Annotated in this window: 224 protein-coding genes, 2 tRNA genes, 1 other RNA gene, 1 pseudogene and 1 riboswitch (2 of these 229 cut by a window edge); of the genes and pseudogenes, 95 read left to right on the forward strand and 133 right to left on the reverse strand. The window is 56.5% G+C overall.

What is annotated here, in order from left to right; genetic code table 11:
- Positions 1 to 427 carry the 5' portion of an amidase activator ActS gene (gene actS / locus N2K86_RS17865; protein ID WP_260659497.1) on the reverse strand. It extends 317 nt beyond the left edge of the window, so 427 of the gene's 744 nt are visible here — the first part of the coding sequence; its start codon is at positions 425 to 427; its stop codon lies off the left edge, out of view.
- 163 nt (positions 428 to 590) lie between these two features.
- On the opposite strand from actS, the gene idi reads away from it, so the two are divergent.
- On the forward strand, positions 591 to 1,133 hold the full coding sequence (idi, locus tag N2K86_RS17870) for an isopentenyl-diphosphate Delta-isomerase (RefSeq protein ID WP_260659498.1): 543 nt from the start codon (positions 591 to 593) through the stop codon (positions 1,131 to 1,133).
- A 38-nt stretch (positions 1,134 to 1,171) separates the two neighbouring features.
- On the opposite strand, the gene lysS is transcribed toward idi, so the two are convergent.
- The 5 genes from lysS to xerD form a co-directional block, all read right to left on the reverse strand.
- Positions 1,172 to 2,689, reverse strand: a complete 1,518-nt coding sequence (gene lysS, locus N2K86_RS17875; RefSeq protein ID WP_010435299.1) for a lysine--tRNA ligase — start codon at positions 2,687 to 2,689, stop codon at positions 1,172 to 1,174.
- Positions 2,690 to 2,698: 9 nt separating this feature from the next.
- Positions 2,699 to 3,797 (reverse strand): peptide chain release factor 2 gene (gene prfB, locus N2K86_RS17880; RefSeq protein WP_260659499.1). Its coding sequence is split into 2 segments (ribosomal slippage): positions 2,699 to 3,721 and positions 3,723 to 3,797, totalling 1,098 coding nucleotides; the frame shifts between segments, so codons are not numbered across the junction.
- Between the two features lie 89 nt (positions 3,798 to 3,886).
- Positions 3,887 to 5,620 (reverse strand): single-stranded-DNA-specific exonuclease RecJ, encoded by a 1,734-nt coding sequence (gene recJ, locus N2K86_RS17885; protein ID WP_260659500.1) that lies wholly within the window; start codon positions 5,618 to 5,620, stop codon positions 3,887 to 3,889.
- 5 nt (positions 5,621 to 5,625) lie between these two features.
- Positions 5,626 to 6,339 carry a bifunctional protein-disulfide isomerase/oxidoreductase DsbC gene (gene dsbC / locus N2K86_RS17890; RefSeq protein ID WP_260659501.1) on the reverse strand — a complete coding sequence of 238 codons (714 nt, stop codon included), beginning with the start codon at positions 6,337 to 6,339 and terminating at the stop codon, positions 5,626 to 5,628.
- A gap of 28 nt (positions 6,340 to 6,367) precedes the next feature.
- Positions 6,368 to 7,264, reverse strand: a complete 897-nt coding sequence (xerD, locus tag N2K86_RS17895) for a site-specific tyrosine recombinase XerD (protein ID WP_089600303.1) — start codon at positions 7,262 to 7,264, stop codon at positions 6,368 to 6,370.
- A 101-nt stretch (positions 7,265 to 7,365) separates the two neighbouring features.
- Between xerD and fldB the strand changes: the two genes are divergently transcribed.
- Positions 7,366 to 7,887: a flavodoxin FldB gene (gene fldB, locus N2K86_RS17900; protein ID WP_260659502.1), complete on the forward strand. Its 522-nt coding sequence runs from the start codon at positions 7,366 to 7,368 to the stop codon at positions 7,885 to 7,887.
- Between the two features lie 7 nt (positions 7,888 to 7,894).
- Here the strand turns inward: fldB and N2K86_RS17905 are convergent, their stop codons facing one another.
- Together N2K86_RS17905 and sdhE are read right to left on the reverse strand one after the other, a co-directional pair.
- A complete protein-coding gene (locus N2K86_RS17905; protein ID WP_010435320.1) occupies positions 7,895 to 8,305 on the reverse strand; it encodes a protein YgfX in 411 nt (136 codons plus the stop codon).
- Positions 8,286 to 8,552 carry an FAD assembly factor SdhE gene (sdhE, locus tag N2K86_RS17910; RefSeq protein WP_010435322.1) on the reverse strand — a complete coding sequence of 89 codons (267 nt, stop codon included), beginning with the start codon at positions 8,550 to 8,552 and terminating at the stop codon, positions 8,286 to 8,288. Before sdhE ends, N2K86_RS17905 begins: the two co-directional genes overlap by 20 nt.
- 294 nt (positions 8,553 to 8,846) lie before the next feature.
- On the opposite strand from sdhE, the gene ygfZ reads away from it, so the two are divergent.
- On the forward strand, positions 8,847 to 9,827 hold the full coding sequence (ygfZ, locus tag N2K86_RS17915) for a tRNA-modifying protein YgfZ (protein WP_260659503.1): 981 nt from the start codon (positions 8,847 to 8,849) through the stop codon (positions 9,825 to 9,827).
- Between the two features lie 78 nt (positions 9,828 to 9,905).
- Here the strand turns inward: ygfZ and N2K86_RS17920 are convergent, their stop codons facing one another.
- Positions 9,906 to 11,039 carry a DDE-type integrase/transposase/recombinase gene (locus N2K86_RS17920; RefSeq protein ID WP_260659428.1) on the reverse strand — a complete coding sequence of 378 codons (1,134 nt, stop codon included), beginning with the start codon at positions 11,037 to 11,039 and terminating at the stop codon, positions 9,906 to 9,908.
- 196 nt (positions 11,040 to 11,235) lie between these two features.
- Positions 11,236 to 11,895 carry a PAQR family membrane homeostasis protein TrhA gene (gene trhA / locus N2K86_RS17925; protein ID WP_003863433.1) on the reverse strand — a complete coding sequence of 220 codons (660 nt, stop codon included), beginning with the start codon at positions 11,893 to 11,895 and terminating at the stop codon, positions 11,236 to 11,238.
- A gap of 266 nt (positions 11,896 to 12,161) precedes the next feature.
- On the opposite strand from trhA, the gene N2K86_RS17930 reads away from it, so the two are divergent.
- From N2K86_RS17930 to N2K86_RS17955, 6 genes are all read left to right on the forward strand, one after another.
- Positions 12,162 to 12,893, forward strand: a complete 732-nt coding sequence (locus tag N2K86_RS17930) for a MurR/RpiR family transcriptional regulator (RefSeq protein ID WP_260661716.1) — start codon at positions 12,162 to 12,164, stop codon at positions 12,891 to 12,893.
- 116 nt (positions 12,894 to 13,009) lie between these two features.
- Positions 13,010 to 14,443, forward strand: a complete 1,434-nt coding sequence (bglA, locus tag N2K86_RS17935) for a 6-phospho-beta-glucosidase BglA (RefSeq protein ID WP_260659504.1) — start codon at positions 13,010 to 13,012, stop codon at positions 14,441 to 14,443.
- Positions 14,444 to 14,567: 124 nt separating this feature from the next.
- A complete protein-coding gene (locus tag N2K86_RS17940) occupies positions 14,568 to 14,927 on the forward strand; it encodes a copper resistance protein (RefSeq protein ID WP_260659505.1) in 360 nt (119 codons plus the stop codon).
- Positions 14,928 to 14,975: 48 nt separating this feature from the next.
- Positions 14,976 to 16,985 carry a protein-disulfide reductase DsbD family protein gene (locus tag N2K86_RS17945; RefSeq protein WP_260659506.1) on the forward strand — a complete coding sequence of 670 codons (2,010 nt, stop codon included), beginning with the start codon at positions 14,976 to 14,978 and terminating at the stop codon, positions 16,983 to 16,985.
- A 1-nt stretch (position 16,986) separates the two neighbouring features.
- Positions 16,987 to 17,589, forward strand: a complete 603-nt coding sequence (locus N2K86_RS17950) for a DsbA family protein (RefSeq protein WP_260659507.1) — start codon at positions 16,987 to 16,989, stop codon at positions 17,587 to 17,589.
- On the forward strand, positions 17,579 to 18,079 hold the full coding sequence (locus N2K86_RS17955; protein WP_260659508.1) for a protein disulfide oxidoreductase: 501 nt from the start codon (positions 17,579 to 17,581) through the stop codon (positions 18,077 to 18,079). Before N2K86_RS17950 ends, N2K86_RS17955 begins: the two co-directional genes overlap by 11 nt.
- A 3-nt stretch (positions 18,080 to 18,082) precedes the next feature.
- On the opposite strand, the gene N2K86_RS17960 is transcribed toward N2K86_RS17955, so the two are convergent.
- From N2K86_RS17960 to N2K86_RS17995, 8 genes are all read right to left on the reverse strand, one after another.
- Positions 18,083 to 18,826 (reverse strand): SDR family oxidoreductase, encoded by a 744-nt coding sequence (locus tag N2K86_RS17960; protein WP_260659509.1) that lies wholly within the window; start codon positions 18,824 to 18,826, stop codon positions 18,083 to 18,085.
- 70 nt (positions 18,827 to 18,896) lie between these two features.
- Positions 18,897 to 21,770, reverse strand: a complete 2,874-nt coding sequence (gene gcvP / locus N2K86_RS17965) for an aminomethyl-transferring glycine dehydrogenase (RefSeq protein WP_260659510.1) — start codon at positions 21,768 to 21,770, stop codon at positions 18,897 to 18,899.
- Between the two features lie 127 nt (positions 21,771 to 21,897).
- Positions 21,898 to 22,287, reverse strand: a complete 390-nt coding sequence (gene gcvH / locus N2K86_RS17970) for a glycine cleavage system protein GcvH (RefSeq protein WP_006178383.1) — start codon at positions 22,285 to 22,287, stop codon at positions 21,898 to 21,900.
- A 23-nt stretch (positions 22,288 to 22,310) separates the two neighbouring features.
- Positions 22,311 to 23,405 carry a glycine cleavage system aminomethyltransferase GcvT gene (gcvT, locus tag N2K86_RS17975; RefSeq protein WP_260659511.1) on the reverse strand — a complete coding sequence of 365 codons (1,095 nt, stop codon included), beginning with the start codon at positions 23,403 to 23,405 and terminating at the stop codon, positions 22,311 to 22,313.
- Between the two features lie 397 nt (positions 23,406 to 23,802).
- Complete coding sequence (ubiI, locus tag N2K86_RS17980) at positions 23,803 to 25,005, reverse strand: FAD-dependent 2-octaprenylphenol hydroxylase (RefSeq protein WP_260659512.1); 1,203 nt, start codon at positions 25,003 to 25,005, stop codon at positions 23,803 to 23,805.
- Between the two features lie 12 nt (positions 25,006 to 25,017).
- Positions 25,018 to 26,196: a 2-octaprenyl-6-methoxyphenyl hydroxylase gene (gene ubiH, locus N2K86_RS17985; RefSeq protein ID WP_260659513.1), complete on the reverse strand. Its 1,179-nt coding sequence runs from the start codon at positions 26,194 to 26,196 to the stop codon at positions 25,018 to 25,020.
- A complete protein-coding gene (pepP, locus tag N2K86_RS17990) occupies positions 26,193 to 27,506 on the reverse strand; it encodes a Xaa-Pro aminopeptidase (protein WP_260661717.1) in 1,314 nt (437 codons plus the stop codon). The genes ubiH and pepP overlap by 4 nt, the downstream gene beginning before the upstream one ends.
- Before the next feature lie 31 nt (positions 27,507 to 27,537).
- A complete protein-coding gene (locus N2K86_RS17995) occupies positions 27,538 to 28,116 on the reverse strand; it encodes a YecA/YgfB family protein (RefSeq protein WP_211446507.1) in 579 nt (192 codons plus the stop codon).
- A 167-nt stretch (positions 28,117 to 28,283) separates the two neighbouring features.
- Here N2K86_RS17995 and zapA point away from each other — a divergent pair, with 167 nt between their 5' ends.
- From zapA to N2K86_RS18010, 3 genes are all read left to right on the forward strand, one after another.
- Complete coding sequence (zapA, locus tag N2K86_RS18000; RefSeq protein ID WP_006811891.1) at positions 28,284 to 28,613, forward strand: cell division protein ZapA; 330 nt, start codon at positions 28,284 to 28,286, stop codon at positions 28,611 to 28,613.
- A 41-nt stretch (positions 28,614 to 28,654) separates the two neighbouring features.
- Positions 28,655 to 28,838: non-coding RNA, 6S RNA (gene ssrS, locus N2K86_RS18005), on the forward strand.
- A gap of 24 nt (positions 28,839 to 28,862) precedes the next feature.
- Complete coding sequence (locus tag N2K86_RS18010) at positions 28,863 to 29,459, forward strand: 5-formyltetrahydrofolate cyclo-ligase (protein ID WP_260659514.1); 597 nt, start codon at positions 28,863 to 28,865, stop codon at positions 29,457 to 29,459.
- A gap of 154 nt (positions 29,460 to 29,613) precedes the next feature.
- Here N2K86_RS18010 and serA read toward each other — a convergent pair whose 3' ends face one another.
- Together serA and rpiA are read right to left on the reverse strand one after the other, a co-directional pair.
- Positions 29,614 to 30,846, reverse strand: a complete 1,233-nt coding sequence (gene serA, locus N2K86_RS18015; protein ID WP_260659515.1) for a phosphoglycerate dehydrogenase — start codon at positions 30,844 to 30,846, stop codon at positions 29,614 to 29,616.
- A gap of 266 nt (positions 30,847 to 31,112) precedes the next feature.
- A complete protein-coding gene (rpiA, locus tag N2K86_RS18020; RefSeq protein ID WP_047355196.1) occupies positions 31,113 to 31,772 on the reverse strand; it encodes a ribose-5-phosphate isomerase RpiA in 660 nt (219 codons plus the stop codon).
- Positions 31,773 to 31,898: 126 nt separating this feature from the next.
- Between rpiA and argP the strand changes: the two genes are divergently transcribed.
- Together argP and N2K86_RS18030 are read left to right on the forward strand one after the other, a co-directional pair.
- Positions 31,899 to 32,792: a DNA-binding transcriptional regulator ArgP gene (gene argP, locus N2K86_RS18025; protein ID WP_006178395.1), complete on the forward strand. Its 894-nt coding sequence runs from the start codon at positions 31,899 to 31,901 to the stop codon at positions 32,790 to 32,792.
- A gap of 230 nt (positions 32,793 to 33,022) precedes the next feature.
- A complete protein-coding gene (locus N2K86_RS18030; protein ID WP_260658920.1) occupies positions 33,023 to 34,009 on the forward strand; it encodes an IS110 family transposase in 987 nt (328 codons plus the stop codon).
- Positions 34,010 to 34,022: 13 nt separating this feature from the next.
- On the opposite strand, the gene N2K86_RS18035 is transcribed toward N2K86_RS18030, so the two are convergent.
- From N2K86_RS18035 to tkt, 7 genes are all read right to left on the reverse strand, one after another.
- Positions 34,023 to 34,757, reverse strand: coding sequence for an oxidative stress defense protein (locus N2K86_RS18035; protein WP_260661718.1), 735 nt, complete (start codon positions 34,755 to 34,757; stop codon positions 34,023 to 34,025).
- A gap of 93 nt (positions 34,758 to 34,850) precedes the next feature.
- Positions 34,851 to 35,486 (reverse strand): arginine exporter ArgO, encoded by a 636-nt coding sequence (gene argO / locus N2K86_RS18040; RefSeq protein WP_003860085.1) that lies wholly within the window; start codon positions 35,484 to 35,486, stop codon positions 34,851 to 34,853.
- Between the two features lie 148 nt (positions 35,487 to 35,634).
- On the reverse strand, positions 35,635 to 36,489 hold the full coding sequence (gene mscS, locus N2K86_RS18045; protein ID WP_260659516.1) for a small-conductance mechanosensitive channel MscS: 855 nt from the start codon (positions 36,487 to 36,489) through the stop codon (positions 35,635 to 35,637).
- A 186-nt stretch (positions 36,490 to 36,675) separates the two neighbouring features.
- Complete coding sequence (gene fbaA, locus N2K86_RS18050; protein WP_042715531.1) at positions 36,676 to 37,755, reverse strand: class II fructose-bisphosphate aldolase; 1,080 nt, start codon at positions 37,753 to 37,755, stop codon at positions 36,676 to 36,678.
- A gap of 92 nt (positions 37,756 to 37,847) precedes the next feature.
- On the reverse strand, positions 37,848 to 39,011 hold the full coding sequence (gene pgk, locus N2K86_RS18055; protein ID WP_047646313.1) for a phosphoglycerate kinase: 1,164 nt from the start codon (positions 39,009 to 39,011) through the stop codon (positions 37,848 to 37,850).
- A 49-nt stretch (positions 39,012 to 39,060) separates the two neighbouring features.
- The gene (epd, locus tag N2K86_RS18060; RefSeq protein ID WP_260659517.1) at positions 39,061 to 40,080 is read right to left on the reverse strand and encodes an erythrose-4-phosphate dehydrogenase; all 1,020 of its coding nucleotides are present in this window, start codon (positions 40,078 to 40,080) and stop codon (positions 39,061 to 39,063) included.
- Between the two features lie 325 nt (positions 40,081 to 40,405).
- Positions 40,406 to 42,397, reverse strand: a complete 1,992-nt coding sequence (gene tkt / locus N2K86_RS18065; protein WP_048977227.1) for a transketolase — start codon at positions 42,395 to 42,397, stop codon at positions 40,406 to 40,408.
- A gap of 272 nt (positions 42,398 to 42,669) precedes the next feature.
- On the opposite strand from tkt, the gene N2K86_RS18070 reads away from it, so the two are divergent.
- Together N2K86_RS18070 and N2K86_RS18075 are read left to right on the forward strand one after the other, a co-directional pair.
- On the forward strand, positions 42,670 to 43,428 hold the full coding sequence (locus tag N2K86_RS18070) for a M48 family metallopeptidase (RefSeq protein ID WP_010435388.1): 759 nt from the start codon (positions 42,670 to 42,672) through the stop codon (positions 43,426 to 43,428).
- A gap of 210 nt (positions 43,429 to 43,638) precedes the next feature.
- Positions 43,639 to 44,907, forward strand: a complete 1,269-nt coding sequence (locus N2K86_RS18075) for an OprD family porin (protein ID WP_260659518.1) — start codon at positions 43,639 to 43,641, stop codon at positions 44,905 to 44,907.
- Between the two features lie 113 nt (positions 44,908 to 45,020).
- Here the strand turns inward: N2K86_RS18075 and N2K86_RS18080 are convergent, their stop codons facing one another.
- From N2K86_RS18080 to N2K86_RS18145, 14 genes are all read right to left on the reverse strand, one after another.
- Positions 45,021 to 46,661 (reverse strand): thiamine pyrophosphate-binding protein, encoded by a 1,641-nt coding sequence (locus tag N2K86_RS18080; protein WP_260659519.1) that lies wholly within the window; start codon positions 46,659 to 46,661, stop codon positions 45,021 to 45,023.
- Between the two features lie 13 nt (positions 46,662 to 46,674).
- Positions 46,675 to 48,144, reverse strand: a complete 1,470-nt coding sequence (locus N2K86_RS18085; RefSeq protein WP_260659520.1) for an aldehyde dehydrogenase — start codon at positions 48,142 to 48,144, stop codon at positions 46,675 to 46,677.
- 9 nt (positions 48,145 to 48,153) lie between these two features.
- Complete coding sequence (locus N2K86_RS18090; RefSeq protein WP_260659521.1) at positions 48,154 to 48,924, reverse strand: aspartate dehydrogenase; 771 nt, start codon at positions 48,922 to 48,924, stop codon at positions 48,154 to 48,156.
- 9 nt (positions 48,925 to 48,933) lie between these two features.
- Positions 48,934 to 49,728: an SDR family oxidoreductase gene (locus N2K86_RS18095; RefSeq protein WP_260659522.1), complete on the reverse strand. Its 795-nt coding sequence runs from the start codon at positions 49,726 to 49,728 to the stop codon at positions 48,934 to 48,936.
- Complete coding sequence (locus tag N2K86_RS18100) at positions 49,712 to 50,482, reverse strand: alpha/beta fold hydrolase (protein WP_260661719.1); 771 nt, start codon at positions 50,480 to 50,482, stop codon at positions 49,712 to 49,714. Before N2K86_RS18100 ends, N2K86_RS18095 begins: the two co-directional genes overlap by 17 nt.
- A gap of 9 nt (positions 50,483 to 50,491) precedes the next feature.
- Entirely contained in the window at positions 50,492 to 51,022 is a 531-nt protein-coding gene (locus N2K86_RS18105) for a cupin domain-containing protein (RefSeq protein WP_260659523.1), read from the reverse strand.
- Positions 51,023 to 51,032: 10 nt separating this feature from the next.
- Entirely contained in the window at positions 51,033 to 52,289 is a 1,257-nt protein-coding gene (locus tag N2K86_RS18110) for an MFS transporter (RefSeq protein ID WP_260659524.1), read from the reverse strand.
- 25 nt (positions 52,290 to 52,314) lie between these two features.
- Positions 52,315 to 53,502 (reverse strand): NAD(P)/FAD-dependent oxidoreductase, encoded by a 1,188-nt coding sequence (locus tag N2K86_RS18115; protein WP_260659525.1) that lies wholly within the window; start codon positions 53,500 to 53,502, stop codon positions 52,315 to 52,317.
- Positions 53,499 to 54,425, reverse strand: coding sequence for a VOC family protein (locus tag N2K86_RS18120; protein WP_260659526.1), 927 nt, complete (start codon positions 54,423 to 54,425; stop codon positions 53,499 to 53,501). The genes N2K86_RS18115 and N2K86_RS18120 overlap by 4 nt, the downstream gene beginning before the upstream one ends.
- Positions 54,426 to 54,503: 78 nt before the next feature.
- On the reverse strand, positions 54,504 to 55,292 hold the full coding sequence (locus N2K86_RS18125; protein ID WP_260661720.1) for an IclR family transcriptional regulator: 789 nt from the start codon (positions 55,290 to 55,292) through the stop codon (positions 54,504 to 54,506).
- Between the two features lie 12 nt (positions 55,293 to 55,304).
- Complete coding sequence (locus tag N2K86_RS18130; protein ID WP_260659527.1) at positions 55,305 to 56,054, reverse strand: SDR family oxidoreductase; 750 nt, start codon at positions 56,052 to 56,054, stop codon at positions 55,305 to 55,307.
- Positions 56,054 to 57,076 (reverse strand): aromatic ring-hydroxylating oxygenase subunit alpha, encoded by a 1,023-nt coding sequence (locus N2K86_RS18135; protein WP_260659528.1) that lies wholly within the window; start codon positions 57,074 to 57,076, stop codon positions 56,054 to 56,056. The genes N2K86_RS18130 and N2K86_RS18135 overlap by 1 nt, the downstream gene beginning before the upstream one ends.
- Before the next feature lie 10 nt (positions 57,077 to 57,086).
- On the reverse strand, positions 57,087 to 57,395 hold the full coding sequence (locus tag N2K86_RS18140) for a recombinase-like helix-turn-helix domain-containing protein (RefSeq protein WP_260659529.1): 309 nt from the start codon (positions 57,393 to 57,395) through the stop codon (positions 57,087 to 57,089).
- Positions 57,392 to 57,715: a Rieske (2Fe-2S) protein gene (locus tag N2K86_RS18145; protein WP_061097121.1), complete on the reverse strand. Its 324-nt coding sequence runs from the start codon at positions 57,713 to 57,715 to the stop codon at positions 57,392 to 57,394. The genes N2K86_RS18140 and N2K86_RS18145 overlap by 4 nt, the downstream gene beginning before the upstream one ends.
- A gap of 414 nt (positions 57,716 to 58,129) precedes the next feature.
- Here N2K86_RS18145 and N2K86_RS18150 point away from each other — a divergent pair, with 414 nt between their 5' ends.
- Positions 58,130 to 59,341, forward strand: a complete 1,212-nt coding sequence (locus tag N2K86_RS18150; protein WP_260661721.1) for an MFS transporter — start codon at positions 58,130 to 58,132, stop codon at positions 59,339 to 59,341.
- Between the two features lie 3 nt (positions 59,342 to 59,344).
- Here the strand turns inward: N2K86_RS18150 and speB are convergent, their stop codons facing one another.
- The 3 genes from speB to yqgB all read right to left on the reverse strand — a co-directional run bounded on the left by speB (position 59,345) and on the right by yqgB (position 62,645).
- The gene (gene speB / locus N2K86_RS18155; protein WP_006811917.1) at positions 59,345 to 60,265 is read right to left on the reverse strand and encodes an agmatinase; all 921 of its coding nucleotides are present in this window, start codon (positions 60,263 to 60,265) and stop codon (positions 59,345 to 59,347) included.
- Between the two features lie 263 nt (positions 60,266 to 60,528).
- The gene (gene speA / locus N2K86_RS18160) at positions 60,529 to 62,505 is read right to left on the reverse strand and encodes a biosynthetic arginine decarboxylase (RefSeq protein ID WP_120158664.1); all 1,977 of its coding nucleotides are present in this window, start codon (positions 62,503 to 62,505) and stop codon (positions 60,529 to 60,531) included.
- Between the two features lie 8 nt (positions 62,506 to 62,513).
- The gene (gene yqgB, locus N2K86_RS18165) at positions 62,514 to 62,645 is read right to left on the reverse strand and encodes an acid stress response protein YqgB (RefSeq protein ID WP_127312443.1); all 132 of its coding nucleotides are present in this window, start codon (positions 62,643 to 62,645) and stop codon (positions 62,514 to 62,516) included.
- A gap of 493 nt (positions 62,646 to 63,138) precedes the next feature.
- Here yqgB and metK point away from each other — a divergent pair, with 493 nt between their 5' ends.
- From metK to ruvX, 8 genes are all read left to right on the forward strand, one after another.
- The gene (gene metK / locus N2K86_RS18170) at positions 63,139 to 64,293 is read left to right on the forward strand and encodes a methionine adenosyltransferase (protein ID WP_260659530.1); all 1,155 of its coding nucleotides are present in this window, start codon (positions 63,139 to 63,141) and stop codon (positions 64,291 to 64,293) included.
- A 441-nt stretch (positions 64,294 to 64,734) separates the two neighbouring features.
- Entirely contained in the window at positions 64,735 to 66,132 is a 1,398-nt protein-coding gene (gene galP, locus N2K86_RS18175; protein WP_089599979.1) for a galactose/proton symporter, read from the forward strand.
- Between the two features lie 58 nt (positions 66,133 to 66,190).
- A complete protein-coding gene (locus tag N2K86_RS18180) occupies positions 66,191 to 66,688 on the forward strand; it encodes a SprT family zinc-dependent metalloprotease (RefSeq protein WP_061097110.1) in 498 nt (165 codons plus the stop codon).
- A gap of 94 nt (positions 66,689 to 66,782) precedes the next feature.
- Positions 66,783 to 67,490 (forward strand): deoxyribonuclease I, encoded by a 708-nt coding sequence (gene endA, locus N2K86_RS18185; RefSeq protein WP_260659531.1) that lies wholly within the window; start codon positions 66,783 to 66,785, stop codon positions 67,488 to 67,490.
- Positions 67,491 to 67,541: 51 nt separating this feature from the next.
- Complete coding sequence (gene rsmE, locus N2K86_RS18190; RefSeq protein WP_260661722.1) at positions 67,542 to 68,273, forward strand: 16S rRNA (uracil(1498)-N(3))-methyltransferase; 732 nt, start codon at positions 67,542 to 67,544, stop codon at positions 68,271 to 68,273.
- Between the two features lie 19 nt (positions 68,274 to 68,292).
- Positions 68,293 to 69,240 carry a glutathione synthase gene (gene gshB / locus N2K86_RS18195; protein WP_041908326.1) on the forward strand — a complete coding sequence of 316 codons (948 nt, stop codon included), beginning with the start codon at positions 68,293 to 68,295 and terminating at the stop codon, positions 69,238 to 69,240.
- A 74-nt stretch (positions 69,241 to 69,314) separates the two neighbouring features.
- Positions 69,315 to 69,875 (forward strand): YqgE/AlgH family protein, encoded by a 561-nt coding sequence (locus N2K86_RS18200; RefSeq protein ID WP_010435456.1) that lies wholly within the window; start codon positions 69,315 to 69,317, stop codon positions 69,873 to 69,875.
- On the forward strand, positions 69,875 to 70,291 hold the full coding sequence (gene ruvX, locus N2K86_RS18205) for a Holliday junction resolvase RuvX (RefSeq protein ID WP_006811925.1): 417 nt from the start codon (positions 69,875 to 69,877) through the stop codon (positions 70,289 to 70,291). Before N2K86_RS18200 ends, ruvX begins: the two co-directional genes overlap by 1 nt.
- Positions 70,292 to 70,301: 10 nt before the next feature.
- On the opposite strand, the gene N2K86_RS18210 is transcribed toward ruvX, so the two are convergent.
- Positions 70,302 to 71,282, reverse strand: a complete 981-nt coding sequence (locus N2K86_RS18210) for a type IV pilus twitching motility protein PilT (protein ID WP_260659532.1) — start codon at positions 71,280 to 71,282, stop codon at positions 70,302 to 70,304.
- Between the two features lie 17 nt (positions 71,283 to 71,299).
- Between N2K86_RS18210 and N2K86_RS18215 the strand changes: the two genes are divergently transcribed.
- The 6 genes from N2K86_RS18215 to N2K86_RS18240 all read left to right on the forward strand — a co-directional run bounded on the left by N2K86_RS18215 (position 71,300) and on the right by N2K86_RS18240 (position 75,040).
- Complete coding sequence (locus tag N2K86_RS18215; RefSeq protein ID WP_260659533.1) at positions 71,300 to 72,001, forward strand: YggS family pyridoxal phosphate-dependent enzyme; 702 nt, start codon at positions 71,300 to 71,302, stop codon at positions 71,999 to 72,001.
- A 21-nt stretch (positions 72,002 to 72,022) separates the two neighbouring features.
- A complete protein-coding gene (locus N2K86_RS18220; RefSeq protein WP_010435467.1) occupies positions 72,023 to 72,589 on the forward strand; it encodes a YggT family protein in 567 nt (188 codons plus the stop codon).
- A complete protein-coding gene (gene yggU, locus N2K86_RS18225) occupies positions 72,586 to 72,882 on the forward strand; it encodes a DUF167 family protein YggU (RefSeq protein WP_023333349.1) in 297 nt (98 codons plus the stop codon). The genes N2K86_RS18220 and yggU overlap by 4 nt, the downstream gene beginning before the upstream one ends.
- Positions 72,883 to 72,885: 3 nt before the next feature.
- On the forward strand, positions 72,886 to 73,479 hold the full coding sequence (locus tag N2K86_RS18230) for an XTP/dITP diphosphatase (RefSeq protein ID WP_260659534.1): 594 nt from the start codon (positions 72,886 to 72,888) through the stop codon (positions 73,477 to 73,479).
- Complete coding sequence (gene hemW, locus N2K86_RS18235) at positions 73,472 to 74,614, forward strand: radical SAM family heme chaperone HemW (RefSeq protein ID WP_260659535.1); 1,143 nt, start codon at positions 73,472 to 73,474, stop codon at positions 74,612 to 74,614. The genes N2K86_RS18230 and hemW overlap by 8 nt, the downstream gene beginning before the upstream one ends.
- A 63-nt stretch (positions 74,615 to 74,677) precedes the next feature.
- Positions 74,678 to 75,040, forward strand: a complete 363-nt coding sequence (locus N2K86_RS18240) for an endonuclease domain-containing protein (RefSeq protein ID WP_260659536.1) — start codon at positions 74,678 to 74,680, stop codon at positions 75,038 to 75,040.
- Between the two features lie 167 nt (positions 75,041 to 75,207).
- Here the strand turns inward: N2K86_RS18240 and N2K86_RS18245 are convergent, their stop codons facing one another.
- The 3 genes from N2K86_RS18245 to trmB are packed head-to-tail and all read right to left on the reverse strand — an operon-like array spanning position 75,208 to position 77,026.
- Positions 75,208 to 75,924 (reverse strand): DUF2884 domain-containing protein, encoded by a 717-nt coding sequence (locus tag N2K86_RS18245; protein ID WP_126815894.1) that lies wholly within the window; start codon positions 75,922 to 75,924, stop codon positions 75,208 to 75,210.
- A 56-nt stretch (positions 75,925 to 75,980) separates the two neighbouring features.
- Entirely contained in the window at positions 75,981 to 76,307 is a 327-nt protein-coding gene (locus N2K86_RS18250) for a YggL family protein (RefSeq protein WP_260659537.1), read from the reverse strand.
- A complete protein-coding gene (gene trmB / locus N2K86_RS18255) occupies positions 76,307 to 77,026 on the reverse strand; it encodes a tRNA (guanosine(46)-N7)-methyltransferase TrmB (protein ID WP_089599965.1) in 720 nt (239 codons plus the stop codon). Before trmB ends, N2K86_RS18250 begins: the two co-directional genes overlap by 1 nt.
- Before the next feature lie 144 nt (positions 77,027 to 77,170).
- On the opposite strand from trmB, the gene mutY reads away from it, so the two are divergent.
- From mutY to N2K86_RS18275, 4 genes are all read left to right on the forward strand, one after another.
- Positions 77,171 to 78,223 (forward strand): A/G-specific adenine glycosylase, encoded by a 1,053-nt coding sequence (gene mutY, locus N2K86_RS18260; protein ID WP_260659538.1) that lies wholly within the window; start codon positions 77,171 to 77,173, stop codon positions 78,221 to 78,223.
- Positions 78,224 to 78,249: 26 nt separating this feature from the next.
- Entirely contained in the window at positions 78,250 to 78,522 is a 273-nt protein-coding gene (locus N2K86_RS18265) for an oxidative damage protection protein (RefSeq protein ID WP_008499765.1), read from the forward strand.
- Between the two features lie 124 nt (positions 78,523 to 78,646).
- Positions 78,647 to 79,723 (forward strand): membrane-bound lytic murein transglycosylase MltC, encoded by a 1,077-nt coding sequence (mltC, locus tag N2K86_RS18270; RefSeq protein ID WP_260661723.1) that lies wholly within the window; start codon positions 78,647 to 78,649, stop codon positions 79,721 to 79,723.
- A 289-nt stretch (positions 79,724 to 80,012) separates the two neighbouring features.
- On the forward strand, positions 80,013 to 81,269 hold the full coding sequence (locus N2K86_RS18275; RefSeq protein ID WP_260659539.1) for a nucleoside permease: 1,257 nt from the start codon (positions 80,013 to 80,015) through the stop codon (positions 81,267 to 81,269).
- 90 nt (positions 81,270 to 81,359) lie between these two features.
- Here the strand turns inward: N2K86_RS18275 and citG are convergent, their stop codons facing one another.
- From citG to N2K86_RS18315, 8 genes are read right to left on the reverse strand one after another with little or no spacing between them, the layout of a single operon-like run.
- The gene (citG, locus tag N2K86_RS18280) at positions 81,360 to 82,163 is read right to left on the reverse strand and encodes a triphosphoribosyl-dephospho-CoA synthase CitG (RefSeq protein WP_260659540.1); all 804 of its coding nucleotides are present in this window, start codon (positions 82,161 to 82,163) and stop codon (positions 81,360 to 81,362) included.
- Positions 82,141 to 82,680, reverse strand: a complete 540-nt coding sequence (gene citX / locus N2K86_RS18285) for a citrate lyase holo-[acyl-carrier protein] synthase (RefSeq protein ID WP_260659541.1) — start codon at positions 82,678 to 82,680, stop codon at positions 82,141 to 82,143. Before citX ends, citG begins: the two co-directional genes overlap by 23 nt.
- 2 nt (positions 82,681 to 82,682) lie before the next feature.
- Positions 82,683 to 84,200 carry a citrate lyase subunit alpha gene (gene citF / locus N2K86_RS18290; RefSeq protein ID WP_260661724.1) on the reverse strand — a complete coding sequence of 506 codons (1,518 nt, stop codon included), beginning with the start codon at positions 84,198 to 84,200 and terminating at the stop codon, positions 82,683 to 82,685.
- Positions 84,201 to 84,210: 10 nt separating this feature from the next.
- Positions 84,211 to 85,086: a citrate (pro-3S)-lyase subunit beta gene (gene citE / locus N2K86_RS18295; RefSeq protein ID WP_032660024.1), complete on the reverse strand. Its 876-nt coding sequence runs from the start codon at positions 85,084 to 85,086 to the stop codon at positions 84,211 to 84,213.
- Positions 85,083 to 85,376 carry a citrate lyase acyl carrier protein gene (citD, locus tag N2K86_RS18300; protein ID WP_260659542.1) on the reverse strand — a complete coding sequence of 98 codons (294 nt, stop codon included), beginning with the start codon at positions 85,374 to 85,376 and terminating at the stop codon, positions 85,083 to 85,085. The genes citE and citD overlap by 4 nt, the downstream gene beginning before the upstream one ends.
- Before the next feature lie 16 nt (positions 85,377 to 85,392).
- On the reverse strand, positions 85,393 to 86,415 hold the full coding sequence (gene citC, locus N2K86_RS18305; protein ID WP_260659543.1) for a [citrate (pro-3S)-lyase] ligase: 1,023 nt from the start codon (positions 86,413 to 86,415) through the stop codon (positions 85,393 to 85,395).
- A 13-nt stretch (positions 86,416 to 86,428) separates the two neighbouring features.
- On the reverse strand, positions 86,429 to 87,292 hold the full coding sequence (locus N2K86_RS18310) for a fumarylacetoacetate hydrolase family protein (protein WP_047347888.1): 864 nt from the start codon (positions 87,290 to 87,292) through the stop codon (positions 86,429 to 86,431).
- A 17-nt stretch (positions 87,293 to 87,309) separates the two neighbouring features.
- A complete protein-coding gene (locus N2K86_RS18315; RefSeq protein WP_014885210.1) occupies positions 87,310 to 88,671 on the reverse strand; it encodes a 2-hydroxycarboxylate transporter family protein in 1,362 nt (453 codons plus the stop codon).
- Positions 88,672 to 89,016: 345 nt separating this feature from the next.
- On the opposite strand from N2K86_RS18315, the gene N2K86_RS18320 reads away from it, so the two are divergent.
- Together N2K86_RS18320 and N2K86_RS18325 are read left to right on the forward strand one after the other, a co-directional pair.
- The gene (locus N2K86_RS18320; protein WP_260659544.1) at positions 89,017 to 90,654 is read left to right on the forward strand and encodes an ATP-binding protein; all 1,638 of its coding nucleotides are present in this window, start codon (positions 89,017 to 89,019) and stop codon (positions 90,652 to 90,654) included.
- Positions 90,644 to 91,336, forward strand: a complete 693-nt coding sequence (locus tag N2K86_RS18325; protein ID WP_260659545.1) for a response regulator — start codon at positions 90,644 to 90,646, stop codon at positions 91,334 to 91,336. Before N2K86_RS18320 ends, N2K86_RS18325 begins: the two co-directional genes overlap by 11 nt.
- A 99-nt stretch (positions 91,337 to 91,435) precedes the next feature.
- Here N2K86_RS18325 and N2K86_RS18330 read toward each other — a convergent pair whose 3' ends face one another.
- On the reverse strand, positions 91,436 to 93,571 hold the full coding sequence (locus N2K86_RS18330) for an ornithine decarboxylase (RefSeq protein ID WP_260659546.1): 2,136 nt from the start codon (positions 93,569 to 93,571) through the stop codon (positions 91,436 to 91,438).
- Between the two features lie 181 nt (positions 93,572 to 93,752).
- On the opposite strand from N2K86_RS18330, the gene N2K86_RS18335 reads away from it, so the two are divergent.
- Both N2K86_RS18335 and N2K86_RS18340 read left to right on the forward strand, forming a co-directional pair.
- Positions 93,753 to 94,466: a DUF554 domain-containing protein gene (locus N2K86_RS18335; RefSeq protein ID WP_260661725.1), complete on the forward strand. Its 714-nt coding sequence runs from the start codon at positions 93,753 to 93,755 to the stop codon at positions 94,464 to 94,466.
- A 95-nt stretch (positions 94,467 to 94,561) separates the two neighbouring features.
- Positions 94,562 to 94,637, forward strand: a tRNA-Phe gene (locus N2K86_RS18340).
- A 79-nt stretch (positions 94,638 to 94,716) separates the two neighbouring features.
- On the opposite strand, the gene N2K86_RS18345 is transcribed toward N2K86_RS18340, so the two are convergent.
- Positions 94,717 to 96,504, reverse strand: a complete 1,788-nt coding sequence (locus tag N2K86_RS18345) for a hybrid sensor histidine kinase/response regulator (protein ID WP_260659547.1) — start codon at positions 96,502 to 96,504, stop codon at positions 94,717 to 94,719.
- Positions 96,501 to 97,133: a response regulator transcription factor gene (locus tag N2K86_RS18350; RefSeq protein ID WP_260659548.1), complete on the reverse strand. Its 633-nt coding sequence runs from the start codon at positions 97,131 to 97,133 to the stop codon at positions 96,501 to 96,503. Before N2K86_RS18350 ends, N2K86_RS18345 begins: the two co-directional genes overlap by 4 nt.
- A gap of 175 nt (positions 97,134 to 97,308) precedes the next feature.
- Between N2K86_RS18350 and N2K86_RS18355 the strand changes: the two genes are divergently transcribed.
- Both N2K86_RS18355 and N2K86_RS18360 read left to right on the forward strand, forming a co-directional pair.
- A complete protein-coding gene (locus N2K86_RS18355) occupies positions 97,309 to 97,623 on the forward strand; it encodes a lipoprotein (protein ID WP_010435531.1) in 315 nt (104 codons plus the stop codon).
- A gap of 114 nt (positions 97,624 to 97,737) precedes the next feature.
- A complete protein-coding gene (locus tag N2K86_RS18360) occupies positions 97,738 to 100,770 on the forward strand; it encodes an autotransporter outer membrane beta-barrel domain-containing protein (RefSeq protein ID WP_260659549.1) in 3,033 nt (1,010 codons plus the stop codon).
- 61 nt (positions 100,771 to 100,831) lie between these two features.
- On the opposite strand, the gene N2K86_RS18365 is transcribed toward N2K86_RS18360, so the two are convergent.
- Complete coding sequence (locus N2K86_RS18365; RefSeq protein ID WP_260661726.1) at positions 100,832 to 101,359, reverse strand: helix-turn-helix transcriptional regulator; 528 nt, start codon at positions 101,357 to 101,359, stop codon at positions 100,832 to 100,834.
- Between the two features lie 672 nt (positions 101,360 to 102,031).
- On the opposite strand from N2K86_RS18365, the gene pgaA reads away from it, so the two are divergent.
- The 4 genes and pseudogenes from pgaA (at position 102,032) to pgaD (ending at position 108,168) form a co-directional block, all read left to right on the forward strand.
- Complete coding sequence (pgaA, locus tag N2K86_RS18370) at positions 102,032 to 104,470, forward strand: poly-beta-1,6 N-acetyl-D-glucosamine export porin PgaA (RefSeq protein WP_260659550.1); 2,439 nt, start codon at positions 102,032 to 102,034, stop codon at positions 104,468 to 104,470.
- Between the two features lie 8 nt (positions 104,471 to 104,478).
- Entirely contained in the window at positions 104,479 to 106,416 is a 1,938-nt protein-coding gene (gene pgaB / locus N2K86_RS18375) for a poly-beta-1,6-N-acetyl-D-glucosamine N-deacetylase PgaB (RefSeq protein WP_260659551.1), read from the forward strand.
- Complete coding sequence (gene pgaC, locus N2K86_RS18380; RefSeq protein WP_260659552.1) at positions 106,409 to 107,737, forward strand: poly-beta-1,6-N-acetyl-D-glucosamine synthase; 1,329 nt, start codon at positions 106,409 to 106,411, stop codon at positions 107,735 to 107,737. Before pgaB ends, pgaC begins: the two co-directional genes overlap by 8 nt.
- Positions 107,737 to 108,168, forward strand: a pseudogene (pgaD, locus tag N2K86_RS18385) (poly-beta-1,6-N-acetyl-D-glucosamine biosynthesis protein PgaD). The gene pgaC and the pseudogene pgaD overlap by 1 nt, the downstream one beginning before the upstream one ends.
- A 49-nt stretch (positions 108,169 to 108,217) precedes the next feature.
- Here the strand turns inward: pgaD and gss are convergent.
- On the reverse strand, positions 108,218 to 110,080 hold the full coding sequence (gss, locus tag N2K86_RS18390) for a bifunctional glutathionylspermidine amidase/synthase (RefSeq protein ID WP_260659553.1): 1,863 nt from the start codon (positions 110,078 to 110,080) through the stop codon (positions 108,218 to 108,220).
- A gap of 152 nt (positions 110,081 to 110,232) precedes the next feature.
- Here gss and N2K86_RS18395 point away from each other — a divergent pair, with 152 nt between their 5' ends.
- Entirely contained in the window at positions 110,233 to 110,781 is a 549-nt protein-coding gene (locus N2K86_RS18395; RefSeq protein WP_260659554.1) for a DsbA family protein, read from the forward strand.
- Between the two features lie 99 nt (positions 110,782 to 110,880).
- On the opposite strand, the gene N2K86_RS18400 is transcribed toward N2K86_RS18395, so the two are convergent.
- From N2K86_RS18400 to N2K86_RS18420, 5 genes are read right to left on the reverse strand one after another with little or no spacing between them, the layout of a single operon-like run.
- Positions 110,881 to 111,858 carry an ABC transporter ATP-binding protein gene (locus N2K86_RS18400; protein WP_260659555.1) on the reverse strand — a complete coding sequence of 326 codons (978 nt, stop codon included), beginning with the start codon at positions 111,856 to 111,858 and terminating at the stop codon, positions 110,881 to 110,883.
- Entirely contained in the window at positions 111,855 to 112,832 is a 978-nt protein-coding gene (locus tag N2K86_RS18405) for an ABC transporter ATP-binding protein (RefSeq protein WP_260659556.1), read from the reverse strand. Before N2K86_RS18405 ends, N2K86_RS18400 begins: the two co-directional genes overlap by 4 nt.
- A complete protein-coding gene (locus tag N2K86_RS18410; protein ID WP_260659557.1) occupies positions 112,825 to 113,670 on the reverse strand; it encodes an ABC transporter permease in 846 nt (281 codons plus the stop codon). Before N2K86_RS18410 ends, N2K86_RS18405 begins: the two co-directional genes overlap by 8 nt.
- 5 nt (positions 113,671 to 113,675) lie before the next feature.
- Positions 113,676 to 114,629 carry an ABC transporter permease gene (locus tag N2K86_RS18415; protein WP_193805644.1) on the reverse strand — a complete coding sequence of 318 codons (954 nt, stop codon included), beginning with the start codon at positions 114,627 to 114,629 and terminating at the stop codon, positions 113,676 to 113,678.
- Between the two features lie 45 nt (positions 114,630 to 114,674).
- Positions 114,675 to 116,264, reverse strand: coding sequence for an ABC transporter substrate-binding protein (locus N2K86_RS18420; RefSeq protein WP_260659558.1), 1,590 nt, complete (start codon positions 116,262 to 116,264; stop codon positions 114,675 to 114,677).
- 245 nt (positions 116,265 to 116,509) lie between these two features.
- Here N2K86_RS18420 and yghU point away from each other — a divergent pair, with 245 nt between their 5' ends.
- A complete protein-coding gene (gene yghU, locus N2K86_RS18425) occupies positions 116,510 to 117,376 on the forward strand; it encodes a glutathione-dependent disulfide-bond oxidoreductase (protein ID WP_260659559.1) in 867 nt (288 codons plus the stop codon).
- 76 nt (positions 117,377 to 117,452) lie between these two features.
- Positions 117,453 to 118,184 carry an L-fucose operon activator gene (fucR, locus tag N2K86_RS18430; protein ID WP_260659560.1) on the forward strand — a complete coding sequence of 244 codons (732 nt, stop codon included), beginning with the start codon at positions 117,453 to 117,455 and terminating at the stop codon, positions 118,182 to 118,184.
- Positions 118,185 to 118,221: 37 nt separating this feature from the next.
- On the opposite strand, the gene N2K86_RS18435 is transcribed toward fucR, so the two are convergent.
- Positions 118,222 to 119,769 (reverse strand): methyl-accepting chemotaxis protein, encoded by a 1,548-nt coding sequence (locus N2K86_RS18435; RefSeq protein WP_260659561.1) that lies wholly within the window; start codon positions 119,767 to 119,769, stop codon positions 118,222 to 118,224.
- Positions 119,770 to 119,883: 114 nt separating this feature from the next.
- A complete protein-coding gene (gene yghX / locus N2K86_RS18440; protein WP_260659562.1) occupies positions 119,884 to 120,771 on the reverse strand; it encodes a YghX family hydrolase in 888 nt (295 codons plus the stop codon).
- Between the two features lie 82 nt (positions 120,772 to 120,853).
- On the opposite strand from yghX, the gene N2K86_RS18445 reads away from it, so the two are divergent.
- Complete coding sequence (locus N2K86_RS18445; protein WP_260659563.1) at positions 120,854 to 121,894, forward strand: aldo/keto reductase; 1,041 nt, start codon at positions 120,854 to 120,856, stop codon at positions 121,892 to 121,894.
- A gap of 110 nt (positions 121,895 to 122,004) precedes the next feature.
- Here the strand turns inward: N2K86_RS18445 and N2K86_RS18450 are convergent, their stop codons facing one another.
- Entirely contained in the window at positions 122,005 to 122,493 is a 489-nt protein-coding gene (locus N2K86_RS18450; protein ID WP_260659564.1) for a TIGR00645 family protein, read from the reverse strand.
- 81 nt (positions 122,494 to 122,574) lie between these two features.
- Positions 122,575 to 123,078: an ESA_00282 family adhesion-associated protein gene (locus tag N2K86_RS18455; protein WP_260659565.1), complete on the reverse strand. Its 504-nt coding sequence runs from the start codon at positions 123,076 to 123,078 to the stop codon at positions 122,575 to 122,577.
- Positions 123,079 to 123,182: 104 nt separating this feature from the next.
- Here N2K86_RS18455 and N2K86_RS18460 point away from each other — a divergent pair, with 104 nt between their 5' ends.
- On the forward strand, positions 123,183 to 123,587 hold the full coding sequence (locus tag N2K86_RS18460) for a hypothetical protein (protein ID WP_260659566.1): 405 nt from the start codon (positions 123,183 to 123,185) through the stop codon (positions 123,585 to 123,587).
- The gene (locus tag N2K86_RS18465; protein WP_260659567.1) at positions 123,568 to 124,035 is read left to right on the forward strand and encodes a cytoplasmic protein; all 468 of its coding nucleotides are present in this window, start codon (positions 123,568 to 123,570) and stop codon (positions 124,033 to 124,035) included. The genes N2K86_RS18460 and N2K86_RS18465 overlap by 20 nt, the downstream gene beginning before the upstream one ends.
- On the opposite strand, the gene N2K86_RS18470 is transcribed toward N2K86_RS18465, so the two are convergent.
- Positions 124,032 to 125,483, reverse strand: a complete 1,452-nt coding sequence (locus tag N2K86_RS18470) for a methyl-accepting chemotaxis protein (RefSeq protein ID WP_260659568.1) — start codon at positions 125,481 to 125,483, stop codon at positions 124,032 to 124,034. The genes N2K86_RS18465 and N2K86_RS18470 overlap by 4 nt on opposite strands.
- Positions 125,484 to 125,498: 15 nt before the next feature.
- Between N2K86_RS18470 and N2K86_RS18475 the strand changes: the two genes are divergently transcribed.
- Positions 125,499 to 125,720: a hypothetical protein gene (locus N2K86_RS18475; RefSeq protein WP_260659569.1), complete on the forward strand. Its 222-nt coding sequence runs from the start codon at positions 125,499 to 125,501 to the stop codon at positions 125,718 to 125,720.
- 37 nt (positions 125,721 to 125,757) lie between these two features.
- On the opposite strand, the gene exbD is transcribed toward N2K86_RS18475, so the two are convergent.
- Together exbD and exbB are read right to left on the reverse strand one after the other, a co-directional pair.
- Positions 125,758 to 126,183, reverse strand: a complete 426-nt coding sequence (exbD, locus tag N2K86_RS18480) for a TonB system transport protein ExbD (RefSeq protein ID WP_010435590.1) — start codon at positions 126,181 to 126,183, stop codon at positions 125,758 to 125,760.
- A gap of 4 nt (positions 126,184 to 126,187) precedes the next feature.
- Positions 126,188 to 126,919, reverse strand: a complete 732-nt coding sequence (gene exbB, locus N2K86_RS18485) for a tol-pal system-associated acyl-CoA thioesterase (protein ID WP_260659570.1) — start codon at positions 126,917 to 126,919, stop codon at positions 126,188 to 126,190.
- Between the two features lie 251 nt (positions 126,920 to 127,170).
- Between exbB and metC the strand changes: the two genes are divergently transcribed.
- Together metC and yghB are read left to right on the forward strand one after the other, a co-directional pair.
- Complete coding sequence (gene metC, locus N2K86_RS18490) at positions 127,171 to 128,358, forward strand: cystathionine beta-lyase (RefSeq protein WP_260659571.1); 1,188 nt, start codon at positions 127,171 to 127,173, stop codon at positions 128,356 to 128,358.
- A 142-nt stretch (positions 128,359 to 128,500) separates the two neighbouring features.
- Positions 128,501 to 129,160 (forward strand): DedA family general envelope maintenance protein YghB, encoded by a 660-nt coding sequence (gene yghB / locus N2K86_RS18495; protein WP_089599576.1) that lies wholly within the window; start codon positions 128,501 to 128,503, stop codon positions 129,158 to 129,160.
- Positions 129,161 to 129,209: 49 nt separating this feature from the next.
- Here yghB and N2K86_RS18500 read toward each other — a convergent pair whose 3' ends face one another.
- Positions 129,210 to 130,109, reverse strand: coding sequence for an AraC family transcriptional regulator (locus N2K86_RS18500; RefSeq protein ID WP_260659572.1), 900 nt, complete (start codon positions 130,107 to 130,109; stop codon positions 129,210 to 129,212).
- A 195-nt stretch (positions 130,110 to 130,304) separates the two neighbouring features.
- On the opposite strand from N2K86_RS18500, the gene yqhD reads away from it, so the two are divergent.
- Both yqhD and dkgA read left to right on the forward strand, forming a co-directional pair.
- On the forward strand, positions 130,305 to 131,468 hold the full coding sequence (gene yqhD / locus N2K86_RS18505; protein ID WP_260659573.1) for an alcohol dehydrogenase: 1,164 nt from the start codon (positions 130,305 to 130,307) through the stop codon (positions 131,466 to 131,468).
- 105 nt (positions 131,469 to 131,573) lie between these two features.
- Positions 131,574 to 132,401 (forward strand): 2,5-didehydrogluconate reductase DkgA, encoded by an 828-nt coding sequence (gene dkgA, locus N2K86_RS18510; RefSeq protein ID WP_260659574.1) that lies wholly within the window; start codon positions 131,574 to 131,576, stop codon positions 132,399 to 132,401.
- Between the two features lie 96 nt (positions 132,402 to 132,497).
- Here the strand turns inward: dkgA and N2K86_RS18515 are convergent, their stop codons facing one another.
- From N2K86_RS18515 to N2K86_RS18535, 5 genes are all read right to left on the reverse strand, one after another.
- On the reverse strand, positions 132,498 to 134,675 hold the full coding sequence (locus N2K86_RS18515) for a YgiQ family radical SAM protein (protein ID WP_260659575.1): 2,178 nt from the start codon (positions 134,673 to 134,675) through the stop codon (positions 132,498 to 132,500).
- Between the two features lie 172 nt (positions 134,676 to 134,847).
- A complete protein-coding gene (gene ftsP, locus N2K86_RS18520; RefSeq protein ID WP_108416235.1) occupies positions 134,848 to 136,260 on the reverse strand; it encodes a cell division protein FtsP in 1,413 nt (470 codons plus the stop codon).
- Between the two features lie 59 nt (positions 136,261 to 136,319).
- Complete coding sequence (plsC, locus tag N2K86_RS18525) at positions 136,320 to 137,057, reverse strand: 1-acylglycerol-3-phosphate O-acyltransferase (protein WP_260659576.1); 738 nt, start codon at positions 137,055 to 137,057, stop codon at positions 136,320 to 136,322.
- A 165-nt stretch (positions 137,058 to 137,222) separates the two neighbouring features.
- Complete coding sequence (parC, locus tag N2K86_RS18530; protein ID WP_260659577.1) at positions 137,223 to 139,481, reverse strand: DNA topoisomerase IV subunit A; 2,259 nt, start codon at positions 139,479 to 139,481, stop codon at positions 137,223 to 137,225.
- Positions 139,482 to 139,599: 118 nt separating this feature from the next.
- Positions 139,600 to 140,001, reverse strand: a complete 402-nt coding sequence (locus tag N2K86_RS18535; protein WP_029485199.1) for a YgiW/YdeI family stress tolerance OB fold protein — start codon at positions 139,999 to 140,001, stop codon at positions 139,600 to 139,602.
- A 139-nt stretch (positions 140,002 to 140,140) separates the two neighbouring features.
- Here N2K86_RS18535 and qseB point away from each other — a divergent pair, with 139 nt between their 5' ends.
- The 5 genes from qseB (at position 140,141) to lysM (ending at position 143,759) form a co-directional block, all read left to right on the forward strand.
- Positions 140,141 to 140,800 carry a quorum sensing response regulator transcription factor QseB gene (qseB, locus tag N2K86_RS18540; protein WP_260659578.1) on the forward strand — a complete coding sequence of 220 codons (660 nt, stop codon included), beginning with the start codon at positions 140,141 to 140,143 and terminating at the stop codon, positions 140,798 to 140,800.
- On the forward strand, positions 140,797 to 142,134 hold the full coding sequence (gene qseC / locus N2K86_RS18545) for a quorum sensing histidine kinase QseC (protein ID WP_260659579.1): 1,338 nt from the start codon (positions 140,797 to 140,799) through the stop codon (positions 142,132 to 142,134). Before qseB ends, qseC begins: the two co-directional genes overlap by 4 nt.
- A 104-nt stretch (positions 142,135 to 142,238) precedes the next feature.
- Positions 142,239 to 142,820, forward strand: a complete 582-nt coding sequence (locus N2K86_RS18550) for an NAD(P)H-dependent oxidoreductase (protein ID WP_260659580.1) — start codon at positions 142,239 to 142,241, stop codon at positions 142,818 to 142,820.
- Positions 142,821 to 142,850: 30 nt separating this feature from the next.
- Positions 142,851 to 143,165 (forward strand): putative quinol monooxygenase, encoded by a 315-nt coding sequence (locus tag N2K86_RS18555; protein ID WP_260659581.1) that lies wholly within the window; start codon positions 142,851 to 142,853, stop codon positions 143,163 to 143,165.
- A gap of 153 nt (positions 143,166 to 143,318) precedes the next feature.
- A complete protein-coding gene (lysM, locus tag N2K86_RS18560; protein ID WP_260659582.1) occupies positions 143,319 to 143,759 on the forward strand; it encodes a peptidoglycan-binding protein LysM in 441 nt (146 codons plus the stop codon).
- A 32-nt stretch (positions 143,760 to 143,791) separates the two neighbouring features.
- Here lysM and N2K86_RS18565 read toward each other — a convergent pair whose 3' ends face one another.
- The 3 genes from N2K86_RS18565 to N2K86_RS18575 are packed head-to-tail and all read right to left on the reverse strand — an operon-like array spanning position 143,792 to position 148,119.
- Positions 143,792 to 144,979 (reverse strand): glycoside hydrolase family 88 protein, encoded by a 1,188-nt coding sequence (locus tag N2K86_RS18565; protein ID WP_260659583.1) that lies wholly within the window; start codon positions 144,977 to 144,979, stop codon positions 143,792 to 143,794.
- A 27-nt stretch (positions 144,980 to 145,006) separates the two neighbouring features.
- Positions 145,007 to 146,272, reverse strand: coding sequence for an oligosaccharide MFS transporter (locus N2K86_RS18570; protein ID WP_260659584.1), 1,266 nt, complete (start codon positions 146,270 to 146,272; stop codon positions 145,007 to 145,009).
- A gap of 32 nt (positions 146,273 to 146,304) precedes the next feature.
- Complete coding sequence (locus tag N2K86_RS18575; RefSeq protein WP_260659585.1) at positions 146,305 to 148,119, reverse strand: DUF2264 domain-containing protein; 1,815 nt, start codon at positions 148,117 to 148,119, stop codon at positions 146,305 to 146,307.
- A gap of 166 nt (positions 148,120 to 148,285) precedes the next feature.
- On the opposite strand from N2K86_RS18575, the gene N2K86_RS18580 reads away from it, so the two are divergent.
- Positions 148,286 to 149,125, forward strand: a complete 840-nt coding sequence (locus N2K86_RS18580) for an AraC family transcriptional regulator (protein WP_260659586.1) — start codon at positions 148,286 to 148,288, stop codon at positions 149,123 to 149,125.
- A gap of 42 nt (positions 149,126 to 149,167) precedes the next feature.
- Here the strand turns inward: N2K86_RS18580 and N2K86_RS18585 are convergent, their stop codons facing one another.
- The 5 genes from N2K86_RS18585 to N2K86_RS18605 are packed head-to-tail and all read right to left on the reverse strand — an operon-like array spanning position 149,168 to position 153,830.
- On the reverse strand, positions 149,168 to 150,043 hold the full coding sequence (locus tag N2K86_RS18585) for a MurR/RpiR family transcriptional regulator (protein ID WP_260659587.1): 876 nt from the start codon (positions 150,041 to 150,043) through the stop codon (positions 149,168 to 149,170).
- Positions 150,040 to 150,990 (reverse strand): iron-siderophore ABC transporter substrate-binding protein, encoded by a 951-nt coding sequence (locus N2K86_RS18590; RefSeq protein ID WP_260659588.1) that lies wholly within the window; start codon positions 150,988 to 150,990, stop codon positions 150,040 to 150,042. The genes N2K86_RS18585 and N2K86_RS18590 overlap by 4 nt, the downstream gene beginning before the upstream one ends.
- Before the next feature lie 10 nt (positions 150,991 to 151,000).
- Positions 151,001 to 152,041 (reverse strand): FecCD family ABC transporter permease, encoded by a 1,041-nt coding sequence (locus N2K86_RS18595; protein WP_260659589.1) that lies wholly within the window; start codon positions 152,039 to 152,041, stop codon positions 151,001 to 151,003.
- Positions 152,038 to 153,021: a FecCD family ABC transporter permease gene (locus tag N2K86_RS18600; RefSeq protein WP_260659590.1), complete on the reverse strand. Its 984-nt coding sequence runs from the start codon at positions 153,019 to 153,021 to the stop codon at positions 152,038 to 152,040. Before N2K86_RS18600 ends, N2K86_RS18595 begins: the two co-directional genes overlap by 4 nt.
- The gene (locus tag N2K86_RS18605; protein WP_260659591.1) at positions 153,018 to 153,830 is read right to left on the reverse strand and encodes an ABC transporter ATP-binding protein; all 813 of its coding nucleotides are present in this window, start codon (positions 153,828 to 153,830) and stop codon (positions 153,018 to 153,020) included. The genes N2K86_RS18600 and N2K86_RS18605 overlap by 4 nt, the downstream gene beginning before the upstream one ends.
- A 383-nt stretch (positions 153,831 to 154,213) precedes the next feature.
- Here N2K86_RS18605 and N2K86_RS18610 point away from each other — a divergent pair, with 383 nt between their 5' ends.
- Positions 154,214 to 156,343, forward strand: coding sequence for a TonB-dependent siderophore receptor (locus N2K86_RS18610; protein ID WP_260659592.1), 2,130 nt, complete (start codon positions 154,214 to 154,216; stop codon positions 156,341 to 156,343).
- 126 nt (positions 156,344 to 156,469) lie between these two features.
- Here N2K86_RS18610 and parE read toward each other — a convergent pair whose 3' ends face one another.
- From parE to nudF, 5 genes are read right to left on the reverse strand one after another with little or no spacing between them, the layout of a single operon-like run.
- The gene (parE, locus tag N2K86_RS18615) at positions 156,470 to 158,362 is read right to left on the reverse strand and encodes a DNA topoisomerase IV subunit B (RefSeq protein ID WP_029740698.1); all 1,893 of its coding nucleotides are present in this window, start codon (positions 158,360 to 158,362) and stop codon (positions 156,470 to 156,472) included.
- Positions 158,363 to 158,390: 28 nt separating this feature from the next.
- A complete protein-coding gene (yqiA, locus tag N2K86_RS18620; protein WP_042714984.1) occupies positions 158,391 to 158,972 on the reverse strand; it encodes an esterase YqiA in 582 nt (193 codons plus the stop codon).
- The gene (gene cpdA, locus N2K86_RS18625) at positions 158,972 to 159,799 is read right to left on the reverse strand and encodes a 3',5'-cyclic-AMP phosphodiesterase (protein WP_042714985.1); all 828 of its coding nucleotides are present in this window, start codon (positions 159,797 to 159,799) and stop codon (positions 158,972 to 158,974) included. The genes yqiA and cpdA overlap by 1 nt, the downstream gene beginning before the upstream one ends.
- Positions 159,800 to 159,826: 27 nt before the next feature.
- Positions 159,827 to 160,249, reverse strand: coding sequence for a DUF1249 family protein (locus N2K86_RS18630; protein WP_003862516.1), 423 nt, complete (start codon positions 160,247 to 160,249; stop codon positions 159,827 to 159,829).
- On the reverse strand, positions 160,246 to 160,878 hold the full coding sequence (nudF, locus tag N2K86_RS18635; RefSeq protein WP_260659593.1) for an ADP-ribose diphosphatase: 633 nt from the start codon (positions 160,876 to 160,878) through the stop codon (positions 160,246 to 160,248). The genes N2K86_RS18630 and nudF overlap by 4 nt, the downstream gene beginning before the upstream one ends.
- 203 nt (positions 160,879 to 161,081) lie before the next feature.
- On the opposite strand from nudF, the gene tolC reads away from it, so the two are divergent.
- The 3 genes from tolC to N2K86_RS18650 all read left to right on the forward strand — a co-directional run bounded on the left by tolC (position 161,082) and on the right by N2K86_RS18650 (position 164,583).
- Positions 161,082 to 162,560: an outer membrane channel protein TolC gene (tolC, locus tag N2K86_RS18640; protein WP_260659594.1), complete on the forward strand. Its 1,479-nt coding sequence runs from the start codon at positions 161,082 to 161,084 to the stop codon at positions 162,558 to 162,560.
- 194 nt (positions 162,561 to 162,754) lie between these two features.
- Complete coding sequence (locus tag N2K86_RS18645; protein ID WP_260659595.1) at positions 162,755 to 163,420, forward strand: DUF1190 family protein; 666 nt, start codon at positions 162,755 to 162,757, stop codon at positions 163,418 to 163,420.
- 2 nt (positions 163,421 to 163,422) lie between these two features.
- Entirely contained in the window at positions 163,423 to 164,583 is a 1,161-nt protein-coding gene (locus N2K86_RS18650) for a glutathionylspermidine synthase family protein (RefSeq protein ID WP_260659596.1), read from the forward strand.
- Between the two features lie 80 nt (positions 164,584 to 164,663).
- Here the strand turns inward: N2K86_RS18650 and ygiD are convergent, their stop codons facing one another.
- Positions 164,664 to 165,452 carry a 4,5-DOPA dioxygenase extradiol gene (ygiD, locus tag N2K86_RS18655; RefSeq protein ID WP_260659597.1) on the reverse strand — a complete coding sequence of 263 codons (789 nt, stop codon included), beginning with the start codon at positions 165,450 to 165,452 and terminating at the stop codon, positions 164,664 to 164,666.
- Positions 165,453 to 165,582: 130 nt separating this feature from the next.
- On the opposite strand from ygiD, the gene zupT reads away from it, so the two are divergent.
- The 5 genes from zupT (at position 165,583) to N2K86_RS18680 (ending at position 171,582) form a co-directional block, all read left to right on the forward strand.
- Positions 165,583 to 166,356 carry a zinc transporter ZupT gene (gene zupT, locus N2K86_RS18660; protein ID WP_260659598.1) on the forward strand — a complete coding sequence of 258 codons (774 nt, stop codon included), beginning with the start codon at positions 165,583 to 165,585 and terminating at the stop codon, positions 166,354 to 166,356.
- Between the two features lie 332 nt (positions 166,357 to 166,688).
- Complete coding sequence (locus tag N2K86_RS18665) at positions 166,689 to 167,249, forward strand: fimbrial protein (protein ID WP_260659599.1); 561 nt, start codon at positions 166,689 to 166,691, stop codon at positions 167,247 to 167,249.
- A gap of 78 nt (positions 167,250 to 167,327) precedes the next feature.
- The gene (locus N2K86_RS18670; RefSeq protein WP_260659600.1) at positions 167,328 to 169,766 is read left to right on the forward strand and encodes a fimbria/pilus outer membrane usher protein; all 2,439 of its coding nucleotides are present in this window, start codon (positions 167,328 to 167,330) and stop codon (positions 169,764 to 169,766) included.
- Between the two features lie 9 nt (positions 169,767 to 169,775).
- Positions 169,776 to 170,537: a fimbrial biogenesis chaperone gene (locus N2K86_RS18675; protein WP_260661727.1), complete on the forward strand. Its 762-nt coding sequence runs from the start codon at positions 169,776 to 169,778 to the stop codon at positions 170,535 to 170,537.
- Positions 170,521 to 171,582 (forward strand): type 1 fimbrial protein, encoded by a 1,062-nt coding sequence (locus tag N2K86_RS18680; protein WP_260659601.1) that lies wholly within the window; start codon positions 170,521 to 170,523, stop codon positions 171,580 to 171,582. Before N2K86_RS18675 ends, N2K86_RS18680 begins: the two co-directional genes overlap by 17 nt.
- Before the next feature lie 44 nt (positions 171,583 to 171,626).
- Here N2K86_RS18680 and ribB read toward each other — a convergent pair whose 3' ends face one another.
- The gene (gene ribB / locus N2K86_RS18685) at positions 171,627 to 172,280 is read right to left on the reverse strand and encodes a 3,4-dihydroxy-2-butanone-4-phosphate synthase (RefSeq protein WP_010435670.1); all 654 of its coding nucleotides are present in this window, start codon (positions 172,278 to 172,280) and stop codon (positions 171,627 to 171,629) included.
- 106 nt (positions 172,281 to 172,386) lie between these two features.
- A riboswitch (FMN riboswitch) is annotated at positions 172,387 to 172,537 on the reverse strand.
- Between the two features lie 120 nt (positions 172,538 to 172,657).
- Between ribB and ubiK the strand changes: the two genes are divergently transcribed.
- Positions 172,658 to 172,954 (forward strand): ubiquinone biosynthesis accessory factor UbiK, encoded by a 297-nt coding sequence (ubiK, locus tag N2K86_RS18690; RefSeq protein ID WP_260659602.1) that lies wholly within the window; start codon positions 172,658 to 172,660, stop codon positions 172,952 to 172,954.
- A gap of 115 nt (positions 172,955 to 173,069) precedes the next feature.
- On the opposite strand, the gene hldE is transcribed toward ubiK, so the two are convergent.
- The 3 genes from hldE to N2K86_RS18705 are packed head-to-tail and all read right to left on the reverse strand — an operon-like array spanning position 173,070 to position 178,719.
- Positions 173,070 to 174,500 carry a bifunctional D-glycero-beta-D-manno-heptose-7-phosphate kinase/D-glycero-beta-D-manno-heptose 1-phosphate adenylyltransferase HldE gene (hldE, locus tag N2K86_RS18695; RefSeq protein ID WP_029740691.1) on the reverse strand — a complete coding sequence of 477 codons (1,431 nt, stop codon included), beginning with the start codon at positions 174,498 to 174,500 and terminating at the stop codon, positions 173,070 to 173,072.
- A gap of 40 nt (positions 174,501 to 174,540) precedes the next feature.
- Complete coding sequence (glnE, locus tag N2K86_RS18700; protein ID WP_260659603.1) at positions 174,541 to 177,396, reverse strand: bifunctional [glutamate--ammonia ligase]-adenylyl-L-tyrosine phosphorylase/[glutamate--ammonia-ligase] adenylyltransferase; 2,856 nt, start codon at positions 177,394 to 177,396, stop codon at positions 174,541 to 174,543.
- A gap of 21 nt (positions 177,397 to 177,417) precedes the next feature.
- A complete protein-coding gene (locus N2K86_RS18705; protein ID WP_260659604.1) occupies positions 177,418 to 178,719 on the reverse strand; it encodes a CYTH domain-containing protein in 1,302 nt (433 codons plus the stop codon).
- Between the two features lie 237 nt (positions 178,720 to 178,956).
- Between N2K86_RS18705 and N2K86_RS18710 the strand changes: the two genes are divergently transcribed.
- Both N2K86_RS18710 and N2K86_RS18715 read left to right on the forward strand, forming a co-directional pair.
- Positions 178,957 to 179,577 carry a TIGR04211 family SH3 domain-containing protein gene (locus N2K86_RS18710; RefSeq protein WP_260659605.1) on the forward strand — a complete coding sequence of 207 codons (621 nt, stop codon included), beginning with the start codon at positions 178,957 to 178,959 and terminating at the stop codon, positions 179,575 to 179,577.
- 61 nt (positions 179,578 to 179,638) lie between these two features.
- Positions 179,639 to 180,880, forward strand: a complete 1,242-nt coding sequence (locus N2K86_RS18715; RefSeq protein ID WP_260659606.1) for a multifunctional CCA addition/repair protein — start codon at positions 179,639 to 179,641, stop codon at positions 180,878 to 180,880.
- A 13-nt stretch (positions 180,881 to 180,893) separates the two neighbouring features.
- Here the strand turns inward: N2K86_RS18715 and bacA are convergent, their stop codons facing one another.
- Positions 180,894 to 181,715: an undecaprenyl-diphosphate phosphatase gene (bacA, locus tag N2K86_RS18720; RefSeq protein ID WP_010435693.1), complete on the reverse strand. Its 822-nt coding sequence runs from the start codon at positions 181,713 to 181,715 to the stop codon at positions 180,894 to 180,896.
- Positions 181,716 to 181,821: 106 nt separating this feature from the next.
- Positions 181,822 to 182,190 carry a bifunctional dihydroneopterin aldolase/7,8-dihydroneopterin epimerase gene (folB, locus tag N2K86_RS18725; protein ID WP_108416206.1) on the reverse strand — a complete coding sequence of 123 codons (369 nt, stop codon included), beginning with the start codon at positions 182,188 to 182,190 and terminating at the stop codon, positions 181,822 to 181,824.
- 107 nt (positions 182,191 to 182,297) lie between these two features.
- Between folB and plsY the strand changes: the two genes are divergently transcribed.
- From plsY to ureG, 10 genes are all read left to right on the forward strand, one after another.
- Positions 182,298 to 182,912 carry a glycerol-3-phosphate 1-O-acyltransferase PlsY gene (plsY, locus tag N2K86_RS18730; protein ID WP_010435699.1) on the forward strand — a complete coding sequence of 205 codons (615 nt, stop codon included), beginning with the start codon at positions 182,298 to 182,300 and terminating at the stop codon, positions 182,910 to 182,912.
- Positions 182,913 to 183,005: 93 nt separating this feature from the next.
- A complete protein-coding gene (locus N2K86_RS18735; RefSeq protein ID WP_260659607.1) occupies positions 183,006 to 184,472 on the forward strand; it encodes an MFS transporter in 1,467 nt (488 codons plus the stop codon).
- Positions 184,473 to 184,603: 131 nt separating this feature from the next.
- A complete protein-coding gene (locus N2K86_RS18740; RefSeq protein WP_260659608.1) occupies positions 184,604 to 185,431 on the forward strand; it encodes an urease accessory protein UreD in 828 nt (275 codons plus the stop codon).
- Between the two features lie 10 nt (positions 185,432 to 185,441).
- On the forward strand, positions 185,442 to 185,744 hold the full coding sequence (locus N2K86_RS18745; protein WP_006811999.1) for an urease subunit gamma: 303 nt from the start codon (positions 185,442 to 185,444) through the stop codon (positions 185,742 to 185,744).
- 10 nt (positions 185,745 to 185,754) lie between these two features.
- Positions 185,755 to 186,069, forward strand: a complete 315-nt coding sequence (locus tag N2K86_RS18750; protein WP_260659609.1) for an urease subunit beta — start codon at positions 185,755 to 185,757, stop codon at positions 186,067 to 186,069.
- Entirely contained in the window at positions 186,062 to 187,765 is a 1,704-nt protein-coding gene (gene ureC, locus N2K86_RS18755; protein WP_260659610.1) for an urease subunit alpha, read from the forward strand. The genes N2K86_RS18750 and ureC overlap by 8 nt, the downstream gene beginning before the upstream one ends.
- Before the next feature lie 9 nt (positions 187,766 to 187,774).
- Entirely contained in the window at positions 187,775 to 188,233 is a 459-nt protein-coding gene (ureE, locus tag N2K86_RS18760; protein WP_260661728.1) for an urease accessory protein UreE, read from the forward strand.
- A gap of 9 nt (positions 188,234 to 188,242) precedes the next feature.
- Positions 188,243 to 188,782: a HupE/UreJ family protein gene (locus tag N2K86_RS18765; protein ID WP_260659611.1), complete on the forward strand. Its 540-nt coding sequence runs from the start codon at positions 188,243 to 188,245 to the stop codon at positions 188,780 to 188,782.
- Positions 188,782 to 189,456, forward strand: a complete 675-nt coding sequence (locus N2K86_RS18770) for an urease accessory protein UreF (protein WP_260659612.1) — start codon at positions 188,782 to 188,784, stop codon at positions 189,454 to 189,456. The genes N2K86_RS18765 and N2K86_RS18770 overlap by 1 nt, the downstream gene beginning before the upstream one ends.
- Before the next feature lie 9 nt (positions 189,457 to 189,465).
- Positions 189,466 to 190,083, forward strand: a complete 618-nt coding sequence (gene ureG, locus N2K86_RS18775; protein ID WP_260659613.1) for an urease accessory protein UreG — start codon at positions 189,466 to 189,468, stop codon at positions 190,081 to 190,083.
- Between the two features lie 87 nt (positions 190,084 to 190,170).
- Here the strand turns inward: ureG and tsaD are convergent, their stop codons facing one another.
- A complete protein-coding gene (tsaD, locus tag N2K86_RS18780; RefSeq protein ID WP_010435734.1) occupies positions 190,171 to 191,184 on the reverse strand; it encodes a tRNA (adenosine(37)-N6)-threonylcarbamoyltransferase complex transferase subunit TsaD in 1,014 nt (337 codons plus the stop codon).
- Between the two features lie 236 nt (positions 191,185 to 191,420).
- Between tsaD and rpsU the strand changes: the two genes are divergently transcribed.
- The 5 genes from rpsU (at position 191,421) to N2K86_RS18805 (ending at position 198,724) form a co-directional block, all read left to right on the forward strand.
- Positions 191,421 to 191,636: a 30S ribosomal protein S21 gene (gene rpsU / locus N2K86_RS18785; protein WP_001144069.1), complete on the forward strand. Its 216-nt coding sequence runs from the start codon at positions 191,421 to 191,423 to the stop codon at positions 191,634 to 191,636.
- 115 nt (positions 191,637 to 191,751) lie between these two features.
- Positions 191,752 to 193,497, forward strand: coding sequence for a DNA primase (gene dnaG, locus N2K86_RS18790; protein WP_089599648.1), 1,746 nt, complete (start codon positions 191,752 to 191,754; stop codon positions 193,495 to 193,497).
- Between the two features lie 165 nt (positions 193,498 to 193,662).
- The gene (rpoD, locus tag N2K86_RS18795) at positions 193,663 to 195,504 is read left to right on the forward strand and encodes an RNA polymerase sigma factor RpoD (RefSeq protein WP_010435741.1); all 1,842 of its coding nucleotides are present in this window, start codon (positions 193,663 to 193,665) and stop codon (positions 195,502 to 195,504) included.
- 162 nt (positions 195,505 to 195,666) lie between these two features.
- Entirely contained in the window at positions 195,667 to 196,716 is a 1,050-nt protein-coding gene (yncE, locus tag N2K86_RS18800; RefSeq protein ID WP_260659614.1) for a 7-bladed beta-propeller protein YncE, read from the forward strand.
- Between the two features lie 10 nt (positions 196,717 to 196,726).
- Entirely contained in the window at positions 196,727 to 198,724 is a 1,998-nt protein-coding gene (locus tag N2K86_RS18805) for a TonB-dependent receptor domain-containing protein (protein WP_260659615.1), read from the forward strand.
- Between the two features lie 30 nt (positions 198,725 to 198,754).
- On the opposite strand, the gene mug is transcribed toward N2K86_RS18805, so the two are convergent.
- A complete protein-coding gene (mug, locus tag N2K86_RS18810; protein ID WP_260659616.1) occupies positions 198,755 to 199,261 on the reverse strand; it encodes a G/U mismatch-specific DNA glycosylase in 507 nt (168 codons plus the stop codon).
- A 124-nt stretch (positions 199,262 to 199,385) separates the two neighbouring features.
- On the opposite strand from mug, the gene N2K86_RS18815 reads away from it, so the two are divergent.
- Positions 199,386 to 199,461, forward strand: a tRNA-Ile gene (locus N2K86_RS18815).
- Positions 199,462 to 199,597: 136 nt separating this feature from the next.
- Here the strand turns inward: N2K86_RS18815 and N2K86_RS18820 are convergent.
- The 10 genes from N2K86_RS18820 to N2K86_RS18865 form a co-directional block, all read right to left on the reverse strand.
- A complete protein-coding gene (locus N2K86_RS18820) occupies positions 199,598 to 199,816 on the reverse strand; it encodes a DNA-binding transcriptional regulator (RefSeq protein WP_015386379.1) in 219 nt (72 codons plus the stop codon).
- A 69-nt stretch (positions 199,817 to 199,885) separates the two neighbouring features.
- Positions 199,886 to 200,986 carry a phage late control D family protein gene (locus N2K86_RS18825; RefSeq protein WP_023306984.1) on the reverse strand — a complete coding sequence of 367 codons (1,101 nt, stop codon included), beginning with the start codon at positions 200,984 to 200,986 and terminating at the stop codon, positions 199,886 to 199,888.
- Positions 200,983 to 201,468, reverse strand: a complete 486-nt coding sequence (locus N2K86_RS18830; RefSeq protein WP_015386377.1) for a phage tail protein — start codon at positions 201,466 to 201,468, stop codon at positions 200,983 to 200,985. The genes N2K86_RS18825 and N2K86_RS18830 overlap by 4 nt, the downstream gene beginning before the upstream one ends.
- Positions 201,468 to 204,911 (reverse strand): phage tail tape measure protein, encoded by a 3,444-nt coding sequence (locus tag N2K86_RS18835; RefSeq protein ID WP_260659617.1) that lies wholly within the window; start codon positions 204,909 to 204,911, stop codon positions 201,468 to 201,470. Before N2K86_RS18835 ends, N2K86_RS18830 begins: the two co-directional genes overlap by 1 nt.
- Entirely contained in the window at positions 204,904 to 205,023 is a 120-nt protein-coding gene (locus N2K86_RS18840; protein WP_007848878.1) for a GpE family phage tail protein, read from the reverse strand. The genes N2K86_RS18835 and N2K86_RS18840 overlap by 8 nt, the downstream gene beginning before the upstream one ends.
- Positions 205,024 to 205,037: 14 nt before the next feature.
- Positions 205,038 to 205,340 (reverse strand): phage tail assembly protein, encoded by a 303-nt coding sequence (locus tag N2K86_RS18845; protein WP_007848877.1) that lies wholly within the window; start codon positions 205,338 to 205,340, stop codon positions 205,038 to 205,040.
- A gap of 54 nt (positions 205,341 to 205,394) precedes the next feature.
- Complete coding sequence (locus N2K86_RS18850; protein ID WP_007848874.1) at positions 205,395 to 205,910, reverse strand: phage major tail tube protein; 516 nt, start codon at positions 205,908 to 205,910, stop codon at positions 205,395 to 205,397.
- A gap of 9 nt (positions 205,911 to 205,919) precedes the next feature.
- Positions 205,920 to 207,092 carry a phage tail sheath protein gene (locus N2K86_RS18855; RefSeq protein WP_007848866.1) on the reverse strand — a complete coding sequence of 391 codons (1,173 nt, stop codon included), beginning with the start codon at positions 207,090 to 207,092 and terminating at the stop codon, positions 205,920 to 205,922.
- A gap of 80 nt (positions 207,093 to 207,172) precedes the next feature.
- Complete coding sequence (locus N2K86_RS18860; protein WP_015386375.1) at positions 207,173 to 207,925, reverse strand: DNA-methyltransferase; 753 nt, start codon at positions 207,923 to 207,925, stop codon at positions 207,173 to 207,175.
- A gap of 58 nt (positions 207,926 to 207,983) precedes the next feature.
- Positions 207,984 to 208,571: a recombinase family protein gene (locus tag N2K86_RS18865; RefSeq protein ID WP_163311503.1), complete on the reverse strand. Its 588-nt coding sequence runs from the start codon at positions 208,569 to 208,571 to the stop codon at positions 207,984 to 207,986.
- Positions 208,572 to 208,695: 124 nt separating this feature from the next.
- Here N2K86_RS18865 and N2K86_RS18870 point away from each other — a divergent pair, with 124 nt between their 5' ends.
- The 3 genes from N2K86_RS18870 (at position 208,696) to N2K86_RS18880 (ending at position 209,957) form a co-directional block, all read left to right on the forward strand.
- On the forward strand, positions 208,696 to 209,040 hold the full coding sequence (locus tag N2K86_RS18870) for a gp53-like domain-containing protein (RefSeq protein ID WP_224085126.1): 345 nt from the start codon (positions 208,696 to 208,698) through the stop codon (positions 209,038 to 209,040).
- Between the two features lie 27 nt (positions 209,041 to 209,067).
- Positions 209,068 to 209,388: a gp53-like domain-containing protein gene (locus N2K86_RS18875; RefSeq protein WP_032679844.1), complete on the forward strand. Its 321-nt coding sequence runs from the start codon at positions 209,068 to 209,070 to the stop codon at positions 209,386 to 209,388.
- 95 nt (positions 209,389 to 209,483) lie between these two features.
- On the forward strand, positions 209,484 to 209,957 hold the full coding sequence (locus N2K86_RS18880) for a tail fiber assembly protein (protein WP_046889870.1): 474 nt from the start codon (positions 209,484 to 209,486) through the stop codon (positions 209,955 to 209,957).
- Between the two features lie 55 nt (positions 209,958 to 210,012).
- Here the strand turns inward: N2K86_RS18880 and N2K86_RS18885 are convergent, their stop codons facing one another.
- The 16 genes from N2K86_RS18885 to N2K86_RS18960 form a co-directional block, all read right to left on the reverse strand.
- Positions 210,013 to 211,431 carry a phage tail protein gene (locus N2K86_RS18885; RefSeq protein WP_260659618.1) on the reverse strand — a complete coding sequence of 473 codons (1,419 nt, stop codon included), beginning with the start codon at positions 211,429 to 211,431 and terminating at the stop codon, positions 210,013 to 210,015.
- Positions 211,428 to 212,033: a phage tail protein I gene (locus N2K86_RS18890; RefSeq protein WP_014884893.1), complete on the reverse strand. Its 606-nt coding sequence runs from the start codon at positions 212,031 to 212,033 to the stop codon at positions 211,428 to 211,430. Before N2K86_RS18890 ends, N2K86_RS18885 begins: the two co-directional genes overlap by 4 nt.
- On the reverse strand, positions 212,026 to 212,934 hold the full coding sequence (locus tag N2K86_RS18895; protein ID WP_175418804.1) for a baseplate assembly protein: 909 nt from the start codon (positions 212,932 to 212,934) through the stop codon (positions 212,026 to 212,028). The genes N2K86_RS18890 and N2K86_RS18895 overlap by 8 nt, the downstream gene beginning before the upstream one ends.
- Complete coding sequence (locus N2K86_RS18900) at positions 212,921 to 213,280, reverse strand: GPW/gp25 family protein (RefSeq protein WP_032642150.1); 360 nt, start codon at positions 213,278 to 213,280, stop codon at positions 212,921 to 212,923. The genes N2K86_RS18895 and N2K86_RS18900 overlap by 14 nt, the downstream gene beginning before the upstream one ends.
- Positions 213,277 to 213,855, reverse strand: a complete 579-nt coding sequence (locus tag N2K86_RS18905; RefSeq protein WP_014884896.1) for a phage baseplate assembly protein V — start codon at positions 213,853 to 213,855, stop codon at positions 213,277 to 213,279. The genes N2K86_RS18900 and N2K86_RS18905 overlap by 4 nt, the downstream gene beginning before the upstream one ends.
- A 68-nt stretch (positions 213,856 to 213,923) precedes the next feature.
- Complete coding sequence (locus tag N2K86_RS18910; RefSeq protein WP_047726014.1) at positions 213,924 to 214,370, reverse strand: phage virion morphogenesis protein; 447 nt, start codon at positions 214,368 to 214,370, stop codon at positions 213,924 to 213,926.
- Positions 214,363 to 214,794, reverse strand: a complete 432-nt coding sequence (locus tag N2K86_RS18915) for a phage tail protein (RefSeq protein ID WP_175418805.1) — start codon at positions 214,792 to 214,794, stop codon at positions 214,363 to 214,365. The genes N2K86_RS18910 and N2K86_RS18915 overlap by 8 nt, the downstream gene beginning before the upstream one ends.
- Positions 214,757 to 215,005 carry an Rz1-like lysis system protein LysC gene (gene lysC / locus N2K86_RS18920; RefSeq protein WP_226866662.1) on the reverse strand — a complete coding sequence of 83 codons (249 nt, stop codon included), beginning with the start codon at positions 215,003 to 215,005 and terminating at the stop codon, positions 214,757 to 214,759. The genes N2K86_RS18915 and lysC overlap by 38 nt, the downstream gene beginning before the upstream one ends.
- Complete coding sequence (gene lysB, locus N2K86_RS18925) at positions 214,890 to 215,318, reverse strand: Rz-like lysis system protein LysB (RefSeq protein ID WP_260659619.1); 429 nt, start codon at positions 215,316 to 215,318, stop codon at positions 214,890 to 214,892. The genes lysC and lysB overlap by 116 nt, the downstream gene beginning before the upstream one ends.
- Positions 215,315 to 215,830 (reverse strand): lysozyme, encoded by a 516-nt coding sequence (locus tag N2K86_RS18930; RefSeq protein ID WP_004206870.1) that lies wholly within the window; start codon positions 215,828 to 215,830, stop codon positions 215,315 to 215,317. Before N2K86_RS18930 ends, lysB begins: the two co-directional genes overlap by 4 nt.
- A complete protein-coding gene (locus N2K86_RS18935) occupies positions 215,811 to 216,026 on the reverse strand; it encodes a hypothetical protein (RefSeq protein WP_014884902.1) in 216 nt (71 codons plus the stop codon). Before N2K86_RS18935 ends, N2K86_RS18930 begins: the two co-directional genes overlap by 20 nt.
- Positions 216,027 to 216,029: 3 nt before the next feature.
- Positions 216,030 to 216,233, reverse strand: coding sequence for a tail protein X (locus N2K86_RS18940; RefSeq protein ID WP_000868184.1), 204 nt, complete (start codon positions 216,231 to 216,233; stop codon positions 216,030 to 216,032).
- Complete coding sequence (locus tag N2K86_RS18945; RefSeq protein WP_014884903.1) at positions 216,233 to 216,700, reverse strand: head completion/stabilization protein; 468 nt, start codon at positions 216,698 to 216,700, stop codon at positions 216,233 to 216,235. Before N2K86_RS18945 ends, N2K86_RS18940 begins: the two co-directional genes overlap by 1 nt.
- 98 nt (positions 216,701 to 216,798) lie before the next feature.
- Positions 216,799 to 217,452, reverse strand: a complete 654-nt coding sequence (gpM, locus tag N2K86_RS18950; protein ID WP_006777754.1) for a phage terminase small subunit — start codon at positions 217,450 to 217,452, stop codon at positions 216,799 to 216,801.
- A 3-nt stretch (positions 217,453 to 217,455) separates the two neighbouring features.
- The gene (locus tag N2K86_RS18955; protein WP_118938596.1) at positions 217,456 to 218,604 is read right to left on the reverse strand and encodes a phage major capsid protein, P2 family; all 1,149 of its coding nucleotides are present in this window, start codon (positions 218,602 to 218,604) and stop codon (positions 217,456 to 217,458) included.
- Between the two features lie 15 nt (positions 218,605 to 218,619).
- Positions 218,620 to 219,447 (reverse strand): GPO family capsid scaffolding protein, encoded by an 828-nt coding sequence (locus N2K86_RS18960; RefSeq protein ID WP_053444897.1) that lies wholly within the window; start codon positions 219,445 to 219,447, stop codon positions 218,620 to 218,622.
- A 149-nt stretch (positions 219,448 to 219,596) separates the two neighbouring features.
- Here N2K86_RS18960 and N2K86_RS18965 point away from each other — a divergent pair, with 149 nt between their 5' ends.
- Both N2K86_RS18965 and N2K86_RS18970 read left to right on the forward strand, forming a co-directional pair.
- Positions 219,597 to 221,360 (forward strand): terminase ATPase subunit family protein, encoded by a 1,764-nt coding sequence (locus tag N2K86_RS18965; RefSeq protein WP_255800613.1) that lies wholly within the window; start codon positions 219,597 to 219,599, stop codon positions 221,358 to 221,360.
- Positions 221,360 to 222,412 carry a phage portal protein gene (locus tag N2K86_RS18970; protein WP_169440770.1) on the forward strand — a complete coding sequence of 351 codons (1,053 nt, stop codon included), beginning with the start codon at positions 221,360 to 221,362 and terminating at the stop codon, positions 222,410 to 222,412. The genes N2K86_RS18965 and N2K86_RS18970 overlap by 1 nt, the downstream gene beginning before the upstream one ends.
- 42 nt (positions 222,413 to 222,454) lie before the next feature.
- On the opposite strand, the gene N2K86_RS18975 is transcribed toward N2K86_RS18970, so the two are convergent.
- From N2K86_RS18975 to N2K86_RS19000, 6 genes are all read right to left on the reverse strand, one after another.
- Positions 222,455 to 222,793 (reverse strand): STAS-like domain-containing protein, encoded by a 339-nt coding sequence (locus N2K86_RS18975; protein ID WP_169440772.1) that lies wholly within the window; start codon positions 222,791 to 222,793, stop codon positions 222,455 to 222,457.
- Positions 222,793 to 223,860 (reverse strand): hypothetical protein, encoded by a 1,068-nt coding sequence (locus tag N2K86_RS18980; protein WP_244644873.1) that lies wholly within the window; start codon positions 223,858 to 223,860, stop codon positions 222,793 to 222,795. The genes N2K86_RS18975 and N2K86_RS18980 overlap by 1 nt, the downstream gene beginning before the upstream one ends.
- A gap of 407 nt (positions 223,861 to 224,267) precedes the next feature.
- Complete coding sequence (locus N2K86_RS18985; protein WP_139154173.1) at positions 224,268 to 224,858, reverse strand: hypothetical protein; 591 nt, start codon at positions 224,856 to 224,858, stop codon at positions 224,268 to 224,270.
- A gap of 299 nt (positions 224,859 to 225,157) precedes the next feature.
- Positions 225,158 to 225,391, reverse strand: a complete 234-nt coding sequence (locus N2K86_RS18990; protein WP_017382383.1) for a DinI family protein — start codon at positions 225,389 to 225,391, stop codon at positions 225,158 to 225,160.
- Positions 225,392 to 225,400: 9 nt separating this feature from the next.
- A complete protein-coding gene (locus tag N2K86_RS18995) occupies positions 225,401 to 225,589 on the reverse strand; it encodes a hypothetical protein (protein WP_063849403.1) in 189 nt (62 codons plus the stop codon).
- 156 nt (positions 225,590 to 225,745) lie between these two features.
- Positions 225,746 to 226,525: the end of a replication endonuclease gene (locus N2K86_RS19000; protein ID WP_260659620.1), read on the reverse strand. 1,614 nt of this gene lie beyond the right edge of the window; only the last 780 of its 2,394 coding nucleotides appear in the window; its start codon lies off the right edge, out of view; it ends in the stop codon at positions 225,746 to 225,748.

Raw genomic sequence — 226,525 nt, forward strand, 5'->3', positions numbered from 1 at the left:
CTTTGTTACCGCCTTCTGAAAGTGAATAAGGCGCCACAACTTTACCGCTGGCTGGCCAAATCCAGCAGCGCTGCCCGACCGGTGGCCAGGAAGACTTCGGCACCTGATAAGACGGCGTCACTTTGGCCGTTTTGCCTTTTGAGGCGGTTTTTTTGGCTGAAGAAGAGCCGCCATTGACCTTCAGTTTCTGCCCCACCTCAATGGTATAGGGGGGAGAGATGTTATTCAGACGCGCGAGATCCTTTACGCTGGTTCCCGTTGCACGTGAAATGCGATACAGGGTATCCCCGCGCTTAACGGTATAGACCGCACCGGAATAGCTGCCCATATCCGACGATTTGCTTCCCGAGCATCCCGCCAGAAGTAGCGTCAGCGTCAGGCAAACAACAGCAGTGATGGGGTTTCTCGTCAGGCTTCCTGCAAACAAAACAGATCCTCGGTCAGCGTAAATGGCGCACTATGATAGCAGCCAAAACGAATAGGGGTCATGCCATTTTCCGCTCCGGGTGCCAAACCGTTCGTATAAGAATGCCGTATAATGATCCGGCTGATGGTGCTGAACCACTCGGCATTCTGGCACTGGAGCATCAATGAGTATTCAAGAACACGTTATTTTGGTAAATGACCAGGGAAAGGTGATTGGCACTCAGGAAAAATATGCCGCGCACACCTCGCATACCCCGCTGCATCTGGCCTTCTCCACCTGGCTTTTCAATGCCCGCGGCGAATGTCTGATTACCCGACGCGCCTTAAGCAAAAAAGCCTGGCCCGGCGTCTGGACCAACTCGGTCTGCGGCCACCCTCAGTCAGGCGAAGAGATGGAACAGGCAATAATCCGCCGCTGCCGCTTTGAAGTGGGCGCAGAACTGGCTGATATCACTGCCGTGGCCCCTGAGTTTCGCTATCGGGAAGCCGACCCATCCGGGATCGTGGAAAATGAAATTTGCCCTGTTTATGCCGCTCACATCACCAATAACGTGACGATAAACGAAGATGAAGTGATGGAATATCAGTGGGTTGAACTGGACACATTATTCCGTGCGCTGGACGCGACGCCCTGGGCCTTTAGCCCGTGGATGGTTATGGAAGCGACAACCGCCCGCGATAAACTCAAAGCCTTCGCGGCGCAATAAAAAAGCCCCTTTCGGGGCTTTTTTTACATCTCAGCGCCTTATTTCACCGGGCGCATCGCCGGGAAGAGGATCACGTCACGGATGGTATGGCTGTTGGTGAACAGCATCACCATACGGTCGATACCAATCCCCAGACCCGCCGTTGGTGGCAGGCCGTGCTCCAGCGCGGTCACGTAGTCTTCGTCGAAGAACATCGCTTCGTCGTCGCCTGCCGCTTTCGCATCTACCTGGTCCTGGAAACGCTGCGCCTGATCTTCTGCATCGTTCAGCTCGCTGAAGCCGTTGCCGATTTCGCGGCCACCGATGAAGAATTCGAAACGATCGGTGATTTCCGGGTTCACGTCATTACGACGCGCCAGCGGAGAGACTTCAGCCGGGTATTCGGTGATGAAGGTCGGCTGAATCAGGTGCGCTTCGGCCACTTCTTCGAAGATCTCGGTCACGATACGGCCCAGACCCCAGCTCTTCTCAACTTTGATACCGATGCTTTCCGCGATTGCTTTCGCTGAGTCGAAGTTATCCAGATCGGCCATCTCGGTTTCCGGACGGTATTTCTTGATCGCTTCGCGCATGGTCAGCTTGACGAACGGCTTGCCGAAGTCGAAGACCTCTTCACCGTAAGGCACTTCGGTGGTGCCCAGAATGTCCTGCGCCAGGGTACGGAACAGAGATTCGGTCAGCTCGATCAGATCTTTGTAATCCGCATACGCCATATAGAGTTCCATCATGGTGAACTCTGGGTTATGACGCACGGAGATACCTTCGTTACGGAAGTTACGGTTGATTTCGAACACGCGGTCGAAACCACCGACCACCAGACGCTTCAGGTACAGTTCCGGCGCGATACGCAGGTACATGTCCAGGTCCAGGGCGTTGTGATGGGTGATGAACGGACGCGCAGACGCGCCGCCAGGGATCACCTGCATCATTGGGGTTTCCACTTCCATAAAGTCACGGTTGACCATGAACTGGCGGATACCGGCCATGATCTGGGAGCGAATTTTGAAAGTCTTGCGGGATTCATCGTTAGAGATGAGATCCAGATAACGCTGACGGTAGCGCGCTTCCTGATCCTGCAGGCCGTGGAATTTGTCCGGCAGCGGGCGCAGGGCTTTGGTCAGCAGACGCAGCTCGGTGCAGTGGATAGAGAGTTCACCGGTCTTGGTTTTGAACAGTTTACCTTTCGCGCCCAGGATATCGCCCAGGTCCCACTTCTTGAACTGCTCGTTGTAGATGCCTTCCGGCAGGTCGTCACGGGAAACGTACAGCTGAATACGGCCGCCAACGTCCTGCAGCGTCACGAAGGACGCTTTACCCATGATACGACGGGTCATCATACGGCCAGCCACAGACACTTCGATGTTCAGCGCTTCCAGCTCTTCGTTCTCTTTACCGTCGAAGTCTGCGTGCAGTTGGTCTGAGGTGTGGTCACGACGAAAATCGTTCGGGAACGGCACACCCTGCTCGCGCAGCGCTGCCAGCTTCTCGCGGCGGGTTTTCAGTTCGTTATTAAGATCGACTACCGCGTCAGCGCCCTGTGCTTGTTGTTCAGACATGTTGGTTCCTCATAACCCTGCTTTCAAACTTGCTTCGATAAATTGGTCCAGGCTGCCGTCCAGCACCGCCTGCGTATTGCGGGTTTCAACCCCGGTACGCAGGTCTTTGATGCGGGAGTCATCAAGGACGTAAGAACGGATCTGGCTGCCCCAGCCGATGTCGGACTTGTTGTCTTCCATCGCCTGTTTCTCAGCATTTTTCTTCTGCATTTCCAGCTCATAAAGCTTCGCTTTCATCTGCTTCATGGCCTGGTCTTTGTTCTTATGCTGGGAACGGTCGTTCTGGCATTGTGTTACCAGCCCGGTAGGAATGTGGGTAATACGTACCGCAGATTCCGTACGGTTAACGTGCTGACCACCCGCGCCGGATGCGCGGTAAACGTCAATACGCAGGTCGGCCGGGTTGATATCGATGTCGATATCATCATTCACTTCCGGGTAGACGAACGCGGAGCTGAAGGAGGTGTGGCGACGGCCGCCGGAGTCAAACGGGCTCTTACGCACCAGGCGGTGAACGCCGGTTTCAGTACGCAGCCAGCCATAGGCGTAATCACCAATAATTTTGATGGTCACGGATTTCAGACCCGCGACTTCACCTTCAGACTCTTCGATAATTTCAGTTTTGAAACCGCGCGCTTCAGCCCAACGCAGGTACATACGCGTCAGCATGCTGGCCCAGTCCTGTGCTTCCGTACCGCCAGAACCCGCCTGAATATCGAGGTAGCAATCAGCGCTGTCGTATTCGCCGGAGAACATACGACGGAATTCGAGCTGTGCCAGCTTCTCTTCCAGAACGTCGAGTTCTGCCACGGCTTCGTTAAAGGTTTCTTCGTCGTCGGCTTCTACAGCCAGTTCCAACAGACCAGAGACATCTTCCAGCCCCTGAGACATTTGGTCCAGGGTATCGACAATCGCTTCGAGAGAGGAACGCTCTTTACCCAGCGCCTGCGCGCGTTCAGGTTCGTTCCAGACGTCCGGCTGTTCCAGCTCGGCGTTTACTTCTTCAAGACGCTCTTTCTTGGCATCGTAGTCAAAGATACCCCCTAAGAACGTCAGAGCGCTCCGTGAGGTCCTGAATGCGGTTTTTTACCGGATTAATTTCAAACATGGTCTGTTTTCTTTTATGGGCTTGTCAAAATGCGGTGATAAGAGCGGGATTGTACCGAATCCACGCCCTTTTTTGTAGCTTTACTGACGCTAAATTGGCCAGATATTGTCGATGATGATCTGAAGGGAGCGGTTGCCGCGAAACTCGTTGATATCAAGCTTATAGGCCAGCTCAACCTCGCGCACGCCGTTGTCCGGCCACATGGAGGTGTCAACGTTGAAGGCGATGCCGTCCAGCAGCGGTCCACCGCCGGTGGGCTCGACCATCACTTTCAGGTGACGTTCGCCAACAATTCGCTGTTGCAGCAGGCGGAAACGGCCATCGAACAGCGGTTCCGGGAACATCTGCCCCCACGGCCCCGCGTCACGCAGCATCTGGGCCACCTCCATGGTCATTTCAGCCGGTGAAAGTTCGCCGTCAGAGACCACTTCGCCCTGTAACAGCGCAGGGTCGATCCAGTCTGTCACCAGCTCGCCAAACAGTCGCTGAAACTCGTCGAACTTCGCCTCTTCCAGCGACAGGCCTGCCGCCATCGCGTGACCGCCAAACTTGATCATCAGACCCGGGTGAAGCGTATCCAGGCGCTCCAGCGCATCGCGCATGTGCAGCCCCTGAATTGAACGACCGGAGCCTTTCAGCGTGCCGTCGCCCGCGGGGGCAAACGCAATCACCGGACGGTGGAAGCGCTCTTTGATGCGCGACGCCAGGATGCCGACCACGCCCTGATGCCACTCGGGATGGTACATCGCCAGGCCGCCCGGCAGCATATCGCCGCTGTGCTCCAGCTTTTCGCACAGGGTCAACGCTTCGGCCTGCATCCCCTGCTCGATCTCTTTACGGGTCTGGTTCAGGGCGTCCAGCTCGTTCGCCAGCACGCGCGCTTCGCCGATGTTGTCGCACAGCAGCAGCGCGACGCCGACGGACATATCGTCCAGCCGTCCGGCGGCGTTAAGACGCGGCCCGAGGGCAAAACCTAAATCGCTGGCAGCGAGCTTAAGCGGATCGCGGTTTGAAATCTCCAGCAGCGCCTTAATCCCCGGACGGCACTTGCCCGCCCGGATGCGGCTTAAGCCCTGCCAGGTCAAAATGCGGTTGTTGGTGTCGAGCGGCACCACGTCTGCCACGGTACCCAGCGCCACCAGGTCGAGATATTCGGCCAGGTTCGGCACGGCAATCCCGCGCGACTCAAACCAGCCCTTATCGCGCAGCAGCGTACGCAGCGCCAGCATCAGATAAAACGCCACGCCGACACCGGCCAGGGACTTCGACGGGAAATCGCAGTCGCGCAGGTTGGGGTTAATGATAGCTTCGGCGGCAGGCAGGGTTTCCCCCGGCAGGTGGTGATCGGTAACCAGCACCGGGATCCCCAGCGCATGGGCATGATCGACACCCGTATGGGAAGAGATCCCGTTATCCACGGTCAGGATCATCTGCGCACCGCGCGCGTGAGCCTGATCGACCACTTCCGGGCTAAGACCGTAACCGTCTTCAAAGCGGTTTGGCACCAGATAGGTGACGTTATCGCAGCCCAGCGCGCGCAGGCTGAGCACGCTCAGTGCAGTACTGGTTGCACCGTCGGCATCGAAATCGCCCACCACCACAATCCGCGTCCCTTCCCGGAACGCGTTGTAGAGCATTTCAGTGGCCTTTTCGACGCCGCTCAGCTGCTGCCAGGGCAGCATACCTTTAACGCTACGCTCAAGATCGTCCGCCGTTCGCACACCGCGGCTGGCATAGAGCCGCTTCAGTAGCGGCGAAAGATCGTCAGGTAAATCAGCCGTGTCAGCCGCTTCGCGGCGGCGCAGTTTTATCGGAGCTTTCACGCGGATTATTTACCCGCAGTCTGTTTCTGGTGCGCGTCGAGGAACTCTTTCATCTCTTTTGGTCCCTGATACCCCGGCACCACGTAGCCGTTGCTCAGCACGATGGCTGGCGTACCGGTCACGCCAAACTGCACGCCCAGCGCATAGTGATTCGCGATATCAATGTCGCAGGAAGCGGGCTTAACGCCTTTGCCGTTCATGGCATCATCAAAGGCCTTGTTGCGGTCTTTAGCACACCAGATAGCCTTCATGTCCTGCTCTGGCTGACTCTGCACGCCCGCGCGTGGGAAGGCCAGATAGCGCACGGTGATGCCCAGCGCGTTGTAGTCTTTCATCTCTTCATGCAGCTTGTGGCAGTAGCCGCAGGTAATGTCGGTGAAGACGGTAATAACGTGTTTTTCCTGCGCCGCTTTATAAACGATCATCTCTTTTTCGAGCGCGTTCAGGTTTTTCATCAGCAGCTGGTTGGTCACGTTGACCGGCTGCGCGCCGCTCACGTCATACATCGGCCCCTGAATGATGTGCTTTCCGTCCTCGGTCACGTACAGCACACCGCTGTTGGTTAAGACGGTTTTCATTCCCGCAACGGGCGCAGGCTGAATGTCGCTGCTGGTGACGCCCAGTTTCGTCAGAGACTGTTTGATGGCGGCGTCGTCAGCATGAACAAAACCGGTAAAAGAGGCTGCCAGCAGGGTGAAGAGCGCAAAAGACTTTTTCATATTTAATCCTGTAACAATTCGTCGGCACTCACGCGCGTGGGTGGTGCTGTTGGTGTAGCTGTCGCAGGCGTTCCGTCGCGACATGGGTATAAATTTGCGTCGTTGAGAGATCGCTGTGCCCCAACAGCATCTGCACCACGCGCAAATCAGCGCCGTGGTTTAGCAGATGCGTCGCGAAGGCATGACGCAAAACGTGCGGCGACAGCTTTTCACTGTCAATGCCTGCCAGTGTGGCGTAATGCTTGATGCGATGCCAGAAGGTTTGTCGCGTCATTTGCTGCGCGCGCTGGCTTGGGAACAGCACATCGATAGAAACGCCATTCAGAAGCCACGGCCTGCCGTGCTCCAGATACGTCTCCAGCCAATACACCGCCTCTTCACCCAGCGGGACGAGCCGCTCTTTGTTCCCTTTACCTATCACGCGAACCACGCCCTGACGCAGGCTGATATCGCTCATCGTGAGGCCAACCAGTTCCGAAACGCGCAAGCCGGTAGCATACAATAGTTCAAGCATCGCTTTATCGCGTAACTCCAGCGGCAGGTCAACAGCGGGTGATTGTAATAATCTCTCAACTTGCGCTTCGCTGAGATCTTTCGGCAGCCGCTGCGGAAGTTTAGGCGATGCCAGCAGCGCACTGGGATCGTCCGCACGGATCTTCTCACGGTAGAGGTGTTGGAACAGACGACGCATTGCGCTAAGCAGGCGTGCGGAGCTGGTGGCCTTGTAGCCACCGTCCATCCGCTCGCCTAGCAGCGCCTGCAGGTCATCGCGTTGGACACTCTCAAGCGTCAGTTCCCGGTGTGCCAGCCATTCCACCAGCATGGTGAGATCGCGCCGATAGGCACTGAGCGTGTTTTCGGCCAGGTTTTTCTCCAGCCACAGCGCGTCGAGAAACTGTTCGATGAGTGCGAGATCCTTTTCCACATCAACCTCTTTGATTCTGCAATCCGGGCATTATGCCTGATTGCCATCGGTTTCTGGTACACTACGCGCAAAGTCATAGTAAGAATTGAGAACGTTACGCGATGAATATTGGTCTTTTCTATGGTTCCAGCACCTGCTATACCGAAATGGCAGCGGAAAAAATTCGCGACATCATCGGCCCGGAACTGGTGACGTTGCATAACCTGAAAGATGACGCCGTCTCGCTGATGGAACAGTACGACGTACTGATCCTTGGCATCCCGACCTGGGACTTTGGCGAGATACAGGAAGACTGGGAAGCCATCTGGGATCAGCTTGATTCGCTCAACCTCGACGGTAAAATCATTGCGATGTACGGCATGGGCGACCAGCTAGGCTACGGCGAGTGGTTCCTGGATGCGCTCGGCATGCTGCATGATAAACTGGCACCGAAAGGCGCGACGTTTATCGGCTACTGGCCAACAGAAGGCTATGAGTTCACCAGCAAAAAACCGATTATCGCAGAGGGTCAGCTGTTTGTCGGGCTCGCCCTGGATGAAACCAACCAGTACGACCTCAGCGACGAACGCCTGCAAAACTGGTGCGAACAGATTCTGGGTGAAATGGCCGAGAAGTTCAGCTAACGCGAACTTAGTCCTGCGTCGGTTGTTGCAACATCATCCGGCGCAGATCTCGCCACTCCGCAGCATCCATACTGTCGGCAGCCAGCCACAGGTGCTGGCGACGACCACCTTCAGGCTGACGCAGTCTCAGCATCATGCCAACGCTAAGCATCCAGGGTGTACCGACAATCTCCCACTCTTTCCCCTGCCAGCGCAAACGGGAATCCATCAGCAGTTTGATTTCACCCTGACGGGCGTTGATCCGGCGCTGGCTGCGCACGCTATCAAAAACTACAAACGACAGCAGCAATAACCACAGAGGCGTATAGCTTAGCGGCCACGGCATCAGTAAAACAAAGGCCGCAACCAGGCCGTGGAGCAACAATGACATCCACTGCGAGCGCCATGAGACGCGAAGATCAGATTGCCACAGGACCACGTTCCCGATTCCGTGTTTGAATTAATTGCACCATCCGTTGCAACTCGGTGTCGGCGGGTTTGCCGTGATTCATCAGCCAGTTGAATAAATCCGGATCGTCAGACTCCAGAAGGCGAACAAACAGACGCTTATCGTCATCGCTTAAGCTGTCATATTCATATTCAAAGAACGGCATGATGGAGATATCAAGTTCGCGCATGCCGCGACGGCACGCCCAGTGAATACGGGCCTTGTTGTTAATATCCATGTTCTGTTTCCTGCATTACGTTTGGCACAGTCGGTATCCCGTTAGGTGTTCATTATTTCTTTCCGGGAACAGTTGCTAGTGTAACGTGTTTTTGGCCGTTTCTTTACTGGAATATTGCAATCGCCGAGCCGGATTCCAGAATAACCACTCTAAAGACAGTGGATTACATTATTTTGCGTGACGCTACGCATAACCGCACGATGGCACGAATGGCGTGCTGAAAGCGCTTGCAATGGCTGTAGTCTCTTTTACCATTAGGCATTATCAAAGCGTTAAGCAATTCAGGATATCACTATGGCATTTACTCCATTTACTCCTCGCCAGCCCGCCGCCTCTGCGCGTCTGCCGCTGACGCTGATGACACTTGATGACTGGGCGCTGGCGACGCTTACCGGTGCCGACGCCGAAAAATACCTGCAGGGGCAGGTGACGGCAGACGTTGCGCAACTAACTGAACACCAGCACCTGCTGGCGGCACACTGCGATCCAAAAGGTAAAATGTGGAGTAATCTGCGCCTGTTTCGCCGTCAGGATGGGTTTGCCTTAATTGAACGCCGCAGCCTGCGTGATGCTCAGCTTACCGAACTGAAAAAATATGCTGTGTTTTCCAAAGTCACCATCGCACCGGACGACGAGCATATTTTGCTGGGTGTGGCGGGTTTCCAGGCGCGTGCAGCGCTCAAAAATCTCTTCAGCGAACTGCCGGATGCGGAAAAACAGGTGGTCAGCGAAGGTGCTACGTCCATTCTGTGGTTTGAACATCCGGCAGAACGTTTCCTGCTGGTGACGGATGCTGCCACCGCTGAACGCGTGACCGAAGCCCTGCGCGGTGAAGCGCAGTTGAATAACAGCCAACAGTGGCTGGCGCTGAACATTGAAGCGGGTTTGCCCATCATTGACGCGGTGAACAGCGCGCAGTTTATTCCGCAGGCGACAAACATCCAGGCGTTGGGTGGCATCAGCTTTAAGAAAGGCTGTTACACCGGTCAGGAGATGGTGGCACGTGCAAAATTCCGCGGTGCCAACAAACGCGCCCTGTGGACACTGTCGGGCCGTGCCAGTCGCGTTCCGGAAGCAGGTGAAGATCTCGAGTTGAAAATGGGTGAAAACTGGCGCCGTACCGGCACGGTACTCGCCGCCGTTCAGTTGGATGATGGTCGTCTGCTGGTGCAGGTCGTCATGAATAACGATATGGAGCCCGACAGCGTGTTCCGCGTGCGGGACGATGCAAACACGCTCAGCATTGAGCCGCTGCCGTATTCACTGGAAGATTGATGCTGTATCGCCCGGTGGCGCTGCTGTATGACCGGATACATAGGTGACAGATCAGACCGGGAACATAGGTAACACTTTTCAGTCTATCCGGTGCACACTCTCGGTTTTTCGGTCGTAGTACGCAAGCGTTATTCCATTAAAGATGATGGCCTCCAGGCCATCATCCTTTTCTTCCAGCATGATGTATTCGCCAGTCAGTGCTTCACTCAGGAACACCGTCCCCTTTTTCCCCATATAGAGTGTCCCCCTCGATTTCACCCTGTAGACCGCACCTCCTTCCGGGTAAACATATTCAGGAACACGGCCATCCCAGCGTCGGTTCGAGGGTTGCCATACCGTTCCGGGCGTTGCACCCGCCAGGGCTTCATGTGGCCTTTCGTAATTAAATTCTTTCCGGTAGTCACTGAACCACCGCTGTTGTTCTTCCATCGTCATGAAGGTGTTGCCCTGTTTCACCGCACTTTTCAGGGTGCGGTGCATTCGCTCATGGCGGCCATTTTCTTCCGGATGACCCTTTCTGATACGCTCCGGCCTGATGCCCAGCTTGATTAGCCAGACGGCAAGACGACTTAGTCCGGCTATCCCTGTTCCCGCGAAGGGCTGACCGTTATCGGTTCTGAGTACTTCCGGCAGACCGTATTCCAGAAACGCATCTGTCAGGCACTTTCTGACGAAGGGCTCGCTCTCCCGGTCCGTTCCCCGGCAGCTCAGAAGATACCGGCTGTGATTGTCGGTCAGGGTGAAGGGATGGCAGTACTCTCTGCTCAGCAGCCTGAACTTGCCTTTAAAATCAGCGCTCCAGACCTGGTTATTCTCGCTGATGGTCGTCAGGGGCTGGCGATTGCCCGGGGTTCTGCGTTTTCGCTTTTTATCCGGAACCAGGCCTTCACGCTTGAGGATATCGCCGATAGTGCTGGCAGCAGGTACGGTAAAATCGACATGATGGTTGAGCATCCACATCCGCAGTTTTTTGGGGCCCCAGTCAGGGTGTTTTTGCCTCAGGGCCGTAAGTTGTGCGGCGATATCATCAGGAACTGTCCGGGAGTGGGAGTGCGGAGCGCGCGACCGGTCAGAAAGAGATGACAGGTCAGAGGGGTCAAAACGCTGAAGCCATTTGTAGCCGGTTTTTCGACTGATGCCGAAGAGACGGCAAAGAGCGGAGAAGGAGTCCGTACCTGCATGGCAGGCACGGATAAAATCAAGGCGTTGCATAGGTCGGGTCTCAGTCCAGGGCATAGCGAGTCTCCTCTTCTATGCCAGTTATAACTGTTACCCATGTATCCGGTCTAAAGTGTTACCCATGTTTCCGGTTCATACCCTGCGCTTACCGGGCCTACGGTTTTGGTGTCCTCCCTCTCCCTGTGGGAGAGGGCCGGGGTGAGGGCAACCGCCCGCACAGTGGAAAAAACTACACCTGCCCCACATACAAATAAATCGCCAGGAAGTGGCACACGCTGCCGCCCAGCACAAAGCCGTGCCAGATGGCATGGTTATACGGAATGCGCTTGCAGACGTAGAAAATCACGCCCAGCGAGTAGACCACACCGCCCACCGCCAGAAGCGTTACGCCCCCAACCGCCAGCTTAATCGCCAGTTGATATACCACAATCAGCGACAGCCAGCCCATCGTCAGATAGGTCACCAACGACAGCACCTTAAAACGATGTGCGATAGTCAGCTTAAACAGGATCCCCAGCAGCGCCAGGCTCCAGATAACAATCATCAGGCCACGCGACAGCGGCGAGTTTAATCCCACCAGCAAAAACGGCGTGTAGGTGCCTGCAATAAGAAGATAGATAGCGCAGTGGTCAAATTTTTTGAGCCAGATCTTAGCCCGTTGATGGGGAATAGCGTGATACAGCGTCGAGGCCAGGAAAAGCAGGATCATACTCCCGCCATACAGGCTGTAGCTGGTAATGGCCATCGCGCTGGCGTTGGTATCCACTGCCTGTACCAGCAATAACACTAAGCCGACAATCCCAAAAACCAGGCCAATGCCGTGGCTTATGCTGTTGGCTACTTCCTCAGCCAGCGAATATCCCTGTGCGATTAATGGTCTGCTTACCATACTTAACTCCGGGAAAACAAAAGATGATTATTCATCGCCTGACTATGCTAACTGAGAATGATTCCAGTGAACACCTGTTAGCTAAAATAAATCCACAATCAAGATTTATCCTTATAAATCAGTGTAATGTAAAAGCAATCCACCGCACAGGTGTAAATAATTTCACTAACACCTGAGTAATCAAGGAGATAAATCCGTCTCCCGCTCTTCGTCATCATGGTATGCTTTAGGCATAGTGTCCGACAGCGAGTTTAGCCATTGTGAGTATGTTCACCCATTCCGCCGTTGCCAGCCTCAACAATCTTGAGATGATGGTCTACAACTACGTCATTAAGAACCGCGACAAAGTGATGTACATGACCATCCGCGAACTGGCGGACGCGGCTGGCGTCTCCACCACCACTATCCTGCGCTTTTGCCGCAAGCTGAACTGCGACGGCTACTCTGAATTCCGCGTGCGCTTTAAACTTTATTTAGAGCAGAATGAACCACAGCAGGCCAATTTTGGTGCCAGTGAAATTATCAGCTTCTTTAAAAGCGTCAATAATGAAGAGTTTGATGCTTTATTAGATGACGCAGTAGATATTATTATATCTTCGGAGCGAATTATATTTGTCGGAGCAGGCACATCCGGCTCACTGGCAAAATATGGCGCGCGATTTCTTTCAAACATCGGAAAATTCAGCAACCATATCGACGATCCTTATTTCCCGGTCACCAATGATATGGCAAAAAATGCGCTGGCTATCGTGCTCTCTGTCTCGGGTGAAACCGAGGAGATCCTGCGCTTTGCCAGCCAGTTCAGCCTGCACCATTGCAAGGTGCTCTCTATCACCAGTCACGAACACTCACGCCTGGCAAAGCTGGCAGACTTTAACCTCTCCTGGCATGTGCCTCAAACGCGTATTGCCGGCGTGTACGATATTACCACCCAAATTCCCGTTATCTATATTCTGGAATCGCTTGGGCGTAAGCTGGCGAAGAAATTAGCAGAATAAAACACCCTGTTTTTTTGATGTAACAAATCACATTACGCACAAATTGTTATATCGTGACATTTAATTTCGCTTTGCTAGACTCGATTTCAATTAGTCCTGAATTGAGAATAGCAAAGATGAAAAAACTGACCTTACCGAAAGATTTTTTATGGGGCGGCGCGGTTGCGGCTCACCAGGTTGAAGGCGGCTGGAATAAAGGCGGCAAAGGGCCAAGCATTTGCGACGTCCTGACCGGCGGCGCCCACGGCGTCCCGCGTGAAATCACTCAGGAAGTGATTGAAGGCAAATACTACCCAAATCACGAAGCCGTTGATTTTCACGGCCACTACAAAGAAGACATTAAGCTGTTTGCCGAAATGGGCTTTAAGTGCTTCCGCACCTCCATCGCATGGACGCGCATTTTCCCGAAGGGTGATGAAACGCAGCCAAACGAAGAGGGACTGAAGTTCTACGACGACATGTTCGACGAGCTGCTGAAGTACAACATCGAGCCGGTCATCACCCTCTCCCACTTCGAAATGCCGCTGCACCTGGTGCAGGAGTACGGCGGCTGGACCAACCGCAAAGTTGTCGATTTCTTTGTGCGATTCTCTGAAGTCGTGTTTGAGCGCTACAAAAATAAGGTCAAATACTGGATGACCTTCAACGAAATTAACAACCAGCGTAACTGGCGTGCACCGCTGTTCGGTTACTGCTGCTCCGGCGTGGTCTATACCGAACACGACAATCCGGAAGAGACCATGTACCAGGTGCTGCACCATCAGTTCGTGGCCAGCGCGCTGGCGGTGAAAGCCGCACGCCGCATCAACCCGGAGATGAAAGTCGGCTGCATGCTGGCGATGGTGGCCCTCTATCCGTTCTCCTGCAAACCAGAAGACGTGATGTTCGCTCAGGAATCCATGCGCGAGCGCTACGTCTTTACCGACGTCCAGTTGCGCGGTTACTACCCGTCCTACGTGCTGAACGAGTGGGAGCGCCGCGGTTTCGCCATCAAAATGGAAGCGGGGGACGAACAGATCCTGCGTGATGGGACGTGCGACTATCTGGGCTTCAGTTATTACATGACCAACGCGGTCAAAGCGGAAGGCGGCACCGGCGATGCGATTTCCGGCTTCGAAGGCAGCGTGCCGAACCCGCACGTCAAAGCCTCCGACTGGGGCTGGCAGATTGATCCGGTGGGCCTGCGTTATTCCCTGTGTGAACTGTACGAGCGTTACCAGAAGCCGCTGTTTATCGTGGAGAACGGTTTCGGCGCCTACGACAAAGTGGAAGAAGACGGCAGCATCAACGACGACTACCGCATCGACTACCTGCGCGCCCACGTGGAAGAGATGATGAAGGCCGTGACGTACGACGGCGTGGATCTGATGGGCTACACCCCGTGGGGCTGCATCGACTGCGTCTCCTTCACCACAGGTCAGTACAGCAAGCGCTATGGCTTTATCTACGTGAACAAGCACGACGACGGCACCGGCGACATGTCTCGCTCCCGTAAGAAGAGCTTCGAATGGTATAAAACCGTGATTGCCAGCAACGGCGAAACCCTCTAATGCACCGCCCTCTCCTGCTCAGGAGAGGGCAAATGCCTTTCCTTCCAGACACTTCTTTACAGCTTAAGCGTTGCCAAAAAGTCTGTGCCCTATAAGATAAGCCTCGTGAATATTTGAGGCGAAAATGATTAAACGACAACGCAACGCTACCCTGCTTGTTGCCCTGGCCTGTCTGGTGGTGCTGATATGCACCGCCCAGCGGATGGCCGGGATGCACGCGCTTGTCATGAACGTCACCGCCGCAAGCCAGCCTGTCCAGCAGGGGCAGGAGAGTACCGACGCACCGGTGACGCCCTGTGAACTCAGCGCTAAATCGCTGATGGCCGTTCCGCCAATACTGTTTGAAGGTGCTCTCTTTGCCGTCACCCTGCTTCTTGCGCTGCTGGCCGCAAATCCGCCACGCCGCGAGCGGCTGTGGCCTCCCCGCGAGATCTCCCCGCCCCGATTACGGGTACATCTAAGACTCTGCGTCTTCCGTGAATGAGCATTCGCCTGACACATCAGGTTAATTCATCATTTACGGAGAAAATTTATGTTTACTGTATTCAGGCGACTGCTGGTCTGCCTGCTTTGGCTATGGCTGCCCCTCAGCCAGGCCGCCGACAGCGGCTGGCTGCGTGCCGCCGATAATCAGCACGCCAGCGTCAGGCTGCGCGCGCAGCCTGACAATAATGGCGATACCCGCCTGCTGCTGGATGTCGCCCTTGAAAAAGGCTGGAAAACCTACTGGCGCTCGCCAGGAGAAGGAGGCGTTGCCCCCGCCATTCGCTGGCATCAACCGGTTGATGCCACCTGGCGCTGGCCTACGCCCGAGCGTTTCGACGTTGCAGGCATCACCACGCAGGGTTATCACGGCGACGTGAGTTTTCCCATTACGCTGCGTGGCGAGTCGCCAAAAACCCTGAGCGGCGTGCTGACGCTGTCTACCTGTAGCAACGTCTGTATCCTCACCGACTACCCGTTCTCACTGGATCTGACGACCAGCGCGGGCGGCGACTTTGACTACGATTACAGTCGGGCGATGGGCACGCTACCGCTCAGCAGCGGATTGACGTCAGCGCTTAGCGCCAGCTACACCTCTGGCAAGCTGACCGTGACCGCACAACGTGACGCAGGCTGGCAACAACCCTCGCTGTTTATCGACAGCATGGACGATGTTGATTTCGGCAAGCCAACCTTTTCCGTGCGCGGAGGGTCGCTTGTCGCCACCCTACCGGTGACGGACAGCTGGGGCGACGCTGCACCTGATATCAGCGGCAAGACGCTGTCGGTCGTTCTCGCGGATAGCGGTCAGGCGCAGGCGTCCAGTCTGAATATCGGGAAAGGCACCCTTACGCCAGCGTTCTCGTTAGGCTGGGTACTGCTGATGGCGCTGGCTGGCGGCCTGATCCTTAACGTCATGCCTTGCGTACTGCCCGTGCTGGCCATGAAGCTCGGCACGCTGATGCAAACCGAACGTCAGGCGCGCGGCCAGATACGCAGGCAGTTTATTGCCTCGGTAGGCGGGATCGTCATTTCGTTCCTCGCGCTGGCACTCATGATGACGGTGCTGCGCTTAGGTAACCAGGCGCTCGGCTGGGGGATCCAGTTCCAGAACCCGTGGTTTATCGCTGCGATGGCGCTGGTGATGGTGCTGTTCAGCGCCAGCCTGCTGGGGTTATTTGAGATCCGCCTCCCCTCCTCTACCAGCACCTTCCTCGCCACGCGCGGCGGCAACGGGCTCGCGGGCCATTTCTGGCAAGGCGCGTTTGCCACCCTGCTGGCAACGCCCTGCACCGCACCGTTCCTGGGTACTGCCGTGTCGGTTGCGCTGGCGGCACCGCTCCCGCTACTGTGGGGCATCTTCTTTGCGATGGGTGTCGGCATGAGCCTTCCCTGGCTGCTGGTGGCGGCCTGGCCGGGGCTGGCACAGAGGCTGCCGCGTCCGGGGCGCTGGATGAACGTGGTGCGAGTGGTATTGGGATTGATGATGCTCGGCTCGTCCCTGTGGCTGCTGAGCCTGCTGGTGGTGCATATTGGCACGCGGCCCGTCATCACGCTGGGTGTGACGCTGATCCTCATCCTGCTGCTGGTTACCGCCTGGCGCTACCGCTGGCAAACCGCGCTGCGTGCCGGTGCCTTTGCCCTGGTCGTTGCCGCCGCAGCGGCGTTTATTATCGCTCCCGGTGGGGAGAATGGCCGTCGCGATCGGGTGAACTGGCAGCCGCTGAGTGAAGAGGCGATTGCCCGCGCGCTGGCTGACAACAAGCGGGTGTTTGTTGACGTGACCGCCGACTGGTGTGTGACCTGTAAAGCCAATAAATACAACGTCCTGCTGCGCGACGACGTGCAGGATGCGCTTTCCGCACCGGATATTGTCGCCCTGCGCGGAGACTGGAGCCGTCCTTCCGCCAGCATTAGTCAGTTCTTAACCACGCGCGGCAGCGCCGCCGTGCCGTTTAACCAGATTTACGGACCGGGGTTACCGCAGGGCCACGTGCTGCCTGCGTTATTAAGCCGCGAGGCGGTGCTTACCTCCCTGTCCGATGCGAAAGGAAAATAACATGAGAGCCTTTATTGCCTTGCTTCTGCTGTCTTTATCCACCTTCAGCGTCGCCGCGCCGTCAGATGACGCGTCCAGTGACCAGCTGGCTAAACTGCTGTTCAACGACCCCAATAGCCCGCGTACCGGCGCGAAAGCGCCAAAGCTGATTATTGTCTCTTTCACTGACTACAACTGCCCTTACTGCAAGCAGTTCGACCCCATGCTGGAGAAAATCGTGCGTGATAACCCGGACGTGCAGCTCATCGTTAAGCTGTTACCGTTCAAGGGCCAAAGCTCGGTGAATGCGGCAAAAGCGGCGCTTTCAGTATGGCAGCAACAGCCTGATAAATTCTGGGCGCTGCACCAGCGGTTGATGATGAAAAAAGGGTATCACGACGATGCCAGCATCGCGGCGGCTCAGGCAAAAACCGGGACAGACAGCATTAAGACGGAGGATAAAACCATGGACTCTCTGAAAATGAACCTGATCCTGTCGCAGGTGCTGAACATTCAGGGCACCCCGGCAACCATCATTGGCGATCAGATGGTCGCCGGGGCTATTCCTTATGACGATCTGGAGGCGCTGGTGAAAGAACAGCTGACGCAAGCCCGTGGCCAGTAAGCTCCCGCGCCTGGTGCGCGAGCTGGCAATGTGGCTGCTGATCGGCGTTGCCGTGAGCCTGGCGGTAGATTATTTCCGCCAGCCCACCCTGCCGCAGAATTTCGCCTCAGCCGCGCTGCAAACGCTCGACGGTCAGCCCGTCGACCTTATCGCCATGAGTGAGGAACGTCCGCTGCTGGTGTACGTCTGGGCAACCTGGTGTGGCGTATGCCGCTACACCACGCCATCCGTAGCGGCACTTGCCGCAGAAGGTGGTAACGTGATGTCAGTTGCACTGCGCTCCGGTGATAACGCCACGCTGGAGAGATGGCTGGCGAAGAAGAAGCTGGCGTTACCCACGATCAGCGACGCCAGCGGAAGCCTGTCTCGCCAGTGGGACGTGCAGGTCACGCCCACGCTGGTGGTGATCTCTCACGGGGAGGTGAAGTCGATCACCACCGGCTGGACCAGCAGTTGGGGCATGCGCCTGCGGCTGTGGCTGGCGTCGTAGCCGTTACTTTCCGCCCGCCAGCCCCAGGAAGCTGCCGGTCACGTAGGAGGCTTTGTCGCTCAGCAGCCAGGTAATGGCCTGAGCGACTTCCTCTGGCTGGCCGCCGCGCTGCATGGGCAGCATGGATTTCACCCGATCCACACGTCCCGGCTCGCCGCCGGAGGCGTGGATATCGGTATAGATCAGCCCTGGGCGTACGCAGTTGACGCGAATACCCTGCGCTGCCACCTCCAGCGATAATCCCGTCGTCAGCGAGTCCACCGCCCCTTTGGAGGCAGCGTAATCCACATATTCCCCCGGCGCGCCCAGGCGGGAGGCTGCGGAAGAGACGTTCACTATCGCGCCTCCTTTACCACCATGTTTGTGCGACATACGCTTTACCGCCTCGCGACAGCAGAGAAAATAGCCCGTGACGTTGGTGGCCAGCACGCGGTTGATGCGCTCGGCTGAAAGACTTTCAATGGTCGACTGCTCGAACAGAATACCCGCGTTGTTCACCAGCGCCGTTAGCGGCTCGCCTTCACGATCGATACTGTCAAACATCGCCATAACCTGCGCTTCATCGCTGATATCCGCGCGCACGGCAAACGCTTTACCACCAGCCTCAACAATCTGATTGATCACGTCCGTCGCGGCCTTGATGTTATGGTGAAAATTCACCGCCACGGTGTAGCCTTCGCGTGCCAGCTGCAGTGCAGTGGCTTTACCAATGCCCCGGCTCGCGCCGGTGACGAGTGCAATTGCCATTCGCTTCTCCCAATAAAAAAGCCGGGTGGCGGCTTCGCCTTACCCGGCCTACGTTACTCCATCAGCAATATTACTGGTATTCGCTCATCGGCACGCAGGAGCAGAACAGGTTACGGTCGCCGTAGACGTCATCGAGACGCTTCACGGTCGGCCAGTATTTGTTTGCCACGCCTGCCGGGAAGACCGCCAGCTCGCGGGAATAACCGTGGTTCCACTCTGCGACCATCTCGTGCTGGGTGTGCGGGGCGTTAACCAGCGGGTTATCTTCCAGCGTCCATTCGCCGTCCTGCACGCGGTCGATCTCCATGCGGATGGCCAGCATCGCATCGATAAAGCGGTCCAGCTCGGCTTTACTTTCAGATTCCGTTGGCTCCACCATCAGCGTACCCGCAACCGGGAACGACATGGTTGGCGCGTGGAAGCCGTAGTCGATCAGACGCTTGGCGATATCCAGTTCGCTAATACCGCTCTGCTCTTTCAGCGGACGGATATCGAGGATGCACTCGTGCGCCACGCGACCGTCGCGGCCGGTATAGAGCACCGGGAAGGCAGACTTCAGGCGAGTCGCAATATAGTTGGCGTTGAGGATCGCCACCTGGCTCGCCTGTTTCAGCCCTTCCGCGCCCATCATGCGGATGTACATCCAGCTGATTGGCAGGATAGAGGCGCTACCGAACGGTGCCGCCGAGACCGCTCCCTGACGGGTCAGCATGCCTTCAATCTGCACCACGCTGTGGCCTGGAACAAACGGTGCCAGGTGCGCTTTCACGCCGATTGGGCCCATACCTGGGCCGCCACCGCCGTGCGGGATGCAGAAGGTTTTGTGCAGGTTCAGGTGCGACACGTCCGCGCCGATAAAGCCCGGAGAGGTAATGCCCACCTGAGCGTTCATGTTCGCGCCGTCGAGGTATACCTGACCGCCAAACTGGTGCACCACTTCGCACACTTCACGGATGGTCTCTTCGTACACGCCGTGGGTGGACGGGTAGGTCACCATAATGCAGGAGAGCTTGTCGCCCGCCTGCTCGGCTTTCGCGCGCAGGTCGGCCAGATCGATGTTGCCGTTCTTATCACACGCCACCACCACCACTTCCATGCCCGCCATCTGGGCAGAGGCCGGGTTGGTACCGTGGGCGGAGCTTGGGATCAGGCAGATATCGCGGTGGCCTTCGTTACGGCTTTCGTGATAGTGACGGATCGCCAGCAGGCCCGCGTATTCACCCTGCGCGCCGGAGTTCGGCTGCATGCAGAGCGCGTCGTAACCGGTCAGCTTCACCAGCCAGTCGGAAAGCTGGTTGATCATCATGTGATAACCTTCCGCCTGTTCTGGCGGGCAGAACGGGTGCAGCTCGGAGAACTCAGGCCAGGTAATCGGGATCATCTCTGCCGCGGCGTTCAGCTTCATGGTGCAGGAGCCCAGCGGGATCATCGCCTGGTTCAGCGCCAAATCCTTGCGCTCCAGAGAGTGCATATAGCGCATCATCTCGGTTTCGCTGTGGTAGCGATTAAAGACCGGGTGCGTCAGGATCGCATCGTTACGCAGCATGCTTTCCTGAATGGAGCGGCTGTCGAGCGCGACCTCTTTGTCGAGCGTATCAACGTCCAGACCGTGCGCGTCGCCCAGCAACACGCTGAACAGGTTCAGGATATCGTCACGGGTGGTGCTTTCATCCAGCGTAATGCCGACGGCGTTATGAATGTCGCTGCGCAGGTTGATTTCTGCTGCATCCGCACGCGCCAGCACGGCCGCTTTGTCCGCCACGTCCACGCACAGGGTGTCGAAGTAGTGCGCGTGGCGCAGCTTGAGGCCTTTCTGCTGCAGACCGCAGGCCAGAATATCGGCCAGTCGGTGAATGCGGCTGGCAATACGCTTCAGGCCAGCTGGTCCGTGGAACACGGCGTACAGGCTGGCGATGTTTGCCAGCAGAACCTGCGAGGTACAGATGTTGGAGTTCGCTTTCTCGCGGCGGATGTGCTGCTCGCGAGTCTGCATCGCCATGCGCAGCGCGGTGTTACCGGCAGCATCTTTTGAGACGCCGATAATACGGCCTGGCATGGAACGTTTGAATTCATCTTTCGCGCCGAAGAACGCTGCGTGCGGGCCGCCGTAGCCCATCGGCACGCCGAAGCGTTGCGCAGAGCCGAACACGATATCCGCGCCCTGTTTGCCCGGCGCCGTCAGCAGCACCAGCGCCATAAAATCGGCGGCAACGCTAACGATCACCTTGCGGGACTTCAGCTCGGCAATCAGCGCGCCGTAGTCGTGTACTTCGCCGGTGGTGCCTACCTGCTGCAGCAGCACGCCAAAGACGTCCTGATGATCCAGCACTTTGTCTGCGTCATCGACGATCACGTCAAAGCCGAAGGTTTCCGCACGGGTGCGCACCACATCCAGCGTCTGCGGATGCACGTCCGCCGCCACGAAGAAGCGGTTGGCATTTTTCAGCTTGCTCACGCGCTTCGCCATCGCCATCGCTTCGGCGGCGGCGGTCGCTTCATCCAGCAGCGAAGCGGAGGCGATGTCCATCCCGGTCAGATCCAGCGTCACCTGCTGGAAGTTCAGCAGCGCTTCCAGACGGCCCTGAGACACTTCTGGCTGATACGGAGTGTAAGCGGTGTACCAGCCCGGGTTTTCCAGCATATTGCGCAGGATAACCGGCGGCAACTGCACGTTGGTGTAGCCCATGCCAATGTAAGACTTATAGCGCTTGTTGAGGCCTGCGATAGCCTTCAGCTCCGCCAGCGCGGCGAATTCCGTGGTGGCTTCCCCCACCTGAGGCGGCGTGGCAAGCTGGATGTCTTTTGGCACAATCTGGCCGATCAGTGCGTTTAATGAATCCGCGCCAACTGTCTTCAGCATCTCCTGCTGTTGCTGAGCATCCGGCCCAATGTGACGTTCAATGAAGGCGCCACGGTTTTCAAGCTGGCTTAAAGTCTGTGTCATGAGCGATGGTTCCTGAAACGTGCAGTGAATCGTAGTTATCTGTAACGCTGTTGCCCGGTGGCGCTAACGCTTACCGGGCCTACGTTGACCTGTAGGCCGGATAAGCGCAGCGCCATCCGGCACAACGTTATTCGTCTTCCAGTAGTGCTTCGTATGCGGTCGCATCCAGCAGCGCGGCAACCTGCGCTTCATCGCTGGCTTTGATCTTGAAGATCCAGCCGCCTTCATACGGCTCGCTGTTCACCAGCTCTGGCGAATCGCTCAGCGCGTCGTTGACGGCAACGATTTCGCCGCTCACAGGGGCGTAAATATCAGAAGCCGCTTTTACGGACTCCGCCACGGCACAGTCGTCGCCCGCGCTAACGGTCGTGCCCACGTCAGGCAGGTCAACAAACACCATGTCGCCCAGCAGCTCTTGCGCGTGCTCGGTGATCCCTACGGTGTAAGTGCCGTCCGCCTCTTTGCGCAGCCACTCGTGTTCTTTGCTGTATTTCAGTTCTGCTGGCACATTGCTCATTGAAGTTCTCCTGATAAAAATGATTAGGCGACCGGCTTACCGGCGCGAACAAAAATCGGTTTGGTCACGTTGACCGGCATTTCGCGGTTGCGGATTTGCACCACCGCCGTTTCGCCAATGCCCGCCGGCACGCGTGCCAGTGCAATACTGTAGCCCAGCGTCGGGGAGAAGGACCCGCTGGTGATCACGCCTTCGCGATGATTGCCGTCGGCATCGGTGAAGCGTACCGGCAGTTCGCCGCGCAGCACGCCTTTTTCCGTCATCACCAGGCCAACCAGCTGCTCAGTGCCCTTCTCGCGCTGCATTTCCAGCGCCTCACGGCCAATAAAGTCGCGATCAGCCGGTTCCCATGCGATGGTCCAGCCCATGTTGGCGGCCAACGGAGAGACGCTTTCGTCCATCTCCTGACCGTAGAGGTTCATCCCCGCTTCAAGACGCAGCGTATCGCGCGCACCCAGACCCGCAGGCTTCACGCCCGCTTCCACCAGCGCACGCCAGAAATCAGCGGCCTTCTCGTTTGGCATCGCAATTTCGTAGCCTGCTTCACCGGTGTAGCCGGTGGTGGCGATAAACAGATCGCCCGCCTGCACGCCGAAGAACGGTTTCATGCCTTCGGTTGCTTTGCGCTGCTCGTCGGTAAACAGAGACGCGGCTTTCGCCTGCGCGTTCGGCCCCTGCACGGCGATCAGCGACAGATCGTCACGGACGGTGATGTCGATGGCATAAGGTTCGGCGTGTTGGGTGATCCAGGAGAGGTCTTTTTCGCGGGTGGCGGAGTTTACAACGAGGCGGAAGAAATCTTCAGTGAAGTAATAGACGATAAGGTCATCAATCACGCCGCCCGAGGCATTCAGCATGCCGGTATAGAGCGCTTTGCCCGGCGTCTTCAGTTTAGCGACGTCGTTTGCCAGCAGATAACGCAAGAACTCCCGGGTGCGGCTACCGCGCAGATCGACAATCGTCATGTGGGACACGTCGAACATACCGGCATCGGTGCGCACCGCGTGGTGCTCATCAATCTGCGAGCCGTAGTGCAGCGGCATCATCCAGCCATGGAAGTCCACCATGCGGGCGCCGCATAACACGTGTTGTTCGTACAAAGGAGTCTGTTGAGCCATCTTGTCCTCGTTGAAAAATTCACCGTGAAACCCGGTATCGGCCTCGTTCCCGAATGCCGACGCAAACGTTCTCTTTTACCTGAACTTACCACCGAAACCGGCGGTTAACCATAAGGTAAAACGGGTCATCACATTAGCTTATGACCAAAAAACGCTGGAAAGCCTACAGAGTTATTCACTGGAAAAATGCGATTAACCCCGCACAAAATTAACAATGATCTAACAGGATTTAGCACATGGTGATATTTCGTGCGGAAAAACGGGCCGATTTTCCGCATCGGGAAAAACACGACATTAGTTAATCTAATGCGAAAAATGACGTGGAATTAGATTATTTCAAACGAGGGAATTTCCCCGGCGCAGAAGCCGGGAAAATAAAGTGTGACGGGGATCTAAGTTAGCGCAGCCAGTCAGGGAGGTCGTTAAGACCCATCGCCTGGCGGAGAAGTTGAGGTTTGACGCCAGGAAGCGTATCGGCCAGTTTAAGACCGATATCGCGCAGCAGTTTTTTCGCCGGATTTGCCCCGGCAAACAGCTCGCGGAAGCCCTGCATCCCCGCCAGCATCATCGCCGCACTGTGCTTGCGGCTGCGCTCATAGCGACGCAGGTAGAGATGCTGACCGATATCTTTCCCTTCGCGATGCAGACGACGCAACTCCTCAACCAGCTCCGCCGCGTCCATAAAGCCAAGGTTGACGCCCTGCCCGGCCAGCGGATGAATGGTATGGGCCGCATCGCCCACCAGCGCCAGACGGTGCGCCGCAAACTGACGCGCGTAACGGCCGGTTAACGGGAACACCTGACGCTCGCTTTCAAGGGTGCACAAGCCAAGGCGGTTATCAAACGCCATGCACAGCGCCTGGTTAAAGGCATCCGGCGTCGCCTCCTGCATCAGCTGCGCTTTTTCCGGTACCAGAGACCAGACAATCGAGCACAGGTGCGGATCGGCAAGCGGCAGGAACGCCAGAATGCCGTCGTTGTGGAAAATCTGCCGCGCCACGCCGCCGTGCGGCTCTTCGGTACGGATCGTTGCCACCATCGCATGATGGCGGTAATCCCAGAAGGTCAGCGGGATATCGGCTTTATTCCGCAGCCAGGAGTTGGCACCATCGGCACCGACCACCAGACGCGCGGTCAGCATATCGCCGCTTTGCAGGGTGATAAACGCCTCGTTTTCCCCCCATGCCACCTGCTGGATCTGCGCAGGTGCAACCAGCGTCACGTCGCTGCACTGCTGTGCTTTCTGCCACAGCGCGTGGTGGATCACCGCATTTTCGATGATGTGACCAAGATGGCTATAGCCCATGCTTTCATCATCAAAGGCTATATGACCAAAGCTGTCTTTATCCCACACTTCCATGCCGTGATAGCAACTGGCGCGCTGCGCCACAATATCTGCCCAGACGCCAAGGTGCGTCAGCAATTTCTCGCTGGCGGCATTGATCGCCGAGACGCGGAGTTCCGGCGGAGCATCCTGCGCGACGGGCTGCGGCGCGTTTTGCTCCAGCACGGCCACGCGAAGGCCGCTGCCCTGTAAACCGCAGGCCAGCGCCAGCCCGACCATACCGCCGCCAACAATGGCGACATCAACATTTTGCACGATGATAACTCCTTAACGCGCGACCCAACCCAGGGTCCGCTGCGCCAGCACGTCGCGTGCCGGAATGAACAGTTCCATCGCCATCAGCCCGAGGTTGCGACCCGCAACCAGCGGCGCCCAGCGATTGGCGAACAGGTGTACTAAACCATCGGTAACGCCGATTGTCGCCTCTTTATCGGCCTGGCGTCGCTTCTGGTAATGGCTTAGCACCGAATAAGCGCCACAATCTTTTTGCTCACCCCATGCCAGCGCCAGCGACTCGGCCAGGCTCATCACATCCCGCAGCCCAAGGTTAAACCCTTGTCCGGCAATCGGATGTAATGTCTGCGCGGCGTTGCCGACCAGCGCCACGCGGTGAGAAACGGACTGCGATGCGGTGGTTAACGACAGCGGATAGACCGCACGTTTCCCCGCATGGGTAATACGCCCGAGTCGCCAGCCAAAGGCTTTCTGCAGCTCGGTACAAAAACGTTCGTCTGACCAGGCCTTCACCTCTTCGGCTTTATCCTGCGGGTGGCACCAGACCAGCGAACAGCGCCCGTCCGACATCGGCAGCATTGCCAGCGGGCCGTGCTGCGTGAAGCGCTCAAACGCCCGGCCGTTGTGTTCTGCTGCGGTCGCGACGTTCGCAATGACCGCGACCTGCCCGTAAGGCTGCTGCCGCCACTCCACGCCGCACTGCGTGCCGAGCGCCGAACGCGAGCCGTCCGCCGCCACCAGAAGCTGACCGTCGAGAACGGTGCCATTATCGAGCGCTACGCTCACCGCGTCTTCGCTGCGGCTAAAAGTGGCGACGCGCGCCGGACAGTGTAGCGTGACGCCCGGCGCATCCTGCAACAGACGGAACAGGCGCAGGCCGACGTCGTGGAGCTCAACGACCTGACCCAGCGCGTCGATACGGTAGTCATGGGCATCCAGCGTCACAAACCCGGCATGGCCGCGATCGCTCACGTGCACGGTGTTAATTGCCGTGGCGCAATCGGCGATCGCCTGCCAGATGCCAATGCGGGATAGCTGCTGGCAGGTACCCTGCGCCAGGGCAATGGCGCGGGAATCAAAACCGGGGTGGTTCGTCGCCTGCGGCGCAACGGCTTCCACGAGATGGACCGGGAGCTGGCCTTTCGTCAGATGCGAAATGGCTAACGCCAGCGTGGCGCCGGTCATCCCGCCGCCCACGATGATCACGCTCATGCGCGTGCCGCTGCCATCAGCGCCTCAATATCATCGGCGCTCTTCACGACGGTTGCGGTCAGGTTTTCATTGCCGTTCTCGGTGATCACGATGTCGTCTTCGATACGAATGCCGATCCCGCGGTATTGTTCCGGCACGTCGGCGTCCGGCGCGATGTACAGCCCCGGCTCAACGGTTAACACCATGCCCGGCTCCAGCACGCGCGAACGGTCCGTGCCGTACGCGCCAACATCGTGTACATCCAGCCCCAGCCAGTGGCTCAGCCCATGCATGAAATACGGTCGATGCGCATTTTCAGCAATCAGGGTGTCGACATCCCCTTTCAGGATCCCGAGCCTGACCAGACCGGTAATCATGATGCGCACCACTTCACCGGTCACTTCCTGCATGGAGGTTCCGGGGCGATACAGCCTGAGCGCTGTTTCAAGCGACTCCAGGACGATGTCATAAATGGCGCGCTGGGCCGGTGAGAATTTACCGTTCACCGGGAAGGTACGGGTGATGTCCCCCGCGTAGCCCTGATATTCGCAACCCGCGTCAATCAGCACCAGATCGCCGTCGCGCAGCGCGCTTTCATTTTCGGTGTAGTGCAGAATGCAGCCGTTTTCCCCTCCGCCAACAATGGTGTTGTAGGAAGGATAACGCGCGCCGTGGCGGTTAAATTCGTGATGAATTTCGCCCTCAAGCTGGTATTCGAACATGCCGGGACGGCACTTTTCCATGGCGCGAGTGTGGGCCAGGGCGCTGATTTCGCCCGCGCGACGCAGTACGTTGAGCTCTTCCTCAGACTTAAACAGGCGCATCTCATGCACGACCGGGCGCCAGTCCGTAAGCGTGGCGGGGGCAGACAGGTTCTGGCGCGAACCTTTACGCAGCTTATCCAGCGCGGTGAAGACAATCTCATCCGCATACGCATATTCGCCCTGCGCGTGGTAGAGCACGTCGAGGCCATTCAGCAGTTGATAGAGCTGCTGGTTGATTTCGCTAAACGCGAGCGCGCGGTCAACGCCCAGCGTCGCCGGGGCGGCCTCTTGCCCTAAGCGGCGACCAAACCAGATTTCGGCGGTCAGATCGCGCACGCGATTGAAAATCACGCTGTGGTTGTGGGTGTCATTGCTCTTGATCAGCACCAGTACCGCTTCCGGTTCGTTAAACCCGGTGAAGTACCAGAAATCGCTGTTCTGGCGATAGGGGTATTCGCTGTCGGCACTGCGCGTCACTTCGGGCGCGGCAAAAATCAGGGCAGCGCTTCCCGGCTGCATGCTGGCTAACAGCGCCTGACGACGGCGCAAATACTCTTGATTCGAGATAACCATGACACCCTCCTGTGCGTTATTTTTCTTAATGTAAGGTTGGCTTGCGGACTTCCGGCGCGGTCGGCTGTGAACGCGTAAAGGTGTCGTGGCACAGCAGCGCCGCCACGCGCACGTACTCGATGATCTCTTCGAGAGACATTTCCAGCTCTTCCTGGTCTTCGTCCTCATCGTAGCCGAGCTGTGCAATATTACGCAGATCGTCGATCGCTTCACCCGCTTCGCCGGTCACTTTATCGAGCTTCGGCTGAGACACGCCCAGGCCCAGCAGATAATGGTTTACCCAACCCGCGAGCGCATCAGCGCGATCGAAGACGCTGACGTCGTCCCCTTCAGGCAGATAAAGCTGAAAAAGGAAGCCATCGTCTTCCAGCGAATCGCTGGTCGTCGCGTGCATTTTACGCAGCGCTTCTGCCAGTTCGTGACCAAACGCCAGCCCTTCGTTCGTGAGGTCGTGGATCAGCGGCTGCCAGGAGCTGTCGCTGTTTCCGCCGCACAGCATGCCACTGATCAGACCGTGCATTTCGGCAGGGGTTAAACCCACTCCCTGCTGGTTCAGTAACTGGTTTAAATCCTTGTAACCAGGCATTTCGTTCTGTATAGACATGCGCATTCGTCATCATTGGGGGGATATTCATGATATGCTACCACTTTGGACCCTGGTGATACCAGAAAAGGGCTTGTATCTTCACATCAGGGTAGCTATAGTGTCGCCCCTTCGCAGCCCCCGGGGCAGTAAGCGAAGGTAGCGCAGTCAATCAGCAGGAAGGTGGCATGTCTGCACAACCCGTCGATCTCCAGATTTTTGGCCGTTCACTGCGAGTGAATTGTCCACCTGAACAAAGGGATGCTTTGAATCAGGCTGCGGACGATTTGAATCAGCGGTTGCAAGATCTAAAAGAACGCACTAGAGTCACAAATACTGAGCAGCTGGTTTTTATCGCCGCGTTGAACATCAGCTATGAACTGACTCAGGAAAAAGCGAAGACCCGCGACTACGCGGCAAGCATGGAGCAACGCATTAAAATGCTCCAGCAGACCATAGAACAGGCATTGCTTGATCAAGGTCGCAATCCCGAAAGACCGGGACCCAAGTTTGAATAACACTTCTCAGTTGACTATGGTAGAGTAACTGTGAAGACAAAATTTCTCTGAGATGTTCGCAAGCGGGCCAGTCCCCTGAGCCGATATTTCATACCACAAGAATGTGGCGCTCCATGGTTGGTGAGCATGCTCGGTCCGTCCGAGAAGCCTTAAAACTATGACGACACATTCACCTTGAACCAAGGGTTCAAGGGTTACAGCCTGCGGCGGCATCTCGGAGATTCCCTCTCTTTTCTTCTACCGACTACCATGACTCAATTCCCTGAAGTTTCTGCTTCACGCCAGGATATCCGTCAGTTAATTCGTCAGCGCCGCCGTGCGTTAACCTCCGATCAGCAAGCGCATTTTGCCCAGCAGGCCGCCGCCCGTATGATGGCGTATCCCCCTGTCGTGATGGCGCACACCGTTGCGCTGTTTCTGTCGTTTGATGGTGAGCTGGATACCCAACCGCTGATAGAACAGCTCTGGCGCGCCGGGAAGAAGGTGTATCTGCCGGTTCTGCATCCGTTTAGCGACGGTAATCTGCTATTTCTGCACTACCACCCACACAGCGAGCTGGTGGTGAATCGCCTGAAAATCACCGAGCCGAAACTCGACGTCCGCGACGTGCTGCCGCTCTCTGAGCTGGACGTGCTGATCACGCCGCTGGTGGCGTTTGATGAACAGGGCCAGCGTTTAGGGATGGGCGGCGGTTTTTATGACAGGACGCTGCAAAACTGGCAGCAGTACGGGTTGCAGCCGGTGGGGTATGCGCATGATTGCCAGGCTGTAGAAGCTTTACCTGTAGAAAAATGGGATATTCCGCTGCCGGCGGTGGTTACGCCCAGTAAAACGTGGCTCTGGTAGAACAAAGCCGGGTGGCGGCTACGCCTTACCCGGCCTACATAAACCCTGGAACTTTGTAGGTCGGGTAAGCGTAAGCGCCACCCGACACACAGACCGCACGACCGTTGTAGGTCGGGTAAGGCGTAGCCGCCACCAGACACCACAGACCGCACCATCAGTACAACAGGCGCGCGCGAATCGTCCCCTGAATAGCCTTCATGCTCTGCAGCGCTTTCTCGGCTACATCGTCATCCGCTTCGATATCGATAACCACATAGCCCATCTGCGAGTTCGTCTGCAGATACTGTGCGGCAATGTTGACACCCTGCTCGGCAAAAATCTGGTTAATGGCGGTCAGCACGCCTGGACGGTTTTCGTGGATGTGCAGCAGACGACGACCACCGTGCAGCGGCAGAGACACTTCCGGGAAGTTCACGGCAGAGAGCGTAGAACCGTTGTCGGAGTATTTGCTCAGTTTACCCGCCACTTCCAGACCGATGTTCTCCTGCGCTTCCTGAGTAGAGCCGCCGATGTGTGGCGTCAGGATCACGTTGTCGAACTCGCACAGCGGAGAGGTAAACGGATCGCTGTTGGTGGCTGGCTCCGTCGGGAACACGTCAATGGCCGCGCCCGCCAGATGCTTACGCTTCAGCGCATCCGCCAGTGCCGGAATATCCACTACGGTGCCGCGCGCGGCGTTGATCAGCAGTGAGCCTGGCTTCATCAGCGCCAGCTCTTCCGCCCCCATCATGTTTTTGGTTGACGCATTTTCCGGCACGTGCAGGCTCACCACGTCGCTCATGTTCAGCAGGTCAGACAGGTGTTGAACCTGGGTAGCATTACCCAGCGGCAGCTTGCTTTCGATATCGTAGAAAAACACATGCATACCCAGGGATTCCGCCAGAATACCGAGCTGCGTACCAATGTGACCGTAGCCGATAATCCCCAGCTTTTTACCACGCGCTTCATAGGAGCCAGACGCCAGTTTGTTCCACACGCCGCGGTGCGCCTTGGCGTTCGCTTCAGGAATGCCGCGCAGCAGCAGCAGCAGTTCGCCAATCACCAGCTCCGCCACGGAACGGGTGTTGGAGAACGGGGCGTTAAACACGGGAATACCGCGTTTGGCAGCAGCATTCAGGTCAACCTGGTTGGTACCGATGCAGAAGCAGCCGATAGCCACCAGCTTTTCCGCCGCAGAAATAACGTCTTCAGTCAGGTGAGTTCGGGATCGCAGGCCAATGAAGTGGGCATCACGGATGGACGCTTTCAGCTCTTCGGTGTCGAGCGCGCCTTTGTGAAATTCGATGTTGGTGTAACCTGCCGCACGAAGGCTATCGATTGCTTTTTGATGCACGCCCTCGACCAGCAGGAATTTAATCTTGTCTTTCTCCAGTGATACCTTTGCCATTTACCCGACCCTGTTTTTGTCTGAACTGATGTTGTGCTGGATATGAATCCGCTGTAGCCAACATATCAAAAAAAACTATTGCAGCAATATGAACGTTTGCGTCGGCACTCTGAAGAAAAGTCATCAAGGGCAAAATGTCAGAGGAAAATGCTATGGAAATTTACAAACGTGGCAGGATCGGCAAAAGAGGTTAAAAAACGTGATACAAGTCACCGAATTTAGCTTTTCAAAAATTTTTTAGCGGGGGGAGGACTCCCCCCATCAGATCATTTTACGATGGTTTTCACGCCGTCAGCCGTGCCGATCAGCGCCACATCCGCGCCACGGTTGGCGAATAACCCTACAGTCACTACGCCTGGAATACCGTTAATGGCATTTTCCAGCGCAACGGCGTCGAGAATTTCCAGACCGTGAACGTCGAGGATCACGTTACCGTTATCGGTGACTACGCCCTGACGGTATTCCGGACGACCGCCCAGCTTCACCAGCTGACGGGCAACCGCGCTACGGGCCATGGGGATCACTTCGACCGGCAGCGGGAAATTCCCCAGAATATCGACCTGCTTGGAGGCGTCCGCGATACAGATGAACTTGTCCGCTACAGAAGCGATGATCTTTTCACGCGTCAGCGCCGCGCCGCCGCCCTTGATCATCTGCATATGGCCGTTGATCTCATCCGCGCCATCAACGTAAATCCCCAGACGATCCACTTCGTTGAGATCGAAAACGGTAATGCCGAGGCTTTTCAGCTTTTCCGTGGACGCATCGGAGCTGGAAACCGCGCCCTCGATCTGCCCCTTCATCGTGCCCAGTGCATCGATAAAGTGCGCCGCCGTCGACCCCGTGCCAACACCAACAATGGTCCCTGGCTGTACGTACTGGAGAGCGGCCCATCCTACTGCTTTTTTCAGTTCATCCTGCGTCATGATCGTTTGCCTGTGGTGTGAAAACTCAGGGCGCATTATAGAACACGTCGAATGGATTTCGTCTGCCAGGAAAGGAAAATTGTGTCATAGTGCAGATTAAGCAAAATTAAGGAGTAAGCCAGAGCAATGAAACGTCCGGACTACAGAACACTACAGGCACTTGATGCGGTTATTCGTGAACGCGGTTTTGAGCGCGCGGCGCAGAAGTTGTGCATCACCCAGTCCGCCGTATCACAGCGTATCAAACAGCTTGAAAACATGTTCGGGCAACCCCTGCTGGTGCGTACCGTTCCGCCGCGTCCAACGGAGCAAGGGCAAAAGCTCCTCGCGCTGCTGCGTCAGGTTGAACTGCTGGAAGATGAGTGGCTGGGTGATGAACAAACGGGTTCCACGCCACTGCTGCTGTCGCTGGCGGTGAACGCCGACAGTCTGGCAACCTGGCTGCTGCCTGCCCTTGCGCCAGTCCTGGCCGACTCCCCTATTCGACTGAATTTACAGGTAGAAGATGAAACCCGTACACAGGAGCGCCTGCGTCGTGGTGAGGTGGTTGGAGCGGTCAGTATCCAGCCTCAGGCGCTGCCAAGCTGTCTTGTCGATCAGCTAGGTGCGCTGGACTACCTGTTTGTCGGTTCAAAAGCCTTCGCGGAGCGCTACTTCCCGAATGGCGTCACCCGCGCCGCGCTGCTGAAAGCCCCTGCCGTGGCGTTCGACCATCTGGACGATATGCACCAGGCGTTCCTGCAGCAAAACTTCGATCTCCCGCCGGGCAGCGTGCCGTGCCATATTGTGAACTCGTCCGAAGCCTTTGTGCAGCTTGCACGTCAGGGAACCACCTGCTGCATGATCCCGCATCTGCAGATTGAGAGAGAGTTGAAAAGCGGTGAGCTGATTGACCTGACGCCGGGGCTGTATCAGCGCCGGATGCTTTACTGGCACCGCTTTGCGCCGGAAAGCCGTATGATGCGCAACGTCACCGACGCGCTGCTGGCGTTTGGGCATAAGGTGCTGAGGCAGGACTAAAAATTAAGCCGGGTGGCGACTCCGCCTTACCCGGCCTTGTATTATCCTCCCGTACAGAAAGAACCGGCCAGTTCTTTCTGTCAGGCAGTCCACATGCCGTACCCGGCCTTAGGCCTCGAGCCTGTGTTGTAGATCCCTGCAGTGGACTGCCCCTTCTCCACAAGTGACAAACCGGACAGTATCATGGACCGGTTTTCCCGGTAATCCGCATTCACAAGGTTGGTTTCACTATGGAACAGGAACTTCACTTTATTGGTATCGATGTCTCCAAAGCTAAGCTGGATGTCGATGTGTTGCGACCTGATGGCCGTCACCGCAGCAAAAAGTTTACTAACACCCCTAAAGGTCACGAGGAGCTGCTCAGGTGGCTCCGCAGCCATAATGTGGCTCCGGCCCACATCTGCATGGAGGCGACCAGCACCTATATGGAAGACGTCGCGGCTTCCCTCAGCGATGCCGGTTTCACCGTATCCATCATCAACCCGGCTCTGGGTAAAGCCTTTGCGCAGAGCGAAGGCCTGCGCAGTAAAACCGATGCCGTGGATGCCCGTATGCTGGCAGAGTTCTGCCGGCAGAAGCGTCCGGCAGCCTGGGAGGCACCGCATCCGGTGGAGCGCGCGTTGCGGGCGCTGGTACTGCGGCATCAGTCCCTGACGGACATGCACACGCAGGAGCTGAACCGCCGTGAGACGGCGCGGGAGGTGCAGATGCCGAGCATTGATGCGCACCTTCTGTGGCTGGAAGCGGAGCTGAAGCGGCTGGAGAAACAGATAAAGGACCTGACGGATGACGACCCGGACCTGAAGCACCGGCGAAAACTGCTGGACAGCATACCGGGTATCGGTGAAAAGACGTCCGCCGTGCTGCTGGCGTATGTGGGACTGAAGGACAGGTTCGGGCAGGCGCGGCAGTTCGCGGCGTTCGCAGGGCTGACACCGCGGCAACATGAATCCGGAAGCAGCGTAAACAGGGCAAGCAGGATGAGTAAGGCTGGCCATGTCTCGCTTCGCCGGGCGCTGTATATGCCCGCGATGGTGGCGCTGTACAAAACGGAGTGGGGAAAAGGATTCAGGGCGCGTCTGGAAAAGAACGGTAAGGGAGCGAAGCTGATAATCGGAGCGATGATGCGTAAGCTGGCGCAGGTGGCGTATGGCGTCCTGAAGTCAGGACGCCCGTTCGATGTCACGTTGCATCAGGAAAATGCTTGCGTGGCATAACAGTATCTACAGGTTACTGAGCAGGTTTCGGCTGTGCTGCCGCTGCAGGCTCCAGCTGGAACACCACATCCACCTGATCGTCGAACTGAATGGTTGGCTGTTCATAGGTTTCCTGAGCAGAAACCGGGGCTGCATCAGCCTTCATCATGCGTACCATCGGGCTTGGCTGGTAGTTAGAGACGTGGTAACGCACGCTGTAAACCGGGCCGAGCTTGCTCTTAAAGCCAGAAGCCAGCTGCTCCGCCTGATGGATTGCATCATCAATCGCGGCTTTACGGGCTTCGTCTTTGTATTTCTCCGGTTGCGCAACGCCCAGTGAGACGGAACGAATTTCATTCAGTCCCGCTTTTAACGCGCCATCAAGCAGCGAGTTCAGCTTATCAAGCTGACGCACGGTCACTTCCACGGTGCGCACGGCACGGTAGCCTTTAAGAATGCTTTTCCCGTTCTGGTAGTCGTAATCCGGTTGGGTACGCAGGTTAGCGGAACTGATATCCTTTTTACCTACGCCATTTTGCTCGAGGAAAGAGAGATATTGCGCAACACGATCGTCAGCCTGCTTTTTAGCGGAGGCGGCATCTTTCGCTGCCACGTTCACTTCAATTGCCAGGGTTGCAACATCCGGTACCGCGTCCACGCTTGCGGTGCCTGAAGTGACGATGTGCGGGCCATTTGGCAACTCATTTGCCTGCACCGACACCGCACCTAAACTCACTAATGCCGCCAGGGCCATCACTTTAAACTTCACTGTCATTCCTCCATGTTGCGAAGAGTGCCCCAACATCAGGGCGCATGCCAGCAAGCTTAGCGGGTCTTGTTCAGATGTCCATAAGACAAACGCTTAGTTGAACAATCCCTGTACATGATGAATGCCCTCTTTTGCCAACTGGAAGGCAATAAACCACATCACCAGACCGACCAGCGTATTGATGATGCGCTGAGCTTTAGCGGTACGCAAACGCGGGGCAAGCCACGCCGCCAGAATGGCGAGACCGAAGAACCAGAGGAAGGAGGCGCTGACCGTACCGAGCGCAAACCAACGCTTCGGCTCAACGTCCAGCTGTCCACCCAGGCTACCCAACACCACGAAAGTATCCAGATAAACATGCGGGTTAAGCCAGGTCACCGCCAGCATGGTGACGATAATTTTCCAGCGGCCTTGCTTCATCACTTCGGCGCTCGCCAGCTCAAGATTGCTGCTCATCGCCGTTTTCAGTGCGCCGAATCCGTACCACAGCAGGAACGCCACGCCGCCCCAGGTCACCAGCGCCAGCAGCCATGGGGACTGCATCAGTAGCGCGCTGCCGCCAAAAATCCCGGCGCAGATAAGCAGCAAGTCACTGACAGCACACAGCAACGCGATCATCAGATGATACTGGCGGCGGATGCCCTGGTTCATCACAAACGCATTTTGCGGGCCGAGGGGAAGGATCATGGCCGCACCTAATGCAAGGCCTTGAAAATAATAAGATAGCATGACGATTTTCTCGCAGTATTGTTCTGGAAGCTGACTATACTGCGCGAATCACATTAGAGGAAATGGATAATATTAATTGGGTATTAGCGGAGCTTATGAAGGTAAAGCCCGGTGGCGCTCGCGCTTACCGGGCCTGTAACGTCGGGGATTACTCGGCGGCTTGCTCGCGTTTAAGATTCACGTCCATCTGTGGGTACGGGAAGCTGATGCCGTTGGCGTCAAACTCGCGCTTAATGCGCTCCAGCACGTCCCAGTAGACGTTTTGCAGATCGCTGCTTTTGCTCCAGATACGCACCACGAAGTTAATGGATGACGCACCCAGCTCGTTGAGGCGAACCGTCTGCTCTTTATCTTTCAGAATGCGATCGTCAGAAGCAATGATATTGCTAATCAGCGATTTCACCTGATCGATGTCGGAGTCATAGGCCACGCTGATAATCAGCTCATTACGACGCACCGGCTCGCGGGAGAAGTTAATGATGTTGCCCGCAATGATTTTTCCGTTCGGTACCACCACGATACGGCCATCGACGGTACGCAGGGTGGTAGAGAAAATCTGCACCTGCAGCACGGTTCCGGCAATGCCGCCAAGGTCAACGTATTCACCCGAGCGGAACGGACGGAAGGTGACCAGCAGAACGCCTGCCGCCAGGTTTGAAAGCGAGCCCTGCAGCGCCAGACCAATAGCCAGACCAGCCGCACCGAGCACGGCGATGACGGATGCCGTCTGCACACCCACGCGACCCAGTGCCGCAATCAGCGTAAAGGCAATAATGCCGTAGCGTACCAGTGCGGAGAGGAAATCAGCCACCGTGGCGTCAATGTGACGGGCCAGCATCACGCGGTTGACTGCATTCGATACAATACGCGCCACGATCATCCCGACGATGATGATGGCAATCGCCGCGACGATGTTCACGGCATAGCTCAGCAGCAGTGCCTGGTTACGCACCAGCCAGTTACCGGCGTGATTGATGCTGTCTACAACATCGAGTTGTTCCATTTATTCTTCCTTTTGTTAAACCAAAACACAAAATCCATCCCCCATGGAGACAGGCAGGTCAGTAAAGGGTAAACAAAAAGCGCAAATATTGCCAAACAGATCACAAAAGCAGATGTTGCAGCATGTTGAAAATGCGAAAAAAAAGGCCCGCATTTGCGGGCCTTCTGATGCTGTTAGCAGCTCAAATTACAGAACGTCGATCGCGTTCAGTTCTTTGAATGCCTGCTCCAGACGGGTCACCATGGACGTCTGCGCAGCGCGCAGCCATACGCGTGGATCGTAGTATTTCTTGTTCGGCTGGTCTTCGCCTTTCGGGTTGCCCAGCTGACCCTGCAGGTAAGCTTCGTTGGTTTTGTAGTATTGCAGGATACCGTCCCATGTTGCCCACTGGGTGTCGGTATCGATGTTCATTTTCACTACGCCGTAGCTTACGGAGTCTTTGATTTCCTGAGCAGAAGAACCGGAACCGCCGTGGAAGACGAAGTTCAGGCTGTTGTGCGGCAGGTTGTGTTTCTTGGACACGTATTCCTGAGAATCACGCAGGATGGTTGGGGTCAGAACCACGTTACCTGGTTTGTAAACGCCGTGCACGTTACCGAAGGATGCTGCAATAGTGAAGCGTGGGCTGATTTTGCTCAGCTCGGTGTAAGCGTAATCAACGTCTTCTGGCTGGGTGTACAGTGCAGAAGCGTCCATGTGGCTGTTGTCCACGCCGTCTTCTTCACCACCGGTGCAACCCAGTTCGATTTCCAGGGTCATGTCCATTTTGGCCATGCGCGCCAGGTATTTGGAGCAGATTTCGATGTTTTCGTGCAGTGACTCTTCAGACAGGTCGATCATGTGAGAAGAGAACAGTGGCTTACCGGTAGCCGCGAAGTGTTTTTCACCCGCGTCCAGCAGACCGTCGATCCACGGCAGCAGTTTCTTCGCGCAGTGGTCAGTGTGCAGGATAACTGGAACACCGTAGTGTTCAGCCATCTGGTGTACGTGGTGCGCACCAGAGATAGCACCCAGGATGGCAGCACCCTGAGGAACGTCAGTTTTCACGCCTTTACCTGCGATGAACGCAGCGCCACCGTTAGAGAACTGAACGATAACTGGAGCTTTAACTTTGGCTGCAGTTTCCAGTACGGCGTTGATGGAGTCGGTACCCACGCAGTTAACTGCTGGCAGAGCGAAATTGTTTTCTTTAGCTACCTGGAACACTTTCTGTACGTCATCACCAGTGATAACGCCAGGTTTTACGAAATCAAAAATTTTAGACATGTTGCTTAGTCCTGTATCTTCGGCCGTTAGAAAAGGTGCGTGCTCTTATAAGCGCGCTGAAAATTGGGCAGGTTTCCCTGCCCTTGAATGGCTTACTTCTTAGCGCGCTCTTCGAGCATTGCTACTGCTGGCAGTACTTTGCCTTCCACGAATTCGAGGAATGCGCCGCCACCAGTGGAGATGTAGGAGATCTTGTCAGCGATACCGAACAGGTCGATTGCTGCCAGGGTGTCACCACCGCCTGCGATAGAGAACGCTTCGCTGTCTGCGATTGCGTTAGCAACGATCTCAGTACCTTTGCGGAAGTTCGGGAATTCGAACACGCCAACAGGACCGTTCCACAGGATAGTTTTTGCGTTTTTCAGGATTTCAGCCAGTTTCTGTGCAGAAACGTCGCCCAGGTCCAGAATCTGCTCTTCATCTTTGATGTCGTTTACAGATTTCAGGGTGGCGGTTGCGGTTTCGGAGAACTCGGTCGCGACGCGAACGTCAGTTGGAACCGGGATATCACAGGTGGACAGCAGACGTTTGGCTTCGTCAACCAGGTCTGCTTCGTACAGGGATTTACCGACGTTGTGGCCTTGAGCGGCAACGAAGGTGTTCGCGATACCACCGCCTACGATCAGCTGGTCAGCGATTTTAGACAGGGAATCCAGAACGGTCAGTTTGGTAGAAACTTTAGAACCACCCACGATAGCGACCATTGGACGAGCAGGTTCTTTCAGTGCTTTACCCAGCGCTTCCAGTTCGTCAGCCAGCAGTGGACCTGCACACGCTACGTCTGCGAATTTACCGATACCGTGGGTAGAAGCCTGAGCGCGGTGCGCCGTACCGAATGCATCCATCACGAATACGTCGCACAGAGCAGCGTATTTCTTAGACAGCGTTTCGTCGTCTTTCTTCTCGCCTTTATTGAAGCGAACGTTTTCCAGAACAACCAGTTCACCGGCAGCCACTTCAACGCCGTCCAGGTAATCTTTCACCAGGCGAACCGGGCTGGACAGTTTGTCTTTCAGGTAATTAACAACCGGCAGCAGAGAGAACTCTTCGTTGTACTCGCCTTCAGTTGGACGACCCAGGTGGGAGGTGACCATCACTTTAGCGCCCTGCTTCAGAGCCAGTTCGATGGTTGGCAGAGATGCACGGATACGCGCGTCGCTGGTCACTTTGCCATCTTTAACCGGTACGTTCAGATCGGCACGGATGAAAACGCGTTTACCAGCCAGATCCAGATCGGTCATCTTAATTACAGACATGGTGAATCCTCTCGTTGATTCTTAAAGTTTTGCAGACGCACGATGCGTCTTACCTGAAACCTTGAGCGGCCATTGCTAACGTGGTGTCGAGCATACGGTTAGCAAAGCCCCATTCGTTATCACACCAAACCAGCGTCTTGATAAGGTGTGCCCCACTGACGCGCGTTTGTGTGCCATCGACAATGGCGCTGTGCGGGTCGTGGTTAAAATCTACTGAGACCAACGGTAATTCCGTATAGTCAACTATACCATGAAATGCACCCTGTGCCGCTTTTTGCAGCAACAGGTTGACTTCACAGGCTTTTACCGGTTTTTTCACCGTCACGCTGAGATCGATTGCGGTGACGTTAATCGTCGGCACGCGCACGGCAATCGCTTCGAAACGGTCGTTAAACTGCGGGAAGATACGGGTGATCCCGGCAGCCAGTTTCGTATCCACCGGGATGATTGACTGGCTCGCTGCGCGCGTGCGTCGTAAATCCGGATGGTAAGCGTCAATAACCTGCTGATCGTGCATGGCGGAGTGAATCGTGGTCACAGTGCCGGATTCAATGCCATACGCATCGTCTAACAGTTTGATGACCGGAATAATGCAGTTGGTGGTGCAGGAGGCGTTGGAAACAATGCGGTGTTCGGCTAGCAGCTCATGCTGATTGACGCCAAACACGACGGTGGCGTCGAGGTCGTTACTGCCGGGGTGAGAAAACAGCACTTTTTTTGCGCCGGCAGCCAGATGGGCTTCGCCATGTTCGCGGCTGCCGTACACGCCGGTACAGTCCAGCACCACATCCACACCCAGTTCACGCCAGGGGAGTGCTTCAATACTGTTCTCATGCAGCACGCGGATGGCATCGTCGCCGACAAACAGCTGTTCCCTTTCCTGGCGAACGTCCCAGGCAAAGCGGCCGTGGCTGGTGTCATATTTCAACAAATGCGCCATGCCCGCAGCATCCGCCAGTTCATTGATTGCCACCACGGTGATTTCCGCACGACGCCCGGATTCATATATAGCACGAACCACGTTGCGCCCGATGCGACCGAAGCCATTAATCGCTACGCGTACGGTCATAGATCTCCTGCAAAGCTATCCCTGAGTTTGAGGTGGCTGAAAGAGTAATCCAGCGACGCCCGAAGGGGAATCCTTGCTGTCACAAACTGCGATTGATTGGTCAATTGTCGAACATTTAATCGACTGAAACGCTTCAGCAAGAATAAGCGAATTGGGGAATAAAAGGAATGTCTGTCCAGATGAATAAGCGAGCTATATGACTTGCATCACATTTTTGATGGAATAATGCTTACAAAAAAGCCGGGTGGCGCGCTAGCGCTTACCCGGCCTACTTTCGAGCCATTTGTAGGCCCGGTAAGCGTAGCGCCACCGGGCAAAATGGCAATTACAGCAGTTCTTTCGCCTTAGCGACAACGTTCTCAACGGTGAAGCCGAACTCTTCGAACAGCAGCTCTGCCGGAGCAGATTCACCGAAGGTGGTCATGCCGACGATAGCGCCGTTCAGGCCCACGTATTTGAACCAGTAATCAGCGATACCCGCTTCCACTGCCACGCGAGCGGAAACCGCTTTAGGCAGGACGGATTCGCGGTAAGCGGCATCCTGCTTGTCGAACGCGTCGGTAGACGGCATGGAAACCACGCGCGCTTTCACGCCTTCGGCAGTCAGTTTTTCCCACGCTGCAACAGCCAGTTCAACTTCAGAACCGGTGGCGATGAAGATCAGCTCTGGCTGGCCCGCGCAATCTTTCAGCACGTAACCACCGCGAGCGATGTTCGCCAGCTGCTCTGGCGTACGTTCCTGTTGTGCCAGGTTCTGACGGGAGAGGATCAGCGCGGTTGGACCGTCCTGACGCTCAACGCCGTATTTCCACGCTACAGCGGATTCAACCTGGTCACATGGACGCCATGTGCTCATGTTCGGGGTCACGCGCAGGGAAGCAACCTGCTCTACCGGCTGGTGAGTTGGGCCATCTTCGCCCAGACCGATGGAGTCGTGGGTGTAGACCATCACCTGACGCTGTTTCATCAGCGCAGCCATACGCACGGCGTTACGTGCATATTCAACGAACATCAGGAAGGTAGAGGTGTACGGCAGGAAACCGCCGTGCAGGGAGATACCGTTGGCAATCGCGGTCATACCGAATTCACGTACACCGTAATGGATGTAGTTACCGGCAGTATCTTCGTTGATTGGCTTAGAACCCGACCACAGAGTCAGGTTAGAAGGCGCCAGGTCAGCGGAGCCGCCCAGGAATTCTGGAAGCCATGGACCGAACGCTTCAATCGCATTTTGAGACGCTTTACGGCTCGCGATTTTAGACGGGTTCGCCTGCAGCTTAGCGATGAACTCGTTCGCTTTCGCGTCGAAGTCAGACGGCATGTCACCTTTCATACGGCGGGTGAATTCAGCCGCTTCCTGCGGGAACGCTTTCGCATAGGCAGCGAACTTCTCGTTCCAGGCCGCTTCTTTCGCCTGGCCCACTTCTTTTGCATCCCACTGAGCGTAGATCTCAGATGGGATTTCGAATGCAGGGTGTTTCCAGCCCAGTGCTTCACGGGTCAGTGCGATTTCCGCATCGCCCAGCGGCGCGCCGTGGGAGTCGTGAGTACCCGCTTTGTTCGGCGAACCGAAGCCAATGATGGTTTTGCACATCAGCAGGGACGGTTTGTCCGTCACAGCGCGCGCTTCTTCTACTGCACGTTTAATCGAGTCAGCATCGTGGCCATCAACGCCACGCACAACGTGCCAGCCGTAGGCTTCGAAGCGTGCTGCGGTGTCGTCGGTGAACCAGCCTTCAACGTGACCGTCGATGGAGATACCGTTGTCGTCATAGAACGCAACCAGTTTGCCCAGCTTCAGGGTACCTGCCAGGGAGCACACTTCGTGAGAAATGCCTTCCATCATGCAGCCGTCGCCCATGAACGCGTAGGTGAAGTGGTCTACGATGTCGTGACCAGGACGGTTGAACTGCGCCGCCAGCGTCTTCTCAGCAATCGCCATACCCACTGCGTTAGCAATGCCCTGACCCAGCGGGCCGGTGGTGGTTTCTACACCAGCGGTGTAACCCACTTCCGGGTGACCAGGCGTTTTGGAGTGCAGTTGACGGAAGTTTTTCAGCTCTTCGATTGGCAGATCGTAGCCGGTGAGGTGCAGCAGGCTATAGATCAGCATAGAGCCGTGGCCGTTGGACAGCACGAAGCGGTCGCGGTCAGCCCATGACGGGTTCTGCGGGTTGTGGTTCAGGAAGTCACGCCACAGGACTTCGGCGATATCAGCCATACCCATAGGGGCCCCTGGGTGGCCGGATTTGGCTTTCTGTACTGCGTCCATGCTCAGCGCACGAATAGCATTAGCAAGCTCTTTACGTGAGGACATTTTAACTCCAGATCGGACTGTTAAAGGCCATGCCCTTGACGACAGCGCGTTTTGGGCTACGCCGGAAAAAAGTGCCAACAATGTAACCCAAGCCGCAAGTCATGTACATGGAGCATTCTTTTGCGTGTTAAGAAATCTCTGGATCATGCTCGCATGTTGCGCAATCTCCTCGCCCGCCCCTGTCGATATTCCTTATACTTAGCCCGACACCGGCTTCGCTGACGGTGAACTTTTCGGATTTTATTCAGATTAACGAGTACGGAAGCAATCTCATGAAAATGCGTGCAATAGTGCTGGCCCTGGGTACGACGCTCCTGCTGAGCGGCTGTCAGAATATGGATTCTAACGGTCTGATGACCTCAGGCGCAGAAGCCTTTCAGGCCTATTCCCTGAGCGACGCGCAGGTAAAAGCGTTGAGCGATCAGGCGTGTAAAGATATGGACGGAAAAGCCACGCTTGCTCCGGCTAACAGTACCTATACGCAGCGTCTGAATAAGATTGCTTCCGCGCTGGGCGATAACATTAACGGCCAACCGGTGAACTATAAGGTGTACATGGCGAAAGACGTGAACGCCTTCGCCATGGCGAACGGCTGTATCCGCGTCTATAGCGGGCTGATGGACATGATGACCGACAACGAAGTGGAAGCGGTTATCGGCCACGAAATGGGCCACGTTGCGCTCGGCCATGTGAAGAAAGGAATGCAGGTTGCGTTAGGCACTAACGCCGTTCGCGCGGCGGCGGCCTCTGCGGGCGGTATCGTTGGCAGCCTGTCGCAGTCACAGCTTGGCGACGTCGGGGAAAAGCTGGTTAACTCTCAGTTCTCCCAGCGTCAGGAGTCCGAAGCGGATGACTACTCCTACGATCTGTTGCGCAAACGCGGCATCAATCCATCAGGTTTAGCTACCAGTTTCGAAAAACTGGCCAAGCTGGAAGCGGGTCGCCAAAGCTCCATGTTTGACGATCACCCGGCTTCGGAAGAACGCGCACAACATATTCGCGACCGTATGGCCGCAGACGGAATTAAATAATTTTACCGGGAGGCCTATTTGCCTCCCTTTTATTTCGCATGAATTGCCAATTTAAAAGCACGTATCGATAACTCGCCCGCAAGTCCCGCCACATCTGCATTTAGCCCCTGAAATGTCTGGTCACATATTTATTGCAATCGTTAATATTTCCGGTAATTATCAACCACGCAATCATTCAAATTAATATATCCAGACAGAGACGTTCCCTCCGTGAAAAAAGAATTATCATTAATTGCGTTAAGTTTATTCGCCGCATTACCTGCCGCAGCAAGCCAGCAATCCAACAGCCAGGGTTTTATTGACGACAGCCATCTGGATCTGTTTTTACGTAATGCCTATATCAGCCGCGATTATCATCAGGGTCAGCAGGATAAAGCCGAATGGGGCCAGGGCATTATCGCTACCTTTGAATCCGGCTATACCGAAGGGCTGGTAGGCTTTGGCGTGGACGGCATCGCCCAGTATGGCGTGCGCCTGGACGGCGGCCGCGGCAAAAGCGGCGCGGGCGGCATCGACTTCTTTAAGCAGGAAGACGACGGCCGGGCCAAATCCGATCTGGCGAAGTTTGGCGCGACGGCCAAAATACGTATCTCGAATACCGTGCTGAGCTACGGGAACCAGCGTCCTGAGCTGCCTATCGTGAATGCCGACAGCTCCCGCCTGCTGTTTGAAAGCTACACCGGCGCTATGCTGACCTCAAAAGAGATCGACGGGCTGGAAATCAACGCCGGTTATTTCATCGACGAGCAGCGTAAAAGTGACGACCGCCACGACAGCGGGCTGAAGAGCCTGACTTTTGGCGGCGCGAGCTACCAGTTCAACGACCAGTTCAGCGGCGCGCTTTACGCCTCTCATAATGAAGAGGTGATGAACAAGCAGTATCTGGGCCTGAACTTCAAACAGCCGTTCAGCACCGGACAGCAGCTGGTGCTTGATTTCAACGGCTACAATTCGCGCCTGGATCAGGGCTACGCAGACAACCTGGACACCGGGCGCAGCAACACCATCTGGAGCCTGGCGGCGAGCTATATCTGGGATATTCACACCTTCAAGGTGGCGTACCAGCAGAGCAGCGGCAGCACGGGCTACAACTACGGCGGCTATCGCGACCAGGGCGGCGTGGGTGACGGCGGCAACACCATCTGGCTGGCGAACTCCTACTGGTCTGATTTTAACGGTGAAGATGAACGCTCATGGCAGGCCTCTTACGGTCTGGACTTCGGCGGCCTCGGCCTGCCGGGCCTGAGCTGGACCACCGCCTACGTGCGTGGCGACAACATCAAGACCTCTGAGACCAGCAACGGCAAAGAGCACGAGTGGTTTAACCAGATCCAGTACCAGGTGCAGGACGGTCCGGCGAAAGATCTGAAACTGAAACTGCGCTATTCCGTGCTGCGTGTCTCCAGCAACGCCAGCGATTACAACGTAGGTGGGGATGAGATCCGCGCTTACGTGGAATACCCGTTTAACGTGTTCTGATGAAAAAAGCCGGGTGGCGGCTTCGCCTGACCCGGCCTGGGGTTTTCTCGCTGTGGTTGAGGGAGAAACAGTAGGCCCGGTAAGCGCAGCGCCACCGGGCAATATCCACGGTATCAATACAGCGATTTCTGCGGCGGCCCGGCAAACTTCAGCGCGCCAATCTGCCCCATCCGAACTTCCACTACCGACGGCCCCGGCATCGCCAGCGCCTCCGTCATCACCGCATCAAAATCCTCTGCCCGCTCTACGCTCCACGCCTGAAGGCCAATCGCCTGCGCCAGCAGAGTAAAGTCCGGCGTATGCAGTTCGTTATAGTACTGACGCCCGCCGAAATACTTATCCTGAATACCGCGCATCACGCCGTAACCGCCGTCGTTCATGATCAGCAGCGTCACGTTGGCTTTTTCCTGCGCCAGCGTCGCCATCTCGCCTAAATTCAGGCTCAGGCCACCGTCGCCCACCAGCCCCACCACCTTGCGCTGCGGGTTAGCAATCGCGGTGCCGATCGCCATCGGCAGCCCCATGCCAATCGCCCCTGCAAGGGAGTGAATGTTCATCAGCGGGCCGTTGGCGCGGAACAGTCGGCTGCCCCACAGGCTGCCGGACACGGTGATATCACGCACAAGCAAGCCGTCTTTCGGCAGCGCTTTCTCAATGGCATCGTTAAGCGTCGCATAAGCGCCACACTGCTCGCGCAGCCCCTGCTCAGCTTGCTCAACCGCCTGCTGCACCTGCATATCCCACTGGGCGTTACCCCATTCCCGGCCCTGAGCTTTTTCAACCAACGCGCCAAGCAGCGCTGAACAATCGGCGACCAACGTGCTATCCATCAGGTAGTTACGGCTTGCCGCCGCCGGGTCGATATCGATCTGCACGCGCGGGTGCGGCAGCTCCAGCGTCCAGGAACGGGTTTCATTGCTACGCAGTCGTGAACCGGCGACCAGCGTAAAATCGCACTGCGCGATCAGCGCCTCCACTGACGGCGAGTTGTGGAACGCCCGCAGGCTGGCGCGATGGCTGTCCGGCAACACGCCGCGCGCGTGGGTGCTGGAGATCACCGTCACGCCCGCATCCGCCAGTTTTTTCACGGCGTCAGCACTTCCCAGCGTCCCGCCGCCCAGCCACAGCAGCGGCTGTTTTGCCAGCTTAAGTTGCGTCCACAATGCGTCAACCGTCGCGGGATCTACGGCTGGAACCGAAGCCGGTTTCACCGGTTTCGTCACCAGCGACAGCGGAATTTTCGCGCCCTGAATATCAATCGGGATTTCCACAGAGACCGGCCCGCACGGCGGCGTCTGCGCCTCTTGAATCGCTTTATGCAGAATCGCAATTGCCTGGCTGGCGTTGCTGATGCGGTACGCCCGCTTTGAACTGGCCTTCAGGAAGGTCAGTTGGTCGCGGGTTTCGTGGATAAACCCGGTGTCGGCATCCAGCCAGGCTTTCTCTACCTGCCCGGTTAAATGCAGCAGCGGCGTGCAGGCGTTCATGGCTTCCACCAGCGCACCTACCGCGTTACCCGCTCCCGCGCCGGTGCTGGTCAGCGCCACGCCGAGGCCGGAAAAGCGCCCGTGGGCGTCGGCCATGGTAACGGATCCCGCCTCGCCGCGCGCGGGTACAAAACGGATGTTGCCCCGCTGCCCCACCGCGTCAGCGATCGGCAGGTTGTGAATGGAGATGACGCCGTAGATGGCCTCAACCTGATACTGCTCCAGCGTTCTGGCGATGGCGTCGCCGACGGTTATCATTTCGCTCATTGCTCACCCTTTCTCAGTCGCACCAGTGGTTGACGCTGTTACCCGTCGCCAGATAAATGCTCTTTTGCTGCATCCAGGCTTTGAGCCCCTGAATACCCTTTTCGCGGCCCAGACCGCTCTCTTTATAGCCCCCGAACGGGGTCGAAATCGCAAAGACTTTGTAGGTGTTGATCCACACCGTACCCGCTTCCAGCTGTTCGCTGAGACGCAGCGCGCGTCCGGTATCGCGCGTCCAGATCCCCGCCGCCAGGCCATAAACCGAGTCGTTCGCCTCGCGGATAAGCGCCGCTTCATCGCAAAACGGCATCGCCACCAGCACCGGGCCGAAGATCTCCTCCTGACACGCGCGGGCGCTGTTGCTCAGCCCCTCGATAATCGTGGGCTGGAAGAAGCTGCCGTTTGCCAGAGCAGGATCCGCCGGGATCTCCCCGCCGCACAGCACGCGCCCCCCTTCGCGCTTCGCCAGCTCGACATATTCCTGCACGCTCTGGCGATGTTTCTCGTTGATCAGCGGCCCTACATGCACGCCTTCGGTAAACGGGTGTCCGACGCGCAGCCCGCGAGTTAACTCCAGCAGCCGCGCCATGAGCGGCGCGTAAATGCTCTCGTGGATAAACAGCCGCGATCCGGCAATGCACGCCTGCCCCGCCGAGCTGAAAATGCCGTAGCAGATCCCGCGCGCGGCCTGTTCGAGGTCGGCGTCTTCCAGCACGATGGTCGGGGATTTCCCGCCCAGCTCCAGCGAGGCCGGGATCAGCTTTTCCGCCGCCACGTGCGCCAGATGACGGCCCGTGGTGGTGCCACCGGTAAAGGAAATTTTCCGCACGCGAGGATGGCGCGCCAGCGCATCGCCAATCACCGAGCCTTTGCCCGGCAGCACGCTCAGCAGCCCGGCGGGCAGCCCGGCCTGTTCAAAAATCCGCGCCAGCTCCAGCGCCATCAGCGGCGTGGCTTCGGCGGGCTTGAGGATCACCGCGTTACCGGCGGCAATGGCCGGGGCGACCTTCTGCATTTCGCTGGCAATCGGCGAGTTCCACGGCGTGATAGCCGCCACCACGCCGAGCGGCTCATAGCGGCTCAGCGTTAGCAAATCGGGCTGGCGCGGCGTCGGGAGTTCCCCTTCCAGCAGCTCGCAGGCGGCGGCGAAATAGCGCGCCGTCCCCGCTGCGCTCATCACCAGCCCGCGCGCTTCCGCCAGCGGCTTGCCGTTATCGCGGCTCTGCATCTGCGCCAGCTCATCCACGCGGGACTCAATCAGATCGGCAACCTTGTACAGGATCTTCGCCCGCATGTGCGGCAGGCGGTTGCGCCAGTCCGGAGCGCGCCACGCACGTTCGCCTGCGTCGATGGCATCCTCCAGATCGTCCAGGCTTGCGGCGTTAAGCGTCGCGTTGATTGAGCCGTCCGCCGGGAACTGGCTCTGCATCAGGTTGCCGCCGCCGTGTCGCCACTGACCGCCGATAAAAATCTTCAGATCGTTCATCGTCACTCCTCAGCTCAAGGCCAGTTCACGGCAGGCGCGCACCGCGCTCAGTGCCGCCAGGGTGGAGGTTTTAGGATTAGAAGCCAGCGGCAGCCCGCTCAGCTCAAGATGGAACTCGCCGAACAATCCTTCCACGTGCAGCGTGTGGGTATTGCGCGTCGTCGCCGGGTCGACCATCAGCTGCACGCGGGTCTCATCCATCCCGACGCCGCCGAGCGCCACGGTCGCCGCCACGTTGGCGTTAGCCGGGAACAGCCGCGCCGCCTCGCGGGCGCTGCCTTCGAAGAAGACTTTTGATTCTGAAACAGAATTGAGATCGATAAGCTGCTCTGCATAGCTGCCGCGCCAGCTGGCCGGGCTTTTGCGCGACTGATAGGTCACACGTTCAAGCCCACCTTCTTTCGCCGCCGCCAGCCCGTCGATACCAGCAACCGCACCGGAGAGCAGAGTCAGTTTGCCTCCCGCCGCGAGCAGCCGCTGCTCCAGCGCGCTGTCCGCCAGCGCACCGGTGGAGATCGCTGCCAGATGCCAGCCGCGCCCTAAAATCGCTTCGCCATACTGCGCCACCGCCTGCTGGCTGGCGCACTCCAGTACGAGATCGGGCGTTTCCGCACAGTCCATCGGAGAGATCAACGCCACCACCCTATCGCCAAACTGTTCACGAATGGCCGCATGGTGAGATTCGCGTGCCACGATCCAGCCGATAGCAACGCCAGCGGGCAGACGCTCAATCACCGCCTGCGCCATGGCGCCAAACCCAATTAACATGATCTTTTTCATGATGCGTCCTTACAGGTGGCGACAGAAGCCGCCGGAAACGTCCAGCGCGGCACCGGTGGTAAACGAGGCCAGCGGCGAGGCAAGAAACAGCAGCGCCTGTGCGGGTTCCTGCGGTTTACCAAGGCGCGCCATCGGAATGCCGCGTTTGCGGGCGATATCCGCCGTCCACTCCGGCCAGCTCTGGCTTTTGTCGGTCCGATTTTCAAAGCGTCGCTGCCACTGGCCGGACTCCACCATGCCGAGCAAAATTGAATTCACGCGGATGCCTTTGCCCACCAGCTCTTTGGAGAGCGTGAGCGTCATGTTCAGCAGCGCGGCGCGAGCGGCGGAGGTGGCGATCATGTGCTCCTCCGGCTGCAGCGCCAGCAGAGAGTTCACGCAGGTGATGGAGGCGATGTCGGACTGCTCCAGCAGAGGCTGAAACGCCTGCACCGGGTTGATCACCCCGAACAGTTTCAGCTCGGCCTCGTGCAGCCACGCCTCGCGCGGGGTGTCGTGGAAGTGCGCCACGTAGCCCTGCCCGGCGTTGTTGATCAGCATATCCGCCGCGCCAAAGCGGGCCTGCACCGCCTCCGCGAAGGCCTGCATCTCGTCGGCTTTCAGCACGTCGCAGCGATAAGAGAAAATCTCCCCGTCGGGATAGTCGTTTTGCAGCGCCGCGTGGGCGCTGGCGAGCCGGTCCGGATCGCGGCCGCAGAAGGCCACCTTTGCCCCCTCGCCCAGCAGCAGGCGCAGCGTTTCAAAGCCAATGCCGGACGAACCGCCGGTAACGACCGCTACGCGTCCGTCAATGTGTGCATTCATCGCCTACCTCCTGGTGAATACGTAAAAGCTGTTGATTAAAAAACGCCGCGTTATCGAGATAGCTGGCGTGTCCGGCCTGCGGAATGGCGGTGAACGGCATGCCGTAGCGAACCGCCAGCCCCTGCACCAGCTCAGGTTGGGTAATGGCATCCTGCTCGCCGCACCAGACTTCAAAGGTGCCCGAATAGCGCGTCAGCCAGCCGTGAATATCGTCGTGCGCCAGCATCCACGCGGCGGCGAGATAGCCTTCCGGGCGCAGGGCTCGCATGCCCGTCGCAACGGTCTCGATGTCCTCCGCGCGCGCGCCGGGGTGCAGCAGCTTCGCCGCGCGGGTCTGGGCGAGGATCTCACCGCCGAGCGCCATCTGCTGTTCGCGATTGCGCCACACCTGCTCGCGCTGCGCCGGGGCGGCATTGCCGTAGCCCTGCGCGGCATCCGCCAGCACCAGATGGATGACGCGATCCGGGAACTTCGCCGCAAAGGCGCTGGCGACCAGCGCGCCGAGCGAATGACCCAACAGCACCGCCTGCCAGACGCCCGCGCGATCGAGCATCGCCGCCAGCGCGTCGGCGTAATCCCCCGCGTTTGCCCGCTCAACCGCCAGCATCGGGCTTTCGCCATAGCCGGGCATGTCCCACGCCAGCACGCGAAAGCCGTCCAGCGTCATCTGCTTGTGCCAGGAGGCCGCGCCGGAGCTGATACCGTGCAGCAGCATCAGCGGAATGCCGCTTCCCTGTTCACGAAAACCCGTCATCATGCCCCCTTAGTTCCGCTTCACTTTAGAGAGCGGATGATCGGCGGGGTAGGTCGGGATTTCCGGCTTATTGGTCCCCAGCATGACGCACATCAGCGCCTCTTCTTCACCGTGGTTGAACAGCCCGCGATAGATGCCCGGCGGGACGGAGATCAGATCACGCTCGCGCAGCACGGTTTCGGTGTAGTTGTCGCCGTCCTGGATCATCAGCGTGATCTGCCCTTTAAGCATGAAGAACACCTCTTCCACGTCGTCGTGCAGATGCAGCGGCCCTTCGCACTTCGACGGCAGCACCATGGTGGAGAAGGTAAAGTGATCCGCCTGCACGGTGTTGGTATCGTTCGCCACGCCCGTTGCGCCGGTGCCGATGTAACGCATCTGCGCCCGGCGGTATTTCGGATCAAAATCGGCCTGGAACTTCAGCGCGTTCCAGTCGTACTTGCGGCCTTCGAAGCGCGCGATGCGCGACTCGACCCACTCTTCCATCGTCAGATGGTCAGGTTTGATGCCCGTTTTGTTGGTTACGGTTGAATCAGTCATGACACTCTCCTCAGTAACGTCTCAGCAGCGGCAGTAACAGGACGCAGCCCACCGCCGCCATCACCGCCAGAAAAATCAGCCCGGAATCCATGCTGTGGGTGAAGGCGATAAGCGCGCCCATCACCGCCGGCGACAGCGCGCCCGCAAAGTTTCCCAGCCCGTTGAAGATGCCGCCCGCCGTGGCGCTCACCCGTGGATGGGTGGCCTTCGCCAGCAGGGCGAAAATGTTGGGTGCGCCGGTACCCCACATAAAGGTGCTGAAGCTCATCGCCGCGATGATGGTCAGCGGGGTATCGAGGTGCATCACCGCCGCCAGGCCGACGGCCGCCCCCGCCATCGAGATAAAACAGGCCGCCGCGCGCTTATCGACCCGGTCCGAAAGCCACGCGCCAATCACTTCCCCCGCCAGCATGGCGATGAACGGCATCGACGACAGCCAGCCCGCGTGCTCAAGGTGAATGCCTTTGCCCTTAATCAGGTAGCCCGGCAGCCAGCCGTTGATGCCCCACAGGTAGGTCAGGAAAGCGATGTTAAAAATGCAGATGATCCAGAAGTGCGGGCTGACAAACAGCTCGCGGCGCGCGGCACGTCGCTCGTCCTGAGACGCCTGCGAGGTGCTCGGTTTCGCCTCCAGACGGATCCCGCGCAGGCCAATGCGCACAAAGATCAGCACCGGTACGGTGAGCATCGCCATCACGAAAAAGGTGCTCTGCCAGCCGAAGGTGTTCAGCAGCCAGAGGGAGAGCGGAAAACCAATCGCCGCGCCCACCGGCGTGCCCAGCAGCCACAGCATGGTGGCGCGCGCCTGCAGATGCTGCGGGAAGTTGTGGCGTACGATGGCGAAGGCCAGCGGGAACAGCGGCCCTTCCGCCACGCCCAGCAGAATGCGCAGGACGATCATCAGCGTGTAGTTGTGGGTAAAGCCCATCGCCACCATCAGCACGCACCACACTGCCATCATCCCGGTGAGCAGACGCAGCGGCGCAATTTTGTCGCCTAAGCCGCTGAGAAAGACCGACGAAAAGCCGTAGCTCAGCAGGAACGCGCTCATCAGAATGCCGAGGCGCGTGGTGTCGAAATCAATGCCCATCGCCTGCTGGAAATGGCCGTCAGAAAACAGCGCCGCGATGCTGATTTTGTCGAAAAACGCCAGCAGCACGCAGGCCAGCAGCGACAGCGGGATGGCCCAGCGCACCGCTTTTTCAGGCGTACGGGTTCCCTCACCGCTTGCCTCAACGGGCGCGGTGTTGGTCTCTAATGTGGTCATGTCTCCCCCTACGGGTGCGGGTTAGCTATCGCAGTGACATCAGTGAAAAGGTTGGGTCGCCGAGCGGCACGTCGGACAGATCCCGCCCCGCCGCCATCCAGCGTTTCGCCAGCTTGACGGTACGCGCATCGTTAAACGCCACCAGCTGCGTCAGCCGTCCGTTTTCGTCCAGCGAGAAGAACAGCGCATCGTCACGCACTATCGTTGTGCTCCCCGGCTGCGGAATACCGAGGATCTGGATGTTGTGCTGGTATTGATCCGACCACAGCCAGGGCGCGTCGTCGTAACCTGGCGCATCGGGATTGAGCATCGCCTTCGCCGTCGCCACCGCCTGATTCTGGGCGAACGCCCATGACTGAATGCACAGGCCGTACTGGTGGTGCTGGGCCACATCGCCTGCGGCGAAGATGAGCGGATCCGAGGTACGGCCCTGGGCATCCACGACGATCCCGCGCCCGGTTTTCAGCCCCGCGTCGCGCGCCAGCTCCAGATTGAGATCGACCCCGATCCCAACCACCACCGCGTCAAAGGTTTCGCGCAGGCCGTCGCAGTGAATGACCGGCAGGCCGTTGTCGTCCTCCAGCTCCAGCGCGCCGCAGCCGGTGCGGATCTCCACGCCCTGCTCCCTATGGAGGGCTTCTAAGCGCTGCGACACCTCGCCGCTCACCGAACGCATGCAGAGCGCGGGCTGCTGCTCGAACAGGGTGACCGCCACGCCGCTTCTCCGCGCCGAGGCAGCAATCTCCAGTCCGATCCAGCCGCCGCCGATAATCGCCAGTTTTTTACTTTCCGTCAGCCGCGCCTTCAGACGCTGCGCGTCCTGCCAGTGGCGCAGGGTATAGACCTGCGGATGCGCCGCCCATGCCTCCCCCGGCAGGCGAGCCCGCCCCCCGGTGGCCATCAAAAGGATGTTGTAACTAAGGTGTTCGCCGCTGCTTAAACGAACCGTTTTCGCCTCGCGGTCGATCTGCTCCGCACGCAGCGGACGGTACCAGGTCAGGTTCAGCGCCTGCTGCGCCTCGTCGCTAAACAGTCGCGGGAGTGATGCCTCTGGCTCCAGCAACGTCGCCTTCGATAATGGCGGACGTTCGTAGAAATCCCACTCTTCTTCCGCCACCACGCAAATCTCACCGTCGAAGCCCTCGTCACGCAGGGTTTTCGCTGCCCAGCCGCCCGCCTGGCCGCCGCCGATAATGACAATGCGCGACGTCATACCGCCTCCGGCTTTTTCTGCTGACGGCGCGTGTCGTGGTCGATCCCGCCTTCCACCGCCCACTCGGTAAAGGAGACCAGCGAGTGCTCCAGCTCGCGCGGCTGCCAGTTTTCGGTCAGGTAGTCGTCGTTGGTGTAATACTCAAACGCCCCGCCTGTTGGGCTGTTGACGTACCAGAAGTACGCCGACGACACCGGATGGCGGCCCGGCCCGATAAAGGTGCTCCAGTCATTTTTATTCATCGCGATCCCCCCGCCGATTACCTCGTGGATGTCGCGCACGGTGAAGGCCACGTGGTTCAGCCCACGCCTGCGGTTCGGCAGCTGTAGCAGGAACAGGTTGTGATGACCGCCGCGCGCGCCGCAGCGCAGGAACACGGCGCGGTTGATGTAGCGGTCAGAAACCTGGAAGCCGAGCACCTCGCGGTAGAATTTCTCCACCGCGGCCAGCTCTTCCACGAAGAACACCACGTGCCCCACGTTGATCGGCTGGGCGCGATCGTAAACCGGGCTGGGGGTGTCAATGCGGCGGGCGTCGCCCCACTGGTTAATTGGCTCGACGTTCAGCTCCACGTCAGTCTGCTGGCTGACCTGCACGCGCAGCGTCATGCCGTTCGGGTCGAGGCACTCCAGCGCGTCGCCCACCTCGCGAAAGCCGGGCTGCTGTGCCAGCTTCGGGCGCAGCGCATCCAGATCTGAATGTGTAGCCACCGCCCAGGTCATGCGGCGCAAGGTGTTGCCCGTTTCAAACGCCGGCGGCAGGTCCGGGCTGTCGATCGGGTTAAGTTCCACGCGCGCGCCGCTCAGGGTAGTAAAACGCTGGCCGCTGGCATCGCCCGTCAGGCCAAAATCACGCATAAACTTGGCGCAGTGCGTCAGGTCTTCCACGCCAAATTCCAGCTTTTCAATTCCGGTTACACTCATCGTTCGTTGCCTCATCTGGCCCAAATTGGGCGTAAAACATGCCCGACGCGGTCAAGCGCCTGACGTTAACTCACTGATTTAACTGGCTTGTGACAGATACCCTAAGAAGCCAGAAATTTTATCCGCTGCGAGGCGAACCTCGTTCTGCAGGCGCTCGCGGTCGGTCTGCGGGATCTCTTCCGACGGCACCAGAATGCTGACAACCGCCGCCACGCGTCCGCTTCGGTCATACACCGGGTAGACGATGGAGGAGATACCGTGGCGGAAGAAGGATTCGCCGATGACAAACCCGCGGGCTTTGTCCTGCTGCACCATCTGCCACAGGGCCTCGCGGTCGTGAAGCTGTCCCGGCGTGTTGCCCGGCAGGCGCTCGTGCGGGAACAACAGTTCAAAATCGGCGCGGGACATATCGGTCAGCAGCATGCGGCCCAGCGAAGTGCAGTGCACCGGCAGGCGAGTGCCAATGCTGACCTGATTGATGCGCGACCCGGCGGCGCTGACGCGGGCGATGTAGATAATGTCGCGCCCGTCGCGGATCGCCAGATGGCTGCTGCACTGGCTCAGGTCGCGCAGCTGTTCAATAACCGGCTGGCCGACCTGCGCAACGTCCAGCGAGGCGATGTACTCAAAGCCCAGGCGCAGCACGTTCATGCCCAGCGAAAAGGTATTGGTGCGCGCGTTGCGCTCCAGAAAGCCCATATACTCCAGCGTCTGCACCACGCGGTAGGCGGTCGCCTTCGGCATATCCACCAGCCGGTGCAGTTCGGCAAAGGTCAGATCGCGATGCTGCTCGCCAAAGGCCAACAGCAGCTGTAAACCGCGCTCCAGCCCCGGCACCAGATACTTCACTTCCTGATCGTTTGCCATCATCGCCCTACCTTAGTTAAAGACAAAACCGCCGTTGACCGGGATCAGCTGTCCGGTGATAAACCGCGACAGATCGCTTAACAGCCAGACCACGCTGCCGGTGACGTCTTCCGGCTGCTGCGCCCCGGTTAACGCGCGTCCGTTTTCGTAGAGCTGATGCCGTTCGGCGGGGACATATTCCGTCGCCTCGACGCGGGTTAGCCCCGGCGCGATGGCGTTGATACGAATACGTTTTTCACCCAGCTCGCGCGCCATTGACCGGGTCATGGCAATGACGGCCCCCTTGCTGGCAACGTAGGCCATCAGGCGCGGCGCGCCCCACAGCGCGGTGTCGGACGCCACGTTCACAATGCCCGCCCCTTCGCGAAGCAGCGGCACGGCGGCGCGCGTCACCAGCCAGGTGCCCTTGACGTTCACGCTCATCACCCGATCCCACAGGTCCGGATCGTAATCGAGCATATTTTTGCCGCCCACGCCCGTCGCCATCGCCGCGTTGTTGACCAGACCGTCAATTTGCCCCTGCTCGGCAATGGCGCTGAATACCTCTTCGATAGACTGCGGATCGGCCAGATCGATAACGTGCGATTCGATCGCATAGCCCTGTTCGCTCAGCCGATGCGCGCTTTCGGCCAGCTCGCCTTTGAGGATGTCGCACATCACTACGTTTGCACCCTGCTCCGCGCAGGCTTTGGCAAAGTGATAGCCCAGCCCGCGCGCGGCACCGGTCACCACGATGCGCTTTCCGCTCAGCAGCCCGTTCATCAGGCGGCTCCCTGCTGTTCTTCGCGTGCTGCCAGCTGCTCTTTCGCGGCTTTTTGCATCATGCGGCGCAGGCGGGAGAGGCCGACGTCATGCTGGTACAGGTATTCATGGTCGCGGGCGTTCGGGGCGAGACTTTCGAGCACCACGCGGTCCTGCTCCAGCACTTCCCAGTGCAGTTTCTCCAGGCGGTTGCGGTACATGAAGCGCCACATGTCGCGCTGCCAGCCCTGCACGCGGCGAATGCGCCAGAAGAAGACGCGGCAGTTGTCGTTATCTTCCGGCACCACCATGCCGACGATGAAGAAGTGGCCGCCCGGCCCGAAACGCTTCTTATAAGGAATGGAGAGGCGCATCCAGCAGGTGCCGCTGTTACCCAGTTCAACCCAGTCGAAGTTGACGCCGCTCTGCCCTTTCTTCTCAAAAATAAAACCGGTTTTGGTCGGCTGGAGCACCATGTCGGCCTTGCGATCCCCTTCCGCCATTGAGTGCGACGACGAATGCAGATAGGTGCCGTGCATCGGGTCCATCACGTTTTCCAGCGCGTACTGGTAGTTGCACTTCCATGCGGCGGTGCAGAGGAAGTTGCTGAAGCTTTCCGTATCGGCAAGTTCATCCGGGAAGGTCAGCTCGTCCGGCTGCTGGTCAGCGGTGACGCCAAACCACAGGAAGATAGCGCCGTGCGCCTCCTGCACGTTATAGCTGCGCACGCACTGCTGACCGACCAGCGGGCATTTATCCACGGCGGGCACGTCCTTCACCTCGCCGTTGCCAGCCACTTCCACGCCGTGATACCAGCAGGCAATGCGGTCGCCAAGGTTCCAGCCCATCGACAGGCGCGCGCCGCGGTGCGGGCAGCGGTCTTCCAGCGCCTGCACCTGGCCGTCTTTGTTGCGCCAGACCACAATCTGCTCGCCCAGGCGGGTGATGCCCACAGGAGCAGACTGCACTTCCCAGCTTGCCAGCACCGGATACCAGAGGCCGCGCAGGCCTTTATCGAGATAGTTTTGTACGGTCGTCGTCATCGCGTTGTCCTCAGTAACCGTTAACCTGTAAGAATGCCTGGAAGCTGGCGTCGCTCCACGGCTCTCCCTGCTGGTCGTGCATGCGCACCGCGTTCAGCCCGTTCACCAGTTCCGGTAGGGTTTCAACGCCCTGTTCGAAGAGTTCTTCCAGCGTGGCAATCAGGTTCACCTCCCAGCTTTCCGGCTCGCGGCTGCGGGTCTGCCAGATCAGGTTGGTGTAGTCACCCGGCTTATGGATCGCGCCGTTGCCGCCCTCTGCAGGCGGGGTAAACTGGCGGCTTTCCGGCAGCGCCGGGTTGTAGTTCAGGGTGTCGCTCATGCCACGGTCTCCTCGACGAAGGTAATCTGGATTTGATTTTCAAAGACCCGAACCGGGTAACGGTTGAGGTTGCGACCACCGGGGCCGTGCAGGCACTGGCCGGTTTTGACGTCGAACACCGCCTCGTGCAGCGGGCATTCCACTTTGCCGTCTTCCACGAAGCCCTGGCTCAGCAGGGCATAGGCGTGCGGGCATACGTCTTCCAGCGCGTAATATTCACCGTCAATCAGGTAAACGCCGATCTCCTTCCCCTCGACGCTGCCGCTAAAAGGGAAATCTTCCTGTACTTGTTCTGCGTCACATACGCCTATCCAGCTCATCACGATCCTCCAGGCTTTTGTTTCATATATGAAACTCTGTTTCTTATTTAATACGGTCAATATAAAAGCGATGAATGTTTCGTCAAGCGACAATGTGACGAATTTGTTAATTGAATAGCAATTAATTAACTAAGTGTGCAAAGGATCACGAAAAAATGCAGCGATATGAAATTTTCATTATTGCAGCGTGATAAATACGATTTATTAATGCCCTCGATATTTCAATAAAAGATATTGACTTCTTTTCTTTTTGTTCCTTAAAAATAAAGTGGCGTCACACATTTGGTGTTTCACCAGTGAAACAAAAAATTTATTTACCCTTAATTAACAATGAGTTTCACCAGTGAACCATTTTAGCTCCGTGACAATCACTTTGATAAAAATATAAATAAATGAAAACGTAAGGCGGGCATGATGACGGCAAGATGGCAAGGTACAATTGCACTGTTATTACTGATTATTATTTCCTACGTCGACCGGGTTAATATCTCGGTAATGATTTTAAACCCGGAATTTGCCGAACATTTCCAGCTAAATGAAAACAGAATGTTACAAGGCATGCTCATGACCTGTTTTCTGCTGGGTTATGGTTTTTCAGCTCTACTATTAACGCCGGTTATCGAAAGCAAACTCCATTATCGGCAAGGATTATTAAGCAGCATTGCGATTTGGGCCGCGGTTTGCGCGATTTCTCCGCTGCTGGGTTCTCTAATGGGTATGCTTATCGCCCGCGTGGTTTTGGGCATTGCCGAAGGGCCGCTCTTTTCGCTGAAGACGCGCTTTATCAGCGATAACTTTGGCGCGCAAGAGATCGGCAAACCCAACGCCGTCACCGCGCTGGGCGTCTCTCTCGGGCTGGCCGTGGGCTTTCCGCTGGTCACCTGGCTGATGGCGCATCTGGGCTGGGCCGGGTCATTTTACGCGCTGGCGGTGATGAATCTGGTGCTGGGTGGCGGGCTCATCTGGCGTTTTCTGCCTGCGCCACACGGCCCGGTGAAGATGAAAAAACCTGGGTTTATAAAAACGTTTACCCTGGCCTGGCAAACGCCGCTTCTGAGTTGGATCCTGCTGGTTGAAATCGCCACGCTGAGCTATCTGTGGGGCAGCAGCGCGTGGCTGCCCGCCTGGCTGCGCGACGAGCATCACTTTTCGCTGCACGCGACGGGCTGGCTTGCGGCGATCCCCTTCCTGCTGAGCCTAGGGTCAAAGTTTCTGGGCGGCGTGCTGCTCGACAAAATGCGCCCGGAACAGGCGCCGGTGCTGTTTGTGGTGGGCGGTACGTTGACGGCACTGTCCGTGGTCGCGCTGATGCTCAGCCATCAGCCCGCATGGCTGGCGCTGTTTATGCTGTCCGCTAATGTGTTCTGGGGATTGCAGGGGGCCGCCATTCCTGCGGTGATCCAACATCACGCCGCCCGGGACGCCGTGGGCAGTGCGTACGGTATTATTAATGGGATAGGCAATATCTGCGCGGCGTTTATTCCGCTGCTGATGGGGATGGTGATGAAATCGGTGGGGTCGGTCAGCTCTGGTTTTTCGGTGCTGGTCGTCTCGCAGGTCATTACTCTGCTCGCAGGAGGAATGTTGCTGCTGCGCATGCGTCGCGCAGCAGCAGTGAGCGCGTAAGGCTTATTCGCCTTTTTTCGCCGCCTGGATGTAGAGCATTTCCAGCGCCAGCGTCGCTGCAGCCAGCGCGGTGATCTCGGACTGGTCGTAGGCCGGTGCCACTTCCACCACGTCCATACCGACGATGTTCAGATCCTTCAGGCCGCGCACCAGCTTGATCGCGCGGTCAGAGGTCAGGCCGCCGATAACCGGCGTACCGGTGCCCGGTGCAAACGCCGGATCCAGACAGTCGATATCGAAAGTCAGGTACACAGGCATATCGCCGACGATCTGCTTAACCTGCGCCAGAATATCGTCCACGCCGCGATCGTTGACCTGGCCCGCGTCCAGCACGGTGAAGCCGTTGTCTTTGTCGAACTCGGTGCGGATACCAATCTGTACCGAATGGTTTGGGTCGATCAGGCCTTCGTTCGGCGCGGTGTAGAACATGGTGCCGTGGTCGAATTCACAGCCGTTCGCGTAGGTGTCGGTATGCGCATCGAAGTGCACCAGTGCCATTTTACCGAAGTGCTTCGCGTGGGCGCGCAGCAGCGGCAAGGTCACGAAGTGGTCCCCGCCGAAGGAGAGCATGCGCTTGCCGGCCGCCAGCAGCTTCTCGGCGTGCGCCTGCAGCTTTTCGCTCATCTCACGCGCGTCGCCGAAGGCGTACACCAGGTCACCGCAGTCCACCACGTTCAGGCGCTCGCGCATGTCGAAGTTCCACGGGAAACGGTTGTGCTCCCAGGCCAGGTTGGTGGAAACCTGACGAATAGCGGCCGGACCGTGGCGGCCACCTGCGCGGCCAGACGTTGCCATATCGAACGGCACACCGGTGATCACCCAGTCAGCGTCGCTGTCGTACGGCTGGAAATTCATTGGAAGGCGTAAAAAACCAAACGCGTTAGATACCAGAGAGTTATCGTACTGATGACCTAAAGTGCTCATGTCCTGACCTCTTTTAAAGTCGATTCATTAAAAACAGATGAAAAAAAATCCCCTCCGCGTCGTTAAACCCGACGAGGAAGGGATTGATTCGTAAATCGCTAATTGGGGCGAATTATCGCCGGTAATGCATGCGGGTTCAAGTGAGTATAGGGCATTGTGCGGTCTTTGCCCCTCACCCTGACCCTCTCCCCAAAGGGGAGAGGGAATTTGAACACCCTCTCCCCTTTGGGGAGAGGGCTGGGGTGAGGGGAAAGGCGAATGCCTTACTCATCTTCCAGATAGGTATACCCGTACAGACCCGCTTCAAACTCTTCCAGGAACTGCTGCTGCAGCGCGTCGTCCAGACCGGTGTTTTTCACCTGGTCGCGGAACTGGGTGAGCAGTTTTTTCGGATCCAGCTGAACGTATTCGAGCATGTCCGCTACGGTGTCCCCTTCGTCAGAGAGCTCAACTTCCACGTTGCCGTCAGGGAACACGAACACGTCAACCGCTTCGGTATCCCCGAACAGGTTGTGCATGTTGCCGAGGATCTCCTGATACGCACCGACCATAAAGAAGCCCAGCATCGGCGGGTTCTCCGGGTCGTACTCCGGCATTGGCATCGTCGTTGCGATACCGTCGCCGTCAACGTAGTGGTCGATAGCGCCGTCGGAATCACAGGTGATGTCCAGCAGCACCGCACGACGTTCCGGGGCGTGGTTCAGCCCTTCCAGCGGCAGAACCGGGAACAGCTGGTCGATACCCCAGGCATCCGGCATTGACTGGAACAGCGAGAAGTTGACGTACATTTTGTCCGCCATACGCTCCTGCAGCTCGTCGATAATCGGACGGTGCGCGCGGTTGCTCGGGTCGAGCTGCTTCTGCACTTCATGGCACATGTTCAGATAGAGCTGCTCTGCCCACGCGCGCTCCTGCAGGCTAAAGGTGCCTGAAGAGTAACCAACGTGAATGTCGTGCAGGTCCATCTGGCTGTCGTGCAACCATTCGCGCAGGGAGCGGCGCGTGCCGGGTTCGTGCATCTCCTGCCAGGTTTCCCACATGCTTTGCAGAGAACGTGGGGCATCGTCTGCCGGAGGCGTCGCTTCGGTGATTTCGCTACGCTCAACGCCGATGATGTTAGAGACCAGTACCGTATGGTGCGCGGTGACCGCGCGGCCGGATTCGGTGATCACCGTCGGGTGCGGCAGGCCATTCTCTTCGCAGGCATCGCCAATCGCCCAGATGATGTTGTTGGCGTATTCGTTCAGGCCATAGTTTACAGAGCAGTCGGACTGCGAGCGGGTCCCTTCATAGTCCACGCCGAGGCCGCCGCCCACATCGAAGCACTGAATGTTCACGCCTAGCTTGTGCAACTCAACGTAAAAACGCGCCGATTCACGCACGCCGGTGGCGATGTCGCGAATATTGGCCATCTGCGAGCCGAGGTGGAAGTGCAGCAGTTGAATGCTGTCGAGGCGACCGCGCTCGCGCAGGATTTCCACCAGCTGCAGCACCTGGTTCGCCGCGAGGCCGAACTTGGATTTTTCACCGCCGGAGGACTGCCATTTACCGGAACCCTGCGAGGCCAGACGCGCACGCACGCCAAGGCGTGGGATGACGTTCAGACGCTCGGCTTCTTCCAGCACGATTGCGATTTCAGTCATCTTCTCGATAACCAGATAAACCTTGTGGCCCATCTTCTCGCCAATCAGCGCCAGACGAATGTATTCACGGTCTTTATAGCCGTTGCAGACGATCACCGAGCGGGTCATGCCCGCGTGCGCCAGAACCGCCATCAGTTCCGCTTTAGAACCCGCTTCCAGGCCCAGCGGTTCACCGGAGTGGATCAGAGATTCAATCACGCGGCGGTGCTGGTTAACCTTGATCGGGTAAACCAGGAAGTAGTCGCCTTTATAGCCGTAGGATTCACGTGCACGTTTAAACGCGGCGTTAATAGAACGCAGGCGATGTTGCAGGATCTGCGGGAAGCAGAACAGTGCAGGCAAACGCTGACCCTGAGCTTCACGGGCTTTCACCAGCTTAGCGAGGTCCACGCGCGCTTCAGGGACGTCGGGATCCGGGCAGACGCTAATGTGACCCAGTTCGTTGACGTCGTAGTAGTTATTGCCCCACCAGGCAATATTGTAGGTGCGCAGCATCTTGCTGGCTTCCTCGGAGCTCATCGCAACCTCCTGCATAGAACGTAGTACACCCTGTTCGCCCGCTGACGAAGGCGAAAAAGAAGACATGTCGTCAGACATAGCGAACCTCAACTCTTTGTATTAAGTGTAAAACAGTTGACTACTATCGCAGCGTTATACGGCGATAACAACCCATAAACGGCTCCGTTTCCCAGCAGAGTATGCTGAAATCCAGACCGTGCGACCGGTTTCTTATTCATATCATTGTAAAACACGTATCCGAACTCTGTATGACAAGGTTCGGCGAAACCACGAGAAAACTCTTGTATTAACAAGAGCGCCCTTGTTCAGTTTTTCAGAGCACGCAAGCGTCTCTGAAGATACTGAGAAGCGCCGAGATGGGTCTAACATCGGCAGGTTTGCAGACTAAAATGCGGGTTGCGCGATCGCGTTCCGCGCGCCGCGTTTTATACCGAGAAGGTGGCTAAAAAGCAAAACAAAAATGCGTGGGTTGCCAGTGCCGTCAGGAAATATTTCCAGCTTTGATTTCAACGCAGTGAGAGATGAATCAAAAAAAACTGGAAATCGGGTGAAGAAGTGACCTAAAATGGACGTCCAGATGTTAATCCATCTATACTGATTAACACTCAGACTGCCAGTGTCAAAAACCTGCAGGCCTTGGTAGAATACTCTCCTTTGGCTATTCCACACAGCAGTTCGAGCTAACCAAATTCCTCTTAGGTGAAATAAAACATGGCAAAACACCTGTTTACGTCCGAGTCCGTATCAGAAGGACATCCTGATAAAATTGCTGACCAAATCTCCGATGCGGTGCTGGATGCGATCCTTGCCCAGGATCCTAAAGCGCGCGTAGCGTGTGAAACTTATGTCAAAACCGGCATGGTTCTGGTCGGCGGTGAGATCACCACCAGCGCATGGGTTGATATCGAAGAGATCACCCGTAACACGGTGCGTGAGATCGGCTATGTACATTCTGATATGGGTTTTGATGCCAACTCTTGCGCCGTTCTGAGCGCTATCGGCAAGCAGTCCCCCGACATCAACCAGGGCGTTGACCGCGCCGATCCGCTGGAGCAGGGCGCGGGCGACCAGGGCCTGATGTTCGGCTACGCAACTAACGAAACCGACGTGCTGATGCCAGCACCTGTCACCTACGCACACCGTCTGGTGCAGCGTCAGGCTGAAGTGCGTAAAAACGGCACCCTGTCCTGGCTGCGTCCGGATGCGAAAAGCCAGGTCACTTTCCAGTATGACGACGGTAAAATCGTTGGCATTGATGCGGTGGTTCTGTCCACTCAGCATTCTGAAGATATCGATCAGAAATCCCTGCAGGAAGCGGTGATGGAAGAGATCATCAAGCCGGTTCTGCCGACCGAATGGCTGAACTCTGCGACCAAATTCTTCATCAACCCAACCGGACGCTTTGTTATCGGCGGCCCAATGGGCGACTGCGGCCTGACCGGTCGTAAAATCATCGTGGATACCTACGGCGGCATGGCGCGTCACGGCGGCGGTGCGTTCTCCGGTAAAGACCCGTCTAAAGTTGACCGTTCTGCCGCGTACGCTGCACGTTATGTTGCGAAAAACATCGTTGCTGCTGGCCTGGCTGACCGCTGTGAGATCCAGGTTTCCTACGCTATCGGCGTGGCGGAACCGACCTCCATCATGGTGGAAACTTTCGGTACTGAAAAAGTGCCTTCAGAACAGCTGACGCTGCTGGTGCGCGAGTTCTTCGATCTGCGTCCATACGGCCTGATTCAGATGCTGGATCTGCTGCACCCAATCTACAAAGAAACCGCTGCATACGGTCACTTTGGTCGCGAACATTTCCCATGGGAAAAAACCGACAAAGCCGCTCTGCTGCGTGAAGCTGCCGGTCTGAAGTAATCGACTGACAGCGCTTTTAAAAGGCCAGCCTTCGGGCTGGCCTTTTGCATTTGTGCGGTCATTTTGCCCGGCGGCGCTTCGCTTGCACGGGCCTACGGGTTTTGAGGTGTTTGTAGGCCGGGTAAGGCGCAGCCGCCACCCTGCTCAAAGCCGCACCATTTGAAACCGCTTACACCATGACGAATATATCCTTCTTTCAGAATAATCTCTTTGCGTGATAGCTTTTCTTATGCTGTTACATTTCCTTTCAGTTAAGTCTGAAATGTGTCCTTTCGCGATGCGAATCACCTCTTTTACCTCTATATTTTCAAAGCTTTAATTATTTTTACGGTTGCACGTTAATGTAACCGATTACACCAATGTGATTTGTCTCACATATTTTTACGGGTCACTCACCTACCCTTAACATCGACAAAACTGATAAATCAAATGGAGGGCATAATGCCTGACAATAATAAACAGGGGCGTACGTCCAACAAGGCGATGACATTCTTCGTCTGCTTCCTCGCCGCCCTGGCAGGATTACTTTTTGGCCTGGATATCGGCGTGATTGCCGGCGCACTTCCTTTCATCGCAGACGAGTTCCAGATTACTGCGCATACCCAGGAATGGGTGGTCAGCTCCATGATGTTTGGTGCGGCAGTCGGTGCCGTTGGCAGCGGCTGGCTCTCCTTCAAGCTCGGGCGCAAAAAGAGCCTGATGATCGGCGCGATCCTGTTCGTTGCCGGTTCACTCTTCTCTGCTGCTGCACCTAACGTTGAAGTACTCATTCTTTCCCGCGTCTTGCTGGGTCTGGCTGTCGGCGTCGCTTCCTATACCGCACCGCTGTATCTTTCCGAAATCGCGCCGGAGAAAATCCGCGGCAGCATGATTTCCATGTACCAGTTGATGATCACCATTGGTATTCTGGGCGCTTACCTTTCCGATACCGCGTTCAGCTACAGCGGCGCATGGCGCTGGATGCTCGGCGTGATCATCATCCCGGCCATCCTGCTTCTGATTGGCGTTTTCTTCCTGCCGGACAGCCCGCGCTGGTTTGCCGCAAAACGCCGCTTCGTTGATGCTGAACGGGTGCTGCTCCGCCTGCGCGATACCAGTGCTGAGGCGAAAAATGAGCTGGAAGAGATCCGCGAAAGTCTGAAGGTGAAACAGTCCGGCTGGGCGCTGTTTAAAGAGAACAGCAACTTCCGCCGCGCGGTGTTCCTCGGCGTGCTGCTGCAGGTGATGCAGCAGTTTACCGGGATGAACGTCATCATGTACTACGCGCCAAAAATCTTCGAACTGGCGGGTTATACCAACACGACCGAGCAGATGTGGGGCACCGTTATTGTCGGCCTGACCAACGTGCTGGCGACCTTTATCGCCATCGGACTGGTGGACCGCTGGGGACGTAAGCCTACCCTGACGCTGGGCTTCCTGGTGATGGCCGTCGGCATGGGCGTGCTGGGCACCATGATGCACGTGGGCATTCACTCTCCAACCGCCCAGTACTTCGCGGTGGCGATGCTGCTGATGTTTATCGTCGGATTTGCAATGAGCGCCGGTCCGCTGATTTGGGTGCTGTGCTCTGAGATCCAGCCGCTGAAAGGGCGTGATTTTGGTATCACCTGCTCCACCGCGACTAACTGGATTGCCAATATGATCGTCGGCGCAACGTTCCTGACCATGCTTAATACCCTGGGCAATGCCAACACCTTCTGGGTCTACGCCGGTCTGAACCTGTTCTTTATTGTTCTGACTATCTGGCTGGTTCCAGAAACCAAACACGTTTCACTGGAACACATTGAACGTAACCTGATGAAAGGTCGTCCTCTGCGCGAAATCGGCGCACACGACTAATTCTCTGGCGGGAGGTGCCCCTTGCACCTCCCCGCTTCGCGCTTTATGCTCTGCCCCTATGAAAGCTCCCCGTCTCCCCATCGCCATACAGCAAGCCGTTATGCGCAGCCTGCGGGAAAAACTCGCCCAGGCCAACCTGAAGCTCGGCCGCAACTATCCTGAACCGAAGCTGGTTTATCAGCAGCGTGGCACCGCAGCAGGCACCGCCTGGCTGGAATCGTATGAGATCCGCCTGAACCCGGTGCTGATGATGGAAAACCAGCAGGCGTTTATTGAGGAAGTGGTGCCGCACGAGCTGGCGCATCTTCTGGTGTGGAAGCACTTTGGCCGCGTGGCACCGCACGGGAAAGAGTGGAAGTGGATGATGGAAGCCGTGCTCGGCGTTCCGGCTCGCCGCACGCATCAGTTCGAACTCGAATCAGTACGTCGCAATACATTTCCCTACCGCTGCCGGTGCCAGCAGCACCAGCTCACCGTCCGCCGTCATAACCGTGTGGTGCGCGGTGAAGCGACCTACCGCTGCGTAAAATGCGGCGAACCACTGGTCGCCGAATAATCATTTGAACTTTCAGGAACTTTCCTGATCTGACTGATTGCATACGGGAACAACATTCGTTACGTTGCGGGCTCGTTTTGACACGGAGTGTAAGATGTCCCGTAATGTTTCTCTCGCGGTTGCCCTTCTGGCGACGTCGCTTTCCGGCCATGCTCTGGCCGACGGTATCAACAGTTTCTCTCAGGCCAAAGCCGCTGGCGTGAAGGTGAACGCTGATGTTCCGGGCGATTTTTACTGCGGCTGCAAAATTAACTGGCAGGGTAAAAAAGGGGTCGTTGACCTCGAATCCTGCGGCTATAAGGTGCGTAAAAACGAAAACCGCGCCAGCCGCATTGAATGGGAGCATGTCGTTCCGGCGTGGCAATTTGGCCACCAGCGCCAGTGCTGGCAGGATGGCGGGCGTAAAAACTGTTCCAAAGATCCGGTTTATCGCCAGATGGAAAGCGATATGCACAACCTGCAGCCTGCGGTTGGCGAAGTGAACGGTGACCGCGGCAATTTTATGTACAGCCAGTGGAACGGTGGCGAAGGCCAGTACGGTCAGTGCGGCATGAAGGTGGATTTCAAAGAGAAAGTCGCCGAGCCCCCTGCCCGCGCGCGCGGCAGTATCGCCCGTACCTACTTCTATATGCGTGACCGTTATGATCTCAACCTCTCCCGCCAGCAGACGCAGCTGTTCAATGCCTGGAACAAGCAGTACCCGGTGACCGAGTGGGAATGCCAGCGCGACGAACGCATCGCCAAAGTCCAGGGGAATCACAACCCTTACGTCCAGCGGGCTTGCCAGGCGCAAAAGAGCTAACCTACACTACGGCAATTCGCTTATATCGCATGACACATGGAATTTCTGACTATGCGCATTCCCCGCATTTACCACCCTGAACTGATTACCGCAGGCCGCGAAATCGCCCTGTCTGATGACGCCGCCAACCACGTTGGCCGCGTGCTGCGCATGGGTGCAGGTCAGGCCATCCAGCTGTTCGACGGCTCGAACCAGGTTTTCGACGCGGAAATCACGCGGTCTGATAAAAAAAGCGTACACGTTACCGTCCTGCGTGGCGAAGTGGATAACCGTGAATCGCCGCTGCACATCCATCTGGGCCAGGTGATGTCGCGCGGTGAGAAAATGGAATTCACGATTCAGAAATCCATTGAACTGGGTGTAAGCCTCATTACGCCACTTTTTTCTGAGCGCTGTGGCGTTAAACTGGATGCGGAACGTCTGAACAAAAAGATTCAGCAGTGGCAGAAAATTGCCATTGCGGCGTGTGAACAGAGTGGCCGCAACCGTATCCCCGAGATCCGCCCGGCGATGGACCTGGAAGACTGGTGTGCAGAAGTGGACAGTGGACTTAAGCTCAATCTTCATCCACGCGCCAGCGCCAGCATCAATACGCTGCCATTGCCCGTCGAGCGCGTACGCCTGCTGATTGGCCCCGAAGGCGGCCTGTCGGCGGATGAAATTGCGATGACGGCACGTTACCAGTTTACTGATATTCTGTTGGGACCTCGCGTTCTGCGCACTGAGACAACGGCACTCACGGCCATTACCGCGCTACAGGTACGGTTTGGCGATCTGGGTTGAAGTAATAACGGAGAAGAACATGATCAAGCTCGGCATCGTGATGGACCCCATCGCAAACATTAACATCAAGAAAGACTCCAGCTTCGCCATGCTGCTGGAAGCGCAGCGTCGCGGCTATGAACTCCACTATATGGAGATGAACGATCTTTACCTGATCAACGGTGAAGCGCGCGCACGCACCCGCATCGTTAACGTCGAGCAGAACTACGACAAATGGTACGAATTCGGCACCGAGCAGGACATTGCCCTGGCCGACCTCAACGTTATCCTGATGCGTAAAGATCCGCCGTTCGACACCGAATACATTTACAGCACCTATATTCTCGAACGCGCTGAAGAGAAAGGCACGCTGATCGTCAACAAGCCGCAGAGTCTGCGCGACTGTAATGAGAAACTCTACACCGCCTGGTTCTCTGACCTGACGCCGGAAACGCTGGTTACCCGCAGCAAGACGCAGCTGAAAGAATTCTGGCAGAAGCACGGTGATATCATCATGAAACCGCTGGACGGCATGGGCGGCGCGTCGATTTTCCGCGTGAAAGAAGGCGACCCGAACATTGGCGTGATTGCCGAAACCCTGACCGAGCTGGGCACGCGTTACTGCATGGCGCAGAACTATATTCCGGCGATCAAAGACGGCGATAAGCGCGTGCTGGTGGTAGATGGCGAACCGGTACCTTACTGCCTTGCGCGTATTCCTCAGGGCGGCGAAACCCGCGGTAATCTGGCCGCCGGTGGCCGTGGAGAACCCCGTCCGCTGACCGAAAGTGACTGGGAAATTGCCCGCCGCGTCGGCCCTACGCTGAAAGCCAAAGGCCTGATCTTCGTTGGGCTGGATATCATCGGCGATCGCCTGACCGAAGTGAACGTCACCAGCCCGACCTGCATCCGTGAAATCGAAGCGGAGTTCCCGATCTCGATCACCGGAATGTTGATGGACGCTATCGAAAAACGTTTACAGAAATAATCTGTGACAGCGCCCAGGTTTATCCCCATACTGGGCGCTGTCGCTTTTTAAACCAGGAAACAGTACCTCTGACAATGAATTTACAGCATCACTTTCTTATTGCCATGCCTGCTCTCCAGGATCCGATTTTCCGCCGCGCCGTAGTTTATATTTGCGAATACAACGAAGACGGTGCGATGGGGATTATCATCAACAAGCCGCTGGAAAACCTGCAAGTTGAAGGAATTCTGGACAAGCTGAAAATTACCGCTGAAGCGCGTCTGCCGGAGATCCGTCTCGATAAACCGGTGATGCTGGGTGGCCCGCTCGCTGAAGATCGTGGTTTTATCCTGCATACGCCGCCTGTCTTCTCTTCCAGCATTCGTATCTCCGACAACACCGTTGTCACGACCTCTCGCGACGTGCTTGAAACGCTGGGCACTGCCGAGCAGCCTTCCGAAGTGCTTGTCGCGCTGGGTTACTCCTCGTGGGAGAAAGGCCAGCTTGAGCAAGAGATTCTGGATAACGCGTGGCTGACCGCACCTGCAGATATGAACATCCTGTTTAAAACGCCTATCGCCGATCGCTGGCGTGATGCAGCAAAGCTAATTGGGATTGATATTCTGACCATGCCAGGCGTAGCGGGGCACGCGTAATGAGCGGAACGCTTCTGGCCTTCGATTTTGGCACCAAAAGCATCGGCGTCGCCGTGGGCCAGCGCATCACAGGCACGGCACGCCCGTTGACGGCGCTCAAGGCCAATGACGGCACGCCTGACTGGAACCTTATCGAGCGTCTGCTCAAAGAGTGGCAGCCGGACGACGTGATTGTGGGCTTGCCGCTGAACATGGACGGCACCGAACAGCCGCTCACCGCCCGCGCGCGTAAGTTCGCCAACAAAATTCACGGTCGCTTTGGCGTGTCTGTGAAGCTGCACGATGAGCGTCTGAGTACCGTCGAAGCGCGCGCAGGCCTGTTTGAGCACGGTGGCTTCCGGGCGCTGAACAAAGGCAGCGTCGACTCCGCCTCGGCCGTCATCATTCTCGAAAGCTATTTCGAACAAGGTTACTGAGCGCCGGGGCCTATAGCCGCCCCTGCGCCCGCCTTTCCGCCAGACTCTGCTCAAAGTTCTGCATTCCCGCCTGCTGACCGGTTTGTATGATGCCGGGTAATTGCCACGTTTTCCCTTCGCGGATGAGATTCGCCGCCGCCGGGGTGTTCACCAGCAGTTCATACAGCGCCACGCGCCCGCCCTGTACATCCTTAAGCAATTTTTGTGCCAGTACAGCGCGCAGGCTGCCTGCCAGCTGGTTACGCACAGGATCTTTCTCATGCGCCGGGAAGGTATCCACCAGCCGTTCTATCGCCTGCGAAGCGCCGCGCGTGTGCAGCGTTGCCAGCACCAAATGGCCAGTTTCTGCCGCCGTCAGCGCCAGGCGGATCGTTTCGCTGTCGCGCAACTCTCCCAGCAGGATGACATCCGGATCTTCGCGCAGCGCACTGCGCAGCGCCTCGGCAAAGGAGAGACTGTGCTGACCAATCTCCCGCTGCTGTATCAGGCAGCGTTCGCTCTGGTACATAAACTCCACAGGATCTTCGAGCGTCAGAATATGGCCGTCAGTGTGATGATTGAGAAAATCCACCATTGCTGCAAGCGTTGTGGACTTTCCGCTACCGGTCGCGCCCGTCACCAGAATCAACCCGCTGTCGCTGGAGAGCAGCTCCGGGATAGCCCTGGGCACACCCAGTGCAGAAAGCTGCGGGCACGCGAGCGGCAACAGCCGCAAGGTGATCGACACACCCTTCATATGCGTAAACGCACTGGCGCGAAGACGCTGATTGCCTGTGAGCGTGACGGCAAAGTCTACCTGTCCGTTTGCCCACCACGCGCCCTGCTGTTCATCGTTGAGCCAGGTTTTTAATAGCGCCTCCACGTCGGGGGCAGGAAAGGGAGCCGGTTCAAGGCGGCCTAATCTGCGCCAGCGCGGCGGTGAATCACTGCACAGGTGTAGATCGGAGACGTTATGCTTTACACTAAGGGCCACAATTTCTTCCACATCCATAGACTACTCCTCGGAAAATGAACGACATTGCGCATAACCTGGCACAGGTCCGGGACAAAATCTCAGCCGCTGCAACGCGTTGCGGCCGTGCTTCAGAAGAAATTACCCTGCTTGCAGTCAGCAAAACTAAGCCTGCGAGCGCCATCGCAGAAGCGATAGCGGCAGGTCACCAGGCGTTTGGCGAAAACTACGTGCAGGAAGGCGTGGATAAAATTCGCTACTTCCAGGATCAGGGGAATTCGGATCTGCAGTGGCACTTTATCGGCCCGCTGCAGTCGAACAAAAGCCGTCTGGTGGCAGAGCATTTCGACTGGTGCCATACCGTTGACCGACTGCGCATTGCCACCCGTATGAACGACCAGCGGCCCGCAGAGATGCCCGCGCTTAACGTGCTGATTCAAATAAACATTAGCGACGAAAACAGCAAGTCCGGCATTGCGCTGAGCGAGCTGGATGCACTGGCAGAAGAAGTGGCCGCCCTGCCGCGTTTAACCCTGCGCGGGCTGATGGCAATTCCGGCGCCTGAGTCAAGTTATGAAAGGCAGTTTGCTGTGGCACAGGAAATGGCTGTAGCATTTGAGGCGCTTAAAGCGCGCTATGAAACGGTAGACACGCTTTCACTGGGCATGTCGGATGATATGGAAGCCGCCATCGCGGCAGGCAGCACTATGGTGCGCATCGGCACGGCAATTTTCGGTGCGCGCGACTACTCAAAATAATAAGGAAACCTGAGGAACGCCATGAAGACGTTGACTTTCCTGCTCTCAACGGTGCTTGAGCTGTATACGATGGCGCTTTTACTGCGCGTCTGGATGCAGTGGGCCCGCTGTGATTTTTACAATCCGTTCTCGCAGTTTGTCGTGAAAATCACGCAACCTGTTGTCGGGCCGCTGCGCCGTATTATCCCGGCAATGGGTCCCATCGACAGTTCGTCTCTGCTGGTGGCGTTTATTCTGAGCGTTATCAAAGCGATCGTGCTGTTTATGGTCATCACCTTCCAGCCGATTATCTGGATTGCTGCGGTCCTGATCCTGGTCAAAACCGTCGGCTTGCTGATCTTCTGGGTGCTGCTGGTGATGGCGATCATGAGCTGGGTAAGCCAGGGCCGTAGTCCGGTGGAGTATGCTTTGATTCAGCTGGCCGAGCCGCTGCTACGTCCGATCCGTAACCTGCTTCCGTCTATGGGCGGTATCGATTTTTCTCCGATGATCCTGGTTCTGCTGCTGTATGTGGTCAACATGGGGATCGCTGAGCTGTTACAGTCCACGGGCAACATGCTGCTGCCGGGGCTGTGGATGGCGCTATGAGTGCAGTAAGCACCTGCGCTGACGGGCTGGTTTTGCGGCTGTATATTCAGCCCAAAGCCAGCCGTGACAGTATTGTTGGGCTGCATGGCGACGAGTTGAAAGTCGCCATCACTGCCCCGCCGGTTGACGGCCAGGCGAATGCGCATCTGACCAAATATCTGGCTAAACAGTTTCGCGTCGCTAAAAGCCAGGTCATCATTGAGAAAGGTGAACTTGGCCGGCATAAACAGGTAAAAATCCTTAACCCGCAATCTATCCCGACGGAAGTCGCGGCTCTGAAAGAACAGGACTAAACCATGCAGAAAGTTGTTCTCGCGACCGGCAACGCCGGTAAAGTGCGCGAGCTGGCCTCGCTATTAAATGATTTTGGTCTGGACGTGGTCGCCCAGACCGATCTTGGCGTGGAGTCCGCCGAAGAGACGGGGCTGACGTTTATTGAAAACGCGATCCTGAAGGCGCGCCACGCTGCGCAGATTACCGGCCTGCCCGCGATTGCTGACGACTCCGGCCTGGCCGTGGATTTTCTCGGCGGTGCGCCGGGGATTTACTCCGCGCGCTATTCCGGCGTTGACGCCACCGACCAGCAGAATCTGGAAAAGCTGCTTGTCGCCCTGAAAGATGTACCGGACGAACAGCGCACCGCGCAGTTCCACTGCGTACTGGTTTATATGCGTCATGCGGAAGACCCGACGCCTATCGTCTGCCACGGCAGTTGGCCGGGCGTGATTACCCGTGAAGCAACTGGCAACGGCGGCTTTGGCTACGACCCGATTTTCTTTGTCCCGACCGAGGGCAAAACCGCTGCGGAACTGACCCGCGAAGAGAAAAGCGCGATCTCCCACCGTGGGCGCGCGCTGAAACTGTTACTGGAAGCACTGCGTAATGGCTAATTTGCCACCTCTGAGTCTGTATATTCACATCCCGTGGTGTGTGCAGAAATGCCCGTACTGCGATTTCAACTCGCACGCGCTGAAGGGCGAAGTGCCGCACGATGATTACGTTGCGCATCTGCTGGCCGACCTGGACGCCGATGTCGCTTACGCACAGGGACGTGAAGTGAAGACCATTTTCATTGGTGGCGGTACGCCGAGCCTGCTTTCAGGCCCGGCGATGCAGACGCTGCTGGACGGCGTGCGTGCGCGCCTGAAACTGGCGGCGGATGCTGAAATTACGATGGAAGCCAACCCCGGCACCGTTGAGGCCGACCGTTTTGTCGACTATCAGCGTGCGGGCGTGAACCGCATCTCCATCGGTGTGCAGAGCTTTAGCGAGCCAAAGCTGAAGCGTCTGGGGCGCATCCACGGCCCGGAAGAGGCAAAGCGCGCGGCGAACCTGGCAACGGGGCTTGGGCTGCGCAGCTTTAACCTCGACCTGATGCACGGCCTGCCGGATCAGTCGCTCGAAGAAGCGCTGGACGATTTGCGCCAGGCGATCGAACTGAACCCGCCGCACCTGTCGTGGTATCAGCTCACCATCGAGCCCAACACCCTGTTTGGTTCCCGCCCACCGGTGCTGCCGGACGACGACGCGCTGTGGGATATCTTCGAGCAGGGCCACCAGCTTTTGACCGCGGCGGGGTATCAGCAATACGAAACGTCGGCGTATGCGAAGCCGGGCTATCAGTGTCAGCACAACCTGAACTACTGGCGCTTTGGCGACTATCTGGGCATTGGCTGCGGCGCGCACGGCAAGGTGACCTTCCCGGACGGGCGCATCCTGCGTACCGCTAAAACCCGACATCCGCGCGGGTATATGGAAGGCCGCTATCTTGAGCGTCAGCACGACGTTGAGGCCGCGGATAAGCCGTTTGAGTTCTTCATGAACCGCTTCCGTCTGCTGGAGGCCGCGCCGCGCGCGGAGTTTGCGCTGTACACCGGGCTGCCGGAGTCGGTGATTCGCCCGCAGATCGACGAGGCGCTGGCGCAGGGGTACCTGACCGAGTGCGATGCGTACTGGCAGATCACCGAGCACGGCAAGCTGTTCTTAAACTCCCTTCTTGAGCTGTTCCTCGCCGAAGATTCCTGAAGGCTGATTCAGGATTTTGCATCCCGTTCTGCCGGCTGAGGGAAAGGCTGGCAGAGTGTGGGGATGGAAATTACTCGCTCATATGCAAAAAAGCTCAGACGCGAACTGACAACGGAAGAAAGGCGGCTTTGGTATTTATTGCGCAGCCGCCGTTTCGAAAATTATAAATTTCGTCGACAACATCCGGTAGGAAACTACGTTCTGGATTTCGCCTGCTGCGAAACACGTCTGGCAGTTGAACTTGATGGCGGACAGCATGATGAAAATCAGGAATACGATCGTCAAAGGACGTTGTGGTTAAACCAAAAGGGCTGGCACGTTATTCGATTCTGGAACAACGAACTCTGGGATAACGAAGAGGGGGTGTTAGAAAGGATCCTTGAAACGCTGCAAGCGCTGCAACCCTCACCCCGGCCCTCTCCCTGAAAGGGAGAGGGAGCAAACCATCCCCTCGCCCCTTTAGGGAAAGGGTTAAGGTGAGGGCGCAAACTATTCACTCGCCCCTTTAGGGAAAGGGTTAAGGTGAGGGAGCAAACTATTCCCTCGCCCCTTTGGGGAGAGGGTTAGGGTGAGGGGCCCAGCGCGCAGAGCTCTTACTTCAGCGTCCCCACCAGCGCCTTACGGCTATCCTCCAGCGACACCACGCGTTTACACACGTCTTTGCCGAACTGCTGGAAATCGTCTTCCTGGTTTTTCCACTCGTTCTGAATTGAGGTCTGCAAGCCGCCAAGGCTACCCAGCACGCCCTGCAGCGGGTTACCGCCGCCTTTCAGCACGGCTTTCGCCCCCATCTCATTGATGCTGTCCTGCAGGATGCCGCCCATCGCCTGATTCACCAGCTGCTGCCCGTCAGCACGGACCTGATCAATCGCCTTGTAGTGGAACGTCAGACCATCGGTACGATTCTCGATAATCCGGTTCATCTGTTCTTTCAGCTGCTTGTCCAGCTTCGTCAGGCGGGTGCGCATATTGCTGCTCTCACCCACTTCTTTGGTGATGATCTTATCCAGCGCGACGCGGCTTTTCTCAACGCGGGTCAGCGCGCCGTCGTTAATCCACGGCAGTGCGGTACGCAGTTCGGCCTGGTAATCCTTCGCCTGCTCGCGCTGGGCGGCAGTCAGGTTCTGCGGCTTGCCGTTAAACGTCACGTTGCCATCCGGCGTAATCACCAGATTGCCGTTCTCGCCTTTAACCTGCACGGTTTGCGGGCTTAACACCACGTCGTCACGCGGGGTGACGCTACATTTATACTCCGCATGGGCGGTGGATCCGATTGCCAGTAAAGCAACCGCCAGCAACGTTTTGCGCATCTTTAACACTCCCTCAGACAAAATGGGCCAGCTAATGCTGGCCCTTGACTGCTTTATTAGTCCCACCAAACGTCGAAAAGTTCGCTGATGCGGACATCTTCCAGTTTGTGGTCTTCAAGCCATTTGCTTACCAGCGCCTGATGTTCTTCGGTGCATTTACCGACTTCCTGGGTGCAGATCAGACCTTCCCACGCCAGATAGCCGCTACCGTCGAAGGCCAGCTTGTTTGGCTCGATCACATCATTGATGAACGCGTCAACGTCCTGATCGATCTGCTCAACGCTGGTGCCTTCCGGGAAACGCCAGGCAACAGAGAAGCCCACTTCCTGGAATTCTTCGATGTGCATCTTTTTACGCAGACGACGGCTACGATTCTTTGCCATTATTTCACCCTCTCGAACATTAAGTCCCATACACCGTGACCAAGACGATGGCCACGCTGTTCAAATTTTGTCACCGGGCGTGAATCCGGACGCGGTACATAGTCGTTGCTTTCAGACTGGTTTTTATAGCCGTCCAGCGACGACATCACTTCCAGCATATGTTCCGCATAAGGTTCCCAGTCGGTCGCCATGTGGAAGACGCCGCCCAGTTTTAACTTACTTTTCAGCAGCTCGGCAAACGGTGCCTGAACGATACGGCGTTTATTATGACGTGCTTTGTGCCACGGGTCAGGGAAAAAGAGCTGAACCATGTTCAAAGAATTGTCAGGAATCATTTTGTGCAGCACTTCTACCGCGTCGTGACACATTACGCGCAGGTTCTCAACGCCCTCTTCGTGGGCCGTTGCCAGGCATGCACCGACGCCCGGCGAATGCACTTCAATGCCGAGGAAGTTCTGCTCCGGTCGCGCTTTCGCCATGGTCACCAGCGAGGTGCCCATACCAAAACCAATCTCCAGCGTCACAGGCGCTTCTCGACCAAACAGGTCGGCAAAGTCGACAGGCTGTTCAGTGAACTCAACGCCCATCACCGGCCAGTAGTTGTCCAGCGCGTGTTGCTGCCCTTTTGTCAGGCGGCCCTGACGGCGGACAAAGCTGCGAATACGGCGCAGCGGGCGACCGTTTTCATCAAATTCCGGTGAAATGACGTCGTTTTTCATAAAAGAGTTGTCTGCTTGTGAGAGTGTTCGGGAAACGGGCATTATCCAAAGTTAAGGCTTCTATGCAAGCATGGGAAAGATCCGGTTTACAGCAGATTGACGCTGTGCTGCAATCTGCGTCCCTGATTATGCGAATCGATGACCATGCAAGCCTCTCAATTTTCAGCCCAGGTGCTGGACTGGTACGACAAATACGGGCGTAAAACCCTGCCCTGGCAAATTGAAAAAACGCCTTACAAAGTATGGCTCTCCGAGGTGATGTTGCAACAAACGCAGGTCGCCACGGTCATTCCTTACTTCGAGCGTTTTATGGCGCGCTTCCCGACGGTGACCGATCTGGCAAACGCGCCATTAGACGAAGTGCTGCACCTGTGGACGGGCCTGGGCTACTACGCCCGCGCGCGTAATCTTCACAAGGCCGCACAGCAGGTCGCGACGCGCCATAACGGTAAATTCCCGGAAACCTTCGATGAGGTGGCCGATCTCCCCGGCGTCGGGCGCTCCACCGCGGGCGCAATCCTCTCCCTGTCGCTAGGCAAGCATTTCCCGATCCTCGACGGCAACGTGAAGCGCGTGCTGGCACGCTGCTATGCCGTCGACGGCTGGCCGGGTAAGAAAGACGTAGAAAAACGCCTTTGGGAGATCAGCGAAGCGGTTACCCCGGCGAAAGGGGTGGATCGTTTTAACCAGGCGATGATGGATCTCGGCGCGATGGTCTGCACGCGCTCAAAACCAAAATGCGAACTCTGCCCGGTGAATAATCTCTGCGTGGCGTATGCCAACCATTCGTGGGCGCAGTATCCCGGTAAGAAACCCAAACAGACGCTGCCGGAGCGCACCGGCTATATGCTGCTGATGCAGCACGGCGACGAAGTGTTCCTTGCCCAGCGTCCGCCAAGCGGTCTTTGGGGCGGTCTATACTGCTTCCCACAGTTTGAAAATGAAAATTTGCTGCGGGAGTGGCTTGAACAGCACGGGATTGCTGCCGATAACCTGACGCAGTTGACCGCGTTTCGCCACACCTTCAGCCATTTCCATCTTGATATTGTGCCCATGTGGCTTCCCGTGTCCTCATTCACCTCGTGCATGGATGAAGGCACCGCTCTCTGGTATAACTTAGCGCAACCGCCTTCAGTCGGGCTGGCGGCTCCCGTGGAGCGCCTGTTACAACAATTACGTGTCGGTGCAATGGTTTAGCAGCGGCAAGAAAAAGAGGAATGAGTATGGCCAGAACGATTTTTTGTACTTTCCTGCAGCGTGACGCTGAAGGCCAGGACTTCCAGCTTTATCCGGGCGAGCTGGGTAAGCGCATCTACAATGAAATCTCCAAAGAAGCCTGGGGACAGTGGCAGAAAAAGCAGACCATGCTGATCAACGAGAAAAAACTCAGCATGATGAACCCGGAACACCGCAAGCTGCTGGAGCAGGAGATGGTGAGCTTCCTGTTCGAAGGTAAAGACGTGCACATCGAAGGCTATACGCCACCGGAAAAATAATATCGCGCCGCTGTTGCCCGGCGGCGCTTCGCTTGCACGGGCCTACGGTTTCGTAGGTCGGGTAAGCGAAGCGCCACCCGGCGAAAGCAACGACTAAGCAAACACAACACGCACTCCCGGAATGATGAAAAAACTATTAGCGCTAGCCCTTGTTGCGCCGTTGCTTGTCTCTTGTTCTTCCAAAAAAGGCGATGATTACAACGAAGCCTGGGTTAAGGACACCAACGGTTTTGACATTTTGATGGGGCAGTTTGCCCACAACATCGAAAACATATGGGGATTTAACGAAGTTCTTATCGCCGGACCTAAGGACTACGTTAAGTACACCGACGCCTATCAGACCCGAAGCCACATCAACTTTGATGACGGTACGATCACGGTTGAAACCATCGCCGGCACTGACCCTGCTGCGCGCCTGCGTCAGGCGATTATCAAAACCCTGCTGATGGGTGACGATCCGGGCTCTATCGATCTCTACTCCGATGCCGACGACATTACCATTTCCAAAGAGCCATTCCTGTACGGCCAGGTTGTCGATCAGACCGGTCAGCCGATCCGCTGGGAAGGCCGCGCCACGAACTTCGCGGATTATCTGCTGCAAACGCGCCTGAAAAGCCGCACCAATGGCCTGAAGATCATCTACAGCATCACCATCAACCTGGTGCCGAACCACCTCGACAAGCGTGCGCACAAGTACATTGGGATGGTGCGTCAGGCGTCACGCAAGTACGGCGTGGATGAGTCGCTGATTCTGGCGATTATGCAGACCGAATCTTCATTCAACCCGTACGCAGTGAGCCGCTCTGACGCGCTGGGACTGATGCAGGTTGTGCAGCACAGCGCCGGTAAAGACGTGTTCCGCTCGCAGGGTAAATCCGGCACGCCGAGCCGCAGCTATCTGTTTGACCCGCAGAGCAACATTGATACCGGCACCGCCTACCTGGCAATGCTGAACAATGTCTACCTGGGCGGAATTGATAACCCAACGTCGCGCCGCTATGCGGTGATCACCGCCTATAACGGCGGTGCGGGCAGCGTGCTGCGTGTCTTCTCCAGCGACAAGGTGCAGGCAGCAAGCATCATCAATAGCATGGCTCCGGGAGACGTTTACTCAACCCTGACCACCCGCCATCCGTCTGCGGAATCCCGTCGCTATCTGTATAAGGTGAATACGGCGCAGAAGAACTATCGTCGCCGGTAAAAAAACCAATACCCCTCACCCTAACCCTCTCCCCAAAGGGGAGAGGGAACTTGAACACCCTCTCCCCTTTGGGGAGAGGGCAGGGTGAGGGGAATAAACCGCACCCATCTCACCCCATCCATACAAAAATGTTATTTGCATCACAATCCAAACTGCAAATTAATGTGGATTGCATTTTTTTGCGGGAGGTAACAAAACATATCGTTGCCAACTGATAGAATTGCATCAAATAACAACCCTGAATGTTCCAAAAACAACATATCTCCCGCTCACTTGTGAGGAAAGTAACATGAACCTTAAGCTGCAGCTTAAAATATTGTCGTTTCTGCAGTTCTGCCTGTGGGGAAGCTGGCTGACTACACTCGGCTCCTATATGTTTGTGACGCTCAAGTTCGACGGTGCGTCAATCGGTGCCGTATACAGTTCGCTGGGTATCGCGGCTGTCTTTATGCCAACGCTGCTCGGTATCGTGGCGGATAAATGGTTAAGTGCGAAATGGCTGTACATGCTTTGCCACCTGGTGGGTGCGGGGACGCTGTTTATGGCGGCCGAAGTGACCACGCCGGGGGCGATGTTCATGGTGATCCTGCTTAACTCGCTGGCCTATATGCCAACGCTTGGCCTGATCAACACCATCTCCTATTACCGCCTGAAATCCGCCGGTATGGATATCGTCACCGATTTCCCACCTATCCGCATCTGGGGCACCATCGGCTTTATCATGGCGATGTGGGGCGTGAGCTTTGCAGGCTTCGAACTGAGCCATATGCAGCTTTACATCGGGGCTGCGCTCTCCGTGGTACTGGCGGTATTTACCCTGACGCTGCCAACCATCCCGGTATCTAACCAGCAGAAAAACCAGAGCTGGAGCACCATGCTCGGCCTTGACGCGTTCGCGCTGTTCAAAAACAAACGCATGGCGATCTTCTTTATCTTCTCCATGCTGCTGGGCGCTGAGCTGCAGATAACCAACATGTTCGGCAACACCTTCCTGCACAGCTTCGATAACAACCCGCTGTTTGCCGGAAGCTTTATCGTTGAACACGCGTCGGTGATGATGTCCATCTCTCAGATCTCCGAGACGCTGTTCATCCTGACTATCCCGTTCTTCCTGAGCCGCTACGGCATCAAGAACGTCATGCTGATCAGTATCGCCGCATGGATGTTGCGCTTCGGTCTGTTCGCCTATGGTGACCCGAGCGCGTTCGGCACCGTGCTGCTGGTGCTGTCGATGATTGTTTACGGCTGCGCCTTCGACTTCTTCAACATCTCCGGTTCGGTGTTCGTGGAAAAAGAGGTGAAGCCTGAAATCCGCGCCAGCGCGCAGGGCATGTTCCTGATGATGACCAACGGCTTCGGCTGTATTCTGGGCGGCGTGGTGAGCGGTAAAGTGGTTGAGATGTACACCACCAACGGCATCACCGACTGGCAGCCAGTGTGGCTGATCTTCGCCGGGTACTCGCTGGTGCTGTTCTTCGCGTTTATCGCGCTGTTCAAGTACAAGCACGTTCGCGTGCCAAACGGTGCGCAGCCGATAGCGCATTAATCCTTGATGTCTTTTGCCCGGTGGCGGCTTCGCCTTACCGGGCCTACAAAAGCACGGAGAGTAGGCCGGGTAAGCGTTAGCGCCACCCGGCTATTTTATTGCAGACAGCACCCACCCCACCGACAGCAAATCCGCACTGCCGCCCGGGCTGAGGTTTCGTTTAATCAATGCCTTATCCATCTTAAGCAGCGCCTCGCGATCCCAGCCGTTCGCCAGTAATTCCTGCGCATAGCCCTGAACGTAGCGCAGCCCTTCAATGCCGCCGCGCGACACGAGATTACTGTCCTGATTAACCGCCATCAGGCGCAACAGCAGGCCGTGAAGCGACTGTCCGTTCCACTGCGCCAGCGCCTTACGCACCGTCGCAAAGCCGCTTTCTGCCTCCCCGCGCGCGCCGGTTAGGCCGTACTGCTGAAACTGCCGCTCACCCGCCGTCGCTTGTCCGCTGCGTGCGGCCAGCTCCCGCGACACCAGCCCGCGGCAGATGTTACTCACCTCACAGCAGAGGCTCTCTGCGGAGATATTTTTCACACGCCCGGAGGCGAAGCACAGTAAACCCAGGGCAAAAATCCCGCCCTTGTGGGTGTTCACTCCGTTCGTCGCGGCATACATCGCCTGCTCGCAGGCCAGCCCCATCGGGCGGAGAAGCCGTAACTGTTCGCCTGCCGGTTTATCCGCATGCGCGCTGCCCAGCTCGGCAAAGCGCGCAAACCACGGCGTAATCGCCGCGATGCTGCGGACGAACAGCGCGTGGTCCATATCGCGATGGGAGCCGTTATTGAGCTTGTCCACCAGCCCCGGCTTGGGCGTCAGCTCCAGCTCCTGCCACAGCGCCGCTTCGGCAAGCGCGGGCACGTCAGCCGGGCGCGGTTTAGTCGCGAGCAAACCAGTCATCGATCATCTTCTCCACGCGGGAAACCACCTGCTCAGCGGGATGATTGCGCGAACGGGAACAGGCGTGAGCAGGCTCGTCGCAGATCAGGCAGCGTCTGAGATTCGCCCCCAGCGACTGACGCCCGACGTGGCCGTGCTGAGGGCAGATCACATCCAGATCCCACAGCCTGCCGAGCGGGTGTGTCTGCTCCAGATCCGCACAGTGCGCTTTGATTTCTGCCGCCGGATGGGCCACGCACCACAGGGCTTCTGGCCCGGTCGGGAGCCACAGCACCCGGCGGTCCAGCACCTGCCAGCGGTTCTCCCACAGCAGCTGGTCGCACATCTGCAGCGCCACGCCCATGGTATTGCGATAGCGCAGGCTGTCTTTGATTTCTCCCGGCGTGACCAGCGTGAGGGAGATCACCGGTTGTTGATAGTGCTCAAGCATGTCAGCCTGGCGCGCTGCGCGGCGTTCTTTCGCCGCCAGCAGTTCGTCCAGGCTGACACCCGCACGCACGGGTGTCGCTGTTGTCATAACTACTCCTTTACCTGTCGAACGGTGTCGATCACGCTGCCGTCGCGGTAGCGGATCACCCCGACGATTTTGTCGGTAAACTCAATCGGTTTCGGTACGCCTGTCAGGGAAATCGCCCGCTCGTAAAGCGCGTTGATATCCACAACGTTGAGCCCGGCTTCCAGCAGCCGCTCGCGGATCTCCGGGCGCGCCGGATTGACCGCAATGCCGTGGTCGGTGACCAGCACGTCGATGCTTTCACCCGGCGTGAGACGCGTGGTGACGCGCTTCACGACCGTCGGAATACGGCTGCGCAGCAGCGGCGCGACCACAATGGTCAGGTTCGCGGCGGCGGCCACGTCGCAGTGTCCGCCGGACGCGCCGCGCATCACCCCATCGGAGCCGGTGATCACGTTGACGTTGAAATCGACGTCGATTTCCAGCGCGCTGAGGATCACCACGTCGAGCTGGTCGCAGCTTGCCGCCTTGCTGCCTGGGTTGGCGTAGACGTTAGTGGATATCTCCACGTGGTTCGGGTTGCGCGCCAGCGAGGCCGCCGCCTGGCCGTCAAAGCACTGGGTGTCGAGCAGCTTTTCGATGAGCCCCTTCTCATGCAGATCCACCAGACTGCCGGTGATGCCGCCGAGCGCAAAGCGCGCCTTCACGCCGCTGCATTCCATCTTCTCTTCCATAAAGCGGGTGCAGGCAGTCGCCGCCGCGCCGGAGCCGGTCTGCATCGAGAAGCCCGGTTTGAAGTAGCCGGAGTGTTCAATCACGTCCGCCGCATAGCGGGCGATCATCAGCTCGCGCGGGTTGCTGGTGACGCGCGCCGCGCCGACGCTGATTTTCGCCGGGTCGCCTACGCTCTCCACCTGCACGATGTAGTCCACCTGGTCCTGCACCAGGCTGGCGGGCATATTGGGGAATGGCACCAGTTCTTCCGTCAGCAGCACCACCTTGCGGGCAAAGTGTGCGTCCACCATCGCGTAGCCCAGCGAGCCGCAGCACGATTTACCGTGCGTGCCGTTGGCGTTGCCAAACTCATCGCTGCACGGCACGCCGAGAAACGCCACGTCGATATTCAGCTCGCCGTCCTGGAGCAGCTTCACGCGCCCGCCGTGGGAGTGAATTTGCACCGGCTCGTCCATCAGCCCGTGGGAGATGGCATCCGCCAGCCTGCCGCGCATGCCGGAGGTGTAAATCCGGGTGATGACGCCGCTTTCAATATGCTCTATCAGCGCATCGTTGCAGGTCATCAGCGAGCTGGAGGCCAGCGTTAGGTTTTTAAACCCCATCCGCGCCAGCAGCGCCACGACGGTGTTGATCACCCGGTCGCCTTCGCGAAACGCATGGTGGAAGGAGATGGTCATCCCGTCCTGCAGGCCGCAGCGCTTAACCGCCTCTTCAACAGAGGCGCAGAGCTTGCGGCTGTGCTTCGCGTCGCTCTCCGCCAGCCACGGCGTGGCGCTGTGGGCGGTATCAAAGGGCTTCAGGTCCCGCAGATGGGGAAATTTCACGTGAAGAAGTTCTGTCTGATTCATCATCTCATCCTTACCGACGCACGCCGGAAGCCGCCGCGCGCTCCAGCACCACCTGCGCGTGGTTAATAATCGGTGCATCTACCATTTTGCCGTTGAGCGACACCACGCCCAGGCCGTTACGCTCGCCCTCCTCTGCCGCCTCAATCACCCTTTTGGCGTGATCCACCTCTTCCTGCGTCGGGGCGTAGGCGTTGTGCAGCAGGTCAATCTGGCGGGGGTTGATCAGCGATTTGCCGTTAAAGCCCATCTTGCGGATCAGATCGACCTCGCGCAGGAACCCGGCCTCGTCGTTAACGTCTGACCAGACCACGTCAAAGGCGTCGATGCCCGCCGCGCGGGCCGCGTGCAGCACCGCGCAGCGGGCGTAGAACAGCTCGGTGCCGTCGCCGCGCTCGGTCTGCATGTCCATCACGTAGTCAAAGGCGGCCAGCGCAATCCCGATGAGGCGCGGTGAGCTGCGGGCAATCGCCACGGCGTTGATGACGCCAATGGCCGACTCAATCGCCGCCATCACGCGGGTGGAGCCGACCTCGCGCCCGCACTCGCGTTCGATACGCTCGAGGTGGCCCTCCAGCTCGTAGATGTCGTCCGGCGTGTCGGTTTTCGGCAGACGGATCACGTCCACGCCGGCCCGCACGGCGGCTTCCAGATCCAGCAGGCCAAACGGCGTGCTCAGCGGGTTAATGCGCACCACGGTTTCGATATCCTGATACATCGGGTGCTGAAGCGCGTGGAACACCAGCATGCGCGCGGTATCCTTCTCGCGCAGGGCGACGGCGTCCTCAAGGTCAAACATGATGGAGTCGGGACGGTAGATAAAGGCGGTGGAGAGCATGGCGGCGTTGGCGCCCGGCAGGAACAGCATGCTGCGGCGGAGTTTACTCATTTCAGCGCCCCCCAGCTGATGGCCTGTTCATCGGCGGCACGCATCAGCGCGCTTTGCAGGCGGGCGCGGATCACACAGTCCAGCGCCCCTTTGTCTTCGATAATGATTAATCCCTGGTGCACGCTCATGGCGCGCAATGTGTCGTTGACCACCTGGCGGATCTGCTCGCCAAACTGCTTAATCACTTCACTGTGGATGACTATCTCCAGCTCGCCGTGAGCAGGAGCGATTTTCACCATCAGGTCGCTGGACTCCTGCGTTCCGGCCAGCGCCTCCCTTACAATATTCATGATAAATTCCTGATAGTTATGCGACTTCCGCACTCGCACGATAATGTGCTTCGAGGTGCGCGAAGGTGGAGTCCGGGACAATCTCCCGGATCCGGGAAAACTGCTGTGTCTTGAGTAATCTGCGCACTTCGGACGCCGAAATGGCGTTGCCGGTGGCCTTGATGCGCGGCATTTCCACCACCTCGATATGCGCGGTCAGCAGGTCGTGCAGCGTCTGGTTGTACTGACGAGTGATGTCGCAAAACGGCTCCGAGCCGATGAAGCGGTGCGTAATGCCGAGCGCCGGGGCGATGAAGTCCCGGAAGATCAGCACGTCAATTTCGCTCCACGCCTGCTGCACTTTGCCGGTCTCCTTCAGAAAGTAGGCCGGGAAGGTGGCGCGGGAGATGATGTACTGCGAGCCTTCATGCACCACCACGTTCGGCAGATGCGCCACGCCCGCGCGCACCATCTCGAGACGCGCGCTGAACGGGAAGAACGAGGCGTCTTCACGTACCACGAACAGATGCAGGGCATCGCACCGCGTCGCCGCCTGCTCTACCAGGTGGCGATGGCCGAGGGTGAACGGATTGGCGTTCATCACTATCGCGCCAATGTTCTCCCCGCACTTGCGCTTCGCGCGCAGGGAACGGCAGTAGCGTTCGATCCCCTGCGGGGTGTTCTCCATCAGCACCGCGTTGTTCCCGCTTTGAGCAATCGGCCAGAAGCCGCTGCGAGCAAAGCGCTCCCGGTTGCACGGACGGGTGCAGAGGAAGAGGTGAAAATGACCGTGCGCCAGCGCCGCATTTTCCACCTCTGCCAGCAGCCGCGCGCTGAGGTTCTCGCCGCGAAGCTGTTCGTTGACCGCCACGCATTTGATGACGTTAGCAGCAAGCCCGGCGCAACCCACCAGCTGCGAGCCTGACCAGGCTTCGACAAACAGCGTGATGTCGTTGTCCAGGCCAAGGCCGCTGTCGGCCAGCAGGTAGCGGATCTGGCTTAAGCGCTCCGGGTGTTTCGCCACTACGGTGTGGCGAAAATCGATGGGTTGCGGGTGCATGCTGTCGCCTTACTTAATGTGCTGCCGCAAGCCCGACGGCTGGCGCTTCCACGATCACGTTGCTCAGATGACCGATATGCTCGATCTCCACCTCAATGCGATCGCCCTCTTTCATAAACAGCGGCGGATTACGCTTTTTACCCACCCCGCCCGGGGATCCGGTGATGATCACGTCGCCCGGACTTAAGCGGGTGAAGGTGCTGATGTACTCGATCAGCTCCGCAACCTTGTGGATCATGCTGCTGGTGTTGTCTTCCTGCACCATGCGGCCGTTCAGCCAGGTGCGGATCGCCAATTGGTGCGGGTCCGGGATCTCATCCGCCGTCGCCATCCACGGCCCAAACGCCCCGGTCTGACGCCAGTTTTTACCGGCGGTAAACCAGGTGTGCTGCCAGTCGCGGGCGGAGCCGTCCATGTAGCAGCTGTAGCCCGCCACGTGGCGCAGCGCGTCGTCGCGGCTGATGTTCTCCCCGCCTTTGCCGATGATCACCGCCAGCTCGCCTTCGTAGTCGAATTCGCTGGAGTGGCGCGGCTTCAGCACCGGCTCGTTGTGGCCGGTCTGTGAATCAGGGAAGCGGACAAACAGCGTCGGGGCCGGGTTATGCTGGTCAAACTCCTTGCGCTTGTCGGCGTAGTTCATGCCCACGCAGAGGATCTTTTCCGGCTGCACGATCACCGGTAAGAAGGTGATGGCGCTCAGCGGCACGTCCACGGCGTCGTTCAGGTAGCGGGTGGCCTGCGCCAGCCCGTTGCCCTGCAGCAGCGCCTTGAGGTCGCCGTAGCGGTCGCCGAGACGGCGGCCTAAATCAATCACGCCGTCGGCCTGGACGATGCCGTAGCTGCGTTTTCCCTGGTATAAAAAGCTTGCGAGTTTCATTGTTCTTTCCTGAAAACTTAAACGAGGAAGTTGCCCAGAATCAGCAGTGAGATGGAGACGTTAATCGCCCCGCCGATACGGGTAGCAATCTGGGCGAATGGCATCAGGCTCATGCGGTTGCCTGCGGTCAGGATCGCCACGTCGCCGGTACCGCCCTGCCCGCTCTGACAGCAGGAGACGATGGCGACATCAATCGGGTGCATACCAATCTTTTTGCCGACGAAGAAGCCGGTCGCCACCAGCGCAGAGACGGTGCTGACAATCACCAGCAGGTTGCTGACGGTGAACGCCGCCACCAGTTCATGCCACGGGGTGATGGCCACGCCGACGGCGAAGAGGATTGGGTAGGTCACGGAGGTCTGGAAGAATTTGTACACTACCTGCGAGCCTTCCAGCAGGCGCGGAGAGGCGCCGTTGCAGAGCTTCACCAGCACCGCCATAAACAGCATGCCGACCGGGGCAGGCAGGCCAATCAGCTTGTGGCCGAGCATGCCCAGCATGTAGAGCAGCACCGCCAGCAGCGCACCGGAGGCGATAGTAGTGACGTCCGCTTTGCCGGAAAACGCGGGCTGAGAAACGGTGGTATCGGCATTGGCGCGGTTAGGCATCAGCTGGCCTTCACCGGTCAGGTGCGGGTAGCGCTTACCAAGCTGGTTCAGGCAGCCGGAGATAATGATCGCCGTCAGACCGCCGAGCATCACCATCGGCAGCACGCGGCCGAGCGCAACGCCCTGGTCCATATGCAGCAGGGTGGCATAGCCGATGGAAAGCGGGATCGCCCCTTCCCCGACGCCGCCCGCCATAATCGGCAGAATGATAAAGAAGAAGATCTGGAACGGCTCAAGACCCAGCGCCAGGCCAACGCCCATCCCCACCAGCATGCCGACGATTTCACCGCACAGCATCGGGAAGAAGATGCGCAGGAAGCCCTGAATCAGCACCGTGCGGTTCATGCTCATGATGCTGCCGACGATAATGCAGCAGATGTAGAGGTAGAGAATATTGGTGGATTTATAGAATTTGGTGGTGGACTCGACCACCACGTCCGGCAGCAGGCCGTAATAGACCAGCGCGGAAGGGATAAAGGTGGCGCAAATCGCCGCCGCGCCGAGCTTGCCGACAATCGGCAGACGTTTGCCAAACTCGCCGCAGGCAAAGCCGAAGAAGGCCAGCGTGGCAACCATCACCACGATATCGCTCGGCAGTTTCCCGCCCAGGCAATCAATGGCAATCAGTGCGCCCGCCAGAACGAACAGCGGCAGAGGAATAATCCCGATTTTCCAGGTATCCATAATATGCCACCAGCGCTCTTTAAGCGAAGGTCGCTGAATTTCAATCGGGTCGTGGGTAACAGAGAAAGAGTCGTCAGTTGTGCTCATAATAAGCCCCTTGGTTATTTTGTGCGTTCAGCTTAGAGTCACAAAGGCTTACTTTATGTGAGGAATGGCATATTAAAAGTGAAGTTTTAATGGCAGCTATGGTTTTAATGGTTTCTTTTATTTAATGTGATTTACACCTTATTTATTTCCGTGGTTTTTATGGTTTCTTTTCGTAAATGAACAAATAAATAACATTTATTAATTTAGCCTTAAGACGCCTGGCGTTTCGGATAAATCTTTTACAGGCGCTGCTGTGCAAGGGATCACAAGTTTTCTGCAAAGCAGGCGTCACCACGAGAAAAGATGATATATTAGCCTGCCTTGTTGATACCCGGCGTGATAGTTATGAAAGTGTCATTTCAGATCAAGCTGTTTATTTCGCTGGTCGCCTTTTTCTCGGTACTGTTTGCGCTACTGGGTGGATATTATTACGTCGACGTTGGAAGACAGCTTTATCAGGAAATGAGCGCACGTGCGAAAATACAGGCCGAAGAGATTGCGCTTATTCCTACTTTGCGAAAAGAAGTCGAACAGAAAGATATCAACGGCATCAGTGACTTTATGCAGAAAATAGCGGCTCACAGCGACGCCAGTTTTATTGTGATTGGCGATAATAAAGGGCTGCATCTGTTTCACTCGGTGTTTGCAGACCGGGTGGGCAAAACGCTGGTCGGCGGCGATAACGACGAGGTTCTGCAGGGTAAAAGCACGACCACTATCCGCAAGGGCGGCTTAGGTATTTCACTTCGCAGTAAAGCGCCGATATTTAACGATGCGGGGCACGTCGTGGGGATTGTCTCGGTGGGCTATCTCACCAGCTATCTGGATACCATCACCGTCAATAAAGTGGTTAACATTCTGATTGCCGCCGTGCTGCTGCTGATCGCCCTGTTTATCTTCTCCTGGTTTTTCACCCGCAGTATTAAGAAGCAGATCTTCTCGCTTGAGCCACGCGAAATTGGCCTGCTGGTACGCCAGCAGAAGGCAATGATGGAGTCCATCTATGAAGGGGTCATCGCTATCGATGACGATCTGCGCATCGAAGTCATCAACCAGGCGGCACGCAAGTTATTAGGCTTAAGCCAGCCCGCCCGGGAACTGCGTGGACAACTGATTAGCCAGGTGATCGATCCTGTTCCGTTCTTCAATACGCACACCATGCTGGCGAAAGACACCCATGATGAAATCTGCCGCTTTAACGATCTTACGGTCATTGCCAGCCGGGTAAGGATCATGCTGGAAAATTCGCTGCAGGGCTGGGTGATCACTTTCCGCGATCGCAATGAGATCGACTCGCTCAGCGCCCAGCTTAGCCAGGTTAAACGCTACGTTGATAACCTGCGCATCATGCGCCACGAGCAGCTCAACCGGATGACCACCCTTTCCGGCCTGCTTCACATGGGCCGCTATGAAGAGGCGATTGGCTATATTCAGGCGCAGTCGGAACACGCGCAGGAGCTGCTGGACTTTATCTCGTCGCGCTTTAGCTCTCCGACGCTGTGTGGCCTGCTGTTAGGCAAAGCCGCGCGTGCGCGGGAGAAAGGCGTCGAACTAAGTTTTGACCCCGCCTGCCGGATGGATAAACCCTTCCTGCCGCTGCTCGAATCGGAGCTTATCTCGATTATCGGGAACCTGCTGGATAACGCGATTGAAGCGACGCAGCGCGCACCGCTTCCGCATGCGCCGGTTGAAGTGCTGATAAAACTGAGCGAGCAGGAACTCATCATCGAAGTCGCCGACCAGGGTATTGGCATCAAACCGGAGATCCGTGAACAAATATTTGAACGCGGCATTACCACCAAAACGCGCGGCGATCATGGTATTGGCCTGTATCTGATTGAAAGCTACGTCACGCAGGTGGGGGGCGCCATCGAAGTTGCGGATAACACGCCGCGCGGTGCCATTTTCTCACTGTTTATTCCCGCCACGGGAGCTGCCCGGCGTCCCGCACAAGAACTGGAAGATACTGATTATGCAACATGAACTTATCGACGTACTGATTGTTGAAGACGAGAACGAACTGGCTCAACTGCATGCGGAATTGATCGGTAAACATCCGCGTTTGAGGCTGGTTGGGATTGCCTCTTCACTGGCTGACGCGCAGACGCAGCTTGAGAGCAAGCAGCCTCAGCTGATGCTGCTGGATAACTACCTGCCGGACGGTAAGGGCATCACGCTTATCAGCAACCCAATGCTGGCTCGCGCCAACTGCTCAGTGATTTTCATCACCGCCGCCAGTGACATGGACACCTGCAGCCAGGCCATCCGCAACGGCGCGTTTGACTACATCCTCAAACCGGTGTCCTGGAAACGGCTCAGCCAGTCGCTGGAGCGCTTTGTGCAGTTTGCCGAGCAGCAGCGGGTCTGGAAGATTGTCGACCAGCAGAACGTGGATTCCCTCTATCAATTGCAGGCAAAAAATTACCGTCAGGACAACGGCAGCAAAGGTATTGAAGAGAACACGCTGGCGCTGGTACAGACACTTTTTAACGCCAAAGCAACGCACTGTTTTTCCGTGGATGAAGTGGTGAGCGAAACGGGCTTGAGTAAAACCACCACCCGGCGCTATCTGGAACACTGCGTGGAAGCAGGGTTTCTCAGCGTGGAGATGCTTTACGGGAAGATTGGGCATCCGAGGCGGATGTATAGGCGTAGTGCGGCTTAACTCCCCTCACCCCGGTCCTCTCCCCAAAGGGGCGAGGGTGAAAGGACGGCTCCGTGCAATCCCCTCTCCCCTTTGGGGAGAGGGTTAGGGTGAGGGGGCCTACTTTAATACATACCCATAAAGCCGCTTAATCCCGTCGGCATCCTTCTCGCTGTATACCCCCTGCAGCTCTGGCGAGAAGCCCGGCAGCATATTGATGCCCTCCTCCAGCGCCAGAAAATAGCGCTGTACCGCCCCACCCCAGATTTCGCCCGGCACCACACACAGCACGCCAGGCGGATACGGCAGCGCGCCTTCAGCGGCAATGCGTCCTCCGGCATCACGAATACGCACCAGCTCCACGTTCCCGCGAATATACTCCTGGTTGGCATCCTGCGGGTTCACCACGACGTCAGGGAAGCTTTCCCGGCGGAACATCGCCTTTTGCAGATCTTTCACGTTAAAGCTAACGTAGAGATCGTGCATCTCCTGGCACAGCTGGCGGATCGTGTAATCACGGTAGCGCACGGGATATTTCTGGTAGATGGTCGGCAGCACGTCGGCCAGCGGCGTATCGTCTTCAATGTGCTGTTCAAACTGTCCCAGCATCGCCACCAGCTGCGCCAGCTTCTCGCTGCTTTCGGCAGGGGTCAGCAGGAACAGGATTGAGTTGAGATCGCACTTCTCCGGCACGATGCCGTTCTCACGCAGGTAGTGCGCCAGGATCGTCGCCGGGATACCAAACTCGGTGTAGTTACCGGTTTCAGCATCAATACCCGGCGTGGTCAGCAGCAGCTTGCACGGGTCAACAAAATACTGGTCACGGGCGTAGCCTTCAAAACCGTGCCAGTTCGCGCCCGGCTCAAAGCTGAAGAAGCGCAGCTCGCTGGCGATAGCGTGCGTCGGATGATCCTGCCACGGCCGCCCCGCCACCACCGGTGGGATAAAGGGTTTGATCATATGACAGTTGGCAATGATTGCCTTGCGCGCTTCAATACCCAGCTCGACGCACTCCGCCCACAGCCTGCGTCCGCTTTCACCTTCGTGGATCTTGGCATTCACATCCAGCGCCGCAAATAGCGGATAAAACGGGCTGGTTGAGGCATGCAGCATAAAGGCATTATTCAGCCGCTTGTGCGGGCAGAAACGTGCCTGACCGCGAATATGGTTATCCTTTTTATGGATCTGCGACGTTTGTGAGAACCCGGCCTGCTGCTTATGCACCGACTGGGTCACGAAAATCCCTGGATCGTTCTCGTTCAACTCCAGCAACAGCGGGGACGTTTCCGCCATCATCGGGATAAACTGCTCGTAGCCCACCCAGGCGGAGTCAAAGAGGATGTAGTCGCAGAGGTGGCCGATCTTGTCGATCACCTGACGGGCGTTGTAGATCGTCCCGTCGTAGGTGCCCAGCTGAATGATGGCCAGACGGAACGGGCGTGGCGCATCGGCCTTGTCCGGGGCAACGTCACGGATCAGATTTCGCAGATACGCATCGTCGAAGCAGTGCTCGTCAATCCCGCCGATAAAACCAAATGGGTTACGTGCCGCTTCAAGGTAGACCGGCGTGGCCCCCGCCTGAATCAGCGCGCCGTGATGATTCGATTTATGGTTGTTACGGTCGAACAGCACCAGGTCACCACGGGTCAGCAGCGCATTGGTGACAACCTTATTCGCGGCGGACGTGCCGTTCAGCACGAAGTAGGTTTTATCGGCATTAAAGACTTTTGCAGCGAACTTTTGCGCGTGCTTGGCGGAACCTTCGTGGATCAGCAAATCCCCCAGCTTTACGTCGGCGTTGCACATGTCGGCACGAAACACGTTCTCACCGAAGAAGTCATAAAACTGGCGCCCGGCGGGGTGCTTTTTGAAAAACGCGCCGTGCTGATGCCCGGGGCAAGCAAAAGTGCTGTTGCCCATCGCGACATACTGGCTCAGGGTGTCGAAAAATGGCGGCAGCAGATCCTCTTCGTAACGGCAGGCGGCAGACTCCAGTTCCAGGAACTCCTGCGCTTTTCCTGCTATTACAGCAGTGACACCTTCAGGAACATTCGTCGGTTCCTGCGAGAACATAAATACCGGAAGCTGAAAGCCCGTACGTTTCAGCAGCGCAAGGATGCCGCTACAGCTTTCAGCGACCGTAATGACGACTGCCGCCACATCGGTAAAATCAGTGTTATCCAGCGTCACCATTTCCCGGTGAGTAGACACAGTAGAGACCAGCTCGCGGCTGACGGCAATTTTCATGGTTTTCATAAGCGCAGTTACCCTCACCGAACGGTGAGACAGGAAGGAGAAAATTCGCGCAATAATGTCACCTTTTATTTTTAGGTGCAAGAAGGAATCAGTATGCACTTAGCCTTCCAAAACTAAGCGTAATACAGCGTTGTCGTGTCATAATCATGCAATACCAATGATTAAGTAACAGGAGTTTATGGTGGTAATTGGACCCTTTATCAACGCCGGTGCCGTATTGTTAGGCGGCGTACTCGGCGCAGTGTTAAGCCAGCGGTTACCGGAACGTATTCGCACCTCTATGCCCTCCATATTTGGCCTGGCCTCGTTAGGTATCGGCATCCTTTTGGTGATCAAATGCGCCAACCTGCCCGTCATGGTGCTCGCGACCCTGCTCGGCGCGCTCATTGGTGAATTTTGCTACCTGGAAAAAGGCATCAATAATGCGGTAGGCAAAGCCAAAAACCTGATTGCCCGCCCGGGCAAGTCGAAACACGGCACCCACGAGTCGTTTATTCAAAACTACGTCGCCATCATTATTCTGTTTTGCGCCAGCGGCACCGGGATTTTTGGTTCAATGCAGGAAGGCATGACCGGTGATCCGAGCATATTGATTGCCAAGGCGTTTCTTGATTTCTTTACGGCCACTATTTTTGCCACCACGCTCGGTATTGCCGTTGCCGCGATTTGCGTGCCGATGCTGCTGATCCAGCTGGCGCTTGCCACCTGCGCCACGCTGATCCTGCCCCTGACGACGCCTGCGATGATGGCGGACTTCACCGCCGTCGGCGGCCTGCTGCTGCTGGCTACCGGGTTGCGCATCTGTGGGATTAAGATGTTTGCCGTGGTGAACATGCTGCCCGCGCTGCTGCTCGCCATGCCGCTCTCCGCGCTCTGGACGCGCTTTTTCGCTTAAGAGTGCGGCGAAATGGTGAGAGATTGCGCAGTCTGTAACGAAAACAACATTTTTCGTTGACGCCACGGGGCAGATCGGGTTTAATGCGCCCCGTTGCCCGGATAGCTCAGTCGGTAGAGCAGGGGATTGAAAATCCCCGTGTCCTTGGTTCGATTCCGAGTCCGGGCACCAAATTTCATATTAACGGACCTCCACGGAGGTCCGTTTTTGCATTCTAAGCCCGCCAAAATCAATACTTCTTCACGCCCTTTTACCCACGACATCCCGACCACTGCGTCAGCAGCGCATACAATTTAGCTGGCTCCAGAGGCTTACGCAGCACCAGGTACCCTTCCTGCTCTGCCTCCAGCAGAACCGGTGAATTAAATTCGCCGCTGACTATCGCGCCGCTCATATCCGGCAGACGTTCAAAAAGCGCTTTAAGGACGTCGAAGCCGCTTTCGCCGGATCGCAGGCGCTGGTCGCACAGCACGGCGAACGGCGTGAAGCCGTCGTCTATAATAGCGAACGCTTCTTCAGCGGAGGCCGCGCAGCGCACGTTGATTCCCCATACGCTCATCAGGCTCTCCCAGGCAGACGTCACCAGCGGGTCGTCATCGACGACCAGGCAGGAACCGTGCAGTGGTGCATAGCGTACCGGCGTGGCGGTGCTGTCACTGGCGGGTGGGGTGTCCAGCGCGATGTCTTCGCCAGCATATTGAGCGAAGCGCATCCAGAAGCGTGAACCTTTACCTTCAATGGATTGCATCCCGTACTTCACCTTCATCAGCTTGGCACAACGGGCCACTACGGCCAGTCCCAGCCCGTGTCCGGCGCTGTCTATCTTCCATGCCAGCTCAGGGCGGTAGTAAGGTGAGAAGATTTTACCTTTTTCGTCATCGGCGATACCGACACCCGTGTCCCACACCTCTACCATACACTCCTCACCGCGTGGTCGGATGGCGACCAGTACGCCCCCCTTTAGCGTGTAGCGAAGGGCGTTTTGAATCAGGTTAATCAGGGATTGTCGCACCAGCAGCGGATCGCCTGTCACGTAGATGCGGCGTTTGGGTCGACGGGTAGACAGCCGCAAGGCACGGCTATTGGCCTCTTCGCGAAACAGCGTGATCACCGAGTCAAGCAGAGCGCAGATATCTACTTTGGTCGGGGCAGAAAGTACATTCCCGGATTCAATTTTGCTGAGATCGAGCAAAGAGTTGAGCATTAAATGTACCGAACGAACGCTCTGCTGCAGGTCAAGGAGTTGCGGCGTCAGGCTATCGTCCCGGTTTCGGTGGAGAATGGCTTCGATCAGAAAACCCATGGCGTGCACGGGCTGGCGCAGATCGTGGCTGGCAGTTGTCAGAAACTGATTTTTATCCAGTAGAGCCTGCTCCGCGTCCTCTTTGGCCTGACGAAACTGTTCCGCCAGGCGCGAGCTTTTTTCCTCAAGAAGCGCCTGCTGTATAAAGAACGCGTGTGAAGTTAATGCATGGCGGTAAATCGCGAAGCCGTAAAGCAAATTTAGCATGAGCACGATGAACATCAACTCATCCAGCCGCCAGATAATGCCGAGGTTCAGCACCCCCCAGGAGGCGAAGAAAAAGCGCGTAAAGGTGCTGATAACCGGCGTCAGATGCGTCGCATTGGCGGCGACGATAGCGGCGATACTGATATTAAGGAGCAGGAAAAAGTCAAAGTTCTGCGTCTGCGGGGTAATTAAATAGAGTGATGAAATGCCCAGCCCGTGAACAAAGGCGATATTATTGATACGCGGAAGCCAGCGTCGCAGCACCTCCTTTTCAATATTGTCTTTCGCTTCGCGCTGATAGCGTCGGTGCAATATTCGTATCGCCACTGCACATAGCAGATAAATTATTATCCAGGTAATCGTTGGGCCGAGGTCATCCCCAAGCATATAAATCCAGATGGCGAAAGGAATCCCGACAAAGGGCACCGCGCTAAAGCTAAACACCAGCCGCAGAAAGGTGTTGTTTAGCAAACGGATCTGCGCCGGAGGAGAGATGCCATCGTTCTGTAAGCTCTGGAAAAACCTCATTCCAACGGTTCCTGCTTGCCATGCAGAAGCGTGATGGCCTCTACCCTACTGTTAACACCTATCTTTTTCAAAATATTGCTGATGTGTTCTTTGACCGTGGGCTCAGAAATTGAAAGCTGCGCAGCGATTCTTTTATTTGGAAGGCCACGCATAATCATATTTAATACATCTATTTGCCGCGGCGTTAGGTTAAATTTACTTAACTTCTCATTATTCGACTGAACGGGAATTTCACTTCCATCAGGGAACCAGATCACATTATTAGTGAGTGCGAAAACGGCCTGTGAGAACATTTCAGGCGGTTCACTTTTCAATACAAAACCGTGCCCCCCGGCGGCATGAACTTTCCGCCAGAGATCGTTATTGTCATCCCCGCTGACCACCAGGAGTCGTATCTGTGGGTAAAGTTGTTTCACTTCTTTGAGTAATTTCAACGCCGTTCCGGACGAGAGCCAAAAATCGATTACCAGCAAACGTGGCGGGCCATTATCCCTAATTTGACGGTAGCAATCGTCTTCATTCGTCACCACATATGCCTGCTTAAATTGGCAATGTGTAATCAGAAAATTGGCGATGCCGCTTGCTACCAATGGATGGTCATCGACGACCAACGCATAATTCTGTCCCAAAGGGTCCTCCTTTAACCTTCGCATATCTGAGAGTACAGTTGAATTATTATCTACCCACCCTACTTTAGGAGGGTTTTTTCGATTAGGAAAGGGAAATATATTATTCGCTGATTTGAATAAATGAAAACATAAATACAATCAGTGAAATTAACTGATTGGATATCAAGGATAATTTATGAAAAAACCTCTCGTCTTTTTAACCGTCACGTTGATGCTAACCGGTTGTTCCACGCTGAAAACCGATCAGGCGATTCCACTCCTGCAGGCGGAGACCGCTAAAATGCTGGGGCTGGGTTCATCGGATGAAATAACCGTGACCAATGTTAATGGCGCCCAACCGGACGCACTGGGCGGACAAAAGCTGTCTTATCGCGCTACGACGGAAAAAGGGCGTATTTTCGATTGCTCATCGATGATGATGCCGGGGATTTTAGGATCCGCACCGACGCTGAGCGCACCAACCTGTACCCCTGTTGTCACTCATAAATAATTAACTTCAAATCAAAAGGCGTACATAAATAACGCCTTTTATATTTTCTGACGTATCTGAGTTTTCATAAAAACGATTTTCCAGACATCACGCTAATGAGTACGGAGATAGCCCGTGAATAACTCTACATCGCATGCTTTAGCGGTTAAGACACCGCTTTCCAGACTTTACCTCGCTCTATTTTCCGCGCCGCTGTTACTGCTTTCACCTGCCGATTTCGCACGTGCAGCCGATGCAATTTTTGATGGCGACGCGCGTATTACCGAAACGCTGGGTTACACCGGAGATGTTTACGTTGGACGTAATCAACGCGGAAACCTGCTGATCGATAATGGCAAAATCACGGCCTATAACATCAATATCGGTCGACTATTCGACGGCCAAATTTATGAAAGCGTGGTCACGGTTCGTGGGCCAAACGCTGAACTTAACGCGGTGAACGATCGGTACGTCCTGCGCGGTGACCTGAATCTTGGCCTCGGCACCCTTCGTGTCGAAGAGGGCGCGCTGGCGAGCGCGAAGGAGATCGTTGTCGGCGCCACCCGCGGCTACGACAGCCACCTTATCGCCACGGGTGCCGGTTCTCGCGTGACCAGTAATTTTCTCAGCGTAGGCACCGATCTGGGGGCACGCTCCACGCTAGCGATTGAAGACGGCGCGGCGCTCAGCACCGCCTACGATGCGCGCATCGGCAACGGTACCGGGCCGGGTGAAACCGACACGCTGAGCCCGAAAGCCACCGTCACGGGGAGCGGCTCGCAGTGGAATGTTGGCCGTACATTGACGCTTTATGGCGACCTGGACGTGCTGAACGGCGGAACGGTTAACGTTGGCGAGGTGCAGGTGGCGGGCGTCTCCGGGGCGGGTAAAACCGCCGAGCTGGTTATTGCGGGCAAAGGCTCGCGCTTTACCAGCGGTAGCAACGTGAGCGTGGGCGATTATGGCAATGGCGTGCTGTCTGTGATTGACGGCGGTTCATTTTCCGCCGGCAGCAATACGCTGATCGTGGGGACTTCGGGTTCCGGTTCGAACCGGGGCGCGCTCATCATCGGCAGCCGCGGCAATATGGACACTGGCACGGGTTTAACTGAGCCAACGCTTGGCACAGCGGGCGGCGCGGGTACTCTCGATGCGAATACGGCAATCAGCCTGCGTGGCGGGCTTTTCGGCAGCTATGTCTACTTCAACCATACCGACGGAAATTACGTCTTCAGCAACAAGATGAGCGGTGAAGGCGAGGTGATCAATACCTCCGGGCAGACAACGCTGAACGGCGATCTTTCAGCTCTGCAGGCGAACGTGACCGCGCGCGGTGGCAAAGTCATTATTGCCAGCAATATCAACACACAGCCAGAAGACGATATTTTTGATATTCAGACCCTTAGCGCCGAGAACGGCGGGACGCTGATCCTCAACGCGACGGCGGGATCCGACGTTAGCAACGGGCTGGGCTACAGCAGCGCCGCGTCAATCAAAGACGGCGGCACGCTGGGGGGGAACGGCACGCTGGGCCAGACCGAGATCCTGTCCGGCGGGCATATCTCACCAGGGGATGGCGATATCGGCACGCTGACGCTGAAACGTTATCTGAATTTTGTGGGTGAGTCTTTCTATGACGTCGATATCGCCGGTGATGGCCGCAGCGACCAGCTGCTGGTAGCAGGCAAAACGACCATCAGCGAGCAGGCGAAAGTACAGGTCACCGCGCTGGATCCGCAAACCAGCTACAAAACGGGTCAAAGCTATCGCATTTTAACCTCCGACGGGGGAATTGACGGTCAGTTCGCGGGGGCGATATCCAAATCTGCCTTCCTGGACGTGGCGCTCAACCAGAGCACCAACGCCATCGATCTGACCATCGCGCAGAAAGAGACCGGTGGCGAGAATCCTGGAGGCGAAAACCCGGGGGGTGAGAATCCAGGAGGGGAAAACCCAGGCGGTGAGAACCCGGGCGGTGAGAATCCAGGAGGGGAAAACCCAGGCGGTGAGAACCCGGGCGGAGAAAATCCGGGCAGCGGTAAGCCGGGAATTTTCCAGACCGTGGCCAAAAGCAGCAACCAGTGGAATACCGCCGGCGCGCTCTCCACGCTGACGCAAAGCGGCCCGTCACTGGCGCTATACAACTCGCTGCTGGTGCTGAGCGCGCCGGAAGCGCGCGAGGCATTCAACCAGCTGTCCGGTGAAGTTTATCCGTCAATACAGTCCAACCTGATCGCTGGCAGCACGCAGGTGTTTAACGTGTTAAACCAGCGCATGCAGCGCGCATTTGATAACGACAGCCTGTCGATACCACCGTTAGCGATGTCGCTGGTGCAGCAGCCGGAGCCACTCAATAACGGCGTCTGGGGTCAGACCTTCAGTTCATGGGGCCGAAACAACGGCGACGGTAACGTGGGCAAGCTGGACGGCAACACGACTGGCTTCCTGCTGGGGGCAGATCGCAAGCTGGCGGACCATAACGTGCGTGTCGGTGGCTACTTCGGCTACAGCCGCGGTGATTACGACGTCGATAGCCGTCGTTCCTCAACGGATACCGACAACTACCATCTTGGCCTGTATGCGGCGGGTCAACAGGATGCGTTCTCCCTGCGCGGCGCGCTGGGTTATACCTGGCACAAGATCGAAGGCGAGCGCAATGTTGATTTCAGCGGCTTCTCGGATCGTCTGAAGTCGGATTACGACGCCAACTCGCTGCTGGCGTTCACCGAAGCGGGCTATCGTTTCGGCCAGCCTGATATGAATATTGAGCCGTTCGTCAATTTATCGTACGTCAGACTGCATACCGACAGCTTCAGGGAAGACGGCGGTGCCGCCGCGCTGAGCGTACGTAACGAAACGATGAACACCTTCTATTCCACCCTCGGGGTGCGCGGTGTGACCGAGCTACCGAAGAACGTTAACCTCTACGGTTCGTTGGGCTGGCAGCATGCCTATGGCGATAAGAATACCTCTTCGCGCATGGCGTTTGCGGGCAGCGACGCGTTCATTACTCAGGGGCAGGCCGTGGATGAGGACGTGATGGTGGGTGATATCGGTGTGAGCGTACAGCTGTCGCGAGCTGCGACGCTGGATGTGGGCTATCAGGGGCAATATGGTGCGGATACCCGCGTCAACGCGGTTAACGCTAACCTGCGCTGGTCGTTCTGAATTATTTCTATTAAAAGAACCCGCCCTTGTGGCGGGTTCTTGCTTTTTGGCACTCAGGAATTCAGGGATCGTTCCCAACCGTATCCAGCAGTTTGTTTTTAAAGATAAACAAACACGCCTCGTTGAAATTCTCCGCTCCCAGGCGTTCAGAGAGCGTCGTTCGTTTGCGATAGAGGCTTTTCACCGACGTATTCAGCTCATCGGCAATGGCTTCCATCGACATCCCTGCCCTCAGCAACCGCAGCATGACCGCTTCGTGCTTGCCAGGCCGTAAATTAAGCAGCCACCTCGTGGTCAGGCGCCTGCCCTTCATATTGAGAATCAGATTAAACAGCGAGGCCATATCCGGCGCGGTGAGCGACGTGTTCATAAATAACGTCATACTGAGCAGATTCTCCTCGCGGTGTCGCATATCAAGCATAACGCAGCAGATTGTTTTTTTCGTTCTGGCCGGATGGCGTATCAGGTAATCATATAAACGGAGCGGAGAACGGCTATCAATCAACACAGAATATTCATCTGCACCGTTATCAAATATGTTTCTGTCAATCTTGTCGAGAAGGATAATATCCGGAAAAAATATCCGCATCCCCCTGGCAAGGTAGCGATCCTGAGTCACTAACACTATTGAAGTTGCCACTAACCATCCCTTTTAGATTAAAGCAAGAACGATCCTTCAAAAAGAAGGCCGCCTTCGTTTTATAGCGCTGTTATTTTAACGATAAATGTATTCTGGCTTTGGATATCCCTCAATACAGACATTGATGAGAAAGACTTCCTGTAGACTATCATTCAATGTCTGCCATTAATTATAAATAAAAAACAATCGCAGAAAAGTCACTTCTCTGAACATTAAGAATTTTTGTCATGAAACTTCCCAAATATGCACAAGAAAGTACTTTAATTGACACAACAAAACCACATAAAAAATATATCCCAGGCTGTCACAATAAAAATAAAATAAATAACTTTCAATGAGTTACAAATAACTCATCAATTCAATAAAAACGTCAAAAACCGCTCGATACAGAATTATCTCAAAACGATAAACCCGCTTTTCAACATATTTATCAGGCAACATATCAGGTGTACATTAGCTTTCACCCAATCCCCTAAGATAAGGATCCATAATTACCTTTAGGTAAGTATCCCGTAACATCACTGCATTTAGATTTAATGTTCTCATTTATGGCCTTTAACGCTGAGTTTAAAGGCGGCCGTGTTATGCAATGGATTCATGATAAACAAATGGCAAATAGATATGGAAAGATCGCTTCGCTTCAATACGTTATTCTTTTATCGCGCCCCAACATTATTGTTCCTGTTATTCCTCTTTCCTGTTCTGGCTCAGGCGACTGAATCCGTTTATGAGCAACAGATTCAACAGGCGCGTAACGGTAATTACACGCCGTTTCTCGATTATCTTCAGCGTTATCAGCAGCAGCATGCACTGACACCTGAACAGGTAGCGGACTGGTTACAGGTGGCAGCCTGGGCGGGTCATGATGACGAGGTTATTCAGGTGTGGCAGCGTTACGGCATTTATATGCCGCTGCCCGCCCGTGGCGTTGCTGCCGTCGCGCAATCCAGGCGAAATCAAAAAGCATGGCAGCCGGCCCTCACGCTCTGGAAAGAGGCGCGTAGCCTTGCGCCGGAAAACGACGATTATCGTATCGGCTACATCAAAACCCTGGCCGATGCCCGCATGGATACGCTTGCCCTGCAGGAAGCCCGACGGCTGGTGGCGGAAAATCCCTCTCAGGCGCATCTTCAGACGCTCTCGTATGTCTGGTTACGCCAGGGAAAAAGCTGGGATCGGCTTCTGGCAGACACGCGCGCGCTGAATATCGCACCTGAGAATAAAGCGCTCCTCAGCGAGCTGCTCGACGCGCTTACGGATAACCGGGTGAATACCCCCGCGCTCCAGCTTTCACAAAGCGTGACGCTGTCCCCCGCGGAGCGTCGCCGTCTTGAGCGTAATGCCGCCGCCGAACAGGTTCGCCTTGCCGATGTGCCTGGCAGAACAGAAAAGGAGCGCCTGCAGCTTGCGCAAACCGCACTGAATCGTTACGACACCCTGCTTGCTCGCTGGCAAAACGAGCCGCAGGCCGCGGAAGACGTCGCCCTTGCGCGTATCGACAGGCTCGGCGCGCTGTATGCCCATGCCGATTATCCGCGGGTCATCCGTGAATATCAGGATCTGACGGCAGCCCGGCATCCGGTGCCGGGCTGGGCAATCGGCTGGGTGATCTCCGCGTATCTGCAGGAGAAAAACGCGGCCGCCGCCTTCTCGCTTCTGCAACGTTATCCGCAATACGCTTCCGACCCGCAGGATGAGGAGCACGCGCTTTTCTACGCCTGGCTGGATACGGGAGAATATCAGTCCGCCCGCCAGTACGTGGAGCGTCAGACCCGCGATGTCCCCTGGACCCGTTACGATTTTGGCTCCCCTACCCCTCAGCCGAACGATCGGTGGCTTACCGGGCAGTCGCTCCGTTTTAACTATTTGCTGGCAACGAATGCCCTGCCGGAAGCCGAAACGCTGGCGCACCATCTGGCGACGACGGCGCCGGGCAATCAGGGGTTACAGATTGACTACGCCACCCTGCTTCAGGCGCGGGGCCTGCCGCGCGCGGCCGAGCAAAAACTGAAAATGGCGGAGGCGCTGGAGCCCTCGAATCTGGAACTGGAGCAGCAGCAGGCCTACGTCGCGATGGATCTGCAGGAGTGGCGACAGATGGATTTACTGGCCGACGACGTGCTGGCTCGCGCGCCCGCCGATCGCAGCGCCAGGCGTCTCGACAGGCTCAGAGCGGTCCACCACATGTCCGAACTGCGCCTCAACGCAAGCAAGGGTTTGCACTCCGATAGTCCCGTCAGCGGGACACACGACCTGAGCTGGGACGCTACGCTCTATGGCCCGCCCGTTGCGGAAAGCTGGCGGCTGTTTGCGGGCACCCGCTACGCGCAGAGTAATTTCGATGAAGGCAAAGGCACCAGCCGTCACCTTTTGGGCGGCGTCGAATGGCGGCCACGCGACCTCCAGCTCGAAGCCGAACTCTCCAGCAACCGCTATCACGGGGAAAACAAGCCGGGGGCTCGCCTCTCGACCACGTACAGCCTGACGGATAACTGGCAGGTCAGCGGCAGCCTCGAACGCCTGTCCCGCACTACGCCTCTTCGGGCGTTACGCAACGGAATTAGCGCCAACCGGGGCGAAGGCGGGGTGCGCTGGTATCAAAACGAGCGGCGTGAGTACCAGTTCAGCGCCGCCCTCAGCCGCTTCTCCGATCATAACCGCCGCCAGGAATACACCCTCACGGGCAAGGAACGTCTCTGGCAAACACCGTCCCTGACTCTGGATCTCGAACCGGGGATCGCTGCCAGCAAAAACAGCCTGCGCGACACGCTCTATTACAACCCGGCGCGGGATCTGTCCGTGACGGCGGCCCTGGCCGTTGACCATGAGATGGTCCGCCATTACGACACCCTCTGGAGCCAGCAGTTCGTGGCGGGAGGCGGCAGCTACTGGCAGCAAAATCAGTCCGCTGGTGCCATCGCCCTGCTGGGTTACGGACAACGCGTTCAGTGGAACAACGTTATTGATACCGGCGTGATGCTGAACTGGGATAAACGCCCTTACGACGGCAAACGCGAGAGCAACCTCTCCGTCACGTTTGACGCGACTTTACGCTTTTAAGGATGAATATGCTGAACACACGTTTTTCCGTGAGCCTGATACTCATCGGCTGGCTCTGCCTTAGCGCGAGCGTTTGCGCGCAGGCGATCTCGTTCATTGCGCCCAAAGCACGGCCGCAGCTGGAGGCGAGTAAACCCTGGCCGAAGAACCAGTTTCTGGTGCTGGCCTACCACGACGTTGAAGACGATGCCGCCGACCAGCGCTACCTCTCCGTGCGCACCAGCGCGTTAAACGAGCAAATAAGCTGGCTTCTGCACAACGGCTATCACGCCATCAGCGTGCAGGACATTCTCGATGCCCATGCCGGGAAAAAAACGCTGCCGCCGAAAGCCGTTCTGCTCAGCTTTGACGACGGCTACAGCAGCTTCTACACCCGCGTCTGGCCGCTTCTTCAGGCATGGAACGTTCCTGCGCTGTGGGCGCCGGTGGGCAGCTGGGTCGATACGCCGGCAAATCAAAAAGTTAACTTCGGCGGTCTGATGACGCCCCGCGATCGCTTCGCGACGTGGGACATGGTGCGCGAGCTCAGCCAGTCCCCGCTGATTGAGATCGGGTCGCATACCTGGGCCTCGCATTACGGCATTCCGGCCAACCCGCAGGGCAGCCGCGAACCGGCCATTGCCAACCGCTTTTACGATAAAGCGACGGGCCGCTATGAAACCGATCGGCAGTTCAACCAGCGGATCGGCGATGACGTTCGCAAAGTGACTGAAAAAATCACGCAGGTGACGGGCAAAGCGCCGCGCGCCTGGGTCTGGCCCTACGGCGCCGCCAACGGTACGTCGCTCGCTATCGCCAGACAGCAGGGTTATCAGCTGGCCTTCACCCTTGAGGACGGGCTGGGGAACGTGCAGGAGCTGGGGAACATCCCCCGTTTGCTGATCGCCGGCAATCCCTCGCTCAAGGCGTTTGCCAGTACGGTCAGCCAGGTTCAGGAGCGCGATCCCGTGCGCGTCATGCACGTCGATCTCGACTACGTTTACGATCCCGATCCGGCCCAGCAGACCCAAAACATCAACAGGCTGATCCAGCGGGTCTATGACATGAAAATCAGCCATGTTTTCCTGCAGGCGTTTGCCGATCCGCAGGGGGACGGCAGGATCACGGCGCTCTATTTCCCCAACCGTCGGCTGCCGGTCCGGGCCGATCTCTTTAATTTTGTCGCCTGGCAGCTACAAACCCGCGCGGGGGTAAAAGTCTTCGCGTGGATGCCGGTGCTCTCGTTCGATCTCGATCCTTCCCTGCCGCGCGTGCAGCGCCGGGATCGTCAAACCGGCCAGCTGCGCGAAGCCACCGAGCCCTATATCCGGCTCTCCCCGTGGGATCCGCAGGTGCGCCAGCAGGTGACGGATATCTATGAAGATCTGGCCCGCTATGCCAGCTTCAACGGGATTTTGTTCCATGACGATGCGGTGCTGACGGACGTGGACGATGCCGGGCAGAATACGACTCGCCAGAAGAGCCAGCGGCTTATCGGCTTTACCCGCACGCTGAGCCAGGCGGTGAAAAACATCCGTGGCCCGCAGATAAAAACCGCCCGCAACATGTTCGCCTTACCCATTCTGCAGCCCGAAAGCGAAGCGTGGTTCGCGCAGAATCTTGATGATTTTCTGGCGGAGTATGACTGGACGGTGCCAATGGCCATGCCGCTGATGGAGTCCGTTCCGGCAGACGAGAGCGATGCCTGGCTGACGCGTCTGGTTAACGCGGTCGCCGCGCGTCCCGGCGCGCTCGATAAAACGATTTTTGAGCTACAGGCCAGGGACTGGGAGCAGAAACCGCAGCGCGCCGTTGCCGATAGCCAGCTTGTGCAGTGGATGCGCGTGCTCCAGCTGAACGGCGTCAAAAACTACGGTTACTACCCCGACGACTTCCTCAACAACCAACCTGATATCTCACGCATCAGGCCTGAATTTTCTTCGTACTGGTACCCTGACAATGACTGATCGCATTATCGCATTCTCTATTTTATGTCTGGTATTCGGGTTGCCATTAGGCGTGGCCGCCCTCTTTACCGGCGAACTGATTCTGGATTTTGTGTTTTTCTGGCCGCTGTTCATGTCGGTGCTCTGGATAACCGGCGGCCTCTATTTCTGGTATCAGCTTGAACGCCACTGGTCGTGGGATAAAGACACGCCCGCCCCGACGCTCGCGGGTGAGCCGCTCATTTCCATTCTTATCCCCTGCTTCAACGAGGGAAGGAATGCCCGGGAGACCATCAGCGCCGCGCTGGATCAGCGGTATGAAAATATAGAAGTCATCGCCATCAACGACGGCTCGTCTGATAACACTGCGCAGGTTCTGCAGGCGCTGGCGCAGGAACAGCCGCGCCTGCGGGTGATTAACCTCGCGGAGAACCAGGGGAAAGCGCTGGCGCTCAAAGCCGGGGCAGCGGCGGCCCGGGGCGATCTGCTGGTCTGCATTGACGGCGACGCCCTGCTCGATCGCGATACCGCCGCTTATCTGGTGGCCCCGCTGATTCAGTATCCCCACGTCGGGGCAGTCACCGGGAACCCGCGTATTCGCACGCGCTCCACGCTGATTGGCCGTATTCAGGTGGGCGAGTTCTCATCCATTATTGGGCTCATTAAGCGGACGCAGCGGATCTATGGCCGGGTCTTTACCGTCTCCGGCGTCATCGCCGCCTTTCGCCGACAGGCGCTGGCGGACGTCGGGTACTGGAGCCCGGACATGATCACCGAAGACATCGACATCAGCTGGAAGCTCCAGCTGCGCCACTGGGATATCTTTTTCGAGCCGCGGGCGCTGTGCTGGATCCTGATGCCGGAGACGCTGAAGGGCCTGTGGAAACAGCGTCTTCGCTGGGCCCAGGGCGGCGCGGAGGTGTTTCTGGTCAACCTTCGCAAGATTGTGCGCTGGGAGCATCACCGCATGTGGCCCCTGTTTATGGAGTACGCGCTGTCAACGCTTTGGGCCTTCGCGTACGCGATGACGGTGCTGCTGTTCATCATCAGTCATGTCGCGCCTGTTCCCGCCAGGCTGACCGTGGAAAACCTTTTTCCACCGGAGTTTACCGGGCTGCTGCTGGGCGTGATGTGCCTGCTGCAGTTCCTGGTCAGCCTGTACATCGAGCGGCGCTATGAACGAAAAGTGGCCAGCTCGCTTTTCTGGGTGATCTGGTTCCCGATGGTGTACTGGATGATCGGCCTGTTCACCACCCTCGTCGCGTTTCCAAAAGTCATGCTTAAACGTCAGCGCGCCCGCGCGCGCTGGATCAGTCCGGACCGGGGAAAAGGAAGCATTTAATGAACGAAAATACCTTAATTTTGACCGAGCATCGGCTATTGCCACGCCTTTTCGATGCCGCGTTAACGCTGGTGGCGTGGGGAGGATTTCTGTTTTTCCTGTATGCCCGGCTCTGGATGCAGCTAACCGATGAGAGCGACCACCGCTGGGGCGTGATTATTGCGTCCTTTAATACGGTGTTGATCTATTTGCTGTTCGCCGCGCTCAACGGCTGACTGCTGATTTTGTGGTATCAGTACAACCGCCGCCGCGCCCACGTGAGACGGCGTCAGCCGGGCTATTTTCACCAGGAGGAGCTGGCGCGCAGCTTTAATGTTTCACCGCAGATCATATCTGAAATGAGCCAGTACAACCTGCTGACGGTGTACCACGACCAGATTGGCCGCATCATCGATCTGAAGATCAATGGGCAGGAAGAGGAAGAACAGTAACGAAAAGCCCCTGCAGGATGCCCTGCGGGGGCTTTTTTGCGGGTAAGAACTACTTATCTTTAACCACGATCAGCGGCTCAATATCGCTCTCTTTCTTCACCACCAGCGAGTCATCACCGCGCAGACAGGTTCCGCCGTAGTTCCCGCCCACGGTGAAGGTGCAGACCTGTATGTACTTGCCGTCGACCTTCGGCAGACACCACAGCTGCTGGTAGATGTTTTTACGGTCGACAAACTTGCCGCTGGATTTATCCAGCAGTTCGTCCTGAGCGCTGATGAGATCGATATTACTGCCACAGCGTCCGGCAATCGGCTTAACGGCATAGCCGGTCTGCTTCAGCAGATCGTTAACCTCAAAATCGGTGTCTAACAGGTAACGGTGGTTCGGGAACAGCTGCCACAGTACCGGGAGAATCGCCTTGTTGCCGGGAATCACGGTCCACAGCGGTTCGAAGACCAGCACCTCCGGGCGCAGCAGGACGTCAATCAGGCGCACCTCGCCCTCGGGATGTCCGGTGCGGATCGGCACCGCGGCGTATTCGGTTTCGCTGACCTCGCGGATCTGCTCTATCGCCGTTTCCCACGCCCAGGTTTTCCACACGCAGTTGACGTGGCGGCCTTCATCGTCAATCAGCTGCCCGGCGGCATCCCAGCTGAGCGCCTCCAGCCCGTGCAGGATTTTGGTCTCGAACCCGGCCTGCATCAGCGAACGCTGAATAAAGAGCGCGTGATAGTCCTCTTCGACATCGTTGTCCTGCATGATGTGGACAAACGGCCGGGCGTGGCTGTGCTTCCATGCGCCGGTCAGCTCTTCCAGCAGCCCTTCCGCCGGGTTATGCCCGTTGCCGCGATAGCCGTTTTTCACCCACTCTTCGAGAATCAGCCCGCCCTCGGTATGGCAGGAGGCGGAGTCGGCGTTGTACTCGTAGACCTTTATGCCGCGCTCATCCATGCAGAAATCCATACGACCGGTGATCATATGGTGGCGACGCCACTGCCAGGAGAGGCGCAGGCGCGGCCAGAGGATTTTCGGGATGTCGAAAAGCGCCAGCAGGCTGTCGTCTTTCAGCACCTTGTCCGTCGCGTGCAGGTACATCAGGTGCAGTTCGTTGGTGGCCTTGATCAGCTCCTGCTCGGCGCTTTCGGTAATGGTGAAGTACTGGCAGGGATCTTTGTTGATCACATGGCCGTTGGCGCGGATATACGCCTGCTGCAGCGCGTCATTTTCGTTGAGCCATTTTCCGTCGAACTGACGCGTGTTTTTCAGCCGCGCGCCGCTGATTTTCAACAGTTCGCCGTCGATTTCCGGCTGGGGAATGCTGTGTTCCGTGTCGTCGGTCTGGATCATCCAGCCGAGAATCTCCGTGTCGTTGAAGGTGTCATGGATCGTATAACACCCGTTCTCCACGCTCAGACGCAGCTCTCGCGTCCACTGCTGCCCGAGCGGCAGCGGGGAGTGAATCACGTTCTGCTCCGCGATACGTACCTTATCGTCCAGAAGCTGGGTGATCACCGCCACGTGGCCGGTCTCGTGAAACTCGCCGCCCTTTTGCCAGATCAGCAGCGCCCCGGCGCGCGGCGCGCGTTTTGAGCCATTGGCAAAAGCCTGAAGGGGCAGAATGTTATCGTTCACCACCTGACGCAAAAAGCGCAGAGAGAAGATCTCCCACGCCATACCGACGTCGGTAAACACGAAGCCATAGTTGAGAAACAGGAAACGGCGGGCAAACTCAACGCACTGCCACTTGTGGCCCATGTATTCGTTGCCGATGTAGCTGCGAAAATCCGCATCTTGCGGGTAGTTGCGCGGGTCCAGACTGCCGTAATTTGAAGAGTAAATCGCCACGCCACCGGGCGCATAGCCTAACAATGTCCCGAATGGCGCATCACTGCTTAACGTTCCTTTACGCATGTATCCAACCTAAAACAGGCAGGCGGCAATTTTTTAGGGGTTGTCGTCGTCTGCACGTTGTAATTAACCTGACAGAGGTGGATTTATCATACACCTGCGTGGCAAATTATTCGTCGCAACAATGACTAAAATTCACAACATCAGGAGTCAACATGAGCGTACAGGCGCAAGCGCTGGAATGGGGCCACGGCCCGCGAACCTTTGAAGTGTTTCTGGAACCAACCTGCCCCTTCTCGGTGAAGGCGTTTAACAAGCTGAATGCGTTTCTGGAACAGGTTGGGGAAGACAAGGTCACGGTCAAAATCCGCCTCCAATCCCAGCCGTGGCATCTGTTCTCCGGCATGATCGTGCGCTGCATTCTGGCGGCCTCCACGCTGCCGGACGGCAAAGCCGCCGCCCGTAAGGTGATGCAGGCGGTGGCCGACCATCGCGAAGAATTTGAATTTACCGACCACTGCAGCGGTTCGAATATGCAGGCCACGCCGGACGAGATTATCGCCAGGATCGAGGGCTACAGCGGGGTGCAGGTTGCAGGTGCGTTTGCCCGGCCGGAACTGCAAAATGAGATCAAATGGCACTGCAAATACGCCCGCCAGAACGGCATTCACTTCTCGCCGACGTTTATGGTTAACGGCCTGGTGCAGGCGGATTTAGGCAGCGGCGATGACGTAGAGGTTTGGGCGAAGCGGGTGTTGGGATAGCGTTGTGCCGCCGGTCATGCCGGGTGGCGCTGCGCTTACCCAGCCTACAAAACCTCGTAGGTCGGGTAAGGCGAAGCCGCCACCCGACAGATCCAAAGCTCAATCCTTAAACAACCAGCATGCCGCGAAATGCCCTGGCGCGATCTCCTGCATCACTGGCTCCTGCGTCTGACAAACCGGCATGGCGTGCGGGCAGCGGCTGCAAAACTTACAGCCCGGCAGCGCGGACGTGGGGCCAGGAATATCGCCGCGCAGGGTGGCGTCTTCGAGAGTGCGGATGCGCGGATCGGACTGAGGAACCGCCGCCAGCAGCGCGCGGGTGTAAGGGTGCGCCGGACGCTGATACAGTTCATTCGCCGGGGCCACCTCCACCAGTTTACCGAGATACATCACCCCAATACGGCTGGAGATATGGCGCACCATGGAGAGATCGTGGGCGATGAACAGGTAGGTTAGCCCCAGCTCCTGCTGCAGATCCTGCAGAATATTCACCACCTGCGCCTGCACCGAAACGTCCAGCGCCGAGAGCGGCTCATCGCACAGCACAAATTCAGGATGCACGGACAACGCGCGGGCAATACTGATGCGCTGACGCTGCCCGCCGCTGAACTCGTGCGGGAACCGTTCAAGGTGTTCGTGCTTCAGCCCCACTTTGTAGAGCAGGGTTTCCGTACGTTCCCGCTGTTCTTCGCGGCTGTAGCCGTGGATCTGCATCGGTTCGGCCACCAGCTGCCGCACGGTCATGCCGGGGTTGAGCGAGGAGTAAGGATCCTGAAAAATCGCCTGCATCCGTTTACGCAGCGGCTTGAGCTCTCTTTCGCGGGCGTGGGCGATTGACTGTCCGGCAAAGTGGATCTCGCCCGAGGTGATATCGAAAAGGCGCAGTATGGCGCGCCCGAGGGTGGATTTTCCGCAGCCGGACTCCCCTACCAGGCCAAACGTCTCGCCAGGCTGGATATCAAAGCTCACGCCATCAACCGCCTTCACGGCCGCGCCTTTACGCAGCAAACCGCCGTTAAGCGGATAGTGCTTGCGCAGATCGCGCACGCTCACTAATGGCACCTGTAGTTCACTCATGCCTGAATCTCCTTATCGGCCCACAGCCAGCAGGCGGCGCGATGGCCCTCTCCCATGGCGTAAAAAGCGGGCTGCCGTTCACACTGGGGCATGCGTTTCGGACAGCGTTCCGCGAACGGACAGCCAGGCGGCGGGTTAAGCAGGCCAGGCGGCGAACCATCAATGGGCGATAAATGGTGATTGACCTCATCCGGGCGCGGCAGCGAGGCCAGCAGCCCCTGGGTGTAAGGGTGCGCAGGACGATAAAAAATGTCCTCCACGCACCCCTCCTCCATCACCAGCCCGCCGTACATCACCACCACGCGGCTGCAGACCTGCGCCACCACGCCGAGATCGTGGGTGATCAGCAAAATCGCGGTCCGGGTCTGCTGTTGCAGACTTTTCAGGAGGCGCAGGATCTGCGCCTGAATGGTCACGTCCAGCGCGGTAGTCGGTTCATCAGCAATAAGAAGCTTCGGGTTGCAGGAGAGCGCAATGGCGATCATCACCCGCTGGCGCATCCCACCGCTAAACTCGTGCGGATACTGGTCGTACCGACGTTCCGCCTCGGCAATCCCCACCTGTTCCAGCATGGCGATCGCCGCCGCTTTGGCCGCTTTTTTGGTCAGCCCTTTATTGCGCATCAGGATCTCCGCCATCTGCTTACCGATGGTCAGCACCGGGTTCAGGGCGGTCATCGGATCCTGGAAAATCATCGCGATCTCGTTGCCGCGAATGGCGCGCATCTGCGCGGGCGTTTTCTGCGCCAGGTCCTCATTCTGGAAGCGGATGCTGCCGCCGGTTATCCGTCCGTTGCTCCCCAGAAGCTGAATGATCGACTTACAGGTGACGCTTTTCCCGCAGCCCGACTCGCCAACAATGCCGACAAGTTCTCCCGCCTGCACCTGAAAGCTCACGCCGCGCACCGCGTGAACCTCGCCCTCGCGGGTGCGGAACGTGGTTTGCAGGTTCTCAAGCGCTAATAAGCTACTCATCGCGATTCGCTCCTGGCTCAAAGGCGGTACGGAACACATCGCCCAGCACGTTAAAGCTGAACACCGTCAGCAGGATAAGAATGCCGGGGAACATCGCCAGCCACGACGCTTCGCCAATATAGGACTGCGCGTTGTTAAGCATGCTTCCCCACGACGCCGCAGGCGCCTGCACGCCCAGCCCTAAGAAGCTGAGCGTTGACTCCATCAGAATGGCGGAGGCGATATTGAGCGTGGCCGCCACAATAATGGTCGGCAGCACGCCGGGAATAATGTGGCGCACGATAATACGCAGCGGATGCTCCCCCGACGCGCGGGCATAAAGCACGTACTCGCGCTCTTTCACCGACAGGGTTTCAGCACGCACCAGACGTGACATGTTCATCCACGTCAGCAGGCTGATAATCAGAATGATGTTATCCACGCCCGGCTTGAGGTAAGCATTCACCACCAGCAGCAGGAAGAAGGCCGGAATGGCCATCAGGATATCCACGGCGCGCATCATCAGGTTATCCAGCCAGCCGCCAAAATAGCCGCTCACCGTTCCCACCAGCGTGCCGATAAGCGTGGAAAAGAGCATGGCGAGAAAACCGACCATCAGGGAGATCTGGCCGCCGTACAGCGCGCGGGTAAAGTAGTCGCGTCCGTACTCGTCGGTGCCAAACCAGTGTGCGGCATCCGGCGGCAGCGTGCGTGCGCCGAGCGCCATCCGGTCCGGATCGTACGGACTTAAGCCCGCACAGAGCGCGGCGACAACGAAAATAAAAAGCACAAACAGGGAGAACTGCGCCGGACGGTTGCGGCGCAGCTGGTGACGAACCTGCTGCCAGCGTCTGCTCATCCGGGTTACCTCAGCGTACGAATGCGGGGATCGGCGAAGCGATAAAGCACATCGGCGATCAGGTTACCGACGATCAGCATCATCGACGAGAGCATGATGATCGCCATGATCAGCGGGTAGTCCAGCGAGGCAATCGACTGGATCCCGAGCAGCCCCATCCCTGGCCAGGAGAAGACGCTTTCCGTCACATAAGCCCCCACAATCAGCTCACCGAACGACAGGCCGAACAGGGTGATCACCGGCAACAGCACGTTTTTCAGCACGTGGCGGAAGAGAATACTGGAACGCGTCGCGCCGTAGGCAAGCTGAGTCTGCACGTAGTCGGCCGAGAGCTGCGAGATGGTGTTGGAGCGGATGTAACGCACGTAGCTGGAGAGGTTGTAGAACGTCAGCGCAATACACGGCAGCACGCCGTGACGCAGCACGTCCAGCGCGTTATCCTCCATGCCGATGGTGCGCATCCCCATGCTGGGGAACCAGTTAAGCTGCACGGCAAAAACGGTGATGAGCAAGATGCCGAACCAGAAAATCGGTACCGAGATGCCGATATAGGCGAACAGGTTCAGCAGGTGATCCAGCCAGCGGTGCTTAAATGCCCCCGCCAGCAGGCCCAGGGGGATCGCCAGCACGATCGCCATCAGCAGCGACGCGCCCATCAGCCCCAGCGTGGCCGGAATGCGTTCGCCGATCATCTCCAGCACCGGGCGGTGATAAATCAGCGAATAGCCGAGATCGCCCTGCAGGACGTTTTTCAGCCACAGGACGTACTGCGTGACCAGCGGCTTATCCAGCCCCAGGCTCTGGCGAATACGTTCAATATCTTCCGGGGCCATACGCGGCGTAATGTACGCCGCCACCGGATCGCCGGGCGCGAGTTTGACCAGCAAAAACGCCACCAGCGAAATAAAGAACAGCATCGGCAGCAGCTGCAGCAGCCGACGCGTGAGGAGTGTGTTCACGACATGCCCTTACAAAAGCCCCGACCTGATGGCCGGGGCAATCGCTTATTTCTGATAGATTTTTGACAGATCCTGGAACAGATAGACCGGTTTCGGCTCCGCTTCCTCGGTACCGCCGAAGCGCTTGTCCACCGCGACGGTCGCGTTGGTGTAGGCAATCGGGTAGTAGGTCATGTCGTTCGCCACGGTCTGCTGAATGTGCTTGTAGATATCGGCACGTTTCGCGGCGTCGGTTTCCACTGCGCCTTTATCCCACAGGGCATCAAACTGCGGATTTTTGTAGTGCGCGTAGTTATAGGCTTCGTTGCTCATGAACAGCGATTTGTAACCGTCCGGCTCGGAGCCCATGATGTAGCCGCCCAGGTTCAGCTCCCACGCGGTGTTGTTCATATCGAGGCTGCGCTGAGACATGGCGTTGGAGTCCAGCGGCATCAGCTCCACGTTCACCCCAATGCCCTTCAGCGCCTGCTGAATATAGAGCGCCATGCTCTCCTGGGTTTTGTTGGTGTTCACATACGCCAGGCGCAGCTTGAGGTTATCCGGCGCGCCGGACGCTTTAAGCAGCTCTTTGGCCTTTTGCAGATTGAATGTGTACTGCTCAACGTCATCCGTCTTGTAAAGCGTGTCGGGCGTCAGGAACGAGGTCGCCGGTTTTGCGTAGTCCAGCGAGGTAAACGCGGTCTGGGTCAGCTCGTCTTTGTTAATGGCGTAAGCAATGGCCTGACGCAGTTCTTTGCTCTTCATTACCGGCACGTTCTGGTTGAACGTCATATAGGCCAGACGGCCTTCCGGATAGACCACGAAGTCAAACTTACCGGTATTTTTCAGGCGGTTCACGTCCTGCGGGTCCACCATTTTGAGGTTGATTTCACCGTTTTGCAGCGCAAGGTTGGCGGCGTTGCTGTCTTTGGCGAAACGGTAGGTGACCGAATCAAGCTTCGCTTTGCCGTTCCAGTAATCATCAAAACGGGTCAGGGCGTAGTACTGCCCGGCGCGGTACTCTTTGAATTTGAACGGGCCAGAGCCGACCGGCGCATCGTTTTTGCTACTCTTTTCCAGGTCCCCTTCACCGGCGAACACGTGCTGCGGGATCGGGTAGATCTGTACCAGCGTGCCGGTAAAGGCCGCGCTGACCTGCGGTAAGGTGAACTTAACGGTGCGGTCGTCGACCTTGCTCACCTCAACAGGCTTACCGCCCCAGGTAAACATGCTGCGGAAGAAGCTGTGCTGTTTGGCATCCAGCAGCTTATTGAAGGTGAAGACCACGTCGTCCGCCGTCAGCGGCTCTCCGTCCTGCCATTTCAGGTTGGGTTTTAACGTCAGGGTGTAGCTCAGGTTGTCGGCGGAGGGCGTCAGGCTTTCGGCCAGGCCCCATTCAATGTTGCCGTTATTAAAGCTGTACAGCGGAGCATAAAGCGCCTGCATGATCGTTAACGTCGTACGGTCGCTGGCATAGAGCGGATTCACGGCTAACGGGTCGCCGGAAGTAATACCGATAATCAGCGAACCGCCCTCTTTTGGCGCGTCGCTTTTTGCCGCCGCGGCCGTATTTGTCTCTTTATTTTTCGCATCATCACAGCCAGCCAGGCCTAACGCGAGCGAAACGACCACTGCCGATAACAGAAGCTTGCGCATCTCACTAACTCCTTGCCTTATAAAGTGTTTATGACTGTATCTTTTATTTATGTTGAAGCATCATATTCAGCTTTATCGGTTTACGCATTAATTATGAAAATGCGATTTTCGATTAAGCTTATGCCGTATTTGATATATATAAGCAGCAGAAGGAATAGCGGTTAATTGATTGCGCTCACAACGTTAAACGCTTCACAAATCTCCTGCTACACTGCCTCAACACATCACTCAAAAGGCAGGCCAACATGTCAGACAACACGTATCAGCCACCCAAAGTGTGGGAATGGAATAAGAACAACGGCGGCGCGTTCGCCAATATTAACCGTCCGATCTCCGGCGCAACGCATGAGAAGGATTTGCCCGTCGGTTCGCACCCGCTGCAGCTCTACTCTCTGGGGACACCGAACGGCCAGAAAGTGACGATCATGCTCGAAGAGCTGCTGGCGCTGGGCGTGACGGGCGCGGAGTACGACGCGTGGTTGATTCGCATCGGCGAGGGCGACCAGTTCTCCAGCGGCTTCGTTGAGGTGAACCCGAACTCGAAAATTCCGGCGCTTCGTGACCACTCCACCACCCCGCCAACGCGCGTTTTTGAATCCGGCAGCATTCTGCTCTATCTGGCGGAAAAATTTGGTCACTTCCTGCCAAAAGACCCGGCAGGCCGCACCGAAACCCTGAACTGGCTGTTCTGGTTACAAGGGGCTGCGCCGTTCCTCGGTGGCGGGTTTGGTCACTTCTATAATTACGCCCCCGTGAAGATTGAGTATGCGATCGACCGCTTCACCATGGAAGCCAAACGCCTGTTCGACGTGCTGGACAAACAGCTGGCGCGCGGCCGCTACGTGGCGGGTGAGGAATATACCATCGCGGACATGGCGGTCTGGCCGTGGTTCGGCTGCGTGGCGCTGGGTAGCGTGTATAACGCCGCCGAGTTCCTGGATGCTGAGAAATACACTAACGTGCAGCGCTGGGCGAAAGATGTGGCCAATCGTCCTGCTGTGAAGCGGGGTCGTATCGTCAACCGCACCAGCGGCGAGCTGAACGAGCAGCTCCACGAACGCCATGCGGCGAGCGATTTCGATACCAACACGGAAGATAAACGTCAGGGCTGATGAATGACCGGGCGGTTCGCCGCCCTTCTTCGGCGTTGAGAAAATTGAGTCAGTTTTCTACCGGAAGGATCTTCGTATGTCAGGCCCGACGCTCAAACAGACCCGCCAGCAGAGCATCGTTGATCTGCTGAGTCAACGCGACTGGCTAACGACCGACGCACTGGCAAAGACACTCTCGGTCAGCAAGGAGACGATCCGCCGCGATCTGAATATCCTTCAGCAGCAGGGCAAGATCCTGCGCCAGCACGGCCGCGCGCGGCTCATCCACCCCAACAGCCGCGACGGCGGCGAGCCTTTTGGCGCACGCTTAAAAAGCCATTACGCTGATAAAGCCGATATCGCCCGCCACGCGCTGGACTGGATCAGTGAAGGGATGACCATCGCCCTCGACGCCAGCTCGACCTGTTTTCACCTGGCGCGCCAGCTTCCGGATATTGAACTCACCGTATTTACCAACAGCCTGCCAATCTGTCATGAGATGGCAAAGCGTGAGCGGATCACGCTCATCTGCTCAGGGGGTACCCTTGAACGCAAGTACCAGTGCTACGTCAATTCCTCTCTCACCACTCAGCTAAAAGGGCTGGAGATAGACCTGTTTGTTTTCTCCTGCGAAGGCGTTGATGAGCAAGGTACGCTGTGGGATCCGGTGGAGCACAACGCGGACTTTAAAGCACGACTCTTAAACCGCGCAAGCCAGTCGCTGCTGCTGATTGATAAAAGCAAATTCCAGCGGTCAAGTGAGGTGAGGATAGGTCAGCTGTCACAGGTGACGCAGGTGATTCAGCGGGATAGTCTTTCAATGCGGTAAGGGGTCAGGCCGCGACAGGCGACCCGACCCGATAAGGTTATGCGGTGAGGCGGAACTTTTGCACTGAACGTTGCAGCTCTTCGGTCTGACGCTCAAGGGCAGAGGCGGCGGCGGAGACCTGCTCCACCAGCGAGGCGTTCTGCTGGGTGACGCCATCCATCTGGGTGATAGCGATGCCCACCTGAGAAATGCCCTTACTTTGCTCTTCTGACGCAGACGCAATTTGCTTCATGATGGTGGTCACTTCCGTCACGTCGCGCAGAATCGCTTCCATGGTGGTACCGGTATCGTTCACCAGCTGCGCGCCCTGCTCTACGCGTGAAACAGAGTCGGCGATCAGCCCTTCAATCTCTTTCGCCGCGTTGGCACTGCGGCTTGCCAGGTTGCGTACCTCACCTGCCACTACGGCAAAGCCACGTCCCTGCTCCCCTGCGCGCGCCGCTTCCACTGCGGCGTTGAGCGCCAGAATGTTGGTCTGGAAGGCAATGCTGTTGATCACGGTAGTGATTTCCGCAATTTTCTTCGAGCTGTCTGAAATGCCGCTCATGGTGGAGACGACATCTTCCACCAGCGAGCCGCCACGGCTGGCTGTGGTTGATGCCACGTCTGCCAGATCGCTGGCCTGACGCGCGCTTTCCGCGTTCAGTTTTACGGTTGCCGTGAGCTGTTCCATGCTGGCCGCCGTCTCTTCCAGCGCGGCGGCCTGCTCTTCGGTGCGTGACGAGAGATCGTTGTTACCGCTGGAGATCTCCGTTGCCCCGCGCCAGATATTCTCGCTGCCAGAACGGATGGTGCTCACCGCTTCGCGCAGGCTGTCCTGCATGGCGCTCAGCAGCGGCACCAGTTGCCCCACGCAGTTACGGCCAAAGGGTTCAATCGGCTGACTGAGATCGCCCTGCGCAATCTGGCGGAACTGATGACGAATACGATCCAGCGGTTTTACCAGCATCGCGACCAGGTAACGGTCGGTGAAGAGCAGGATCAGCAGGCCAATGATGGTTGCGGTGATAATCACCGTGCGGGTCATGCTTGTGAGGCTGTCGACCACCACGCGGGTACTGTCGAGTGCCTTCGCGGCGGCATTGTTAAAGTTCTCTGCCGCCGCCCCGAATGCGCGGCTCAGCGGCGGCGTAACGTTATTGGCCTGCTGGCGATAACCGTCCAGTGATTGCTGTTTAGCCTGCTGCATCTGCGGGGTAACGCCCTGATCAAGCAGGGCCTGCCAGGTGCCGATCACCTGAGCGGAAACCTGCTCATCCATCGGACCGGGTGAAATGGCCTTCATCTCGGCCAGTTTTTTGCTCATGTTATCCAGCGCCTGCTGAGCAGAGGCCAGATCCGGCGTGCCGCCTGCGGCTTTGGTTTCCATTGCGCGGCTCAGGCGTGTGACAAAGCGGAAGTACTGATCGTTACCCTGGCTGAGTACCGTCATCTGTTTAACCAGTTGCCGGTCAACCTCGTTGCCATCCGAAACGCGAGAAAGTGACCAGGTGCTGTACAGACCCACACCCGCCCACATTAAACAAAAGATCCCCAGTATCGTCAGCATGACGAAACGGATAGTGAAATTACGAAGCATCTGCATAGAGTTATCCTTGCCGTGAGGGTGAATTCGCCCAGAGGCGAGTACTCCCTCGTTATCGGCAGATGCTGCGGAAAATCTAACCTTTTATGATCGATCGTGATGCCGTTTTTTTAATTAATTCAGGTACTTTTCAAACCAGCTTAACGTTCGCTGCCAGGCAAGCTCGGCGGCAGGTTCGTCATACCTTGGGGTAGAATCGTTGTGAAATCCGTGGTTTACACCAGGATAGATGTACGCCTCGTAGACCTTATTATTCAATTTAAGCGCTGCTTCATAGGTAGGCCAGCCCTCGTTAATATTTTTGTCGAGTTCGGCATAATGCAGCAGAAGTGGCGCTTTTATCTTTGGAACATCCGCAGCTGCAGGCTGCCGCCCGTAAAAAGGTACGGCGCAATCCAGCTCCGGGTAAGCGACGGCTGCCGCATTCGACACGCCGCCTCCGTAGCAAAATCCGGTGATCCCCACTTTTCCCGTCGCCTCGGGGTACTTTTTCATAAACTCGACGGCGGCAAAGAAGTCATTCATCAGCTTTGTCGGATCGACCTTCTGCTGCAGTACCTTTCCCTCGTCATCATTACCGGGGTAGCCGCCCACCGAGCTTAAGCCGTCCGGGGCCAGCGCAATGTATCCAGCCTTTGCCACGCGCCGCGCCACATCTTCGATATAGGGGTTCAGACCACGGTTTTCATGTACCACCACCACAGCAGGCACTTTCCCGCTGGCCTTGCTCGGTTTTACCAGGTACCCGCGCACCTCTCCGTGACCATTGGGCGACGGATAAGTAATGTATTCCGGGAGGATGTCGGGGTCGGTAAATTTCACCTGCTCTGCAAGCGCATAGTTGGGTTTGAGCATGTTGAACAGCGCCAGCGCCGTTACGCCGCCAACGGCATAGCGTGCCGCAAGGTTAAGGAACTCGCGTTTGGTGATCTTACCGTGGGCGTAATAGTCGTAGTAATCGAGCAATTCCTGGGGAAAGTCTTTGGCTGTCAGGCGCGTCATCGCTTATCTCCAAAATTTGTGATTTGATAAGCATAGAATGAAAACGCTGTTTCGAAAATTCATCACCAAGAAAGGAGACATCATGTCCTGGCATCCCTACTCCGGCCGCTATGAAAGTATGCAGTACCGTTACTGCGGGAAAAGTGGCCTGCGTCTGCCCGCGCTTTCACTGGGACTGTGGCATAGCTTCGGTCACGTCCAGCCGCTCGATTCCCAGCGCGCGCTGCTGCGTAAAGCTTTCGACCTCGGCATCACCCATTTCGATCTCGCCAACAACTACGGGCCTCCGGCGGGCAGTGCAGAGGAGAATTTTGGCCGCATCCTGCGCGAAGATTTTGCCGCGTATCGCGACGAGCTGATTATCTCCACCAAGGCGGGCTACGACATGTGGCCGGGGCCGTATGGTTCCGGCGGTTCACGTAAATATCTGCTCGCCAGTCTCGACCAGAGCCTGAAGCGTATGGGCGTGGAGTATGTGGATATTTTCTATTCCCACCGCGTGGATGAAAACACGCCAATGGAAGAGACGGCCTCAGCGCTGGCGCACGCCGTACAGAGCGGCAAAGCGCTGTATGTTGGCATCTCCTCCTACTCTACCGAGCGCACGCAGAAAATGGCCGAGCTGCTGCGCGAGTGGAAAATCCCGCTGCTGATCCACCAGCCGTCTTACAACCTGCTTAACCGCTGGGTCGATAAGACCGGTTTGCTGGATGCACTTGAAGCAAACGGGACGGGCTGTATCGCCTTCACCCCGCTGGCGCAGGGTTTGCTGACCGGAAAATACCTGAACGGTATTCCTGAAGGTTCACGCATGCAGCGCGAAGGCAAAAAGGTGCGCGGCCTGACGGAGAAAATGCTGACCGAAGCCAACCTGAACAGCCTGCGCCTGCTGAATGAAATGGCGCATGCACGTGGGCAAACCATGGCGCAGATGGCGCTGAGCTGGCTGCTGAAAGATGAACGCGTGACCTCGGTGCTGATAGGTGCGAGCCGTCCGGAACAGCTGGAGGAGAACGTTCAGGCGCTGGAAAACCTGCGCTTTACTGAGGACGAACTCAAGCGGATTGACCAGCATGTGGCTGATGGGGAGTTGAATCTGTGGCAGGCGTCGTCGGATAAATAGTGCGGGATGATGCCTTCTCCCCTCACCCTAACCCTCTCCCCAGAGGGGAGAGGGAACTTGAACACCCTCTTCCCTTTGGGGAGAGGGCTGGGTGAGGGGTAAGGTGTACTCTACTTCTTACTGATCTTATCCAGATACCCCATCACAAACGCAGACAACACAAACGTCAGGTGGATGATCACATACCACATCAGTTTGTTATCCGGGACGTTCTTCGCGTCCATAAACACGCGTAACAGATGAATAGAGGAGATCGCCACAATCGACGCGGCCACTTTGTTCTTCAGCGACGAGGCATCCATTTTGCCCAGCCAGTTAAGCTTCTCTTTGTGCTCGGCGATATCAAGCTGGGAAACGAAGTTCTCATAGCCAGAGAACATCACCATCACCAGCAATCCGCCCACCAGCGTCATGTCCACCAGCGACAGCAGCACCAGAATCAGGTCCGCTTCGGCGATGGAGAAGATGTCTGGCAAGACGTGAAAAATTTCCTGGAAGAACTTTATGCACAGCGCGACCAGTGCCAGGGAAAGGCCAAAATAGACGGGTGCCAGTAGCCAGCGAGAGGCGTACATTGCGTTTTCAAAAAAGCGTTCCATAGAGTCCTGTCTGCAAACGAAACCAGCGGGCAGTATATCTCAACGGTGCTTACTGTTTGCAACAACTAACCAACAGCACGCTTACACCGCCTCCGGGTTAACCTCCGGACGCGCGTATTCCGGCCAGACCAGCGCGACCAACTCCGGATAGGCTTCCAGACTGAACTCGTGAAAACACTGACGCAGGTTGAGCACGTCTAAGTCGGAATACGAGACTTTCTCGCCATTAAGACAGCGCTTTTTGATATTGTCATAATATTTATAGACAGCGGAATTCAGGTCGCTACAGCGACGCTGCGCTTCAAACAACCCCGGTGTGTCATTAATTTCTGACATTTTCATCCGCTTAATTGTCGCGTGCAAAAAGTCGATATATTCATGGTTCACCCGCCAGTACCAAACCGGTGTCACCGAGTTCATCAATACTGAGAAATGATCTTCTCCTTCCTCTTTTGTCATCAACTCAGGTTGCGGCGGTTCACTGCCGTCTTTCGACACTTTCGTTTTATTGAACTCTTGCATCAATAAAAGCACACCAGCGGTCAGTAATAGTAATGTGATGACCGTAAAGAAAATGCTGTTCATGGGTAGGCTCCATTTTTTTTGATTTTAAAATTGCCTCATGTTATTGTCAACGAATCTCACGCCTTTACCAACCCCACCCTGTTGAAATTAAAGGAAATTAAAAAATGCTGCCCGACAGTCTCGTCCCGGCTAAGTACCACATTACGCCTGTGGAACAGCAACCGACGAAAGAAGAAAAAGAGGCTAATTTTACTCAGGGAAAAAGAAAGCTCTCCGATTTCGAGTCTGACATATTAATTGGTGTTTCCCGAACGGGCAAATCCCGTAATATGGTGTTGGAGGAGCACGACCGCCATATTAAAGATCGTTTATTTCGCGCTGTGAAAATTGAAGCCTTAGCGCACCTGCTCAATGACCTGCAAGCCGAAGGTGAAATAGATGCCCAGAAGCTCAGTCAAATAATGGCCGAAAAGACCAAAGAAATAAACGAAATGGGTAATGAAATTTGGCTTAATTTAATTACTCGTGAAAAAAACACCCCAATTTTTTATGACTTCGGGGAAGATTAACGTGAAACCAGCTAATGATAATAATGTCTATTTGACTTTAGATGATAAAAAAAGCGATGAATTTATCTTAAAGCAAAATCTCGAGGCATTAAAAAAGAGTAAAAATGAAGAGATGACGCGTATTACCCAGGATCTGGTATCGATCCCGGCCACGCTCGTGCGCCTGAAATGGCAGAACCGCCGCGAAATATACCCGCTACAGGTGAAAGAAGAGATCTACGGTGCCGTGATGAATGCCATCATCGAGCAGCGCCCGGAGCTGAAAGAGAAGCTCCTGGGACGTCTGGAGGCCAATTATCAGTATCTGCTGGCGAGAGAGACCGCGACGCTGCGCCTGACCCGTAAACTGTCTGAGGGGGATTATCACACCTCAAACGTCACCCACGTCGCGCTCAATGAAGACGCGCTGGTGCCTGGCACCCGCTCCCCCGCCGAACCGCAAAGCTAGTTAAATTTGAATACGGCAATCGCCTCTTTTAACTGACCCGTCTGCTGCCGCTGCGCATCGGCAACCTGCAATGTTTGCGCAACGTGACGCACATTTTCCTGCACGCTGGCATCGATGCTGGCAATGCTGTCGTTCATCTGCGCAATGCTTGCCCGCTGCTGCTCGCTCATCTGCGACAGTTCTTCCAGCAGAGAGCGAAGCCCTTCGATACTCTCAATGATCGACTTCATTGTCATACCCGCGTGCTCAACCTGTTCGACGCCCTGCAGCGTGGTCGCCTGCGATGCGGTCAGAAGCTGACGGATATCTTTTGCCGCCCCCTCGCTGCGCTGGGCCAATACACGCACTTCTGAGGCAACCACAGCGAAGCCTTTGCCATGTTCGCCTGCTCTTGCCGCCTCCACCGAGGCGTTGAGCGACAGAATATTTGTCTGGAACGCAATCCCGTCGATCAGCTCCAGAATGGCGTAAATACGCTGCGACTCCTCGCGAATATGCTCCATCGCCGCAATCGCCTGCCGTACGTTATGCCCACCCTGCTCCGCCACGTTACTGGCGCTTAAAGCCACTTTCCTGACCTGGCTGGCTTTTTCACTGGTCAGGGTAGCGACAGCACTTAACTGTTCCATCGCACTGGCCGCCGTTGCAAGCGAACTGGCCTGATGATCGGTGCGTTCTGACAGCGCGCTATTACGTTGTCCTAACGCGCGGGACGCCTCCAGCAGTTGTCCAATATTGGCGCTGACCTGCTCAAGCGTGGCGCGCATAGTGCCAAGCGTCAGGCTAAACGTGCGGGCAAAAGGAGACTCTGCAGGCACCGCATCAACGGCAAGCGTGAGATACCCTGGCTCGCGGTTGATCACGCCCGCGAGCCCTGCCACCTCGCTCGCAGAGCGGGCGTCCTGCTCCATTCGTATCGCCAGCAGGACCAGGATCGCGGTCTGGACCACGACAAACAGGCCATGAAAAACCACCATATGAAAGCCGGTGTGCATGAACACCACGACGCCGTAAAGGCCATTCTCCTGCAAATAGTTAAACACCAGATGATGTAACGCGATGACCGCCGCCCCCATCACCAGGGGCCGCCAGTCGCGCCAGGCAAGCAGCGCGGAAAGCAGGACGAAAACGGAGAAATGGTATTCGGTTTCCCCCTCGCCCAGATGAATGAGCAACGCGGAAAAGGCCATTAGTGCAAAAGCAGAGCTCAGGCGGAGCAGCAGCGTGCCGGGAAACAACAGCGTTAGCAGCGTCGATAAACAGGCCAGAGAGGTGCCGACAATGGCCCCCTGCACAACATTCTCGTTCAAATAACCGACACCCAGCGAGATCCCCCACAGCGACCAGACAAGCACCAGAATTAGCCTGTCGGCGCGTCGTCGAATTGCAGAAAGCGCAAACTGGTCGTTTTGAGGCGCGTGCGGATACAGCCATGTCATCGTAGCCATAAGGAGTCTCTTGCTGTGCAGGTGAAAAGATCCTTCGAAGAAGGACTGTTTTTTATTATCTTTGTTAAGCGTAGTGGGGATATTCCACGACGCCATTTCAGCAAACAATATATTTTAACGGCACAGACGAATACTGATATTTACTTAACTATCAATAGATTATTAATTATGGCTTTATTAATAAATAAATATGAAGAATGGGGATATGCAGCAGAAAATAATAATAATTCAACATAGCAACAAACAAAAAAGCTGGCTTTCGCCAGCTTTTTTATCACTTCGCGGCCGCTTTTTCTTCGCCGACCAGACCAATCTTCAGGTACCCCGCCTGATGCAGCGTGTCCATCACCCTCATCATGGTTTCATAGTCGACGGTCTTATCTGCACGGAAGAAGACGGTGGTGTCTTTCTTACCGCCGGTAAGCTGATCCAGCGCCGGAATGACTGAAGCATCCGTTACCGGGTCGTTACCCAGGAACATGGATTTATCCGCTTTCACCGACAGATAGATAGGCTTTTCCGGGCGCGGCTGCGGCTGGCTGGACGAGGCCGGAAGATTCACCTTCACGTCGACCGTCGCCAGCGGCGCTGCCACCATGAAGATAATCAGCAGAACCAGCATGACGTCGATAAACGGCGTCACGTTGATCTCATGCATTTCGCCGTTATCGTCCAGATTTTCGTTTAGACGCATTGCCATACTATCAACCTACGCGCAGTTTAGACGCCGCATGCACCGGTTTAACGGAGCTGGCGTTGAGGTCCAGGTCACGGCTTTGCAGCAGCAGAACCTGTGCAGCAACGTCACCGAGCGTGGCTTTGTAGCTGCCGATCATACGCGCGAAGATGTTATAGATGACGACCGCAGGGATCGCCGCAACCAGACCAATGGCCGTTGCCAGCAGCGCTTCTGCGATGCCTGGTGCAACCACCGCCAGGTTAGTCGTTTGAGTCTGCGCGATGCCGATGAAGCTGTTCATGATGCCCCAGACGGTACCGAACAGGCCGACGAACGGAGAAATCGCCCCGATTGTCGCCAGATAACCATTACCGCGGCCCATATGACGACCGACGGCAGCGACGCGGCGTTCCAGACGGAAGCCGGTACGTTCTTTAATGCCTTCGTTATCTTCACTGCCTGCAGAGAGTTCCAGCTCGTTCTGTGCTTCATTGACTAAAAGGCCGGTCAGGCTTTTCGCGTGGAAGGATGAGGTCATATCAGAAGCCTGATCCAGAGAGCGGGCTTCGGCCAGCTGCTGCTGTTCGCGCTTAAGGCGGCGCTTCTGCGTCAGCAGCTCGGCGCTCTTGCTGAAGAAAATAGCCCAGGTGACAACGGACGCCAGAATCAGGCCGATCATCACAATCTTAACCACGATGTCAGCATGATGATACATGCCCCAAACGGAGAGATCCGTCTGCATCAAATTATTACCCACTCTGTATCTCCAGGACGCAAATCACAAAATCTGAGCGTAATAATATCAAAACGTCGTCGAATTGATAGTAGTTCTCATTAGTATTTACATAGTGCCGTAATTTTCGCTCACATTCCTTGCGCTTACGCAGTAAAAATTTCTTATGCGTATTTTTCATAATATTTTCTGCTTATTCGATAAGCATCCGGGTGCACATTTTTACAATCGTGGTAGTCTGGACGTCCAGACGTATAAAAACAGGGTTAGCGAACATGACAAAGAAGCATCTTGATACCACGCTGGTGCAGGCAGGACGCAGCAAGAAATACACCCAGGGATCGGTAAACAGCGTGATTCAACGCGCCTCCTCGCTGGTGTTTGATACGGTTGAGGAGAAAAAAAACGCCACGCGTAACCGCGCGAAAGGCGGGCTGTTTTATGGTCGTCGCGGCACGCTAACCCATTTTTCTCTCCAGGAAGCCATGTGCGAGCTGGAAGGCGGCGCTGGCTGCGCGCTGTTCCCGTGCGGGGCCGCGGCGGTTGCCAACACCATTCTGGCGTTTGTGGAACAGGGCGATCACATCCTGATGACCAACACCGCCTACGAGCCCAGCCAGGACTTCTGTACCAAAATCCTCAGCAAGCTCGGCGTGACCACCGGCTGGTTCGACCCGCTTATCGGGGAAGGCATTGCCGAACTTATTCAGCCAAACACGCGCATTGTGTTCCTGGAATCTCCCGGCTCAATCACCATGGAAGTGCATGACGTCCCTGCCATCGTTAAGGCCGTGCGCAGCAAAGCGCCGGATGCGATCATCATGATCGACAACACCTGGGCGGCAGGCGTGCTGTTTAAGGCGCTGGAATTCGATATTGATATTTCGATTCAGGCGGCGACAAAATACCTGATTGGCCACTCGGACGGCATGATTGGCACTGCGGTTTCCAACGCGCGCTGCTGGGATCAGCTGCGAGAAAACGCCTATCTGATGGGGCAAATGGTGGACGCAGACACGGCCTACATGACCAGCCGGGGCATTCGCACGCTGGGGGTTCGTCTGCGTCAGCACCATGAAAGCAGCCTGAGGGTTGCCGAGTGGCTGGCGCAGCATCCGCAGGTGGAGCGCGTGAATCATCCCGCGTTACCGGGCAGTAAAGGCCATGAATTCTGGCAACGTGACTTTACGGGCAGCAGCGGGTTGTTCTCCTTCGTGCTTAAAAAACGGCTGAACAACGACGAGCTGGCGAGCTATCTGGATAATTTTACCCTCTTCAGCATGGCCTACTCCTGGGGCGGCTTTGAATCCCTGATCCTGCCTAGCCAGCCGGAGCAGATTGCGGCCCTGCGTCCCGGTGGCGAAGTGGATTTCAGCGGCACTCTGATTCGATTGCATATCGGTTTAGAAAATGTGGACGATTTGATTGCGGATTTGTCAGCAGGGTTTGAACGTATCGTGTAGAGTGCAGGCTGAAAATGTACTCCTGGACGTTTTTGTGAACACTGCAAGCAGAAAAGTCTGCATGAGTTGCGTCCGCGATCAACCCCAGCGGGCCAATTCGGGAGTACAATAGCGTTATATCTGCTGTTCCACAGGAAAGTCCATGGCTGTTATTCAAGATATTATTGCGGCGCTCTGGCAACACGATTTTGCCGCGCTGGCGGATCCGCACGTCGTGGGGATTGTTTACTTCGTGATGTTCGCGACGCTGTTTCTGGAAAATGGATTACTGCCAGCTTCGTTTCTCCCCGGTGACAGCCTGCTTCTGCTCGCAGGCGCGTTAATCGGCAAGGGCGTGATGGACTTCACGCCGACGATGGTGATCCTCACGTCCGCCGCCAGCCTGGGCTGCTGGCTGAGCTATTTGCAGGGCCGCTGGCTTGGGAACACGCGCGTCGTAAAAGGCTGGCTGGCGCAATTGCCGCATAAATATCATCAACGTGCGACCTGCATGTTTGACCGGCACGGCCTGCTGGCGCTGCTGGCCGGGCGTTTCCTGGCATTTGTTCGCACGCTTCTGCCAACCATGGCGGGCATTTCCGGCCTGTCTAACCGCCGTTTCCAGTTCTTCAACTGGCTGAGCGCCCTGCTGTGGGTTGGTGTAGTCACCACACTCGGCTACGCGCTGAACATGATCCCGTTTGTGAAACAGCATGAAGACCAGGTGATGACCTTCCTGATGGTGCTGCCGATGTTCCTGCTGGTGGCTGGGCTGGTAGGGACGATTGCGGTGGTGATTAAGAAGAAGTACTGCAGCGCGTGATAAAAAATTGCCGGGTGGCGGCTACGCCTTACCCGGCCTACGTTTCCCCTCAGGCGCCCTGCATCGTTCGGATGCGCGAAGCATCTTCTCCCGGCGTGACGCCGAAATAGCGCTTAAACTCCCGACTGAACTGCGACGCGCTTTCATAGCCGACGCGCATTGCCGCGGCGCTGGCCTTCATGCCGTCGTGGATCATCAGCATCCGCGCCTTATGCAGCCGGTAGGTTTTGAGGTACTGCAGCGGCGAGGTGCTGGTCACCGATTTGAAGTTATGATGAAACGCCGAGACGCTCATGTTCGCTTCCGCCGCCAGCTGGTCGACGCTGAGGTTTTCCGTGTACTGGCTTTCGATACGCTTGAGCACGCGGCTTATCAGGCTAAAGTGGGTCTGTCGGCTCACCAGCGCGAGTAACGCACCGCCTCCCGGCCCCAGCAGCACATGGTAAATAATTTCCCGGATAATCTGCTTGCCCAGAATACGCGCATCCAGCGGCCTTTCCATCACGTCCAGCAGACGTTCAATGGCGCAGAGGATCTCTTCCGACAGCGTCGCTGAGTTAATCCCGCTCGACGCCATCGAAGGCTGGAAGAGCTCGTCTTCACCTATCTCCATCAGCAGTTCCTGCAGCTGAAGAATATCGACGTTGACGCGAATACCGGCCAGCGGAACCGCCTCTGTCGCGAAGGTTTCACATTCGAAGGGTAAAGGTACTGTCAGGAGCAGGTATTCATTGGTGTCGTAGCGGAACACGCGGTCGTTGATATAGCCAATTTTATGGCCGGAAAAGAGAAAAACGATGCCCGGCTGGTACATCACCGGCGTGCGCGTCCCGGGCTGCGTGCCGTAGAGCAGGCGAATGTCAGGAAGCAGGTTACTGACACCTTTTTCGTTATCTATCAGTCTTTTAATCTGCGTAGTGAGCTGTTGGCAGATCGCTTCACGGTTCATTTTGCGTTACTCCGGGTACGGTTTCCGACCCTCTCAGTCTGCACATTTCTCCGAAGTTTCTCCAGCGCTCTGTAGAAATGGGCAAGACATCGGCAGGAATGTGCATTGAGAGGATAGCCCCGGGCGGCCACAATGTGCAGCATCAGGTAGCCCTCTGCGCCACCACGGTTTTTCACCCACTAAAGGGAACGAGCAATGAACAACTTTAATCTTCACACCCCAACCCGCATTCTGTTTGGTAAAGACGCTATCGCCGACCTGCGCGCGCAAATCCCTGCTGATGCCCGCGTGCTGATCACCTACGGTGGCGGCAGCGTGAAAAAAACCGGCGTGCTGGATCAGGTATACAGCGCCCTGGACGGCCTGGACGTGCGTGAGTTCGGCGGCATCGAGCCAAACCCGTCTTACGAAACGCTGATGAACGCGGTGAAAATCGCCCGCGAAGAGAACATCACCTTCCTGCTGGCGGTCGGCGGCGGCTCCGTACTGGACGGCACCAAGTTCATCGCGGCGGCAGCGCACTACGCTGACGGCATCGATCCGTGGCACATTCTGGAAACCCGCGGCAGCGACATTAAAAGCGCAATTCCGATGGGCTCCGTGCTGACCCTGCCAGCGACCGGCTCTGAATCCAACAAGGGCGCGGTGATCTCCCGCAAAACCACCGGCGACAAACAGGCCTTTATGAACGAACACGTTCAGCCTGTGTTTGCCATTCTGGACCCGGTGTACACCTACACCCTGCCTGCGCGTCAGGTAGCGAACGGCGTGGTCGACGCCTTTGTTCATACCGTTGAGCAGTACGTCACGTACCCGGTAGATGCCAAAATCCAGGATCGCTTCGCGGAAGGCATTCTGCTGACGCTGATCGAAGACGGCCCGAAAGCGCTGAAAGAGCCGGAAAACTACGACGTGCGTGCCAACGTGATGTGGGCAGCAACCCAGGCGCTGAACGGCCTGATCGGTGCTGGCGTGCCGCAGGACTGGGCAACCCACATGCTGGGCCACGAGCTGACGGCGATGCACGGTCTGGATCATGCCCAGACGCTGGCGGTCGTTCTGCCTGCCCTGTGGAATGAAAAACGGGATACCAAACGCGCCAAACTGCTGCAGTACGCCGAGCGCGTGTGGAACATCACCGAGGGTTCCGACGACGCGCGTATTGATGCCGCCATTGAAGCGACCCGCAGCTTCTTTGAAGGCCTGGGCGTACCAACGCGTCTGTCTGGCTACGGTCTGGACGGCGGCTCCATCCCTGCTCTGCTGGCAAAACTTGAAGAGCACGGCATGACCCAACTGGGCGAGCACGGCGACATTACGCTGGACGTCAGCCGTCGCATTTACGAAGCGGCGCGCTAAGCGTTTTTGCCCTCCCGACTTTCGTTTTTTGACATTTCGTCCAGACTTAATGCACACCCCATCGCCGGAGTCCCCCTCCGGCGATGCGCACCTGAAGGAGGAAAAATGGCAAACCAAACCGTAATCAAGCTGCAGGACGGCAACGTGATGCCCCAGTTGGGGCTAGGTGTATGGAAAGCCGGTAACGACGAGGTCGTCTCCGCCATTCATAAAGCCCTGGAAGTCGGCTATCGGTCGATTGATACCGCCGCCGCGTACAAAAACGAGGACGGCGTGGGGACCGCACTGGCCAGCGCTGGCGTCCCCCGCGATGAGTTATTCATCACCACCAAACTGTGGAACGACGATCAAAAACGCCCCCGCGAAGCCCTGCAGGAGAGTCTGGAAAAACTCCAGCTCGATTTCGTCGATCTGTACCTGATGCACTGGCCGGTTCCGGCTATCGATCACTACGTTGACGCCTGGAAAGGGATGATTGAGCTGCAAAAAGAAGGGTTGGTGAAAAGCATCGGCGTCTGTAATTTCCAGGTGCATCACCTGCAGCGGCTGATTGACGAGACGGGCGTTGCGCCTGTCATCAACCAGATCGAGCTGCACCCGCTGCTGCAACAGCGCCAGCTTCATGCCTGGAACGCCACGCACAAGATCCAGACCGAGTCCTGGAGCCCGCTGGCGCAGGGCGGCGAAGGGGTGTTTGATCAAAAGATTATCCGTGAGCTGGCGGATAAATACGGCAAAACCCCGGCGCAAATCGTCATTCGCTGGCATCTGGATAATGGACTGGTGGTGATCCCGAAATCGGTCACGCCGTCGCGCATCGCCGAGAACTTCGACGTCTGGGATTTCCGGCTGGATAAAGATGAGCTGGGTGAGATTGCGAAGCTGGATAAGGGTAAACGTTTAGGCCCGGATCCGGATCAGTTTGGCGGTTAATCGCGTAAAAAAGCCGGGTGGCGGCTTCGCCTTACCCGGCCTACGCGCCGACCTGTAGGCCCGGTAAGCGCTACGCCACCGGGCATTGTTACAGGTTTAACCGATCTTACGTTTTACGTTCTTCTTCGTCCCCGTAGCCCCACCGTTCGAGCGCTGATGCACAATCGGCGTGTGCTTGGTCAGCGCCGGGCGCGTATTGCGGTTCTGGCGACGCGCTTCGCGCATCTCATCCAGCGTCGGGGCCGGTACCAGGCAGTCGCGGCGCGAGCCGATCAGGTGTTTTTTACCCATCTCTTCCAGCGCCTGACGGATCAGCGGCCAGTTTTTCGGATCGTGGTAACGCAGCAGCGCCTTATGCAGGCGACGCTGTTTATCCCCTTTCGGCACCACCACCTCTTCACTCTTATAGCCAATCTTACTCAGCGGGTTTTTGCCGGTGTAGTACATGGTCGTCGAGTTGGCGAGCGGTGATGGATAGAAGTTTTGCACCTGATCCAGACGGAAGCGACGCTGTTTCAGCCACAGCGCCAGGTTGACCATATCTTCATCACGCGTACCCGGATGCGCGGAGATGAAGTACGGGATCAGGTACTGCTCTTTGCCCGCCTGCTTCGAGTAGGTGTCGAACAGCTCTTTAAAGCGATCGTAGCTGCCCATGCCCGGCTTCATCATCTTCGACAGCGGGCCTTCTTCGGTGTGCTCCGGCGCAATCTTCAGATAGCCGCCGACGTGGTGCGTCGCCAGCTCTTTGATGTAGCGCGGATCTTCCACGGCGATGTCGTAACGTACGCCGGAGGCGATCAGGATCTTCTTGATGCCCTTCAGGTCACGCGCGCGGCGGTAGAGGTTGATTGTCGGCTCATGGTTGGTGTCCATGTGCTCGCAAATGCTCGGATAGACGCAGGAGAGGCGACGGCAGGTTTGCTCCGCGCGCGGCGACTTGCAGCGCAACATGTACATGTTCGCGGTTGGACCGCCAAGATCGGAGATCACGCCGGTAAAGCCCGGCACCGAGTCGCGAATGGCTTCGATCTCATTGATGATCGAATCTTCAGAGCGACTCTGGATAATACGACCTTCGTGTTCGGTAATAGAGCAGAAGGAACAGCCGCCGAAGCAGCCGCGCATGATGTTGATCGAGAAGCGGATCATCTCATACGCCGGGATACGGGCGTTGCCGTACGCCGGGTGCGGCACGCGCTTGTACGGCAGCGCAAAGACGCTGTCCATCTCTTCGGTGGAGAGCGGGATCGCCGGTGGGTTGATCCAGATAAAGCGCTCGCCGTGCTTCTGCATCAGCGCGCGGGCGCAGCCCGGGTTGGTTTCATGGTGCAGAATACGGGACGCGTGCGCGTAAAGCACCTTGTCGGCTTTCACCTTCTCGTAAGACGGCAGCAGCACATAGGTCTTTTCCCATGGTTTCGGGCGCGGCGGCTGCACAACGATAGCCTTCGCTTCCGCTTTTTTCGGCTCAACCGGCTTGTTATCGGCACACGGCAGATCTTCGCCGTACGGGTGCGGGATCGGGTCGATTTTGCCCGGCATATCAATGATACGGGAATCCACCCCGCTCCAGCCCGGCAGCGCCTCTTTCACCATGATCGCGGTATTGCGCACGTCGCGGATGCTGCTCACCGGCTCACCCTGCGACAAACGGTGCGCCACTTCCACCAGCGGACGCTCACCGTTACCGTAAATCAGCATGTCGGCTTTGGAATCCACCAGCACCGAGCGGCGAACGGTATCTGACCAGTAGTCGTAGTGCGCGGTGCGGCGCAGGCTCGCCTCGATGCCGCCCAGGATCACCGGGACGTCTTTCCAGGCTTCTTTACAGCGCTGGGTATAGACCAGGGTAGCGCGGTCCGGACGTTTGCCCGCCACGTTATCCGGCGTATAGGCATCATCATGGCGCAGCTTACGGTCGGCGGTATAGCGGTTGATCATCGAGTCCATGTTGCCAGCGGTCACGCCGAAGAACAGGTTCGGTTTACCCAGACGCATAAAATCGTCTTTGCTGTTCCAGTCAGGCTGGGAGATGATCCCCACGCGGAAGCCCTGCGCTTCGAGCATACGGCCACAAATCGCCATACCAAAGCTCGGGTGGTCAACGTAGGCATCGCCCGTGACCAGAATGATATCGCAGCTATCCCAGCCCAGTTGGTCCATCTCTTCCCGGGACATCGGCAGAAACGGCGCCGGTCCAAAGCAGGCCGCCCAGTACTGGGGCCAGGAGAAGAGGTCACGATCCGGCTGGATCAGGGAAATTGCGCTCATAATGCTTCCGAAGAAAAAATAGACAAAAGGGCGGGGATTATACGCTGGATTAATGTGGGAAATGAAGGGGTATTGTGCGGCGGTTTTTACGCCGGGTAGCGGCTTCGCCTTACCCGGCCTACGTGTTACGGGCCTGTAGGTCGGGTAAGGCGAAGCCGCCACCCGACTCGTTTTACGGCGCCGGATTGACCAGCATCTGCCCCACGGATCCCCTGTCCATCATCTCCAGCGTCTGGCTGTGGAACAGGAACGGGAAGTGCGGCCATGAAGGCTGACCATAGTAGACAAGCAGTTCAACCTGGCCGTCCACCCAGACGGTGTCTTTCCAGCCGCGATCTTCCGGGAACGGCATCGCGCCGTTGACGTTGCGGATCAGGAATGACACCCCTTCAATATGGAACGACTGCGGCATATCTGAACGCACCGTCCAGCGCTCCCAGGTGCCCTGCTGCGCGGTAATGTCGATGCGGTTGACGTCCCACAGCGCGCCGTTGATACCCGGATCGTCGCCCAGGCTGATATCACGGCTACGTACCGGCGAGCCGCTCATGATCTCCTGCGGCAGCAGACGCATTGGCAGGCTATCGGTCACCAAAGGCAGCAGACCGGTTGGGCGCAGGGTCAATACCAGCGTGGAGACCAGAATGCTCGACGGCTCAAAGAACCCGCGAATGCGGTCAACGATGCTCGCCGCTTCACCACAGGTGACGGAGACTTCATCCCCGTTGGTCATATCCACCAGGATTTCACGACGTTCACCCGGCGAGAGCGCCAGCTGTTTAACGGAAACCGGCGCGGGTAAAAAGCCCTGATCGCCTGAAATCACGTGCAGCGCGCGGCCGTCGCTCATCTGCAGCTGATAGCGGCGCGAGTTGGAGGCATTCAAAAGACGCAGGCGCACCCAGCCACGAGAGACTTCCACATACGGACTTTGCGCGCCGTTAACCAGCAGCGTATCGCCAACAAAACCACCGCTGCCCGGCTCGCTGTATTCCGGCGTGCCGAAGTTATCAAGGCGTTTATCCTGAATAATGACCGGGAAATCATCCACGCCGTAGTGGTTCGGGATCGGCAGCGATTTACTCACCTCATCCTCAATCAGCCACATCCCGGCCAGGCCGTTGTAGACCTGCTGGGCGGTGCGGTTCGGCGTATTGGCGTGGTACCACAGCGTGGTCGCGCTCTGGCGGATAGGGAGGACAGGCGCCCAGTCGGCGTTTGGCGACATCATGCGCGCCGCGCCGCCGATCAGCGGCCCCGGCACCTGCAGCCCGCTGACGGTCATGGCGACATTTTCAGTCGTCCGGTTACTGTAAATCAGCTTAACGTCATCGCCGTTCCACACGCGAATGGTTGGGCCAAGGTAGCGCCCATTGATTCCCCATATCTGCGCGCGCGTTCCCTGAGTAAAGGACCAGTGGCTACGCTGTAGCGTGAGGAAAAGCGGCTGCCCGCGACGGGATTCAATCAACGGCGGAATGGGCAGCGGCTGTTGCTGCCCGGCGGCGCTGGCTGTCCGCGGTATCGCACCTGCACAAAGGGCGATCCCCGAAGCCTGAATAAACTGACGCCGACTGAATGACATATAAGCTCCATCTGAAACGACTAACAACGCGGGAATTCGTTTTCCCTTATAACGCCGGGTTAAATCTTACCGGCGGCTTCTCTCTCTGCGACTTCTTTGTCGAGCAACGCAATATGCTGAGCCATCAGCTCACGGCAATGGGCTGCCAGTTCGCGCACCTGATCTTTGCCATATTTACTGGTATCCACCGGCGGCAGCATTTCGACAATGACCAACCCATTATTCAGGCGGTTAAGATTAATCTTATTAGAAGTATTGGAAACACACACGGGAATAATTGGAACACCCGCCGCAATTGCAGCATGAAACGCACCGGTTTTAAACGGCAGCAGGCCGCGACCACGGCTACGCGTCCCTTCCGGGAACATCCAGATTGAGATTTTGCGTTTCTTAAAGTGGTTCACCACTTCCGCAATAGTGCCGTGCGCTTTGGCTCGATTATTACGGTCAATCAACAAGTTACCCGTTAGCCAATAGAGCTGACCGAAAAACGGGATCCACAGCAGACTCTTTTTCCCCACCGTCACGGTTGGCGGCAGTACGATGTTTGCGGCGGTCACCATATCGTAGTTGTTCTGATGGTTAGCGATATAGATGGCGTTGCCGAACTGCTCCGCGCCTTCCGGCAGGCGTTTTTCTACCTTCAGACCAAACAGCGGCGCAAGGCGGCCAAACATATGGCCAAAGGTGGCGACATGCTTAGGATTACGCGGACTGAACAGGCAGTAGATGCAGCCGAAAACACAGACCAGAATGCAGTAGATAACGGTAAGAACGAGACGAACAATGTATAGCATAGCGACCTCTGAAGCCCTGACAGCTGACAATTATACTTCACCTGTGGCCAGGTAAGGACTTTATTACGAGCGCGTATTGTTAATCGCAACGCACGAATTAACAACGATTTTACGGGAAATTTTCGTGAAATGCCCCCCTCAGGAACAGAGGGGGGAGGCGTTACGTTACTCTTCGCTGTCGCCCGCAGTGCTGCGCGCAGGAGAGTCAATCTCCACGCGGTCGATACGCTGCAGGCCGCGCATCAGCGAGCCGCGACGACCGCGCTCGCCAACAACCTTCTGCAGCTCTTCCGGACGCAGTTTGATTTTACGCTTGCCGACATGAATAGTCAGCGTGCTCTGCGGCGGCAGAATGAAGAGGTGCGCCAGGCCATCCTCGCCTTTCGCCGCTTCCGCCGACGGGATGTTGATGATCTTGTTACCTTTACCTTTCGACAGCTCCGGCAGGTCGCTGACCGGGAACATCAGCATACGTCCGGCAGAGGTAATTGCCAGCAGCATGTCGCTCTCGTTCTCAATCACCAGCGGCGTCATCACGTGGGCGTTGTCCGGCAGGCTAATCAGCGCTTTACCGGCGCGGTTACGCGACACGAGATCGTTAAAGGTACAGATAAAGCCGTAGCCCGCATCGGAGGCCATCAGCAGTTTCTGGTCATCAGCTTCCATCAGCATATGGTCAACCGTCGCACCCGGCGGCAGCGTCAGCTTGCCGGTCAGCGGTTCACCCTGTCCACGGGCGGAAGGCAGCGTGATCGGGTCGATGGCGTAGCTGCGACCGGTGGAGTCGATAAACGCCACCGGCTGGTTGCTCTTGCCTTTCACCGCCGCTTTGAAGCTGTCGCCCGCTTTATAGCTCAGGCCCGGCGCGTCGATATCGTGGCCTTTGGCGCTGCGCACCCAGCCGCTCTGCGACAGCACAATGGTCACCGGCTCGGACGGCTGCATGTCGTGCTCGTTCATCGCCTTCGCTTCTTCACGCTCGTGCAGAGGAGAACGGCGGTCGTCGCCAAAGGCTTCGGCATCCGCCTGCAGCTCTTTCTTCAGCAGGGTATTCATCTTGCGCTCGGACGCCAGAATCGCCTGCAGCTGATCGCGCTCTTTTTCCAGCTCGTTCTGCTCGCCGCGGATCTTCATCTCTTCCAGTTTGGCGAGATGGCGCAGCTTCAGTTCGAGGATCGCTTCGGCCTGGGTTTCGCTGATGCCAAAGCGCGACATCAGCGCGGGCTTCGGCTCGTCCTCGGTACGAATGATCTCAATCACTTCGTCGATATTGAGGAACGCCACCAGCAAACCTTCGAGGATATGCAGGCGCTTAAGCACTTTTTCCAGGCGGTGGTTCAGACGACGGCGCACCGTATCGCGACGGAACGTCAGCCACTCGGTGAGGATCTCCAGCAGGTTTTTCACCGCCGGGCGACCGTCAAGGCCAATCATGTTCAGGTTGATGCGGTAGCTTTTTTCCAGATCGGTGGTGGCGAACAGGTGATTCATCACCTGCTCCATGTCCACGCGGTTCGAGCGCGGCACGATCACCAGACGGGTCGGGTTTTCGTGGTCCGATTCGTCGCGCAGGTCGTCCACCATCGGCAGCTTTTTATTGCGCATCTGGGAGGCGATCTGCTCCAGCACTTTGGCACCGGAAACCTGATGCGGCAGCGCGGTGATCACCACGGCGCCGTCCTCTTTGTTCCACACCGCGCGCATGCGCACGGAGCCGCGACCGTTCTGGTAGATTTTACGGATTTCCGCGCGCGAGGTGATGATTTCGGCTTCGGTCGGGTAATCCGGCCCCTGCACGATATCCAGCAGCTCGTCCAGCGAGGTTTTCGGCTGTTCAATCAGGGTGATGGCGGCTTTCGCCACTTCACGCAGGTTGTGCGGCGGAATGTCCGTCGCCATACCGACCGCGATACCGGTGGTGCCGTTCAGCAGGATGTTCGGCAGACGCGCAGGCAGCATCTTCGGCTCCTGCAGCGTACCGTCGAAGTTTGGCACCCAGTCGACGGTTCCCTGCCCCAGCTCGCCCAGCAGCACTTCGGCATATTTAGACAGGCGGGACTCGGTATAACGCATCGCCGCGAAGGATTTCGGATCGTCCGGCGCCCCCCAGTTCCCCTGACCATCCACCAGCGGATAGCGGTAAGAGAACGGCTGCGCCATCAGCACCATCGCTTCATAGCAGGCGCTGTCGCCGTGCGGATGGTATTTACCCAGTACGTCACCGACGGTACGGGCGGATTTCTTGAACTTGGCGGTGGCATTCAGCCCCAGTTCGGACATCGCATAGACGATGCGGCGCTGAACAGGCTTCAGGCCATCCCCGATAAACGGCAACGCCCTGTCCATGATGACGTACATGGAGTAGTTCAGGTAGGCGTTTTCCGTGAATTCATGTAGCGCGAGGCGCTCTGCCATATCGCTCATTACGTGTGATTCCTCAACTCAGAAACCGAAGGGTTTCAGGCAATATTGCCGCAGATACTACCTCATCTGGCGAATTGAGTCACAAAGAAAAAGGGCCGCACAGGCGGCCCTTTTCGGGTTATTTGTTCAGCTTGATGACCTGCTTCACGTCGATTTCAAACTCGTTCCAGTCTTTATCGACTTTACCCTGGAGTTCGACCTTATCCTGCGGGCTGACGGTCACGCCGTTCCAGCGCTTGTGGTCAATCTCAACGACCACCGTGCCGGTTTCATCGCGGAAGGTGTAGCGGTCATCGGACAGGCGCTCGGTGATGTTACCACGCAGCTTCACCCACGCATCGTCCTTCAGATCCTTCACTTTTGCCGCCGTCGTCAGGTTGGCGTTGTTATCCACAAAACCGCCCTGCTGGGTTTGCGTCTGGGTCGCGGTTGCGGACGGGCCGTTAAATCCGCCCTGCGCGGCAAAAACAGGGGCAGTAGTCATCATCATGATGGCAGCAAGTGCAGCGAATTTTTTCATCTTAATCTCTCCCTTTAATGTGGTTTCGCAGTCCATTAAACAGGGTAATCCTTAACAACTTCTTAAGGGGAAAATTTATTTATTTTTACTGTACAGCATGTTGATTCAGAGGGTTTACTGACGGCATCAAGGAGGGAACATGCGCATTTTACTGGTAGAAGACGACAGGCTCATCGGCGACGGCATCAAAGCGGGCCTGAGCAAAATGGGGTTTAACGTGGACTGGTTTACCGACGGGAAAACCGGTCAGACCGCGCTGTATAGCGCACCCTATGATGCCGTGGTGCTGGATCTGACGCTGCCGGAGATCGACGGGCTGGAGATCCTGCGCGCCTGGCGCGAAATCGGTAAGCGCGAGCCGGTACTGATTCTGACGGCGCGGGATGCGCTGAACCAGCGCGTCGAGGGGTTGCGCCTGGGCGCGGATGATTATCTCTGCAAGCCGTTTGCCCTGATCGAAGTGGCTGCGCGCCTTGAGGCGCTGGTGCGTCGCAGCCACGGTCAGACTCGTAGCGAACTGCGTCACGGTAAGGTCACGCTCGACCCGACGAGCCTTGTCGCCACGCTGGAGGGCGAAACGCTGACACTCAAACCGAAAGAGTTCGCCCTGCTGGAGCTGCTGATGCGCAATGCGGGCCGCGTGCTGCCGCGCAAAACGATTGAAGAAAAGCTCTATAACTGGGATGACGACGTCTCCAGCAACGCCGTGGAAGTTCACGTCCATCATCTTCGCCGCAAGCTTGGCAGCGCGTTTATCCGCACCGTGCACGGTATCGGCTACACCCTGGGTGACGCATGAAACTGAGCCTGAAACTCCGCCTGACGCTGCTCTTCCTGCTGCTCTCTCTGACGGCCTGGTTTGCCGCCAGTCTTGTCGCGTGGCAGCAAACGACGCATAAGCTTGACAAGCTCTTTGATACCCAGCAGATGCTGTTTGCCAAACGTCTGCTGACGATGGACCTGGACGAGATCCGCGCGCCGGAGCGCATGCGCGAGGTGCCCAAAAAAGCCAAACACGGGCATCTGGACGATGACGCGCTGGCCTTCGCCATCTTTAGCGCCGACGGCAGCATGATCCTCAACGACGGTGAAAACGGGCGCGATATTCCGTATCACTATCGTCGTGACGGGTTTGCTGACGGACAGCTTCAGGACGACAACGACGAATGGCGCTTTTTATGGCTGACGTCGCCGGACGGTAAATACCGCGTGGTGGTCGGCCAGGAGTGGGAGTATCGCCAGGACATGGCGCTGGACGTGGTGAGCTCACAGCTTACGCCGTGGCTGGTGGCGCTACCTGTCATGCTGCTGTTGCTGATCCTGCTGCTGAGCCGCGAGCTGAAGCCGCTGAAAAAACTGGCGCAGACCCTGCGCTCCCGCACGCCGGATGCCACCGATAAACTCCCAACGGAGGGTGTCCCCACTGAAGTGCGTCCGCTGCTCGACGCCCTGAACCACCTGTTCACGCGCACGCAAGAGATGATGAGCCGCGAGCGTCGTTTTACCTCCGATGCCGCCCATGAGTTGCGCAGCCCGTTAGCCGCCCTGAAGGTGCAAACCGACGTGGCGCAGCTGTATCAGGACGATCCCGAGGCGCAGTCCAAAGCCCTTTCGCAGCTTCATGCGGGTATCGACCGCGCCTCCCGGCTGGTGGATCAACTCCTTACGCTGTCGCGCCTGGATTCGCTGGATAACCTGGACGGCGTCGAGCCGATTGTCATGGCCGATTTACTGCAGTCCGCGGTGATGGATATTTATCATCCGGCGCAGCAGGCGGGCATTGATGTACGCCTGAACATCCATGCGCCAGAGGTGAAACGCGCGGGTCAACAGCTGCTCCTTAGCCTGCTGGTACGTAACCTGCTGGATAATGCAGTACGTTACAGCCCGCGCGGTAGCGTGGTGGACGTGACGCTGGACGGTCGCCGCTTCACCGTGCGTGACAACGGCCCCGGGATTTCCCCCGACGCGCTGGCACGTATTGGCGAGCGCTTTTATCGTCCACCGGGGCAAGATGCCACGGGTAGCGGGCTGGGCTTATCGATTGTTAAACGCATCGCCACCCTCCACGGTATGCGCGTCTCGCTGGCTAATGCGGCCGACGGGGGTTTTGAGGTCAACGTCAGCTGGTAGGCATTATTGCGCTATATGCAAAAGACTTTGCACATTTTGCTTATTTTTCCGCTCCGTCCTCGCGCGTAGAATGCCCGACATACTCTCAACACCGAGGACAAATAATGAGCAACATTTTGATTATCAACGGCGCGAAAGAGTTCGCGCACTCTAAAGGCCAGTTGAATGACACCCTGACCGAGGTCGCGGACGGTTTCCTGCGCGACGCCGGGCATGATGTTAAGGTCGTGCGCGCGGACAGCGATTATGACGTGAAAGCCGAAGTGCAGAACTTCCTGTGGGCCGACGTGGTTATCTGGCAGATGCCGGGCTGGTGGATGGGCGCGCCGTGGACCGTGAAAAAATACATGGATGACGTGTTCACTGAAGGCCACGGTTCGCTGTATGCCAGCGACGGTCGTACCCGTTCAGACGCCGCCAAAAAATACGGTTCCGGCGGCCTGATTCAGGGCAAAAAATATATGCTCTCCCTGACCTGGAACGCGCCAATAGAAGCCTTTACCGAGAAAGATCAGTTCTTCGAAGGCGTGGGCGTCGACGGTGCGTATCTGCCGTTCCACAAGGCGAACCAGTTCCTGGGTATGGATGCGCTGCCGACATTTATCGTCAACGACGTGATTAAAATGCCTGACGTCCCGCGCTATATCGCAGAATATCGCAAGCATCTCGCGGAAATTTTTGCTTAACTGGTAACCTGGAATTAGAAGGAGTTAACCATGCTTACCGTAATTGCTGAAATTCGTACTCGCCCAGGTCAACATCACCGCCAGGCGGTGCTGGATCAGTTCGCGAAGATTATCCCGACCGTACTTGAAGAAGAAGGCTGCCACGGCTATGCGCCGATGGTGGATGCCGCCACTGATGCCAGCTTCCAGGCGACCGCGCCGGACTCCATCATGATGGTTGAACTGTGGGAAACCGTGGCGCACCTCGAAGCGCACCTGCAGACTCCGCACATGAAAGCGTGGAGTGAGGCGGTAAAAGGTGACGTGCTGGATACCCATATCCGAATTCTGGAGCAAGGGGTTTAAGGTTCGTGGAATTTGCCGGGTGGCACTGCGTTTACCCGGCCTACAAAACCTGACCCGTATGCCCGGTAAGCGCTAGCGCCACCGGGCTTTTTGTATCACCTTAAAACCCAACTGCTATGCTTATTCTGACTTCATTGTTAACAGGAGGATGGAATGGGTCTTTTTAACTTCGTGAAAGAAGCAGGTGAAAAGCTGTGGGATAACCTGACCGATCATAAAGGTCAGAGCGACAAAGTCACCGAGCACCTCAAAAAGCTGAATATTCCTGGCGCGGATAACGTCCAGGTCACCGTTACCGACGGCAAAGCCAGCGTGACGGGTGACGGGCTGACGCAAGAGCAGAAAGAGAAAATTCAGGTTGCCGTGGGGAACATCGCGGGGGTGAGCGAGGTGGAGAACAACATCACCGCGACCGATGCCAAAGATGAAGCGACTTACTACACGGTGAAATCGGGCGATACCCTGAGCGCCATCTCCAAAACGGTGTATGGCAACGCTAACCAGTACAACAAGATCTTCGAGGCGAACCGCCCGATGCTCTCCAGCCCGGATAAAATTTATCCAGGCCAGACGCTGCGCATCCCGAAAGCGTAACCGCAAAGTCGGGGGTACCTCCCCCGACTGTTTTACCAGTACGATTTCCAGCTTTGCGTAAAGCGCACCAGCGCCTCAACGTAGAAGTAATCTCCCCAGCTCGCACACTCGTCCACCCCTTTGTTGCTCGCCAGGTGATACACCGAGTGTTTCAGAAGCCCGTTGCCCTTCTCGTCTTTGCCCATCAGATACTGTTTCGTCAGCGACGACATGATCCCTTTCGCCCACTCCAGATAGCGCTCGCGGTCCGGATCCGTGACCGGCAAATGCTTCACCAGCTCCAGCAGACCGCATACCGCGATGGCCGCCGAGGACGAATCGCGCAGCGCATCGGTGCCCACCAGCGCCAGATCCCAGTGGCAGACGTAATCTTCCGGCAGGCGGTTGAGGAAGTAGTTCGCCAGCCGCTTCGACAGGGCAATCATCGTCTCGTCGCCGGTGTAGATATAGCTCAGCAGGAAGCCGTAAATCCCCCACGCCTGCCCGCGCGACCAGCATGAGTCATCGGCGTAGCCCTGCTGGGTATTGCCGTAGCGCGGCGCGCCGGTTAACACATCCATATAGTAGGTATGAAATGTCGAAGCATCTTCACGAATGAGATACGTTGCCGCCTGCATCACGTGGGCTTTTGCAGCGTCAGCAAAGCGCGGATCGCCGGTTTGCTCGGTTGCCCAGTAGAGCAGCGGCAGGTTCATGTTGCAGTCGATGATCATGCGTCCGGCCTGTTCCGGGTCAGAGAGATCCCCCCACGCCTGAATGATCTTCGCTTTTTCATGGAAGCGCTCCAGCAGGGCTTCCGCCGCCAGCAGCGAGAAGCCGCGCGCCTCACGGTTCCCGGTCAGCCGCCAGGCCGCTACGCAGGAGAGCGTATACAGGAAGCCTAAATCGTGGGTGTTAGTGTCGTTGCGCCCGGCGATGCGCAGGCCGAACGATCGCACGTGCTTTTCCGCCATCGCGCGGAATTTATCCTCACCGCTCATCTCCCACGCCAGCCACAGCTGGCCGGTCCAGAAGCTGGTGGTCCACTCCACGTTGTCGGTCAGCGGGTAAAAACCGTCCTTACAGGTTTCCGCCGGGAACTGCTCGCCGAATTCCGTTAAATGACGGCTAATCAGGTCGAGGACATGGCCGCGTGCCGAGCTGAGTTCATCGCTAAACGCGCGTGGATCAACGGGTGCGGCAATCGCAGGCAGGCGCTCCTCTTTGATACGACTTAACATATTTCGGTTCCTTCTTTGACGGCGAAATTATCGGGTTGAGGTTTCTGCTACGTTCAGCGTGCGGGATCCGCGCCATTTGCTCTGACAGGCGGATAACGTGAAGGCAGAAATAAGGGTAAAGGTCAGCGCCGTGGCGCCCATGATGATATAGGTCTGTTCAAAGCCGATGCGGTCATACATATATCCGGCAGGCGAAGAGACGACCACGTTACCGACGTACAGCATTGCCTGATAGCCCAGTAAATACATGGTGGCATTCACGCGCTTATCGAAATGTTCGGCGATGTATTTAAAGACGGAGACCAGCAGCAGGCAGATTTCCAGGCCGTACAGCGGCTTCAGCACGGAAATTAACAGGTGAGAATCGCACATGCCGGAAATAATCAGACGCGCCCCCACCACCAGACCGACAATTAACAGCCCGCGCTTGGCACCAATAAAATTCACGAACAGCGGGATCACCATATACATGACGAACTCCATGCCTGACTGCACGGTACCCAGGTAGCCGAACACCGCGTTGCCCTGGTGGATATCGTCAAAGAAGGTAACGAAATAGCGCGAGAACTGCTGCTCGGCGATAAACATCATCCACGCCACGCCCGCCACGTACAGGCAGAAAGCCCAGAATTTACGGCTACGCAGCAGTGCATACACGTCCGAAGGGGCGATATTCTCTTTGGTCAGCACCTCACCGGCGTGAACGGAGTTCGTGTTCACTTTCAGGCTCAGCAGGACAATCAGCATCACCACAGAGGTCACGCTGCCCATAATAAAGTTATACGCCGGCGAGAGGTTAAACAGCAGGCCGGAGAAGGACGACGCCACCGCCCAGCCGAGCGAGCCCCACATGCGGATCTGCCCGAACTCCATGCCGTTCAGGCGGCTAAAGCGGTCAGAATAGGATTCACACGCCGCCACGCCCGCATACCAGGCAAAGCTCAGATAGAGCGCACCAATAGCGATCCCCAACATGGTGTTGGAGATTAACAGCGGCTGATAGACGTAAATAAAGAACGGCGCCATCAGGGCCGACATGGCGACCACAAAATAGAGCAGGTATTTGTTCATGCCGATTTTATCAAGAATATAGCCATAGATGGGTTTGAGAATAACGGAGAAAATACCGTTCACCGCGAATACGGTTCCGATCACCGCCCCGCTGAGATTCGCTTTTTGACCGAGCCAGATAGCCAGCAGGCCAATACTGGCGGACCAGGTAAAGAAGTAGAGAAAAATAAAGCTGCTGATTTTGTAATATTCGGTTCTGTTGGTTGTCGATGTTTTTTTCATACCATCCTCGCCAAGGTGTAGGGTCAGAATTTTTATAATGTGAACGACAGTTGACGTTCGCCTCCAGGTTCGCGGATCTCGACCTGGTTTTGCGTAATATTCAGGAGCGGCCTGGCCGCAATATTTTGCTTTTCGCTGGCAAAGACGGCGCAGCAGAGCCAGCTTTCTCCCTGAGGGATATCGGTTTTTAACAGCGGAATGGCGGCGCACTCCGGGAACATAATGCTGCTGTTCGGCGGCGTGACGAGGCTGTCCGGCACGCGCGCGATAACGGGTGAGAGATCGACAATCGCGCTGCTGCCGTTCTCAGCCTTGAGATAACAGCCTCGCTCGCGGATCTGGTGTTCGGTTTTCATCACCGCAAAACCGCCCTCCGCCGTTTGCAGCGTACGTGCACTGTTGATGCGGTGCAGACGCAGATGCCACTCGCCAAAGGGGATTTGCCAGGTGTCGATATGCACGTCGTGCCACGGCGACCAGCGCGAGTAGAGGTAATTTTCATCCACCCGCACCGCTTCGCATTCGCGACGGCCGCGGTAGTAGTCGTCTCCGTCCGCCAGCAGCAGCATGGAATCACAGGCCGCATGCTTAAGGCCAAAGCGCCCGCGCTCAATGGTGAAACCAAAGCGGCTGGAGTAGGCAAATTTAGTGTATTTGGCGTCGGTATTGACGTAGTTGTTCAGCTCGAGTTGACCGGCGGTGAGCAGGGTGACGTGCTGCGACTTTTCCGCATGGATAAGGATCTGCTGGGCATGCGGAATCACATGCTTTTCAGCCAGCGCGGGTAACGGCTCCTCATCGGCCAGCCAGAACGGGTGCGCCTCCGGCAGCGCCAGAATGAGGTAGGTTTTCAGCGCCCAGTACGGCGAACCGGGCGAGTTATAGTCCTCGCACATCGCGAGGTTCGGATACGCAAAACCGAGGGTCAAAATGCCGTCGCGATCGGTAATCGGCTGCTGCTGCCACCAGCGCAGATGGCGCAAAATAATGCCCTTCACGATGCCCGGCGTGAATACCTCCAGCCCGGAAAAAGCCACCGCGCTCCAGAACGCGACCATCGCAAAACGGTAGGTCAGGCTGCGGCCAAACGGCACCGAGGCACCATCGGCTGCGGACCAGTAGATAAAGTCTTCCGCGAACAAACGCGAGCGCTCGCGCAGCACGTCCGCCCTCGCCTCGTCGCCGCTTAGGGTGGCGTAGATCAGGCCGTAGAAGTGGAAGGCCATTGAAATATAGTAATCTTTCGGGCGGCCCGGTCCGTCGGAGTACCAGCCGTCGCCCAGATAGTAGGCGTCCATCAACGCAAAGCGGTGGTCGATGGCGCGCTGGTCATACGGCAGCCCGGCGCGCTTGAATCCAAGCTGGACCATGATGGCGAAGTAGTTCCAGTTGCTGTCCGGCATCTGCGCGTCGGTAATCTGGCTAAGCCAGGCGTGGAGGTTCATCACGTCGCGCTCGGTGAAGCGCTCGAGGAGTTTGTCGCCCAGCAGGGACAGCCCCAGACCGTAGGCCGCCATCTCCACCAGACGCTGATCGTAGGGGTCGGTTTCCCCCCAGTAATCCGCGCCTTGCGGATCGGTGCCCAGTTTGATGGCGTCCAGGTATTTCTCACTCCACGGCTCGCCCTCGCCGCCAGCCATCAGCGGAAACAGCCCCCACAGCGCGCGGGAAAGCCCTTCCATCTGCGCGATATCCGTCGCGTAGTGCGCGCAGGTCTCGCCCAGCGAAAAACGTGAACTGCCCGGCGGAAACTGTTTATCCAGCGCGCCCAGCATCGCGTTTAGATACGCCACCACGTCCCGGCGTGAAGACAACGGATTTGATTTTTCTTTGTTTGCCACCCACATAGGTTTGCCCTCGCAATCAACTGCGGCAAAGCATAGTGAATCCGCAAGGGGCAGAAATGTTAGCCACGTCACAGGTGAGAACGATGAATAAACCTACAGTTAAGAAAATTTAAAAACGTGGTTTATAAATAGCATCTGACGGGGAAAAGTTGAGTTCTATTGCACTATGCGCGACACGCCAACGTCCGATCATCTGGAGCTGATTACCTTGAACGACACCGTGGTGTCGTTCAGCCGCCTGTTCGCCAATACCGTGCGTTACCACCACTGGCATCAGTGTCTGGAAATTCTTTATGTGGAAGAAGGGTTTGGCGTCGCGATTGTCGACAACCGGCATTACACCATGCGCCCCGGGCGGCTGTTTTTCTTCCCACCCTTTACCCTGCACAAGGTGATGGTGGACGCGCAGGCGGAGGCCATTTACCGGCGCACCATCATTCATCTCGATCATCACGCCGTGCTGAAAAACCTGCGTGATTTCCCGCAAACCCGGCAGCGACTGGAGCGGCTTTCACGCCGCGGCGGTGAGGCGTGGGTCGCTGACCTTGCGCATTGCCAGCACCATGTCGCTCATCTGTTGGGCTGTTATCAATCGCCCATGAACAGCGAGGCCATTGCCGGGCTGCTGATCGGCCTGTTTGCCATGCTGCCCGACGATCGCGACGGCACGCCGGGCAGCAGCCAGGGGATCGCCAGCCAGGTGATGTTCTGGCTGGATGAGCATTATCGGGAGAAATTCCGCCTCGACGCGCTGGCCGAAGAGCTGGGGAAATCGCGCAGCTATGTGTCGCGAAAATTCCATGCGGAGACGGGCGAGAAGATCCACGACTATCTGAATACGTTAAGGCTGCGTAAGGCCTGCGAGAGTTTGCTGCATACCGATTACAGCGTTCGCGACATCGCGGCGCAGACGGGGTTCTCCGACGTGACGTGGTTCATCAGCGCATTTAAAAAAGGGATTGGCGAGACGCCGCTGCAGTACAGGAAGAACCATCGTGCGGTCTGACACCCTCACCCCAGCCCTCTCCCTCAAGGGAGAGGGGGAAAATTAACCACTTTTCTTCCCCGGCTTTAATCCACGATGTAACTCGTTGATGCGCTTTATCGACTTAATGGTGCGCTGCGGCTCGGTAGAGGCGACGGATAAAATAATCATCTCCAGACACAGCAGCACCGTGCCGTGCAGCGGGATTTTGCCCTTCTCACCGCCGCGCGGGACGTGGATCACCACGCTGGCCTCTTTGCTGAAGCGCGAGTCCGTGGCATTCGTCAGCAAAAGGGTCGGAATGCCGAGACGTTTCGCCTCGCGCAGCGTGGTCTGTCCTTCCCGGTGCGCGGATTTCTGCGCCATCATGATCAGCACGTCGCCGCGCTGAAGCGCTATAAGCTGTTCGGCAAGCCCTATCCCGGTGCGGTTGAGCGGGATCGCGGGAAGTCCCATGCGGCTGAACAACCTGGCGGTGTAATCGGCCAGAATACCGGATGCGCCAATGCCAAAAATAGCGACCTGCCTTGCCTGTGCCAGCAGCGACACGGCCTGCGCCATCGCATAGCGGTTGTGTGGTTCAGACAGCACCTCGCAGGTGTGCCGATGCCCTTCCAGCACGAAATCAATGCTCGTATTCACATCGCTGGTCAGCGTATTCACCGTGGTAGACATTTTCTCGCTGGAGGTCACCACGGGGCCGAACCACTGCTCAAGCGTCTGCTTCAGATCGCGCAATCCGGCAAAACCGAGCGCCTGGATAGCGCGAACGACGGTAGCATCCGAGGTATTAAGCAGCGTCGCGATCTCCATCGCCGTCTGCTCCATGACCGTTTCCCGGTTCTCATTGATATAGCGCGCCACCAGCAGCAGCCGCGGCGTGAGCTGGTTCGCCCGGGAACGGAAGCGGTCACCGTAGACATCGACTTTGCGGATCACCGTGACGCCTCCGGTAGCGGACGCCCCGCAATTTGCGACTGCACCTGTGCGGCCATCAGGCCTAACGAGGCGAACGAGTTCGAGATGGCCTCCTCGCGGGAGATGAGCACGTAATGCCCGGTGCGGCAGGCGTTAAGGAACTGACACCAGCCCGGCATCACCGCGTCCATCGCCGCCAGCTCGTCCTGCGGCTTGCCGCCGGTATCGCCGCGCCAGGTGGCGAAAACGAAATCGGCATCCAGCTCAGGCAGGCGCTCGGCGCTGACGTCGATACGCCCACCGTCCGGGATGCTCTCAATCAGCGGTGGGAACTTGAATCCTGCATCGCGCAGCACGCGTCCAAGCGAGTGGTAGCTGTGCATGGCGTTGATTTTTCCCTGATTGGCCTGAATCACCGACACGGTTAACGTGCGGGTATCGACAGTCGCTTTCAGAGCCTTGATTTGCTCCTGATAGCGACGCTCCAGAATCTTCAGCCGCGCCTGCGTACCGGTGAGCTGCGCCAGCTTGCGGTAGATTTCGGGCGCACCGCCGTCGAGGTGATCGATGCTCACCGTCGGGGCTATTTTTTCCAGCTGTTCTACCGGCGTGTTGCGGGTCGGCTCGGTGATGATCAGGTCCGGCTTCGCGGCGGCGATGGCTTCAATGTCGATATCCGCAGTGCCAATAAATTTGATGTCGGAATTATCAAAATCGACGCCGGTTAACATGCCGCTGGAACGCAGAAAATGGCTGCCGTCCGGTCGGGTGCGGCCATGGCTGGCAACCGGGGGCACCCCAAGCTCAATCAGCGGGATGGTGATATCCAAATCATGCAACGAGACGATCCGCTTCGGATGCACCGGCACCACCACGTTGCGGTTCAGGTCATCTGTAAACGTCTGCGTCGGTTCCGCCGCACTCGCCACAAACCCTACCAGCAACAGCATTGTCAAAAGTACGCGCATCACACTCCCTCTAAAATCGGTCCCGACGCTGCCAGAGCAGCAGCAGGAAAAACGGTCCGCCAATCAGTGAAATCACAATCCCCGCCGGCAGCTGTAGCGGCAAAAATGCCAGACGCCCGACGTTATCCGCCACCAGCACCAGCAGCGCGCCCAGCACGGCGCTTCCCGTCAGCAATGCTGTTTGCCCACCACGCAGCAGCAGGCGCGCCATATGCGGGGCGATCAGCCCCACGAACCCCATACTTCCCACGCAGGAGACGCAGGCCGCCGTCAGCACCACCGGGGCGAGAACCCGCAACAGCGCCAGCCGGGTTATGCGTACGCCAAGGCCCGCTGCGGCCTGATTGCCGAGCAACGCCACGTCCGCAGCCCGCGCGGTAAAGAGCAGCAGCGCAAACGCGGGGGCAGCCCAGAGCGCGGCCAGCCCCACCAGCGTCCAGTTTGCCGCATGCAGGCTTCCCGCCAGCCACAGCATCGCGGTCTGCACGTCGCGCACGTCCGCGGTGGTCATAAAAACGCCCATTGCAGCGGCAAACGCCCATGACACGCCGATACCCGTCAGGATGAATCGCGGACGGGCAATATCGCGGGCCAGCGCCACCACCAGCAGCGCGGTCAGCAGCCCACCGGCCATGCCAACCAGCGGTCGCCAGTACAGGCCGAGCGCCGGGAACTGAAAAATCAGCAACAGCACCGCCGCGCTACAGCCCTCTTTCACGCCGATAAGCCCGGGGTCAGCAAGGCCATTGCGGGTGATGGACTGCATCGCCGCCCCCGCCATACCGAGCATCGCGCCGCACAGCACCGCCATCAGCAGGCGCGGCAGACGGATATCCATCACGATGTAATGCGTCTCTGCTTCCAGCGTCTGCGGATAAAACAGCGCGCGCCCGATGGCAGAGGCAGGAATAGGCAGCGAGCCGTGCGTCAGACCAAAACTGAGCAGCAACACGGCTACCAGTGATAACAATGCCAGACATGCCAGCGCTTTTGGACGAACCAGCGCCGAAAGGGAGCCGACGCGTAGCGCACGCAGTCCCGCCCGGCTCATTTGAACATCCTCGACGCCAGGAAGATAAAGACGGGCGCGCCGACCAGCGCGGTCATGACGCCGGTTGCCAGCTCATACGGCGTAAACAGCGTGCGGGCGGCGATATCCGCCAGCAGGAGAACCAGTGCCCCACACAGGGCCGAAAGCGGCACCGTTGCACGAATGTCCACCGTCACCAGGCGGCGGATCAGCTGTGGCACCACAAGGCCGATAAAACCAATCGGTCCGGCGATGGAGACCGCCGCGCCGCAGAGTAGTGCAATCGCCAGCAGTGCGAACAGGCGCGTCTTCAGCAATGAGACGCCAAGCCCCTGCGCCATTCTGTCACCCAGCGCCAGCATGTTGAGCGAGGGCGAGAGCCACAGCGCCAGCGTAAAGCCAACGACAGCAACCCCTGCGGCACTCCCTATCGTCCCGGCGCTGAGCCCCGCTAAATCTCCCGCCAGCCAGGTGCGCATGGCGAGCAGCGTCTGTTCATCAAGGATTAATATCGCAGCAGTCACCGATGAGGCAAATGCCGACATCGCCACGCCGCACAGCGTGACTTTCATCGGCGTAAGCCCGGTGCGACCGGACGAGGAGAACGTCAGCACCAGCAGAAAAAGCGCCGCGGCACCGACGGCAGCAATCAGCGGGCGACCAAACGGCAGCGACAGCCCAAGCGCGCTGGCGATCACCACCGCCAGCGCCGCCCCGGCATTCAGCCCCAGGATATGCGGTTCGCCGAGCGGGTTGCGGATCACCGACTGCAGCAGCACGCCCGCCACGCCGAGCGCGGCGCCTGTCACCATTGCAGCGAAGAGACGCAGCAGTCTGAGCCTGATAATCACGTTATGGTCGAAATTGCGCGGATCGAAATGGAAGAATGCATCCACTACCGTCCGGGGAGCGATAAAGCGCGCCCCGATGCCCAGATGCGCAATCGCGCCCATCGCCAGCAGCAATGTGAATACAAGGAATGCCAGAGAAGCGCGCATCATGGTTGTTCAGCGACCTTTCGAAACGGCATAAAGAACGGCTTTCCGGTTAGCGGGTTAACGGACATATGTACGTCGACGTCAAACACCGTTTTGATCAGCGACGGCGTGCAGGTGTCGCCTTCATGTAATACGCCCTCGACTTTGCCCTGGCGTAAAAAGACCAGCGAATCGCCGTAGTTCACGGCGAAGTTGAGATCGTGCAGCACCACTACCACTGTGCGCCCGTGCTGGCGCGTCAGGGTGTGCAGCAACTCCAGGATCTCAACCTGGTAACGAAGGTCGAGATACGTCGTGGGTTCATCCAGCAGGATATACGGCGTTTGCTGCGCCAGCGCCATGGCGATCCAGCAGCGTTGACGCTGACCGCCGGACAGGCTTTCAACCGGCAGATGAGCAAACCCTGCCGTTCCGGTCAGGCGTAATGCCTCCTCCACCGCCAGCTCATCTTCATCACTCCACTGACGCATAAAGTTCTGCCAGGGAAAGCGCCCGCGCGAAACCAGTTCAAAGACGGTTAACCCCTCCGGCAACAGCGGAGACTGCGGCAAAATGCCAAGCTGACGGGCGACCGCTTTGGTCGGCTGTTCATGAATGGCTTTGCCATCCAGCACGACGCTGCCGCCAAGCGGTTGTAGCAGGCGTGCGATGGTGCTCAACAGCGTGGATTTGCCACAGCCGTTCGCTCCCACCAGAACGGTCATCTTCTGTTGCGGGATCGCGAGGGAGATATCATCAACGATGATTTTTTTGTGATAACCCGCAGAAAGATTCTCCAGAACCAGTCCCGGTTTTGTCGTGTTATGCGCCACGTGAATGCCAACGTAATGAAAAACCAATAAATAAAAATAAAAATCATTCTCTTTTGAGAAGTTTGCCGCTGCGCAATGTAGTAGTCAAGTGAATAAAACCCCTGAAAGAACCAGGGGTGCTCGCCACAGACCACGCAAAATTAAATTAATAAATATCATTTTAATTCAATCAATTAAAAGCAAATCACTGAGATTTTAACGGTATAAAAATCACTGTAGCCCTTTTTTTACTTTTTCCATTTACTACTACATTTCCGCATGATTGAATGATTCTCAATTACAAGTTCGATGCCATTCAGGCTAACGAACAGACCGTAAGGGCAATGATTCACACATTTTTCCGCGAAGATGGTTTCGCCGGATATTCTGGGATAACAGATGTAATGGCTAAGTTCACACCTTCATTCTCTGGGGTAAAAGGGCGCGCGCTCTTTTCTCTGTTGTTTATGGCACCTTTGGTACACGCAGCGGCAAACGATGGCGAGACCCTGACCGTTACCGCCGATCCGAATGCTACCCTCGACGCCACCAGCGGCTATCAGCCCCTGAACACCTCCACCGCCACGCTGACCAACATGCCGATGCTGGACATCCCGCAGGTGGTCAATACCGTCAGCGATAAAGTGCTGGAAGACCAAAACGCGACCACGCTCGACGAAGCGCTGTATAACGTCAGCAACGTGGTGCAGACCAACACCCTGGGCGGCACGCAGGATGCCTTCGTGCGCCGTGGTTTTGGCGCGAACCGTGATGGCTCGATCATGACCAACGGCCTGCGCACCGTGCTGCCGCGCAGCTTTAACGCCTCAACCGAACGCGTGGAGGTGCTGAAAGGCCCGGCGTCGACCCTGTATGGGATTCTCGACCCCGGCGGCCTGATTAACGTCGTCACCAAACGCCCGGAGAAAACCTTCGGCGGCTCGATTTCTGCCACCTCGACCAGCTTTGGCGGCGGCACCGGACAGATCGATGTTACCGGCCCGATTGACGGCACGCGTCTGGCGTATCGCCTGACGGGGGAATATCAGGACGAAGATTACTGGCGTAATTTCGGCACCGAACGCAGCACCTTTATCGCCCCGTCACTCACCTGGTTTGGCGATGACGCCACCGTGACCGTGCTCTATTCGCATCGCGACTATAAAACGCCGTTCGATCGCGGAACGATCTTCGATCTCAACACCAAAAAGGCCGTCGACGTCGATCGCAAAACCCGCTTCGATGAGCCGTTTAACGTGACCGACGGGCACTCCGATCTCGCTCAACTCAACGCGGAGTATCGCCTTAACAGCGAGTGGACCGCAAAATTCGACTACAGCTACAGCCAGGATAAGTACAGCGATAATCAGGCGCGCGTGATGGCCTACGATTCGACAACCGGCAACCTGACCCGCCGCGTGGATGCCACCCAGGGCTCGACCCAGCGGATGCATACGACACGGGCGGATCTGCAGGGGAACGTGGATATCGCCGGTTTCTACAACGAGATCCTGACCGGCGTGTCGTATGAGAATTACGATCTGCTGCGCACGGATATGATTCGCTGTAAGAACGTCAAAGGTTTCAATATCTACAATCCGACGTATGGCAATCTCGACAAGTGCACCACCGTCTCGGCGTCCGACAGCGACCAGACCATTAAGCAGGAGAGCTACTCCGCCTACGCGCAGGACGCGCTGTACCTGACCGATAAATGGATCGCCGTCGCCGGACTGCGCTACCAGTATTACACCCAGTACGCGGGGAAAGGCCGTCCGTTTAACGTGAATACCGACAGCCGCGACGACCAGTGGACGCCTAAACTGGGGCTGGTGTACAAGCTCACTCCGGCAGTCTCGCTGTTTGCCAACTATTCCCAGACGTTTATGCCGCAGTCATCGATTGCGAGCTACATTGGCGACCTGCCGCCAGAAACGTCGAATGCGTATGAAATCGGCGCTAAATTTGACCTGTTCGACGGTATTACCGCCAATATTGCGCTTTTTGATATTCACAAGCGCAACGTGCTGTACACCGAAAGCGTGGGTGATGAAACCATCGCCAAAACCGCGGGCCGCGTGCGCTCGCAGGGCGTGGAAGTGGATCTTGCGGGGTCGCTGACTGAGAACACCAACATTATTGCCAGCTACGGCTATACCGACGCGAAGGTGCTGGAAGACCCGGACTATGCGGGCAAACCGCTGCCGAACGTGCCGCGCCATACCGGCTCCCTGTTCCTTACGTACGATATTCATAACGTCATAGGCGGGAATACGCTGACGCTGGGCGGCGGCGGGCACGGCGTGAGCCGTCGTTCGGCGACCAACGGCGCGGATTATTATCTGCCGGGTTATTTCGTGGCGGATGCGTTTGCGGCGTATAAGATGAAGCTACAGTATCCGGTGACGCTGCAGGTAAACGTGAAAAACCTGTTTGATAAGACCTACTACACATCGTCCATTGCGACCAACAACCTGGGTAACCAGATTGGCGATCCGCGCGAAGTGCAGTTTACGGTGAAGATGGAGTTTTGATGTCAGTGCGGGGTGTTCCCCTCACCCTAACCCTCTCCCCAAAGGGGCGAGGGGATCGATCGTAGGCCCGGTAAGCGCAGCGCCACCGGGCAAAAAAAAGCCCTGCATCGCAGGGCTTTTTCAGCATCAGGCCTCGATATCCGCCATATCGCCTTTCTCCTGCAGCCAGTTACGGCGGTCTTCCGAACGTTTCTTGGCAAGGAGCATATCCATCATGGCGTTGGTTTGCTGTTCGTCTTCGTCGCTGATCGTCAGCTGCACCAGGCGGCGCGTGTTCGGATCCAGCGTCGTTTCGCGCAGCTGCATCGGGTTCATCTCGCCCAGCCCTTTAAAGCGCTGCACGTTCGGTTTGCCCTTCTTGCGCTTCAGCTGTTCCAGCACGCCCGCTTTTTCTTCTTCCGTCAGCGCGTAGTAAACCTCTTTGCCGAGGTCGATACGGTAGAGCGGCGGCAGCGCCACGTGGACGTGACCGTTTTTCACCAGCGTTTTGAAGTGCTTCACGAACAGCGCGCAGAGCAGCGTGGCAATGTGCAGACCATCGGAGTCCGCATCCGCGAGGATACAGATCTTGCCGTAGCGCAGCTGGCTCAGATCGTCGCTGTCCGGATCGATACCGATCGCCACCGAGATATCGTGAACCTCCTGCGAGGCCAGCACTTCATCTGAAGAGACTTCCCAGGTGTTCAGGATCTTACCCTTGAGCGGCATGATCGCCTGATATTCACGATCGCGCGCCTGCTTGGCCGATCCGCCCGCCGAGTCCCCTTCCACAAGGAACAGCTCGGTACGGTTGAGATCCTGCGCGGTACAGTCCGCCAGCTTGCCCGGCAGCGCAGGGCCGCTGGTCAGCTTTTTACGCACCACTTTCTTGGCGGCACGCAAACGACGCTGGGCGCTGGAAATGGCCATTTCAGCCAGCATTTCTGCTGCCTGAACGTTCTGGTTCAGCCACAGGGTAAACGCATCTTTCACCACGCCGGAAACGAACGCCGCACACTGACGTGACGACAGGCGTTCTTTGGTCTGACCGGCAAACTGCGGGTCCTGCATCTTCACGGAGAGCACGTAAGCGCAGCGATCCCAGATATCTTCCGCCGACAGCTTCACGCCGCGCGGCAGGATGTTGCGGTATTCACAGAACTCGCGCATCGCATCGAGCAGACCCTGACGCAGGCCGTTGACGTGCGTACCGCCCAGCATGGTCGGGATCAGGTTAACGTAGCTTTCGGTCAGCAGCTCGCCGCCTTCCGGCAGCCACAGCAGCGCCCAGTCCACGGCTTCTGTATCGCCGCTAAAGTTACCGACAAACGGTTTTTCAGGCAGCGTTGGCAGGCCGTTTACCGCTTCGCACAGGTAGTCGTTCAGACCATCGGCGTAGCACCAGGTTTGTGCGGTATTGTTAACGTGGTCTGTAAAGGTGATTTCCACGCCCGGACACAGCACCGCTTTGGCTTTCAGCAGGTGCGTCAGGCGAGAAACAGAAAATCGTGGGCTGTCGAAGAAGCTTTCGTCAGGCCAGAAGTGCACGCTGGTACCGGTATTGCGTTTGCCGCACGTACCCACAACCTGCAGATCCTGCACTTTATCGCCGTTTTCGAACGCGATGTTATAGACCTGACCGTCGCGACGGACGTTCACTTCCACGCGTTTGGACAGGGCGTTCACCACGGAAATGCCCACGCCGTGCAGACCACCTGAGAACTGATAGTTCTTGTTGGAGAACTTACCGCCCGCATGCAGACGGCAGAGGATCAGCTCAACGGCAGGCACGCCCTCTTCCGGGTGGATATCCACCGGCATACCGCGCCCGTCGTCGATAACTTCCAGCGACTGATCGGCGTGCAGGATAACGTCGACGCGTTTGGCATGGCCTGCCAGCGCTTCGTCCACACTGTTATCAATAACTTCCTGGCCCAGGTGGTTTGGGCGCGTCGTATCGGTGTACATCCCCGGGCGGCGGCGAACCGGCTCAAGCCCGGTGAGTACCTCAATGGCATCAGCGTTATAGGTTTGCGTCATGATTTAAACTAGCAATTCGCATTGATTGTCAGTGGCTGTGCAGTCCAAGAAAATCGACAATCTGGGTGAAATGATCCTCAAAGCCCGTGAAAGCATGGTTTCCGCCCTCTTCTATCGTCTGGCGGCAGGATGCGTAATACGCCACTGCCTGGCGGTAATCCAGCACTTCATCACCCGTCTGCTGCAGCAGCCAGATGAGATCCGGCGCTTCAAGCGGGTCGACCTGCATAACTTTGAGATCGTAAATATGGCGTGACTCTAGCACATATTGTTGGCCGGTGTAGGGGTTCTCGTTTTCGCCAAGAAAGTCCCTCAGCAGCTCAAATGGCCGTACCGCCGGGTTAACTACCACTGCGGGCAGCATAAAGCATTGCGACAGCCAGGTGGCGTAATATCCTCCCAGCGATGAACCGACCACGCCAAAGGATTCGCCACCGTGTTCGAGGACAATCGATTCCAGCATCTCCGCCGCTTCCGCAGGGTATGGCGGCAGTTGCGGGACGATCATTTCAACGTGCGGATGATGCTCGCTCAGCCAGTGGCGAAACTGCGTCGCTTTCGCGGAGCGCGGCGAGCTGTTGAACCCGTGAAGATAGAGAAGCGTAGACATCAATAGCCTTCTGAAGCGGTATCGGGGCGGAATTTTGCGCCTGACAAACGGCACACTTCTGTCGTCAGGTTGCCATCGGCATGCAGTTCCAGCCAGCGCCAGCCTGGTGCGATGGTGTCCAGGGTGAAGTTGGCGCAGTGCGGCTTAAACTGCACGCAAGTGGACGGCGTGGCGAGCATTCTGCGGCCATTCCAGTCGAGATCCTGTTCCTGATGAATGTGCCCGCACAGCAGGTTCTTCACGCGAGGGAAGTTCACCAGCACGCTGTCCAGCGCCGCTGAGTTACGCAGGCTGTGTTGATCGAGCCAGCTGCAGCCCGCCGGCAGCGGATGATGATGAAGCAACAGCAGCGTATTGCGTGCCGGTTCGGCAGCCAGTTTGGTTTCGAGCCAGTCAAGCTGAAACTCGCTTAACTCACCGTGCGGGACGCCAAAGACCTGGCTGTCGAGCAGTAAAATTTGCCAGTGGTCCCCTGCAAAAACACACTTCGCCGGGGAGATCCCCGACTCCAGGAGCGAACTGTACATGGCTGGCTGGAAATCATGGTTTCCGGGCAGCCATACGCAAGGCACGCTGAAGCTCGCGATGCCTTCAGCAAAGTGCTGGTAGGCCGCGGAGGACTGATCCTGCGCCAGATCGCCCGTTGCGACAATCAGATCGCAGGCGCGATTTTCGGCGTGAATCGCGTTGAGTACAGCCTGATAGCTCTCCCAGGTATTCACACCCAGCAGAGTTTCATGCTTTTCGGCAAACAGGTGGGTATCGGTGATTTGTAATATCCTGACTGGCGCCCCACCAGCAACAGTCAGGTTCAACAGGCTTTCCAAATGGTGTCCTTAGGTAGGTTTATGACGCTAACAAACCGGAATCGCCATTGCTCCATGTGCTAAACAATATCTTAGCCAGTCGGCTAAAAACTGGTTAATTTGATGCTTTTCGTCGCGTTGATGCAACTTTTTATTCGGGTAATCATACCGCGCTTTAAAGCGAAAGATCTGCTGGCTCGAACACACTTCAGCGACCATCGCGTCGTGATAGAGGCGCACCGTCATCGACGGCAGGCTCCAGTAGCTAATGCTGGGGGCCGTTTGCTCAATCTCTACCAGCGTAGTGTAGCGCGTTGATTCTGTTATCGTTAATCGATACTGCGCGTTGCTCACCTGATAGCTTACCGTTTCGCCGGGTGCGTCGTTTCGCGGCAGCAGGCGGCGCAGCTGTGCGAAATTGGTTTCGCACAGGCGCATCATTTCTGGGAAGTCAGGCGTATAGCGCTTCATTTTAACCACTCGTTTCGTAATGTCTGATAATGCAGCTGCAGCCATTGCAGGGCGATGACAGACGCTGCGTTGTCGATTTTCCCCTCTTCTACCCACTGGTAAGCCTGTTCCCGGCTCACCACATGAACCCGAATATCTTCGTTTTCATCTGCCAGACCGTGGATCCCTTCCGCGGTTGTGGCGTCCACTTCGCCCACCATAATGGATAAGCGTTCACTTGTGCCACCCGGGCTTGCCAGATAGCTGAGCACGGGTTTTGTTCTCCCGACAACCAGACCCGCCTCTTCCAGCGCTTCGCGCCGGGCAACGTCCTCGACCGATTCGCCCTCTTCAATCATCCCGGCCACCATCTCCAGCAGCCACGGGCTTTCGCTGACGTCATAAGCGGCGATGCGGATCTGCTCAACCAGCACCACTTCATCGCGCACTGGGTCAAAGGGTAGCAAGACTGCAGCATGCCCGCGCTCAAAAATTTCGCGTTTAATTTCACCGCTCATCTCACCGTTGAACAGGCGATGCCTGAAACGGTAAAGATCCATTGAAAAAAAACCGCTATAAAGCGTTTCTCGTGCAATAATTTCTACATCGTTTTTGGCGAAGGTTACGGGCAACTTCTTTGGTTTTTGCATAAATCGAGTCCTGGTAGCAATGGTGATGAAATTGTGAATTTCAAGGCTGTTTGGCTGCCGTTTGTAAGGCTATATGGTAGATTGGTGCAAATTACCGCCAGATGGCACGTAACGCCAACCTTTTGGTGTGGATGATTCTGTTAGAATCGGCAATTATTTTTAATTAGATCAGCGCTAATACTGCTTCACAACAAGGAATGCAAATGAAGAAATTGCTCCCCATCCTTATCGGCCTGAGCCTGACGGGCTTCAGTGCAATGAGCCAGGCGGAAAACCTGTTACAGGTCTACCAGCAGGCACGTCTGGGCAACCCTGATTTACGTAAATCAGCGGCCGATCGTGATGCTGCGTTTGAAAAGATTAACGAAGCGCGTAGCCCGCTGCTGCCGCAGTTAGGCCTGGGTGCAGATTATACCTACAGCAATGGTTTCCGCGACGCTAACGGCGTTAACTCCAATGCCACCAGCGCATCACTGCAGTTAACCCAGACGCTGTTTGACATGTCCAAATGGCGCGCCCTGACCCTGCAGGAAAAGAGCGCGGGTATTCAGGATGTGACGTATCAGACCGATCAGCAGACGCTGATCCTCAATACCGCCACCGCGTACTTCAACGTGCTGAGCGCGATTGACTCGCTCTCCTACACCGAAGCGCAGAAACAGGCGATTTACCGTCAGTTGGATCAAACCACCCAGCGCTTCAACGTGGGCCTGGTCGCGATCACCGACGTGCAGAACGCCCGTTCACAGTACGACAGCGTACTGGCCAACGAAGTCACCGCGCGTAACAACCTTGATAACGCGCTGGAATCACTTCGTCAGGTGACGGGTAACTACTACCCTGAGCTGGCCTCCCTGAACGTGGACAGCTTCAAAACCGATAAGCCGCAGGCCGTTAACGCCCTGCTGAAAGAGGCTGAAAACCGCAACCTGGCGTTATTGCAGGCGCGTCTGAGCCAGGATCTGGCCCGCGAGCAAATTCGTCAGGCGCAGGATGGCCATCTGCCAACCCTGAGCCTGAGCGCCTCTACCGGTGTGTCTGATACGACCTATAGCGGTTCTAAAACCAACTCAGCCCAATATGACGACAGCAACCAGGGTCAGAACAAAGTGGGTCTGAGCTTCTCCCTGCCGCTGTACCAGGGCGGCATGGTGAACTCTCAGGTGAAACAGGCGCAGTACAACTTTGTTGGCGCGAGCGAGCAGCTGGAAAGCGCGCACCGCAACGTGGTGCAGACCGTACGTTCTTCGTTCAACAACGTGAACGCCTCTATCAGCAGCATCAACGCGTATAAACAGGCCGTTGTATCTGCACAAAGCTCCCTGGATGCAATGGAAGCGGGTTACTCGGTCGGTACACGTACTATCGTTGACGTGCTGGACGCAACCACTGCGCTTTACAACGCGAAACAGCAGCTCTCCAGCGCACGTTACCAGTACCTGATTAACCAGCTGAACATTAAGCAGGCTCTGGGTACGCTGAACGAGCAGGATCTGCAGTCGCTGAATAGCGCACTGGGCAAACCGGTTTCGACGTCTCCAGACAGCGTCGCGCCGGAGAACCCACAGCAGGTTGCCGCGGTTGATAACTTCAACGCTGACAACAACACCCCTGCTGCACAGCCTGCTGCCGCACGTACCACTGCGCCTGCCAGCAAAGGCAATAATCCGTTCCGTAACTAAGCATTGCCCGATGGCGCTTCGCTTATCGGGCCTACTTGATCGTAGGCCGGGTAAGCGCAGCGCCACCCGGCGCAAAATCACATCCGAACGTAAGCCAACGTAAAGATCCCCCAGATTCCGCCCCTCTTCGCTTCATTTTCAACCACTCATCCTCTATCCTGAGCGTTATTACCACTGGGTCCTGGAAGACAAATATGAAACGGACAAAAACGATTAATCACGCGTCGTTCCGCAAAAGCTGGAACGCACGTCACCTCACCCCTGTTGCACTGGCGGTCACCGCCGTCTTTATGCTGGCAGGCTGTGAGCAAAGCGACGAAACGGTCTCGATGTATCAAAACGCGGACGACTGCTCGGCAGCAACCGGTAAAGCCGCGGAATGTACGACGGCTTATAACAGCGCGCTGAAAGAAGCGGAACGTACCGCACCGAAATATGCTTCGCGCGAAGACTGCGTGGCGGAATTCGGCGAAGGCCAGTGCCAGCAGACTCCTGCTCAGGCAGGCATGGCGCCGGAAAACCAGGCGCAGGCGCAGTCCAGCGGCAGCTTCTGGATGCCGCTGATGGCGGGCTACATGATGGGCCGCATGATGAGCGGCGGTGCGGGCTACCAGCAGCAACCGCTGTTTAGTTCCAAAAACCCAAACAGCCCGGCATACGGTAAATACACCGACGCCACCGGTAAAAACTACGGTGCAGCAACGCCTGGCCGTACCACGACCGTGCCTAAAACGGCGATGGCACCTAAGCCAGCGACCACCAGCACCATCACCCGTGGCGGCTTCGGTGAGTCTGTGGCGAAACAGACCACCATGCAGCGTAGCGCGACCGGTACCTCGACTCGCTCAATGGGCGGCTGATCATGGAACGAGTCAGTATTGTTGAGCGCCCGGACTGGCGCGAAAAAGCCACAGAGTACGGTTTTAATTTTCACACCATGTACGGCGAACCGTACTGGTGTGAAGATGCTTACTATAAGCTCACGCTTGCCCAGGTTGAAAAGCTGGAAGAGGTCACCGCTGAGCTACACCAGATGTGCCTGAAGGTTGTCGGGAAGGTCATCGACAGCGATGAGCTGATGACCAAATTCCGCATCCCAAAGCACACCTGGAGCTTTGTTCGTCAGTCCTGGAAAACCAGCCAGCCTTCGCTCTATTCTCGCCTCGATCTGGCATGGGATGGCGTGGGTGAACCTAAGCTGCTTGAGAACAACGCGGATACCCCAACCTCGCTGTACGAAGCCGCGTTCTTCCAGTGGATCTGGCTGGAAGATCAGGTGAGTGCCGGGAACCTGCCGGAAGGCAGCGACCAGTTTAACAGTCTGCAGGAAAAGCTAATTGAGCGCTTTGCCGAACTGCGCGAGCAGCACGGCTTCAACCTGCTGCACCTTGCCTGCTGTCGCGATACGGAAGAAGATCGTGGAACGGTGCAGTATCTGCAGGACTGCGCAGCAGAAGCGGAGGTGGCGACAGAGTTCCTCTATATCGAAGATATCGGTCTGGGGGAGAAAGGTCAGTTTACCGACACCCAGGACCAGGTCATCAGCAACCTGTTCAAGCTTTATCCATGGGAGTACATGCTGCGCGAGATGTTCTCAACCAAGCTGGAAGATGCTGGCGTGCGCTGGCTGGAACCGGCATGGAAGAGCATTATCTCTAACAAAGCCCTGCTGCCGATGCTGTGGGAGATGTTCCCGAACCACCCTAACCTGCTGGCAGCCTATTTTGCGGAAGACGATCATCCACAGATGGAGAAGTTCGTCGTTAAGCCGATCTTCTCCCGCGAAGGGGCGAACGTGTCGATTATCGAAAACGGCAAGACGCTGGAAGCGGTTGAAGGGCCTTACGGCGAGGAAGGGATGATCGTCCAGGAGTTCTGGCAACTGCCGAAATTTGGCGACAGCTATATGCTGATTGGCAGCTGGCTCATCAACGATCAGCCTGCGGGGATTGGCATTCGCGAAGATCGCGCGCTGATCACCCAGGATCTGTCGCGGTTCTACCCGCATATTTTCGTGGAGTAAGACTTGCCCGGTGGCGCTACGCTTACCGGGCCTACGCTCGACCTGTAGGCCGGGTAAGCGTAGCGCCACCCGGCAAGTGTTCACCCCACCTGCACCGACAGCATACTCAGGCTTCCCATCTCAATCCCGTCGACCGGGATCGTAACCGGCTCCTGACCGTCCCACGCGCCAAGCACGTACAGCAGCGGCAGGAAGTGTTCCGGCGTCGGGTTAGAGAGTGAACCGCCTTCGTGATCCAGATAGTTCACCAGCGGATGCGCCTCACCAGGGCCTTGCCACGTCAGGTTTGCTTTGACGTAGTCGTTAAACGAGGTCGCCCACGGGTACGGCGTGTTCTCACCGTGCCATCGTGCCGTACGCAGGTTATGCACCACGTTGCCACTCGCCACCAGCATGATGCCTTCATCACGCAGGGTTGCCAGCTTGCGGCCCATTTCCAGATGCCAGGCGGCGGGTTTGGTGCTGTCGATGCTCAACTGCACCATTGGGATATCGGCATCCGGGTACATCTTAATCAGCACGCCCCACGAGCCGTGGTCAAAGCCCCAGGCTTCTTTATCCAGCGAGACCGGGACGGGAGCCAGTAAATCAACCAGTTGTTGCGCCAGTTCAGGCGAACCCGGCGCAGGATAATGCGTGTCGTACAGCGCCTGCGGGAAGCCGCCGAAATCATGGATGGTCTTTGGTGCTTCCATCGCAGTGACGCCCGTGCCGCGGGTAAACCAGTGTGCAGATACCACCACAATCGCCTTCGGACGCGGCAACGTCTCACCCAGATGACGCCAGGCGCGGGTATAGACGTTATCTTCCAGAACGTTCATTGGGCTACCGTGGCCTAAAAACAGTGCTGGCATACGTGAAGAAGTCATGGTGATATCCTTAGAGATATTGGTAATTTGATGGTGCTACATTACGCGCATTCAGGTGAAGATGAACGCAGATAACCGTGAAGATCATCATCAGGAAATTTGAATGTCAGATATCGCTTAAGGAGAATGCATGTCAGTACCCTTGATTCTGACCCTGCTTGCAGGAGCCGCGACCTTTATCGGTGCGTTCCTCGGCGTGCTCGGTCAAAAGCCATCTAACCGCCTTCTGGCCTTCTCGCTGGGTTTCGCTGCCGGGATTATGCTGCTCATCTCGTTAATGGAGATGCTGCCCGCAGCGCTTCACACTGAGGGTATGTCCCCGGTCCTCGGCTATGGCATGTTCATCGTGGGCCTGCTGGGTTATTTTGCTCTCGACCGCATGCTGCCGCACGCACACCCTCAGGATTTAATGCAAAAAAGCGTTACCCCCATTGCGGGTAATATAAAACGAACGGCCATCCTGCTGACGCTGGGTATCAGTCTGCATAACTTCCCGGAAGGTGTCGCCACGTATGTCACGGCCAGCAGCAATCTGGAGATGGGTTTTGGCGTGGCGCTGGCGGTGGCCTTGCACAATATTCCTGAAGGACTTGCGGTTGCCGGGCCGGTTTATGCCGCCACGGGTTCAAAACGTACTGCTGTCTTCTGGGCAGGTATCTCCGGAATGGCTGAGATTCTCGGTGGCGTGCTGGCGTGGCTGATCCTCGGAAGCCTCGTTTCCCCTGTCGTTATGGCGGCAATTATGGCTGCCGTCGCCGGGATCATGGTTGCGCTCTCCGTCGATGAGCTGATGCCGCTGGCGAAAGAGATCGACCCGAATAATAACCCGAGCTATGGCGTGCTGTGTGGAATGTCGGTGATGGGCTTAAGCCTGGTGTTATTGCAATCTGCGGGTATCGGTTAGGATTAATCTGCCTCCGTATAATACGGAGGCAGACTTTTGAAACGTTAAGATATAGATAGAAATGATACGTTATTCCGTTGCCAACAAAGCCCTTGCAAAATATATAACTCATAGAGATAGAATGGTGAAATTTTATCAGCACATTATCGGAGTGATTGCATCTATTATGAATGTTAGCCAATGTTTACAATCAACATTAATTATATATTAACATACTCTTAAAATAGCTTTAAGATGCAGTAATCGCATCTCCCCTTCATCCTCCCATATACTCCAGTTGCGTTTTGAAATTTATATTCAGAGTATGAATTCGTTTGAAAAAGGATATTTTCATGTATATGGGTAAAAAAATTCTATTAGCTTTAGCTATAGCTGCCGCAGCATCGGGTTCCGCCTTTGCTGCCGAGCAGGGGTCGGGCAAAATCAAATTCAAAGGCGTTGTTATTGATGCGCCTTGCAGCATTGCACCAGACAGCGTTGATAAAGAAGTCGATCTCGGTGAAGTGACCACAGCCGTGATCAATGCCAACAAGAAGTCTTCCGCTGTACCGGTTGATATCAATCTGGAAAACTGCCAGCTTGACGATCCGGCCGACGAGACTGACACACCAGTGACCAAAGTCGATGTCACCTTTACCAGCTCAGCGACAGACGCGACTGACACCAGCCTGATGACCAACACCTTTGCGAGTGGTGCACAGAACGTGGGCGTTCGTCTTCTGGATAACGCCGAAGACAACATTACGCTGGGTGCGGCTAATGAGGTTGCTCTGCTGGCAGGTTCAACGACTCAAACGCTGCACTTCAAAGCATTAATGGAAGTTGTAACGGGTAAAACGGCGACTGCTGGCCAGGTTGAAGCCACAGCCAACTATATTCTGGCGTATAAATAACTACGCCATGTTTCAGATTAAACCGGCTGGCATTTTATGTCAGCCGGCGTTGGATGTATTTATTTGAGTAACAGGGCGATGACATATAAATTACAATACATAATCATTATTGTGTCCCTGTTAATGATGAAACTTGCCTCCGCTACCGAATTTAACATCCACGCCATCGATAAAGATCAGCGTGGCAGCGTTGATTTATCCCTTTTTAAAGATCAAATATCGATTACGCCAGGCGACTATTTTGTTACCGTTTCAATTAATGATATCCCGCTGGCAAACGGCTGGCAGCTCCGCTGGCAGGCGATAGACAAGAGCGTACAAGTCTGTATTCCACCTGAACTGGCCGATACGTTTGCTCTCCAGGACAATATCCGGAGCGCATTGGCGGAAAAAAACGGGTGCGTCGACTTTGCATCAAAACCGGATATTAAATTTAATTTTGAGCAATCCAGCCAGACGCTGAAGGTCACGATACCTCAGGCCTGGTTACAGTACCGTGCCGCAGACTGGATGCCTCCCTCAACCTGGGACAACGGCGTGCCGGGCGTACTACTGGATTACAATCTTTTTGTCAGCCATTACCAGCCGAACGATGGCAGCAGCACGGATAACGTCAACACCTACGGCACTGCCGGCGCGAACGTGGGCGCGTGGCGACTACGCGGTGATTATCAGTACACTCAAACCCATACCGACGCGGGTTCAGAGAATGACGGACGCTTTTCACGCGTCTATATGTTCCGTCCTATCCCCTCGCTCGGAGCCAAACTCACACTGGGTGAAACGGATTTCCAGTCCGCTATTTTTGATGCCTTCACCTATACCGGTGCCTCCCTGATTAGCGATGAGCGCATGCTGCCATGGTCGCTGCGCGGCTACGCGCCACAAATTACCGGCATCGCGCAAACTAACGCCACGGTAACGGTTAGCCTGGCTGACCGTGTCATTTACCAAAGCAACGTTCCGCCAGGGCCGTTTGTTATTCAGGATCTAAACCAGTCTGTCCAGGGTACGCTGGACGTCAAAGTGACGGAAGAGGATGGGCGCGTAAGCACCTTCCAGGTTTCTGCGGAATCGATGCCTTTTTTAACCCGCAAAGGTCAGGTTCGCTATAAGCTGGCGGCCGGAAAAGCACGCAAAGACGCCTCGCATGACGTTGAAGATAACGCGTTTATAAGCGGCGAATTCTCCTGGGGTATGCTGTCACAAACCTCCCTCTATGGCGGTACGCTCGCCGATGGCGATCGCTACCGGTCCGTTGCCGCCGGAATAGGTCAAAATATGGAGTACCTGGGCGCGCTCTCTTTTGACGTGACGCAGGCGACCAGTCAGTTGTCCAATCATAATAGCCAGACAGGTTACAGCTACCGTTTCAACTACAGTAAGCGTTTCGATACTACCGGTAGCCAGCTCACGCTCGCCAGCTATCGCTATTCCGACCCGCAGTTTCTCAGCTACGCTCGTTTTCTGGATGATGACAATCACGATCGGCAGTCAGAAAAACAGACGCTCAGCGTGACAGCTAGCCAGTACATTTCGGCGCTATCGCTCAACCTCTATGTGAACATGCTGCGTCAAACCTGGTGGAACGATTCCTCCTCCACGACGGGCAGCGTGACCGCAGGCTACAACTTTGATATCGGCCGCTGGAAAAATCTGGGCGTCACCCTGTCGTGGAGTAAAACGCATTATGAAGATGAAGACGACGATACGCAGTTCTATCTCTCACTGAGCGTACCGCTCGATCCCGATCATCGTCTGAATTACGACCTGCGCAACAGCGACAGTCTGAGCCAGAACGTATCGTGGTATGACACATCAGACCGCAACAATACCTGGGGCGTTTCGGCAGGTACCGAAAGCGAGAAGTCAGATGCCGGCGCGCAGGTGAGCGGCAACTATCAACATTATTCTCCTTATGGCGACCTGAATCTCTCCGGGAGTGTTAAGGCTAATGAATACAATTCCCTGAGCGCCAGTTGGACCGGTTCATTCACCTCGACGGCCAAAGGCGCTGCGCTGCACCGCCGCAGCTACGGTAACGAACCGCGCGTGATGGTCAGTACCGATGGCGTAGGCAACATCCCGCTGAACATGTCGCGGGATGAAACCAACCGGTTTGGCATTGGTGTTTTACCGTCCATCTCCAGCTATTCCCCCTCCAGCGTGCAGGTCAATATGAACAACTTGCCCGATGGCGTAGACGTTGACACCCGCGTCGTTACCTCAACCTGGACGGAAGGCGCCATCGGGTACCGTCAGATTGCGACCCGTGCAGGCAATGATATTGCGGGCATCTTACGTACCGCTTCCGGCACACCACCGCTAGGCGCGGTTGTTCGCCTGCTGGAAAACGATACGCAGATTGCCATGGTCGCCGATGACGGCCACGTCTGGCTCGGTGCCGTAGAGCCTGAACAACAGTTCCGCGTGACCTGGGGAGACAATCAGCAGTGTCGCTTCACGTTACCTTCACACCTTGAAAACAGTATGCAGTTGATACTGCCATGTCAGTAAGAAATCATGATGAAATTAACCCCACTCAAAAGCCTGTGCCTGATGCTGGTCGGCACAGCATTTACCCTCCACGCGGCTATAAACCTGGACCGCACGCGCATTGTCTTTCCGGAAAGCGACAAGGCCAGCAGCCTGAAGGTTGAAAACCAGAGCAAGGCGTTGCCTTATCTGGCGCTCTCCTGGATTGAAGATGAAAAGGGGCGCAAAGAAGACACGCATTTCATGGCGCTGCCTCCCATTCAACGCCTTGAAGCGGGTTCCGCGTCGCAGGTCAGGATCGTTAAGCAAACGGCCACCCACCAGCTACCGAAAGACAGAGAATCCCTGTTTTATTTCAACCTGCGCGAAGTGCCGCCGAAAAGCAGCAGTGCCAGTGAGGAACGCAGCGTCATGCAGGTGGCGATGCAGAGCAGGATCAAGCTGTTCTGGCGTCCTAAAGCGATTACCAAAAAACCCGGCGAGCAGGCGGAAATGCGGATGGAAGTTTCAGCCACTGCGAAAGGGCTAACCATACATAACCCGACGCCGTACTACATCACGTTGGTGTGGCTTAGTAAGAATGCCAAAACCATGCTGCCGGGCTTCGACAGCCTGATGCTTGCGCCTTTCGCGACAGCAACAACCTCCACCGGTGACTACCACGGTAACTATTACAGCATCGGTTATATCGACGATTACGGCGCGCTGAAAAAGGTCGACGTACAGTGCGCGGGGACGGCGCAGTGCTCGCTCACCGAACGGAAGATCGAAAAAGATGCGAAATCTCGCTAACGTATTGTTCATATTGCTGCTCTCAGCGCTGCCTTTAAGAGAAGCGCTGGCGCTCGACTGCTACCTGGGCGGTTCCGGCGGCCCCGTTGAAGAGGCCAAAACGATCTCGCCGTTTGCTATTCCCAGCAATGCGCAGGTAGGTGAAAAAATCTGGGAGTCAGATGACATCAAAATCCCGGTGACGTGCGACCACAATGTCACGAGCAATTTTCAACCTGAAGACGTTTTTGGCTGGGTGAACCCATATCCTTCTGCCACCGATCCCTATTATGAACTTGGGGTAACCTATGAAGGGATAGACTACGATGCAACAGGCCAGCCCAACGGCGTCGATACCCGACAGTGCCTGGACAACCAAAACATCACCATTTATACCCCTGCCCAGATCCGACAAATGGGATGGGAAAATAGAATCTGTTCCGGTAACCCGGACGATATCCACACGTCACGAACCTTTGTTGCTCGCCTGCGCTTATACGTAAAAATCAAAGCGATGCCGCCCCACGGTTATGTCAGTTCCCTTGGCGATTACATCGTTGTCCAGTTTGACGGAAAAGGCGGCGTGAATCAGATGTCGGACGCGAAAAACCTCAAATATCATATCAACGGTCTGCAAAATATTACCGTTTTGGACTGCGGGGCGACGTTTAGCATTTTCCCTGAAAACCAGGAGATCGATTTCGGTACCTTCAGCGCTCGCGATATGGTGAATCAGCAGACGCGCACTCGCACATTTTCGGTACGAACAACCAAAGTGCAGGATGCGCAATGTTCAGATGGCTTCAAAATGGATTCGTCGTTCTACACTACTGAGTCACTCAGCGCCGACGATACGGCGTTATTGATAGGGAACGGCTTAAAGCTGCGGATCCTTAACGGGACCCAGCCTTACACCTTCAACCGCTATGAAGAGTATGCTGATTTTACGGGCAGCACCCTGCAATATGAGCAAATATACACCGCAGAGCTGTCGCCGGTCGAAGGAAAAGCGATCCAGTCCGGCCCGTTCGAAACGGTGGTGCTGTTCAAAATTAACTATCATTAGAAACAAAAAAGCCGGGTCTCCCCGGCTTTTTCACATCAGCACTTTCAGCTGGCTTTGCGCTCGTGCGCCTGGCGATACTCAACCAGATCTTCAATCGTCACGACCGGCATATTGTGCAGACGCGCAAAGGTGATGCACTCCGGCGCGCGCGCCATGGTGCCGTCATCGTTGGTCAGTTCACACAGCACGCCAGCTGGTTTGAAGCCTGCCAGCGTCACCAGGTCGATGGTCGCCTCGGTGTGGCCGCCGCGGGTCAGCACGCCGCCCGCCTGCGCACGCAGTGGGAAGACGTGGCCTGGACGGTGCAGATCGGATGGCTTAGCACCATCAGCAATCGCGGCACGTACGGTGGTCAGACGGTCAGCCGCAGACACACCGGTGGTCACGCCATGCGCCGCTTCGATGGTCACGGTAAAACCGGTACCAAAGGCGCTGGTGTTGTTTTCGACCATCATAGGCAGCTCGAGCTGCTTACGGCGATCTTCGGTAATACACAGGCATACGATGCCGCTACCGTGGCGGATGGTCAGCGCCATCTGTTCAACGGTCATGTTTTCAGCGGCAAAAATCATGTCGCCTTCGTTTTCACGGTTTTCATCGTCGAGCACCATCACACCGCGACCTTCGCGCAGTGCATCCAGTGCATGTTCAACACGTTGAGTTGAAGTGCCAAAAGAGGAAAGTAGCGTCTGATTCATGGTAAAAAAACCTCATTAACATTATGGTTACCAGAATCAGGGCAGTCTTAGGAGCGCCGTATAAGCGGCAAAAAGATAACGTGAGCGGGCCCATGCCCGACTGGATCGTTACTCTCTCCCATCCGGACTCTAACCGTCGGCCCCGGAATTACACCGGATCTGCTGACCTTTGAGTATTCACCCAAAGCGCTCGCGGGCTTTCAGCGTTGAGCTGATTTACCGCCGGTGGGGAATTTCGCCCCGCCCTGAGAATAAGCGAGATAACTATAACGCTATTGATTACCCTGGGCAATGCATAAGCATCAAACAATTTTGTTTAACCCGCGGCATGACGCGCTACAATAGGCACTAACACCTTTTCATCAAGGGAAACGACAATGATTGACCCAAAGAAAATTGAGCAGATCGCGCGTCAGGTTCATGAGTCCATGCCGAAAGGCATTCGTGAATTTGGTGATGACGTTGAAAAGAAAATCCGCCAGACCTTGCAGGCACAGTTGGTTCGCCTTGATTTAGTCAGCCGCGAAGAGTTTGACGTGCAGACGCAGGTTCTGCTGCGCACCCGCGAGAAGGTGGCGCTGCTGGAACAGCGTCTGACCGAGCTGGAAAACCGCAATGCGCCGGTAGAAGTGAAGCCAGCACCGGCTATTCCGCCGGTGGATGACCAGGAGTAAGTGCGGCCTGTTGTGCCCGGTGGCGGCTACGCCTTACCGGGCCTACATGAACGCGTAGGTCGGGTAAGGCGTAGCCGCCACCCGACATAAAAAAACGGGCCAACTGGCCCGTTTTTTACTGACTGTCTTTCTGGATCTTCTTGATGATGTTGGTGGTGGAGCACCCGTCCTCAAAATTGAGCACCATCACCTCGCCGCCGTTGGCCCAGACCTCTTCGCTGCCCGCGATTTGCTCCGGCTTATAATCCCCGCCTTTTACCAGCAGGTCCGGCAGAATACCGGCAATCAGGCGCTGCGGCGTGTCTTCTTCAAACGACACCACCCAGTCCACGGCTTCCAGCGCGCCGAGCACGATCATACGCTGCTCCAGCGGGTTCACCGGACGCGTTTCGCCTTTCAGACGTTTGGTCGAGGCATCGCTGTTCACCGCCACAATCAGGCGATCGCCCAGCTTGCGCGCATTCGCCAGATACGAAACGTGGCCCGCGTGCAGGATGTCAAACACCCCGTTGGTCATCACCACTTTTTCACCACGTTTCCGCGCAGCGGCGACGGCAACCTTCAGCTCGTCTTCGGTCATCACGCCAAAACCGGTATCCGCACGACCGCGCACCGCGTTTTCCAGCTCGATTGGCGAAACGGTTGAGGTACCGAGTTTACCGACAACGACACCCGCCGCAGCGTTGGCGAAGTAGCACGCCTCTTCCAGCGAGTTTCCTGCTGCCAGCGTCGCCGCCAGCACGCCGATCACCGTATCACCGGCACCGGTCACGTCGTAGACTTCCTGCGCCTGGGTTGGCATATGAAGCGGTGCTTTGCCCGGCTGCAGCAGCGTCATGCCCTGTTCGGAACGGGTCACTAACAGCGCGGACAGTTCAAAGTCAGCAATAATCTTCATGCCGCGCTCAACCAGCTCTTCTTCGGTTTTGCACTTGCCCGCCACCGCTTCAAACTCAGAGAGGTTAGGCGTCAGCAGCGTCGCGCCGCGATAGCGTTCAAAGTCGGTGCCTTTCGGGTCGATCAGCACCGGCACGTTAGCTTTACGCGCCAGCTGAATCATCGTCTTCACGCTCGCCAGCGCGCCTTTGGCGTAGTCCGACAGCACCAGCGCGCCGATATTGCCCAGCGCCTGGTTGATGCGCTCGTGCAGCGGCTCGGGATCGACGCCCTCGAAACCTTCTTCAAAGTCGAGGCGGATCAGCTGCTGGTTGCGCGACAGCACGCGCAGTTTCGTGATGGTCGGGTGGGTCGGAACAGAAACGAAGTCACACTTCACGTTCACGTCCGCCAGCGATTTGCTCAGCGCACGGGCCGCATCGTCAATGCCGGTCAGGCCTACCAGGCGCGACTGCGCGCCCAGAGAGGCAATGTTCATCGCCACGTTTGCCGCGCCGCCGGGACGCTCTTCAATGGTGTCGACCTTAACCACCGGTACCGGTGCTTCCGGGGAGATACGGCTGGTCGGCCCATACCAGTAGCGATCCAGCATCACATCCCCAACAACCATAACCCCAGCACGTTCAAACTCTGGCAGTGTTACTTTCATTCCTGACTCCAGAAAGATTCACAATTTGCGCGCGATAATATCACACTTGATTTGTTACGCACGGCTCCACCAGCCATTTCTGCCAGCTTGCCGTGACCTGTGCGCGTTCATCTGAGAAACAGTCCTGCGCGACATGACCCGGTTGTTCCTGCAATGCCAGATGATGAAGCTCATCACGCAGCGTGGTATAGGCGCGGGTTAAGGCCTGCGCCTCCTGCTCGTCCATGATGTCGTTTTGCGCCAGCAGTTCCAGAATGCGCACGTTATCCGACCAGCGCGTCAGCTTCGGCTTGTCGTGCGCGTGCAGCAGTACCAGATACTGGGTAATGAACTCAATATCGGTAATCCCGCCCTCGTCGGCTTTGATATCAAAGCGATCGCGGTGTTTATTGCCGAGATGCGCCCGCATTTTCTCGCGCATTTCACGCACTTCCGTTTGCAATGTTGCGCCATCCCGCAGTGTCGTCATGACATCCTTGCGAACGGCATCGAACTGCATTTTTAACTGCGGATCGCCATACACCACGCGTGCACGCACCAGCGCCTGATGTTCCCACGTCCAGGCTTCGTTCTTCTGGTAATCGGCGAAGGATTCCGTTGAGGTCACCAGCATGCCCGCCGCGCCTGACGGACGCAGACGGGCATCCACTTCATACAAAATGCCCGACGAGGTGCGGGTACTGAACAGGTGCATAATGCGCTGCGCCAGACGCAGATAGAACTGGCGCCCGTCAATTTCACGCTCGCCGTCGGTCATCACGTCAACCGGGCAATCGTGCAGGAAAATAAGATCGAGGTCAGAACTGTATCCCAGCTCCCAGCCGCCGAGCTTGCCGTACCCCACGACGGCAAAGCCGCGCCCTTCGCGGTCGGCCAGGTGTTTCGGCTGGCCGTAGCGCGCCACCATCTGCACCCACGCCTGATGCACTACCGCGTCGATAATCGCTTCCGCAAGCCAGGTTAAGTGATCGCTCACTTTCATCACCGGCAGCGTTCCGGCAATATCCGCCGCCGCCACGCGCAGCATCTGCGCCTGCTTAAACTGGCGCAGCGCCTCAAGCTGCTGCTCTTCATCTTCTTCCGGCACGCGCAGCAGGTACTGACGCAGCTCGTCCCGGTAGGCATCCGTCGCCGTGGGCTGATAAAGCGTGTTCGGGTCGAGCAGCTCATCCAGCAGCAGCGGGTAACGTGCCAGCTTGTTCGCCACCATCGGCGACGCGGCGCAGAGGGAAATCAGATGCTTGAGCGCGCCGGGGAATTCACTCAGCAACTCAAGGTAAGTGGTACGGGTGATAATCCCGCTCAGCAGCGGCATCATGCGTGACAGCGGCACCGGCGCGTCCGCCCGCGAGCAAACCTCGCTCAGCAGGTGCGGCATCAGGTGATCCAGCACCTGACGACCGCGCGGGCCAATGGCGCGTTTGTTCAGTTCGAGACGGAAATCCGCGATCAGCGCTACTACACGATGGCGCGCGTCGTCGGTTAAATGCGTCAGCACCGGCGTGGTATCGTCTTCCTGAAGTGCGTCCTGCCACAGCTCGCGCCAGTGTTCGGAAAGCGCATCGTCCTGCGATTCACTTTCGTCATCACCAATCAGGTCGTTAAAGATGCGGCGCACGCCCGCCATGTGGGCATCCAGCTTTTCAGTGAGCGCCGCCCAGTCGTCCACGCGCATCCCCCAGGCCAGACGCGCCCGGTTAAGCTCATCGCCTGGCAGAGTCTGGGTTTGTTCGTCATTGATGCTTTGCAGCAGATTTTCCAGACGACGCAAGAAGAGATAGGCCTCGCGCAGTGTTTGCGCATCGCCTTCCGGCAGCAGGTGAAGTTGATCAATCGCGCTCAACGTTGGCAGCAGCGAGCGGGACTGCAGCGATGGCTCACGGCCGCCGCGGATCAACTGAAAGACCTGGACGATAAATTCGATTTCGCGAATGCCGCCCGCGCCGAGCTTGATGTTGTCCTTCAGACCACGACGACGCACTTCGCGGGCAATCATCCCTTTCATATTACGCAGGGACTGGATCACGCTGAAGTCGATGTAGCGACGGAACACAAACGGGCGCAGCATGGCACGCAGTTCGTTGGCGTAAGCGTCGTCGCTGTCGCCCATAATCCGCGCTTTGACCATCGCGTAACGCTCCCAGTCGCGCCCCTGCTCCTGGTAATAATCTTCCAGCGCGGCAAAGCTCAGCACCAGCGGGCCGCTGTCGCCAAACGGACGCAGGCGCATGTCCACACGGTAGACAAAACCGTCCTGCGTGGGCTGGTCCAGCGCCTTAATCAGACGCTGCCCGAGGCGGGTAAAGAACTGTGCGTTGTCCAGCTCGCGTCGGCCGCCGCGCGTGGAGCCGTTCTCGGGCCAGGCAAAAATCAGGTCGATGTCGGAGGAGAAGTTCAACTCACAGCCGCCAAGTTTGCCCATTCCCAGAATCAACAGCGGCTGAGGGACCCCTTCCTCGCTGCACGGCGTGCCCCACTCTTTACAGCAGGCGGCGTAGAGCCAGTCGCGCGCGGCGACAATCAGCGTTTGCGCCAGCTCGCTTAGCTGCTGCAACGTGCTCTCTTCGCTTACCCACTCCAGCGACTGCGCCCAGGCAATGCGTACCATCACCCGACGGCGGAACTGGCGAAGGACGCGCATCAGCGTCGCTTCATCCGCTACGTCTTCGAGTGCGGTTTGCAGCCAGCCAGCATAATGCCGCCACTCGTCCGCCTGTGGCGGTGCGTTCTCAAGCTCTGCCAGCCAGTCCGGGTTGGCGGTGATACTTTCCTGCACAAAATCACTGAAGGCGAGCACGCTCTTTGCCTGCTCGCTTAACGATGAGGCCGGTAATGACTCGGGCAGACGTTCGCAAACGGTCTGCCACTGCTGCTGTAATTGCGAAGAAAGCGGCATTATTGGGGTTCCTTGCCAGAGTTAACGTTTTCCGCTGTGCAGCCAGAACGGCTCCTGCGAAATGGCCTCGTTACGGAAATGCTCAATCTCAATATGCTGGCGGGTTTCAATGGCGTGTTTCAGCCCCTGCCAGTTCTCCAGCCAGGCCTGCGCCTTCACGCCGTCATAGGCACCGGACAGCAGCACCATACTGTCGATATTGCGCGAAAGACGGGGAAGCTGATCGCCATACTGATCGCCCAGCGGGTAGGCAAACGTGGTCTTCAGTTCAGCGGCATGGCGGGAAAGATGAATATCCGCGAAACGTTTGAAGTTTTCCGCGATTTTGGTTTGCGCTTTTGCATCCAGGAAAGTACGCCAGCCGCGCGTCACCAGAAACTCGGTCAGCGCCAGTTTTGCCGTGGCGGTTTGCGGGCTGTAGATCGCCGTTTGCGCCGATACGTCCGAGAGCATCAGCGCTTCGGTTTGCGTCAGCAGATCGCGTAAGTGAGCACTCGCTTTGCGTGGAACGATACCGCCGAACAACGCAAGGGTATGACGCACCAGGGCAATGGCTGCCAGCACGTGGGATTTCGCGTTTTTCACATTACGCACCCACAGCTCTTCGTGGTACTGCCACTGGGAAAGCGCCAGCTCCAGCGCGGCTTCCAGACCCTGCTCAACGCTGGCTTTCGGCGCAACGTGCAAAATGGCCGTCTCTTTCAACACGCGCGGCGCATTCCCCGCCGCCAGGTGGTAGCCGCGCGCGGCTTTACTCAGGCTTCCCTGACGCAGTCCGGACTGATTGACCAGCTTGCGCGCCAGCTTCAGCACGTCGTTGGCGTCACCTTCCAGCAGTTCAAGCTCCAGTTCGCAAATCGGTTCCTGGAACTCCCCCGCCTTCACCTCGCCCAGATCGAGGGCGATTTCAATGCGGCTTTTGCCTTCCGTCACCAGCCATTTCTCGCGCCAGAAATCGGTGCTAAACAGCGGCTGTACTTCTGCGGATAAGGTTTCCGGAAGTTTGCCTTCCGGCCAGACCTCAGCCGGAAAACGTTCAAGCTCAAGTTCTGGCTTACTGATGTCGATATTGTATTCCGGGCGTTGGTGCAAACCGCCCACCACGCGACCGGCAATTTTCATCGTCATCTCGTAGCGCCCATTCGCGCCACGGATGCGCAGGCCCATGTCGTGACGGCGCAGCCAGTTATCCGGCGTTTCGTAATAGATATTAAGCAGTTGTACCGGTTCATGGTGTTCGCCGGAAAACGTGTGCAGATGCTGACGGAGCGCGTCAACGCTGTCTTTTTCGACGATAAACTTTAATTCGATTTCTTGTGCCATAGCCTTGTACTTTTGCCTGCGTCACAGACGCGTCGATGAAGGCGAACTTCCTCGCCATTTGTTTGTCAGTACATAGTATTTTGCGCCAAATTACCACGCAATGAGCAATTTGACGGGCGTAAAAGTTTGAAGAGGTGGAAATCACGACACAGATGATTCCGATTGATGACGAATCCTTTGCGTAGCGACACTGATACCACTACTATCGTTCCACTATTTATGAAAATAACGACTGATATGCTTAAATTACGCCTGATTGGACTTACTTTACTCGCTTTTAGCGCCGCAACCGCGGTCCACGCTGAAGAGAAGCGTTACGTTTCTGATGAACTGAACACCTGGGTACGCAGTGGCCCTGGTGACAATTATCGCCTCGTGGGCACGGTAAATGCCGGCGAGGAAGTGGTTCTGTTACAAACCAATGCAGACACCAACTACGGTCAAGTACGCGACAGCTCCGGTCGCACCGCCTGGATCCCGCTGAAAGAGCTGAGCAACGTGCCAAGCCTGCGCACCCGCGTGCCGGACCTGGAAAACCAGGTGAAAACCCTGACCGATAAGCTGACCAACATCGATAACACCTGGAACCAGCGCACAGCAGAAATGCAGCAGAAAGTGGCCCAGAGCGATGGTGTGATAAATGGTTTGAAGGAAGAGAACCAGAAGCTGAAAAACGAGCTGATTGTCGCGCAGAAGAAAGTGAATGCCGCCAACCTGCAGCTTGATGACAAACAGCGCACCATCATCATGCAGTGGTTCATGTATGGCGGCGGCGTGCTGGGCGTCGGTCTGGTGCTGGGTCTGGTGCTGCCAATGCTGATCCCAAGCCGTAAGCGCAAAGACCGCTGGATGAACTAACTCGTCTTCTCTGCCACACTTACGTATTATCTTGCGAAAAGAGAAAACGGGAGTGTAAGGCGTGAAGAGTTATCTGGTCGGTGGTGCGGTACGTGATGCGTTGTTAGGTCTGCCGGTCAAAGATAAAGACTGGGTGGTGGTGGGCGCCACTCCCGAAGAGATGCTCGACGCGGGCTACCAGCAGGTAGGCCGCGATTTTCCCGTTTTTCTTCATCCTAAAAGCCGTGAAGAGTACGCCCTGGCGCGTACCGAACGAAAATCCGGCTCTGGCTATACCGGCTTTACCTGCTATGCCGCCCCGGATGTGACGCTGGAGCAGGATCTGCTGCGCCGCGATCTCACCATTAACGCCCTCGCCCAGGACGAAAACGGCCAAATCATCGATGCCTACGGCGGCCAGGACGATCTCCGTGACCGTCTTTTGCGTCACGTTTCCCCGGCGTTTTCTGAAGATCCGCTGCGCGTGCTGCGCGTGGCGCGTTTCGCCGCGCGTTATGCGCATCTCAGTTTCCGTATCGCTGATGAAACCATGGCCCTAATGACCGCGATGACCGAAGCAGGCGAGCTGGAACACCTGACGCCAGAACGCGTCTGGAAAGAGACGGAAAATGCCCTCACGACCCGCAACCCGCAGGTCTTTTTCCAGGTGCTGCGCGACTGTGGCGCGCTGAAGGTGTTGTTCCCGGAAATCGACGTGCTGTTTGGCGTCCCCGCCCCGGCGAAATGGCACCCGGAAATTGATACCGGTATTCATACCCTGATGACGCTGAGCATGGCCGCCATGCTCAGCCCGGACGTGGACGTGCGTTTTTCCACCCTCTGCCACGATCTCGGCAAAGGGTTAACGCCGAAAGAGTTCTGGCCGCGCCATCACGGACACGGTCCGGCAGGCGTGAAGCTGGTCGAAGGAATTTGCCAGCGTCTTCGCGTGCCAAATGAGATCCGTGACCTGGCAAAACTGGTGGCGGAATTCCACGACCTCATCCATACCTTCCCGATCCTGAAACCAGCCACCATTGTTAAGCTGTTCGATAATATCGACGCCTGGCGTAAGCCGCAGCGCGTGGAGCAGATTGCGCTCACCAGCGAAGCCGACGTGCGTGGTCGCACCGGGTTTGAGGCTTGCGATTACCCACAGGGCCGTTTGCTGCGCGAAGCGTGGGACGTGGCGAAAGCGGTGCCGACGAAAGACGTGGTAGAGGCAGGATTCAAAGGACCAGAGATTCGCGAAGAGATGACGAAACGGCGGATTTATGCCGTCGCAGCATGGAAGGAAAAGCGTTGCCCTCAGCCAAAAGACTGAGGGCCGTTGGTCATCAGAAGAAGACCACGTACACCGCAGCCGCGACGATAAAGCGGTAGATCGCGAACGGAATGAACGAGATACGCTTGATCAGCTGCAGGAAGGTTTTGATGGCAATCAGCGCCACGATAAAGGCGGTGATGAAGCCAACGGCGAACATCGGAATATCGCCAGCCGTCAGGAAGTGATAGCTCTTATAGACGTCGAGTACGGTGGCACCCATCATCATCGGCACGGCCAGCAGGAATGAAAATTCCGACGCGGCATAACGGCTCACGCCCATCAGCATGCCACCTGAAATGGTCGCCCCTGAACGGGAGAATCCTGGCCACAGCGCCAGACACTGGAAGCAGCCAATGATAAACGCCTGACGGTAGGTCATATCATCCAGACCTTCCGCACGTGGGGTTTTAGGTTTCAGCACTTCTGCTGCAATCAGCAGGAAACCGCCGACCACCAGCGCATACATCACGTTAATTGGGTTAAACAGCGATTTGATGGTGTCGTGGAATACCAGTCCCAGCACGACCGCCGGAACCATCCCGAGCAGAATGTGAATCAGCGTCAGACGACCCTTGCCTTCCCCTTCACGCTGCGGCAAACGTCCAAAGTGGATGCCGATCAAACCAAACAGACGACGCCAGAACATCACGACGACGGCCAGAATAGAACCCAGTTGAATCACCACTTCGAACGTCTTTGCGGTATCGCCCTCAAAGCCCAGCAGATGGCCGACGATTATCATATGGCCCGTACTGGAAACCGGCAAAAACTCCGTCAATCCTTCGACCACACCCAGTATTGCCGCCACCAGCAGCGAGTGCATATCGCTCATCTATAAACCCCTAAAAAGATATAAAAAAACGGTGTCCCACGTGGACAACCGTGAAAGATACAGCTTTATGACCGGTATAACCTAAAATGGTTTAGCGATTATGACGTTAAATCTTTGCTTTCAGATTATTGCCACGCTCGATAATCACGCCTACGTTGGCAGCGCGCGCGACCGCCCCCGGTTTGCTTAACTTGATGCGTACCCACGGTGAGTTGAATTTGGTCAGCAGCAGTTCCGCCACCTCTTCCGCCACGCGTTCCACCAGCGCAAAACGCTGCCCTTCCACGTGCCCCACGACCGCGTCACTGATGTCGGCATAGCTCAGACAGTCCTTCACATCGTCGCTTTTTGCCGACGCGCGGTTATCCCAGCCCATTTCGATATCGAACACCAGCTTCTGCTCGATGGTCTGTTCCCAGTCGTAAACACCAATAGTGGTGATTACCGAAAGTTGCTCTATAAATACAATATCCATCACGACCTGCCTGCTTTTTGGCTAAACCGGATACCACTTCCGGCGAATTATGCGTATTATCCACAGATGCTGAGAATACAGATACATTTTCAAAACGGAACAGCGTTATGAGTGCAATCGCGCCTGGAATGATTATCCTCGCCTACCTTTGCGGCTCAATCTCCAGCGCCATTCTGGTCTGCCGCATCGCCGGGTTGCCTGACCCACGCGAAAGTGGTTCCGGGAATCCGGGAGCGACCAATGTACTACGAATTGGCGGCAAGGGAGCAGCCGTAGCGGTTTTGATTTTTGACGTTCTGAAAGGGATGCTTCCCGTCTGGGGCGCGTATGCGCTGGGCGTCACGCCGTTCTGGCTCGGTCTTATCGCCATCGCCGCCTGCGTCGGCCATATCTGGCCCGTTTTCTTTGGTTTTAAAGGCGGAAAAGGCGTTGCGACGGCCTTTGGTGCGATTGCACCTATCGGCTGGGATCTCACCGGCGTAATGGCCGGAACCTGGCTGCTGACCATTCTTCTGAGCGGCTACTCGTCGCTGGGCGCCATCGTCAGCGCACTGATTGCCCCGTTCTACGTCTGGTGGTTTAAGCCCCAGTTCACCTTCCCGGTGTCGATGCTCTCGTGTCTGATCCTGCTGCGTCATCACGACAACATTCAGCGCCTGTGGCGTCGTCAGGAAACCAAGATCTGGACGAAGCTCAAGCGTAAGAAGAAAGACGCTAAATAAAGCGTTCGTTATGCCTTATAACCAAATGTGATTTTGGTCACCTTCTGCCTGTGGTAACTGTTAGAGACACAACACAACCACACAAAAAGAAAAATGGCAGAAATCACAGAGACAACACCCCTTTCAACGGCAGGAAGCGCCCCGGATGGCGACATCAAGTGGGTGCGCAGCGCATCGGACGTTTCGCGTCTGGTTAACGACGGTTCTCAGGGCCGGGCCAACGCCCGTATCGTGGTCGGTATCGCGCTGGGCGGTATTTTCCTCGACGCCTACGATCTCGGCGCGCTGGCATTTGGCATCAAGGACATTACCCGCGAATTCAATTTAACCCCTGCAGGCACCGGTATGGTGGCGTCGGCCATCACCTTTGGTGCTATCGTCGGGGCGCTGCTCGGCGGCTATCTCACGGATAAAATTGGTCGCTACCGCGTGTTTATGGCCGATATGGTCTTCTTTGTCGTCGCCGCTATCGCCTGTGCGCTGGCTCCGAACGAATATGTGCTGGCGGGCGCGCGCTTTGTGATGGGGCTCGGCGTGGGGATCGACCTTCCCGTAGCGATGGCGTTTCTCAGCGAGTTCGCCAGACTGAAAGGTCCGGGAAACAAAGCGTCCAGCGTCGCGATGTGGTGCCCCACCTGGTATGCGGCCATCAGCGTCTCCTACCTGCTGGTACTGTTCTTCTACGCCGTGCTACCGGAAAGCCACAGCGACTGGCTCTGGCGCCTGATCCTCGGCTTTGGCGCGGTGCCCGCGCTGGTGATTATCGCCATTCGTAGTCGTTACATGAGCGAGTCTCCGGTCTGGGCGGCGAATCAGGGCAACCTGAAAGAGGCAGCATCCATTTTGCGGCAGTCGTACAACATCAATGCCCACGTGCCGCAGGATGCCCTTGACCAGCCCGCGCCGGTGGTTAACAGAGCAAAATGGTCGAACTACCTCAACCTGTTCCGCGGCATCTATCTGCGGCGCACCACGCTCGCCACGCTGCTGTCGGTCGTCTCTTCGTTCGCCTATAACGCCGTAGCCTTTGGCCTGCCGGTAATTATTTCAAGCTTCTTTGTCCAGTCGATGCTCACCACCATTTTGATCTCGCTGGTGCTGAACCTGCTGTTTGCGTTTGTCGGTGGATTACTGGCGGTACGCTATGTTCCACGCTTCGGCGCGTGGCGGATGTCGCTCGCGGGCTATGCCTGCCAGCTTGCCGCACTGCTCGGGCTGGCGCTGATTGGCCGACCGGAGGGTGCCTCTGAAGGCGTGCTTGCTGTTTCGATGCTGGCGCTGTTCCTGTTCGGTCAGGGCTTTGGCCCGGGCGCACATACCATGACGTTTGCGTCATTAAGCTATCCGACCTCCCTGCGCGGCGTAGGCGTGGGCCTCAACCAGACGCTGATGCGCAGCAGTTCAACGCTCTCACTGTTCCTGTTCCCGCTGCTGGTCGCCTCGCTGGACACCGCCGTGTTCTGGGTGATTGCACTGGCGCCGTTTATCGGCCTGGCGTCGCTGCTGGCGATCCGCTGGGAGCCGTCCGGGTATGATGTGGATGCGGAGGATTATCGCTAGCCTTTCTTGCCGGGTGGCGCTGCGCTTACCCGGCCTACATGACAGACCATCCATAAGCGACTCATATGACAGCCTTCATTTCCGCCAGGGCATACTGAAACGTATCCCGATAGTGTGGAAATGGAAGCACCATGTTAGCAGCTCAGGTCACTGATAATTCGTACAAAGGCTGGCAGGCGTCGCTTGCCCTCCAGTTTTGTCACGCTCCTGAGAAAACCCTCCTGCACTCCGCCCACCACGTCGGGCCGCTCACCGTTCAGCGTCCGTTTTACCCTGAAGGGGAAACCTGCCACCTTTACCTGCTGCACCCGCCCGGCGGGATTGTGGGCGGCGATACGCTGGACATTTCCGTTCGGCTGGATGCCAATAGCCATGCGCTTATCACCATGCCCGGCGCCAGCAAGTTCTATCGCAGCAGCGGCCCGCAGGCTCGTCTGAGCCAGCATTTTTATCTCGATGAAGATTCCACGCTGGAGTGGCTGCCGCAGGACACGATTATTTTTCCCGGCGCGAATGCCGCGCTGCGCTCCGTCTTCCACCTGAAGGCCTCCAGCACGCTGTTGGCGTGGGAGCTGTACTGCCTGGGCCGCCCGGTGATAAACGAAACCTTCAGCCACGGCACGCTGGAGAGCCGCCTTGAGGTGTGGGTGGATGATGAACCGCGCCTGATTGAGCGCCAGCACCTCAGCAACGGCGATCTCACGCCCGTCGCCGGACATCCGTGGATCGGCACGCTGCTGTTCTATCCGGCTGCCGATGATCACCTCGACGCGGTGCGCGAGCGGCTCGCGCCACTGGAAAATTATGCCGGGGCAACGCTCACCGATGGCCTGCTGTCGGTGCGTTTTCTCTCCAGCGACAACCTGATTTGCCAGCGGGTGATGCGCGATGTCTGGCAGTCGCTTCGCCCGCTTCTCACCACCAAAACCGCCTGTTCGCCGCGTATCTGGCAGACATAAGAGAAACGTTATGGAACTGACCCCCAGAGAAAAAGACAAGCTGTTGCTGTTTACCGCCGCGCTGGTTGCCGAGCGCCGCCTTGCGCGCGGGGTAAAGCTCAATTACCCGGAATCGGTCGCGCTGATCAGCGCCTTCATTATGGAAGGCGCGCGCGATGGCGAAACCGTCGCCTCGCTGATGGAGGCGGGCCGCCACGTCCTGAGGCGCGATCAGGTAATGGAGGGCGTCCCGGAGATGATCCCGGATATTCAGGTCGAAGCCACCTTCCCGGACGGTTCCAAGCTCGTCACCGTCCACAACCCGATCGTCTAAGGAGCGCGTGATGATCCCTGGTGAATATCAGGTCCAGCCCGGAAACGTTGCCCTCAACGTCGGGCGTGAAACTCAAAGCGTGATTGTCGAAAACCACGGCGACAGGCCGATCCAGGTCGGATCGCATTACCACTTTTACGAGGTCAACCCGGCGCTGAAGTTCGATCGGGAAGCCACCAAAGGCTACCGGCTGAACATCCCGTCGGGCACCGCCGTGCGCTTCGAGCCCGGCCAGAAGCGGGAAGTGACGCTGGTGCAGGTCGCGGGTGCGCAGCGCATTTTCGGCTTTCGCGGCGAGGTGATGGGCGAGGTGAAACATGACTGAGATTTCACGCCGGGCGTATGCCGATATGTTCGGCCCCACCACCGGGGATAAAGTGCGGCTGGCCGACAGCGAGCTGTGGATCGAAGTGGAAGACGATCTCACGATCTACGGCGAAGAGGTCAAGTTCGGCGGCGGAAAGGTGATCCGCGACGGCATGGGCCAGGGGCAGATGACCGCTGACGGCTGCGTGGATCTGGTTCTCACCAACGCGCTGATCGTCGATCACTGGGGGATCGTAAAAGCTGATATCGGTGTGAAGAACGGGCGGATCTTCGCCGTCGGCAAAGCCGGGAACCCGGACATTCAGCCCGGCGTGACGATCCCGATTGGCGCAGCAACGGAAGTGATTGCCGCCGAGGGGAAGATCGTCACCGCTGGCGGGATCGACACCCACATCCACTGGATCTGCCCGCAGCAGGCGGAAGAGGCGCTGGTCTCCGGCGTCACCACCATGATCGGCGGCGGCACCGGACCGGCGGCGGGCACCAACGCCACCACCTGCACGCCGGGGCCGTGGTATATCGCCCGCATGCTGCAGGCTGCCGATACGCTACCGGTGAATATCGGCCTGCTCGGTAAGGGTAACGGTTCAAACCCGGATGCCCTGCGCGAGCAGATTGCCGCGGGCGCTATTGGGCTTAAGATCCACGAAGACTGGGGCGCGACGCCCGCGGCAATTAACTGCTCGCTGGAGGTCGCTGACGAGATGGATATCCAGGTGGCGCTGCACAGCGACACGCTGAATGAATCCGGTTTTGTCGAAGATACGCTGGCGGCCATCGGCGGGCGCACTATTCACACCTTCCACACCGAAGGCGCGGGCGGCGGCCATGCGCCGGATATCATCACCGCCTGCGCTCACCCGAATATTCTGCCCTCCTCCACCAACCCGACGCTGCCCTACACGGTTAACACCATCGACGAGCACCTGGACATGCTGATGGTTTGCCATCACCTCGACGCGGATATCGCCGAGGACGTGGCCTTCGCGGAATCCCGTATTCGTCGCGAAACCATCGCCGCCGAAGACGTGCTGCACGATATCGGCGCGTTCTCGCTTACCTCGTCAGATTCGCAGGCGATGGGCCGCGTCGGGGAAGTGATTATTCGCACCTGGCAGGTCGCACACCGCATGAAGGTCCAGCGCGGCGCGCTGCCGGAAGAGACCGGCGAGAACGATAACTTCCGCGTGAAGCGCTACGTCGCTAAATACACCATTAACCCGGCGCTGACCCACGGTATCGCCCATGAAGTGGGATCGATTGAGGCGGGCAAGTTGGCGGATCTGGTGGTCTGGTCCCCGGCGTTCTTTGGCGTCAAACCCGCCACCATCGTCAAAGGCGGGATGATCGCCTGCGCGCCGATGGGCGACATCAATGCCTCGATCCCTACGCCGCAGCCGGTGCATTACCGCCCGATGTTTGGTGCCCTTGGCGCCGCGCGCCACGCCACGCGGCTGACGTTTATCTCGCAGGCCGCCAGTGCAAATGGCATCCCGCAGCAGCTCAACCTGCAGAGTGCCACCGCGGTGGTGAAAGGCTGCCGGACGGTAAAAAAGGCGGACATGATCCACAACGGCCTGCAGCCGAATATCACCGTCGACTCACAAACCTACGAGGTGCGCGTCGACGGTGAACTGATAACCAGCGAACCGGCGGACGTTCTGCCGATGGCACAACGCTATTTCCTGTTTTGAGGAGTGATGATGATCTATTTAACCCAACGCCTGGACCATGCGCATCCGATTACCGCCAGCGTCACGCTGCCGATTGACGTGCGGGTGAAAAGCCGCGCCCGCGTGGCGCTGAACGACGGACGTGAAGCCGGGCTGATGCTGCCGCGCGGCCTGCTGCTACGCGGGGGCGACCTGCTGACTACCGACGACGGTAGCGAAGTGATTGAAGTGATCGCAGCAGCAGAGTCGGTTTCCATGGTGCGCTGCGCCGATCCGTTCCTGCTGGCTCGGGCCTGCTATCACCTGGGCAACCGTCACGTGCCGCTGCAGATCATGCCCGGCGAGCTGCGCTATCACCACGATCACGTTCTCGACGACATGCTGCGCCAGTTCGGGCTGGAAGTAACGTTCGCTACTCTGCCGTTTGAACCGGAAGCGGGCGCTTACGCCAGCGATGCCCACAGTCATTCTCACGCTCATTCACATTAAGGATTCATCATGCGCAAGTATTTACCCCTGCTGCTTCTGGCCTTTTCCCTTCCGGCGCTCGCCCATCCCGGCCACGGCACCGACAGCTTTCAGGCCGGTTTTCTCCACCCGCTGACCGGGCTCGATCACCTGCTGATGCTCACCGGTGCGGGCGTGCTCTCGGCGCTGAGCGGTCGCAAACTCCTGCTGCCGTTTGCCACTCTCGGGATGATGCTTGTCGGTGCGATTGCGGGCAGCCTGCTCGGCGGCTTCAGCGGCATGGAGATGCTGATTATCGCCTCGCTGGCGGTCTGCGGCGTAATGATGTTTAAAACTGAAAACCGCCTGCTGCTGGCGGTGCCTGCCCTGGCGATGTTCCACGGCTGGGCGCACGGCGTGGAGATGTCCGGCCACAGCTTCTGGCTCTTCACCAGCGGGTTTATGTTCGCCAGCGCCACGGTGCTGTGCGCCAGTTTTGCCGCAGGATTGCTGCTGCGGCGTCACGACGGTCTGCGTAAAACCTTCGGCGGCGGGCTGATTGTCTCCGCCCTGCTGGCGCTGATGAGCTGATGGAGCATGCCCGCCAGCGGCTGCGCCTGATGCAGCTATCCAGCAGCAGCCTGCCGGTCGGATCGTTTACCTGGTCGCAGGGGCTGGAGTGGGCCGTTGAGGCAGGCTGGGTCACGAACGCCGACGCGTTCAAACGCTGGCAAATCCAGCAGATGGAGCAGAGTTTTTTCTGCGTCGACCTGCCGCTGTTTATCCGTCTTTATCAGGCCTGTGAGCAACACGATCTTACAAATGCAAAACGCTGGACGGCATACCTTCTCGCCTGCCGGGAAACGCGCGAGCTGCGTGAAGAAGAGCGCAACCGCGGGGTGGCCTTTACGCGACTGATTAAGAGCTGGGAGCCGGATTGTCCGCCCGAATGGCTGCCGCTGTTTATGCAAAGCCAGCTCTGCGGCATGGCCTGGCTCGGCGTGCGCTGGGGCATTGACGCGCGCGAGCTTGCGCTGAGCCTGGGCTACAGCTGGATGGAGAGCGCGGTCATGGCGGGCGTCAAGCTGGTGCCGTTTGGGCAACAGGCGGCGCAGCAGCTCATTATCGAACTGAGCGACCACTACGCCGCTGGTTTTAAACAGGCATTTTTACGTCGCGACGACACGCTGGGGGCTGCTACGCCGCTGTCTGCCATCGCCTCCGCGCGCCACGAAACCCAATATTCACGACTATTCCGTTCCTGAGGAGTCAACATGGCTGATTACAAACATCCCCTGCGCGTGGGCGTGGGCGGCCCGGTGGGGTCGGGTAAAACCGCGCTGCTGGAAGCGCTCTGCAAGGCGATGCGCGACACGTATCACCTCGCGGTGGTGACCAACGATATCTACACCAAAGAGGATCAGCGCATCCTCACCGAGGCTGGCGCGCTGGCGCCGGAGCGCATCGTGGGCGTGGAGACGGGCGGCTGCCCGCATACTGCCATCCGCGAAGATGCCTCAATGAACCTGGCGGCGGTTGAAGCGCTCAGCGAGAAGTTCGGCAATCTGGATTTGATCTTCGTGGAAAGCGGTGGGGACAACCTGAGCGCGACGTTCAGCCCGGAGCTGGCGGATCTGACCATCTACGTAATCGACGTGGCCGAAGGGGAAAAAATTCCGCGCAAGGGCGGGCCGGGGATCACCAGGTCTGATTTTCTGGTGATCAACAAAACCGATCTCGCGCCGTACGTCGGTGCGTCGCTGGAGGTGATGGAGCGCGATACCAACCGCATGCGCGGCGATCGTCCGTGGACGTTTACCAACCTGAAGGCGGGTGACGGTTTAGCGACGATTATTGCGTTTCTGGAAGAGAAAGGGATGCTGCGGGTGTAGTGTGGTTTATTGCCGGGTGGCGGCTTCGCCTGACCCGGCCTACGGTTTTGTAGGCCCGGTAAGCGCAGCGCCACCGGGCAAAAAAGCTCACGCCTCCGGCAGTTCCGCCAGCGGCCAGCGCGGACGCACGGACACGCTCAGGTCGGACGTCGCACCGGCATTGAGCCGCACCATACCCGCGTAAGCGATCATCGCGCCGTTATCGGTACAGAATTCCGGACGCGCGTAGAACACTTCCCCGCGACGCTTTTGCATCATCTCGGCGAGCTTCGCACGCAGCGTACGGTTAGCGCTCACGCCGCCCGCCATCACCAGACGCTTAAAGCCGGTCTGATCCAGCGCGCGTTTGCACTTGATCATCAGCGTATCCACCACCGCATCTTCAAACGCACGCGCAATATCCGCGCGGGTTTGCTCGTCGTTGTCGTTATTGCGGATAGTATTCGCTGCGAAGGTTTTCAGCCCGGAGAAGCTGAAATCCAGCCCCGGACGGTCGGTCATCGGGCGCGGGAAGACAAAGCGCCCTTCCGTTCCCTGCGACGCCATTTTTGACAGCATCGGGCCGCCAGGGTAATCCAGCCCCAGCAGCTTGGCGGTTTTATCGAACGCCTCACCGGCGGCATCGTCGATCGACTCGCCCAGCAGCTCGTACTTGCCAATGCCCGTTACGCTAATCAGCTGCGTATGACCACCGGAGACCAGCAGCGCCACAAACGGGAATTCAGGCGGATTCTCTTCCAGCATCGGTGCCAGAAGGTGCCCTTCCATATGGTGAACCGGAATAGCCGGAACATCCCACGCGAACGCCAGCGAACGGCCAACGGTCGCGCCAACCAGCAGCGCGCCGACCAGGCCCGGGCCTGCGGTATACGCCACTGCATCAATTTCTTTTGCCGTTAATCCCGCTTCTTTCAGCGCCGCCTGAATCAGGGGAACTGTTTTACGCACGTGGTCACGAGAGGCCAGCTCAGGGACGACGCCGCCGTAGTCAGCGTGCAATTTCACCTGACTATACAGCTGGTTGGCCAGAAGCCCTTTTTCGTCGTCGTAAATGGCGATGCCGGTTTCATCGCAGGATGTTTCAATACCCAGTACACGCATGACTTGTTTTACCTCGTTTCAATACCGCGCAGTGTAGAGCCTGGGCGGGTTGATGTAAAACTTTGTTCGCCCCAGGAGAAAGGCTCGTGTATACTCCTCACCCTTATTAAAGTCCCTTTCAAAATCGCATCGGTGCTTTACAAAGCAGCAGCATTTGCAGTAAAATTCCGCACCATTTTGAAATAAGCTGGCGTTGATGCCAGCGGCAAACCGAATTTATTAAAGGTGAGAGTTACATGCCGGTAATTAAAGTACGTGAAAACGAGCCGTTCGACGTAGCACTGCGTCGCTTCAAACGTTCATGCGAGAAAGCAGGTGTTCTGGCTGAAGTTCGTCGTCGTGAGTTTTATGAAAAACCAACGACCGAACGTAAGCGCGCTAAAGCTTCCGCTGTGAAACGTCACGCGAAGAAACTGGCTCGCGAAAACGCACGCCGTACTCGTCTGTACTAATCTGTTGAGGGCCAATGCCCTCAATTGACAGACAGAGTAGTAGTCGTAAGGCCGTGCTTCCGGAAGGAATGCGCGGCTTGTTTTCGTTTATGAGTCACTAAAAATAACGGGGCATATGGCCGGAAGAATCCCACGCGTTTTCATCAATGACCTGCTTGCCAGAACCGACATCGTCGATCTCATCGACGCGCGGGTAAAGCTAAAAAAGCAGGGCAAGAACTACCATGCGTGCTGTCCGTTCCATAACGAAAAAACCCCCTCCTTCACCGTAAACGGTGAAAAGCAGTTCTACCATTGCTTCGGCTGTGGCGCACACGGTAATGCCGTCGATTTTTTGATGAACTACGACAAGCTCGAGTTCGTTGAAACCGTTGAAGAGCTGGCGGCGATGCATAACCTTGAAGTGCCGTATGAAGCAGGCAGTGGGCCAAGTCAGATCGAGCGCCATCAACGGCAAACGCTGTATCAACTGATGGATGGCCTGAATTCGTTTTACCAACAGTCTCTTAAGCACTCTGCGGCTGAGCCTGCGCGTCAGTATCTGAACAAGCGCGGACTGAGCGACGATGTCATTGCGCGTTTCGCTATTGGTTACGCCCCGCCCGGCTGGGACAACGTGTTAAAGCGTTTTGGCGGCAATAGCGAAGATCGTAAGTCTCTCATCGATGCAGGCATGCTGGTCACCAACGACCAGGGACGAAGCTACGACCGCTTCCGTGAACGGGTGATGTTCCCGATCCGCGACAAGCGAGGCCGGGTAATTGGTTTTGGTGGTCGCGTGCTGGGTGATGCCCTGCCGAAGTACCTCAACTCCCCGGAAACCGATATTTTCCATAAGGGCCGCCAGCTGTACGGTCTTTATGAGGCGCAGCAGGATAATGCGGAACCTCCGCGTCTGCTGGTCGTCGAAGGCTATATGGACGTCGTGGCACTGGCGCAGTACGACATCAACTACGCGGTTGCGTCGTTAGGTACGTCCACCACTGCCGATCATATTCAGCTGCTGTTCAGGGTGACCAACAACGTCATCTGCTGTTACGACGGTGACCGCGCAGGACGTGACGCCGCCTGGCGAGCGCTGGAAACCGCGCTACCTTATATGACCGATGGGCGTCAGTTGCGCTTTATGTTTCTGCCCGACGGTGAAGACCCGGATACGCTGGTGCGTAAAGAGGGCAAAGCGGCGTTTGAAGCGCGGATGGAGCAGGCTCAGCCACTCTCCACGTTTTTGTTTAACAGCCTGATGCCGCAGGTCGATTTGAGTACCCCTGACGGGCGCGCGCAGCTCAGTACGCTGGCGCTGCCGTTAATCAGCCAGGTGCCCGGCGAAACGCTGCGCATCTATCTGCGTCAGGAGTTGGGCAACAAGCTCGGCATTCTGGACGATAGCCAGCTTGAACGTTTAATGCCTAAACAGGCTGAAAACGGTGCGGTTCGCGCCGCGCCTCAGCTAAAACGCACAACCATGCGTATACTGATAGGGTTACTGGTGCAAAACCCCGAGCTTGCTCCGCAAGTGCCGTCACTGGCGGGTTTGAACCACGAAAAATTGCCCGGACTTGGCTTATTTTCAGAACTGGTCAACACTTGTTTGTCTCAGCCAGGTCTGACCACCGGACAACTTTTAGAACATTATCGCGGCACAAAAGAGGCCGCTACCCTTGAAAAATTGTCGATGTGGGACGATATAGCAGATAAGGATATTGCAGAAAAAACGTTCACCGACTCGCTCAACCATATGTTTGATTCGATGCTTGAGTTGCGCCAGGAAGAGTTGATAGCTCGCGAGCGCACACACGGCTTAAGCAGCGAAGAACGCCGGGAGCTCTGGATGATTAACCAGGAACTGGCGAAGAAATAAGTCAAAGACAAAAGTATTTAACGGCTTAAGTGCCGAATATCGATCGGGAAGCCCCCGGCAGCCGCACTGAGAGGCAGCGGCAAAAATATAAGTACGCCCTCGCTTTAAAGGTTGGCAGCCCCATCGCCGACACCAATCAAACGAAATAAGTGTGGATACCGTCTTATGGAGCAAAACCCGCAGTCACAGCTGAAACTTCTTGTCCAACGCGGTAAGGAGCAAGGCTATCTGACCTATGCCGAGGTCAATGACCATCTGCCGGAAGATATCGTCGATTCAGATCAAATCGAAGACATCATCCAAATGATCAATGACATGGGTATTCAGGTGATGGAAGAAGCACCGGATGCCGATGATCTGTTGCTGGCTGAAACCTCCAACAACACTGACGAAGATGCGGAAGAAGCTGCTGCACAGGTACTGTCCAGCGTGGAATCTGAAATCGGGCGTACCACTGACCCGGTCCGCATGTACATGCGCGAAATGGGTACTGTTGAACTGTTGACCCGCGAAGGCGAAATTGACATCGCTAAACGCATCGAAGACGGGATCAACCAGGTTCAGTGTTCTGTTGCTGAATACCCGGAAGCCATCACCTATCTGCTGGAACAGTACGATCGCGTTGAGGCTGAAGAAGCTCGCCTGTCCGATCTGATCACCGGCTTTGTCGATCCGAACGCTGAAGAAGATATGGCGCCTACCGCCACTCACGTCGGTTCTGAACTGTCTCAGGAAGAGATGGATGACGACGAAGACGAAGATGAGGAAGAAGAAGACGACAGCGACGACGACAACAGCATCGACCCTGAGCTGGCACGTGAGAAGTTCGGCGAGCTGCGTACCCAGTACGAAGTCACGCGTGACACCATCAAAGCGAAAGGCCGCAGTCATGCCGCCGCTCAGGAAGAGATCCTGAAGCTGTCTGAAGTGTTCAAACAGTTCCGCCTGGTGCCAAAACAGTTCGATTATCTGGTGAACAGCATGCGCGTTATGATGGATCGCGTGCGTACCCAGGAACGTATCATCATGAAGCTGTGCGTTGAACAGTGCAAAATGCCGAAGAAGAACTTCATCACCCTCTTCACCGGCAACGAAACCAGCGAGACCTGGTTCAACGCGGCTATCGCGATGAACAAACCGTGGTCAGAAAAACTGCATGATGTGAAAGACGATGTGCAGCGCGGCCTGATGAAACTTCAGCAGATCGAAGAAGAAACCGGCCTGACCATTGAGCAGGTAAAAGACATTAACCGTCGTATGTCCATCGGTGAAGCGAAAGCCCGCCGTGCGAAGAAAGAGATGGTTGAAGCGAACTTGCGTCTGGTTATCTCTATCGCCAAGAAATACACCAACCGTGGTCTGCAGTTCCTGGATCTGATTCAGGAAGGCAATATCGGTCTGATGAAAGCGGTAGATAAGTTTGAATACCGTCGTGGTTACAAGTTCTCTACCTATGCGACATGGTGGATCCGTCAGGCGATCACCCGCTCTATCGCAGACCAGGCGCGCACCATCCGTATTCCGGTGCATATGATTGAGACTATCAACAAGCTCAACCGTATCTCCCGCCAGATGCTGCAGGAGATGGGTCGCGAGCCGACGCCGGAAGAGCTGGCCGAACGCATGCTGATGCCGGAAGACAAGATCCGTAAAGTGCTGAAGATCGCCAAAGAGCCAATCTCCATGGAAACACCCATCGGTGATGATGAAGATTCGCATCTGGGTGATTTCATCGAGGATACCACCCTCGAGCTGCCGCTGGACTCTGCCACCACCGAGAGCCTGCGTGCTGCCACGCACGACGTTCTGGCTGGCCTGACCGCCCGTGAAGCAAAAGTACTGCGTATGCGTTTCGGTATCGATATGAATACCGACCACACGCTGGAAGAAGTGGGTAAACAATTCGACGTTACCCGCGAACGTATCCGTCAGATCGAAGCAAAAGCGCTGCGTAAGCTGCGCCATCCAAGCCGCTCTGAAGTGCTGCGTAGCTTCCTGGACGACTAATCGTTCCTGTTATCGAAAAGCTCCCTCCGGGGAGCTTTTTTTTTGCGGATTTTCCGCAGAGTACAAAAATTGGTAGGGGTAGCCGCTCTAACATGCAATTGTAAATGATATTTATTTTCATTATCATTTTTCTTTTCGTAAACTACTGTAAAGAAAAATTACATGAATTTCAGAACATTAAAAAATCAATCCCTCTGTGCGCTCGCGATTTCCCTGGCCCTTCACGCGGGGTCCGTTTTGGCAAAGGACTTCACGGAAGATCAGTTTACCTCTCAGTCGCTGGGCCACGGCGTTTACGAAATGGCCTATGACGCTGGACAAAAAGCAGTCTACGCGGCCTCTGCCCCCTCTTTCGAGAAAGACAAAACCGCCGGTGAAGTGTTCCAGCTTGCGGCCGATTCACTAAAAGTTGATAAGCGCATTACTACCCAGCGCCGCCCGTTTGCGGTTTCACTGGATGATGCCAATCATATCCTGTGGTTAGGCAACGCGCTGGATGGCTCAGTAACCCTGCTGGATACCCGCACCAGCAAAGAAGTGAAAACCCTCCAGCTTGCGGATGTTGAGAATAAAGCACACGTCCGCGAGGTGGTTCTTGATAAGAAACACCACCGCCTGTATGTCTCCGGCATCGGCAGCGAAGGCAAAGGCGTGCTGTGGGTCGTCGACGCGCAAAAACAGACGTTACTCCTGACCCACAAACAGATGGATCCGGTCGGTTTTGCGGTCGATGAAGCAGGCGACAAAGTTTACGCTGTGACCGGTAAAGGCGAGCTAATTACCCTGGATGGCAACACCTCTCAGGTTCTTTCCCGCGTGAAGGTTGACCCCGCTGAACCTAAACACTACTTCCTGAACATCGCGCTGAACACCGACAAAGGCGTTGGTTTTATTGCGGATACCAACACCCGTGACGTGCTGGTTGTCCAGCTCGACTCCGGCAAAATTGTTCATCGCGTTCCAACACCGAACTCTATTGCCGCGGTCTACAACCCTGCGCGCGATGAAGTTTATGCTACCCATCGCAATGCCCGTCAGATAAGCGTTATCGATGCCAACACCTACAGCCTGAAACACACCGTCACAACGGCGGCGATGCCGAACAGCATGGTGCTTTCCCCTGACAACAAAACGCTGTTCGTCAGCGTGAAACAGGATGAAAAGGCCAACAAGGCTGACTATGTGCTCAAACTCGATTTAACCCAATTCTGAGGAGTGCGATGTGATGAACCAGACACGTATGGCGCTGGCGATCTCGCTCGCCCTCGCCACCCTTCCTGCGGCGGTTTTCGCCGAGGAAGCTACCCCGGCAGATGAAGATCAGCTTGTCGTCACCGCCACCGGTTTCGCGCAGGAACGCCGCGAAGCACCGGCCACCATCTCTGTCGTCGGTGAAAAAGAGCTTAACACCCGTTCGAACCAGAACGTGACCGAGGCGCTTCGTGAGATGCCCGGTGTATTAGTGGGCAACGGTAACGGAAGCCTGGCAACAGGTGATGTGCAGATGCGCGGCATGGACTCAACCTACACCTCTTACATGGTGAACGGCATTAAACAGGGTACCCGCGAATCCCGCCCTTACGGGCACCACATCGGCACCGAAGCGGCCTTTTTACCTCCGCTTGCCGCTATCGAGCGCATTGAGGTGATCCGTGGGCCGATGTCTTCACTGTATGGCTCTGACTCCATTGGCGGCGTGGTGAACGTCATCACCAAAAAAGGCTACAACCTGGATGCATGGACCGGCGTACTGGAAGATAACTACTTCCTGCAGGAGAAGAGCGAATACGGCAACACCAACCAGACCAATGCTTTCCTGATGGGTCCGATTATTCCCGGCAAACTCGGGGTGAGCGTGGCGGCGGATTATCTGGACCGTCGCGATGACGACAGCCAGAACGATGAGCGCTTTGTAAAGCACCAGGCCGGGAATCTGGACGCGACCATCAACATGTCGCCGACCGATACCCAACTGTGGGATTTAAATGTCGTTAAAGGGCATCAGAAAAAATCACACAACGATAAAGCCTGGGAATGGGATTTTGACCGCGATGCTGCGTCGCTTTCTCAGCACGCCTGGTACGGTGACGATTTGCTGGAAGCAAAGAACTTCGTCAGCTACGAGAACGCCAAAACCGAATATCGCGTTCCGGGGATGAGCTCGCAGTTCATCAAACAGCGTAACTACGAGGCCAATAGCGCGAATACCTTTACGCTTGGCGATCACAAGCTGACGCTGGGGATTAACTTCACCCGCAACGAGCTGGACGACACCTTCGGTATTGCAGACAAAGAAGTGCCGGGCGTCACGCCAGTCAGCAAAATCACGCGTAACGGCTGGGCCGTCTTCGCCGAAGACGCCTGGATAATGGTGCCTGACTTCACCCTCACTACCTCAGCGCGTCTCGATCACGACAGCTATTTTGGCTACCACGTAACGCCAAAACTCTACGGTAACTGGACGATTGATGAAAGCTGGGCGCTGAAAGGTGGCGTCTCCGCGGGCTATAAAAAACCGGATCTGCGCCAGAACAACGAAGGCTTCACCAGCGTTTACGGTTCGTATCCGTATTCCTATATTGGCATCGGTAACAACGACCTGAAGCCGGAACAGAGCGTCAACACCGAACTGGGCGTCTACTGGCAGGAGGACGCGCTGGCGCTGGATGCCACCGTGTTCTTCACCAAATTTAAAGACAAGATCAGCGACTACACCATCTGTACCGCAACGGCTACGGAGAAGTGTGTGTACAACGGCTATGAAGCGGAAGAGGTCTCCCAGTACTTCAACGTCAGCGACGCGGAAATTTATGGTCTGGAGCTGAACGGTGACTGGCAGGTCACGCCCGCGCTGAAGGCTAACGCAAACTACACCTATACGCACAGCGAGCAAAAGAGCGGTCAGTACAAGGGTGAAGCGCTGAACGAATTCCCGAGCAGCATGGCCAACCTCTCCCTGACGTGGAACGCGCTTAACGACCTTGAACTGTGGACCAAAGCCAGCTGGCGCAGCAACACGCCGAGCACCGGGAAATCGACATCCACAGAGGCCTATGCGCTGGTCGATTTAGGCGCACGCTACCATCTCAACAAGCGCATCACGCTGATGGCGGGGGTCTACAACCTGTTCGACGTGAACCCGATCTACAAAACGTCCTATAACCAGTCTTCCCTGCTGGAAGGACGCCGCTACAACATGGGCGCGCGCTTCGAGTTCTGACAGTGATGCCGGAGCCTCTGGCTCCGGCAGCTACAGCCCGCGCACCATCAGCGCCTCATCCAGTTCGCGATATGCTTCAACCAGCTTATCCAGCGTTGCCCTGTTCAACCCGCTTGGGTTTGGCAGCACCCACACCTGCGTTACACCGATGCTAATGCTCTGTTTACCCCACTGCGCCCCGCGCTGGCTGAATGCCTGCTCGTAAGCCTGCTTGCCGAGGATAGCCAGCGCAGCGGGCTGATAATCCTCTATCTTCTTGACCAGTTCCCGCCCGCCGCTGCGTAATTCATGCAGATTGACCTCGGTTGCCTGCACCGTAGGACGCTCGACCAGCATGGTGATCCCACAGCGCGTATCCAGCAGGTGTTGCTCCTCTTCTGGCTTGAGTAGCCTGTCGGTAAAACCTGCCTGATAGATCACCTTCCAGAAGCGATTTCCCGGATGAGCGAAGTGAAAACCGATGTGCGCCGAGGATTTGCCCGGGTTAATACCGCAAAACACCACCCGCAGGCCAGGGGCCAGAATGTCGTTGATCATCGTTACTCCCACTGATACATCGTTATGGAAGTATAAAGGATTGATTATGCATTGTTTATAAAAACAGCAGGCAGGAGTGAATGGCTGGATTGCTGCGGGGAGTTACTTTATAATTCACCGCCACGGCCCCTTAGCTCAGTGGTTAGAGCAGGCGACTCATAATCGCTTGGTCGCTGGTTCAAGTCCAGCAGGGGCCACCAAATTTTCGCTTTAGAATCATATAATTAAGCCACTCTCGCGAGTGGCTTTTTTGTTTATAGTTTCATCATTGGCAGCAAAATGGCAGCAGGGAATAAGCTGCCACCAATAAAAAACCCGCCGAAGCGGGTTAGTTTGTCAAAAATTCATGTGTCCCTGACCACTGTTTAAAGGGTGCGGAGGCACATGATCGACCTGTCCGGGTGTTACGATAAAGCGCACTACGGTTTCATGAGTAACAAAAGTGGTTCCACAGTTTATGTTTTGGCACTGGCAATAACGCTCTTTCGTATTATCTGATACACGAAAGCTACTGCGAGTATGTGCCGCGTGTCCGCATTTCGGACAATTCATCATAACCGTTTCTCCCCAAGTCATTACACGCAATCCCATAATGATACACGAACATCCATTTTGTGAACATTATCATTCCATTTCTAAATCATCTATCTTTACCTCAAGCTCCAGAGTCGTAGTGAAACCATTATCTGCATTGACACTATGCGTCAGGGTGGTAATGGTCCATTCGGCATCATCAATGGGCTGTTTAAAGCCGCTCACCTTCACCGGCATTTCGGTATACAGATCAGCCCTTCCCTCTGCGAGCTGCAGGGAGAATGTTGCCACCCCGCGCTGCAGGCGCTCCCACTGCATCTTTGCCGCTCGCTCTGCATTGCTGCGGTTTGCATAAGTTCTGTTGAGTACCAGCACGTTTTCATCCGTTCCAACCAGGTAATCTCCCTGTTTTGCTTCCGGCTCCTTTGCCGCAGTGGTTTTTTTTCGACGGCGCCTAACCTTTGCAGTCTCTTTTTTCTTTGGCTCACGTGTATGGAGCCAGCTGGCAATTACCCCCGTATAGGCATCGCGATCAGCCAGAGTAAAACGATGACCGTCACCGGCCTGGCGGGTTATGGTGATAACCGGCAGCGGCTTACCGCTTGCCGTTCTGCCCTGCCCCTGGCGGATAAACAACAGATTGCCGTCCTTAACTGAGGCTATCGCCCCATACTGCCGCGCCAGCTTCATCAAAAAGCTGGCGTCGCTTTCATTAGTCTGGTCAAGATGATCGACAGGCTTGTCCAACAGGTCCTTTCCCAGCGCCATCTTTAATTTATGCCTGCCCGCGATTTCCTTCACAACTTCGCCCACCGTTGTCTGGTGCCAGGACTTTTCACGCCGCGTATTCAGGGTTTCACGGAAATCGGCACTACGCGCGCGGATTGTGAGACGGTCAGGCGCGCCGCTGTGCTCAATCTCATCGACAGTAAACGCCCCTTTCGGAAAAAGCGGCTGACCTTTCCACCCCAGCGCAAACTGAATAATGGCCCCCCGACGCGGCAGAACGATTAGCCCGTCCGAGTCGTCCAGTTCCAGATCAAGCTGGTCCGCTTCAAAGCCCCGGTTATCCGTCAGCGTCAGACTCATCAGGCGCGCATCCAGCACGGTAGTCACATCTTTACCTTCAATGATGATACTGAAACCGGGAGTTTTGCTGTTCAGGTTCAGGAGATCAGAGCTGAAATTCACTGCAGTAACCCTCCAACCGTATTTTTCATATTGCCTATCGCAGAGGTGGCAGATTCCTGCAAATTACTGAGCTGGTCGCTGAGGCTGCCGAACATATCAGACAGCGACTCATCCACCCGTTTCAGGCTTAGCGAAAATTCGATGCGCCGGGGCATACCGCTCTCAAAAAATTCTGTTTTTGTCTGGCTCAGACTCTCGATCACAAACATGCCGTAAATCGTCCCGCTCCCCTCAATCAGAGGCCAGGCTTTTCCCAGCTCCGCCATCTGCTCCAGCGCCAGCAAAGACAACCTGCCGCCGGTAATCTCCGGCAGCAGGACGCCGGACAGCGTAAGCGAATCGTTATCCGGTCCAAGAAACTGCGTTGACGGGCGCCGGTTAACCCGGCTGTTGGCTGCGTGCCGCCAGCTGCGCTGATACTGCAGCTCCTGATAGGGCACTGTTCGCAGCATGAATACGTACAACCCCAGCACCATCATCATTATTCGTAACCCCCTCGATCACTGAAATTACTGCGTGTTTTTGCCCTGGCCCTGCGCTCACGCTCATCAAGCTGCCGGGCCACCTCGCGGGCGATATCCTGCGCGCTTTGCCCTGGCTGCGCGACAATATGAATTGGCGCGCTTATCTCGTACTTAATTACCTGCGGCTGTCTCTCTTCCTTCGGCGACGGCGCCGGTTGCGTCCTGACAGGCACACTGTACGGATGAAGTGGTGCGGCTTCTGCCGGGGCAGCCGCCAGGCCCATTACGCCAGCGACCACGGAAGCGAACACCTTCTGGCGCATAGCCATCGGGTCAACCCTGTTATCCGTGATTTCCGTAATGGCCGGTGCTGGCATGACGGCAGCAGCGATATCAGCCAGCTCCGCAGCACGATCCCGACCAGGAAGTTTTACCGGGGCGTTAACAATCTCAGGAGGCAGTATTAACCTGCTTTCAGGCCGTTGATCCGGGCTGGCTGTTACATCACGAACGGGGCTTACTGTTGCCGCCAGTTTCACCAGTTCAGTAGTGCGATTGATTACCGGAATATTTGCCGGACCGTTCACACTATCAGGCGGCAGAACTATCCCGCGTTCAGGACGTTGTTTAGCGCTGGCCGGTTCCGTCCGGGAAGGATTGAGCGTTGCCGCCACCCTCGCCAGATCAGCAGTCCGTTTCCTGCCGGTGACATTGGCGGGTCCGTTAACAATCTCTGGGCCATTCTCACCCACGATGCCGAACTGGCCGCGCGGAATGGTACCGCCACTGTCGTACATTCCAGCAAAACCCATCGTCGGGAATCCGCCAGGCGGCAGCACCACTTTACCGTCTCTGTTGACCGTAGCTGGCTGCTGCCGCGTGACCTGTTCAGGAAGCTTCGCTTTGGCCGCCTCCTTGCTGACAATGCCGAGTTTTTCAAGCAGCCAGGACACGCCCGATTTAAGCGAATCCAGCGGGTGCATGACCATGTTCAGCCCTGCCGCCAGCGCTTCGCCAAACTGCCGCCCCATCGACGCCGCGCTTTGCAGTTCTGCAGAGGTGGATTTAACCGGCGTCAGCAGATCAGTAAACCAGCCCCACAACGCCTGGACCTTGTCACCTATCCACTGGAAAACAGGCTGCAGTGGCTCAAACGCCGCACTGATAGGCGCAGCTGCAGCTTTGAATCCTTCAACCACTCCACCTAAAAATGCGCTTATCGGCTGCCAGTATTTCCAGACAACCAGCGCCACGCCAGCCAGCGCCGCCACGACCAGACCTATCGGACTAAGCAGGGCGCCCAGCAATCCAGAAATCCCGTACAGCGCAACGCGAAGGAGAGCCAGCGGGCCGGACGCCAGAAAACGAAGCACGCCACCGGCTGCGGATAATCCCCCGCGCAACGCGGCCAGAGGATTCATTACCATGCCGATAATGTTGCGAATACCAGACATTCCGCCGCGAAGGACAGCAAGCGGCGCACCGGCCAGCGCTTTCAGCGCATTGCCAGCCAGCCCGGCAGAACGGCGCAGGGAGTTAAGGGGAGACGTCAGCAATCCGGCGCTGCTGCCGGATGCCGCCAGGCCACGGCGCAACAGGGAAAGCGGCGCATTTGCCAGCCAGGACAGCGCACCGCCGGTGCGGGTCACTGCAGACATAACGGATGGGAGTGTTTTTACACCGAGCACGGACAGGCCTAAACGGATCACCGCCAGCGGCCCCAGCACGGCAGCCACGGCCACCGCCAGCGTGCCGAGTACAACGGTTATCGCAGCAGTGGCAGCCGCCACTTTCATCATCGTGCCCGCCAGCTGCGGGTTAGCCTCAACCCATCGACGCAGTGCCCCGGTAACGCTTTTGACGTACCCCATGATATCCATCAGCGGCTGGCGCAGGGTTTCACCCAGGCTACTGAAAGCGTTCTGCGCGCCCGTTTTAACAAGCAACCACTGCGCGGAAAGTGAATCCTTATTGATATCGGATTCTTTCTGCATGGAGCCGTTAGCCTCAGTGCCTGAGGTAAGTTTCAGCTGTCGCTGCAGCTCCGGCAGGTTATTTGCCAGCTTCGCCGCATCGTCGCCAAACTCCTTGCCAAATATCATCGTCATGGCGGACAGGCGCTTGTCCTGCGGCAGTTTGTTAACCTTCTCCAGCACACGCTGAATGGTCCCCATTGCGTCCTTTGTCATCTGCTTTTCAATCTCTTCTGGATTGAGTTTCAGCAGATCCATACCTTCCATGAACCGCTTGCTCTGCATGGTGGCAATCGACAGTTCGCGCACCATCGCATTTGATGCGCTGGCGGCAATTTCAGGCGCGGCGCCCAGAGACAGGAAGGTGGAACCCAGCGCGGCCGCCTTGCGGAAATCAAGCCGGTCAGCCACGCCGCCCATGCGCTGCAGCACATTGATGATATCGCCGCCCTTAGACATGGCGTTATCGTCCAGGTAGTTCAGGGCATCGCCAAGCTGTTCAATATTGCGGGTCGGCACTTTATAGAGCTGCGCGATTTTCCCCAGCCCCTCCGCCAGCTCATCAGCGGGCAGCTCGAATGCCGTTGCGGCCTTTGCTGCAGTGGATGCAAAGGCCAGCAGGTCACGCTTCTGGTCTTCGTAAGAATCGTTCTGGTTTGTCACGCCCATGCGGGCGCCACCTTCAACCAGCGCGGCATAGTCGATGGCGCCATTCTCCATCGGCAGCTGTTCACTGGCGGCCTTGATGGCATCCTGCATGTCATAAAACTGCTTTGTGCGGTTGCCGTTGTCGTCCCGCAGCCCGTTAACCTGCTTTGCCACGCCTTTCATCGCATCTTCCATGCTGGCATAGCTTTTAACGGCAGCCATCACCGGCGCACCCATCGCCAGCCCGGCGGCAGTAGTCGTTGCTCCGGCGCCCGCAATACGATCCCGCACCTCAAGGCGCCGCGAATACTGATCGCGGACGGCGTTCATACGGGCCTGCTGCTCGCCCAGGCGTTTAAGGGATTTCTGCTGTCGGTCCAGCGCCTGCCGGGTTTCGTCGGCATTCTGCCGCAGCTCCCGCTGCGCACTGCTCAGCTTTTTGGTGTCCAGCCCGGCCTCATTGAGCGCAAGACGCTGACGCTGCACCGACTGACGCAGGCCGTTGTATTTGCTCTGCAGCTCGTTAACGCGGTTTTTTGCCTGCTCAAGCAGACGCGCCTGCGCCGCCGTCGGGCGGTTAGTTGCCGAGAACTGCGTGGCAAGCTTCGCCGCTTCTTCGCGTGCGGCTTTAAGACTGTTGCCAGTGACGGCCAGCTGCGCGCTTGCCTTGCGGAAACCGTCAATACGGCCCGCCTGGGCGTCCAGTTCTTTTAATCTTGCGCGGCTTTGCTGAATGGCGGTAGCCAGCTCTTTAGAACTGGCCTGCGCTGATCGGAATGGGCGGGTGAGTTTATCAACCGCATTTAGAATTACCTGCAAACGCAGGTTAGTGTCACTCATCGCTGGCCCCGCTTCTCTGAATCGCTTTATGCCGCCACTCCAGCACTTCGGTCAGCGGCATAACGTCAGTGACGGACGGCGGCCAGTGAAAAATGGTGGCGATATCAGCCACCAGGTCTTCTACCGTCAGGCTGTCGGCAAACCGGCAAGCACCGATTTCTTCAACAAAAAAGTGACCACCTCAACCGACAGCGCGGTGAGATCGGCGGGGTCCATTTCAGCCATTTCCTGAGCGGTCAGCGCGGGCGTGGAGATGCGGGGAATAATCGTCATCATCGCGCCGACGTCCATATCCATGATCGCCTGCAGACGGGTGCCACGCAGCGCGCCGGACTGCGGCTTGCGCAGCACAATTTCGGCAATTTCGGTTTTACCGCGTTTGATTGGGGTGTCCAGCTGTACGGTTTTTTCAGTCAGTTGTTCGCTCATTGTCATGTCCTGTTAATAAGGTACTGGCGCGGCTGCCCGCGCCTTTAAAGTAGATCAGAGGCCCAGGGCGTTGCGGTGTTCTTCCATCAGGTCCACGCCATCAACGATTTCAATCATGTTGATCACATCAACCTCATAGAGCACCTCGCCGTTAATGGTCAGCTTCGCGTAGCTGTTGGTGCTGCTGACTTTTGTGGTGTTGCTCTCCCCGGTTTTCCATTCGCCGGAATCGACTTCTTTATGTCGCCCGCGCACAACCAGCTCAACGGCCTGCACTTCGCCGGTATCGTCACGCTGAATGGAGCCGGTGAAACGCAGCTGGATACCGTCAACGGTGGCTTTACCCATCTGTTTGAATAACAGCAGTTCGGTGCCACCGATTGAAAATTCCGTGTCCAGCGCGCCATCATCCAGCCCCAGATCAACATCAGCCGAACCGGGCATACCGCCGCCGCGATACTTTTCAAACTTGCGGCCGAATTTAGGCAGGGTCAGGGACTCAACAATCCCCTGATAGTTATTCCCGTCGTTAAACAGGTTCAGGTGTTTTAACTTGCGTGGTAAAGCCATATTGTCCCCTTACGCGCTGACCTGGCTGGAGAAATCCAGCAGATACTGATCGGTGATGCGCTGGCGCAGCATCAGGTTTTCCAGAGGCGGTACCGGCGTATAGTCGTAATCGATAGTGAGCTTCCCGGCTTTCAGGGAATCTTTATCGTTTACGGACTCATCCAGCCAGCAGTCGGCGCCGATGATGTAGCCCTGCGTTTTCAGGTTGCGCAGTTTGGCGCGAATACCTTCGATAATGTCGCGGGCCAGTGACGGGTTAAGCACGCCATCCACCGCCCACATATGCGCTTCGGCGATGGTGTCAGCCAGTACCTGCGCGGTGCGGGTGTAGTTTTCAAAGGCAAACAGTGGATCGTCACTGAGGCAACGGGAACCCCAGAAGCGGAAGCCGTCTTTGCGGATCAGCGTGGTGACATCGTTCTGGTTCAGCAGCCCCGCATCGGTTGCCGGGTCCTGCAAATCCCAGAACACATCAGCAGAAATGCCGGTGACGCCATTCACGCCCACGTTGGACAGGGATTTGTGCCAGCCGGTCTGTTCGTCAATTTTGGCACGCAGGCCAAGCGCACGGGCTGAGGCGTAAGCCGTTGCGTCAGCATTCAGCACGGTGTCAAAACTGATGAAATCAGGCCAGATCAGCATCCCCTCACGCTGGCTGAAATTAGCGCGGTAGGCAATGGCCTCCTCTACCGTTTTGCAGCCGTAGGCTGACAGATAGGCGAACCCGCGCAGACTCTGCGCCACGCTCAGCAGCTCAGTGGCAACCGCCTGCGTGTCATGCCCCGGCACGCCCAGAATGCGCGGCTTAACGCCGAGCTGAGACTGCGCAGATAACAGCGCTTTCATGCCCGTTTTTTTACCGTCAGCTGTCACGCCGCCGATAATGTTGGAGGTTGTCTCCGCTTCGGTTTCACCCTGAGCCACGCGCACAACGACGGTCACGGGTTTAGCCTGGTCGGCAATTGCATCCAGCGAGCGGGCCAGCGTGCCGGACTCGCCTGCTTTACCGCTGGCGGTCAGCACGTCGGTGAGCAGGACCGGTTTATTGAGGGGGAACACGGACGCATCTGCATCATCGCCGGTACAGACCATACCGACAATTGCCGTGCTTACTGTTGAAATGGGGCGGGTGCCATCGTTGACCTCAACGACGCGCACACCGTGGTGATAATCCTGAGCCATACGGCGAACCCTCCGGTGTTTAGGTTTCGCCCTATGGTGAATTGAATGGGCCGCGCAGACAGCTACGCGGCATTGTTCCCTTAATCACACAATACGCCCGCGCGGATATCTGCGTTTTCTTTTTCCAGGCGTTCGCATGAGATATCAAAATACTGCTGGCTCATTTCAATCCCGGTAAATTTATATCCCTTCCTCAGCGCGGCAACGCCAGTTGATGCACTCCCCATAAATGGATCAAGAATATGGCCGCCAGGAGGAACGGGAGCAACCAGGCTCTCCATAAGCTCAATCGGTTTGCCGGTCATATGGAGTTTTTGAGACGGAATAACCCGACGAGTCACCATACCCGGCCAGGGTCCACCATGCAGACTTTTAGGCAATGGTCCGTTACTTCCCCAAACCACGTATTCGCACTGATGACGAAAATAACCGGTATGAGGCGCACGGGTTGAAAGCGTTTTATCCCACGGAATCAGCCCCCGCCACACAAAACCGCCAGCCTGGAAAACGTCAGTAAGCGTTGGAAGCTGCCGCCAGTCAGTGAAAACCATGGCATAGCCGCCTGACTTAACCAGGCGGTTAACCTGACTCATCCACTGCGTCATCCAGAACGCCCAGGAGCGCACGTCTCTGTTATCGCCGAAAAACTCATGGTAGTTGTTATTGCCTACATACTTCCCGGAGGGTTTGGCCTGCCGATCACTGCGTGTCATGCCACCGCTGGAATAAGGCGGATCAGTAATTACTGCATCAAATTCGCCAGTGAGTTCGCGCAAAATTTCCAGGCTGTCACCACAGTAAATAGTTGCCGCCCCAATAACCGCTTTTTGCATAGCCTTGCCTCTCTTATGTGCCTGATTTCAGGTTACATAAATGAGAAATCATGTTCATTTATACAGGAGTGTCTGAGCGTTCAGACAATCCAGTTAAGCCCGACGCGGGGAATCTTTTGTAAATGGTAGATATGCCAACATCAAAAATTATCGACACGCGTTTTCGCGTTTCTCCGGCAGCCAGCAACCGGCCAATTTGCGCCCACTCATCCTCTGATAGCTTTGGCCGTCGGCCACCAATCCGCCCTTGCGCACGCGCTACAGCCAGCCCGGCACGGGTTCGCTCTACGATCAGCTCTCGCTCCATTTCTGCCAGGGCACCCATAACATGGAAAAAGAAACGGCCCATCGGAGTTGATGTATCAATGCTATCTGTCAGGCTGCGGAAATTTACTCCTCTCCCTCGCAGGTCTTCGATCAGAGTAACAAGATGCCGCATACTCCTGCCCAACCTGTCCAGCTTCCAGACTACCAGCGTGTCCCCTTCGGAGAGCGTGCGCAGGACCTTCTTTAGCCCCGGACGATCAGAGGTTTTACCGCTCATTTTATCCTCAAATATCAGCTCACATCCTGCGCACTCCAGCGCATTTCGTTGTAACGCTGTGTTTTGGTCATTTGTTGACACCCTTACGTAACCGATTTGCATGATTTTTCGCCCATAAAAAGTGGTGAATGATGCCACCATTTTATCGAGCATGGTCATTTCTGACTGTACTGCAGAGAATGGCCAACACGGACAATCATGACCGTGGTGGATAAAAAACCTTCGTTTGGGGGAAGCAGCTAAACTTGCAGCGGCAACGGGATCGCTCACGGGTAATGGGTGGACCAAAATCCCGTTAACTGCTGAGCGTGAATTGATAATTCAATGGGGAAGTGTTTCAAATGGTGGAAGCGGTGCGACCGGAAATGCACAGTTACCGGTTGCATTTCCGAAAGCTTTTCTTGCCGGAGCATTCGGGCCGCTGGATACAATCAACGGAGGCTTTTCTGCATCATTCGCCACTCGTTCACTAACAGAATTCACGGCTGTATTTCGTGATGTTTCTAATGCGCCTTACCCGCATATTCCTGTCAGGCTGCAGTCATCAAGCTATATAGCGATAGGATTTTAAAACGTTCGTTTGGGAGAAGCGGCGAAAATGGAGGCGGCCACCGCACAGATCGGTGCTAATGGCTGGCTATATATTCCCGTTTCTGGCGGCAAAAAAATGTTGCTGCAGTGGGGGCTTTTGACCGGTGCGAGTAATTATTCTTTTAAATTCCCAATTGCATTTCCCGTAGGTGGTTTATGCCTGGTTGCTATGGCCCACACAACTGATTCCGCTGATGTGAGCATGGTAACTATGACTAATGGATTTATCAGAGATAAAACCAGCGCGTTTGCTTTGTGCGCCAGAACAGTGAACGGCGTGCAGCAACCTTTTGAACGTAGCGTTTACTGGTTCGCTGTTGGCTACTGACGTCAAAATATTGTGTTATTACTCACACAAAGTAGCCAGATAATTATTTTATGAAACCGCACTTACGATCTGAGTTTCAAACTAAGGAGTGCGTTATGAACTATTGGTTTAGCCCTGCAAATAATGCTTTTTATCCCGTAGCTTTAAAGGAGTCTTATGTAAATGCAGGTAGTCTCCCTAATGATTTAATCGAAGTTGAAGATAGCGTGTTTAGCGAGTTTTCCGCGACGCCACCAGAAGGGAAGTTGCGTGGCATTGGAGCTGATGGATTGCCGATCTGGATTGATATTCCAGTTGTGGAAGAAAGCCCGGAACAAATCCAGGCACGCGCCCGTGCTTTACGGGATGAATTCATTGTCAGTACAGATCGGATGCTTGTTTCTGATTACACTATCAACAATGTTTTATTAACCTCTGAGCAGCAAGCGGAACTTTTGGACGTAAGGCAAAAGTTTAAAGTTTGGCCTGAGAGTGAGGGTTGGCCGGGCATAGCGTTGCCTGCGATACCTCAATGGATTCTCATTGAGGCAGTAAACAACGGTTACGTAGTAAAAAATTGGCCTGAGTGAAATAAAGCCCGTAAGGGCTTTATTTTTATACAGTCGGGTTAGATACAGGATTAAATTAAAACCCTATTGCAAACCACGTAAACATACGGGAGTTACCAGGCAGCGTATCATCAAGGAAAAACTGAGCATTAGCGCCGGTTTTCGTTGGGTAGCCGACTGAAACAGCTTGCCTTAAAGTTCTATACGATGGCACATAATCATAATTTGATGCCCTTACGCCTGCGCTTGAATATACACCGAAGCAAGCCGCCGGGAACGCGACTGGAAACGTAATATCACAATTATATGTAGTGCTTGTTACGCCTCCCTCCCATCGCCCCCACTGCACTATTAACGTAACACCGCCGGTTAGCGGGAATTTCGCCCAGCCGCTGTTAGACAAAACGCCGCTCGCTGCTGCGAGTTTCGCCGCTTCTCCCAAACGAAGGTATTCGATAATCCCATCAGCTGTTTTTCCAGACAACGTTGTCAGCGTGCTATCAAGAGGCTGTTTGCCTGCCAGCGCATTTGTCATGGTGGTTGCAAAGTTAGGATCGTTTCCTAACGCCGCCGCCAGCTCGTTCAGGGTATCAAGCGCCGCAGGTGATGAGCCAACAAGCGCAGCCAGAGCTGATTTTACGAAAGCAGTAGTAGCAATTTGCGTATTGTTGACAGTCTGCGCAGCCGTGGGCGCCGTCGGTGTTCCGGTCAGGGCCGGGCTTGCCAGTGGGGCTTTTAGCGCAAGCGCGTTATTAATGGTGGTGCTGAAATTAGGATCGTTGTTGATAGCCGCAGCAATTTCTTTCAGCGTGTCCAGCGTAGCCGGGGCACCATTCACCAGGGCGATCAGAGCCGCCTGCACAAACGCAGTTGTGGCAAGCTGAGTGGTATTGTTACCTGCAGCTGCAGTCGGGGCTTTTGGGGTGCCGGTAAACGTCGGGCTGGCTTTTGTCGCATATTGCGTATGCGGATCAGCTGCTGCAAGATGCGCCGCCATCAGCTCATCTACATACACCTTTAGTTCCAGAACCTTGTCATCCACATATTTTCGGGTAGCCAGCACTACGGACGGGTCAATTTTCAGCGTAATGTTATCGGTGCTGCTGGTAATCAGTACCATGCGCACTGTCTGCGTGCGGCCGCTTCCCTCTGCCAGCTGCGGCTTGTAGCTCTCCGGGCAGTTACCCACTGCGATCAGCGCGCCCGTTTCATCAAACAGCCCAACCTCACGAATCCACCAACCGCCCTCAGTTTCAGGAATCACCTGCTCAGCAATAATCTGGCTGCTGTTCTGCGGATCGATGTAAAGCATGTTCAGGTCAGCGCGCCGCTTTTCGGAAACCAGCTTCGTCTGTTGTGCGCTGGGAGTTGGAAGCACGCCGCCGCCATCCCCCACCGCCATCTGGGTAATTTTCAGCGGCACACCGAGCGCGGCAGCGCTTGCCAGTTTCGCCGCGCCAATATCCGTCAGCAGGGTATAAAATTTTGCGCTCATGGGTTCACTCTCATTGTGTCGATAACATGGACGGCGCCGCCCTCGTAGGCAGTGCCACCGGAAATGATGGTTTCGTTGATGTACGGGTAAATCGTGATTTCTTCGCCGGTGTAAGTGGCAGCCCCAACGAAATATGGTCCGCTCGTCTGCAGGTTTATGGACATGCCGATCAGATGCCGGCTGCAGGGTTTGGCGTCACCAATCAGGCGCTCCAGCTCCAGATAGGTTTCTTCTGTTATGCCCTGGTCCTGCACCCCAATATCCAGGCGAAACGTGCCCGGCGCCTCGCCGGTCTGCCACCATTCAATGATGCGGATCAGAAAGCCGAACGGCTCCACCACACGCCGCACCGCGCTGGTTGTGCCTTTGTGCTGATGGATATAGAACGCATCCTGCACCACGCGGCGCTTCACGCTCTCCGCCCATCCTTCGTCCCAGCGATCAACCGAAAAGGCCCACGCCAGATACGGCAGAAACTTGACCGGGCATGTTGCCGGGTTCCATAAATCCCGCAGCGGCACCTGCAGATCGGAAATTCCGCTGCAGGTCTGCGCCAGGCGGCGCTCAAGCGGCGATGAACCAGGAGGAAGCAGACTATTCATCCGTTCCCCCGTTGGTTACGCTCCATTCCGTACATGAAGCGGCTTGTGTCTTATCCAGCACCACATCAGCGAGCGGCGAGGCCAGTTCAACACGCTGCACACCTTCAACATGCAGCGCGGCATAAATAGCACTGCGGCGAATATCGCGCCCCAGCCTCGTCTGGCTGGCGATATATTTCTGCAGGCTGGCTTTTGCCGCCTCCATCACCGGCTCAGCTTCTGGCCCCGGGTAAAGAAAGATCGTCGCATCCACGCTGTACGGAATGATTTCAGCGCTGCGCACCGTCAGACGGTCAGCAACCGGCCGCACGTTCTCACTGTTAAGCGCCTGTTCAACCACAGCCAGCAGATCCGCCGCAGCCGTTCCGTCGCCCTCACGGCTCAGCACGGTAAGCACCACCTCCGCCGGGGCCGGGCTAGTTGCGCTGGCGTCAGCCACTCGCCCGTCAGCGCTTTTAGCGTGAAACTCATAAGCTCCCGTTGGGCCTGCAACTGACAGCCCTTCAAAAGCTGCAGGAACACGCTGACGCAGAGCCTCATCACTTTCCATCACGGCAGCAACCGGCGGTACCGCGTCGTTATCTGCAGGTATAACCGTCAGACGTTTTACGTTGCAGTTACCGGCCAGTTGATCGAGATCACTCCCCATGGAATAAGCCACCATGACCGCCTGCGCCGCCTCGTTAATGCGCTGACGCAGGAGGATTTCACGATACGCATTTTCCTGCAGGAGCTTGGTCACGGGTTCAGACTCCAGCTCAAGCGTGCGCCTTACCGCGTCCTGCTCGTCTGCCGGATAAAGGGCTACAAACGCGGCTTTCCGTTCGTTTAACAGCATTTCAAAATCCGGCACATCCACTATCTGCGGGGCGGGCAGCTGGGAAAGGTCAATGACTGCCATTGTCTGCTCCTGTTGATACCGAAAGTGAAACCGGCGCGCCGTTATCACGCTGCCCGGTAAGCTCAACCACCATCGAACCATCAAAACTGCTGTTTATGGTGATGGAATCCAGGGTAAGCCGCGGCTCCCAGCGACTCAGAGCCACATAGACGGCAGACATTACCTGCAGACGCAGCGCCGGGTTCTGCGGCTGGTCTATCAGTTCAGACAGAAGCGAGCCGTATTCCCGGCGGGCAATGCGGCTCCCCTGCGGGGTCAGCAGAATATCCCGGACCGACTGGCGCAGGTGGTCCGTGTCGGTAATGGTTTTGCCGTTGCCCTGACTCATTCCGATATACAGCGTCATACCGGGCCTCCTGATGTATCGCCGCCGGACTTAACGCCGGTATGACCGTGTTTATCGACTACGATCCCGTTAGAACTCATGGCGCCGCCGCCCTGGGTGACACCACCATTGATCACCACCTCGCTGTTTATGCGCGTGTTGCTTGCTTCCACCACAAATTCCCCCGTTTTCAGGGTTATGTTATCTGCAGCCTCGATCACCATGGATTTGATGCCCCGCACATGCCAGCGGCCGGTCGCGGGTTCATATTCAAACCAGCCACCGTCCGGGTATTCCGTTACGCAGCCGTCCACTGAGTCCGACGGCGGCGCGAACTGGTTGGAATAGATCGCAGGTAAGGCAAAAGCGGTTTCCAGATTGCCGCCCATACTCAGCACCACCACCTGCTCATCCGGCGACGGGCACCACCATGTTCGGGCACCACCTGCGCGCAATGTCAGCCAGTTAATCCAGTTGGTTTCAAGCTCGCCCACTTTCACCCGGCACAGCCAGTTTTCCCGGTCCACTTCGGTTACGGTGCCGGTGCGGATCAGGTTGGTGATAAGGCGCATGATTTCGGTTAGTTGTGCGTTCATAACGAAAGGTTGCCATCAGAGGGAAAAGGGAGGCAGCGTTGGGTTTTGTGCCGTCCGTGGCACAAATTTCACTCCGACAGCCAGCGCAACAGCGTGTCACGGGTGATGGTTTCCACCTCATCATTCACGCCCAAAAGACGGCGTGCCGGGTACCGGGCCTCCGGGCCGTTGCGTCTGACTCGATCACGCAGACCATAATGGTGAACACGGGCGATGCGCTGGACTTTCCCTTCAAACTGCACGCTGGCAGAGTCCGCAGTGGCTGCGGTTTTCAGGTATTTAGTGGTGCGCAATTTGGCGAACATCTGGCGCTTGATGCGCCCCTTTTTACTTCTGGCCGTCACCCGGCGCGGCTCAAAGGTGGTGCCGTCTGGATTGCGCTGCAGCCTGATATTTTGCTGTTGCGACCGGCGCAGCTCCTGCGCCAGCTGTCGCATCATACGATTGCGGGCTGCCGGTTCCAGATTCGCCAGCAGGGCCGCCAGCCAGTCATCCACCCTCTGCAGGTCATCCACGTTTCACCGTCCACATTTCGTCGGGTACGTCGGGTTCCGGCACCGCTTCAACGCTCGATACGGTGCCGTCTGTGCTGACAATCACGCGCTCCGTGAGCTGCAGATTGAGGCTGATATCACACAGATCATTGCTCAGGATATCGACGTCAAAGGTAAAAAGTTTTTCGCGCAGCTCCGGGTTGTTGATAGCGTCCGGTTGATTGGTCATTAACCAGAGCAATACGGGCGCCATCACTAAATTCTGGTTGCCGCTAAAATCTTCAATCACCACGTTCAGGGTGTAGCGGTATTCCCATGACATTGAACGGGCGCCGGTTGCAACCAGCGAACCGTTATCAACAAAAAGGTGCAGTTTGTCCGGGTTGTCACGGACATACTCCACCGATTTATTCAGGGCGTTGCGTAAGGACTGCGGCTTGTTCACTGTCTTGCTCCTGACACGCTATGATCGTGTCCACTTTGTCGGCACATACCGCCCAGGCGGCCTCAGTCTCATCCAGCACCTGGTTCAAATCCCCATTACTGCGCGGCGCTGACCTGTCCAGGCGGCACTGCGTCACTTTTGGACAACCACTCACGGTAAGCTGCACCTCCGGCGAGGGCCGGGCGGTCCCGCAGCCGGATAATGTCAGCAGGCAAAGGAGTGTCAGCCCAGCGGCGTAAATCCTCGTATTCACGTTTTAGCTCCTCGATCCGGCGCTGGCGGCTCCGCAACAGCGCGGAAGTCTCCTCCGCTGCAGCATAAAGTTGCATCTGCGCCCGGCTGTTGGTTTCAGTAAGAATGGACAGGCTGATGAGCTGGCTGTTTTTCTTCGCCAGCTCCTGCTTGTTATTTTTAAGCGCCTCAGCCTGCGTCCCGATGGTGTGACCGGCATTGTTAAGCCGCCATGACTGCCAGCCCAGCAATGCCAGCACCAGAGCCAGGATCACCGCCAGCGCGCGCGTCATGCCCCTGCCCCTTTAAGACACCAGGCAAGCTCACGGGCGCGCCTGTTTTCCAGCCCTTTACTCCTTTGACCATTTACATAAATCCAGCGGGGGAGCTGGTTGCACGCCTGCCACCATTGCTGGCGATTGATGTAAGAAACCATTGTTGACCGGCAGATTGCCCCCGTTCCGACATTAAAGCCGATACTGATCAGGGCATCGTAAACATGCTGAGGTGGCTTAACCTGCAGGCAGGCTTCAATCCTTTTTTCCGTCAGCAACACGTTATTAATCAGCCCCTGCGCGGCCTGTCGCTCCGTTATGGTTTTGCCCGGCACTACCCCGGACGTATTGCCGATCCCGTCAGTCCAGACCCCGGCGCTGCACTGGTACGGCTGCAGGCGGCACCCTTCGAAATCAGCAATCAGTTTCAGCCCCTCGACGGAAGTATGAAGCGACTGAAAGCCCGGCAGCGTGGCGGCAATCGCCAGCACCGCGCCGACCAGGCAACGCTTAACGATTGAAGGACTCATATTCCCCCCTGGATATTCTGCCGTCCCGCAGCAGCTGGTAGGCTTTCCAGCGTAAATAACAGGTCACCGCTGCAGTAATAATCCCCAGCGCAAGACCGGTAATGGTCGATACATCTTTAAGAGACAAATCGCCGAGCCATGCCAGAAGCAGGGCAACGCAGTAAGTGATAAAGGCGCTGATTCGTTCAAGCGTCATAGTTCAGTCCCATAACTGGACAGTCTGCGCAGTGGTTGACGCCGTGATATCCGGCAGCTCCACCTGCAGCCCGTGCGGTAAAAAGGGGCCATATTCAGCCAGCCCCGGATTCGCCTGCAGCACCTGCTCAGTGACTCCCTGCGTGCGCCCGTAATGGCGCCAGCAGAGTGCGTCCACCGTGTCATACTGATGCGCACGCACTTTCATCAAATCAGCTCCACCGTCATATGCGGCATATCGCGCAGGCGGGACTCCGCCCAGCGCACATCGCGCCACAGCTCGCCTAAGGTTGTTTCGATATCTTCGGCTTTCTTGCTTCCGTCGCCGGTTGCGTCAAAATCGCGATAGCGCTCAACCAGGTTTGCTTTTGCCCAGCAAAACACCGCACGGCGATACAGCATGAGCCGCTGGCTTTCGCCGTCGATCACATCAGCAGGGACGTCGGCCAGGCTCGCATACCCCTGCGCCCGTTGTTTCTCGCGGAACTCATAAAGATCGGCGTTAACTTCAGCAATCGCTGTCAGCAACGCCAGACGCAGGCGCGGATCAGTGACACTTCCATCCATGCGCATATCACGGCGGAACTCTGAAACCCTGACATCAGGCCAGAAACTGGTGTTTTTAATAACGTCCTGGGTACTTTCCCCGGCCTGTTCCGGCGAAACGAATTGCATATTTCTGGCACTCCCAAATAGTTGGGCGGTGGACGGGGTTTTGACGCGGCATAAAGCCTGTCGCCACCCCGTGCCGCCCCGCGCGTTGGCACGATTCGTTAAGCCGACATTGCCTGTCGCAATCGGCTTTCAAGCTTGTTGATTTCGGTTTTGACGCCAGAACTGTTATCCAGCTGCAGGGCACGCTTCAGATGGTTAAGTGCCGCCACTGCCTGATCGTTATCCCGCAGCGCGTAGCCCATCGCCTTATGAAGTCGGGCGCGGGACTGATCCGGCATATCCTGACCTTCAACGATATCGAGCACCTGGGTAAGAATGGCGGCACTGAATGATTCACCGGCAGAAAAAGCGCGCATTGCCGCGTCGGCAAACTCTTCCGCAACAGCGGTCCCGCAGGTCCGGTTGAATCGCTGCGGCAGGACCCAGCCGTGTTTAATGGCATGGCGGGCAATGTCCAGCGCGCCGGTATAGTCTCCGGCATCAATCCGCCAGATCATGACGTACATCGCCACGTCGTCCTGGCCTGACGCGTCAGCATCCAGTAAACCGGCAATCCATGAGGCATAAGCGGGAAGAAACTCACGTTTGAGCTGAGCCTTGCGCTCATTTGACTGGACGGTTTTAAGGCGCCTGCGGTGTTCTGTCAGCTGTAACAGCATCTGGTTGTAGCCCGTCAGGCTGGCATTACTGCCGCCCTGCCGGGCGGCATCCTGTGCCTGTACATACTGAGTGTGAGCACGGAACGGATTCATTTATCACGCCCCGTCGCCAGTGCCGCCCGCATTCTGAGCATCAAGCGCGCCCTGCACTGCTGCAGCAACGATGGTCTGAATATTTTCAGCAGTAAGCGCCGCGCCCGGATTGCCGTCTGCCTGCTCTGGTAACAACTCGATGTTCTCAACCAGGCAAGCGCCGTCGTAATCTTCAACAACATACGCCTCGTTAACGGATTCGTAGTTCTCCACGCGGTCACGCTTCGGATTGTCGATAACTGAACGACGACGAGTACCGGCCTGCCAGTAAATAGACAGGTTATCCAGACGGGTGATCAGCATGGCATTCGCCGGGAAGAAAGGCGCGCGAACGGCCGGGAGGTTGCCGATACGCTTCTGGCTGATGATGAGATCTGCCGCCAGCGCTTCGCTGTTTGGCTGGTCACGGTTGACGATCGGGAAATATTTATCCGCAAGTAACTGGCGCCCGACGATAACAACCAGCTCCGTGTCTTCCTGATACCACGGCGCAATTTTCTCATTCACGGCGCCCATAACCAGCGCGTCCAGATTCAGGAAATCGCCGCCTTTGCCGACACGGATAGTCTGAGAAATCACCTCGCCTTCGGACACGATTTTGTCCATAACCTGAACGGGCTTCTCCTGGCGGATTTTTTCCAGCCAGCCGATATTCACATCCTGCAGCAGCGGATAGGTCTTGCGGTCTGACGTTTTCTCACGCTTCACACCGTTGAAGCCGATCATGATGCGGTCAAGTGCCTGGCGGGTAATGATGGCGTCACGGATGCGCGTCTGAAAGTCCTGGAATTTAGCCCATAAATCCAGCTTCGCATAAGGCAACGCCGTATCAGAGTTGGTCTGGGTACACTTGTACCCTTCACCGTCGATGTAAGTCGGATCAACAGGTTCACGGTCTTTCTGGGTGGTATCAGTATTTCCGGCAATACTGGAACCAATACCCAGCCCCAGGCGCTCGCCGGACTGCTCATCAACCGGGACAATGTTGATTTTCTGCAGGAACGAGGAAGACTCCTGGATTTTGGTTTCCAGCGTCTGCGCCACTGACGGCTCAGCCGTATATTTCGAGGCGATATCGCTCACAGATACGCCGTTGAGTTTGGCGAGCTGCGTCAGATAGCCGTTAAATTTAAAGCGAGTCTCTTTTTTCATTGTGCTTTTGCTCCGTCAGCAATCGGTGGTTTGTTCTGCGCCGTTATTACCGGTCGCATTAGGGCGGCGCTCGCTGCGGCTGTCCTGGGTGGAAAGCTGCTCACGCAGGGTGGAGAGTGCGCTGGTTGTCTCATCAACAACCTTTTGCAAATCGCTCAGCTTGTTGCTGAAATCGGTTTGATGGGTGCTGACCTGCTCTGCCAGCGTCTGATGCTCACGTGCGATGGTTTCAACAGCCTGATTCACATCAGCAAAGCGGGCGTTATCATCGGCGCTTTTGCGGGACAGCAACTCTTTTACGCGGGTAAACAGGCTGGTTTTTTCCGGCACGTCCTCAAACTCGATCAGTGTTTCAACAGCAGCGGTAAACAGGTTGTCTTTATCCAGCTTGCGGCGCGCCAGGGGGTTATGTTCTGCGCTGGCGCTGAACTGCAGCATTTCAGTGCCGAGGCTTGCCGGATCGTCAGTAATCGCCAGGCCAACCAGATAAGCGGAGCCGGTATCGGCAAAACTGGTGTTAACTTCCATTGAGGTGAAAAGCTTCTGCCAGTTGCTTGTCATCGTGACCAGATCGTCAGTCGGGGCAATCCAGCCATACAGCGCCATTTTCCCGGACAATGCCCCTTCGGTGATTTCTTCCGCTTCCAGCTTTTCCACCATGCCAAAACGACGGAAAGGCCCATCAGGGGTGAAGCCCTTGATGTGTTCCATATTGATCAGCGCGGTGTATACCTGCGGGTTATAGCTCGCTGCCATCTGGGTGAGCCATTCACGCTCAATAACGCGCCCGTCAGTGGTGGCCCCTTCGACCCCAATGCGAAAACGCTTAGATTTTTTTGCCATCGGTCCGGCTCCGGTTAGTTAGTTCGTAACACGTTCAGAGCCTTATGTTTGCGGTGATGGGCGCGTGTAAACAACGCGTTGGGCTTGTGCGAACTCCCACACAATGCGAAGCCGGGGAAAGTGCTGATTTGAGGCCGTATGTTTGTGCCATGACAACACTGACCCCCGCAGACCTCGATCCCCGTCGTCAGGCAATGCTGATGTACTTTCAGGGATACCGCGTAGCCCGCATTGCTGAAATGCTGGGCGAAAAAGTTGCAACCGTTCACAGCTGGAAAAAACGCGATAAGTGGGGCGAATATGGCCCACTGGATCAGATGCAGCTCACCACCGCCGCACGTTACTGCCAGCTCGTCATGAAGGAGCAGAAGGAAGGAAAGGACTTTAAAGAAATTGACCTGCTGGCGCGTCAGTCCGAACGACAGGCCAGAATCGGCAAATTTAACAATGGCGGGAATGAAGCAGACCTGAATCCGAACGTGGCGAACCGCAATAAAGGTCCGCGCAAGCCGCCGGAAAAAAACCTGTTTACCGACGAGCAGATCGAAAAGCTGGAAGAGATTTTCCGCGCCGGTATGTTCGAGTACCAGCGCCACTGGTGGGACGCTGGCATCAAGCACCGTATTCGCAACCTCTTAAAGTCACGCCAGATCGGTGCAACCTACTATTTCGCCCGTGAAGCGTTGATAGACGCGCTCACCACGGGGCGAAATCAAATCTTTCTGTCAGCGAGTAAAGCGCAGGCGCACGTTTTTAAACAGTACATCATCGACTTCGCAAAAGAGGTGGACGTTGAACTGAAAGGCGATCCGATGGTGCTGCCTAACGGCGCGTGTCTTTACTTCCTCGGTACAAATGCCCGTACCGCGCAGAGCTATCACGGCAATCTGTATCTTGATGAGTATTTCTGGATACCGAAATTCCAGGAGCTGCGCAAGGTGGCCTCCGGTATGGCGCTACACAAAAAATGGCGTCAGACCTATTTCTCAACACCTTCCAGCCTGACGCACAGCGCCTACCCGTTCTGGTCTGGCGCCCTGTTCAATAAAGGGCGCCCGAAAGCCGACAGGGTAGAATTTGACCTTTCTCACAGTAGCCTGGTGCACGGCGTTTTATGTCCTGACGGCCAGTACCGCCAGATAGTCACCATCGAAGATGCAGTAAACGGCGGGTGTAACCTTTTCGACCTGGACCAGCTGCGCCTGGAGTACAGCCCGGACGAATACAACAACCTGCTGATGTGTCAGTTTGTTGACGACCTGGCGTCCGTGTTCCCGCTGGCGTTGCTGCAGTCCTGCATGGTTGACAGCTGGGATGTGTGGGACGATTTCGAACCACTTTTACTGCGTCCGTTTGCATACCACCCGGTCTGGATCGGCTATGACCCGGCAAAAGGAACGCAGAACGGTGACAGCGCCGGTTGCGTTGTCATTGCACCTCCCGTAGTCCCCGGCGGTAAATTCCGCATACTTGAGCGTCACCAGTGGCGCGGGATGGACTTTCGCGCTCAGGCCTCAGCGATTGAGGAAATCACCAGACGCTACAACGTGACCTACATAGGCATTGACTCGACCGGCGTTGGCGATGGCGTTTACAAAACGGTTAAGCAGTTTTTCCCTGCCGCGCGTGAGTTTGTCTACAACCCGACCGTAAAAAATGCCCTGGTGCTTAAAGCCTACGACATTATCAGCGGGCGCCGTCTGGAGTTTGACGCGGGGATGCTGGATATCGCGCAGTCCTTTATGTCCATTCGCCGTTCAACCACCGCCAGCGGCAACCGGCCAACCTACGAAGCAGCCCGCACAGAGGAAGCCAGCCACGCGGATTTAGCCTGGGCAACCATGCACGCACTTTATAACGAACCACTGGCAGGAGCTTCCGCCAGTACCAGCAACATCGTGGAGATTTTTTAATGGCTAACCGCAAAAACCGCAGCAAGGCACCGCGCGGCCAGACCGCCACCGATACGGCCAACATGGTCAGTAATGCACATGCGGAGGCGTTTACGTTTGGCGATCCGATCCCCGTGATGGACCGCCGGGAGTTATTTGATTACCTGGAGTGCGTGCAGGTAGACCGCTGGTACGAACCACCGATCAGCATGGATGGCCTGGCGCGAACTTACCGCGCCGCCGTGCATCACTCCAGCGCTATTCAGGTAAAACGCAATATTCTTACCAGTACCTTCATCCCTCACCGCTGGCTGTCTAAACAAGCCTTTTCCCGGTTCGCCCAGGACTTTCTGGTATTCGGTAATGCCTACCTTGAAAAACGCATGAACCGGTTAGGCCAGATCATGGAGCTGCGCGCCTCGCTTGCCAAATATACCCGTCGTGGCATTGACCCGGACACCTACTGGTTTGCACAGTATGGCTACAACGCGCAGCCCTATCAGTTCGATGAGGGAAGCGTGTTTCACCTGATGGAACCCGACGTTAACCAGGAGCTTTACGGGATGCCGGAATACCTCTCCGCCATTCCCTCCGCCCTGCTGAATGAATCGGCCACGCTGTTTCGCCGTAAGTATTACCTCAACGGTAGCCATGCTGGTTTCATCATGTACATGAGTGATCCAGCCGCCGATCAGAGTGACGTCGACAACATACGCGATGCACTTAAAAAATCGAAAGGGCCAGGCAACTTCCGCAACCTGTTTATGTACAGCCCGAACGGCAAGAAAGACGGCATTCAGATCATCCCGCTTTCAGAAGTCGCAGCGAAAGATGAGTTTCTTAACATCAAGAATGTTAGCCGTGATGACATGCTGGCAGCTCACCGCGTGCCACCGCAGCTAATGGGGATTATTCCAACGAATACCGGCGGGTTCGGCGATGTTGAAAAAGCGGCGCGCGTGTTCGTACGCAATGAGTTGATGTCTTTACAGAAGCGAATGATGGAAGTTAACGACTGGCTGGGTGATGAAGTTATTAGCTTCGAACCATATATCTTAGATGCACGGGATTGAACAAAAAAGGCGCTCTTAAGAGCGCCTTTTTACATCTTTGGGTTAGCAAACAGCATATGCGCCATCAAATCCAACAGAATGCACCTTCTTTGATGCAACTTCATTACTACGACGTTGGATTACCTTTGCAATACTTTTTAGAATTGAAGGGGATGCGTTTCTAACCTTTACCTGATTCAAGACTTTGGTAGCACCGAATTTTACAACCAGCACACCAAAAATTTCATCAGAGTAGGATTCGGAAATTGAATAAACACCGCTCAAATCCAAATCTACTGCGTTCCCCTCTTTAATAAAAACTTCAATCTTGTGTCGCTGGGGGATAGCCTGATTGCGCGAAGCCAGGTCACCCTCGGGTAACTTGTATGCGATTTTGTTCATTACTCTCCTCCTAACGCCCGCATGATTTCCATAAGCTGAGGGTCATTTTCTTCGTTATCGTTATCTACTGCCAGTTGATGAATCTTAAAGCGGCATGAAATTGCAACACCCGGCCAATCATTACGTAACTCAGTGTAGCTCACTTCATCACCAATTGCCTCTAAGCATACATTTCCTGTAGCCAGTTGCAATTCCCCTTTGTATGTTTTTACCAATTCCATCAAGTGATACAATCCAAGCCCTTGATGGTTATTATCTTTTTCTTTTACAGCAACCCCATTGCCAAACATACTTCCGCCCATAAAATCCTGAGGAAGTTGTTGCGCCCAATCATCCTGTAGATCGGCATGTTTTGAGGAATGCCCTTCCTGGATACACCATTCGATAGCATCACGATGTGTTTCGATACCCGGAATGCCAGCTCGCCGTAGCTCTCTCAAAAAGCCCAACCCGCAATCAGCTAAAGAAAACTCTAAATAATGCTCTTGTCTTTGCGTGTAAGGAACTGCCGAACGTTGTGCAAAGGAGAAGCCCGTCGATTTACCATGTGACCAAACGTTATCATGAAGCTCGCCTATTACATGGGTCAGGTCCGTAAGCCCCTTTGGATAGTCTCGCGGATCACGATCAGGAAAAGTTAACTGCCTTACGCAACTGTTAATGCTACTGGTTGCGATATCCACAGCCTCAACATTCGTTAGAGCAGTAACTAAACTGTAATTTCTTCCAACATTAACACGCTCTTGCTGATACTGGTCCTGCCCCCATAACGCTCCATGTAAGTTTATGGCTCTCATATAGCTAGGGCTTGATAAGGTACAGTTTTCCTCAGCAATCCGATGATGGTTCACATAAGCGGCTAATACGGTAATAAATCCAGGGTGCCAGTAAATGTTTGGCAAAAGTAACTTGTTCTCATCTTTCTGATGAAATGCAGCTGTGTGAACAATAGCGTCTTTTAATCCTAAACCCATTAGCCGAGCCTTTTTTGTCGATTTTTGCTCATCATATAACTTAGGTGTTTTCAGAGCAAAGCCAACTCTGGAACTAAGGTTAAAACCGCTCACTTCTGATCACCTCACCCAAAACCGCGCGCTCGTAGCCCCGCCACGCCTGGCCGCTTCTTGTAGCGGTTTTCATGCAGGTGCATGACATAAGCCAAAGCCTGTCAGAACTAGCGGGATTGAGCTAAAACGATCCTCAAACGTTCATGCACACTCATGCAGCATAGACATGCACTTGCCAGGGAGGTTTAAATCTGCATCCGAATGACCGTTTGTAAAATGGAGCAGACGTGCAATGAAAGTTGAAGGTCAGCCGTAAACGAAAGGTAGGAGTTTGTTTAAGTTGAACTCTTACATTCAGAATGTGCTCAAGAATAAACGACTTGTTTTGCCCAAATTCTTATATGAGAAGTGAAGAATATGTTGTGACAAAACGTGAAAAGGAGCCAGGGGCTCCTTTTTATCTCAGACTAAGATTTGTTAAACAGTGATTTACCACTATTTGGCAAAAAAGGAGGCGACACTGGTTTATTGCTATCCAACAAATTAACAGGAATATAATCACTCTGGCCAAGAGGCCATAAATTAGCAATATTGGCTAAGTACAAATTAACTTTCTCATTCCTATCATTGATAATTCCTGTTAATGCAGGATCGTCATCAAATCCGTACTCAAAACTCCACACATCGTCAGCATATCCAGCTTGGCAGATGCGATACCACTCTTTAAACATAGGTTCAAGAATGGTTTTACCTAAGCTTTTCAAGTTGCTATCGAAGACTACAAAAAGCGAACCTTTGCGTTCACCTACAAATTTAACGGCAGGCATAAGGTTAGACATGTAAGCAACTTCAAGGACATTTAAAACCCTTTCATCATGGTCTTCATCCCATAAAATGGCGAATGTATGGATTTTTGGGCTGGGATGATTTGTATAAAGAGAAGACTTCCACTGGACAGCACTCAAAATAGAGTAGTGCGTCCCACGACCAAGATGTCCAACTGGGGATTGTTCATCATATACAGTTTTAAAAAAAGGGGAATAACTAGGCATAGTCATAATTTTAACCTCAAATTTATGTGTATCACCACAAGAGACAAACCTTTCGAGCCTGCCATGTTTCATTATTTACGTTAACTTATAGGGGTACGGATAGCAATAAAAATTACAATACAATTTTGTCCAACACACCCGTTCTCCTTTGCCTATTCACCGTATACCATTCCTTGCAAAGCCAGAAACACCCATGCCTGATACAAAGCGGGCGATCACTCATCCAAATGACCGCCACATCTCACATCTCGTTGCGCTCGTTGTTCAACCTTACCCCCATAATGAGTTCTTTCGAGGGCAATGTTTCAGTGTAACCAACTGTCGTCCTCCCAGACCTGCTGCAAAATCTCCATTACCCGCTTTTTATCTTCGTCCAGTTTTAAACCGCTCAGCTCCAGACCGTTAGCGCTTCCCTTACGTATGCGGATTGCCGTTTTTGGATAGAGAGGGCGCAAATTTCGGTAAAGCTCAGATTCAAGGGCTTCCAGTGTTGCCTGGCTTATCTTCTGCTCTTTATCGATCATTATTTCAATGCGCATAGATTCCCCCTAACTGGTAGCGTCCATTGTGCGGCTATATTCATGGTTGCGTATTTTGGCCATCAGCTCGTCAGTCAGCTCAGAAACCCACTGGATAGCCAGCCGCTTTTCTTCGTCGCTGCAATCGCTTGCCGCTACCAGCTTTAAGAAAAAATCAATGCGCTGAAGTTTCAATGACTCCAAAAGATAATCCTGCATTTTCCCTCCTTTTACGACCACTTACACAACATAACTGTATGTATATACACTGTTTATATATACAGTATAGTACCGATTTCTAAATGTAAAACGCTTTTTTGTCCTTCAATAAGAAAGACCTGATATGAGTCAAAAACAGAAAAAATATCCGATGTGTCAGTAATACTGGCGCCATTTGTCATCCTCACGCAGCCGCCCGTTCTGGTAAAATATCCGCAGTCCTCCCCCTGACGGAAGGCTGCCGCCGTGTAAAAGTAAACTCACCTCGTACTCACTGCTATCGAACCCTCTGGACTGCAGCTCATACTCCAGTTGCAGGCGCTGCTGCTCAGAAATATCCTGCCTGTAAGCCTTTTTCCGTTTCGGTTTTACCAGCCTGAGCCGGGCGACCAGCTCACGCCGTTCCTTTTTGCCCATGCCGTGCAGATAGTTCTGCAGCACCTTTTCATCCATGGACGTAATATCCGGTACTTCGCCCCCTGTCTGGTTCAAATTTTCAACAGGGGGACAGTTATTGCCACGAGTCCAAGGGGCGCAAGCGCCCTGGTCGGCTTCCGCCTCCTGAACGTCAACGGCCTTGCGAACCTTTTTCCACTTCACCGCGTGCGTGCAAATCTTGCCCTCTGCAATCGGGGACCAGATACCATAGATACGGATACCGTGATCGCCGTAGGCGCTCGGTTCGTCGTTAAGCTCATAAGCTGTGCGGACAAGGTGATGTTTGCGGGGAACCAGCACACCGCCCTGCTTCATGATGTAGGTGGCAAAGCAGCCCGCATCAGCTGCCGCCAGCACCGCATCCAGACGCGGGTTATCCAGTACTGGTGCGCCCGCTTTGCGTTCACCCTGCACTCTCGCCGCCTGACCAGCCAGCAAGCGCAGCTCTCGGTATGCCTGACGCCCCGGAATACCAAAGAAACGGAACTGCTGGACACG

The sequence above is a fragment of the Enterobacter mori genome, from assembly GCF_025244905.1.
In the GTDB taxonomy this organism is placed as follows: domain Bacteria; phylum Pseudomonadota; class Gammaproteobacteria; order Enterobacterales; family Enterobacteriaceae; genus Enterobacter; species Enterobacter mori_A.

Excerpts from the sequence above, each read along its gene's own strand:
- idi (WP_260659498.1), top strand. The coding sequence starts at position 591 with ATGAGTATTCAAGAACACGTTATTTTGGTAAATGACCAGGGAAAGGTG.
- lysS (WP_010435299.1), bottom strand. The coding sequence starts at position 2,689 with ATGTCTGAACAACAAGCACAGGGCGCTGACGCGGTAGTCGATCTTAAT.
- dsbC (WP_260659501.1), bottom strand. The coding sequence starts at position 6,339 with ATGAAAAAGTCTTTTGCGCTCTTCACCCTGCTGGCAGCCTCTTTTACC.
- fldB (WP_260659502.1), top strand. The coding sequence starts at position 7,366 with ATGAATATTGGTCTTTTCTATGGTTCCAGCACCTGCTATACCGAAATG.
- sdhE (WP_010435322.1), bottom strand. The coding sequence starts at position 8,552 with ATGGATATTAACAACAAGGCCCGTATTCACTGGGCGTGCCGTCGCGGC.
- ygfZ (WP_260659503.1), top strand. The coding sequence starts at position 8,847 with ATGGCATTTACTCCATTTACTCCTCGCCAGCCCGCCGCCTCTGCGCGT.
- N2K86_RS17920 (WP_260659428.1), bottom strand. The coding sequence starts at position 11,039 with ATGCAACGCCTTGATTTTATCCGTGCCTGCCATGCAGGTACGGACTCC.
- trhA (WP_003863433.1), bottom strand. The coding sequence starts at position 11,895 with ATGGTAAGCAGACCATTAATCGCACAGGGATATTCGCTGGCTGAGGAA.
- N2K86_RS17930 (WP_260661716.1), top strand. The coding sequence starts at position 12,162 with ATGTTCACCCATTCCGCCGTTGCCAGCCTCAACAATCTTGAGATGATG.
- bglA (WP_260659504.1), top strand. The coding sequence starts at position 13,010 with ATGAAAAAACTGACCTTACCGAAAGATTTTTTATGGGGCGGCGCGGTT.
- N2K86_RS17940 (WP_260659505.1), top strand. The coding sequence starts at position 14,568 with ATGATTAAACGACAACGCAACGCTACCCTGCTTGTTGCCCTGGCCTGT.
- N2K86_RS17945 (WP_260659506.1), top strand. The coding sequence starts at position 14,976 with ATGTTTACTGTATTCAGGCGACTGCTGGTCTGCCTGCTTTGGCTATGG.
- N2K86_RS17950 (WP_260659507.1), top strand. The coding sequence starts at position 16,987 with ATGAGAGCCTTTATTGCCTTGCTTCTGCTGTCTTTATCCACCTTCAGC.
- N2K86_RS17960 (WP_260659509.1), bottom strand. The coding sequence starts at position 18,826 with ATGGCAATTGCACTCGTCACCGGCGCGAGCCGGGGCATTGGTAAAGCC.
- gcvP (WP_260659510.1), bottom strand. The coding sequence starts at position 21,770 with ATGACACAGACTTTAAGCCAGCTTGAAAACCGTGGCGCCTTCATTGAA.
- gcvH (WP_006178383.1), bottom strand. The coding sequence starts at position 22,287 with ATGAGCAATGTGCCAGCAGAACTGAAATACAGCAAAGAACACGAGTGG.
- gcvT (WP_260659511.1), bottom strand. The coding sequence starts at position 23,405 with ATGGCTCAACAGACTCCTTTGTACGAACAACACGTGTTATGCGGCGCC.
- ubiH (WP_260659513.1), bottom strand. The coding sequence starts at position 26,196 with ATGAGCGTGATCATCGTGGGCGGCGGGATGACCGGCGCCACGCTGGCG.
- N2K86_RS17995 (WP_211446507.1), bottom strand. The coding sequence starts at position 28,116 with ATGTCTATACAGAACGAAATGCCTGGTTACAAGGATTTAAACCAGTTA.
- zapA (WP_006811891.1), top strand. The coding sequence starts at position 28,284 with ATGTCTGCACAACCCGTCGATCTCCAGATTTTTGGCCGTTCACTGCGA.
- N2K86_RS18010 (WP_260659514.1), top strand. The coding sequence starts at position 28,863 with ATGACTCAATTCCCTGAAGTTTCTGCTTCACGCCAGGATATCCGTCAG.
- serA (WP_260659515.1), bottom strand. The coding sequence starts at position 30,846 with ATGGCAAAGGTATCACTGGAGAAAGACAAGATTAAATTCCTGCTGGTC.
- rpiA (WP_047355196.1), bottom strand. The coding sequence starts at position 31,772 with ATGACGCAGGATGAACTGAAAAAAGCAGTAGGATGGGCCGCTCTCCAG.
- argP (WP_006178395.1), top strand. The coding sequence starts at position 31,899 with ATGAAACGTCCGGACTACAGAACACTACAGGCACTTGATGCGGTTATT.
- N2K86_RS18030 (WP_260658920.1), top strand. The coding sequence starts at position 33,023 with ATGGAACAGGAACTTCACTTTATTGGTATCGATGTCTCCAAAGCTAAG.
- argO (WP_003860085.1), bottom strand. The coding sequence starts at position 35,486 with ATGCTATCTTATTATTTTCAAGGCCTTGCATTAGGTGCGGCCATGATC.
- mscS (WP_260659516.1), bottom strand. The coding sequence starts at position 36,489 with ATGGAACAACTCGATGTTGTAGACAGCATCAATCACGCCGGTAACTGG.
- fbaA (WP_042715531.1), bottom strand. The coding sequence starts at position 37,755 with ATGTCTAAAATTTTTGATTTCGTAAAACCTGGCGTTATCACTGGTGAT.
- pgk (WP_047646313.1), bottom strand. The coding sequence starts at position 39,011 with ATGTCTGTAATTAAGATGACCGATCTGGATCTGGCTGGTAAACGCGTT.
- epd (WP_260659517.1), bottom strand. The coding sequence starts at position 40,080 with ATGACCGTACGCGTAGCGATTAATGGCTTCGGTCGCATCGGGCGCAAC.
- tkt (WP_048977227.1), bottom strand. The coding sequence starts at position 42,397 with ATGTCCTCACGTAAAGAGCTTGCTAATGCTATTCGTGCGCTGAGCATG.
- N2K86_RS18070 (WP_010435388.1), top strand. The coding sequence starts at position 42,670 with ATGAAAATGCGTGCAATAGTGCTGGCCCTGGGTACGACGCTCCTGCTG.
- N2K86_RS18080 (WP_260659519.1), bottom strand. The coding sequence starts at position 46,661 with ATGAGCGAAATGATAACCGTCGGCGACGCCATCGCCAGAACGCTGGAG.
- N2K86_RS18085 (WP_260659520.1), bottom strand. The coding sequence starts at position 48,144 with ATGAACGATCTGAAGATTTTTATCGGCGGTCAGTGGCGACACGGCGGC.
- N2K86_RS18090 (WP_260659521.1), bottom strand. The coding sequence starts at position 48,924 with ATGAAAAAGATCATGTTAATTGGGTTTGGCGCCATGGCGCAGGCGGTG.
- N2K86_RS18095 (WP_260659522.1), bottom strand. The coding sequence starts at position 49,728 with ATGAATGCACACATTGACGGACGCGTAGCGGTCGTTACCGGCGGTTCG.
- N2K86_RS18100 (WP_260661719.1), bottom strand. The coding sequence starts at position 50,482 with ATGACGGGTTTTCGTGAACAGGGAAGCGGCATTCCGCTGATGCTGCTG.
- N2K86_RS18105 (WP_260659523.1), bottom strand. The coding sequence starts at position 51,022 with ATGACTGATTCAACCGTAACCAACAAAACGGGCATCAAACCTGACCAT.
- N2K86_RS18110 (WP_260659524.1), bottom strand. The coding sequence starts at position 52,289 with ATGACCACATTAGAGACCAACACCGCGCCCGTTGAGGCAAGCGGTGAG.
- N2K86_RS18115 (WP_260659525.1), bottom strand. The coding sequence starts at position 53,502 with ATGACGTCGCGCATTGTCATTATCGGCGGCGGCCAGGCGGGCGGCTGG.
- N2K86_RS18120 (WP_260659526.1), bottom strand. The coding sequence starts at position 54,425 with ATGAGTGTAACCGGAATTGAAAAGCTGGAATTTGGCGTGGAAGACCTG.
- N2K86_RS18125 (WP_260661720.1), bottom strand. The coding sequence starts at position 55,292 with ATGGCAAACGATCAGGAAGTGAAGTATCTGGTGCCGGGGCTGGAGCGC.
- N2K86_RS18130 (WP_260659527.1), bottom strand. The coding sequence starts at position 56,054 with ATGAACGGGCTGCTGAGCGGAAAGCGCATCGTGGTGACCGGTGCCGCG.
- N2K86_RS18135 (WP_260659528.1), bottom strand. The coding sequence starts at position 57,076 with ATGACGACGACCGTACAAAACTATCTCGATAAAGGCCTGCGCGGCCTC.
- N2K86_RS18140 (WP_260659529.1), bottom strand. The coding sequence starts at position 57,395 with ATGAGCGACACCCTGAACTACAACCCGGCGCTGCCGGAAAGCCGCCAG.
- N2K86_RS18145 (WP_061097121.1), bottom strand. The coding sequence starts at position 57,715 with ATGAGCTGGATAGGCGTATGTGACGCAGAACAAGTACAGGAAGATTTC.
- N2K86_RS18150 (WP_260661721.1), top strand. The coding sequence starts at position 58,130 with ATGACGGCAAGATGGCAAGGTACAATTGCACTGTTATTACTGATTATT.
- speB (WP_006811917.1), bottom strand. The coding sequence starts at position 60,265 with ATGAGCACTTTAGGTCATCAGTACGATAACTCTCTGGTATCTAACGCG.
- speA (WP_120158664.1), bottom strand. The coding sequence starts at position 62,505 with ATGTCTGACGACATGTCTTCTTTTTCGCCTTCGTCAGCGGGCGAACAG.
- yqgB (WP_127312443.1), bottom strand. The coding sequence starts at position 62,645 with ATGAATAAGAAACCGGTCGCACGGTCTGGATTTCAGCATACTCTGCTG.
- metK (WP_260659530.1), top strand. The coding sequence starts at position 63,139 with ATGGCAAAACACCTGTTTACGTCCGAGTCCGTATCAGAAGGACATCCT.
- galP (WP_089599979.1), top strand. The coding sequence starts at position 64,735 with ATGCCTGACAATAATAAACAGGGGCGTACGTCCAACAAGGCGATGACA.
- N2K86_RS18180 (WP_061097110.1), top strand. The coding sequence starts at position 66,191 with ATGAAAGCTCCCCGTCTCCCCATCGCCATACAGCAAGCCGTTATGCGC.
- endA (WP_260659531.1), top strand. The coding sequence starts at position 66,783 with ATGTCCCGTAATGTTTCTCTCGCGGTTGCCCTTCTGGCGACGTCGCTT.
- rsmE (WP_260661722.1), top strand. The coding sequence starts at position 67,542 with ATGCGCATTCCCCGCATTTACCACCCTGAACTGATTACCGCAGGCCGC.
- gshB (WP_041908326.1), top strand. The coding sequence starts at position 68,293 with ATGATCAAGCTCGGCATCGTGATGGACCCCATCGCAAACATTAACATC.
- N2K86_RS18200 (WP_010435456.1), top strand. The coding sequence starts at position 69,315 with ATGAATTTACAGCATCACTTTCTTATTGCCATGCCTGCTCTCCAGGAT.
- ruvX (WP_006811925.1), top strand. The coding sequence starts at position 69,875 with ATGAGCGGAACGCTTCTGGCCTTCGATTTTGGCACCAAAAGCATCGGC.
- N2K86_RS18210 (WP_260659532.1), bottom strand. The coding sequence starts at position 71,282 with ATGGATGTGGAAGAAATTGTGGCCCTTAGTGTAAAGCATAACGTCTCC.
- N2K86_RS18215 (WP_260659533.1), top strand. The coding sequence starts at position 71,300 with ATGAACGACATTGCGCATAACCTGGCACAGGTCCGGGACAAAATCTCA.
- N2K86_RS18220 (WP_010435467.1), top strand. The coding sequence starts at position 72,023 with ATGAAGACGTTGACTTTCCTGCTCTCAACGGTGCTTGAGCTGTATACG.
- yggU (WP_023333349.1), top strand. The coding sequence starts at position 72,586 with ATGAGTGCAGTAAGCACCTGCGCTGACGGGCTGGTTTTGCGGCTGTAT.
- N2K86_RS18230 (WP_260659534.1), top strand. The coding sequence starts at position 72,886 with ATGCAGAAAGTTGTTCTCGCGACCGGCAACGCCGGTAAAGTGCGCGAG.
- hemW (WP_260659535.1), top strand. The coding sequence starts at position 73,472 with ATGGCTAATTTGCCACCTCTGAGTCTGTATATTCACATCCCGTGGTGT.
- N2K86_RS18240 (WP_260659536.1), top strand. The coding sequence starts at position 74,678 with ATGGAAATTACTCGCTCATATGCAAAAAAGCTCAGACGCGAACTGACA.
- N2K86_RS18245 (WP_126815894.1), bottom strand. The coding sequence starts at position 75,924 with ATGCGCAAAACGTTGCTGGCGGTTGCTTTACTGGCAATCGGATCCACC.
- N2K86_RS18250 (WP_260659537.1), bottom strand. The coding sequence starts at position 76,307 with ATGGCAAAGAATCGTAGCCGTCGTCTGCGTAAAAAGATGCACATCGAA.
- trmB (WP_089599965.1), bottom strand. The coding sequence starts at position 77,026 with ATGAAAAACGACGTCATTTCACCGGAATTTGATGAAAACGGTCGCCCG.
- mutY (WP_260659538.1), top strand. The coding sequence starts at position 77,171 with ATGCAAGCCTCTCAATTTTCAGCCCAGGTGCTGGACTGGTACGACAAA.
- N2K86_RS18265 (WP_008499765.1), top strand. The coding sequence starts at position 78,250 with ATGGCCAGAACGATTTTTTGTACTTTCCTGCAGCGTGACGCTGAAGGC.
- mltC (WP_260661723.1), top strand. The coding sequence starts at position 78,647 with ATGAAAAAACTATTAGCGCTAGCCCTTGTTGCGCCGTTGCTTGTCTCT.
- N2K86_RS18275 (WP_260659539.1), top strand. The coding sequence starts at position 80,013 with ATGAACCTTAAGCTGCAGCTTAAAATATTGTCGTTTCTGCAGTTCTGC.
- citG (WP_260659540.1), bottom strand. The coding sequence starts at position 82,163 with ATGACTGGTTTGCTCGCGACTAAACCGCGCCCGGCTGACGTGCCCGCG.
- citX (WP_260659541.1), bottom strand. The coding sequence starts at position 82,680 with ATGACAACAGCGACACCCGTGCGTGCGGGTGTCAGCCTGGACGAACTG.
- citF (WP_260661724.1), bottom strand. The coding sequence starts at position 84,200 with ATGAATCAGACAGAACTTCTTCACGTGAAATTTCCCCATCTGCGGGAC.
- citE (WP_032660024.1), bottom strand. The coding sequence starts at position 85,086 with ATGAGTAAACTCCGCCGCAGCATGCTGTTCCTGCCGGGCGCCAACGCC.
- citD (WP_260659542.1), bottom strand. The coding sequence starts at position 85,376 with ATGAATATTGTAAGGGAGGCGCTGGCCGGAACGCAGGAGTCCAGCGAC.
- citC (WP_260659543.1), bottom strand. The coding sequence starts at position 86,415 with ATGCACCCGCAACCCATCGATTTTCGCCACACCGTAGTGGCGAAACAC.
- N2K86_RS18310 (WP_047347888.1), bottom strand. The coding sequence starts at position 87,292 with ATGAAACTCGCAAGCTTTTTATACCAGGGAAAACGCAGCTACGGCATC.
- N2K86_RS18315 (WP_014885210.1), bottom strand. The coding sequence starts at position 88,671 with ATGAGCACAACTGACGACTCTTTCTCTGTTACCCACGACCCGATTGAA.
- N2K86_RS18320 (WP_260659544.1), top strand. The coding sequence starts at position 89,017 with ATGAAAGTGTCATTTCAGATCAAGCTGTTTATTTCGCTGGTCGCCTTT.
- N2K86_RS18325 (WP_260659545.1), top strand. The coding sequence starts at position 90,644 with ATGCAACATGAACTTATCGACGTACTGATTGTTGAAGACGAGAACGAA.
- N2K86_RS18330 (WP_260659546.1), bottom strand. The coding sequence starts at position 93,571 with ATGAAAACCATGAAAATTGCCGTCAGCCGCGAGCTGGTCTCTACTGTG.
- N2K86_RS18345 (WP_260659547.1), bottom strand. The coding sequence starts at position 96,504 with ATGAGGTTTTTCCAGAGCTTACAGAACGATGGCATCTCTCCTCCGGCG.
- N2K86_RS18355 (WP_010435531.1), top strand. The coding sequence starts at position 97,309 with ATGAAAAAACCTCTCGTCTTTTTAACCGTCACGTTGATGCTAACCGGT.
- N2K86_RS18365 (WP_260661726.1), bottom strand. The coding sequence starts at position 101,359 with ATGCGGATATTTTTTCCGGATATTATCCTTCTCGACAAGATTGACAGA.
- pgaA (WP_260659550.1), top strand. The coding sequence starts at position 102,032 with ATGGAAAGATCGCTTCGCTTCAATACGTTATTCTTTTATCGCGCCCCA.
- pgaB (WP_260659551.1), top strand. The coding sequence starts at position 104,479 with ATGCTGAACACACGTTTTTCCGTGAGCCTGATACTCATCGGCTGGCTC.
- pgaC (WP_260659552.1), top strand. The coding sequence starts at position 106,409 with ATGACTGATCGCATTATCGCATTCTCTATTTTATGTCTGGTATTCGGG.
- gss (WP_260659553.1), bottom strand. The coding sequence starts at position 110,080 with ATGCGTAAAGGAACGTTAAGCAGTGATGCGCCATTCGGGACATTGTTA.
- N2K86_RS18395 (WP_260659554.1), top strand. The coding sequence starts at position 110,233 with ATGAGCGTACAGGCGCAAGCGCTGGAATGGGGCCACGGCCCGCGAACC.
- N2K86_RS18400 (WP_260659555.1), bottom strand. The coding sequence starts at position 111,858 with ATGAGTGAACTACAGGTGCCATTAGTGAGCGTGCGCGATCTGCGCAAG.
- N2K86_RS18405 (WP_260659556.1), bottom strand. The coding sequence starts at position 112,832 with ATGAGTAGCTTATTAGCGCTTGAGAACCTGCAAACCACGTTCCGCACC.
- N2K86_RS18410 (WP_260659557.1), bottom strand. The coding sequence starts at position 113,670 with ATGAGCAGACGCTGGCAGCAGGTTCGTCACCAGCTGCGCCGCAACCGT.
- N2K86_RS18420 (WP_260659558.1), bottom strand. The coding sequence starts at position 116,264 with ATGCGCAAGCTTCTGTTATCGGCAGTGGTCGTTTCGCTCGCGTTAGGC.
- yghU (WP_260659559.1), top strand. The coding sequence starts at position 116,510 with ATGTCAGACAACACGTATCAGCCACCCAAAGTGTGGGAATGGAATAAG.
- fucR (WP_260659560.1), top strand. The coding sequence starts at position 117,453 with ATGTCAGGCCCGACGCTCAAACAGACCCGCCAGCAGAGCATCGTTGAT.
- N2K86_RS18435 (WP_260659561.1), bottom strand. The coding sequence starts at position 119,769 with ATGCAGATGCTTCGTAATTTCACTATCCGTTTCGTCATGCTGACGATA.
- yghX (WP_260659562.1), bottom strand. The coding sequence starts at position 120,771 with ATGACGCGCCTGACAGCCAAAGACTTTCCCCAGGAATTGCTCGATTAC.
- N2K86_RS18445 (WP_260659563.1), top strand. The coding sequence starts at position 120,854 with ATGTCCTGGCATCCCTACTCCGGCCGCTATGAAAGTATGCAGTACCGT.
- N2K86_RS18450 (WP_260659564.1), bottom strand. The coding sequence starts at position 122,493 with ATGGAACGCTTTTTTGAAAACGCAATGTACGCCTCTCGCTGGCTACTG.
- N2K86_RS18455 (WP_260659565.1), bottom strand. The coding sequence starts at position 123,078 with ATGAACAGCATTTTCTTTACGGTCATCACATTACTATTACTGACCGCT.
- N2K86_RS18460 (WP_260659566.1), top strand. The coding sequence starts at position 123,183 with ATGCTGCCCGACAGTCTCGTCCCGGCTAAGTACCACATTACGCCTGTG.
- N2K86_RS18465 (WP_260659567.1), top strand. The coding sequence starts at position 123,568 with ATGACTTCGGGGAAGATTAACGTGAAACCAGCTAATGATAATAATGTC.
- N2K86_RS18470 (WP_260659568.1), bottom strand. The coding sequence starts at position 125,483 with ATGGCTACGATGACATGGCTGTATCCGCACGCGCCTCAAAACGACCAG.
- exbD (WP_010435590.1), bottom strand. The coding sequence starts at position 126,183 with ATGGCAATGCGTCTAAACGAAAATCTGGACGATAACGGCGAAATGCAT.
- metC (WP_260659571.1), top strand. The coding sequence starts at position 127,171 with ATGACAAAGAAGCATCTTGATACCACGCTGGTGCAGGCAGGACGCAGC.
- yghB (WP_089599576.1), top strand. The coding sequence starts at position 128,501 with ATGGCTGTTATTCAAGATATTATTGCGGCGCTCTGGCAACACGATTTT.
- N2K86_RS18500 (WP_260659572.1), bottom strand. The coding sequence starts at position 130,109 with ATGAACCGTGAAGCGATCTGCCAACAGCTCACTACGCAGATTAAAAGA.
- yqhD (WP_260659573.1), top strand. The coding sequence starts at position 130,305 with ATGAACAACTTTAATCTTCACACCCCAACCCGCATTCTGTTTGGTAAA.
- dkgA (WP_260659574.1), top strand. The coding sequence starts at position 131,574 with ATGGCAAACCAAACCGTAATCAAGCTGCAGGACGGCAACGTGATGCCC.
- N2K86_RS18515 (WP_260659575.1), bottom strand. The coding sequence starts at position 134,675 with ATGAGCGCAATTTCCCTGATCCAGCCGGATCGTGACCTCTTCTCCTGG.
- ftsP (WP_108416235.1), bottom strand. The coding sequence starts at position 136,260 with ATGTCATTCAGTCGGCGTCAGTTTATTCAGGCTTCGGGGATCGCCCTT.
- plsC (WP_260659576.1), bottom strand. The coding sequence starts at position 137,057 with ATGCTATACATTGTTCGTCTCGTTCTTACCGTTATCTACTGCATTCTG.
- parC (WP_260659577.1), bottom strand. The coding sequence starts at position 139,481 with ATGAGCGATATGGCAGAGCGCCTCGCGCTACATGAATTCACGGAAAAC.
- N2K86_RS18535 (WP_029485199.1), bottom strand. The coding sequence starts at position 140,001 with ATGAAAAAATTCGCTGCACTTGCTGCCATCATGATGATGACTACTGCC.
- qseB (WP_260659578.1), top strand. The coding sequence starts at position 140,141 with ATGCGCATTTTACTGGTAGAAGACGACAGGCTCATCGGCGACGGCATC.
- qseC (WP_260659579.1), top strand. The coding sequence starts at position 140,797 with ATGAAACTGAGCCTGAAACTCCGCCTGACGCTGCTCTTCCTGCTGCTC.
- N2K86_RS18550 (WP_260659580.1), top strand. The coding sequence starts at position 142,239 with ATGAGCAACATTTTGATTATCAACGGCGCGAAAGAGTTCGCGCACTCT.
- N2K86_RS18555 (WP_260659581.1), top strand. The coding sequence starts at position 142,851 with ATGCTTACCGTAATTGCTGAAATTCGTACTCGCCCAGGTCAACATCAC.
- lysM (WP_260659582.1), top strand. The coding sequence starts at position 143,319 with ATGGGTCTTTTTAACTTCGTGAAAGAAGCAGGTGAAAAGCTGTGGGAT.
- N2K86_RS18565 (WP_260659583.1), bottom strand. The coding sequence starts at position 144,979 with ATGTTAAGTCGTATCAAAGAGGAGCGCCTGCCTGCGATTGCCGCACCC.
- N2K86_RS18570 (WP_260659584.1), bottom strand. The coding sequence starts at position 146,272 with ATGAAAAAAACATCGACAACCAACAGAACCGAATATTACAAAATCAGC.
- N2K86_RS18575 (WP_260659585.1), bottom strand. The coding sequence starts at position 148,119 with ATGTGGGTGGCAAACAAAGAAAAATCAAATCCGTTGTCTTCACGCCGG.
- N2K86_RS18580 (WP_260659586.1), top strand. The coding sequence starts at position 148,286 with ATGCGCGACACGCCAACGTCCGATCATCTGGAGCTGATTACCTTGAAC.
- N2K86_RS18590 (WP_260659588.1), bottom strand. The coding sequence starts at position 150,990 with ATGCGCGTACTTTTGACAATGCTGTTGCTGGTAGGGTTTGTGGCGAGT.
- N2K86_RS18595 (WP_260659589.1), bottom strand. The coding sequence starts at position 152,041 with ATGAGCCGGGCGGGACTGCGTGCGCTACGCGTCGGCTCCCTTTCGGCG.
- N2K86_RS18600 (WP_260659590.1), bottom strand. The coding sequence starts at position 153,021 with ATGATGCGCGCTTCTCTGGCATTCCTTGTATTCACATTGCTGCTGGCG.
- N2K86_RS18610 (WP_260659592.1), top strand. The coding sequence starts at position 154,214 with ATGGCTAAGTTCACACCTTCATTCTCTGGGGTAAAAGGGCGCGCGCTC.
- parE (WP_029740698.1), bottom strand. The coding sequence starts at position 158,362 with ATGACGCAAACCTATAACGCTGATGCCATTGAGGTACTCACCGGGCTT.
- yqiA (WP_042714984.1), bottom strand. The coding sequence starts at position 158,972 with ATGTCTACGCTTCTCTATCTTCACGGGTTCAACAGCTCGCCGCGCTCC.
- N2K86_RS18630 (WP_003862516.1), bottom strand. The coding sequence starts at position 160,249 with ATGAAGCGCTATACGCCTGACTTCCCAGAAATGATGCGCCTGTGCGAA.
- nudF (WP_260659593.1), bottom strand. The coding sequence starts at position 160,878 with ATGCAAAAACCAAAGAAGTTGCCCGTAACCTTCGCCAAAAACGATGTA.
- tolC (WP_260659594.1), top strand. The coding sequence starts at position 161,082 with ATGAAGAAATTGCTCCCCATCCTTATCGGCCTGAGCCTGACGGGCTTC.
- N2K86_RS18645 (WP_260659595.1), top strand. The coding sequence starts at position 162,755 with ATGAAACGGACAAAAACGATTAATCACGCGTCGTTCCGCAAAAGCTGG.
- N2K86_RS18650 (WP_260659596.1), top strand. The coding sequence starts at position 163,423 with ATGGAACGAGTCAGTATTGTTGAGCGCCCGGACTGGCGCGAAAAAGCC.
- ygiD (WP_260659597.1), bottom strand. The coding sequence starts at position 165,452 with ATGACTTCTTCACGTATGCCAGCACTGTTTTTAGGCCACGGTAGCCCA.
- zupT (WP_260659598.1), top strand. The coding sequence starts at position 165,583 with ATGTCAGTACCCTTGATTCTGACCCTGCTTGCAGGAGCCGCGACCTTT.
- N2K86_RS18665 (WP_260659599.1), top strand. The coding sequence starts at position 166,689 with ATGTATATGGGTAAAAAAATTCTATTAGCTTTAGCTATAGCTGCCGCA.
- N2K86_RS18670 (WP_260659600.1), top strand. The coding sequence starts at position 167,328 with ATGACATATAAATTACAATACATAATCATTATTGTGTCCCTGTTAATG.
- N2K86_RS18675 (WP_260661727.1), top strand. The coding sequence starts at position 169,776 with ATGAAATTAACCCCACTCAAAAGCCTGTGCCTGATGCTGGTCGGCACA.
- N2K86_RS18680 (WP_260659601.1), top strand. The coding sequence starts at position 170,521 with ATGCGAAATCTCGCTAACGTATTGTTCATATTGCTGCTCTCAGCGCTG.
- ribB (WP_010435670.1), bottom strand. The coding sequence starts at position 172,280 with ATGAATCAGACGCTACTTTCCTCTTTTGGCACTTCAACTCAACGTGTT.
- ubiK (WP_260659602.1), top strand. The coding sequence starts at position 172,658 with ATGATTGACCCAAAGAAAATTGAGCAGATCGCGCGTCAGGTTCATGAG.
- hldE (WP_029740691.1), bottom strand. The coding sequence starts at position 174,500 with ATGAAAGTAACACTGCCAGAGTTTGAACGTGCTGGGGTTATGGTTGTT.
- glnE (WP_260659603.1), bottom strand. The coding sequence starts at position 177,396 with ATGCCGCTTTCTTCGCAATTACAGCAGCAGTGGCAGACCGTTTGCGAA.
- N2K86_RS18705 (WP_260659604.1), bottom strand. The coding sequence starts at position 178,719 with ATGGCACAAGAAATCGAATTAAAGTTTATCGTCGAAAAAGACAGCGTT.
- N2K86_RS18710 (WP_260659605.1), top strand. The coding sequence starts at position 178,957 with ATGCTTAAATTACGCCTGATTGGACTTACTTTACTCGCTTTTAGCGCC.
- bacA (WP_010435693.1), bottom strand. The coding sequence starts at position 181,715 with ATGAGCGATATGCACTCGCTGCTGGTGGCGGCAATACTGGGTGTGGTC.
- folB (WP_108416206.1), bottom strand. The coding sequence starts at position 182,190 with ATGGATATTGTATTTATAGAGCAACTTTCGGTAATCACCACTATTGGT.
- plsY (WP_010435699.1), top strand. The coding sequence starts at position 182,298 with ATGAGTGCAATCGCGCCTGGAATGATTATCCTCGCCTACCTTTGCGGC.
- N2K86_RS18735 (WP_260659607.1), top strand. The coding sequence starts at position 183,006 with ATGGCAGAAATCACAGAGACAACACCCCTTTCAACGGCAGGAAGCGCC.
- N2K86_RS18740 (WP_260659608.1), top strand. The coding sequence starts at position 184,604 with ATGTTAGCAGCTCAGGTCACTGATAATTCGTACAAAGGCTGGCAGGCG.
- N2K86_RS18745 (WP_006811999.1), top strand. The coding sequence starts at position 185,442 with ATGGAACTGACCCCCAGAGAAAAAGACAAGCTGTTGCTGTTTACCGCC.
- N2K86_RS18750 (WP_260659609.1), top strand. The coding sequence starts at position 185,755 with ATGATCCCTGGTGAATATCAGGTCCAGCCCGGAAACGTTGCCCTCAAC.
- ureC (WP_260659610.1), top strand. The coding sequence starts at position 186,062 with ATGACTGAGATTTCACGCCGGGCGTATGCCGATATGTTCGGCCCCACC.
- ureE (WP_260661728.1), top strand. The coding sequence starts at position 187,775 with ATGATCTATTTAACCCAACGCCTGGACCATGCGCATCCGATTACCGCC.
- N2K86_RS18765 (WP_260659611.1), top strand. The coding sequence starts at position 188,243 with ATGCGCAAGTATTTACCCCTGCTGCTTCTGGCCTTTTCCCTTCCGGCG.
- N2K86_RS18770 (WP_260659612.1), top strand. The coding sequence starts at position 188,782 with ATGGAGCATGCCCGCCAGCGGCTGCGCCTGATGCAGCTATCCAGCAGC.
- ureG (WP_260659613.1), top strand. The coding sequence starts at position 189,466 with ATGGCTGATTACAAACATCCCCTGCGCGTGGGCGTGGGCGGCCCGGTG.
- tsaD (WP_010435734.1), bottom strand. The coding sequence starts at position 191,184 with ATGCGTGTACTGGGTATTGAAACATCCTGCGATGAAACCGGCATCGCC.
- rpsU (WP_001144069.1), top strand. The coding sequence starts at position 191,421 with ATGCCGGTAATTAAAGTACGTGAAAACGAGCCGTTCGACGTAGCACTG.
- dnaG (WP_089599648.1), top strand. The coding sequence starts at position 191,752 with ATGGCCGGAAGAATCCCACGCGTTTTCATCAATGACCTGCTTGCCAGA.
- rpoD (WP_010435741.1), top strand. The coding sequence starts at position 193,663 with ATGGAGCAAAACCCGCAGTCACAGCTGAAACTTCTTGTCCAACGCGGT.
- yncE (WP_260659614.1), top strand. The coding sequence starts at position 195,667 with ATGAATTTCAGAACATTAAAAAATCAATCCCTCTGTGCGCTCGCGATT.
- mug (WP_260659616.1), bottom strand. The coding sequence starts at position 199,261 with ATGATCAACGACATTCTGGCCCCTGGCCTGCGGGTGGTGTTTTGCGGT.
- N2K86_RS18820 (WP_015386379.1), bottom strand. The coding sequence starts at position 199,816 with ATGATGAATTGTCCGAAATGCGGACACGCGGCACATACTCGCAGTAGC.
- N2K86_RS18830 (WP_015386377.1), bottom strand. The coding sequence starts at position 201,468 with ATGATGATGGTGCTGGGGTTGTACGTATTCATGCTGCGAACAGTGCCC.
- N2K86_RS18835 (WP_260659617.1), bottom strand. The coding sequence starts at position 204,911 with ATGAGTGACACTAACCTGCGTTTGCAGGTAATTCTAAATGCGGTTGAT.
- N2K86_RS18845 (WP_007848877.1), bottom strand. The coding sequence starts at position 205,340 with ATGAGCGAACAACTGACTGAAAAAACCGTACAGCTGGACACCCCAATC.
- N2K86_RS18850 (WP_007848874.1), bottom strand. The coding sequence starts at position 205,910 with ATGGCTTTACCACGCAAGTTAAAACACCTGAACCTGTTTAACGACGGG.
- N2K86_RS18855 (WP_007848866.1), bottom strand. The coding sequence starts at position 207,092 with ATGGCTCAGGATTATCACCACGGTGTGCGCGTCGTTGAGGTCAACGAT.
- N2K86_RS18860 (WP_015386375.1), bottom strand. The coding sequence starts at position 207,925 with ATGCAAAAAGCGGTTATTGGGGCGGCAACTATTTACTGTGGTGACAGC.
- N2K86_RS18865 (WP_163311503.1), bottom strand. The coding sequence starts at position 208,571 with ATGCAAATCGGTTACGTAAGGGTGTCAACAAATGACCAAAACACAGCG.
- N2K86_RS18875 (WP_032679844.1), top strand. The coding sequence starts at position 209,068 with ATGGAGGCGGCCACCGCACAGATCGGTGCTAATGGCTGGCTATATATT.
- N2K86_RS18880 (WP_046889870.1), top strand. The coding sequence starts at position 209,484 with ATGAACTATTGGTTTAGCCCTGCAAATAATGCTTTTTATCCCGTAGCT.
- N2K86_RS18885 (WP_260659618.1), bottom strand. The coding sequence starts at position 211,431 with ATGAGCGCAAAATTTTATACCCTGCTGACGGATATTGGCGCGGCGAAA.
- N2K86_RS18890 (WP_014884893.1), bottom strand. The coding sequence starts at position 212,033 with ATGAATAGTCTGCTTCCTCCTGGTTCATCGCCGCTTGAGCGCCGCCTG.
- N2K86_RS18895 (WP_175418804.1), bottom strand. The coding sequence starts at position 212,934 with ATGGCAGTCATTGACCTTTCCCAGCTGCCCGCCCCGCAGATAGTGGAT.
- N2K86_RS18900 (WP_032642150.1), bottom strand. The coding sequence starts at position 213,280 with ATGACGCTGTATATCGGAATGAGTCAGGGCAACGGCAAAACCATTACC.
- N2K86_RS18905 (WP_014884896.1), bottom strand. The coding sequence starts at position 213,855 with ATGAACGCACAACTAACCGAAATCATGCGCCTTATCACCAACCTGATC.
- lysB (WP_260659619.1), bottom strand. The coding sequence starts at position 215,318 with ATGACGCGCGCGCTGGCGGTGATCCTGGCTCTGGTGCTGGCATTGCTG.
- N2K86_RS18930 (WP_004206870.1), bottom strand. The coding sequence starts at position 215,830 with ATGAGTCCTTCAATCGTTAAGCGTTGCCTGGTCGGCGCGGTGCTGGCG.
- N2K86_RS18935 (WP_014884902.1), bottom strand. The coding sequence starts at position 216,026 with ATGACGCTTGAACGAATCAGCGCCTTTATCACTTACTGCGTTGCCCTG.
- N2K86_RS18940 (WP_000868184.1), bottom strand. The coding sequence starts at position 216,233 with ATGAAAGTGCGTGCGCATCAGTATGACACGGTGGACGCACTCTGCTGG.
- N2K86_RS18945 (WP_014884903.1), bottom strand. The coding sequence starts at position 216,700 with ATGCAATTCGTTTCGCCGGAACAGGCCGGGGAAAGTACCCAGGACGTT.
- gpM (WP_006777754.1), bottom strand. The coding sequence starts at position 217,452 with ATGAATCCGTTCCGTGCTCACACTCAGTATGTACAGGCACAGGATGCC.
- N2K86_RS18955 (WP_118938596.1), bottom strand. The coding sequence starts at position 218,604 with ATGAAAAAAGAGACTCGCTTTAAATTTAACGGCTATCTGACGCAGCTC.
- N2K86_RS18960 (WP_053444897.1), bottom strand. The coding sequence starts at position 219,447 with ATGGCAAAAAAATCTAAGCGTTTTCGCATTGGGGTCGAAGGGGCCACC.
- N2K86_RS18965 (WP_255800613.1), top strand. The coding sequence starts at position 219,597 with ATGACAACACTGACCCCCGCAGACCTCGATCCCCGTCGTCAGGCAATG.
- N2K86_RS18970 (WP_169440770.1), top strand. The coding sequence starts at position 221,360 with ATGGCTAACCGCAAAAACCGCAGCAAGGCACCGCGCGGCCAGACCGCC.
- N2K86_RS18975 (WP_169440772.1), bottom strand. The coding sequence starts at position 222,793 with ATGAACAAAATCGCATACAAGTTACCCGAGGGTGACCTGGCTTCGCGC.
- N2K86_RS18985 (WP_139154173.1), bottom strand. The coding sequence starts at position 224,858 with ATGACTATGCCTAGTTATTCCCCTTTTTTTAAAACTGTATATGATGAA.
- N2K86_RS18990 (WP_017382383.1), bottom strand. The coding sequence starts at position 225,391 with ATGCGCATTGAAATAATGATCGATAAAGAGCAGAAGATAAGCCAGGCA.
- N2K86_RS18995 (WP_063849403.1), bottom strand. The coding sequence starts at position 225,589 with ATGCAGGATTATCTTTTGGAGTCATTGAAACTTCAGCGCATTGATTTT.